We start from the raw sequence: 212654 nt of genomic DNA, 5'->3' as shown, positions 1-212654 counted from the left end.
CGAACAGGACCGTGAAACGACTCCGCGCCGATGATAGTGCGGATTCCCGTGTGAAAGTAGGTCATCGCCAGGCTCTCCCATCTACACCCCAGCTCTGCCTCAGAGCTGGGGTGTTTGCTTTGCGCGAACGCTTCGCGATCGCAACCATCCCTCCAGCCATCCCCCAAACTCCTCACCTCCTGATCTCTCGCCCAAAGCATAAAGTGATTTATGTGGCTTTTTATTGATCTGGCCTCCCCTAATATTTGGGCGATGCCTACTTCAAAGCCCTTCTAATCTGGGCTTTGAGGTTGCTATCGTCGTCTTGCAACGCACATGCAAAACTGGGCTCGTGTTGAAGGAAAGCTGTGATACTGTATATTCATACAGTGTTCATTGGCTTGCTTTGGCGTTTCCATGTTTGCGTTGTCCCCGTCTCTTTTCATCGCCGAAGATGTGGCGGAATGCCCCGTCCCCGCTGGACGCGCGGGGTCTGGATTGCGGTCGTCCGCCCCGAAAGCCCCGACGGTGCCTTTGCCGGAAACGCTGCATCCGGCATTGTGGAGCGCAGGCCGTCTGGCGCGAAGCGACGGGCGCGTTTTGGCCACTGGGTATGACTCGCTGAATGCCGAGTTGCCCGGTGGTGGCTGGCCCCTCGGCGGATTGATCGAGCTGCTGTGCCCACAATCCGGTATTGGGGAATGCAGACTGCTACGCCCGGCGTTGTCTGCGCTATGCACGGGCGCCGGGCGCATTGCGTTGATTGCTCCGCCACATCTGCCGAATGCAGTGAGGCTGGTAGGCTGGGATTTCTCTCCTGAACAAATCGTCTGGGTGCGCGCTGACAAGCCAGCTGAGCTTCTGTGGGCAGCCGAGCAGGTTTTACGCTGCAAGGCTTTCGATGGTGTGCTGATCTGGCTGAACCGGGCACGCCCAGGAGAGTTGCGCAGGCTGCAAGTGTTGGCCCAGGCGGGAGAGAGCGCCATCTGGGTGTTCCGGCCGGCTCAGGCGCAGCGTGAGTCGTCGCCGGCGATGCTGCGGCTTGGGCTGGAGCCAGCTGGCGCCGATGCGCTGTCCATCTTCTTCCACAAGCGGCGTGGGCCGTTGCGTGAATCTCCGTTGCTGCTGCCGTTGGCGGATCCGCTTCGGGCCGGTCGCGCTTCCGTGCGTCCGTTGCCTGTGCCATCGGTCGAGCCGTTCATCATGGATCCGGCCACGGCGAAATTGCTGGCCGCGCTTTCGTCTCCTTCGTCTTCTGTGGCGTTCGACGCTTTGTCGGACTTTTCCGATCAAAACACTTCCGATCATGCCGTTCTGGATCGCGGTGCATCTGCCCCGTCTCCCACTCGACGCGCTTCGACCCCGGTGGTCTGATCCGGCCGCGCTGCCTTTGCCGGTCGTGGTGCTGGAGCAGGAGCGCGTAGTGTCGGGCAACCGGTTGGCGATGCGCGAAGGCGTACATGCAGGCCTGCGCCGAGCGGGCGCGCAGGCGTTGGTACCGCACGCTATACAACTTGACCGTGATGTGGCGGCCGAGGCACGGTTGGTGCAATCGCTGGCGCTCGCATTGCTGGCATTCACGCCGCATGTCACGTTGGACGTAGTCGATGAAGCGACGGTGTTGTTGGAGGTCGAGGCCAGCTTGCGCCTGTTCGGCGGGCATCGCGCGCTGTGTCGGGCAGTGAAGTATTGCGCGGTTCGGTTGGGCGCCATGCCGCAGCTGGGCACCGGACCGACGGCACGCGGTGCGGCATGGCTTGCCAGCGCACAGCCGGCGCCGGTGCGTGGCCGTCGTCGCACGGCAGCGCGTCAAAGGTGCGCGCGAAGGGCGGTTCGGCAGGAGCGGCTGTCGGCGTTGCTTGATCAATTGCCGATCGACGCGGTGGCGCGACTCACGCGGCCCGATTGGCTTGAGGGCCTCGGCTGCCGCACGCTGGCCGATTTGCGGGAGTTACCACGTAGCGGCCTGCGGCGGCGCTGCGGGCCGTTGCTCGTGGATACGCTCGATGCGGCGTATGGCAACGGGCACGAAAGCTTCACCTGGTTTACCGCGCCGTTGCGCTTTGATGTGCCGTTGGAATTGCCCGGCCGCATTGATAACGCGGAAGGGGTGTTGGTTGCCTCGGAGCAATTGTTGTTGCAACTGGTCGGCTGGCTGTCGGCGCTTCAGTTGGGCGCCAAGACGTATCGACTTACGCTGGAGCACGAACGCCGGCGTGGCCGGAGCAGTGAGGATGCCGCTTCGTCCACGCCGGTGGAGATTGCGCTGGCGCAGCCGGTTCGCACGCTGGCGCACTTGTCGCGGGTGCTGCATGAACGCGTGCATCGGCTCACGCTGATCGCCCCGGTGGTCGAACTGCGCCTGACGGTGACCGACGCTACGCCGCTCGCGCCGCCTACGGAATCGTTGTTCCCTGAGCCCGGTGGTCGCGCTGAAGACGCTGCACGCCTGATCGACACGCTGATCGCTCGGCTGGGTGCCGAGAGCGTACTTCACCCCCAGCCGTGTGCCGACCATCGCCCCGAGCGCGCCAACCACTGGGTCGAGGTGAATGCCGCAACCACCGCGCAGAGCCGTGCCGCCGCGCGTCAGGCATTAGCGCAATGGCATGCGCAGCAGCCGGAGCGTCCGCTGTGGCTGCTGGAGAAGCCGATCCCGCTGCTGACACGTCAGAATTATCCGTATTACCGCGGGCTGTTGCGGCTGGTGTCGATGCCCGAACGCATCGAATCTGGCTGGTGGGACGACGACCTCATCAAGCGCGATTACTTCATCGTCGAGGGAGAAAAAGGCGAGCGTTACTGGGTATATCGCGAGCGCGTTTCCGCAGGCAAGGCCAACGCGGCAGAAGAGGAAGCACGCTGGTATCTGCACGGTTTGTTCGGCTAGGCACATCATGACTTCGGCCACGCCACTTCCCACTCTGCCCGACTATGCCGAGCTGCATTGCATCAGCAACTTCACGTTCCTGACCGGCGCGTCGCACCCACATGAACTGGTGGAGCGCGCCAAGCTGTATGGTTATCAAGCGCTGGCGTTGACCGACGAATGCTCTGTAGCGGGCACCGCGCGAGCGCTTGTGGCCTCCAAGGAACACGAACTGAAGCTCATCATCGGCAGCCGCTTTACGGTGCGCAATGCTGATGGCGAACCCTGGCTGCGGCTGGTGCTGCTGGCGCAGAACATCGAGGGTTACGGCAACCTGAGCGAGATCATCACGCACGCGCGGCTGGCAGCACCGAAAGGCGAGTACCGCTTGCTGGCTGACGATTTGGCCGCCCCAGAAGGGGAGCTCGCTCACCTGCGCGGCGTGTCCGATTGCCTGGCGATTCTGCTGCCTGATTACGATCCCGACCCACAGCAATTGCTGGCGCAGGTGTGGTGGTGCCAGCGCGTGTTCGGTGAGCGGTTATCGATTGCGCTGGAGTTGCCGCTACGGCATGCAGATGACCGCCATCGCGGTACGGTCGCGGCGGTATCGGAGCAGATCGATGTGCCCATGGTCGCGACCGGCGGCGTGCAGATGCACACGCGCCAACGCAAGCCGCTGCACGACGTGCTGACCGCCATCCGTTTGTCCAAGCCGCTTGCTGAATGCGGGTTGGAACTTGCCCCCAGCGCTGAACAAGCGATGCGCACGCGCATGCAATTCGCGTTTCTCTATCAAGGTGAGCGCGGTGCCAAGATCCTGCGTCGGACGGTGGAGCTAGCGGCGTTGTGCAATTTCTCCCTCGACGAGATCGAGTACGAATATCCGAGCGAAGTCGTGCCGGAAGGCATGACGCCGGTCGAATACCTGCACGCCGAAACGCTCGCTGGTGCCGCGCGACGCTATCCGAATGGTGTTTCGGAGAAGGTGCACGCGCAGATTCAGGAGGAACTCGGACTCATTGCCGAGCTGGGGTACGAGCCGTTCTTCCTGACCGTCTATGACGTGGTGAAGTTCGCTCGCAGCCAGGAGATTCTCTGCCAGGGGCGTGGCTCGGCGGCCAACTCGGCGGTGTGCTATTGCCTGGGGATTACCGAGGTGAACCCCGACAGCGGCAACACGCTGTTCGCGCGCTTTCTTTCGCGTGCACGCAATGAGCCGCCCGACATCGATGTTGATTTCGAGCATCAGCGCCGCGAAGAGGTCATCCAGTACATCTACAAAAAATACGGTGTGACACGCACCGCGCTGGCAGCTGCGCTCATCACCTACCGCACGCGTAGCGCACTGCGTGACGTAGGCCGCGCGCTGGGCATTGATCTCGGGATCATCGAGCAGGTGGCCAAGGGGCAGGCGTGGTGGGATAGTCGCAAGGAATTTGCGCAGCGCGCAGGCCAGCAGGGTCTGGATCCGGAATCGCCGTTGGTGCTGCGCTGGGCGCAACTGGTGGATCAGTTGCGTGGTTTTCCGCGCCATCTGTCGCAACACGTGGGCGGGTTCGTGATTGCGCAGGGCAAGCTTTCACGCCTGGTGCCAATCGAGAATGCGGCGATGGAAAACCGCCGTGTCATTCAGTGGGATAAAGATGATCTCGAATCGCTACGCCTGCTGAAGGTGGACGTGCTGGCGCTGGGCATGCTGACGGCCATTCGCCGCACGCTCGATATGGTGGACGCGTTGCCCGGACGGCGCGAGCACTACGGCGCAACCGGCAAGCTCGCCATGCAGCACCTGCACGATGATGACGAGAAAACCTACAACATGATCTGCCGCGCCGAGACCATCGGCGTGTTCCAGATCGAATCGCGCGCGCAGCAATCGATGCTGCCGCGTCTGCGTCCGCGCGAGTATTACGACCTTGTGATCCAGGTGGCCATCGTACGGCCCGGGCCGATCCAGGGTGGCATGGTGCACCCGTATCTGCAGCGGCGCGAGGCAAAGCGCAATGGCAACACCGATTGCGTGACCTACCCCGGCCCCGAGGTAAAAGCCGTGCTCGAACGCACGCTGGGTGTGCCGATCTTCCAAGAGCAGGTGATGGAGATCGCCATGAAGGCCGGCGATTTTACAGCGGACGATGCTGACCGCCTGCGCCGCGACATGGCCGCCTGGAAGCGCAAGGGCAATCTCACGCAGCATCAGGAGCGTCTGGTGCATGCGATGGTCGTCAAGCGGCGCTACGACCCCGCTTTTGTTGAAGCGCTGTGCAAGCAGATGGAAGGTTTTGCCGAATACGGCTTCCCAGAAAGCCACGCGGCAGGCTTTGCCAAGCTGGCTTACGTCAGCAGCTTCCTGAAATGCCACGAGCCGGCGGCGTTTTTTGCGGCGTTGCTCAACAGTCAGCCGATGGGGTTTTATTCACCGTCGCAACTGGTGCAGGAGGCGCGGCGCAATCATGTGCGCGTGCTGCCGGCTGACGTGACGGCCAGCGTATGGGATAGCACGCTGCATCCCCGTGCCGATGGCGATGCTGGTGAAGGTGGCCTGGTGCAGCCCGACATCCGCCTTGGGTTGAATCGCATTCGGGGCATGCGCAAGCCGGCCGCTGAGCGCATCGAAGCGGCTCGCGCTCAGGCTCCTTTTACCAGCGTGGAAGATCTCGCCCATCGCGCCGCACTCGATCGCCACGATCTGAACGTGCTGGCCGCTGCCAATGCACTCAAGGCGCTGGCCGGCCACCGTCGCCAGGCGCTATGGCAAACGCTCGCCCTGCAGGAGCCCGGCCAGGATCACGCGCTGCTACGCCAGGCCCGTCCGGTGGAAGCGCCGCTCGTGCTGCCCGCACCGCCCATTGGTGAAGAAGTGATGGCCGATTACGGCAGCCTGGGGTTGTCGCTGCAGAGTCATCCGGTAGGGCTGCTGCGCGCACGGCTCGAACGCATGCGTTTTGCCACCGCCGCCACGCTGGCCGGCTATCGCAACGGGCAACTGGCGCGCGCTTGCGGCATTGTCACGGTGCGGCAGCGACCGGGCACCGCCAACGGCACCATCTTCGTTTCCATTGAAGACGAGACGGGCGCCATCAACGTCATCCTATGGCCGCACTTGATCGAGCGTCAGCGACGCGAAGTGCTGAACGCGCAGTTGCTGGGCGTCTACGGCAAATGGCAATGTGAGCGCGAGACCCGACACCTTGTCGCCCAGCATCTGGTGGATCTGACCCCACTTCTGGGGCGCCTCGCCACTTCCAGCCGCGATTTCCATTAATCCGGGCCGTCCCACAACTGTCCGTCGCATCACCTCCGGCACGGCAATTGCGTGACGAGAGGCACGCGCAGTCGCCCGACGACGACACAGGAGGCTCAGGCGGTTCTCTCCCGCAGAGCACCCTCCGATTGGTGGATAGGGCAAGCGCGGATCGACGAAGTGTGGTGCGGGTGCAAGGATTTGCGCTTGAGGCGTCACAAAAAGAGCCTGACAAGCGAAGTAAACGGCATCTACGAGGGAACCGACCCTCGGGATGCCTTGTCACCATAAACAGGGTTGATGAGATGCGCTTTCATCACGCGTCGATATTGGGTGCAGTCGAAATTACGTCTACTCTGTAGAAAACACATCACGGAGGCCGCCCCAAAAAACGTGTGCAACGGCGTGCATAGATGAACCGCCGCTGTTGCCGTGTTGTGCATGACCGCGGATGAAGGTGCAGCCACCGGACCCGCATATTTTCAGCCCATCGTTCGGGTCCAGACCCGGCGGTGTTTCCCATCTCAGGTGCAGGAGCGAACAGATGGAACAGCCTTTCAAGCAGTTACACAGTCTGCGCAAGTCGCGCAAGCTCAAACAGGAAGATGTCGCCAAGATGGCCGGTATCTCTCGCGAAGCGTATTTGCGCGCGGAATCCGGTCGCGCCGATCCCCGCCTGTCGACGCTGATGGCCGTGGCCGGCGCGCTGGGGCTGGAGGTCGTTCTGGCGCCGCGCGAAGCCGTGGCTGAGATCGAGCGCGTGATCGCCAATCACCCGGCGCAGCCGACGCAAGGCGGCGGAGCGGAAGCCAGCCACGAACGTTCAGAGCACGGCTCGATGGGCGGCACCGGTGGCGGTCATGGCCTGGCAGGCCAGTATCGCGGGCCGGAGCGCCATCCGCAGTCGGCTTACCATCCGGGTGCCTCGCATAGCCAAGCTGGCCAGCAAGGCGCACCGCATGCCGGCGGCGGCACCGAAGACCGCTCTCGCATGACGTCTTCAGACCGCCCAGGTGCTGGAGGTTCGTCGGGCGGCTCAGACCGTCCGGGCGGTTCGGGTTCGCGCGAATCGTAAGCTGGCCCCTCTAGATACAGGCCGGGCACGCAAACGCGCGCCCGGTTTGCGATTGAGCGCAGGAGGCAGCCGCACTACAATCGGCCGGGCAAACCGCGCCCGGCTGGTTTGTGCGCGTTTGCGCTAACGTTTCCTTTCCCTTTTGTATGAACGGCGATCCGCCACGCACGCATATGGCGCAAGCCGTGTCGCAACATCCGCCGTTCTGGCACAGCCTTAAACAAGACGTTTTTTTCTGGTCGCTGTTGGCCATCTGCGGCGCGCTGACGCTCGCGGCACCCCGGCGCATCGTTGAATATCCGGCGCTGATTGACTGGCACACCATTGCCGCGTTGGCCGGTTTGCTCATCTTGACCAAGGCGGTTGAGGCCAGCGGCATGCTGCAGTTGCTCGGCCGGCGCCTCGTCGAAGTAGCCAGCAGTGAGCGTGTGCTGGCGCTCAGCTTGGTAGCGGCTTCGGCGGTGTTGTCGACTGTATTGACCAACGATGTGGCGCTGTTCGTGATCGTGCCACTTACCGTCGGCTTGCGGCAGGTCGCCAGCCTGCCGGTGGCGCGGCTGGTGATATTCGAGGCGCTGGCGGTCAACGCGGGTTCTGCGCTCACACCGATCGGCAATCCACAGAATCTCTTCCTGTGGCATCAATCCGGGCTGTCATTTGGCGCGTTTGTCTGGCAGATGACGCCGATGGTCGTGCTGCTGATGGCCTTGCTGCTGGTGGTAACGTGGCTGGCGTTTGCCTCGCACGAAATCCATCTGCATGCTGAAACCGGCGACGTGGAGTTACACAAGCGCCTGCTTGTGCCGGCGCTCGTGCTGTACGTGCCGTTTCTGGTGCTGACCGATCTGGGCCATCCGCTGGTGGCGGCGGCCGGGTTGATCGTGCTGTACCTGATCAGCGCGCGCTATGTGCTGGCCCGGGTGGACTGGGGCCTCCTGCTCGTGTTCATGCTGATGTTCATTGACCTGCGGCTGGTGGCGCAGCTTGGCATCGTGCGGCTGGCGCTGGATGCGCTGGCGTTGAACAATCCCATGCATCTGTACTGGGCGGGCATTGGCGTGTCGCAAATCATCAGCAACGTGCCGGCGGCGATCCTGCTGGCCGAGTATTCGCATGACTGGCCGATGATCGCCTTTGCGGTCAGCGTGGGCGGATTTGGCACGCTGATTGGGTCATTGGCCAACCTGATTGCGTTACGCATGCTGGGTGACCGTCGTGCCTGGTGGGTGTTTCACGCGTACTCGATGCCGTTTCTCTTGGCTGCGGCGGGCATCGTGTACGCGTGGCTGATGTGGCTGCGTTAGGCTGGCACGGCATCCCAATCGGGCGCGAAGGCTGGCCGTACGTAACGCAGCGTCTTCGGCAAGGCGGCAATGGTGACACGGTCTGCGTCATCCAGGTGCAGACGCAGCGCGTCAAGGTTCGCCTGCTGGCTTTCACGCCGCTGGGCCTTGGGGATGGCGATCACGTCAGGTTGCTCCAGCAACCATGCAATGGCCACCTGTGATGCCGAAGCACCATGCTTGCGGCCAATCGCCTGCAGCGTGGCATCTTCGGCCGCGCGCCCTTGCGCCAGCGGCGCGTAGGCGGTAAGCGGAATGCCCTTGCCGCGCAGGTAGCGCAGCAGCGCCGATTGGTCCAAAAACGGGTGGTATTCCACCTGCACGCACGCGAGGGGTGTGCCGATCGTGTCGATGGCGGTCTTGAGCATCGGCAGGTTGAAATTACACACGCCAATGGCCCGCACTCGGCCGCTTTCACGCAGCGCCATCATCGCTTCCATCGTTGCCGCCATGTCCATGTCGGGCGCGGGCCAGTGGACGAGATACAAGTCGACGTAATCGAGTTTCAGCTTGGCAAGGCTCTGCTCCAACGCCAGAGGAACGGCGCGCGGTGCAAGCTGGTCATGCCAAACCTTGGTGGTGACGAACACCTCTTCGCGCGGCAGGCCCGAGGCGGCGATGGCCGCGCCGACGGCATCTTCGTTGGCATACATCGCCGCGGTGTCGATGTGCCGATAACCCAGCGCCAGCGCGCTCTCGACGACGGGTTGGCATACGTTGTTCGCCACGCGAAATGTGCCGAGGCCCAGCCTAGGAATGGAAACACCCTGCGTCTTCAATGTTTGTTGCATGTGCGGCTCCTTCGGTTGTCATGAACGATGGACGGCCATGGTGCCGATTGCCGATCTTTGAATAAAGTGCGTACCATGCAAATCATTCGTGAAAAAACTCCCGTAATAACAACGGAAGGGAAAGGATTGCATGACGTTCGATGGGCAATTGTTCTCCGGCATTACGCTGCTGGCGGCCGTGGCGGAAAGCGGCAGCTTCGTGCGCGCGGCCGATGCGCTGGGGTTGTCGCCATCCGGAGTAAGCCGCGCGGTCAGCCGGTTGGAAGCGCGCATCGGCGTGCGGCTGATTGAGCGGACCACGCGTTCGCTCACCCTGACCGATGAAGGCCGCCGTCTCTACGAACAGGTCAGCCCACACCTGACGGGCATCGCCGATGCCGCAGCGATGGCCTCGGGTGCAGTTGGCGCGGTGCAAGGGCGTTTGCGGGTGAATGTCGATCCGTTTTTCTCGCGGATGGCACTGGCGACACCGGTGGCGGGTTTTCTCGAGCGCCACCCGGACTTGTCGCTCGAACTGATCATGCGGGACGACGTAGGCGATCTGGTGGCCGACGGGTTTGATCTGGCTATCCGTTTCGGGCCGCCGCCCGTGGGCTCGTTCGTGGCGCGCAAGCTGGTCGAGACGCGCATCGTGACAGTGGCATCGCCGGATTACATCGCACGGCGCGGCAAGCCCGCGCACCCGCGCGATGTGCCCTCACACGAGCGCATCCTGTTCTACAACCCGGTGACGGGGCGCCCGTACGAGTGGGAGTTCTGGCGCCAGAACGAGCGCATTGAGATCCGGCCCGCCGGGCGGTTGATGGTGTCGGACGTGCGCACGATGCACGCGGCCTGCGTGGCCGGCGCGGGCATTGCCCAGGTGATGGCGCTTGGTACAGAAGCGCTGCTGCGCAACGGTCAGCTTGTCGATTTGTTCCCCGATTGGCCGGACGAGCGCTTTGCGCTGTACGCGCTGTATCCGTCGCGCCGCTACCTGCCGGCGAAGGTGCATGCGTTTATCGATTTCTGCGTAGAAAACTTGCCTGCGGGCTAACGCACAAAGCACTGCGGCCGCACTAGGCGGCCGCAGGCAGATGAAGCTGGAAAGCGTCAGACCTTCTTGGCCGCCATCACGGCTTCCGACACGTTGCGCGGTGCCTCAGCGTAGTGCTTGAATTCCATCGTGTACGTCGCGCGGCCCTGGCTGAGCGAACGCAGATTGGTGGAGTAGCCGAACATTTCGGCCAGCGGTACCTCGGCGTGCACGACCTTGCCGCCGCCGCCCGGAATGTCTTCCGTGCCTTGCACCATGCCGCGTCGTGACGACAGATCGCCGATCACGTTGCCCATGTAGTCTTCCGGCGTTTCCACTTCCACGGCCATCATCGGTTCGAGCAGGATGGGGCCGGCCTTGCGCATGGCGTCCTTGAAGGCCATCGAGCCGGCCATGCGAAACGCGTTTTCGTTCGAATCCACGTCGTGGTACGAGCCGAAGGTCAGGCGCACTTTCACGTCCACCACCGGGTAGCCTGCCAGCACGCCCGTGTTGAGCGTGTCGCGGATGCCCTTGTCCACCGCCGGAATGAATTCACGCGGAATCACACCGCCCTTGATCTCGTCGACGAACTCGTAGCCCTTGCCGTCGTTCGGCTCCAGCGTGATGACTGCATGGCCGTATTGGCCCCGTCCGCCCGATTGCTTGACGAACTTGCCTTCGACGTCTTCAGCGGCCTTCTTGATGGTTTCGCGGTAAGCCACCTGCGGCTTGCCGACGGTCGCTTCCACGCCAAACTCGCGCTTCATGCGGTCCACTAGGATTTCCAGGTGCAGCTCGCCCATGCCAGAAATAATGGTCTGGCCGGATTCCTCATCCGTCTTTACGCGGAACGACGGGTCTTCCTGTGCCAGGCGGTTCAGGGCGATGCCCATCTTTTCCTGGTCGGCCTTGGTCTTGGGCTCCACAGCCTGGCTGATGACGGGCTCAGGAAATTCCATGCGCTCCAGCACGATGACGTGTTCCGGATCGCACAGCGTTTCGCCGGTCGTCACATCTTTCAGGCCCACGGCCGCGGCGATGTCGCCGGCCAGCACCTCCTTGATCTCTTCGCGCTGGTTGGCGTGCATCTGCAGGATCCGGCCCAGGCGCTCGCGCTTACCCTTGACCGAGTTGTAGACCGTGTCGCCAGAATTGATCTTGCCCGAATACACGCGGAAGAACGCGAGCTGGCCGACGAACGGGTCGGTCATGATCTTGAAGGCGAGGGCGGCGAAGGGCTCGCTGTCGCTGGCATGGCGCTCAAGCGGTTCGTCTTTCTCGCCGTGGCCCTGGATGGACGGAATGTCCACCGGCGAGGGCAGATAGTCGACCACCGCATCGAGCATTGCCTGCACGCCCTTGTTCTTGAACGCGGAGCCGCACAGCATCGGCACGATCTCACCGGCGATGGTGCGCTGGCGCAGGGCGCGCTTGATCTCGGCTTCGGAGAGCGTCTCGCCGCCAAGGTACTTGTCGAGCAGGGCTTCGTCGGCCTCGGCAGCGGCTTCGACCATCTTGTCGTGCCATTCCTGCGCGGTGGCCTTCAGCTCTTCGGGGATGTCGACGTACTCGAACTTGACGCCCTGGCTGGCGTCATCCCAGACGATGGCCTTCATCTTGACGAGGTCGACCACGCCGCGGAAATGATCTTCCGCGCCGACGGGAATCTGGATCGGCACCGGGTTGCCTTTCAGTCGATCGCGCATCTGGCGCTCGACGCGGAAGAAATCCGCCCCGATGCGGTCCATCTTGTTGACGAACGCAATGCGCGGCACCTTGTACTTGTTGGCCTGGCGCCAGACGGTTTCGGATTGCGGCTGCACGCCGCCCACGGAGTCGTAGACCATGCACGCGCCGTCGAGCACGCGCATGGAGCGCTCCACCTCGATGGTGAAATCGACGTGACCCGGGGTGTCGATGATGTTGATGCGGTATTCCTGGCGATCCCCCGCCATGCCGCGCCACATGCAGTGCGTCGCGGCAGACGTGATGGTGATGCCGCGCTCCTGCTCCTGCTCCATCCAGTCCATCGTGGCCGCGCCGTCATGCACCTCGCCTATCTTGTGATTGACCCCGGTGTAGAACAGGATGCGCTCGGTCGTGGTGGTTTTGCCGGCGTCGATGTGCGCCGAGATGCCGATGTTGCGATAGCGCTCGATGGGGGTCTGGCGGGGCATGATGTTTCTCTTCCGTTGAAGGACACTCGCATCGCCGACTCCGCACCATGCGAAGGGCGAATGTGCGAGTGGGAACACATTATAGGATTGGTCCTATCCCATCGCATGTAGGGGTATTGGATGAATTTTCACCCCCTTGCTCCCTCATATGCGAGTTGCTGGAGGCTCGAAAAGTCCAGCAGTTCGATTTCTCCGTACGCCAGCCTGAGGATGCCGCGCGCCTGGAAATCCTTCAAAACCTGGTTCACGGTTTGGCGAGACAGCGCCAGCAATTGCGCAAGCCGCTCCTGTGGCACGTGCAGCACACGCCGCGTGCCCAGGCGGAGGTCGCCGTAGCCCTCGGCCATCAGTAGCAGGCGCCGCGCAACGCGCACGGGGGCGGGCAGCAGGGCGGTCTCTTCGAGCACGATGAAAGTCAGGCGCAGCTTGTGGGTCAGCAACAAGGCAAACGCATGCAGCAGCGCCGGTGAGCTATCCAGCAATGCAATCAGCGCCGCTTGTGGCATGTGGAGCAACGTCGTATTGCCGTCGGCGCGGGCGTCATGCGTGCGGGGCTGGCGATCGAACACGCCGATCTCGCCAAACCAGTTGACGGGTTCCAGCACGGCCAGCAGCGCTTCGCGGCCGTCCGCACTCGTCGCGCCGATGCGAATCGTGCCTTCCACCACGCAGTACAGGCCGTCGGGCGCGTCGCCACGCTGGAAGAGGATCTCGCCAGCACCCAGGCGGCGGACGGAGGCAATGTCGATCAATGCGTCCTGCAAGGCGGCCTCCAACGTGCCGAACCAGCTGCTGGCGTGCAGGCGTTCGCGGTACGGGGCGGCGTCCAGCGTGCCGGATGTGGCGACGGGGTGGTCCATGAGGGGCAGGCTGAGAGGCGACTGAGGAACGCTTCGGAAACGTGGAATTTGTCGGCTACGCGACAGAGCGACGTGCCATCCACTGACTAGGATGAAACGATCATAACGAGCGTGCGGCTTGAGCGTCCATGCTGCAAACGCACAAAAAATCCGGAGGCCCTCATGCGGACCCTGTCTGACCATCTTTCCAACTACGCCGCCTACCACCAGGACGGCCGCAATATCGCCACGCACTTTGTTGGCATTCCGGCAATTGTGCTGGCGGTCGCAGTGTTGCTGTCGCGGCCCGTGCTGGCAGACCTGTCAGGCGTGGCCGTGACTCCCGCGCTGGTCGTGCTGGTGCTGACGACGCTGTTCTACCTGCGATTGGACGCGATTTTCGGCGTGGTGATGTTTGCGTTGATCGCCGTGTGCGTTTGGGTGGGCAACCATGTCGCCGCGCATTCGACGGCGGCCTGGTTGTCAGTGGGCATCGGCTTGTTCGTGATCGGCTGGATCATCCAGTTTGTTGGTCACTACTACGAAGGACGCAAACCGGCGTTTGTCGATGATCTCGCGGGCTTGGTGATCGGCCCGCTATTCCTCGTGGCCGAGACGGCGTTTGCTCTGGGTTTGCGCGTGAAGCTGCGCGACGAGGTGGTCAGCCGTTCGCACGCCATGCGCGCCTCGATGGGCGGCAAGCACGCCGCCGCCTGAGCCTACCGCGCGGGGTTATTTCTCCGCGAACTTCGCGGCCGGCTGAAAAACCGGCGCGCGATTCTGCATGCCGGCCAGCACCGCCTCGCGCTGATTGGCCGCGCCGATCAGTCGATCTTGCTCGACCGACTCGGCCAGCAAAATGGCCGCGGTGTCGCCGTCTTCCACAACACGCATCAGGCGCTTGCCGGCGCGGATGGCATCGGGGCTCTTCTGCGCAATGTCGCGGGCTGCCGCCAGCGCTGCAGCGCGCGGATCGTCCGCGACGTGCGTCGCCAGGCCCAAGGTGCAGGCTTCTTCGCCATTGACGACGCGGCCGCTGTAGATCAGCTCGCGCAATCGGTCTGGGCGAACCAGACCGCGCGTGAGTGCCATGCCGCCCATGTCGGGCACCAAGCCCCATTTGATTTCCATGACCGACAGGCGCGCGTCGGCCGCCACGTAGCGCACATCCGCGCCCAGCGCAATCTGCAAACCGCCGCCGTACGCGACACCATGCACCGCAGCCAACACCGGCACCGGCAGGTCGCGCCATACCGTGCAAGCGTACTGCGGCAGATTGGCGGCCCCATGTGTGCGCTTGGCAAGACGGCCGGCGCCGATGTCCGAACCCACATCGTTGCTGCCCAGGCTCGCCATGCTCCCCATGTCCAGCCCCGCGCAGAAGGCGCGCCCTTCTCCGGACAGCACCACGGCGCGTAGATCCGCCTCGTTCATCAGGCGTTCACCAACGCTGACAAGCGCTTCGAACATGGCCGGGTCGATGGCATTCATCTTCTCGGGGCGGTTGAGCCGGACTTCGGCTACCCCGGCGTCGATATTGAGCAGGATGCGTTCGGTCATGGAGAGGTCGTGTGCGAGGTAAGCGTCGAATCAGTCCAGTCGGGCGCAATGACCAAAACATCGCGCTTGTCCTTCACTTGCGCCCAGTGCACATGATCAGGCAGTGGCGGCTGCACCTTGGTCAGGCGGGGCCAGTCCGCCCGGCGAGAGAGTTGTGCATTCAAAGCGATGAAGTCCTGCTGATCCGCCGGCACCTCGGCCGCCGGATAGATCGCGCCCACCGGACACTCTGGCACGCAGATCGAGCAATCGATGCATTCATCCGGATCGATCACCAGGAAATTCGGGCCGGCGTGGAAGCAGTCCATGGGGCAGACAGCGACGCAGTCGGTGTATTTGCACTGGATGCAGGACTCGGTAACTACATATGGCATTGTGGTGCGAGGGTTTGGAACCCAATTGAAAATCGTTCGAAATTATGCTGCATCAAGCCGGCGCAAGTGAAGATCCGCCCGGCGCCGGCCTGGGCGATGGAGCCGCCGGCCGACGTGATCTATCTGGAGAGGATGCGGCGCATTTTGTCGATCTCTTCCCCGGGGCGGAGCGGGGTGGGGAGCAATTGAGGTATTTGCAGGGGCGGGAGCGGGCGCTAGAGGGGGCGGGTGTTTGTGTCTTCCCTGACGCGGACCCACAGTCGGATTTCGCTGCTGCGTGCGCTCAAGCCTAGGGCCCAGACTCGTTTATCGACGCTGGTAGACAACGCCCTGAACCAAGACCTGATCTGGCTCCGGTTCCTCGTCAAAACGTTTATGCGCCTCGGCAATGGCGACTTGGTTCTTGTTCGCCCAGTTGACCAACGCCATGACGGGCTCCAACAGCGTTCTTCCCATGTCAGTGAGTTCGTAATCGACGCGCGGCGGAATGGTCGGAAACAGCGTTCGCGTGATCAGTCCATCGCGCTCCAGCCCGCGCAAGGTCAGCGTCAGCATTCGCTGCGAAATGCCCTCGATGCTGCGCTTCAACTCGTTGAAACGTAGTGGGCCATTGGCCAGCATGGCGACGATGTAGAGGCTCCACTTGTCGCCAATGCGATCCAATATTTCGCGGGTTGCCACACAACCGCCGGCATCGGGTGCAGGCATATCGGCAGGTAGCTCGATGTGACTAGGTGACATGCGTGTGCCTTCTTGTGAGGACAGGGTAGGAACCATACCATCCTGCGTATGAATTGGTAAGTCAGGTCAATTAACTGACTTAGTTCTTATTTTATACTTAGGAGCCACCATGAGCCGCACCCTGCTTGTCACGTCCAGCCCGCGCGGGGCTGACAGCCTTTCCACCCGCTTCGCAACCGAAATCGCAGAGGGTATCGAAGCCCGCATGGGCGGCCCGCTGACTGTGCGCGACCTTGCCGCGAATCCTCCGCCCCATATCGCACCGGCCTACATCCAGGGCCGGGTCATGTCGTCCGAAGATCGCACGCCCGAACAGGCCGAGGCGGTGAGGGTCGCGCAAGAGCTGGTCGATGAATTGAAGGCCGCCGATGTGATCGTGCTCGGTTCGGGCATGATCAACTTCGGTCTGCCCTCGCAGCTCAAGGCTTGGTTCGATCACGTCACCTGGCCTGGCGTCACCTTCGGCTACGGCGATACTGGGCCGAAGGGGCTGCTGACCGGCAAGAAGGTCTATCTCGTTACCGCTGCCGGCGGCGTGTTCTCGGAAGGTGCTTGGGCACCGTTCGACTTTCAGACCAACTACTTGCTGCACCTGCTCGGTTTCATCGGCCTGACCGATGTTGAGGTGGTGCGTGTCGAAGGCACGGTTTTCGGACCCGATGCGGTGACGGCAGCACTCGCCAACACCGAAACGGCCATCAAAGCCTTGTTGGCGAAGGCTGCGTGACCTCATGGCCGGGAAAAAAATCGCGCTGTTCGGTGCAACCGGGCCGACCGGTGCGCACGTCATCGAGGAAGCCCTGAAGCAGGGCTACAACCTGTCGGTCTATACGCGCGACGCAAAGAAACTCGCGTTGTTCGCGGGAAGGGTCGAAATTGTCGTCGGCGACCTGCAAAACCAAAGCGCCATTGCGAAGTGCGTTCAAGATGCCGATGCGGTCATCAGCGCCCTTGGCCCCAACAGTCTTAAGGTGCAAGGCGATAAGCCGGTCATGCACGGCTTGACCAACATCATCGCCGCGATGAAGCACGCAGGCGTGCGCCGTCTCATCCAGATTTCTACGGCTGCCTATCGTGATCCCAAGGATGGCTTTGCCTTCAAGACCCATGCGTTCGCGCTGTTGTTCAAGGTGATCGCGCGTAAGGGGTATGAGGACATCAAAGCGACTGGCGAATTGATCGCCAATTCGGACTTGGACTGGACACTGGTACGCATCCCAAACCTCAAGGATGGTCCTGCCGATGGCAGTGTGGATGTGGGTTGGTATGGAAAAACCAAACTCAGCACGAAGCTCTCAAGAGGCAATCTTGCGAAGTTCTTGGTTGATCAAGTGACCGACAAGAAGTTCGTGCGTGCCGCGCCAGGCATCGCCAACCATTGACGCAGGAACGTCTCGACAAGGCTCTGGAGAAACACTCCGATGACAATCACCCACGCTCACCCTGCACAAGATAAGCCGGTTGCCAGCCGCCGAGCCGGCTTGATCGAACGGACGATCACGCGGCTCTGGATGCGGCCGGCGCGCATTGTAGGAATCTCACGTTTGTCGGAGAAGTTTCGCCTATTCGATTTTCAGGGCGATGCTTTAAAGGGAAGTGCCTGGTCGCTCGGCGACAAGCTCCAGATGAAGCTTGACGAAGGGCTTGCTGCGAGAACCTACACGCCGATCGAGTGGAATCAACAAACCGGCGCAACGCGATTCTTGGCGTATTGCCACGGTATAGGTCCCGGCAGTGTGTGGGCCGAGCGTGCTCAGGTCGGTGATGAACGGCAATTTTTCGGGCCACGTGCGTCGCTGGATATGAGCGAACTCAAATCTCCCACGGTCTTGTTTGGAGACGAGACATCGTTTGGCCTTGCCTTGGCCTTGCAGCGGATCGGCAAAGAAGGGCACTTCATTTTTGAAGTCAATGATCGAGACGAATCTGCCTCTGTACTTGAAGAGGTTGGTCTGCGTGCTCTTTTGGTTCCGCGCCATCCTGATGAAGCGCACCTCCGCGAAGTTTCGGAAGCCATTCTTGCATTCGGCCAACCATCCGAAAGCAATTTCGTCGTCACCGGAAAAGCGTCGTCGATTCAGCATGTGAGCCGAGTTTTGAAGACGCACGGAGTCGAAAAGTCACGCCTGCGTGCCAAGGTCTATTGGGCAACCGATAAAACCGGTCTGGACTGATCCGAAGGGCAGGCCAACTCAGGACAGAATCGTCCAGGATCAAATCAATCCGTCTCCATTTTGTCCGCCGCGCATTCCTGCCGCTTGACCTCGCAGACCTGACGAGCGTGCGGAACGCCGAACTGACCTCACATTCATAGCGCGAAGATCAGGTCACGAGGACATGGTTATGCAAATAGACCTCTATACCGAAATCACATGCCCGTGGTGCATCGTCGGGCACCACCGTCTCGACAAAGTGCTGGCGGAGCGTTTCCCCAACCTGGCCGTTGACATTCGGCAGCATCCAGTCCTGCTGTTGCCAGATGCGCCGGCAGGTGGCCTCTATATTCCCGACTTGCTGCGTTCGCGCTACGGCATAACCGATCCGAAGGCCGCCTTTGCTCGCCCCGAAGGAGAAGCTCGCGCTTCGGGTTTCGTCTTGGATCTTAGCCGCCAGCTCTGGACCTATCCGACTCAAGCTGCCCATGCCGTGATTCTGGCAGCCGCTGGGCTTAACACGCAGCACAGGCTCGCAGTTGCTATCACCCATGCCTATTTCATCGCAGCGAAGAACATCGCCGATGCGGACGTGCTGGCCGACATTGCCACCGACTACGGTTTTGACCGCGATCAGGCTCGGGCTATCGCTCTTGATCCTGAACAGCACCATCGCGTCGAAGCGGAAGCGTTCAAGTCGGCCAATGCCGGTGTGCGTTCGGTTCCGCACTTCGTCTTTGGGGGAAGCATTGCCATCAATGGGGGGCGCAGCGAAGACGAGATTGCTGCGGCAATACAAGCGGCTTCTGGTGCAGACTCTCTCTGACGCGGCTTCCTCAAATCCAATGACTCGGGACCCGGTGTATGCAAAGTAGATAAGGTTCTGCGAAGCTGTTGACTGTGTTGGCCGATGCCCGACCAAAAAAACCGGCCGTCGAATGACCTCAGCACTTCAAGAAGCGGCGAAGGGACCGCGATCTTACGACCGACCGCAGTCGGAAGTTGACAGTCGTAGGCAGGCCATCATCGATCGCTATCGGCCAGAACCTGACTTTCGAGTGGCCGGTCTTCTAACCATTTTCAGCAGCATGAAACTTGTCTTTATCCATGGCCCCGTCGCTTCTGGAAAGCTGACCATTGCGAAGGAACTCGGGCGCATGACCGGCTACGCCGTCTTCCACAACCACTTGGTGGTCGATGCCGTCGCAGCGGTGTTCCCTTTCGGAACCGAGCAGTTTGTGAGGCTGCGCGAAAAAATGTGGCTCGACGTGATGCGCGAGGCGGCAATGGCTAAGCGATCTCTCATCTTCACGTTTGCGCCAGAGCCGACGGTCGTCGAAGGCTTCGACAGGCGGGTGGTGGAGAGCGTGAGCGCCGCCGGTGGCAGTACCCATTTTGTCCAACTGACCGTCCCTGCAGTCGTACAAGAGGAACGTCTTACGGCACCGAGCCGGGCTGCTTTTGGAAAGCTTCAGTCGGTGGACGTTCTGCGTGAATTGCGCACGCAGTTTGAAGCGTCCGAGCGGGCGATGCCGAAAGGGGAAATCGTCATTGATACCTCCGCTCTCGGCCCTGCAGAGGCCGCGCGCACGATTGCCGAAACATTGGGTTTGCCACTTTCCTCGTGACAGGTGGCGTTTGAGGCAATCTTGCGCGTTCGCAGGGCTAGGGGAATCGCTGTGGTGTTCCGGCCGCCAACCCCGCTTGCGATGCGAACCCTTCCCGTCTCCCACACCCCCGTCTCAATCAAATCCGAACTCTGCACCACGCCCGCGCGAAGTCAGTCAGCGCGCAGGTGCGCTTGTGCCGATGGTTGCCAGCGGAGATCACGACCGGATCTTTGGCGTCGTCGGCCTGCGGGACGATGAGCTTGCCGGTGTAGCGGTCTGCCTGGCCGTAGCAGAAGCCTCGGGCTCCGTCAGCCGCAAGCCGCTATGATCATTCGCTGTCACGAGAATCGCAGGGCAACTACGCCATTGATGGCAGGGAGAACCGCATGATCAAGGTCACCGTGATGTACCCGTACACCGAAGGCGCGCGCTTCGACCACACCTATTACCGCGACATGCACATGCCGATGGTGAAGGCCAGGCTAGGCAGCGCCTGCGCCTACTACACCATCGACAAAGGCTTGACTGGGAGGGTGCCAGCTGAACCGCCCGCCTTCGTGGCGATGTGTGGGTTTATCTGTGATTCAGTCGAAGGCTACGAGACCGCCATCCAACCGCACCGCGCCGAGATTCTGGGCGACATCGCCAACTACACCGACATCGTGCCAGTGGTCCAGGTCAGCGAGGTCATCGCCGAGCGGTTGGATCTTTGAGCGCGTCGGATCGAGCCTGACGACACGCCCAACGCCTGTGCCCCCGGGGGGGGCTGCCGTTAGCGTCGCAGCTAAGCCACATTCAAGTGCGTAATTCGTTCGTGTGCGTCGGTGAGGTGGAATCCGTACTGCTCGATATCGTCCAGGCACGCGTTCACGTCGACGCCGCGGTGCGGCTCGTCCGGGTGCATGTCGAGCACCTTGAACGGGCTCCACGGGCCGTGCCGCTCGGGCAGGTTCGTGCCGCGCTCATCCAACGTGAACCCAAATACGCGACCTTGGCCTCGAAATATGTGTACTTGCATGGTGTTCTCCAGTTGGGCCATTCTCAAAAGGAGAACGCCGCTTTACACTGTGTAAACTAAGTTGGAGTTTACACAGTGTCAAGTCCAGAGCCAACGACGCGCGCCCGGATTCTGCTAGCCACATTGGCGCTCATCGAGGGCGGCGCTACCGGCATCACGATGAGTCAAATTGCCAAGCAGGCAGACTTGTCCCGCCAAGCGCTGTATCTGATCTTTGAGAACAAGGCGGATCTGTTCGTCGCGCTGCTTCGATATGTGGACGGCAAGCGGGGGATTGTTCAAGAGCAGGCGCGAATCAGGGCGGCTGAGAACGGCCTTGCAGCACTGCTGGCTCTTGTGGACAGACAGGCTCGACTGTGCCCCGCGTACAAGCCGCTTGCAGATGCCTTTGAACTTCTGCGGCGGCAAGATCCCGATGCGGAGCAAGCATGGGAAGACCGGCAAAGCGATCGCCTGGAAGGCTGCCGTGTTGTTGCCGCCCGTATCAAAGCAGACGGCAAACTCCGTGATGGGATTTCGGTCACTGCCGCTGCGGATCTTATTTGGTCACTCACCTCATCTGCGACTTGGGATGATCTGGTGGTCAAGCGCGGCTGGACTGCGGCTGCGTATCGGCGGCACGTTAGCGAAGTTTTGCGGCTGTCGCTTGTGAAATGAAAATGCGGGTCTGCCTTTGGCCATAGGTTCGGATTGGCGGAGCTTGCCAATCACCTCTGCGGCGAGCAGTGCGAAAAAAAAGGGCGACTAACCGGCCGCCCGTCTTACTATGTGCCATGAGCTCCATGGCTGCGCGGGCGCGAAGCCCGCTGCGTGTTTCAGCCGTTTTCCGGCAAGCAAACTTACCTGGCTCGAACTGAGCCCAGCAGCGCCGACTCGGCCGCGTTCGCAATCTGATCTGCAAAGGTCGGGCTTCCAACCGCACGTGCGAGTGTCACCGCGCCTACTAAGGAAGCCAAAGCTGAACACGCTGCTTCAAGGTTCCGTGGGACGCGGGGCGACGCGGGGCCATCTACGACAGTCTGTGCAACTTCGCGCAATGCCACTTCGAAGGCGGCGCGCGACTCCTGATCGGAGCGAGCCACTTCAGTCGGCAACGTCTGCAGCGTGCAGCTTTCCGACAGGTCGCAGGTTCGCTTTGCGTTGAGATAGAACCGCACAAACGCTGGCCACCAGGCCCGCCCATGCTCTGATTGGAAGTGAAGGACACCTCTTCGCAAATCGTCCATTCCTTGTCTCAGCGACTCACGGAAAACGTCGCCTTTGGAGTCGAAGTGGACATAGAAGGCGCCAGACGTGACGCCCGCCTCTTTGGCCAGAGCGTCGACTCCCGTTCCCGCGTATCCACCCTTGCGAAACGCACGTCCTGATCCTTCAAGAATGCGCTGACGCGTGAGCGCCTTTTGTTCGGCTCGTGACATTGAAATCCTCTCTTCAGCAAGATCAGATTGTAGTTGACGGAATAACGTTCGTTATCTACATTGGCATCACGTTCGTTATTCGAAATTCGATTGACGGGCGAAATCGCTTCTGACGCCGCAACCCTCTGACTCGAGAAATCTCATGCCGCTCACCCTCACTCTCACCGCAGGCGTTCTCCCCCAGGGCCAGGAACCGCTAGCTTTTTCCCGGCTTTCCGATGCCATGCTCAAGTGGCACGGACTGGCGGGGAACTCGGCCATTACGCCGAACATCGTCGGATCAATCAACGTCGTGCCAAAGGAGCACACGTTTTCCGGATCGAAGGAAGCCGCCGTTGTATTCATTGAGTGGAAAGTTCCGTCGTTTGCATTCAACACCCGTGAGATTCAATTGGGGTATATCGAAGAGGCCACTGAGATCATCCATTTGATGTCGGGCGAGAAGCAGCCCAAGGACCGCATCTGGGTGAACGTGGTTCACGCGGTGGACGGTGCGTGGGGAATTGGCGGTGTGGCGTTGACCAATGCGCAACTCGCGGGCTGACTCGGCGAGCTTGGCCTTCTACGTGGAGTGCTTGATGCTGCTTTCAAATTACCTATTCTTTACCGATGCCTGCGAGGAGGCTCTGCGCTTCTATGAGGCATGCGGGCTGGGCCGGATTGTAGAGATGGTGCGATACGGCGCAGACTCCATGCCGCCCAAGAGCGAGGCAATGCGGGGCAAGGTCATGCACGCCAAGTTCGAAGGGGATGGCATCGCCTTCTATGCTTCGGACAATGATGACGCAGAGCCGATGCGAGGGTCCGCGCACCATCTGGCGATGGACAGTAGGCAATCGACCGATCAGCTGTTCAGTGCGTTGAGTTCAGGAGGCCTCGTGACGACTGCACTCGGCATGCAGCCGTGGGGGGACTACTACGGAAAACTGACGGATCGCTTCGGTGTGCAATGGATGTTGAACTGCCACGAGCCCGCTCGATCGTGACTGCCGAAGGTGCGTGCTAGGCGTTCTCGTCAAGGAGGGGCAGTGCTTGCTGCAAGGTATCACGTCGGTTCCAGTAACCTGAGTGCCCCTTCAGGATCGGAAACAGCTATTCAGAAGTCGGGCGGTCAACATCCGTTTTCGGCCAATAACTGCCAGCCTCAACGACCCGCATCGCTAGGCCAACCCGGCCAGCGATGCGAGCCCCGGCTCAACCCTATACCGCCGCCTCAATCAAAGCCGAAATCTGCACCGATGTGACGGTCTGTCGGATTTGGCCGAAGGTTCCGACGCCGCTGTCCGACCACACCACGCCGAGACCCTGGGCGACATCGCCAACTACACCGACGTCGTGCCGGTGGTCCAGATCAGCGAGGCCATCGTCGAGCGTTCGGACCGCTGCATGTGTTGAGACTATTTCCCGGCCGAGTAGTTGATGGGAATCCAACGGAAGCCATGCTTATCCGCTTGCAAATGCCCGAGTCCCGGAAAAGGCACGTGAGCGGCAGCGAAAAGTATCTTGTCGTTGGCGATGCGGGTGAATTCCTTGATGCGTTCCTGTTCGGCTAACTGGCTGTCGCTATCGAACGAAACGGTGACCGTCGGATCCTCAAATTGAATGGCCGCGACATGCACGATGTCGCCCACGACCATCAAGCGATTCCCCTGGCTCTCGATCATGTAGCCCACGTGCCCAGGTGTATGTCCAGCGCTCTGGTATGCATGGATGCCGGGGCTCAATTCTTGCGCGCCGTCAAACGGACGCATGCGGCCTGCTCTGATGTAGGGCTCCATGATCGTCATCGCACGGCGATAGCTGCCCTTTTGGTCGCCGCGATTGCCCTCTGGCGCCTTGGCCATGTTCGCCTCGCTCAGCCAGTAATCCAGCTCACGACGATTGACGCGGACGATCGCATTGGGAAAGCGCATATCTCCATCCGACGTCAGCCCACCAATATGGTCTGCGTGCATGTGCGTGATGTCGATTTCATCCACCTGGGACGGCGCGTAACCCGATGCCTTCATGTTGGCTGTCAGCCTCCCCAGGTTCGGGCCGAAGATGTTGCCTGCGCCGGTATCGATCAAAATCAGTTTGGCGCCCGTATTGATCAGGAAGGCGTTGTAGGACGTTTCGAGCGGACTTTGCAGGTAATCCTCTGCCAGCGTTTTGTTGACCTTTTGCGCGGTGGTGTTCGTCAGAAACTGGTCAACCGGCAATTCCAGCGTGCCGTCATTGAGTGCGGTGATCTCATAACCACCCAACATGAAACGGTAAAAGCCTGGCGCTGGGGCACGTGCAAAGGGAGCGGCCGCGTGCGCTGCAGACTGCAGTAGCAGGGACATGGCCAGAAGGCTGCAGAAGACAAACAGCTTGGTCATTGGATGTCGATATTTCATGATTGTCTTTTCTGTATCGGTGTCCGCATTGGCGTCAAAAAGGCGCAGCGGAGTGCGGTTTGGGTTGACAGCAATATGGCCACCTACGTCATTTCCCATCCAAGGTGGCTCTGGCCATCGCCGACCAATCCTGGTCGCCGTAGCCGGCATCCACAGCGTCCTGCATGCGCGCATAAACGATGTCGAGCATAGGTAGCTCGCCGTTGGTGTTCCGTGCGGCTTCTCTCGCCAGCCGCAGATCCTTCAGGCCCAGTGTCGCCTTGAAGCCTGGCGGATATTCGTTCTTGATGATGTTGCCGGAGTAGGTCTGGTAGGGGCGAGAGCCAAACAAGGTGCCGAGAATCAGCTCCAGAAAGCGTTCCCGCGGCACACCATGCGCTTCGGTCAGCACCACCGCTTCGGCCATCGCTTCGATCGCGAAGCTGATCATCATGTTGCACGCCAATTTGGCGGCATACGCCATGCGCGGATCGTCGCCCATCTGCCAGATGCGCTTACCGATCACCTCCAGCGCAGGCATGACCTTATCGATCGCAGCCGGGTCACCCGCGGCAAGAATGTTGAGCTCGGCCCGCGCAGCGACATCGGGCCGTCCGAGTACCGGCGCTGCGACAAGGGCGATGCCGCGGGCGCGATGATGATCCGCCAGCTCTTCTGAAAACGCAGCCGAGATCGTGGACGACACCACATGCACCAAGCCAGGCTTTGCCTGCGCCAGAAGATCGCCTTCCATCAGCACGCTGCGAATGGCAGAGTCGTCGGACAACATGGTCAATGCCATGTCGGCTTGCAATGCCTGCATTGGCGTATCCATCATTCGCACGCCTGCGACGCTGCCGCCCGAGCGATTCCATGCGACAACCTTGTGGCCGGCCGCAGCCAGGTTGCGTGCAAATTCCCGGCCCATCGCACCCAGGCCGATGATTCCGATTTCCATTTGCTTTGCTTTCTCCAGAAAGTCAGGCCCAGCTTGAACGGAGCCCACCAGGCCGTTGACTGCAGCCGATCGTTCGGCGGCGATGGAGCGTAGTCTCGCAACGTTCGATACTGTTCATCAACTGAATATAATGAACACCGTCCGTTCAGTTTTGTAAGGGGTGGCATGGAGTGGAGTGATGTGAGGATCTTTCTTGCGGTCGCCCGCACGGGCACGCTCGGTGCCGCTGCGCGGGCTCTGCGCGTGAGCCACCCAACCGCGGGCCGGCGATTGCGCGCTTTGGAAGAGGCCACAGGGCAGGTGCTGTTTCAGCGGACGGCCGACGGTTTCGTTCTGACTGAAGAAGGGATGGGAGTGCTTCCTCTTGCCGAGCAGATAGAAGAGGGCGCGTTGGCGATGGAGCGCAGGCTCGCCGGGAAGCAACAAGCGCTCGACGGCACGCTACGCGTGACTTCCGCCGACTGGTTCGGCGCCTACGTGTTGCCTCCGGTGCTGGCGGCGTATGCGGCCAAATACCCCCAGGTCCAGATTGAGGTGCTCACTGGAACGCGCCTGTTCAACCTGGCGCAACGGGAGGCTGACGTGGCGTTTCGCATTGTGCCGTTCGAGGAGCAGGACATCGTCCAGCGGCGGTTGCTCCAGATGCGCTATGGCGTCTACGTGTCTGCCACCGGGCCCGCGCCGGTCGCTGGCGACGGCAGCGGATATCGGCTGATCACGCCGGATGTATTAAGCGGGTCGTTTCCGGATACGGCGTGGCTGAGGGAAATGTTTCCGAATGCAGGGGTCGCGCTGCATTCGAACAACCGGAACGTCAAAGCGCAGATGTGCGCGATGGGAATGGGCATCGCAGTGCTGCCGCGCCCGCTGGGAGACCAGACCCACGGTATCCGCCGGCTGGAGCTGGACGCGGAACCGCCGCATCGCGAGATCTGGATGGGCTACCACCGTGACTTGAGGCGGCTTAACCGCTTGTCTGCATTCGTTGACTTGATGGTCAGACATCTTGCCAACTCTGCATTTGATGCTTCTGCCAGCTCGCCGTAAACGCCCAACTTTGCGTGCAAGCGCATCCATGGGCCGAATGGTTTCCTTCGGCCAATAGCGGCCAGCCTCACTGGCCCGCATCGCCGCTGCCCAAATCCGAAACCTGCACCGACGCCTGAACAAAGTTGACCAGCGCGCGGCAGCGCTCGTGCCGATAGCTGCCGGCGAAGATGACGACGGGCTCTTTGGCGTCGTCGGCTGTTTCCTCCCAGCTGCATTGACGACCTGCAAGACTGAGCATGCCGATGTAACGGTCTGTCCGGTCGCACCGAACGGAGGTCTTAAGCCTCGTCGACCGCAAGCCGGTATGATCATTGACACTCACGAGAATCGCTGGGCAACGACGTCAATGATGACAAGGAGAATCGCATGATCAAGGTCACCGTGATGTACCCGTACACCGAAGGCGCGCGCTTCGACCACACCTATTACCGCGACCGGCACATGCCGATGGTGAAGGCCAGGTTGGGCAGCGCCTGCGCTTACTACACCGTCGAAAAGGGCTTGGCCGGTGGAGCGCCCGGTACACCGCCTGCCTTCGTGGCGATGTGCGCGTTGATCTGCGATTCGGCCGAGGGCTTCCAGGCCGCCATGCAGGAGCATGGCGCCGAGATCCTAGGCGACATTGCGAACTACACCGACATCGCACCGGTGCTGCAGGTTAGCGAGGTCGTCGTTGAGCGGTCGGATCGTTGAGCGCGTCCGATCGCGAGAGTCATACACTGCCGTGCGGATCAAACGCGGAAGTCCTGGCGAGCGGACACCGATGTCCGCAGTCCAACTCCCGGTTGCGGCCCACGGCTCTAGCTTCGTGCGGCAAGCACTTGCAAAGCCGCTTCCCCATAACAGTCCATCCCAATCACCAGCGGACAGTCCTGCCGCGGTAGTCGAGATACTCGAGGCCGGGACGCCCCAGTTTGTTCAGAATCACGTTCACGACGCCCGGAATACTCTCTTCGATTGACAATCGTCCCTCAGGTCCGCCGAGGTCGGTGCGCACCCAACCGGGGGCGACCAGCAACATGGCTAAGGGCGTGTGCGCCTGGCGTGCAGCGAAGCTGCGCATGAACTGGTTCAGTGCCGCTTTGCTGCCACGATAGAGTTCGCGCTGGCCGGATTCATTGTCGGCAATGCTGCCTTGCCCTGACGACATGATTCCGATCAGCCCAGCCGGCGGAACAAGATGGGCCAGGCTTTCGACTACGCGCATCGGGCTGAGCGCATTGGTCATCATGAGCGCCACGAAATCCTCGGTGGATACCTCGCCGATGGTCTGCGTTGGATCCGGGTTGGTCGTCCCCGCATTGACGAATAGAACATCGAACGTCCGGCCGGACAGGCGCTCGCCCAGGGCCCGAATCTGCTCGGGCCGCGTGATGTCCAGCGTTTCGATGGTGACCCGGTCTGGATGTGCATTGGCAAGATTGTGCAAGAGTGTCCGGTCGTTGCCGGCGCGGACCGTGCCCACGACATTCCATCCCTTCTTGAGAAACTCGGCCGCCATGGCATGACCAAGGCCCCGTGAGGCGCCGATCAGCAACACGGTGGGTATGTGGTTGGGCGCGTTGGACAAGGCATTCTCCGTTGTGCGCAGGGATGCCGTGTATTGTCGGAAGAGCCCGTGTTTTGCACCAGACGCCTGGTCGACAATCCACGATTGCACCAGACGCCATAGCCGGAAGGGTTTTCGATTATTCTGGCCGCATGTCACGTGTCGATCTCAACCTCCTGACTGCGCTGGATGCATTGCTCAGTGAACGTAGCGTCACTGGTGCGGCCCGGCGCCTGAATCTCAGTGTCTCTGCCATGAGCCGCACGCTTTCGCGCCTGCGCATGGCGACGGGCGATCGTCTGTTGTTGCAGGCTGGCCGCGCGCTGGTGCTGACACCGTATGCCGAGCAGCTAAGCCTGCGTATTCCCGCACTGGCCCGTGAAGCGGAGGCGGCGCTCGGCCGTGCTGATCATCGGTTCGACGTCGCTACCCTCGAGCAATGCTTCACCGTGCGCGCGGGTGAAGGCTTCGTCGATTTACTTGGCGCGGCCTTGATGGACCGCATCCATCGTACGGCGCCGGGCGTGCAAGTTCGCTTCACGCCCAAGCCGGACTGGAACGCCCAGCCCCTGCGGGACGGTGCGATTGATCTGGAGATCGGTATTGTCCGAACGGCCGCCCCCGAGGTCCGTACACGGCCGCTTTTCCGCGATCGCTATGTCGGGGTGTGCCGCGTGGGCCATCCGCTCCTGGGCGATGCCCGCATCCGCCTGGAGCAATGGGCCGCATGTGGCCACGTCATGGTTTCGCGTACGGGGCAAACGGAAAATGCGATCGACGTGGCGCTGGAGCCGCCAAACCTTCGGCGGAAGGTGGCAATCGTGGTGCCGTCCTATATGAGCGCGATGCAACTGGCCCGCCATTCGGACTTATTGGCCGCCGTTCCGTATTCCTGCCTGGGTAACGCTTTTGTAACGGATTACGCGGCTGCCAACGGGCTGCAGTATTTTGAGCTGCCGCTGGCCGTACCCGCTTTCACCATTTCAGAGATCTGGCATCCGCGCCTCGATCACGATCCGGCGCAACAATGGTTTCGTGCTGAAGTGCTAGCGCTGTGCCAAGCGGCATATCCGCAGAATCCCCCGCAAGATGCGCGCTGATGGCAGGTAGGCGGTTATCGCTGAATAGCCGGCGTTGGGTACCCGGTCGCACGCTTGACTCTTATATAAGATATAAGACATTTGACCGTGTGGGGTATTGCGATTAGAATCGCGCCCAAGCGGCGCCCGGACCAGCCTCGGGGTGCCTGAAAAGATCCCCTGTAACGTCATCTCAGCAGGTCTCCCATGCTTGAAAACTTTCGCGCTCACGTGGCCGCCCGCGCCGCGCTCGGTATTCCTCCCCTGCCGCTGACGGCTCAGCAGACCGCCGAACTGGTCGAACTGCTGACGAACCCGCCCGCCGGCGAAGAGCAGACGCTGCTCGACCTGATCACCCATCGTGTGCCCGCTGGCGTGGACGAAGCCGCCCGCGTGAAGGCAGGCTTCCTGGCTGCTGTCGCCAAGGGCGAGACCGCTTGCGCGCTGATTTCGCGTGCCCGCGCCACCGAACTGCTCGGCACGATGCTGGGTGGCTACAACATCCAGCCGCTGATCGAGCTGCTGTCCGACGCTGAAGTCGGTGCCACCGCCGCAGAGGCGCTGAAGAAGACGCTGCTGATGTTCGACCAGTTCCATGACGTCAAGGAACTCGCCGACAAGGGTAACGCCAACGCCCGCGCCGTGCTGCAAAGCTGGGCCGACGCCGAATGGTTCACGAGCCGTCCGGAAGTGCCGCAAAGCCTGACCATCACCGTCTTCAAGGTGACGGGCGAAACCAACACCGACGACCTGTCGCCGGCACCGGACGCCACCACCCGCCCGGATATCCCGATGCACGCGCTCGCGATGCTGAAGAACGCGCGCCCCGGCATCACGCCGGAAGAAGACGGCAAGCGCGGCCCGGTCAAATTCATTGAATCCCTGAAGGAAAAGGGCCACCTGGTCGCCTACGTGGGCGACGTGGTCGGCACCGGCTCTTCGCGCAAGTCGGCCACCAACTCGGTGCTGTGGTTCACGGGCGAAGACATTCCCTACGTTCCGAACAAGCGTTTCGGCGGCGTGTGCCTTGGCGGCAAGATCGCTCCGATCTTCTACAACACGATGGAAGATGCCGGCGCACTGCCGATCGAACTCGACGTGTCGCAGATGGAAATGGGCGACGTGGTTGAACTGCGCCCGTACGAAGGCAAGGCGCTGAAGGACGGCAAGGTCATCGCCGAATTCCAGGTCAAGTCCGACGTGCTGTTCGACGAAGTGCGCGCCGGTGGCCGCATTCCGCTGATCATCGGCCGCGGCCTGACCGCCAAGGCGCGTGAAGCGCTGGGCCTCGCACCGTCGACGCTGTTCCGCCTGCCGCATCAGCCGGCCGACAGCGGCAAGGGCTTCTCGCTGGCGCAAAAGATGGTTGGCCGTGCGTGCGGCCTGCCGGAAGGCCAAGGCATCCGCCCGGGCACGTACTGCGAACCGAAGATGACCTCGGTCGGCTCGCAAGACACCACCGGGCCGATGACCCGCGACGAACTGAAGGACTTGGCGTGCCTCGGCTTCTCGGCCGACCTGGTGATGCAGTCGTTCTGCCACACCGCTGCGTATCCGAAGCCGGTGGACGTGAAGACGCACCAGACGCTGCCAAACTTCATCAGCACGCGCGGCGGTATCGCGCTGCGCCCGGGCGATGGCGTGATCCACTCGTGGCTGAACCGCATGCTGCTGCCCGACACCGTCGGCACCGGCGGCGACTCGCACACGCGCTTCCCGATCGGCATCAGCTTCCCGGCAGGTTCGGGCCTGGTCGCGTTCGCGGCCGCCACCGGCACGATGCCGCTGGACATGCCGGAATCGGTGCTGGTTCGCTTCAAGGGCAAGATGCAGCCGGGCGTTACGCTGCGTGACCTTGTGAACGCGATTCCGCTGTACGCGATCAAGCAGGGCATGCTGACGGTCGCCAAGCAAGGCAAGAAGAACATCTTCTCGGGCCGCATCCTCGAAATCGAAGGCCTGCCTGACCTGAAGGTCGAGCAAGCGTTCGAGCTGTCGGATGCATCTGCCGAGCGTTCGGCCGCCGGTTGCACGGTGCACCTGAACAAGGAGCCGATCATCGAATACCTGAACAGCAACATCACGCTGCTCAAGTGGATGATCGCGCAGGGCTACCAAGACCCGCGCAGCCTGCAGCGCCGCATCAAGGCGATGGAGCAGTGGCTGGCCGATCCGGAACTGCTGCAGCCGGATGCCGACGCCGAGTACGCCGCCGTCATCGAGATCGACCTAGCCGACATCCACGAGCCGATCGTGGCCTGCCCGAACGATCCGGACGACGTGAAGACGCTGTCCGACGTTGCCGGTGCCAAGATCGACGAAGTGTTCATCGGCTCGTGCATGACCAACATTGGTCACTTCCGTGCCGCGTCGAAGCTGCTGGAAGGCAAGCGCGACATTCCGGTCAAGCTGTGGGTTGCGCCGCCGACCAAGATGGACCAGAAGCAGCTGACCGAAGAAGGCCACTACGGCGTGTTCGGCACGGCTGGTGCCCGCACCGAAATGCCGGGCTGCTCGCTGTGCATGGGCAACCAGGCACAGGTGCGCGAAGGCGCGACGGTCATGTCGACGTCCACCCGTAACTTCCCGAACCGCCTGGGCAAGAACACGAACGTGTACCTTGGCTCGGCGGAACTGGCGGCGATCTGCTCCCGTCTGGGCAAGATTCCGACCAAGGAAGAGTACATGGCCGACATGGGCGTGCTCACTGCGAACGGCGACAAGATCTACCAGTACATGAACTTCGACCAGATCGAAGACTTCAAGGAAGTGGCCGACACCGTGCAGATGTAAAGGTGTTTCGCGACTGCGGTGGGTCGTTCCCGCCGTAGTCAAATGAAAAGGCGCCGAGGGTTGAATGCCCTCGGCGCCTTTTCATTTTGGTGCTTCTCGAGATTCCAGCACGGGCTGAAACCCAAAGGGAGTACGCTCCCTCAGCCGCGCGTTGTCAGTGGATGATGATCGACACCGTCGAATATGCCGGCACCGTGATCGTCTCGCTGTACGTGCCGGCCTTCGTGCCGCGCGCGACCGGGAACTGGCCGAAGCCCTGCAGCGTGGCTGGCACGGACGTCGGCATGGTGCGCTGGCTGCTGTAGCTCGGGCCATTCAGCGCGGGGATCGAGAACCCGCTGTCCGTGCGAGCCGGATACGCAAAGCCCGACGGGCTGCCCGGCACCGGAAGCAGCGCGACCGCCGTGCCCCAGCGGCCCGTTGCATCGCCCAGGCCTGCACCACCGCCGGCCTGGATGGCGTTGTTCAATACCGCAGTCGAATCCGTCGACGAGAAGTTCTGCAGCAGGTTGGCGTAATACGCAATGCCGTACTGGCGCAGCAGGAAGCCGCCCAGGCTGCCCGAAATCGGATACCCCGGGCACGAGGAAGACAGCGACGGATCAAATGCCGTCAGCGAGCAGTCGTACGCGCTTTGCAGCCAGGCCGGGAAGCGGCTGTCGCGCACGTTGTTGAAGGTCGGATCGATCTGGCTGGAGAGCACGTCTTCCATCGTCATCGCCGTCATCTCTTCCAGCCACGTGCCGTACATGTACTGCGAGCCGTGCAACACGCCACGCTGGTAGAAGTTGGCCATGTGCGTGAACTCATGGCCGAGCGTCGAGATGACGGTGTTCAGCCCATCAGTGCCGCCCAGGTAGATGGTTTCCGAATCCACATACAGCGACAGCGACTGGTTCGACAGCGGCTGCGAGTTAGTGGTGAAGTTGTTGCGTGCCCAGAAGTAGCCCACGCGACCATAGGCCTGGCCGTCGGGCTGGATGTTCAGCACCACGATGTCGAGCGCCTGGTTCGGGTCGATCAGGCTGGCCGAGCTGGAGTAGCTGCCCCACGGCTGGCCGACCAGCGAAGTGGCCAGCGTGTAGACCGACTGCGTGCCTGAAGCGAACTTGCTGATGAGCGTGCTGATGATGCCGTCGCTGATCTTGCTCGTGCCGTATTCGGTGTTTTCCACCCACAGGTTGACGATGCGGCCGTCGGTGGCCGTGGCTTGCTGGCGCAGCGTGGCCGTGCGCACGGTGGCGGTGCCGTCCGGCTGCTGGTGGTTCCACGTTCGCTGCGTGCCGACGCTGGCGACCGACTGCGGACGCAGCACCGTGTCGTTGGAGGCGCCTTGCGTCTTGAGCGGGCCGCCGCCGGTGGCGTAGCCGTCCAGCGCATGCATGTTGAAATCGGAAAGCTGGCGGTCGAACGCCGCGTTGGCGTCATTGCCGGCCACGTCGGCGGCAGGCTTGGCGACCGGCGTGCCGGTGGCATTCAGCAGCCCCAGGCCCGTCAGCGAGACGGACGGCATCGGCTGTGCCGCCGCACTCTGGTTCGTGTAGACGAGCGTCACGCTCTGGCCCGTGAGCCCCGCGATCGACACCGGCACCGAGCCGGCCGCTGCGCCCGCATTGGTCGCTTGCCACACGCCCACGCCGGAGCCGGCGTAGGTGTTGCCCAGTGCGCCGCAATTCGACCCGCTGCACGCCGCCGCCACAGTGATATTGGCGGATGAGCCTTGCGTAGCTGCCGGGGTGGCCCCCGAGCCGCCGCCACCACCGCCACCGCCACATGCGGCCAGGGTGCCTGCTGCTGCCACCATCATCGCGATGGTCCATTGCTTCGTGCCGCGCACGTTGTTGCTGCTGCGTTCCATCCACTTCTCTCCAAATCCGCACATACCGAATGCGTGCGCAAGGGCGGCTCGTGACTGCCTCAAGCGCAACATGCGGACGGATTCTCAAGGCGAAGTGGCGGATTCGATCCGTGGAAATAACGCCTTCACAGGCGCCAATTCCCCCCGATGTGGGGGTGCGCAAAGTTTGCGTTGTCGAAAAGGTTGAAAAAGTCGTAGCCCCCAGATGTAGATGCAGAAAACGGAGGAGGGCGCCTGGCGCCACTTTGGCGACGGTACCGTCCGCTAGAATGGGCCGCCCGCTCATTCACCGCGCCGCAAACGCGCTCAATACGTCACCCATCGATGCTCGTTGCGCAGCTCAAATCGTTCTTCATGGTTGCCCGCCTGGGCAGCATCACGCTGGCAGCCAAGCAGCTTGGCCTGTCGCAGCCGACCGTGACTTCGCAGATCCGCGCCCTGGAAGAGGCCTACGGCGTAGAGCTGTTCTACCGGGGCGGGCGCCGGCTCTCCTTGTCGGACGCGGGCGTGCGGCTGATGCCCCTGGTGGACCAGCTCGTGCGCCAGGAAACCGAGATCGACTTCTTCCTGCGCAACTCTGGCGACATGGGATCGGGTCACCTGCGCATTGGCGCGACGGCGCCGTATTACGTGCTCGACATCGTGGATCGGTTCTGCAAGAGCCATCCCGGCATTGACGTCAGCATCGAAGCCGGCAATTCGGTGCAGATGCTCGAAGCGCTGCAGGAGTACCGCGTCGACGTGGCGTCGTCGTCGCAGCGCGTGGACGATGCGCGCTTTCTGCGTATTGAACTGGCACGCGATCCGCTCGTGCTCGTCGTGCATCGAAGCCACGCGCTCGCCGGCCAGACGAGCGTGCCGGTAAGCGCGCTGTCACAATGCCGGCTGCTGGTGCGCGAGGTGGGATCGACCACGCGCGCCATGACCGAAACGATGATGGCGCAGGCTGGCGTGACGCCGGCTTCCACGGTGGAGATCGGCAGCCGGGAGTCCATCCGGGAGGCCATCACGCGCAACCTGGGTGTCAGCGTGATCGCCCGGCAGGAAGTGCCAAGCCACGCCGATCTGCGTGTGCTGCCCTTTGAAGGTGGCGCGCCGGAGCTGAGCGAGTACCTGTACTGCCTGCAAGATCGGCGCGATGCGCGGTTGATTGCCGCCTTCCTGAGCGAAGTCCGGCCAGTCTCGTCGTAAGCCGAACCAAAATCCGGAAATGCGCGCATTGGCGTTTTTGGGGTAACTGCCACAAGGGGTACATGTCGGCTGGCTACAGTGGCGACCGTTTTTGCCATTGTCTGCGCCCCCGTGCCCATCTCTCAGCCTGTTATCAACCCGACTCTGGGTTCCGCCGCGCCGTTCCTGTCCGTGCGGCAAGTCTCGCGCCGCTTTGGCGCGTTCACGGCACTCGACGGTGTATCGCTGGATGTGGCGCAGGGCGAATTCGTCTGCCTGCTGGGCCCCTCGGGCTGCGGCAAGACGACCTTGCTGCGCATCATTGCCGGGCTGGAGGCGCACGACGGCGGCCAGATCGTCGCCGGTGGCCGCGATATTTCCAACCTGCCGCCGCGCGAGCGTGACTACGGCATCGTCTTCCAGTCGTACGCGCTGTTTCCCAACCTGACGGTTGCGCAGAACGTTGGCTACGGGCTGGACGCCAGCAACGGCAACCGTGCGCGCATGCAGGCGCGTGTCTCGGAGATGCTCGCGCTGGTTGGCCTGGCCGGTAGCGAGGCCAAATACCCGTCGCAGCTGTCGGGCGGTCAGCAGCAGCGTGTGGCACTGGCCCGCGCGCTGGCACCCGCACCGTCGCTGTTGCTGCTGGATGAGCCGATGTCGGCGCTGGACGCCCAGGTGCGCGAACACCTGCGCGTCGAGCTGCGCCGCCTGCAGCGCAAGCTGAACGTCACCACGCTGATGGTCACGCACGACCAGGACGAGGCCATGGCAATGGCCGATCGCATCGCCGTCATGTCCAACGGCTGCATCGAGCAGACCGGCTCCCCGGCGGAGATCTATTCGCGCCCGGCCACCGGGTTTGTCGCCGGGTTTGTTGGCCAAGCCAACTGGCTGCCGCTGGAACGCGCGGAAGATGGCACGCCCACGCTGGCCGGCCAACCGCTGCTGCTCGATCCGGCTTTCGCCGATGGCGGCTCGATGCAGGGCCGCCTGTTCTGCCGCCCCGAAGCCGTCACGCTGCACCCCGATGACGACGCCCCTAACCGCCATCTCGCCCGCGTGGTCGACCAGATCTACCTGGGGAGCCGCACGCGCGTGACGCTGTCGATCGATGGCCTGGCCGATGCACCGCTGGTGGCCGAAGTGGCATCGAGCGCGCTGCAAGTCGGCCGCAGCGGCTTGGGCGACAGCAAGCTGTGGATCGCGCTGGAGCGCGACGGCCTGCGCGTGTATGCCTGAGGCCACGATGTCGATGCTGCCTCCCGAGACGAACGTGGTTGCGGCCACCCAATCCGAGCCGGTTCGCGCTGCGAGCCGGCCATTCTGGCGTACGGATGCTCCGGTGCTCACCGGCATGAAGCTTGGCTGGCTACTGTTGCTCACCATCGGCTTGCTGCTTCCCACGGCGATGATGCTGTTGCAGGCCACGGGCCTCGTCGCCAGCGTGCGCAGCACAGACGAGCACGGCCTCGCGCTGGTAGCCCACGTGGTCCAGGCGCCGAACTTTCTTGCCATGGTTGGCCGTACGCTGGCCGTATCCAGCGCCGTGGCCGCGATTGTGGTGCCGCTGGCGTTTGCCCTTGCCTATGCGGTGCAACGCACGCGCATGCCATTGCGCAGCACGATGCGCACGCTCGCCATGCTGCCGCTGTTTGCACCGTCGCTGCTGCCGGGCATTGCGCTGGTCTACCTGTTTGGCAACCAGGGCCTGTTCAAGGCATGGATGAACGGCAACAACATCTACGGCTTCTGGGGCATCGTGCTGGGCGAGGTGTTCTACACCTTTCCGTATGCGTTGATGCTCTTGCTGGCGACGCTCACGCTGGCAGACGGCCGCCTGTATGACGCAGCACGTGCCATGGGTGCGAGCCCGTGGCGCACGTTCCGAACGGTCACGCTGCCCGGCGCGCGCTACGGTTTGTTCGGCGCCTTCGCGTTGGTCTTCACGCTGGTCGCGACCGACTTTGGCGTGCCGACCGTGGTGGGCGGCAGCTACCAGGTACTGGCCGTGGAAGCCTACAAGGCGGTGGTGGGCCAGCAGCAGTTTGCACGCGGCGCCGTCATCGGCTTAATGCTGTTGCTGCCTGCGCTGCTGACTTTTGCGGTGGAGCGCCTCGTGCAGCGCCGTCAACACGCTGCGCTGGCCAGCCGCGCACAACCCTATCACCCGCAGCCGGATCGCCTACGCGACGGGCTCTTCTTGTTGCTGAGCACCCTGGTGGTCGGCGGGATTCTGCTGATGCTTGCCACCGCCGTTGGCGCATCGCTGGTGAAGCTCTGGCCGTACAACCTCGAACTGTCGCTGCGCAATTACGACTTCGACAACATGGACGGCGGCGGCTGGCTGGCGTATCGCAACAGCCTGAAGCTGGCTGCGCTCACCACCGTGTTTGGCACCGCACTGATCTTCACCGGCGCATGGCTGGTTGAAAAGACACGCGCTGCCGGATGGTTGCAATCCTGGCTGCACTCGGCCATCCGCTTTGCCGTGCTGCTGCCGATGGCAGTGCCCGGCCTCGTGCTCGGTCTGGGCTACGTGTTCTTCTTCAACCATCCGGCCAATCCGCTCAACGGCCTGTATGGCGGCATGGCGCTGATGGTGCTCTGCACGATCATGCACTGCGCCACGGCGGCGCACCTTACGTCGGTGGCGTCGCTCGGGCAGCTCGATCCGGTGTTCGAGGCGGTATCGGCCTCGCTCAAGGTGTCTGCGCTGCGCACGTACTGGCGCGTGACGCTGCCGATGTGCCTGCCTGCCGTGCTGTCCTGCGCGCGTTATCTGTCCGTGTCGGCCATGACCACCGTGTCGGCAGTGATCTTCCTCTACAGCCCCGACACCGTGCTCGCTTCCGTGGCCGTGTTGAACATGGACGACGCCGGCGACATCGGCCCTGCGGCGGCCATGTCCACGCTCATTCTCGTCACGTCGATCGCCGTATCGCTGCTGCTGGAACTGGCCACGCGCGGCATCGTGCGGCGTACGCAGGCTTGGCGCACGGCGGCGCATTGAATTCGTAGTCCGTAACTGAAACAAAGCAGAAAGGAAGCATGAACATGGGTGACTCCTCCCCAATCTCGGCACGCCAGGCAGGCGCAGACCGCCTCAATCCCGGCAGCACGCCGTTGCGGCTGGAAGCCGCTGTGCTCGACTGGGCCGGCACCGTCGTCGACTTTGGCTCGTTTGCGCCCACGCAGATCTTCGTGGAAGCGTTCGCGGAATTTGGCGTCGCCATCACGCTGGACGAAGCGCGCGGCCCGATGGGCCTGGGCAAGTGGGACCACATCCGCACGCTGTGCAACGACGGCGCAATTGCCGCACGTTTCTCGCTCGCGCATGGCCGCATGCCGACCGATGACGATGTCACCGCCATCTACAACCGCTTCATGCCGCTGCAGATCGAAAAGGTCGGAGCGCATTCCGCAATGATTCCGGGCGCGCTGAACACCATCGCCGCACTGCGCGAAGCGGGTCTGAAGATCGGCACGTGCTCGGGTTACCCGCGCGTGGTGATGGACCGCGTGGTCGACCTGGCTGCCGGTGCCGGCTACACGCCCGACTGCGTGGTCGCTTGCGACGAAGTGCCCCGCGCCCGCCCGTGGCCTGCGCAGGCCCTGCGTTGCGCGGTCGATCTTGCGATTGGCGATGTGGCGGCCTGCGTGAAGGTCGACGACACCGTCCCCGGCATCGAAGAGGGCCGCCGCGCCGGCATGTGGACCGTTGCGCTGCTCATGTCGGGCAACGCGCTGGGCCTGCCGTACGCGGAATACGCCGCGCTGTCTGCGGATGAGCGCGCGCGGCATCGCGTTGCCATCTCGGCCGGCTTTGCCGCCTGCCGACCGCACTACGAGATCGACACGATTGCCGATCTGCCTGAAGTCGTGGCCGATATCAACCGCCGCCTCGCGCGCGGTGAGCGCCCGCAGTGCATCTGAGTTTGTTGTCCTGTTTGTTGTCTTTTCCGCTGCATCACACCATACCGAGGAAACCATGACCGCACGTCTTTCCCTGCTGGCCGCCGCAATCACGTCGGCAACGATGGCGTTTGCCACGTCGGCGTTCGCCAAGACCACGCTGACCGTGTACACGGCGCTGGAAGCTGATCAAGTGAAGGCGTACCAGGAGGCTTTCGAGAAGGCCAATCCGGACATCGAGATCAAGTGGGTGCGCGACTCCACCGGCGTCGTCACCGCCAAGCTGCTGGCCGAGAAGAACAACCCGCGCGCTGACGTGGTGTGGGGCCTGGCCGCATCGAGCCTGGCCATCCTGGACAAGGAAGGCATGCTGACGCCGTACGCACCGGCCGATCTGCCGAAGATCGGTGCGACGTATCGCGACAAGGCGAACCCGCCGGCATGGGTTGGCATGGATGCCTGGGGCGCCGCCATCTGCTTCAACACGGTCGAAGCGCAGAAGCAGAACCTGCCGAAGCCGACGTCGTGGGCCGACCTGACCAAGCCCGTGTACGCGGGCAAGATCGTCATGCCGAACCCGGCTTCGTCGGGCACGGGTTACCTCGACGTCAGCGCCTGGCTGCAGATGCTGGGCGAGCAGAAAGGCTGGGCCTACATGGACGCGCTGCACCAGAACATCGGCCAGTACACGCATTCGGGCTCCAAGCCTTGCAAGATGGCCGCTTCGGGGGAATTCCCGATCGGTATCGCGTTTGAATACCGCGCCGTGAAGTCTAAGAAGGAAGGTGCGCCGATCGACATCGTGCTGCCGTCCGAAGGCCTGGGCTGGGACGTGGAAGCCACCGGCATCATGAAGGGCACGAAAAACCTGGACGCCGCCAAGAAGCTGGCCGACTTCTCCGCAAGCCCGGCTGCAATGGCGCTGTACGAGAAGAACTTTGCCGTGGTCGCCACGCCGGGCTTCTCCAAGCCTGATCCGCTGCTGCCGGCCGACTACGAAAAGCGTCTGATCAAGAACGACTTTACGTGGGCCAGCGCCAATCGCGATCGCATCCTCGCTGAGTGGACGAAGCGCTACGACGGCAAGTCGGAGAAGAAGTAAGCGATGCAAGCTCCCGTAACTCAAGGGGGCCTGGATGCCAGCACCGACGTCGCCATCGTCGGGGCTGGCATTTTGGGCTTGGCGCACGCGGCCGCTGCGGTCAAACGCGGCCTGCGCGTGACGATATTCGAGCGCAGCGATATTGCCGTCGGCGCGTCCATTCGCAATTTCGGTCAGATGCTGGTGACCGGCCAGCCGCCCGGCGTCATGCTGGACCTCGCGCGCGAAAGCCGCGCGCTGTATCTCGACTGGGCCGACAAGGCCGGCATCTTTGCGCGCGCCAACGGTGCGCTGCTATTTGCCCGCAATGCCGCAGAAGAAGCCGTACTGGACGAGTTCATGGCGACGCGCGCACCGGCTTTCGGCTACAACGTAAAGCTGTTGCGCAGCGCAGACCTGGCAAACCTCTACGATGGCCGCTTCATGCGCCACCGCGCAGCGCTCCAGGGCTTTGATGATCTGCAGCTTTATTCGCGCGAAGCCATTCCGGCGCTGGCGTCATGGCTTGCCACGCAAGGCGTGCGCTTCCATTTCGGTACGCTGGTGCGCCATGTGGAAGGCGGCCGGCTGGAAACAACTGCCGGCGTGTGCAACGCCCAACGAGTCGTCGTCTGCAGCGGTCACGATTACCAGACGCTGTGTGCTGACCAGCTTCGCGCGCTGCAACCGCAGGTTTGCCGCCTGCAGATGCTGCGTGTCACACCCGAAGACGGTTTCCGCCTGGAACACGCGGTGCTGACCGGTCTGTCATGCACGCACTACGGCGCATTTGCGGATCTGCCGACCGCCCAGACGCTGGCCATGCAGATCGAGCATCAGCGCCCCGAGCTGGCACGCCACGGCATTCATCTGTTGGTCAGCCCAACGCCCTATGGCGACTGGATCATTGGTGATTCGCACGACTACGGCCAGGACGCACGCCCGTTCAACGCCGAGTCGGTCGACAACATCATGCTCGACCTCGCGCGTGACACCTTCGGCAGCAAGCTGCGCGTGGTGGAGCGCTGGCAGGGCGTATATGGCGCCAAGTGCCATGTACCCGGCAGCGGCGCGTTCTCGATCACCCGCGTCGACGATCGCACCACCGTGGCGCTGATGCACAGCGGCATTGGCATGAGCGTCGGACCGGCGCTGGCGCATCGGCATATGGATGCGCTCGTCGACGGCACCGAGGTGCCGCAATGGACACCACCGGCAAGCATGCCCGCAGCGGTGGCTGCCTGACACAGCTTCGTTTAGTGAAGAGACGCCCGCACGGGTCAGGCCGCGCGGGCGTTTTCGTTTTCAGGCAGCAAAGAGTTCGACGATGGGCCAGCCGCGCGATTCGGCCACGGCCCGCAAGGTGGTGTCGGGGCTCACGGCCACCGGATGCGAAACGGCTTCGAGCAGCGGCAGGTCGTTGCGCGAGTCGCTGTAGAACACGGTGCGCGAGAAGTCCGTCATGCGCTGGCCGCGCTGCGCGAGCCACTCCGTCACGCGCACGATCTTGCCTGCGCCAAACGTGGCGGTGCCGAGCGGGTTGCCGGTGAACGCGCCATCGCTCTGACCGTTGAGGGTCTCGCCTTCGACCGCCAGTAGATGCGGCACGTTGAATGCGGCGGCAATCGGCTCAGTCAGGTAGCGGTGCGTGGCGGTGACGATGCAGCAAAGGTCGCCCGCGCGCAGGTGTGTGTCGACCAGTTGCCGCGCGCGCGGCAGCATGGCGGGTGTGATGATGTCGCGCAAGAATGTGGCACGCCAGGCGTCGAGCCGTGTGCGCGGGTGCTGCGCCAGCAAGCCGAGCGAGAAGCGCGCGTGTCGCGCGAAGTCGAGCGTGCCGTCGAGGTATTCCCGCATCCAGCGTTCATTGGCTTGCTCGAAGACGCTTCGATCCACGGCGCCCTGGGCGACCAGGAAGCGGCCCCATTCGTATTCGCTGTCAATGGGCAGCAGGGTGTGGTCCAGGTCGAACAGGGCAAGCGATTGCATACAGCAGGCGGGCGGGGGCGGTTGAAAAACCGCGAGGTTACGGCCCTAGCGCGTCGCGGCTGTGTCCATCGCCATAACTTTGGCGATGAACGCATTGGCGTTTTTCTTCGGTGCCTGCGCAACCTGCGGGTTCAGGCAGTCGAGGAATGCGCGTACCAGCCGTGCGTCCTTGCGCTCCTTCAGGAAGTACAGGTATTCGTGGATGACCGGCGCGTTGTCTGCAAACGGCAGCACGCGCACGTCCGGCCGGCGCGGTGCTTCACGTGCGGGGACGATGCTGCAGCCAAGCCCTAGGCTGATCGCCTCGTAAATGGCTTCGCGGCTGCCGATGATGCTCGTGCTGGCTGGCTCGATACCGGCTGCGGCGAACGCGTCTTCGGTAACCCGACGGGTGACGGAGCCCGGTTCGCGCATCAGTAACTGGCAGCCGGCAACGTCATCCAACGCGATGCCAGGGCGCCGCGCAAGCGCGTGGTCGAGCGGCACGACCAGCACCATGGTGTCTTCCGCCAGCGTGATGCGATGCAGGCGTTCGTCATCCACCGCGTGCGACGAAACGGCCAGGTCGATGCGCACCTCCGACAGCGCCTCGAGCATCTGCTGCGAATTGCCAAATTCGATGGTGATCTCGATGGTCGGATGCCGCGCGCGAAACGCCGCCACGCTGGGCAGGATGTAGTAAGGGCCCGTGGCGCCCACGCGCAGGTTGCCGGTGCGCAGATCGCCGGCATTGCGCAGGAGAAAATCGACGTCGCCTTCCTGCTGCGCAAGGCGCTCGACGATGGGCATGAGGCTTACGCCCAAGTCGGAGAGATCCAGCCGGCTGCCGCGGCGGTGGAACAGTTCTACGCCGTACATCTCTTCCAATTGGCGGATGCGTCCGGTCACGGTCGGCTGCGACAGACGCAGGTGCTTGGCAGCCGAGGTGACGCTGCCCTGGCGCGCCACTTCGAAGAACGACATCAATAGATCGCCCAGCATGCTTGTGTTTCCCTGATATGTCTTTCTGATCGTCAGCCGCACAGTCTAGGCAGCGTTTGTGACGCTACATACTGTGAAACCTTACGGTCAGCCAAGGCTGCGCGTGTGGGCGGTGGTCAAGTGCCACGAGCTTGTCAACGAAAAGTGCGCTGAATGGGAGCAAGTTGCGAGGAGGGCGCCGGGCGCACATCATGCTACCGTGTGAACCTATGCGCGTAACAGAGGAGACACCATGCCGGTGCTGAAGGTCGATGTCGTCACGGCAGAAGAACGGCTGTACGAAGGCAACGCCAAGTTTGTGGTCATCCCCGGCACCGAGGGTGAACTGGGCATCCTGCCCGGCCATGAACGTCTGCTTACGCGCCTGCGTCCTGGCACCGTCCGTGTCACGCAGGAAAACGACGAAGAGGTGATCCTCTTCGTGGCCGGCGGCTTTGTCGATGTGCAACCCGAGCAGGTCATTGTGCTGGCAGACACCGCTGTGCGCGCCCACGACCTGGATGAGGTCAAAGCCGAGCAAGCCCGCAAGGCGGCAGAAGAGCACATGCAGAACAGCAACAGCAAATTCGATTACGCACGTGCGCAGGCTGAACTGGCTGAAGCCGTTGCCCAACTGGCCGCCATTGAACGTTTGCGCAAGCGCCGCCGCTGAGCCTTGGCCGTCACAAATGGCCTGTACTGCCGCTACACCACAACGGCGCTGACGTGTCGCCCCACCCGGGGTGGGGTAAAGAACCGCGCTGGTTCTCCGTTTTAGAGCAGAACTATCGAACTCCCGCTGAACGTCGTTCCATCGACGTGATCGGTTCTGCCGGTTCTGCTGATGTCGCCCCTTGTTGTGATTGCCGGTGCGCTTGCGCTCGGTTGCCGGAAACACCTGAGTGCCGAGCACTCATTTGCGTTGCCTCTGCGCTTGGCGCGAGCGCCGCTCGCCCGAAAGCGATGTACGCAAATGTTTGCGGTAGTCGGTGCGCTGCTTTCCCAGCCCGGGCTGGCACAAACAGATGTCGCAGATCTGACTGCGCTACCCATCGAGCAACTCATGCAGGTGCAGGTCGTCACCGGGGCGTCCAAGTACGCGCAAGCCGCAAATGAGGCACCCGCCAACGTCTCGGTCATCACCGCGGCAGACATCAAAGCCTACGGCTGGCGCACGCTGGCCGACATCCTGGGCAGTCTGCCGGGGCTCTACACCAATTACGACCGCAACTACACCACGCTGGGCGCCCGCGGCTTCTTGCGCGCGGGCGACTACGACACCCGCTTCCTGTTGCTGATTGACGGTCATCGCACCAACGACCCTATCTTCGACCAAGCGTCCGTCGGCACCGAAGCCATCCTGGACGTCGACCTGATCGAGCGGGTGGAGTACGTGCCCGGAGCGGGCTCGGCGGTGTACGGATCGAACGCGCTATTCGGTGTGATCAACATCATCACCAAGCGCGGCCGTGACATTGACGGCGTGCAGGCCAGCGGATCAACGGGCAGCGCCAATGCGCGCGATGCGCGCGTGACCTGGGGCAAGCGGGCAGAGAACGGCGCCGAATGGCTGCTGTCGGCCAGCGTGAACGATGCCCCCGGGCGCGATCTCTACTTTCCCGAGTTCAACCAGCCCGGCGTGAGCGACGGCGTGGCCCGCGGCATGGATTACGACCGCGCCAAGCGCCTGTTTGCCAAGGGAAGTTTTGGCGAGTTCGGGCTGACCTTCGGCTACGTCGATCGTACGAAGGGCGTGCCGACGGCCCCGTACGACCAGAGCTTCAACGACACGCGCTCGCGCACCGTCGATACGCGGCAGATGTTCAACGGCACGTGGCAGCACGCGCTGGACGACACGACCGACGTGACGGCGCGACTGTTCTGGGGCCGCTATGTCTCGCAGGGAGACTATGCATACAGCCCACCGCCGGTCGGCATCAACCGCGATCTATTCGACACTGCGTGGTACGGCACGGAATTCAAGCTCGTGACGCGCCGCATCGAGCGCCACACGCTGGTCATCGGCACGGAGCTGCAACGCGACTACCGTGATGCAATGCGCAATTTCGATACGGTGCCGTACGCCAGTTACCTCGATGACCATCGGAACAACAACCGCGTGGGCGTGTATGTGCAGGATCAATTCCTGCTCCATCGGGATTGGGTGCTGGATACGGGCCTGCGCTACGACCACACGAGTTTTGCGCCGGGCATCTTCAGCCCGCGCGTGGGCCTGATCTGGCATGCCGCCCCAACGACCACCGTCAAGGCGATCTACGGCATGGCCTATCGCGCGCCCAACGATTACGAGCTGAACTACCAGACCAGCGCGCCCGGCGGCCAGCAGGTCACCAATGGGCTGTCGGCCGAACGCATCCGCACGTATGAAACGGTGGTCGAACAACAAGTTGCCGCGGGCGGCAAGGCGACGTTGTCGGTGTTTCAGAACAACGTTTCCAACCTGATCAGCCAGAGCGAAGACCCGAACACTGGGCTGCTCTTTTTCAGCAACGTAGCGCGCGTGCGCACGCGCGGCGCAGAACTCGGCTACGAGCAGAACTGGGCCGGCGGCACGCGCCTGCGCACGAGCTACAGCTTCCAGCGTTCCGAAAATCTTGATACTGGCCAGGCGCTGAGCAACTCGCCGCGTCACATGCTCAAGCTCAACGCCACCACGCCTGTGTGGCGCAGCGACTGGCGTGCTGGGGTGGAGGCGCAGTACATCAGCAATCGGCTGACGACCGCTGGCCAGGTGGGCGGTTACTGGATCGCCAACCTGACCTTGTTGGCAGCACAGTTGGCGCCCAACCTGGAGATGTCGGCCAGCGTCTACAACCTGTTTGATCGGCGCTATGCGGATCCGGCCGGGCCGGAACAACCACAGTCGTCAATCGAGCAGGATGGCCGTGCCTTTCGCCTGAAATTTACCTACACCTTCCGATGAGCACCCCGCACGGCAGCGTCCGACGCGCCCGAAGACCCGGCCCGCGCAGATTCTGCGCGGTGCTGGGTGCCGTGCTGGCGGGCGTGGCATGCATGGGCGCCACACACGCGCAGATGCAGGCCAGCGAGGTGCAGGTCAAGGCGGCTTTCATCTACAACTTCGCACTGTTCACCAACTGGCCGGCCGACGTCATGCAGGCCGACGCCCCGATGGTGGTGTGCGTAACTGCCCAGCATCCATTGCAGGCGGCCTTGGAAAAATTGACAGGAAAACCCGTGCGCGGACACCGCCTGGAAATCCGGAAGATCAACGACGGCACCGTCGCCGGATGCCATGTCCTCGTGTTTGATGCGCGTACCCCGAACGGTGTGCGCGTCGATCCGGCTGCGCCCGTGCTGACAGTGTCCGACAGCCCAAAGAGCCAGCGCGCAGCCGGCAACCCGGAGCCGATGATCGCCTTGGCCCTGCATGACGATCGCGTGGTCTTCGACATCGATGCCGTGGCTGCGCGGCAAGCCCATCTTCAGCTCAGCTCACAACTGCTGCGGCTAGCGAGGACCGTGCAATGAGCGAGTCCATCATGACTCCACGGCCTCGATTGGGGCACTCCATGGTGCGGGCCAACATGGCAGGCGCTGGCGCAGCGCTGACCATCGCCGGCTTCCTGCTCATCGTGTTCCAGTTCATCGCGCTGCATGCGGCGTTGGTGCGCGACGTGCACGTGCAGGCGCGCATCGTGGGCGCCAACAGCGTGGCCGCGCTGCTCTTCAATGACCGTCGCGCGGCGGAAGAAACCCTGGCGGCGCTGGAGGCATCGCCGCCGCTGCGTGCCGCCGGCATTTTCAGCGCACTGCGCAAGCCGCTGGCGTTGTATCAGCACGGCGATGCCGCACCGGTGCGCGCGCCCGATGCCGCCATGCTGCGGGACTCGGATGTGTCCACGCTCACCACCCTGGAGGTGGTGGAACCCGTGGAATCTGAGCGTCGCGTGATCGGCTATGTGGTGGTGCGCTCCAGCCTGACCGAGCTGTACATGCAACTGCTTGGCTACGCCGTGCTCACGGTGTCGGTGGGTATCGGCGCGATGGGCCTCGCGTATCTCGTGATCGCCCGTATGCGCCGCGCTGTGCTGCAGGCAGAGGCGCATCTGGATTACCTCGCCCACATCGATTCGGTCACTGAACTGCCGAACCGGCACGCCTTCAACGAGCGCCTGCAGGTGTCGCTCAAGCGCGCGGGCCAGGCGGGTGCAGTGGGGCTGCTCCTGCTGGATCTCGACAACTTCAAGGTCGTCAACGACACGCTGGGCCACAACAACGGCGACCGACTGCTGCGCCAGGTTGCACGGCGGCTGAACGACGTGATCGACCAAGCCAACTTGCGTGCCGTGTTGTGCCGCATCGGGGGGGATGAGTTTGCGGTGATCGCTGAGCTGTCCGGCCGGGCGCAGATTGCCGACACGGAAGCGGCAACGCTGGCCGACGGATTGGCCAAACGCATTCTTGCCGCGCTGGCGGCGCCGTTTGCACTCGACCTGCATCAGATCTACGTAACGGCGAGCGTGGGCGTGAGCCTCTATCCGCATGACGCACGCGACGTTCAGGTGCTCACGCGCAACGCCGACACGGCGATGTACCACGCCAAAAACCACGGCAAGAATGCCGCGGCCAGCTTCACTTCGGAGATGGACCAGCAGGCGCGCCGCCGCCTGCGCGTGGAAGCCGATCTGCGCCGCGCGCTCGATCGCGAAGAACTGCTGCTGGCCTACCAGCCGCAGGTGCGCCTGCGCACCGAAGACGCGCACGATGCGGTGCTCTGCAAGGCAAACGTCTATGGCGTGGAAGCATTGGTGCGTTGGCGCCATCCGGAGATCGGCCTGATCGGCCCTGGCGAGTTCATCGCTGTGGCGGAAGAAACCGGCCTGATCGTCCCGCTCGGCCTGTGGGTGTTACGCACCGCGTGCGAACAGGCCGTGCGCTGGATGCGCGAAGACGGCATCACGCTGCGGGTGGCCGTCAACCTGTCGGCGCGGCAGACGCGCGATCCGGCCCTCGTGGAGAACGTCATGGACGTGCTGCGCGAAACTGGCATGCCGCCGCATCAGCTCGAACTCGAAATTACGGAAAGCGTGCTGATGGAAGACATCGAGACAAACATCGCGCTGCTCGAATCCCTGCACGCGGCCGGCATCAGCCTGTCGATCGACGATTTCGGCACCGGGTACTCGTCGCTGGCGTATCTGCAGCGTTTCCCCATCCAGAAGCTCAAGATCGACCGCAGCTTCGTACAACGCATGCCCGGCGACGGCGAGGCCATTGCCGGTGCGGTGATCGCCATGGCGCACAGCCTGCGCATGCAGGTCGTGGCCGAAGGCGTGGAAGACCCCGAGCAGCTCGCGTTGCTGCGTGAGGCTGGATGCGACCTGGGACAAGGCTACTTGTTCTCGCGCCCCCAGCAAGCCGACACGTTGATGGCGTGGCTCAACCGCCTGGACAATGCTGCGGACAGCGGCACCGCGTGTGCCGAAGACGAGGCGGCGCCGAGCGCGTCGTTGCCGTCGTCGTTGGCGGGCTAATGGTCATGCAGACGTTCAAGCCACCGCCCGCCGCGCCGCCCGCGTTGCCCCGGCCGTCAGCACCACCACGGCCGCGAGGATGATGCCCGTTGCGCCCAGCGTCTGCGGTGCGACCAATTCATCGGCCAGCCATGCGCCCATCAGCAGCGCGATGGGCGGATTCACATACACATAGCTTGTCGCCATGACGGTGGACACGCGTTCCACCAGCGCCATGTAGGCCGTGAATGCGATGGCCGAGCCGAACACCACCAGGTAGCCCCACGCAAGCGCGGCATGCATGCCGATGTGGCTGGGCCACGTTTCGCCGGTGATCAGACTGAGCAGCACGAGCGCTACACCGCCAAAGGCCATCTCCAGCACGAACGCCATCATGCCCTTGGGCATGTCGATACGTTTGGAGAGCTGCGAGCCGAATGACCACGAAGCAATGGCGGTGGTCAGCGCCAGCACGCCGACCGTGCTGGCCTGAAACTCTGCCCCGCGAAACAGCACCGCAATCCCGATGCTGCCCAGCGCGATGGCGCCAATCTCATATGCACGCAGGCGGCCGCCGGCCAGCAGCGTCCAGAGCGTGGAGAACAGCGGCATTGACGCGATCATCACCGTGGTCGCACCCGACGAGATGGTCTGCTCGGCCACCGCCGTCATGCCCATGCCGCCCACCAGCATGAACGCACCGATGAGCGCGCAGTTGCGGACCTGGCGCAGGGTTGGCCGCTCTTCGGGCTGCCTGCGCTGTCGCAGCACGACCAGCGGGGCGAGCAGCAACGCCGCCGCCAGAAAGCGCGAGCCCATCATCAGAAAGGGCGGCAGATCGGTCAGCGCAAAACGGATGGCGAGATACGTTGTGCCCCACACCACGTAGGTGATGAGCAGGCACAGGGCGATGAAGGGGGACATGACGGAACCTCTGCGAGGAAGTCCCGATGCTACTCAACGCCGGCTTATGCGCAAAACGAGTTTTGTTATCGCTCGTTGTGAGCGGCGTTAGCAAGCAAGTGAGCGGAGGCGTATGTGGAGTTTGAGACGCCAATCACGGGGTTCCAGACCTCACGTTTGGGGTTACGAACCCGGCGTGCGGGGTTTGGAACCCCATGCATGGGGTTCCGAACCTCAATGCCGGCGTTCGGACTACGAGATATCGAGGTTCTGAACGCCCCCGGTCACGTTCCGAACGCCACCGGTGGGGTTCGGAACCTCAAGCGCGGCGTCCGGAACCTCAAGCGTGGGGTGTTGGAACCCCAAGTGTCGAGTTCAGAACGCCAAGCGTGACGTTCCGAACCTTGGCGGCCCCTCAGATAACCCGGAACCCGTGCGTTCCGTCGCGCCGCAGCTGCTCCACCAGCCCGAACTCCCAGTCGAGATAGGCCTGCATGGCGGTGCGCGGCGCGCTCGTGCCTTCATACGGGCGGCGATAGCGGTCGATGCGGGCTGAGGCCAGGTGGGTCTCGCCGGTTTCAACGGGCAGGCCGGCGGCCACCCATGCTGCGGTGCCTCCGTCGAGCACCCACACTTCGGCTTGCGTCAGATCGGCAAGGTCGGCGGCGGCAAAGCGGGCGAGCTGGCTGGTGCCACAGGTCAGCACATAGCGGCGTGCGGCCGGGATGCGCGCGAGCGCCGCCGGCAGGTCCGAGCGCACGGCAAACCACGCGCCCGGAATATGCCGCGCAACGTAGTTGGCGCTGCGTGTGACGTCAATGACGGCGGTGTCGCCCGCTTCCAGCCAGCCGGCCAGGGCGCGGGCGTCAACCGTGCGCACGGCGGGTGGTTGCGGGGCAGGTGTCTGCCCCGCGCCGGTGACGCTGCGCTCGCTGGCGTCGACCGGATCGACGACATAGACCTCCCAGCCCATTTGTGCGAGCCACGAGGCGGACATGTCGGCGCGCACGCCGTCGTCATCGGCCAGGACGATGCGGGCACCGCGGACGGCGGCCGTGTGATCCGTCTCCTGCACAAGCTGCCCGCCGGGCGCGCTGGCAAAACCGGGTAGGTGGCCGGCGGCGTATTCCTCGGGCGTGCGCACGTCGAGCTTGTAGAGCGTGCGGTCCGGCGCCTCCAGTTTGGCAACGTCAGCCAGCGCAATGCGCGGGACGTTGGCGCGTTCGGCCACGGCGCGCGCATCGGCCTGTGCCTGCGCGCGTGTTTCGGCAGACACGTCCTGCGGGTGACGGCGGCTGGCGCCATGGTCCAGCACCTGATCGGCGAGCAGCCAGCCGATGGTGCCATTGCGCAGTGCCGCCACCGGGTTGGGAATGCCGGCATTCACGAGCGATTGCGTGCCGATGATGCTGCGCGTGCGTCCCGCGCAATTGACGATGACCTGCGTGCTCGGGTCCGGCGCCAGCTCGCGGATGCGCAACACCAACTCGGCGCCCGGCACGCTCGTCGCCGTGGGGATGCTCATGGTCTGAAACTCTTCATAGCGGCGGGCATCGACGACGACCACGTCGCGCTTGGCGTCGAGCAGCGCTTTGACTTCCTGCGCGCTGAACGACGGCGTATGGCGGTGCGCCTCCACGTATTCGCCAAAGGCCTTGCTGGGCACGTTCACGTCTTGGAACACCTCGCCGCCGGCTGCGCGCCAGCCATCTAGGCCGCCTTCGAGCAGGTACACGCGCGTATAGCCGAGTTCAGCCAGCTTGGCCGCCGCGCGCGGGGCGAGGTCCACGCCGTCGTGCTCGCCATACAGCACGATCAACGTATCGCGGCGCGGAATGCGCGACCGCGCTTCCAGCTCCAGCCGGGAGAGCGGCAGGTTGGCTGCCCACAGCGGGTGCGCCTGGGCATACGGGTCTTCCTCGCGGACGTCGACCAGCGCGATCTCCTTGCGGGCCAGCAGAGCGGCGCGCACGTCGGCATACGCCAGCGTCGGGACGTGAGTTTCGGCCAGCGGCGCAGCGACTGGCGATTCGATGGCGTCGATGGTGGTGCTCATGATGCATGCGCGTCCTTGGAGCGATCCCAGAGATTGGGCAGATGGGTATTCGAATAGCCGGAGACGAACGGCTTGCGCTCGCCGTCTTCCGTATAGACGGAGCGGTGGATGCCGCCGATGTTGCCGCCGTACACGTGGATGCTGATCGACGTGCGATCGTCAAAGGCGTTGTGCACGCGGTGGATGTCGCCCACGCGCGGCGAGACGTGCTCCACAGCGCCGGGCTCCAGGCGGATGGCGGGGCCCTCGGGTTGGGGTTTGCCTTGCGCGTCGAGCTTGAACGATTGCGAGTATTCAGCGCCGCGGAGCATGCCGATCAGGCCCCACGTGGTGTGGTCGTGAATGGGTGTGCGCTGGCCAGGGCCCCAGACAAAGCTGACGATGGAAAAGCGCTCGCCCGAATCGGCATGCAGCAGGAACTGCTGGAAGTGCTCGGGGTGCGGCTGGGCGTATTCAGCGGGCAACCAGTCGTCGCGGGCGACGAGCGCGCCGAGCAGGGTACCGGCGCGCGAGAGGATCTCGGCTTCGGTCGGCTGCTGATCCAGCAGGCGAGACAGCGCCGTCACGAAATCACGCAGCGGCGCGATGGACTGGGTTGCGGGTGCCGCAGAGGAAACAGCAGCGGAAACGGCAGCGAGGGCAGGTGTGCTCATCGGCGGGTTCCTGATGTGGGGTTTCGGTGCATCTTGCTGGACTTGATGGGCGGCGTCCAGCTAAACCCCGAGGGCAGTGCGGCCGGCTGCCAGCAGGATGGAATCGTTCTGCGGCGTGTGGATGCGGCTGCACAGCACATCGCGATAGTGGCGCTCCAGCGGGTTGTGGCGCGACAGGCCGTGGTTACCGGACAGCTGCAGCGCCAGCTCCACGGCGCGGATCGCGTTGGTGGTGACCGTGTACTTGAGGAGCCCGCTATCCGTGATGGAAAGCGGGGCGCCCGCATCCGCTGCCTCGGCTGCATGATCGAGCAGCACGCGGTTGGTGCGCAGCGCAGCCGTAATCTCGCCCGCCGACTCCTGCATGCGCGGCAGCGTGGCCAGCGGCCCGCCCAGGTTGGCCGGTGCCCGCGTGTTCAGAAACTGGACAAGCCAGTCGCGCGCGGCCTGCGCCACCGCGTCGTACAGGCTGCCGAGCAGCACGGTCATCCACGCCTGCTGGTCGAGTTGCGCACCGGTGTCGGCTTGTGTGGCACCGTGCGCCGCCCATTCCGCAGCGGGGCGGATGTCGACTGCGTGGTCGAGCGGAATCTCCACATCTTCGAGGATGACGTCGTGGCTGCCCGAGGCACGCAGGCCGAGGTGGTTCCAGGTTTCTTCAATGCGGATGCCCGGTGTTTCCGGCAACGGGCGCGGCACGAGAAAGATCCCCACGCGCGGCTCGGCTCCATCGGTGCGGCCCCACACGGCCAGCCAACGCAGGGCAGGGCTGCCGGTGCTGTAGAGCTTGCGGCCCCGGATGCGCCAGTTGTTTCCGACACGCGTTGCCACGGTGGCGGGCAAGCCACCGCGTGCGGGCGTGCCCAGGTCAGGCTCCACGCGCAGCGCGTTGATGAGCGCGCCCGCGTTCAGGGCGCTGGCAAACACCTGTTGCCTGACATGCGCCGGCCAGCGTGTATCGGCACGCGCGATGGCGCGGTGCTGCAGGTACGTCATGGTCAGCACAAGCGCGGTGGCCGCATCGGCATGTGCGATGGACGCAATGATCTGGCGTGCCGTCTGCAAGCCGGCGCCGCCACCGCCATGCGTTTGCGGAATGACTTGCGCGATCAGGCCCGAGGTGTGCAGCAGCGCAAAGTTGTCGTGTGGGAAGCTGCCTTGCAGATCGTGCTCTGCGGCGGACGCGGCCAGCTGCGGAGCAATGGTGGCCAGCACTTCGGCAAGCCGGTCGGGCGGCGTTGGCAGGCGATGCAAGGGAGCAGGCGACATGGCGATGCGATGTGCGAAGCAGGTGACATTGGCGCACAGCGTATCCGGGTTGCCACGCGACGCGAACGACCTATGCCGTATATGCAGCGTTGAAATTATTCGTTAGTGCAATGCTGGTGATGACGTAACTTCATTCGCATTCACGGCGGGGCGTGACGCCTTGCCCGCCTTCTAACGATATGTAGAACGGAGCCAGCATGAGCGTCGATTTCATCGGCATGATCCAAAGCCAGAAGCAGTCTGAAATTCACCCGCCCGAACCGAACGGGCCGGTGATCGACCGCGATTACGTACGTGCCTTTGCGCAGGCGCACGAGCAGGCCGGCTTTGATCGCATTCTCGTGCCGCACCACTCGACGGGGCCGTCGGCCACGCTCACGATCTCGTACGCAGCGGCGCTGACGGAACGCATTCACTTCATGCTCGCGCACCGGCCGGGGTTTACCAATCCGACGCTGGCCGCGCGCCAGATCGCCACGCTGGATCAGTTCACCGGTGGCCGCCTGGGGGTGCACTTCATCTCGGGCGGGTCCGACAGCGAGCAACGCCGCGATGGCGATTACCTCGACCACGACCAGCGCTATGCCCGCACGGACGAATACCTTGGCATCCTGCGGCGCATCTGGACAGAGTCGAAGCCGTTCGACCACGAGGGCGCGTTCTATCGCTTCGAGCAGGGTTTCTCTGAAGTGAAGCCCACACAGAAGCCCCATGTGCCGATCTACTTCGGTGGTGCTTCGGACGTGGCCGTCGAGGTGGCCGGCAAGCATGCCGACGTGTATGCGCTGTGGGGTGAATCGCTCGACCAGGTGCGCGATCTGACGACGCGCGTGCGGGCCGAAGCCGCCAAGCACGGGCGCAGCATCCGGTTCTCTGTGTCGTTCCGCCCGATCCTGGCGGAAACGGAAGACGCCGCCTGGGCACGGGCAGAGAACATCCTTGAGCGGACCCGCGCGCTGCGTGTGCAGCAGGGCTACAGCCGAGGCGGCCCGCAACAGAGCGAGGGCGCACGCCGCCTGCTCGCGGCAGCCGAACAAGGCGAGCGCGTCGACAAACGTTTGTGGACGGCCATCGCCAAGGAAACCGGCGGACGCTCCAACTCCACTGCGCTGGTCGGCACGCCTGAGCAGGTGGCCGATGCGCTGCTCGACTACTACGACCTGGGCGTCACCACCTTCCTGATCCGCGGTTTTGATCCGCTGGAAGACGTGGTGGATTACGGTCGCACGCTCATCCCGCATGTGCGCGAGCTGGTGGCGCAGCGCGATGCGCAGCGCAAGGCCGCGTGAGGCACGGGCATGAGCGCAGTCCTTTCCATCGAGCGCCCGGCATCGTCCACGCTCAAGCTGAACAGCACGCCGCAGCAGAAATTCTGGTTTGATCCTCCCGCCACGCGGCCCACGCTCGAGGCCGAGCGGCGCCATCGGCAAGAGCGCCTTGCGGGCGCGTTCCGCCTGTTTGCGCGGCACGGCTTCGACCTTGGGCTGGCGGGGCACATCACCGCGCGCGATCCGGAGTTGACGGACCACTTCTGGGTGAACCCGCTGGGGGTGCATTTCTCGCGCATCAAGGTGTCGGACCTGCTGCTCGTGAACGCGCGTGGCGAGACGGTCATCGGCAACCGGCCGCTGAACAAGGCCGCGTTTGCGATTCACGCGGCGATTCACGAAGCGCATCCGCACATCGTGGCTGCAGCGCATACCCATTCGACCTACGGCAAGGCGTGGTCGACGCTGGGTCGGCCGCTGGATCCGCTCACGCAGGATGCATGCTCGTTCTATGAAGACCATGCGCTGTTCGGCGACTTCACCGGCATGGTGGTCGATTCCAGCGAGGGCGAGCGCATTGCGCATGCGCTCACCAAGCCCGACGGCGGCACGCACAAGGGCGTGATCCTGAAGAACCACGGCATTCTCACGGCCGGCCCGACGGTGGAAGCCGCGGCATGGTGGTACATCGCGCTGGACAACGCTGCCCACACGCAACTGCTGGCCGAGGCCGCCGGCACGCCGCAGCCCATCGATGCGGCCACGGCGCGCCACACGCACAGCCAGGTGGGCGGGCAGGAGGGGGCGCTGCACGCATTCGAGAGCCTGTACGCCGGCCTGCTCGCGGCCGAGCCGGACGTGCTCGATTAAGCCGTCGCCTGACAAAACAGATCGAATACATCATCACGGGGAGCATTCAATGAGCGAAGAGACTGCGGGCATCTCGCGCCGCAAGATATTGCACGCAGCAGCCGCCACGGCGCTGGCCGCACCGGCATTGATCCTGGGCCGCAAGGCCTACTCGCAACAGCGCAAGCTGACATTTGCGTGGAACCAGAACTCGTTTTGCCTGACGCCCATCGTGGTGGCGCAGGAGCGCGGCTTCTTCGAAAAGAACGGGCTGCACGTCGACCTGATCAACTACAGCGGCTCGACCGATCAACTGCTCGAATCGATCGCCACCGGCAAGGCCGACGCGGCGGTCGGCATGATCCACCGCTGGCTCAAGCCGCTGGAGGCGGGCTTCGACGTGAAGATCATCGGCAGCTCGCATGGCGGCTGTGTGCGGCTTGTCGGTTCCAAGGCGGCGGGCGTCACGAACCTGGCGGCGCTCAAGGGAAAGACCGTGGGCGTGAGCGATCTTGCCGCGCCGGGCAAGCACTTTTTCACCATCTTGCTGGCCAAGAACGGCATTGACCCGGACAAGGACATCACGTGGCGCCAGTACCCGGCCGACCTGCTGGGCGTGGCGGTGGACAAGGGCGAGATCCAGGCGATTGCCGACGGCGACCCGAACCTCTACCTGCTGGAGAAGCGCACGAACGGCGCCTACGTGGAACTGGCCACGAACCTCTCCGGTGAATACGCGCGCAAGGTCTGCTGCGTGATCGGCGCACGCGGCGAGCTGGTCCGCAATGACCGCCCGACGGCATCTGCACTGGCGCGTTCGATTGTGCAGGCCACGGATTTCGTCAACGAAAACCCGAATGAGGCCGCCAAGGTGTTTGCCAAGTATTCGCCCAAGGTGGCGCTGGACGACTTGCGCAAGCTCTACGCCACGCTCACGTACACGCATCACCCGACCGGCGTCGACCTGCGCGACGAGATCGCCTTCTACGCGGAAGACTTCCGCCGCATCGGCGTCATCAAGAAGACCACCGATCCGCAGCGCCTGGCGCAGCACGTGTACGTGAATGTGCTGGCCTGACGCGCGGCGCGTGAGCACGTGAGCACATGAGGAACACATCGACATGAGCACCATCCCGCAAACACTGGAGGCGCCCGCCGCGCTCTCCAACCCATTTGCCGATGCCGCAGAGCGCGGAGGGGCATGGCGCACCGGCGCTGTGGCCGCATTGGCCTGGGCCGCCTTCGGCCTGCTGACGTGGCGCTGGCCCAACCACGTGGTCGGCTTCAGCGACTGGGCGTTCACGGCGGAGCTGGGCATTGCCGCGTTGATCGTTGGCATTGCGCTGTTCGTGGTGGCGTTGGCGGCGGGCCATGTGGCCCCGTTGCGCCCCGTGCAGGAAGCGCTGCAACCGGCCGGGCCATGGCTGATCGCCGTGCCTGCGGTGCTGGCGTTGTGGGAGGTGCTGACGGCCAAGTCCGGCGCGTTGCCCACACCGTTCTTTGCGCCGCCGCAGGCATTGATCGAGGTCTATTCGGAAGACTGGCCGCGTCTGGGCGACAGTGTGCTCAATACGCTCAAGCTGCTCGGCATCGGCTATCTGCTTGGCGCGTTGACGGGCTTTCTGGTGGGCGTGTCGATCGGCTGGTCGCGGGCGGTGGGCTACTGGGTGCATCCGGTGCTGCGCATTCTCGGGCCGCTGCCGGCGACGGCGCTGTTGCCGATTACGTTCTACTTCTTCCCGTCGAGCTATTCGGCGGCGGCTTTCCTCATCGCCCTGGCTTCCGGCTTTCCGGTGGCGGTGCTCACGTGGTCCGGCGTGGCGGGCGTGAGCAAAAGCTACTACGACGTTGCCCGCACGCTAGGCGCATCCAACGCATTCCTCGTGCTGCGTGTGGCGATTCCGGCTGCTCTGCCGCAGGTGTTTGTGGGGCTGTTCATGGGGCTGGGCGCCTCGTTCACGGTGCTGGTGACGGCGGAGATGATGGGCGTGAAGTCGGGCCTCGGCTGGTACCTGACCTGGGCGCAAGGCTGGGCCTCGTACGTCAACATGTATGCCGCACTGATCGTCATGGCGCTGCTGTTCTCCAGCATCATCACGCTGCTCTTCAAGGTGCGTGACCGCGCGCTGGTCTGGCAGAAGGGGACGCTGAAATGGTAGCCGTGCTGGAACGCGAGGCGCCGCCGCCTGCGGCCAGTGTCGGCGCACGCATCGACGTGCAGGGCGTCAGCCACTGGTTTGGCAGCCGCGCGAATCCGCTGCAGGTGCTCGACGGTGTGAGCCTGACCATACAGCCCGGCGAATTCGTTGCGCTGCTTGGGCCAAGCGGCTGCGGCAAGTCCACGCTGCTGCGCCTGATTGCGGGGCTGGAGCCGCCCACGCGCGGCCGCATCCTGCAGGACGATGCGCCCATCAACGCGCCGGACCCGTCGCGTGTGGTGGTCTTTCAGGACCCAACGCTCTACCCCTGGCGGCGCGTGTGGGACAACGTCGCGCTGGGCCTGCAAGCGCGCGGCGTGCTCAACGCAGAGCGTGACCGCGTGGACGACGCGCTGGAACGCGTGGGCCTGGGCGGCTTTCATCGGGCGTTTCCGCATGAGCTGTCGGGCGGCATGGCGCAACGCGTGGCGCTGGCGCGTGCGCTGGTCAACGATCCGCAGTTGCTGGTGCTGGACGAGCCGCTGGGCAAGCTGGATTCACTCACGCGATTGGCCATGCAGAGCGAGCTGGTGACGCTGTGGCAACGCGCGCGCTTCTCGACCGTGCTGGTGACGCACGATGTGGAGGAGGCGCTGTTCCTGGCGCAGCGGGTGGTCATCTTCAGCCCGCGCCCCGCACGCATTACGGCAGAGCTGACGGTGGATCTGCCTTACCCGCGCCATCGGGGGGATCCGCGCTTGAGCGCGTTGCGGCACGAGGCACTCAGTCATCTCGGCCTCGGCGAGACCTGGTAGATGGCGGCACCATCATGAGCGGACCGGAAGCGACGGTCTGGCTCAACGCGCTGCTTGGCTTTCTGCAATGGGCGCAGCACGGCGTGCTGGTGCTGTTGCACACGTTTGGACTGACCGGCGAGTCTCACGGGCAGCCGGCATGGCCGTGGAACGTGCGCATCGCGGGCGAGACCCTGTTGATCGACCTTGGGCAAGCGCGGCAGCTTGGCCTGACGCTGATTGCCTTGATGCTGGCGTTGCTGGCCGTCGTGATCGCGGTGCTCGTGCGGCGGTGGCGGCCGGTGTTATCCGGCGTCGCGGCGGGCCTGCTTGTGGTGGCGCCCTGGCCGTCGGCGATTGTGGTGGCGCCCGCCGTGCCGACGAGTTTCCATGTGAGTCCAACGGCGTTTTCGGTGGCGTCCATCACGCAGGGCACGCGCATCTACAACGCCGCGTGCGCAAGCTGCCACGGCGCAGACGGCCGGGGCGAAGGCCCCTTGGCCGCCACGCTCACGCGCTGGCCGCCCACGGTGGTCGGCCCATTGCTCGGCCGTCATGCCGATGGCGAGCTGTTCTGGCACATCGCCCACGGCATGCAGGACACGCAAGGTGCGTCGACCATGCCCGCATTTGCCGGTCGACTGAGCGACGCCGATATCTGGGCGGTACTCGACGCCATGAAGGTGCTGGCCGCGCGTGGCGGCGTGCGTGCCGGCGGCTGGCCGCTGCCGGTGGCGCTGCCCGCGTTGTCCGTGCGCTGCGGCGACGCGCTGCCGCAATCCCTGGCGACGTGGCGCAACGGCCAACGCGTGCGGGTGGTGGCGGTAGATGCTGCATCGAGCACCGACATCCCGCTGGAAGATCCGCGTTTCCAGACGTTGCTGATCACGCCGGATGGCACGTTGCCACCGCCAACGCGCGCGTTCCAGGCGCGTTGCGTGGCGACAGGAGCCGACGCCTGGAGCGTCTTCGCCGCCATCGCTGGCGCTGCGCCGCAAGCGTTCTCCAGCACGCAGTTGCTGGCCGATCGCAACGGCTGGTTGCGCGCACGCGGCGCACCTGGCACGTCGTGGTTCGATGCCGACTTCCTCTGCACTTCAGCCGCACGCGGAACCGCCGGCAGCACAAGCGGCCTCGATTTCTTGATCGCCCGCATGGACGCCGAACCCGTGCGCTATGTGAAAGGCGGCTTCATTCACTGACCCTCGACTGCATCGTTCCATCACCATGCCGCAACATCGACGACGTTTTCTGCAATCCACGCTGGCACTTGCTGCCGCGCCTGCCTTGTCCATCGCGCAACCCCGCCTCGTGCTCAAGGCGGGCGACCAGAAGGGTGGCCTGCGCGCGCTGCTGGAAGCTGCCGACGCACTCAAAGGCGTGCCGTACGACATTCAATGGACCGAGTTTCCGGCGGCCGCACCGTTGGCCGAAGCGCTCAACGCGGGCGCGGTCGACCTGGGCCCGATAGGCGATGCACCAGCCATCTTTGCCTTGGCGGCGGGCACGCGCATCAAGTTGATCGGCGCCAGCCGATCGGACCCGTACGGCACGGCGGTGCTGGTGCGGCCCGATTCTCCGTTGAAGACGGCGGCGGATCTGAAGGGCAAATCCATCGGCACCAACCGGGGGTCGATCGGGCATTTCGTGGCGCTCAAGGCGTTGGGGTCTGCGGGGCTGGGTCCGGACGACGCCAACTTCCGCTTCCTGCCGCCGGCGGATGCCAAGCTTGCGCTGGTCAACGGTTCGATCGATGCGTGGTCAACGTGGGAGCCCTACACAGCGATGGCCGAAACGGCCAAACATGCGCGCGTGCTCGTCAACGGACGAGGGTTGTGGTCGGGCCTCAGCTACCTGGCGGCGACCGACGCGGCCCTAGCAGCCAAGCGCGACGCACTGCGCGATTTCCTGCAGCGCGTGGTGCGTGCGCAAGTGTGGTCGTACCAGCATGTCGATAGCTTTTCGGCCACGCTGGCCCGCATCATCGGCATCGCGCCGGAGGCCGCGCGGCTGCAGTTCGCACGTCGACAGACCGTGTGGCGCGCCATTGATCCGCAGCTCATTGCCGAGCAGCAGCGCACGGCCGATTTCTACGTGAAGGTGGGCCTGCTCAAACAGCGGCTGGAGGTCGCCACCACGTTTGACACGGGGTTTCCGCTAATCGCCTAGCGGGCGTTGCCCGAATGGGATTCCGCACTGGGCCGCGAGCCGCCATGCGGGCCGGCAGTACCAGGCGCTTCCGCGACGTTCTTGGGCAGGTTGGTGGCCGGCGTGACGGCGTCTGGCGCGTTATTGCCGCCCTTGCCGAAGCGCGCTGCCAAATGGTCCTGCACTGCGGTCAGTTGGGCCTGCTCCTGCGCCTTCTGAGCGCGCTCCGTCTCGGCCTGCTGGGCAGCGGCGGCTTGCTCAGCCGGCGTGGGCGGCGGCAGTTTGCCGTGGGCGGGATGCGGCAAGGCAACCACCGTCAGGCCGATGGCCGCCGCGGCGAGCCACATGGCGGTGCGTGGAATGTTCTGGGGTGTTTTCGGCATGGCGGTCTCCTGGTCGGGATCGCCATGGCTCAGCAAATGCGGTGCCGCGTGAGTTCAGCGCCCCTCGGCAAGCGCGTTGTGCAGCACCGTCTTGAGCAGGTTGAACACCGGGTTGTCGTTGTCCTTGCGATAGGCCATCCAGAGTTCGACCGGCTTGGCGGGCGTGGTGCGCACGGGGCGATAGACCACGCCCTCGAAGTGCAGCATGGCCGCCGCCGCGGGAATGAGCGCCACGCCAATGCCTGCGCGCACCAGCGCCAGCATCGAGTGGATCTGGCTGACGTATTCGACGATGTCGGGCAGCACCTCTGCGCGTTCCAGCAGGCCGCTCACCATCTGGTGGAAATAGCGCGCCTCATATGGCGAATACATGAGCAGCGGCTGCCCCTCGCAGTCGCGCAGGCTAGGGCGTTGCGGCCAGCTGTCGGCAACCGCCTCGGGCAGCGCGATCACGAGCGCTTCCTGCGAGCACGGCACGGCAATCAGCTCGCCGTGCTCCACCGGCGGGCGCAGCAGGCCGACATCGATTTCGCGCGCGTCCAGCGCCGAGAGCTGCGCGCCGCTCACCATTTCTTTGAGCGTCAATCGCACACCGGGTGAAGCCGCCCGCACGGCGCTCACCAGCGAAGGCAGCTTCCCGTAGCCGACTGATGCGGTAAAGCCGATGGCCAACTGTCCGGCAGCGCCCGTCGCGACACGCCGGGCGGTGGCGGCCGCCTCGTCCGCCAGGCGCAGGATGCGCGATGCGTCGGGCAGAAAACTGCGGCCCGCCGCCGTCAGCTTGACCGAACGGCTGTTGCGCTCCAGCAGCTCTGTCCCGACTTGGTGTTCCAGCAGGCGCACTTGGCGTGACAGCGGCGGCTGCGTCATGTGCAGACGCTCCGCTGCGCGCCCAAAGTGCAGCTCTTCGGCCACGGCAACAAAGCAGCGGAGTTGGCTGAGTTCAAACATCGATTCAAAACCTGTATGGATTGAGTCAGTGCTTATCTTGGATGGGAAAGATCGCCGGTGCAAGAATCGGCTCGCCCCTTCGTCTTGAAGGGCCAATAACAACCATCAGGAGACGAGCATGTCCATGGAAAGCGCGGAAGTCGACCGCCGCAGGTTTCTCAAGAGCGTGGCAGGGGCAGGCCTTGCAGCGGCCAGCGGCTTGGCCGGCGCGCAGAAGATCGAAGGATTCAAGCCGAACGCGCGCTACCCCGACGTTGCGGTGGAAGTGCTCGACCCAAGCTTCCTGAAATACCGGCTCTACAGCAGTTCCGTAGAGCAACTCGCCACCGGCATGCGCTGGGCGGAGGGGCCGGTGTACTTTCCCGCCGGGCGTTACCTGCTGGTGAGCGACATCCCGAACAACCGCATCATGAAGTACGACGAGACGAACGGCGCGTTCAGCGTGTTCCGCGAGCCGTCGAACTACGCCAACGGCAACACGCGCGACCGGCAGGGGCGCCTCGTCACGTGCGAGCACTCCGTGACGCGCCGCATCACGCGCACCGAATTCAACGGCAGCATCACTGTGCTGGCCGATCAATATCAGGGCAAGCGGCTGAATGCGCCCAACGACATCGTGGTCAAGTCCGACGACAGCATCTGGTTCACCGACCCGACGTTCGGCATCAACGGCAACTGGGAGGGCTTCAAGGCGCAGCCGGAGCAGGCCACGACCAACGTCTACCGGATCGACCCGAACGGCAGCGTCCGCGTAATCATCACCGACCTCGTCAACCCGAACGGCCTGGCGTTCTCGCCCGACGAGAAGAAGCTCTACGTGGTCGAGTGGAAGGGCACGCCGTCGCGCAGCATCTGGAGCTACGACATTGCGCCCGACGGCACGGCGTCCAACAAGACCAAGCTGATCGACGCTAACGGCGCGGGCGCGCTGGATGGCTTTCGCGTCGACCGCGATGGCAACCTCTGGTGCGGCTGGGGCTCGGACGGGCGCCTGGGCATCAATTCAGCCGACTACGACGGCGTGAAGATTTTCAACGCGCACGGCAAGCCGATCGGCTTCATCCACCTGCCGGAGCGCTGCCCCAACCTGACCTTCGGCGGGCCGAAGAACAACCGTCTGTACATGGCCAGTTCGCATTCCCTGTACGCCCTTTATGTGGAGGCCGAGGGCGCGGTGTGACGCGCCACTGACCAGACGCGGCCGCGCCGTCACGTGCGGCTGCAGCATCGAGATCGGAGACTTAGGGAAGACCCTGTATCAATACAAGTTTTGTATTAATCGAGACAGCAGTTGGCTTGGACTTGAATCGATGCGGGTGCAAAAATTCGCTCATCAACAACACGCATTCATCGCGAGCGAGACATGTCCCGATACAGCCCCAAAGAATTCGCCCAACAGATCGGCTCTGGTCTGCTGTCCTTCCCGGTCACGCACTTCAAGGCGTCGGACCTGTCGTTCGACGAGGCAGCGTATCGCGCCAACCTGAACTGGCTGTTTAGCCACGATGCCGCTGGCCTGTTTGCCGCTGGCGGCACGGGCGAATTCTTCTCGCTCACCGCGGCAGAAACCGACCGCGTGGTGCGTGCGGCCGTGGCTGAAACCGGCGGCAAGATTCCGGTGATCGCCCCGGCTGGCCGCGGCACGGCCGAATCGATCGAATACTGCAAGGCCGCTGAAGCTGCCGGCGCCGACGGCATCCTGCTGCTGCCGCCGTACCTGACCGAAGCCTCCGCCGACGGCGTGGCCGCGCACGTGGAGCAGGTCTGCAACTCGACCAAGCTGGGCGTGATCGTCTACAACCGCGCCAACCAGATCCTGGACGAAAACCACCTCGAACGCCTGGCAGAGCGCTGCCCGAACCTGGTCGGCTTCAAGGATGGTGTGGGCGACCTGGAACTGATGACGCGCATCTACGCCCGCCTGGGCGACCGCTTTACCTACGTTGGTGGCCTGCCGACCGCCGAGACCTTTGCGCTGCCGTACCTGACGATGGGTGTGTCGACGTATTCGTCGGCCATTTTCAACTTTGTGCCGAAGTTCGCGCTAGAGTTCTACGCCGCCGTGCGAGCGTTCGACAATGCCAAGGTCTACAAGATGCTCAACGAGTTCGTGCTGCCGTACATCCAGCTGCGCAATCGCAAGCGCGGCTATGCGGTGTCGATCGTCAAGGCCGGTATGAAGGTTATCGGCCGTGATGCAGGTCCGGTCCGTGCCCCCTTGACCGACCTGACCGACGCCGAAATGGCAGAACTGTCTGCGTTGGTGTCGCGCATTGCCGAAGTGGAAAAGCTGGCGGCCTGAGCGCAACCAAAAACACAAGGAATCGATATGCAATTGAGCGGCGAACTGTTGTTGGGTGCTGCCCGCGTGGCGGGTGGTGCCGGCAAGGTTCGCGCCATGAACCCCGCCACCGGGGAATGGCTCGAACCCGAATTCACCCTGGCCTCCAAGGCCGATGCCGCACGTGCCGCTGAACTGGCGGCCGCGGCGTTTGACGTTTACCGCGAGACCTCGCCGGAAACCCGTGCTGCCTTCCTGGAAGCCATCGCCAGCCAGATCGAAGCGCTGGGCGATGCGCTGATCGAACGCGCGATGGCCGAATCGGCATTGCCGCGTCCGCGCCTGGAAGGCGAGCGTGGCCGTACGTGCAACCAGCTGCGCCTGTTTGCAAGCGTGGTGCGTGCGGGCGATGCCGTGGGCGCCCGCCTTGATTCGGCCCTGCCGGAGCGCAAGCCGCTGCCGCGCTCGGACCTGCGCATGCGCCGCATTGCGCTGGGCCCGGTGGCTGTGTTCGGCGCGAGCAACTTCCCGCTGGCGTTCTCGGTGGCGGGTGGTGATACCGCATCGGCTCTGGCAGCAGGTTGCCCGGTGGTCGTGAAGGCGCATCCGGCGCACCCGGGTACGTCCGAACTGGTGGGTCGTGCCATTCAAGCTGCGGTTGCCCAGTGTGGGCTGCCGGAGGGCGTGTTCTCGCTCATCCTGGCGGACAACGACGCGGCAGGTGCACTGGTGGCCGATCCGCGTATCCAGGCAGTTGGCTTTACCGGCTCGCGCGCAGGCGGTCAGGCGCTGTTGCGCATCGCTCAGGCCCGTCCGCAGCCGATTCCGGTGTATGGCGAGCTGAGTGCCATCAACCCCGTCTTCCTGCTGCCCGATGCACTGGCCAAGCGCGCTGCTGCGCTGGGCCAGCAGTACGTGGCATCGCTCACGATGGGCGCGGGCCAGTTCTGTACGAACCCCGGCCTGCTGCTCGCCATCGACGGGCCGGAACTGGATGCCTTTGAAGCTGCCGCCGCTGCTGCCATGGGCGACGTGGCTGCGCAGCCGATGCTGACCGCCGGCATCCACACCGCCTACACGCGCGGTGTCGACAAGCTGGCCGCCGAGGCCAACGTGCGCTGCGTCGCACGCGGGCAAGAGAGCGACCAACCCAACCGCGGGCAAGCCGGCCTCTACATCACCGATGCGAAAAGCTTTCAGGCGCAACCGACGCTGCACGACGAGATCTTCGGTGCCACCGGCCTGGTCGTGCGCTGCCGCGATGCAGAAGAGCTGCGCGCGCTGGCTGAATCGCTCGAAGGCCAGTTGACCGCCACGCTGCATCTGGATGCGGGTGATACAGCCATCGCACGCTCGCTGCTGCCGATTCTGGAGCGCAAGGCGGGCCGCATTCTGGCCAACGGCTGGCCGACCGGCGTCGAGGTGTGCCACGCCATGGTGCACGGTGGCCCCTGGCCGGCAACGACGGACGCACGCACGACTTCGGTCGGCACGGCAGCCATCGAGCGCTTCCTGCGCCCGGTGTGCTACCAGGATCTGCCGGCCGAACTGCTGCCTGAGGCGCTGCAGGATGCCAACCCGCTCAAGCTGCGCCGACTGGTAGATGGAAGCTGGGCCTGAAGCCGTAACAGTCAAATAGCAAAAACAACACGCCGGGCCGCACAGGACCCGGCAACCTGAACCGCCGGCACGACGGGTGCCGGCTTAAGGAGGAGACGATGGACATCAAAGCCCCCGCAGTGGGAGCACAGGCCGTGCCGCGCACTGAGCGCATGAGCCGCGTGCGTTTCGTGATCCTCGCGATGCTGTTTATCGTGACGACCATCAACTACGCTGATCGGGCGACCATCTCCATTGCCGGCTCGGCCATGCAGAAGGACCTCGGCATCGATGCCGTGTCGCTTGGCTATATCTTCTCGGCGTTTGGCTGGGCCTATGTGATTGCGCAGATTCCAGGCGGCTGGCTGCTTGACCGCTTTGGCTCCAAGCGCGTGTACACGTTCAGCATTCTGCTGTGGTCGCTGTTCACGTTGGCGCAGGGTGCGATCGGCTTCTTTACCGGCGCCACCGCCATCATGGTGGTGTTCTGCCTGCGCTTCCTGGTAGGGGCGGCAGAGGCGCCGTCCTTCCCGGCGAACAGCCGTATCGTGGCAGCCTGGTTTCCGGCCAACGAGCGCGGCACTGCAGCGGCCATCTTCAACTCTGCCCAATATGCCGCCACGGTGGTGTTTGCCCCGCTGATGGCCTGGCTGGTGCACGCATTCGGCTGGCATCACGTGTTTATCGTGATGGGCGTGATCGGCATCGTCATGGCGGTCGTGTGGAGAGCCTTCGTGCACGAGCCGAAGGACCACCCGGGCGTCAACCGCGCCGAAATCGAGTACATCGAAGCTGGCGGCGGCCTGGTCAACATGGACCGTGCCGGCGTGGCAAAGGCCGAAGGGCCGAAACTCGGCTACGTCAAGCAGCTCCTGCAGAACCGCATGCTGATGGGTGTGTACATCGCGCAGTACTGCATCAATGCGCTAACGTACTTCTTCATCACGTGGTTTCCGGTGTATCTGGTGCAAGCGCGCGGCATGTCGATTCTGAAGGCGGGCTTTGTCGCGTCGATTCCCGCAGTGTGCGGCTTCCTCGGTGGCATTCTGGGCGGGATCATTTCTGACGCGCTGCTTCGCCGTGGTGCTTCACTGTCGGTGGCGCGCAAGGTGCCCATCGTGCTGGGCATGCTCCTCTCCATGACCATGGTGATCTGTAACTACGTCGATGCGCAGGCCATCGTGGTGGCGGTGATGGCGCTGTCGTTCTTCGGCAAGGGCCTTGGTGCGCTGGGCTGGGCGGTGAACTCGGATACGGCGCCCAAGCAGATCGCGGGTTTGTCTGGCGCGCTGATGAACACCTTCGGCAACCTGTCGAGCATCACGACCCCCATCGCCATCGGTTACATCGTCAACACCACGGGTTCGTTCAACGGTGCGCTGGTGTACGTGGGTATCCACGCGGCGGTTGCCATCGTCTGCTACCTGTTCATGGTGGGCGAGATCAAGCGTGTGGAACTCAAGCCGCTGTAAGCCACAGGAGTCTTGGAAGTGACGTTGCAATCGATCGAGTCCGGCGCGCGCACCCACACACCGCGTGTGACGGAGATGCAGGTGATCCCCGTCGCGGGCCGCGACAGCATGCTGCTGAACCTGTGCGGCGCGCATGCTCCGTTCTTTACGCGCAACATCGTCGTCCTGAAGGACAACGCCGGGCGCACCGGCGTGGGCGAGGTGCCGGGCGGGGAGGGCATCCGTCAGGCGCTGGAACGCGTGATTCCGCTGGTGGTTGGTCAATCGATCGGTCGTACCAACGGCGTGTTGAACAGCATCCGGCGAGCGCTGGCCGGTGGCGGCAATGCCGCGCATCAGGCGACGGTGCACCAGGTGACCTCCGCTTCGGAAGCAGCCGTGCTGCGCCAGCCGCACGAGATCAACCTGCGCATGGACAACGTCATCACGGCGGTGGAAGCCGCGTTGCTCGATCTGCTTGGTCAGTTTCTGGAGGTGCCGGTGGCCGAACTTCTCGGTGCCGGCCAGCAGCGCGATAGCGCGCCGATGCTCGCTTATCTGTTCTACGTTGGCGACCGTGGCAAGACCGACCTGCCGTACCTGGATGGCGCAAAGGGCGCCGACGACTGGCTGCGCTTGCGCCACGAAGCCGCGATGACACCCGCCGCCATCGCGCGCTTGGCTGAAGCCGCCACCGCGCGCTACGGCTTTGCCGATTTCAAGCTCAAGGGTGGTGTGATGCCCGGTGCCGATGAGATGGAAGCGATTGCCGCCATCAAGGCGCGCTTCCCGCAGGCCCGTGTGACGCTGGACCCGAATGGCGCATGGTCGCTCAACGAGGCAATTGCCCTGTGCAGGGGGCAGGGACATCTGCTGGCTTATGCCGAAGACCCGTGCGGCCCCGAAGCCGGCTACTCGGGCCGTGAAGTGATGGCCGAGTTCAAGCGCGCCACCGGCATCCCGACGGCTACCAACATGATCGCCACCGATTGGCGTCAGATGGGCCACGCCGTCCAATTGCACGCGGTCGACATTCCGCTGGCCGATCCGCATTTCTGGACCATGCAAGGCTCTGTGCGGGCGGCGCAGTTGTGCGACGAGTGGGGCCTGACGTGGGGCTCGCATTCCAACAACCACTTTGATGTGTCTCTGGCGATGTTCACCCATGTGGCTGCCGCCGCGCCAGGCAACATCACGGCCATCGATACGCACTGGATCTGGCAGGAAGCCGAGGAGCGCCTGACGCGCGAGCCGCTGCGCATCCAGGGCGGCCATGTGGCTGTGCCGGAGCGTCCGGGCCTCGGTATCGAAATCGACATGGAGCGCGTTATGGCGGCCCATGCGCTGTACAAAAACCTGGGCCCCGGCGCGCGTGATGACGCCATGGCCATGCAATACCTCGTGCCGGGCTGGACGTATGACCCGAAACGTCCGAGCCTGGGGCGTTGAAGCCAAACCCGTTTGAATCAATCACGGAGTCTGTGATGTCTGAACCGACGCTGGCCCCTGAAGCCGGCAACGTAACTGAAAAGGCGCTGACGATTCGCGTGCACGACGGTGACAACGTCGCCATCGTCGTCAACGCACGCGGCTTGCCGGCCGGCACGGCATTGGCCGATGGCACCGTGCTCGTGGAGGGCGTGCCGCAAGGCCACAAGGTGGCGCTGGTCGACTTGGCCGAAGGCGACGCCATCGTCCGTTACAACGAGGTGATCGGCTATGCCGTGAAGCCGCTGCCGCGCGGTAGCTGGGTCAACGAGCACGCCGTGAAGCTGCCGTCGGCGCCCGCGCTGGATGAGCTGCCGCTGGCCACGCGCCCGGACCCGAAGCTCGCCAAACTCGAGGGTTACACCTTCGAGGGCTATCGCAACGCAGACGGCACGGTCGGCACGAAGAACGTGCTCGGCATCATGACCAGCGTGCAATGCGTGGCCGGCGTGACGGATTACGTTGTTGGCCGCATCAAGCGCGAGCTGCTGCCGCGCTTCCCGAACGTTGACGATGTGGTGGCGCTCAACCACGTGTACGGCTGCGGCGTCGCCATCAACGCGCCAGCCGCCATCGTGCCGATTCGCACGCTGCAAAACCTGGCGCTCAACCCGAACTTTGGCGGCGAGATCATGGTGATCGGCCTGGGCTGCGAAAAGCTCGTGCCCGAACGCCTCGTGCCGGAAAAGCTTGCGCCGGGTGGCCGCATTCCCATTGAAGTTGCCGGCACGGCGGATTCGCCCGTGCTGCGTCTGCAGGACGAAGCCTTCGACGGCTTCATCGGCATGACCGACGCCATCATGGAGATGGCCGAGCGCCGTCTGGAACATCTGAACAAGCGCCAGCGCGAAACTTGCCCGGCGTCCGACCTCGTGGTCGGGGTGCAGTGCGGCGGCAGCGACGCGTTTTCGGGGGTCACCGCCAACCCGGCGGTAGGCTTTGCGGCGGACCTGATCGTGCGTGCAGGCGGCACCGTGATGTTCTCGGAAGTGACCGAGGTGCGTGATGCCATTCATCTGCTCACGCCGCGCGCCATCGACGAGGACGTCGGTCGTGCGCTGCTGCGCGAGATGGCTTGGTACGACGATTATCTGAGCGGCGGTCAGACTGACCGCAGCGCCAACCCGTCGCCGGGCAACAAGAAAGGTGGCCTGTCCAACGTGGTGGAAAAGGCGCTGGGTTCGATCGTGAAGTCGGGCAGCACGCCCATCGTCGATGTGCTGGGCCCCGGTGAGAAAGTGCGTCGCAAGGGCCTGATCTTTGCCGCGACACCCGCGAGCGATTTCGTCTGCGGCACGTTGCAGCTGGCCTCCGGCATGAACCTGCAGGTCTTCACCACCGGCCGCGGCACGCCGTATGGACTGGCCATGGCGCCCGTCATCAAGGTGTCCACGCGCAAGGCGCTGTCCGAGCGCTGGCATGACCTGATCGACCTCGACGCCGGCCGCATCGCCACGGGCGAAGCGAGCATTGCCGATATCGGCTGGGAGCTGTTCCACCTGATTCTTGACGTGGCGAGCGGCCGCAAGCAAGTTTGCGCCGACAAGCTGGGCCTGCATAATGCGCTGGCTCTGTTCAACCCCGCCCCGGTGACCTGATATGACCACTGAAGTACACGTTCAACCCGACCCGCTCGCGGGTGTGACCACGCGTTGCCACCGCCTGCTGCTGACTGGCGCAGGCGGCAACCTCGGCAAGGTGCTGCGCGAGCGTCTGCCCAAGTACGCCGATTCTTTGCGGTTGGCTGATATATCAAATCTCGGCGAGGCGCGCGCCGGTGAGGAGATCGCCCCGTGTGACCTGGCTGATGCGAAAGCCGTCGATGCGCTGGTCGCCGGCACGGATGCGATCGTGCATCTGGGCGGCGTGTCGGTCGAGCGGCCGTTTGAAGAGATCTTGCCGGCCAATATCGCAGGCACCTACAACCTGTACGAAGCTGCCCGTCGCCACGGCGTGCGGCGCATCGTGTTTGCCAGCTCGAACCACACCATCGGCTTCTACAAGCAGGGCGAGGTGATCGACAGCACCGTGCCCACCAAGCCCGATGGCTACTACGGGCTCAGCAAAGTATTCGGCGAACAGCTCGCCAGCTTCTATTTCGATCGCTATGGCATCGAGACGGTCGCCATCCGCATTGGCTCTTCGTTTGCCGAAGCGAAGGACCGCCGCATGCTCGTCACCTGGCTCGGCTACGACGACTTGGAGCAGCTCATCCGCCGTGCCCTGTTTGTGCCGAGTGTGGGCTTTACCGTGGTCTACGGCATGTCGAACAACCGCGACCGCTGGTGGGACAACCGCCACGCCGCGCACCTCGGCTACACACCTACGGAGACGAGCGAGATCTTCCGCGCGCAGGTCGAAGCACAACCACCGCTGCCCGCAGATGATCCGGCTGCGCAGTATCAGGGCGGGGCGTTTGTCAAAGCCGGCCCGTTCGGAGACTGACGTAATGCAAGTGAACGTAGAGCCGACGGTCGAGCGCATTGGCAGCATGCAATGCGGTGTGGGCGAAAGCCCCATCTGGCACGCCGGTGAGCAAGCGCTGTACTGGACAGACATTCCGGGCCGCAGGCTATGGCGCTGGAACTTCTTCTCCGGCCAGGCCAATAGCTGGGCGTTGCCCGAGATGGCGGGCTGTATTGCCATGACGTCCAACGGCTGGGCGATGGCCATGGAGACGGGCATCTTCCACGCGCCACAGCCCCGCGCCGCCGCCGAGCTTGGCCCGCTGCAGCGTCTCGCCACGGTGGCGCACTCGCGCCCTGACATGCGCTTCAACGACGGCCGCTGCGACCGCCAGGGCCGTTTCTGGGCCGGCACGATGGTGTTCGACACGTCGTTGGGTCTGCCGATCGGCAAGCTGTATCGCTTTGATGCGCAGGCCGCTCACGCCGGGCGTGTAGATGCCGTCATCGACGATCTGATCGTGCCGAACGGCTTGGCTTTCAGCCCCGATGGCAAGACGATGTATCTGTCGGACTCGCATGCAAGCCGCCAGACCATCTGGGCCTTCGACTACGACGTCGACACTGGCACGCCGCACAACCGCCGCGTCTTCATCGACATGAATGCGTACCCGGGCCGCCCCGATGGCGCTGCGGTGGATGCCGACGGCTGCTACTGGATCTGCGGTAACGATGCGGGGTTTGTGCATCGCTTCACGCCGGATGGCCGTCTCGATCGCAGCATTGCCATTCCCACGTCCAAACCTTCCATGTGTGCATTCGGTGGGCCCGGGCTGGACACCCTGTTTGTGACGTCGATCCTGATCGGCGACGACCCGCTCTCGGGCGCCACGTTTGCAGTGCGCCCGGGCGTGACCGGATTGCCGGAACCTGTCTTGCACCTCTGAACCCGCAGCACGCCTCACATACAAGAACACATCGGGGCTTTTAGGAGACAACACATGAAACCCATCAAAGGCTTGCGCTGGTGGATCATCGGCCTCGTACTCAGCGGCCTGATCATGAACTACCTGGCCCGCAATGCGCTGGCGGTGGCGGCGCCTGAAGTCAACAAGGTGCTGAACATCAGCACGCAGCAGTACGGCTACATCGTCGCGGCATTCCAGGCGGCCTACATGGTGATGCAGCCGGTGGCGGGCTACGTGCTTGACGTGCTGGGCACCAAGCTGGGTTTTGCACTGTTTGCGGCGGCTTGGTCGGTGGTCTGCCTGCTGCACAGTACGGCGGGAGGTTGGCTTTCGCTGGCGGCGTTCCGGGCGTTGCTGGGGATGACGGAAGCGGCCGGCTTCCCTTCGGCGCTGCGGGCAACGGCAGAGTGGTTCCCGGCCAAGGAGCGATCGATTGCAACCGGCTGGTTCAACATCGGCTCGTCGGTGGGCGCGGTGGTGGCGCCGCCACTGGTGGTCTGGTGCATCTTGCACGGCAACTGGCGTTTCGCCTTTGCCGTGATCGGCGGGATCGGCCTGGTGTGGAGCGTGCTGTGGTTCCTGCTGTATCGCGTGCCGGCCAAGCACCATCGCCTGTCGGAAGAAGAACGTGACTACATTCGCGCAGGCCAGGAAACCCCGGACGACACCGCGAACATGCCCAAGCCCTCATGGGGCAAGATCGTCAGCGGCCGCCGGTTCTGGGGCATCGCCATCCCGCGCTTTTTGTCTGAGCCGGCGTGGCAGACGTTCAATTATTGGATTCCGCTTTATATGGCCACCGAGCGCCATATGAACCTGAAAGAGATCGCCCTGTTTGCGTGGCTGCCGTTCCTGGCCGCGGACGTGGGCTGCGTGCTGGGCGGCTATTTGGCGCCATGGTTCCAGAAGCGATTCTCGGTATCGCTCGTGACGTCTCGAAAGCTGGTGATGGTGACGGGCTGCCTCTGCATGATCGGCCCGGCTTGCATTGGTCTGGCGACGAGCCCCTACACGGCGATTGCGCTGTTCTGCGTGGGCGGCTTTGCGCACCAGACGCTCTCTGGCGCGCTCTACACGCTCACGTCCGACATGTTCGGCAAGCATGAAGTCGGCACGGCCGTGGGGCTGGCGGGCATGTCGGGCTACATGGGCGGCATGCTCTTCTCGCTGGCGGTCGGCACGCTGGCAACGACCATCGGCTACAACCCGCTGTTCGTGGCGCTGGCCGTGTTCGACATCGTGGCGGCCATCCTCGTGTGGACCATGCTCAACGACAACCAGGCGCGTCCGGTGCCGGTGCAGCCGAGCAGCACGGCAACCAGCACGACTGCCTGAACCGCAACTGCAAAGGCCGTCGGTCAGGCGGCCCGCTGAGCAATCGTCGGGTTGAGCTTGGCCGGGCTGAGTGGGTCGAAGTCGACCCATTCGCCGTTGCGCCAGCGGCCCGCGGCTTCTTCGACATCCATCCCGCCGGTGCTGGACAGAATGCGCGCGGCTTCAGCTTCCCGGTCGGGTGTCACGCGCACTGCAAGCAGCACGCCGGAATGGCGTGTGCGCAATGTGGCGTCGGGTGGCTGCGCGGGATTGGGCTCATCGCGTGTAGCGAGCATCGCACCCGCCAGCGAGCCGATATAGGCGCCCACCCCGGCCGCCACCACCGAGAACAGCACGGCCACGTGCAGCGCAATCAGCACCATCACGCCGGCGACGGCGCCAATTGCGGCGCCAATCGCCATTCCCTTGCCGGCGCCCGCATGCGCGCGAGCAGCACCCGGGTCGGCATTGCGGTCGCCGCCAATCGGAAACGCCGCGTGCTGGCCGGATGGGTTGACGAAGAAGACGTTCACATCGTCCTCGGAAAAGCGCTCGGCAAAAAGCGCGCGTGCGGCGCCTTCGGCGCGTTCAAACGTGTCGAAACGGGCAGCGACGATGAGCGACATGGGGCCTCCTGAGAAACGCATTTCTCATAGCGCAAGCAAGGCGGGGGCCTGCACCCAAAGTGGACCCAAAGTTACCTAGATCAGGTAATTGGCCGGGCAACCACTCGTCTCCATACTTGCCCACCAAGGCCTGATCAGGGCCAGTTTCAGCCACACGATAACGAGAACGTGGCCGCCCAGAAGTCGGGGGCGGCCGGCCGATACCGCCCGGCAATCCGGCGGTCTTTTGGTATTACAACGGGAGGGTGTCTCATGTTCAACGGCTTTTCTGGGGTGCCGGGCGCGATCGTGCCCTATGCATACGACTGGCTGCTGGTGGGGCTGTCGTATCTGATCTCGGTGGCAGGGGCGTACGTGGGCTTGCGATGGTCCAGACGCGTGCGCAACAAGAACGGCACCATCGACATGGACCGGCTGCTCTGCGCCAGCGTGGCGCTCGGCGGCGGAGCCGTCTGGTCGATGCACTTCATCGGCATGGCGGCCTATCGGACACCGGTCCGGATCGAGTTTGATCTCTTCATGACCATGGTGTCGCTGGTGGTGGTGATGGTGTTTGCCGCCGGCGGCCTCGTCATTGCATCGCGCACCACGGGCAACCGCCTGCGCAACATTGCCGAGGGTGGCGTGCTCACCGGCCTGGGCGTGGCGGTGATGCACTACACCGGCATGGCCGCTGTGCACACCAACAGCAACTTCGACTGGGACATCTCCATCATGGGCGTCTCGGCATTGATTGCGGTGGTCGTGTCGATGGTCGCGCTGTGGCTTGCAACAACCGTCAAGACACGCGGCCAGCAGTGGGGCGCGGCGCTCATCATGGGCGTGGCGGTCTGCGGCATGCACTACACGGGCATGACGGCCGGCACGATGATCTGCACGGGACAGAGCTATTCGCCGTCGCTGTTTGCCATTGAAGGCAGCAACATCGGCTATGCGGTCTTTGCGCTGGCGGGCACCATCCTGATGATCATTCTGCTGATCGAGGCCTCGCGCAGCGCAAGCAGCGCACGCGCCACTGCATCGGGCACGCTGCGCTGAAACGTGCCGCCTGAACGCCCGGCCGAGTGCTTTTCGGTCGGGCGATTCTCATGGCGGTGGCGCGCCCCGCTACAATCGCGGCCTGGCATTTGTCGATGGCGTTTGAAATGGTGCTTGGCTGGTTTGGGATTTCCACCGTGTGGCTGCTGCCGCTGGTGTGGCGGTATGTAACGCGCGCGCTGGCGGGGGAGCGGGACTTCCTCAAAGGTCGGGGCACCGTGCGGCTCTGGCTGGTGACGCTCGTCGCGCTGAGCGCTAGCGCCGCGCTTGAAGCGCTGACCTCTGGCGCCGATCCGCAGGATAAGGCGGGAGGTGCTGCCGGGCGCGCAGTGTCGTCGCTGTTCTCGCACATGCTGGGCTGGACAGGGGCGTTCCTCCTGATGCTCGGCGTGCTGCTCTGGGTCGCGCCCATGGTGTTCGGACGATCGTGGGGTCAGGTGTTCAACCGCCGCCGCACGGCTGATGCCGAGACGTCTGCCGAACCAGACACCCGCCACGACGAACCCGTTGACGATGGCTTGAAGCTGACCGCGCTTGGTCTCGGCGGGGCAGGGGAGGCGCGTTGGAGCGGTAATACCGGCCACACGCAGCCGGCCGTGCGCCACCGTGGCATCGAAGCCGTTTCTGCGCGGCGCCAGCCCGCGTGGCAGCCACCCCCGCGAACGCGCCCCTCGCCGCCGCAGCCGGGCGAAATCTGGCCGCTGATCGATGCAAAGAAGGGCGCGCCGGCAGACGCGCCCGCAAGCGCGAAGACGGCGCCGCCTGTCGCAGCGCCCATTCCGCCGCAGGCGCCTCCAGCACGCCCCAAACCGCGCGCCACGATCGTCAGCAGCCCGTTCCATCAACCGCAACTGGGTCTGCAGGTCTCAGCACCTGCGCCAGCGGCATCTGCGGCGCAGGCTATGCCCGCAAGCGAGCCGGTTGTCCTAGCCGAGCCCGCCGTGCCGGAGTTGGTGGAAGCGCAAGCTGCCGTTGCAGAAACTCAGACCGTGGATCTGGACGCGGTACGCCAGGAGGCCGAAGCACTGCTGGCCGAGCTGCGCGGGCTGATGGCGCCCGCCGTAGTGACGATGCCTGAGCCGGAGGTTGCCGAGCCGCTAGTCGAAGCTGACGCTGCTCCGATTGTCGAAGCATTGCCCGAGGCGGCAGCACAGCCCGAGGTGGAAGTGCTGCCCGCCACGCCGTCCATCGAGCCGACCGCGCAGCCGGAAGCCGCGCCTGCATTGCCCACGCCCAAGCCGCGCATCGTCTTGCCTGCCGTGGTGGGGGAGGTGGTGTCACGGGCGGCACCGGCAGTCGCCGCCGTACCTGCGCCGGCACCCGCTCCTACGCCTGTTCCGGCTCCTGTTGCACCGCGCATCGTCGATTACCGCCTACCGGGCGCCGCATTGCTGACCGCCGCATCCACCAGCGCTGAAGCGGTCTCCGCCGAACACCTGGAGGAGACCAGCAACCTGATCGCCCAGCGTTTGGCGGAATTCAAGGTGCCCGTGACGGTCGTTGGCGCCTCAGCCGGCCCGGTCATCACGCGTTTCGAGGTCGACCCGGCGATTGGCGTGCGCGGCGCGCAGGTCGTCGGGCTGATGAAAGACTTGGCGCGCGCGCTCGGCGTGACGTCCATCCGCGTGGTCGAGACGATTCCCGGCAAGACATGCATGGGCCTGGAATTGCCCAACGCCAAGCGCGAAATGATCCGCTTGTCGGAAGTCGTGAACGCGGCGGATTTCCAGTCGCACGCATCGCACCTCGTGCTGGCCATGGGCAAGGACATCACCGGCAACCCCGTGGTGACCGATCTCGCACGCGCACCGCACCTGCTGGTGGCCGGCACGACCGGCTCGGGCAAGTCGGTGGCTGTTAACGCGATGATCCTGTCGATGCTGTACAAGGCCACGCCCGACGACGTGCGCATGATCATGATCGACCCGAAGATGCTGGAACTCTCGGTGTACGAGGGCATTCCGCATCTGCTGGCGCCGGTCGTGACGGACATGAAGCAGGCAGCGCACGCGCTCAATTGGTGCGTGGGCGAAATGGAAAAGCGCTACCGCCTGATGTCGGCGTTGGGCGTGCGCAACCTGGCCGGCTACAACCAGAAGATCCGCGCCGCGGAACAAGCCGGCCGCAAGGTGCCGAATCCGTTCTCGCTCACGCCCGATGCGCCCGAGCCACTCTCAACGCTGCCGCTGATCGTGGTCGTCATCGACGAGCTGGCCGACCTGATGATGGTGGCCGGCAAGAAGATCGAAGAATTGATCGCGCGCCTTGCGCAAAAGGCCCGAGCCGCGGGCATCCACTTGATTCTGGCGACGCAGCGGCCATCGGTGGACGTCATCACCGGCCTGATCAAGGCGAACATTCCGACGCGCGTGGCGTTCCAGGTGTCATCGAAGATCGACTCGCGCACGATTCTCGACCAGATGGGTGCTGAATCGCTGCTTGGCCAGGGCGACATGCTGTTCTTGCCACCGGGCACTGGCTATCCGCAGCGTGTGCACGGTGCGTTCGTCGCCGATGAAGAAGTGCACCGCGTGGTCGAACACTGGAAGCAATTTGGCGAACCCGAATACGACGAAGCCATCCTCGCCGGCGATCCGGCCGAAGCTGCCGCAAGCGGTGATCTGTTCGGTGGCGAAAGCGCAGATGCAGAAGCCGATCCGCTCTACGACGAAGCGGCTGCGTTTGTGCTCAACACGCGCCGCGCGTCGATTTCTTCCGTGCAGCGGCAATTGCGCATCGGCTACAACCGGGCGGCTCGGCTGATTGAACAGATGGAAGCGGCTGGGCTGGTGTCGCCGATGGGCCGCAATGGTCAGCGGGAGGTGCTGGCGCCAGGTGGTGGGGAGTGAGTCGCACTTCAATCCCCCGGGGGAAAGCTCAACTTTCGGCCGTGACCGTCAAGGATTGCATCCACTGCCCAAGCAGCGCCTCGCCCTCCTCCTCCAACTGCCCCGACAGCACGCCATACCACTGAGCGATCTCCTCTGCGGGCAGGTTCGCCTTGAGGATAGGCAGGCTGTTTTCCAGGAAGCTCGGGAAGAACGGGATACCACGCATGTACAGGAAATGCGAATCGGTGATGCGGACGTGGGCATAAACATCGCGCAACCAAACCAGATACGGCAATGCTTCGGCCATGTGTCCGCTCTGCGTGAGCGACGAGATGAACTGCGTGCGGGCCGTGACGCTGGACATTTCGTGCGTCTGCTCATTGATCTCGTCGAATTTCATCAGCCAGGCTTCGCCGCGCTTTAATTCGCCGCACATGACGGACGTCGTCGCCAGCTGCAGCGCGTTGTGCGCGCTGGGTTCCTGTTCGAACAACGCAAGCCAGTAAGGAAACGCCTCGGGATAGCGGCGCATGTCCGAATAGGCGAGCGCGCACAAGCGGTTGGCGTCGGCATGACGAACGGCGTGGGGCGCGGCGGCTGCGATAGCTGCTTCGTGCCGGCCTTGCTGGTAGGCCTCCAGGGCGGGGGCGAGTTCGGGGGCGATGTCGGCGGAAGTGTCGTCGTTTTTCGGCGGTGGAGGCGGGTTGGCGACGCGGTCGTTGGCGTTTCTGCCGAATAGTTTTTTCAGTAGGCCCATGGTGTTTTTCCGTTGTTCGTCGGTTTGACTCCGCACTCTGTAGAGTGAGTAGCCAGCCTAGACATCCGCATACTGCTGGCACACAAACTTGGCGCCGAGCATGTCTGCAATTTCATCGAACGCCGAAGTGAGCGCGTTCACGTGCTGTGCCTCATTGGCGAAGGGCAATTCGTATCGGGCGATGCGTCCCCGAGCATCTGATGAGCGATCGTTACGGGAAGCTCGGAATTCAAATGTGACGTCGTATCCGCCGCCGCCGCGGGCCGGATGAATAATCGTGCATATCACTTTCCCCACAGCGCGATGCCGAAAACGGAAGCTGTCGTTTCCGCATCTGAAGCCGGCCCACGCCTTGTCGTGCGAACGGAATACCACGAGCACATCGTCCGACGGCAACTGTGTCAGGCCGTCCGCCAATTCGCTTGCGGAAACCATTGAGGTGCCGGCATCGCCATGCTCGTGTTCCACGACCTCGTGTTCGGCGACCATCTTTAGCAATAGGTCATAGACGAGCCTCGTTGCGGCTTGGCGGCCCTTCTCTTCGCCGTTCACGATCAGCTGTTGAAAACGTGCTCGCTCGCCTGTCTTCTCGGGCATCGGGACGTTGGCGCTCTCTACAGCGGTCTCAGCCCGTTCATTCTCGGGATTGGCTTTGCTTCGACGATCCAGCACGGCGTTCAACCAGATGAGAAGAGCCGTTTGCGGCACCGGCACGGCGATCATCACGGCGATCAGGGCACCGAGTCCCGCGAGGAGGCCGTGCTTCGGTGCGACGTGCGATGCGGCTTGCACCCCGGCGTAGACGGGCAGGACCAAATAGAGAAGCCAAAACATCGAGCAACGGCTCAGCTTGCTGACGACGAGGTCAATAGCGTGGTTCGCAAGCTATTTGCCATAGGCCATTCGATCGGTTGGATCGGTAGGCTCTTCTTTTCCCGGTCACATAGTCCCAATGAGTCTTGGCCTTACTTCATTGGCTGAATTCAGTCAGTAGATCTCTAATTTCCTGCTTCGAAATGTGGCCGGAGCGCAAAATGGATGCTAGATCTTCTTTCGTGAGTGGGTAATCGCGTAGTAATTTTTGCAGGCTGTCTTTGTCAAAGGGAAATGCCGTTAGAGGGTCAATCCAAAATTTTTCTGTGACTTCCTGCGAGTCTAGTTTTATGCCCTCAATATTTACATAGACTTTGTACCGAACGAAGCCTTCGGGAAACGCTTGGTCATAGTAAAGTGACGTCCCTTTGGGAAGGATTGAAATTGGGCCGCTTTGAGATCCGCCGCTCAATGCCAGAGGAAATTGAAGTTTATGCACGCGAGGCATTTTATTTTCTTCCAGTAGATGTAGGCCAATACCGCCAATCAGGATGCCAAGGAGCAGACAGGCTATTTTCGATGCAATACTCATTTTCCCTGACTTCCGTGATTTATAACATTGGCTGGTTTGACGGCGGGTTTTTGGTCGAGAAATTTCTTGAGGTTTGCGGGTAAGAACACGCGATTTGGCGTGCCTCCGCCAACGGTTTTCATAGCAGCACGCTCTCCCCAGGTCAGAACGTCCTCAGGAGCAATGAACGCACTTGAACCATTCTCGAAACCCGGTAAAGCGGAGCGCATGCCATCTAAGCTCAGTGTTGTGCAATTGTACTTCAGTGCGTGATAGTTTGTGCTGAGCTGGAATACCGTTAGCTCAGGCCGCCCGCGCTGCAAATCCGGACGAGGTTTTCCTTGTTTTTCTACCCCATCAAAAAAAGCCTCAACTGCTTTCGCCTGGGACTCTATAACAGGATATATATACTCAGTTGTTAGGCGACCAAGTGCATTTTCTCCAGAAATGTATTTGGAGAAATTAGACCATACACGAAGAATGCCCTCGCCCTCGGCCCCAAAATCGCCCGTTGTTCGACCGTATCTGCCAAAATCATAGGTGACATCTGAACCTCTTCGGGCAACGCGTATTGCAGTGTGTCCGTATCGATGCTCTTCTCCATCGAGTTTGTAGGGGCCGCCAACCAGAATGTGAACTTCGGCGTCCGCTTTCAGTTTGTCATCAACAACGGATTTTCTGGATTCTACCGTGTTGGTTTGAAGTTGTTTTCCGGCCATTTATGCACTGTAAGGAGGTAGAGCGCCCCAGAACACAGTAATTTTTTCTGGATTTACGGTGGCCAAACGAATTGTTTTACCTTCAATATCCGTCGTTCCATAGTGGATATCTCCGGTCTCAGTGACCAGCTTATAAGGCAGGTGGGCTATAGGATCACCAGTTCGCTCGTCCAAGGCGCGCATTTGCTGATCGAAGAGTTTGATCCGGCTGTCAGGTAGGCCCTCGAGCGGGAAAGCCTGCCCCCCAGGCCCCTCAAACGGATGCCCAGCCCCCTTCACCGACAGCAGCCCCGACGTCTCAAACGTCACCGCGTTCCCTTCCAGCCGGATCAACGAATCCCCACCATGCAGCACGATGTTCTGCTGCGCGAGGATCTCGACCGAATCGGCCGATGAGGTGACGGTAACGGCCTTGTCGGCCAGCACGGCCAGCGCATCGGTATGCGATTGAATAGAGACCGGGCCGCCTTCGGCAATCGCGCGGATGCCATTGCGTTGGGCGAACAGGCTCACGCCCTTTGCAGCCGCCGCGGCGATGACATTGCCTGCGGCGAGGTGCCAGTCGGCCTGTGCGGTGCCGTGCAGATGGCGCCCCGCGTAGACGGTGGTCGTGGCTTGCGAGGTGAGCGCGATGCTCGATGGCGATTCGGTCACCAGCAGCGGCTGCCCGAATTTATCGACGGACTGCTGTGAATCCTGGCCATTGACGTTGCTGGGGTACTTGCCATCCTGCGCAGGGTCGAGCGCCTTGTCGATCGGCTCGAAGGCTTCGTTGGCGGCCAGCGGCAGCGCTTGCTGGCTTGCAGCAGCATCCGACAAGCGCTGTGCGGTCTTCTGCGCGGCGGTGAGCTGCCCGCGCGCTTCATGGGCGTCGAGCAGCGTGCCGACGGCTTGCGCACGCGCGGTGGTCGAGAGCAGCAGGCCTCCGCCGGCGCGGACCACGGCCCAGGCATCAGTGCGCAGTTCGGCGCCGGTGCCGCGCCACGTGCCGCGGTCTCCGCCTGTGGCGCCGTGCGAGGTGACATAGCCGAGATTGAGCTGGCTGTTGGCCGTTGAGCTGGCCAGTCGCGTGCGCAACTGGCCGGGGTGATCGTCAACGACCCACTGGTTGTAGCCGTCGCCGCCAAGACCCTGCGAGTGCCAGCCGGACAGGGCTTGGCCAAGCGGCGCATCGGCAGGCGCCCAGGGCAGGGCGTCCTGCGTGTTGTGCAGCTGCATGGCGATCATCGGACGGTCGATGTCGCCGTCGATGAAGGTCAGCAACACTTGCGTGCCGGCGCGCGGCAGGTGATTGCCGCCCCAGTTCGGGCCTGCACTGGCGCTGGCCACGCGCACCCAGGCGGTGACCTGCGTGCGATCGCTGCTGGACGGGTCGGAAAACGCATTGACTTCCGGCGCGCGCAGCCATGGGAAACGCACGCGCACACGATGGTCGCGGTCGGTTGTGAGCGGCGCACCGTCGTCGGCAATGACCACGGCAGCCTGACCCTCCGGCGCGGTCGGGCGGCGTCGATAGGGCGGCACGATGGGCGCCTCGGCCGGCACGGCGACGAACCGATTGCGGTAGCCGCCCGATTCGATCTCGGTGGTGGAGAGCAATCTTGCGATGTCGGCGCCGAGGTTGTTGGCGGCTTCGTGTTCCACCTGCAGCGTGACGAACTCGCTGTGCTTGCTGTCGAAATGCTGCGTGAGCGTGAAGCGCTGGCCGGCGCCCAACTGGCGCACGCTGCCTTGGCCCTCGTAGCGCAGGTACGCGCCTTCGTGTGCCTGCATGCGCAACTGCGCAGCGCGGCTGGCCTCTTGCGTATTCGAATATTGATACGAGCCCGAAGCTTCAAAGCGTTCCAGCGTGGGCAGCTCGCCGCCAGGGTCGCTGGCGCTGGCTTGGGCGCTGGTGGCGGCCAAGGCCTTGTAGTCCCACGAGGCGAGCGTCACTGCGTTGGTGCCCACGCTGTGCGCGTGCGAAAAACGCTCGATGGCGTCGTCGCTTTCGGTGGCGTCTACGCGGTGGAAGCGGATCTCCGGCTGCGGGCAGGCAGGCCGTTGCGCATCGTTGTCGAAGATGACGACAGTGTGGCGCGACTGGGCGCTGCCTTGCTGCTGATTGTCGTCGCTTTGCTCGTGTTCAATGCGAAACGACAGGCCTTCCTCGGCCAGCAGGCGCATGACGAAGGCGTAGTCGGTTTCGCGGTATTGGCAGCAGATCGAGCGCTTGGCGCACGGCTGCGTGGCCGCAATCTTGTAATGCGCGGTGGGGTATTCGCTGAAGACCTCTTCGATGATCTCCAGCGCGGTCTTGTCCTGGTAGACGAAGCAATCGCTGCGCGTGCGCAGCCGATCGAGCCATGGCACCACCCGCAGGCGGTAGCGCGCGAGGCCGCCATCGCCACCAAGCGATGCGCAATCGGCAACGTAACCGTGCCAGGCGCGCCGCTTGCCGTCGGCTTGCACCAGGCGCAGCGTGATTTCCTGGGATGCCAGCTTGGCCGTATCCAGATGTGCCGACGGGCTGAGGCAATCGATATGCAGGACGAATGAGGCCGACACCGCTTCGGTGGCGGTAAAGCGCTCCACGACGAGGTTGTCGGAAGCAAGCGCCGTCTCAAGCGTGATCTGGCGGGTCTGCTGTCCGAGCAGCGCGCCCAGGACGGTTTGTGGCACGGCGGCCGGCAGGTTGGACAAAGGCTTCATCGGAACAGCGTCGCGCTGGGGTTCGTGTTGCGTTTCAGCAGGAGCATGGGCCCGGGGCCCATCGTGGCCATCACGGCAGCGAAATCGTCAGGTGCGAGAAGCGCGGCCCGAGCTTGATGACCTGCGAATAGCCTTCCAGCGTTTCGTTGGTCTTGGCGCTCAGCGTGTGCGACAGGCCGAGGAAGCCCAGCAGCCCGATCAGCGCAAACACGGCGCCAAAAATCCACAGCGGCGTTTCACGCTTGAGCATGTGCGCGACCTTGTCGGGCAGCAGCCAGTGCGGAGCAAACGCGGCACGCTTGCCCTTGATGGCGGAAATCTCGTCGCCCAGGCGAGCGGTCAGATAAGCCAGCTTCTCGGGCCCTTCGAGGATGTACTTGCCGCGGAAGCCCAGCAGCAGGCACATGTGGAAGACCTCCAGCGCCTGCAGGCGGGGCGCACCGTGAGCACGCAGCTCTTCGAGCTTGACGAAGAAGGTCTCGCCGGCGAGCTGCTCGCCAAACAGCACGAGCTGCAGCGGGCGGCGCTCCCAGGCCGGGCGGATCGCAAAGTTGGACGACAAAATGGTTTCGTCCACCGCCGCGCAAAACGCGTACTTGGCGTCGAACACGTCTTCTGCCGACACGTTGAGGCGCTTGGCACCACGGTCGAAATCATCGAGGAAGGCGCGTACGCGATTCAGAAAATCTTCGGCGCTGGTCGGCTGCTGGGCGTTGCGCAACTGGAACAGCATGAAGAAGCCGTCGTACAGCAAATCAAGCAGCGTGCGAGCGTGCGTGTTGGATTCACGCGCATCCGCTGCAGCAGATGCCGGTGCCGAACCACCAAACAGTGAAGGGGTGGAGGTAGCGCTCATGAAGTCACCGCGATCAGTTCAAGTTTGAGTTCCCGGATACCGGCCGGGGCATAGATGGTGAGGGTCTGGGCCTGAAGCATGCGTTCGTACAGCATGCCCCGCGCTTCAACGGCGAAGTAGCACGCGCCCGGGCGCACCGGAATGGCGGGTGGCACCTGCGGCGTGTAGGTGAGCGGCACGCCGGGCATGGACGACAACACGAGCTTTTCCACATCGTCGGGTGCGCCAACCTTGAAGCGCGCCGGAATGGCTTCCACCAGCTCGGCTGCGGGCATGTCTGCCGACACCGACAGATAGAAGCTGGTCTGGTCGTCGATCTTGCCGGAGTCGATGCGGCCGAGGTGGAACGACGGGCGCGTCTCTTCCAGCGCGATCGCAAAGTAGCGTGTGGAGATGACGGTATCGAGCAACTCGCGCACGATCGTGTCGAGCTTGGCAAACACCGGGCCCGGATTGTCGTGGTCGTAGGCGGGCAGGTCGGCCAGCGTGTAGCTCTTGGTGAACGTCATGAGCGCGCCGGCCAGGCGCAGCATTTCCTGGAACAGGCGCTCAGGGTGCAGGTCCGGGTGGTGATACAGGTGCGACAGCGCTGCAAACGCAGCATTGGCCGTATGCAGCAGCCAGAACGACGCAATGTCGCCGGAGCGGAATTCGATGATGTTCTTGGTCGGCTCGCGGTGGAAACCGTACAGCGCATTGACCTTGGCCTGCAGCGCGTCGAGCAGCCGGCGCAGGCGCTGATACAGCACGGCCGAGGCGTTGATCGCCATGCTGGGCGCGACAAAGCTCTCGTCGAGCTCAAAGCCACCGGTGCCGGTGCGCCGCACGCGCACCACGGGCAGCGAGATGAACTGCTCGCGCGGCTCCGTTTCGGCAATCAGCTTGACCGACTTCTTCAGATACGTGATGGCAGCGGGCTCGGCCTCTGTATACAAGTCGGCCGTTTCCTCTTCCGTGCCGACAAAGCGCGATACCGATGCACCTTCGATCTGCTCGCGGTAGTTGCCGCCATTGTCTTGCAGCGGATACAGCGCGATATGGAAGGTCAGCTCCGACACGCCAGCGGGAATGGCGTCGAGCACCAACGGCGGCGGAAGCGCGTCGGCCTGTGGAGCGAAGTACAACTCGCCATCGGGAAAGAACAGCGACAGCTCAATCACGCGCAACACGCCGCTGGCCAGCGCATCGGTATCGAAGCGCGCATGGCGGATACCCCATCCGTACGGCTGGATGACTTGCGCGGTCGCGTGCAGGCGCGATTCGTGATACGCGTCCTGACGCTGGAAGTGCTGCGGACGCAGGAACAGCCCTTCGCCCCAGAGAATCTTTGCGGAGTAACTCACGTTGGCCCTTGTTGTTCAGCTACCGCACACCGCGGGGGAGAGCAGGTTCAGATCAGTCAGCGGCGTGGTGCCGGCGGGGGTGGTCAGCGTGCCGGACGTGATCGTCATGGCACAGGCGTGCAGCCCGATCACGATGCCCGACTTCTCGTTCTTCTCGGTGTTGAAAGCAAACTTCCAGCGCTGTGACGCGGGGCTGCGGAATAGCGCCACGACGCCCAGCGTGGTTGCTTCGCGCGACACCTTCTCGGTGAAGTCGTAGCGCTGGCCCGGGATCAGCGTCATCTCGCGCACGTTGACCAGATCGGCGCCCAGCGTTTGCTTCTCGCGCGCCGGGTCGATGAAGGTGTCATACGGCGCCTGCAGGAAGCTGGTCGGGTCTTTCAATGAATACAGGCGCACCACTACCGCTACCGGACGGCGGTCGTTGGCGGCGTTCAGGTTATTGCCCGCCGTCATCTTGAGCGGCACTTCGCGCGGCGGCTTCTGTGCATCGGGCAGGTTCGACGATTTGAGCCCCATCGCTTCCAACGCACCGTTGGCGGCGCCGGCCAGCACGCTCGCACCGGTGGAACAGGCGCCCAACGCCACCACGGTGGCGCTTACCAGCATCAGCTTGAGCGCCCCTGCGAGACGGTGCTTCAGAGAGTGCTTCAGAAGGCGGCCGCAGCCCGGCTGCCTTGCCGCTTGCCCCCAAGCAGCATCGAATTTCATCATCTTCATGCCTGATTTCTGAATTACTTAATTCTCTTTGTTTGACTGCTGCTGCGCCCGTTCCACTAATGGGGGCGGCGAATTGTTTCGGTTTCTTAATAAAGTAAATCGAAAGAATGTTTCGGTTTCTTAATAATCGAAGATCGTTGCCGGATGCGGATCTAAGGTACTGAATACAAAGGATGTTTCGGTTCCTTAATAATCCGTTTTTGGTTGTCAACGGCAACGAGCGGAGTGTACTATTTCGCGCCAGTCGAGACCAACATTTAACTCGTCAATTCCGGCGAATTTGATTGGGTATCGACACACCGCTTTGAAACTTTGAAGAGTCTCGCCGTGGCCAAATCCTCGTCTACTTCCGTTCTCCGTTCCTTCATCGTGCTGGCTGCTGCCACCGCGCTCTTTGCGGGTTGTGCGACCAACAACCCCGGACCCCAAACCGACGAGGCCTTCGGCAAGAGCATGTCGGAGGCGGAAGCTGCGGCCAAGGGCGGCCAGCAGGACAAGGCCATTGATCTGTACCAGCAGATCGCCAAGCAGAACCCGACCCGTGACGAGCCGTGGGTGCGCATCGCGCAGATCCAGTTCGGCGCAGAGAAATACCCCCAGGCCATCCTGGCTGCAGAAGAAGCCCTGCAGCGTGATAACGCTGATCGTCAGGCCAAGAGCATCCTGGCGGTGAGCGGCCTGCGCGTGGCGCGCCGTTCGCTGCAGGAGCTGCGAGCCGACAGCGCGCTGGCCGGCGACGTGAAGACCGATGCGCAGGTGCTTGCCAAGATGCTGCGCGACACGCTGGGCGAACAAGTCCTGTTCCCGGGTGAACAGCCGGTCGCCAAGCAGCCGGTGCGCCGCCCCGCGCGTGTTGTCCGCCGCGCAGCGCCGGCCGCCGAGCATGGCACCACTGCTGCGCCTGCAGCAGCCACCGGTGCTGCCAGCGGCAGCGCAGACCCGTTCGGCGCACTGCGTTAAGCACAGCGCTGGTTCGCATTCCTGGAGGAACGTGATGGCCAAGAAAGAAAGCGTACAGAAGCGTCTGCAGAAGGTGCGTCCGCCGCGTGTGCAATTGACGTATGACGTCGAAATCGGCGACGCAATCGAGACGAAAGAGCTGCCGTTCGTGGTGGGCGTGGTAGCTGACCTGTCGGGCCAGTCCGAAGTGCAGCAACCCAAGCTGCGCGATCGCAAGTTCGTCAACATCGACCGCGACAACTTCGACGAAGTGATGAAGGGCGTGGAGCCGCGCGCGGCGTTCCAGGTGCCGAACACGCTGACGGAAGACGGCGGCCGTTTTGGCGTCGACCTGAAGTTCCGCTCGCTCGAAGACTTCAGCCCCGAAGCCGTGGTCGAGCAGGTTGAGCCGCTGCGCAAGCTGCTCGAAGCCCGCTCCAAGCTGGCTGACCTGCGCAACAAGATGGCCGGTAACGACAAGCTGGAAGACCTGCTGTCGGAAGTGTTGAAGAACACCGAAAACGCGAAGAAGCTGGGCGCCAAGCAAAACGGGGGCGAGGATGCTTGAGAACCAATCCGCTGCGCAGGGCGCCTCGGTTGCGGAAGAGGTGAGCCTGCTGGACAGCATCGTCGAGCAAAGCCGCGTCGCCAAGTCCGACTCCGAGCGCGAGCGCGCGAAAGACATCATCGGCGAGCTGGCCAGCCAGGTGCTGAGCGGCACCGTGGTGGTGTCCGACAATCTGTCGGCCACGCTCGATGCACGCGTGGCCGAACTGGATCGCCTGATCTCGCAGCAACTGAGCGCGATCATGCACGCGCCGGAATTCCAGAAGCTGGAATCCACCTGGCGCGGGCTGAACTATCTGGTCAAGGAAACGAGTACCGGCCAGACGATCAAGATCAAGGCGCTCAACGCGACCAAGCGCGATTTGACGAAGGACTTCAAGACCGCCATCGAGTTTGATCAGAGCGCGCTGTTCAAGAAGGTCTACGAAGAAGAATTCGGCACCTTTGGCGGTGCCCCGTTTGGCGCTCTGATTGGTGACTATGAAGTCACGCGTCAGCCCGAAGACATGTACTTCATCGAGCAGATGGCGCACGTGGCAGCGGCTTCGCATGCGCCGTTCATTGCGTCGTCATCGCCTGAGTTGCTGGGCCTGGAATCGTTTGCCGACCTGGGCAAGCCGCGCGACCTGGCCAAGGTGTTCGACACGGTCGAATACGCCAAGTGGAAGTCGTTCCGTGATTCGGAAGATTCCCGCTACGTCGGTCTGACGCTGCCGCGCTTCCTGGGCCGTCTGCCGTACAACCCGAAGGACGGCACCGTGGTCGAGAGCTTCAACTTTGTTGAAGACGTCGACGGCACCGATCACAGCAAGTACCTGTGGTGCAACGCCGCCTGGGCGTTCGGCGCGCGCTTGACCGCGGCGTTTGACGACTTCGGCTGGTGCGCTGCCATCCGCGGTGTGGAAGGCGGTGGCCTGGTCGAAGACCTGCCGACGCACACCTTCAAGACCGACGACGGCGAAATCGCACTGAAGTGCCCGACCGAAATCGCCATCACCGACCGCCGGGAGAAGGAACTGAGCGACCTCGGTTTCATCCCGCTCGTGCATTGCAAGAACACGGATTACGCCGCGTTCTTTGCCGCACAGTCGGCGCAGAAGGCGAAGAAGTACGACTCCGACAGCGCAAACGCCAATGCGGTGCTGTCTGCGCAGCTGCAGTACATCTTCTCGGTATCGCGCGTGGCGCATTACCTGAAGGCGATGATGCGCGACAAGATCGGCAGCTTTGCCTCGGCCAAGAACGTTGAGACGTTCCTGAACCGCTGGATTTCGCAGTACGTGCTGCTGGACGACAACGCCACGCAAGAACAGAAGGCGCAATTCCCGCTGCGCGAGGCGTCGATCCAGGTGGCGGAAGTGCCGGGCAAGCCGGGCACGTACCGCTCGGTGGCGTTCCTGCGGCCGCATTTCCAGCTCGATGAACTGTCGATCTCGCTGCGTTTGGTGGCGGATCTGCCCAAGTCGGCCAACTCGTAATTCCTGACCGGACTCTCCCCGGGGGGGAATGTTCGGGCATAACCACCCGTTACGCTCGTTACCCGTTGCAGTACCAACAACCAATCTATTGAAGAGGGTCTCTGTATGAAGGATATCTACGTCAAGTTCGACAGCCCGGCAATCAAGGGGGAGTCGCAAGACAAGGATCACAAGGACTGGATCGAAATCAACAGCTGGTCGCAGGCAATCAGCCAACCGCGTTCGGCCACGGCTTCGACCGCCGGCGGCCACACGGCTGAGCGTTGCGAGCACCGCGACATGGTTTTCACGAAGGATCTGGACGTCGTCAGCCCGCTGCTGTACCAGCACGCTTCGGGCGGCACGACCTTCGGTGAAGTGACCATCGAGTTCTTCCGCGCAGACGGCGAAGGCAACCGCGTGAAGTACCTCGAAGTCAAGCTGAAGAACGCCATCCTGAGCGAAGTCGATTCGCAAGTGGTCGCCCAGGGCATTCCGACCGACACCTTCAGCCTGCGTTACGCCGCTGTGCAGTGGAAGTACACGCAGCAGAAGAGCGCCGGCGGCCAAGGCGGCAATTCGCAAGGCGCCTGGAGCCTCACCAAGAACGACAAGACCTACTCGGTTTAACGTTTGGTGTTCTCCTGATGACAAGAGCCGCAGCCGCCGTGCTGCGGCATCTTGTTTTCTAGCAGCATATGAAAGGCTTCGAACCCAGCCTGCTCGACAAGCTCTTCGACGACGAGCCGCACGCGCCCATGCCGACGGCATTGCGCCAGCTCTCGCTTGAAGAACTCAAGAGCACCGTGGCACGCGATATTGAATCCTTGCTCAACACGCGCATCGTGTTGGAAGAGGACGATTTGCACGGCTTGCCGGAATGCAAGCGGTCGTTGCTCACGTATGGCCTGAACGATTTTTCCGGCCTGAGCCTGGCCAGTTTCTACGACCGCAACTACATCTGCCAGTCGCTTACCAAGGCGATCGAGCGGCATGAGCCGCGTTTGCAGCATGTGAATGTGTCGCTGGAGATCAACGAGCGCGCGACCAACGCCTTGTGCTTTGGGATCAGCGCGGTGCTGCTGGTGGGGCCCGCTCGCGAGCCCGTGAATTTTGACGCCATGCTGCAACCATCGACGCTGCGGTATTCCGTTTCGCGCGGACGCGGCTGAGATTGCACGGACCTGCACAACGCACCACCCGCAATACGCTGAAGCACCCGCAGGACCGCCACCGGACCGCCACGAAGAATGGAAGAGCTGCTGCCTTATTACGAACGAGAACTGGCCTTCCTGCGCCGGTACTCGCGCGACTTCGCCGAGCGGTATCCGAAGATCGCCGGCCGCCTCGCCATGTCGGGCGACGGCTGCGACGATCCGCATGTCGAGCGGATGATCGAATCGTTCGCCTTCCTGACCGCACGCGTCAGCAAGAAGCTCGATGACGACTACCCAGAATTTACCGAGGCGCTGCTGGAGGTGCTGTATCCGCACTACCTGCGGCCCTTTCCATCGTGCTCGGTGGCGCATTTCGATGTGCGCGGCGTGGCTGCGCAACTGAGCGCGCCGGTCACGATCGCTCGCGGCACGTTCCTCGCCACACGCGTGGTGCGCAAGGTTGAATGCCGTTTCCGCACTGCATACGACGTCACGTTCGCGCCGGTGCGTGTTGCTGCGGCGACGTTCGAGCGCGCGGTGTCTGCGCCGGCTGCTGTGCAACTGCCCAAGGGTGCAACCGGCTCGATTGCCATCACGCTGGAATACTTGGGCGAACGCGGCGGTTTTGAATCGCTGTCGATGGACAAGCTGCGCGTCTACATGGACGGCGAGCCGTCTTTCGTGGCCGCGCTCGGTGACGCGCTGTTCCTGCATACCGCGGCCGGCTATGTTGAAGCTGAACGCGCAGGCGTCTGGAAGCGCCTGATTTCCGTGCCTTTGCACGAAGTCGGGTTTACCGAAGACGAATCCCTGATCGATTGCCCGGCACGCTCGCACCCGGCATATCGGCTGTTGACCGAGCACTTCAGCTTTGCCGAGAAATTCAACTTCTTCGACATCGACCTGGCTGCATTGCGACGCGGCATGACGCCGGGCGTGCCGGTGCGCCGTCTGACGCTGCATCTGGTGCTGAAAGACGTGCGCAGCGATTCGCACGCCGCTCGCCTGCTCGAGAACTTGCAGCCGGAGCACCTGCGCCTGCATTGCACGCCCGTGGTCAATCTGTTCCAGCAGAAGGCTGACCCGATCCGCATCGAACATACGGCTAGCGCCTACCCAGTGGTGGCCGACAGCCGTCGCGCGCACGGCTTTGACATTTATTCCATCGACAACGTGCAACTGGTGCGCGAGACCGCGGCACACGAAAAGGTCACGGAGTTCCGGCCGTTCTACTCCCTCCATCACGGCGAGGAGCCCGGCCGCGCGGGCCATTACTGGCTGGCACGCCGCAACGAGCTGATCGCGCAGCGCAGCCCGGGTTTCGAAACGGAAATCTCCATCGTCGATACACAGTTCGACCCGGCCAGCCCGCAGACCGACACGCTGAGCCTGACCGTCACCTGCACGAATCGCGACTTGCCTTCGACGCTGGCGTTTGGTCAGCCTGATGGCGATCTGTCGATGGAAGGCAGCTCTATTGCCCGCAACATCACCTTCCTGCGCAAGCCGACGCCTTCCATGCGGTTTGGCGGCGGACGCGCGGCGCAGTGGCGTTTGATCTCGCTGCTGGCGCTCAATCATCTGTCGCTCGTGCAGAACGGTTTGCCGACGTTGAAAGAGATGCTGCGTCTGCACGATCTGCCGCGCAACGCGATCTCGGCGCGGCAAATCGAAGGCATCGTCGCCTTGGACTACCAACCGGCGACGCAGTGGCTGGCGGGCAAGCCATTCGCTACCTTCGTGCGCGGCCTGGAAGTGCGCCTCACGCTGGATGAAGACGCCTTTGTGGGCACCGGCATGCACCGGTTCATCCGTGTGCTGGACCACTTTTTCGGCCTGTACGTCCACATGAACAGCTTTGTGCAGTTGATTGCGGTCTCGCGCCGCAGCGGCAAGGAATTGGTCAAATGCGCACCCCGCAGCGGCGAATCGATCCTGGTGTGATCCGGCGGCTGCTCCAGCAGCCGCACCGGTACCAGTTTTTCCAGGCGGTGCGCCTGCTGGAGCAGCTGTTTGCGCGCGAAGGCGGCATGGCGCCCGAGCAGGCATTGGCCACGCGTCTGAGCTTTCGCAACACGCTCTCGCTGTCGTTTCCGCCCAGCGAACTGCAGCACATCGAGGCCGAGGGCATTACCGCCGAGATGCTCGAAACCGATGCCGCGTTCATCGCTGCACTGGAAGAGGGCGCACTCGATTCGCTGGCGATCACGCCAACGTTCTTCGGCATGCTGGGCGGCCAAGGTGCCTTGCCGCTGCGCTACACCGAAATCGTGGCGGAGCGCGAAAGCCTGTGGCGCGACCGCGCAGCCCGTGCGTTCTTCGACATCTTCTCGAACCGGGCCACGGCGCTGTTCTATCTGGCGTGGAAGAAATACCGCCTGCCGTTCCAATACGAAGTCGACAGCAACAAGCATTACTTGCCGCTGCTGTTGTCGCTGGCGGGGGCGGCTGACAAGACGCTGCGCCGCGATCTTTCGACTACGCCGGGGCCGATTCTCGACGAGGCGCTGGCCGGTTATGCCACGGCGATCCGGCATCGGCCGGTGTCTGCGGCGTATCTGCAGCGCGTGCTGTCGGATTACTTCCAGGCGCCGATACGGGTGGAGCAGTTCGTCGGCGGGTGGTATCGCGTGCCGGCATCGCAGTACACGCGGCTGGGCAGCACTAACAACCTGCTGGGCGCCACGGCGTTGGCCGGCGCGCGGGTGTGGCAGCGCGACTTGCGGGTGCGCCTGTGGGTCGGGCCGCTCAAGCGCGCGCAGTACCGCAATTTCCTGCCCGGTGCGTCTGGCGCGCTGGCACTGCGCAAGATGCTGACCATCCTGTGCGGCACCACGCTGGAGTTTGAGGTCAAGCTGATCCTGCGCCACCAAGACGTGATCGGCAGCTCGCTGGACAACAGCAACGACGGCAGCCTGGGCTGGGACACCTTCCTGTGTTCCCGCCCCGCGCAGCAGGACCGCAGCGATGCGCAGTACACGCTCGCGCCGCTGCATTGATACCGACACATTCATCGATTCTTCCGGAGCGCTGCCGCCATGGCCATCCCACTCAAAACCCTGATCGCCAAGCTGAACGCGACGAGCCGGCAAGCCGCCGAGCGCGCGGCGTCGCTGTGCATGGCGCGCGGCAACTACGAGGTCGATCTCGAACACCTGTTCCTGGCGCTGCTGGAAAACCGCCGCAGCGACTTTGCCGTGGCCGCCCGCGCCAGCGGCATCGACCTGGCCGCGCTGCAACGTGACCTGGAAGCCGAGATCGGCCGCTTCCAGACCGGCAACACGCGCACGCCGGCGTTCTCGCCGTACCTGCCGAAGCTGTTCGAGCACGGCTGGCTGATCGCCTCGCTCGATTCGCAAATCACGCGCATCCGCTCTGGCCATCTGTTGCTCGCACTGCTGACCGAGCCGAGCCTGTCTGCGCTCGCTCAACGCGGTTCGCGCCTGTTCGGCCAGATTGAAGCCGACCGCCTCAAGCACGACTTCGATCGGCTGACCACCGGTTCGGACGAACAAGAGCAGGCCGTGGACATTGCCGACGACAGCGGGGACGCTGCGCAAGGCGGCAAGCCCGCGGCTGCCCTGACGGCCACACCGGCGCTGGATCAGTTCACGGTGGACCTGACCCAATCCGCGCGCGATGGCCGCATCGACCCCGTGATCGGCCGCGATGCGGAGATCCGCCAGGTGATCGACATCCTGATGCGTCGTCGGCAGAACAACCCGATCCTTACCGGCGAAGCCGGCGTAGGCAAGACCGCTGTGGTGGAAGGTCTGGCCTTGCGCGTCGCCGCCAACGATGTGCCGCCGCCGCTGCAGGGCGTGACGCTGCGCACGCTCGACATGGGGCTCTTGCAGGCGGGCGCCAGCGTCAAGGGCGAATTCGAGAACCGCCTGAAGAACGTGATCGACGAGGTGAAGAAGAGCCCGAAGCCGATCATCCTGTTCATCGACGAGGCGCACACCATCATTGGGGCAGGCGGTCAGGCTGGGCAGAACGATGCTGCGAACCTGCTCAAGCCTGCGCTCGCACGCGGCGAGCTGCGCACGATTGCGGCCACCACGTGGAGCGAATACAAGAAGTACTTCGAAAAAGATGCCGCGTTGGCGCGCCGCTTTCAGGTCGTGAAGGTGGAAGAGCCCAGCGAGCCGCTGGCGGCCGCCATGCTGCGTGGCATGGCCGGGCTGATGGAGCGCCACTTTGGTGTGCGGGTGCTGGATGAGGCGATTACGGAAGCTGTGCGGCTGTCGCATCGCTATATCAGCGGCCGCCAACTGCCGGACAAGGCTGTCAGCGTGCTCGATACGGCCTGCGCCAAGGTGGCGTTGGGCCAGAGCGCCACGCCCGGCGCCATTGAAGACGACCAGAAGACGCTGGAACGCCTGCAGGGCGAGATCAACGCGCTGGAGCGCGAGCAAAGCGCCGGTGCGGAGCACGACGCGCGCCTGAAAGCGCTGAACGAGCAGCGCACGGAACTGGAACAACGCGTCGCGCAGAACACCGAACGTCTGGCACAAGAGCGCGCGCTGGTCGCACGCATTCAGGCGCTGCGCGAGGCGCGCGAAAGCGGCGCCGCACAAGTCGGCGAGGAAGACGCACTGCCCGTGGCCGCCAACAGCGACGTGGTGTCGATGCCCAAGCGCAAGCGTGCCGCCGACAAGGCGGACGATCAGGACGAACTGGCCAAACTGCTTGCCGAACTGCGTGCGTTGCAAGGCGAATCGCCCATGGTGCCGCTGCAGGTGGATGGCCATGTTGTGTCGGAAATCGTCTCGGCCTGGACGGGCATTCCGCTGGGCCGCATGGTCAAGAACGAACTGCGCACGGTGCTGAACCTCAAGCCGCTGCTGGCTGCCCGCGTGATCGGGCAGGACCACGCGCTGGATGCAATCGCGCAGCGCGTGCGTACCGCCACCGCCAACCTGGAAGACCCGAACAAGCCACGCGGCGTGTTCCTGTTTGCCGGCCCGTCGGGCGTCGGTAAAACGGAAACCGCGCTGGCACTGGCCGACATTCTCTACGGCGGCGAGCGCAAGCTCATCACCATCAACATGAGCGAGTACCAGGAGGCGCACAGCGTGTCGGGCCTCAAGGGCTCGCCACCGGGCTACGTTGGTTACGGCGAAGGCGGCGTGCTGACCGAAGCCGTGCGTCGCAACCCGTACAGCGTCGTGCTGCTCGATGAAGTGGAGAAGGCTCACCCTGACGTGCTGGAGATGTTCTTCCAGGTATTCGACAAGGGCGAGATGGACGACGCCGAAGGCCGCCCGATCGACTTCCGAAACACCATCATCATCCTCACGTCGAACGTCGGGTCGCAGGCCATCATGCAGGCGTGCCTGAACAAGTCTGCCGAGGAACTGCCCGACACCGATGCGCTGGCCGAGCAGCTGCGCCCGACGCTCTACAAGGCGTTCAAGCCCGCATTCCTGGGGCGCATGAAGGTCGTGCCGTATTACCCGATTTCCGACGACGTGCTGGCCGAGATCATCACGCTCAAGCTGGGCCGCATTCGCGATCGCGTGGCCATCAATCACAAGGCCACGTTCCAGTGGGACAACGCGTTGGTTGAATCCGTGCTCGCACGCTGCACTGAAGTGGATGCCGGCGCCCGCGCGGTTGATCACATCCTCAACGGCACGCTGCTGCCGCAGATTGCCGAGTCGGTGCTGACGCGCATGGCCGAGGGCGGCAGCGTCGAGAAGATCAAAGTCGGCGTCGGCAAGAACGGCGAGTTCAAGTACCGCATCAACTAAGTCGCTTCGCTGGAGCACATCATGGTCTCTCCGACCGAGTTGGCAAACCTGCTACGTGCGTCGTTCTCCCAGGCTGATCGGCTGCTGCGCCTGGAAACGCCGCTGGGGCCGAACGCGCTGCTGCCTGAACAGGTGGACGTTGCCGAGCACATCGACGCAGGCGGCTTCCGACTGGAACTGACGGCGCTGTCCGACAACGCTGACATCGATTCAACCAAGCTGCTCGGCCAGCCCGTGCGGCTGGATTTGCTGACGCAGCAGAGCCGGAGCGCGCTGCGGCCCTTCCATGGCCACGTCACGCGCTTCGAGCAGGTGGGGGCCAACGGTGGCCTGGTGCGCTATCGGCTGGTGATCGAGCCGTGGCTGGCATTCCTGCGCCACCGGCAAGACAGCTTCCTGTTCCAGGACATGTCGGTCATCGAGGTGATCGACAGCCTGTTTGGCGACTACCAGGGCCAAGGCCGCCTGGTGCCCGCCTGGCGCTGGGCGTTGCGTGACAGCTCGGTCTATACGCGCCGCAGCGTCATCACGCAATACGACGAAAGCGACTTCGATTTCGTCACGCGCCTGCTTGCCGAAGAAGGGCTGTTCTATTTCTTCGAGCACGAAGCCAAGGATGGTGACGCGCTAGGCGTACATCGTATGGTCATTGCCGATGCCAACGACGTGTTTGTCGACAAGGCACAGGCGAGCATCCGTTTTGGCCGCGCAGATGCCACCGCCGCCGAAGACGTGATCGACCGCTGGCAAGGCGCGCGCCGCTGGCAAACGAACGCCGTGTCGATTGCAAGCTGGGACTACCGTACCAACGCCAAGCGCACCGCCCAACTCGGCGCGCAGCAGCAAAGCAACGACGGCCCGCAGCTGACGCTGCAAGACACCGATTACCCCGGTCAGTACTGGTTTGAAGACAACAACCAGGCACAGCGCGTCGCACGGCTGATGATGGAAGCGCTAGAGCTGCGGGACAAGCAGTTCGACGGCGAAGGCACCGCGCGCACGTTGGCGACCGGCACGCGCTTCCAGTTGCTCGATCATTTCGATCACGATGATGGCGAGCAGCGCTTTGCCGTGTTGGCTGTGACGCACCAGGCGCGCAACAACTTCAATGACCGCTTCGGCCAGCTGCTGACCGAAACGCTGGGCGCACTGCTTGGCGGCGATGTGCTGGCCGCCGGCAGCAACCACGGCACGGGCGACGAAGCGCCGTTCTATCGCAACCACTTCACCGTCGTGCGCGACAACGTGCCCGTGCGCCCCCAGCAGAGCGACGAGCAAGGCCGTGCGTTGCACCCACGTCCGACCGTCAACGGCAGCCAGACCGCGTTGGTGGTGGGCTCGGAAGGGCCTGTGCATACCGATCGGGACCATCGGATCAAGGTGCAATTCCACTGGCAGCGCGGCGCGCGGTCAGCCAGCCGCCAATCGCATCCGGCTGGCGACGATAACGCGCGTGCCAGCGCAGGTCTTGGCGCATGGGTGCGCGTGACGGCGCCTGTGGCCGGACCGAACTGGGGCGGTGTGGCGCTACCGCGCGTCGGCCAGGAGGTGCTGGTCGAATTCCTGCAAGGCGACATCGATCGGCCCGTCGTGGTGGGTGCGGCCTACAACGGCAGCGGCCAGACCGACGCGCAGTACAACCAGAACCAGGCAGGCGCTGCAGGTGCCACCGGCAATGCCCCAGCGTGGTTTGCCGGTGGCAACAAGAGCCAGGGTGCCTACGCCCACAATGCCGTGCTGTCCGGCATCAAGACACAGGCGCTGGCCGGCAGCCAATCGGGCTCATCGGGTTACAACCAGTTGGTCTTTGATGACTCCGAAGGGCAAGGCCGCACGCAGCTCAGCACCACGCAGGCGGCGACTGGCCTCGTGCTCGGTCATCACAAGGAACAGATCGACAGCGCCCGCCAAACAGACCTCGGCCACGGGGCCGCGCTGGCCACCGACGACAGCGGCAGCGTGCGCGCTGGCGCCGGCCTGCTGCTCACCGCGCACAGTGCCGACGCCGGCGCAGCGCTGCAAGACAGCGAAGCCGCCGCTAGCCAGATCGAAGCTGTGAGCTACCTCGCCGAATCGCTTGCCGACGCAGCGCAGAAGCAGAAGGCAGGTCTGGCCGATGAGCCTGCCGCCAAGGAACTACCCGCGCTCAAGCAGCTGCGCCACACCACCGAAGTGCTGCGTCATGCAGAGAGCGCCGGCGAAGGCGCCGAAGCGGTTGCCTACAGCGAGCCGCATCTGCAAGTCTCAGCGCCCAAGGGCATCGTCAGCACGACACCGGCGGATGCGGTGCTGGTTGCCGGCACGCAGGCCACGCTGATCGCCAAGCAGGACACCAACGTCGCGGCGGGCGGCAATCTCTCAGTCGCAGTCGCCGACGGGCTGAGCCTGTACGCGCACGGTAAATCGCTTGGGAAGGCGGGGGATGCGACACCGGGTATCGCCATGCATGCCGCCAGCGGTAAGGTCGAGCTTTCCAGCCTCAAGGGCGAGAGCCACTTGGTAGCCGAGAAAGCCGTGACGGTAGCGTCCACACAAGCCAGCGTGACGGCGGAGGCGAAGCAGCATGTGCTCGTCAATGCAGCCGGTGCGCAGATCAAGGTGACGAACGGCACGATTGAGCTGCATGCGCCTGGGATGGTGACGTTTAAGGGGGCGGGGCATCGGTTTGTGGGGCCGGGTGGGGCGGGAGCCAGTAATTCGACGAAGCCGGGCCAGCTTGCCGAATGCGAATGGAAATCGTGATGCACGCAGATCAAGCTTTTACGCCTGGAAAGACTGGTGTACTGCAGCGGCTGTACGCCGACTGGTTCGAGGTTCGGGAGGCGCATCCGGCGCACCACATCCACGTCATCCTGGATCCAAACCATCCCGTTGCGCCGTTTGACCTCCTGCATCCGGACCATTTGCTGGAGCGCAAGCCCAAGGCCCGCTGGGCGCGCGTTGACCGCCCGGATTTCCAGCATGACGCCGACATTTGCCCACTGCTTGTCACGGTGTTCAGTCCAGGGGATCACGGTTATCCGGATGAGGCATTGCTCAGCGAGACAATTGATCGTGCAATCGAGCGTAGCGCGAGCGTGAATGGTGCCTACGTATGCGGATGGGTGGCGTGCGCGGCTAGCGCAGATGAACTGGCATCCCAGATCGCGGCGAGGTGCGTTGTTGCCAATCCCCTGACGGGCCGGAGAGTCTTACCGTGGTTCGAGCCGCACCGGTTAGCACTCCTTGCCGACGATGATGCGGACGTCCTGCCGTCGTTGCTTCCCCCGGGGACGCACTGGTGGTTCATCGATGCCGCTGCGACGGTACGTTCGCTCTCGGTGCCGGAGACTGACATCGCAAAACCTGCGTCTGTTCAGCAATTGCATGCCATGTGGGCGCAGCATGACCGTATTTCCGACGCCCGCAGGGTGTTGATGGCGCTCAAGAAGTCTGACCAGAGCATTCCCGAGCGTCCAGAGAAGACGCTTGACGGATTTGTTCGACTCGCAAACGAGCAAGGGCTACGCGGCCAACAGGATGTGATTTTCTTCGTGCTCAATTGCCTCACGCTGAGTCCCTTCTGGTACGAGCACCCTAACGTTCAGACTATCTTGCACGACATGCGAACGGGCAGTGAGGACTCTCTCGCCGAGACTATCGCGGCCCAGCCCGACGTGGTTCTCGACGAAATCGCTTCATACGGCATCGACCCCGTGTCACTTCAGCAATAAGAGTTTGATATGGCGACTACACCAGCAACTGCTGCGAAGACGACCGCTCCCGCTCCCGGCAATGGCGCGCAGGCGATCAAGAAGAACGCTCAGACTGCGCAGAAGTGCGCGCCTAACAACAAGACTGGTAAATGCGGCTTTTGCGAACGTGATGGGTATCCCATTCTGCCGGTTCGCTATGCGGTGTTACCGAATTATGTAGCTGCATCCGGGGTCAAGCCGCTTAGTGCAGTGTCGATGCTTGAGGCGTTCGTCAGTCAGAAACTCAAAGCGAACAAATATGCGCTTCGGATCCTGCGAAAGGGCTTCGTGCACGTCTATCTCGGTAAGGCCGGGATGTGGCAAAGCTACGTTGTGACCGAAGACGGTTATCTGCGTGTTCTGGCGGATCCGGATGATCCGGACTGGAAGACCGAGCGGCCGTTGACGGAAGCGTGTAAGCGTGCCGGCGACAATATCCCGGCGAGTTTCATTACGATTCCGCACGGTTATGAGAAGGTCTGGATCGCCTTTTCAGAGAACGTTTGGAATAGCACAGTGCGTGGGAAATATGAGGGCGACCCTGCCAAGCGCATGCAACTGTGTGAAATCAAAAAAGTGGCGTCGAATCCTGACGCCACCAAGCACTGTTTTGAGATCGGCCCCGATAACACGCGTCTGCACGAGATGGTGTTCGAGTATGTCGCGCAGGACCAAGAGTATCTGGCGCGCCGTGGGTATAGCGGGGGGCTTTGGGATCAGCGGGGCAATCAGGCAACGAAGAAGAACAATGCCTGGCAAAGTCTTCATGGCAACTTCGCTCGGTCAGGGCAGTCGGCTGCCCTGACCAGCTATGCCAAGAACGTTGCCGACAAGCGCAAAGCGATTGGGAAGCCTGGCAAGATTGCAGCCTTTGCCGTCCACGATCCCGTGGGCATCGTAAAAGAGCTGAATGGTCATATTCACGACCGGGTCGAATGGCGGCAGGCGTACAACACTGCCGTGGCTCGGCCGCTGTTTGTATCGCAGGCGATCGTCGGGCTGAAAAAGCAGATCGAGACGGCGACAAAGTCGGCAATTGAGGAAGACGAAGCAAAGCGCAAAGTCCCGGACACGGTCAGCGAGACCTATATCTTTCCCGACGATCTTCCGAGCCAAACTCAAAGGACGACGGTAACGACGACGCGCGCCGAGCGTGTCTCCACCCAGCAGAAGAAGACGTGGAACAAGCTGAAGGATTCGTATAACGAGGGCGAACGCGAGAAGTTCGAACAACGCTATACCAATCAGATGTCCGAGTTCGCCAACCAGATATCGGATTGCGATCAGGATTGGGCCACCTGGGCGCGCACAGCGGAATGGAAAACGTGGCTCGGCGACTACGACACTGAGAAGCTCCGCGAGAACACTAGGCTCATGGCCATGTGTGCTCCGGCATTGGCGGGCGGGCCGCAGGGCGAAGCCGGGATCAAGTTATGGGACGAGTGGCTAAGCAATCATAAGGATGCCGCTAATCCCACGGGTTTCACGATTCCGTATGCTGCTATCGCCGGTGGGCGTAAGGATTTGCTGAATGCCATGCTGCCGTCCGGCTCGGACTTGAACAAGGGCGATAAGCTGCACGATACCTTGAAAGCCATCCTCGCCTCCAAGGAGGTCGACGGCCCGGAGCGCTTCAAGCGCCTGATGGATACGAAAGTGCAGGTGGCAGCCTCACATCTTGTCGCGGCGGTAAATGGGGCAGTCTCACAGCTGGCAGACAAGGCGGCCGATGCAGTCGAAACCAAAGTAAAGATGGCCGTGCAGGCTGCGCTCAGGCTCTATGCCAACGTGAGCCCGGTATTCATCCAGGTGAAAATGACGATCGGCCAGTATGTCGATCTGTTGAACGAATTTTCCCGAAAGGGGGCCGCCGCCGGTAAGAAGTTCGCCGACGTTTCCGGGCGGAAGGTTCGCAGTGTGCTCATCGGTGGCATGCTTTCCATTCCGAATGCCAAGGTCCGGGACACGATCATCGAAGTCACCATATGGACACTGGAGAAGGCGGACGAGCTGAAGAAGGACATTGAGGCCGTTATCGCCAAGGCAAAGCGTGAAGCGGTCGATCTGACTGGGCACGCCGCTAGCGCACTCAAGATTGCGGCAGTCACGTTGAGTCGAGATGCGGTTCAGATACTGCGACCACTAGAGCGGAGTGTGGCTCTGCTGCCAGGTGCGGCAAAGAATCTGGGAAGGTCGCTGCTCACGAAAAGCCTTCGAGGGATTGGCGCAAGCGGTGAACCGCTTCTGGCTCTGAGTTCCCTTGTCCTTCAGGGATGGGCATTTCGCGACGCGCGCAAGCAGATGGACGCGACGCTTGGTGAGCAAGGCGGGTGGGAGGCGAAGCTGCCGGTTGTGTCCGCCACGCTCGGGTTCATTGGTGCTTCCTTCGAACTGACCGGGGCAGCGCTGAAGGCATTTGGTGCAGCTGTAGGCGAGAAACTCATCAAGGCCGGTGCAGCATTGGGGGCGTTATCTCTGCTTGTGGACGGCATACAGGCCGCGTTTTCTGCTGTCAGAGCATTCCGGCAAGGTGAGTCGAAGGCAGGATGGGCGTATGCCGGGGCTGCTGCCACGTTCGTTGCCGGTGCGGCCATCGGTTTCCTGACGGGATTCTCTTCCGCGCTAACTGGGGCGTTCATACTCGGTCCCCTTGGCTGGATTCTCTTGCTGACTGCAATCGGGATCGGGCTGATATGGTATGCAGTCAACGCAGAGCGTACGCCGGTAGAAATCTGGTTGGACCGGTGCTACTGGGGCAAGGGGCAGCGCAAAGAGGGTAAGTGGACCGATGCTCAGGTGAATGATGAGATCGCTGACCTGAACGCCTTGGTATTGGGCCTCGGCGTGGAACTGGGTTTCAATGACGATTGGACAGAAGTGGGAACTGGGTTCGACACGCTGAAAGTGAAGTTGACTTTCCCAACTTACGACTCCAAGCGGTCTGTGTATGAGTGGAAGGTGAAGGCGATCGACGGACGAGGGGCAGCGGAGCTCATCATGGCGGGCGGAGAGGACCCGGATGTGCTGCCCGAATTCAAGGCGATGCCCAGCAAAATCATCGATACGTCGTCGCGCTATCGGAACCGCCAAGGTACGGCGCAACGAGGCGCTGGGTCTTACACCATCGAGGAGAGCATTGAAGTCAACACCAGGATCTTCAAGAAGGCGCAGATCGAGGTGAAGTACTGGCCGGACAAGACCGACCCCGACGGGTGGGCAGAAAAGCTGATGACAGTGAGTGATTGAAATGCAAGAAACTGGGTCGAAGCTGCAGCCGCAGAGCCCCTACTGGTATGAGGACTTGCCCGGCCCCACCGTGCCGCTCAAGTCCAGCGACAAGAATGACCAACCAAACCTCGCACTCGACCTCAATTACGTGAATGAAGACGTGTTTGAGTTGTCCCGAGCCTCGTCCATCCAGCGTGGTTTCGGTCTGATGTTTGGGGTGGGCGTTTCCATCGCGTTTGTGGCCATGCTGCCGTTCATCGGTCAGATGTATCAGGAGGGCCACCCTGAAGAGTCTCCGATCATCGCGTCGGTGCTGGCCTTGATGCTGCTGGGGCTTGCGGTTCTTTTGCTTCACCTCATCAAGAGAGGGGTAAGAACGCCACGAGACCTTCCGGTTCTATTTGATCGAAAAAATCGGAAGGTCTTTGCGTTCGAGTATGTGCCCAAGGCGAACCCATTCGCCAAATGGAAGACCGTGATCAAGGAGTTGGATTGGTCGCGTGTCGAAGCGGAAATTGGAAAGATCGCGGGATACAACGGGAAAACGTACTCGGTGCGCTATGGGCTGATTTTGGCCCAGTGCGAAGCGAATACGACCAGGGTCCGGGATCGGATAATTGTGAAGTCGCAGGTGGCGACTCCACTCGTGCTGCATCAGATGTGGGCGTATATCCGCTGCTTCATGAGTGAAGGGCCAAAGAATCTGCGAGACATCAGACCGTTCCCGCGCGATATCAGTTTCCGGCGGTGCTTGCTGGAGTTTTACCCCCTGTTTGACCGGACACAGGAGGGCGCACGGCTTCGCGCCAATATGCACGTGGTCGAGCTGGTGCTGCTGACGGCGATTGGGATCCCGCTGTTTTGGCTGTTTCTTCCTGCGGGCGTTTTTGAGTACGTCGGGCAACGTCTTGCGCCAGAGCCAAGGTGGCCGGCAGAGATCGTTTCGCAAACCGGGCGACCCTCGCGCGATTGAGTTTCCGTGTGCCGGGATGCACCACCAGTGAAGCTCAGTCGTGCAGATGTGAGTGATGGGCCCGCCCGCACATGAAGATTTAGAAACAATCCCCCCAATCGCCCCAAGCCTGCGTAGCATCTCCACCGTCCGCCCTTGCGCGTGCGGACGTCACATTTCACGCATGCTGATATGAACGCTCTGTCCCGCTTCGCCGCCGCTTCTGCTGTGGCTGCGCTGCTCGTCACGCCCGCATTCGCTCAGGACGACACTCCGCTGCAGGTTTCGTACCGCCAGGTGCTGACCGAGTATTTCAAGGACGCGCCGACGGCGTCGAAGAAGTACGACGGTCGCCGCCTGGTCTTCAAGGGCCAGGTCTATCCGTTGTCCGACGACAGCCTGAACACGCTGGCCCTGACCGAAGAGCTGAAAGTGGGCGCGCCGTTCCAGGACGATCAGCGTGACGCGCTCAAGGCGCTGTTTCCCGATCACAAGCTTGCGGCGTACAAGCCCAGCAAGGACATCACGCTGGATTGCCTGAACCGGCAGTTCGTTGGCCTGACGCTGGCGCTGGCGGATTGCCGCGTCGGCAAGCCCTGATTTTCGTATTGCATTCCGGTTTCGTTTCCGATCATGGCCTCTCTTCCGTTTGACCAATTGCTCGCTCCGCTGCCCGGCGCCCAGCCGTGCGGTGAAGACATGCTTTTCTCCGCAGAATTCGACAGCATCCAGGATGCGCGCCGGTTTGATGACCCGTCACTCGATCAAGGTGAGTGGGTCACGGAGATCAAGGAGGCCGACTGGCGTGCCGTCATCGCCGAGAGCACGTCGCTGCTGCAGAACCGTACGAAGGATCTGCGCCTGGCCGCATGGTTGGCCGAGGCGCTGTCCAAGGAGCGTGGCTTTGCCGGCCTGCGCGAGGGCTACGAATTGATCGCCGGCTTGTGCGAACAGTTCTGGGAGCACCTCTATCCGCTGCCGGAAGCCGACGATCCTGAGGCCCGCATGGGCAGCATGGCGTGGCTTGCGACGCGTTCGAGCCAGCTCATTCGCGAGGTACCGCTGGTGGAAGCGGGCAAGGGCGGCTACAGCCTGATCGATTGGGAAGTCGCGACCAGCCTGGTCGAAGCCATCCGCCGCGATCCGGAACAGGCAGACGAGCTGTCGCGCGGAAAAATCACGCAGGAGCAGTTTGAATCCGCACGGCGCGCCACGCCGCCTGCGTTCTACAAGACGCTGCACGACGATGTGGTCGGCTGTGGCGCCGCGCTGCTGCGGTTGGAATCCGTTCTGGATGCACGAGCGGGGGATCACGCGCCGAGTTTCCGCCCGGCGCGGGAAGCCCTGCAGGCGGTGCGCGCATTGGTGGAGCGCTTTGGTGGCAAGCCAGAACCCAAGCCCACCGCGGTGGAAGCGAAGGGCGCTCAACAACAGGCTGCTCAGTCAGGCGCAGGCGCGGTTGTTGAAACGGTTGCCGTCGGCCCGATCCGCACGCGTGCGCAGGCACTGAACCAATTGCGCGACGTGGCCGAGTTCTTCCGCCAGACCGAGCCGCACAGCCCCGTTGCTTACCTCGCCGCGCGTGCCGCGAAGTGGGGCGACATGCCGCTGCATGCATGGCTGCGTACGGTGGTCAAGGATGATGCGACGCTGTCGCAGATTGAGGAGCTGCTGGGCCTGGGCGATCCGGCGTCGGAAAGCGCCAGCTGAACCGGCTAGCTGCTCGAACAACCGCCGCAGCCGCTGGATCCGCAGCTACTCGAGCTGCAACTGCTAGAGCTACTGCTTGAACTGCAGTTGCTCGACGTGTCGCCTCCGGAGCCGCCGGAACTGGCGCCGGCGGGTGGTCCCATCATCGATCGGTATCCGGCCCATGCTGTGTTGGCCAGCACGCTGGTGCCGCCAAACGCCGCCAGCCACAGTAGATCGTGCGTCGACAAACCGGCACGTGGCGCCTGCTGGCTGCTCTGACGATAAGCATCAAGCGTGGCGTGGGCGCCGGCGGTCGGGCCGGCACGACCTACGCCGATCAGCCGCGCGGTCACGCCCCAGTACACGATCGCGAACAACGCCATCTCGACTAGCAGCCCCATCACCGGGCGCTCTCGGGACAGGCCCACAAAGACCTTTATTACGCCGAGCCAGAGCGTCGCCAGCACAACGGTCCACGCAGCGAGCGTCGTTCCCCGCATCGCGCCGCGGGTCCACAGCCATCCTTCGCTGCGCAGCCGATTTGTCATATCGGATGCTTCGTCGATGAGCCGGTTGCGAAAGTTCGGCCATGGCGAGCGCTGCTGCGTTTGCCGGGCGAGCCATGTCCATGCGTTGACGTGGCGCTCCGGCGTTCGGTCCTGGTTCGCGACCACGTAGGTGTTGCGGTCGCGTTTCCTTTTAGCCGGAGGGACCATGCGGATCGCACCCGCATCAAGCAGCGTCAACGCCGCAACCTGTGCCATTCGTGCGGCGTCGCCGTTGATCAGCGCGGCCTCGGCAGGCGTCAGCTGACGCGGCACGTTGCCCCCGGTGGTTCCCCATGGGTTGCGGCTGTACGAGACTCGATGCAGGCCCCGGATCAGCAGACATGCCATCAGGCACATGCCCAGATAGAACGCGAGAAACCGCGGCCCTGCATAGTTCAGCACATCGAAATCTGACGCGACATTCGTGGTGATCGCGATGAGGCAGCCTCCGATCACGAGCCACACGGATGACATGACCGAGCGCGCGGTGGATGCACGTGGCGGCGTGACAGGGTTGGGCGGATGCCGTGCGGGGCTGGCAGCCTCTGGCGCACTGTCTGGCTGGACAGGTTCCGGCACCGGCCAGACATCGGGAGGTGGCTCCATACCAAACGTGCGCTGGTAGCTTTCGATCGTTTGCTGGTAGTGCTGCGCGTAGGTGTCGTCTTCGTCCGGGGCACCAATACCTGGCGCATGGTGGAGCGGCGCGCCCAGTACCTCCCCGCAGAACACCGTCCAATACTCTTTCGAATATTGCAGATGGAGATGCCATGCAGCATCAATGGCCTCGGAAGGCGTGACGGGGTGCCCCGCAAACACCGCCAGATACGCGAAGCGCTTGTACTCCTCGATGACGGTCAGCGTATATAAGCGCGACCACCCCTCGGTTTCGGCCAAGCGGTGGCTGAACGGCACTGGCGCATCAGGCGCATCGGGCGAATACTGGCTCAGCCGAAGCAGGCAGGCCTGGCGATCTGCTTCGGTCGGCGCTGCCTGATCTTCGTGCGTCACTTACTCGCCCGAAACTCAATCCGCCGATTGCGTGAGCGGCCTTCATCGGTGTTGTTGGCCGCCACCGGCTGATCCGGCCCCACGCCCATCGCGGTGAGCGTGCCTTGCTCGGCGCCCTTGGCGATCAGGTAGTTTTTGACCGTTTCTGCGCGCGCCTGGCTCAGGTTGAGATTCAGCGCGCGGCTGCCGGAGTTGTCGGTGTGGCCGACGATTTCGATCTTGCGGCCGTTCAGGCGTGGCAGCACGGCGGCCATTTCATCCAGAATCGCGCGGCCTTTGGGCGTGAGCGTGGCGCTGCCGGTTTCAAACTCGATGATGCGGTTGGCCAGCGTCTGGTCCAGCAGCCCTTGCTCTGACACCGCCGCCACGCGCAGCCCGTTCTTGATCGTGTAGCTCTGGCCGAGCGCCGTCGCCATGTCGCTTGTGAGCTGCTGGCGCTGTGCCTCGTTACCAACGTCGCCGTGCAGGGAAACCTGCGTACCGTCGATGTTGAGCTGCCCGCGGTTGACCTGTTTGATGGCCGGCGACAGGATCTTCTGCACGTTGGCAGACCAGTTGGGCGGCGACACCACATTGCCCACTTCGATTTGGTCGACCACGTTGGCGCTGCCGTAAAGGTCGCGCAGCTTGGCTAGCACGGTCGCTTTGGTGGCTTCGTCCGGAACCATGCCGCCGGCCACGACCTGACCCGGCACGGGGGCATCGCCAGCGGCGGCATGGGCGGCCAGGGCACTCCCCAGGCACACCAGCATCGCGGCGTTCGCCAGAAGTGTTGCAGGCCGGAAGCCACGCTTGATTGCATCCAGACCCATGTTCATTCTCCGATGAAGACTTCGCGGAAGGTATCGACTGCCACGCGCAGCGAGAGCTGCGGTTGATCCAGGTAACTCACGAACTTGGCCAAGCCGTAATCTCCGCTGACATGCTGGTCGACCCATTCCGGATCGTCGATGTTGATGTTCTGTTCGGCATACGCCAGCGGCGACATGACGCTGTGCAACGTGCGTGACGAGGCGCCGTTGAAGCCGATGACCAGCCGCTCGGCGCCGTTGATGTCGCCCAGGAACAGCGACAGCTCGAAGTCCGCCCGCTGCAGGAAGCGCGACACCAGCTCCAGCCAGAAGCTCGCCACCAGGCTGCGATAGAGCGGGTCTGCCGGCAGCGGCAGCGTGAGGCCTTTCTCAAGCCGTGACGAACCGTTCGCCATCACGGGTTGGAGCAGCGTGCCGAGCGCCAGCAGCGTGCGGCGCAGGCGGATGTTGTGGCCTTCCGAGCGCAGCATCTGCTCAAGGCCGGCTACGGTCTGGAAATCGATGAAATCCGAGAAGCTTGCGTCGTGCGACTGCGTGCTCGTGCCGCCCGTGCCGGTCTCTACGCCGTGCTGACCTTCGGCGAGCAGGCGCAGGCCTTCAGTGGCGTCGGTAGCCGTGCCGAGCGAGATCATCTGCTGGCCGGCGCGTGTCCAAAGGCGCGCCAGTGCAATCGGGCTGCGCGCGATGAAGTTGATCGGGCGATCCACCTCCATGGCTGCCGCCGTCAGGAACGGAAAGCGGCGCGATGACAGATCACTGCTGGCCATGAGCGTGCCCGCGATCGCGAGCTTGCTCTGCGAGCCGAGAAACGCAAACTGCACTGGCTTCCAACTGTCGTAGGTCGTCTTCCAGTCCGGGGCTTCGGCCAGCAATTCCATACCTTGTGCCAGCCAGCGGTCCAGCGTGTCGAGCAACTGGACGTTGTTGGCGCTTTTGACGAAATCGCCGCGCGAAGGAAGCTTGCCGAAGTACGAAAGCTGCAATTGGGTCTGGCTCATTGCGCCGTCCCTCCTTGCTCTTCCGTGATGCTGTGCCGAGCGGCCTGCGTTGACACGGCCGCTTGCGCCGCAGGCGGCGTGCCTGCGGGTGCTGCCGGGGCGGGCGGCGTCAGGGTGTTCTGCGGTGCCGATGCATCGGCAATCGACGTCGGCAGGCGCAGGCCTCGCAGACCCTGGCCTTGCGGCGAATCCGATGCCGTCGTGCCGGCGGTCTGCGGGCTGCTGATGATGCGCAGGCTGATCGATACCGTCAGGTTGTCCTTCGTCCAGGACAGATCGAACGCGCCATCCGGACGACGCTTGCGTTGCGCCGTGGCAATCAGGCGCTCCAGGCCGAAGCGGCCGGGTTCGTTGAGCAGCTCCACCGTGCGGCCGTCAAACGTGGTGGCCGTCACGCGTGCACCCGGGGTGCCTTGCGGATTCGGCCAGACAAAATTAGCCCACTGCGGTGGCGTGTTGCGATAGCGCAGTTGCTGCCCATCGATCTCGATCGTGTACTCGGTCGCGCCTTGCGACGGCACCGGCAGGATCTGGAACACCGTCTGCGGTGCCGCGGCTGCTGCACCGCCTGCGCCGCCGGCCGCACCGCCCGTGAGCGGTGCGATCCAACGCGTGAAGCCCGTGGTGAACTCGGGCACAAATGCGATGCCCAGATCGCCCCACGTGCGGGAGGCGATCATGTCGCCGCGGCGCACCGACAGCGGACCGATCGTCGTGCTGGCGAACTTGGCAATCGCGCCATCCGGGCCGAACACCTGGCCGATCTCAGCCGCACTGGCCTCGATCTTGGCGTTGGGCGCAAACGGATACTTGTCTGCCAGCGTGGTGGCGAACGGCTGATACACCTGCGCGTTCCACACCTTGTTGACTTCGGTCGTGGCCGGGCGAATCGCCACCGCATACGACTGCAGCAGCGGGCGCACCAGCAGCGGACGCAGTGTTGCGCGCTCGCTGTCGGTCATGCCGGTCAGCATCTGTTCATCCACGTACTTGAGCGTGTCGGCCAGTTCCGAGCCGTTGCCGTCCAGTGTTTGCTGCATGAGCTGGCGTGCACCCGGTCCCGGGTCGCCCTGGTTCTTGATCTGGTTGAAGCGCGTGCGCACCTTGGAGAGCGAATCCATGTAGCCGCGCAGCAGCGACTTGTCGTCGCGCATGACAACCACGCGGGCGAGCCCCGAGAACTCCTTGCCCACCGGCCCCATCGGAATGGCACCGGCCTCAGCATTGCCACTCACGTCCAGGTTGACGTTCACCTGCGACGGCGTCTGGCGTGCGAACAGCTGCTTGAACCAGCCCAGCACGCCGGTCTTGGCCTGCTTCAGGCCGGCGTTGAACATCGACGGGTTGTCCCACGACGTCTGCTCATACGCGGTGTCGAGCACCTTGCGGATCGGCGAGTTGGTCGGATCGCCCAGCAGGTTCATCCCGGTGACGGCCTGATCGAAGCTGGAGAAATCCTGGATCGCAACGCCTTGCATGAAGCGTTGCCATTCACGCGCGTATTCGGTCTTGTACATCGTGACCAGCGCCTTCTGGATCTGCTCGGGGCTGCCTTCCAGCGTGAGGTCGTCGCGCGCGGCAACGTTCAGCACCCAGTCTTTGGTCTGCAGTTCCTTGTTGGCGGCGTCCTTGATGGCGGGCTGCACGTAGCCGAGCCACGCTTCCTTGGTGAACGTGCCGGGCACGGCGTAGCTGCCTGCAACCAGCCCGGCACCGGTATCGCCGACGATGCGTGCGACGGTCATCGGGGCGTAGCGCGTGGAGGCGCGGGCCTTGATCTCGGCATAGGCGCGTTCGCGTGCCGGCATGCCGCGCACCACGCGGCGCAGGTTCTCACGCGTCTGGTCGACCAGCGAGAGGTTGCCTTCCAGCAGCGGCCAGTTGTCGTCGTTCACCCGGGCCAGGAAGAACGACAGGTTGCGCTCCGCCGAGCGGATCATCTGCTCGCGCGGCATGTTGCCCCGGTTGTCTTCCAGCCAGCCGCGCCAGAAGCGCGTGATCTGATCGGTCAGGTGCGCGACTTCCACGTGGCGCTTGTCCGACAGCATCAAGTAGGTCTTGAGCGCGTTGTAGCCGTCTTCCACGTTGGTGGGAGAGGCATCGGTGTACCGCTTGGCACCGGTTGACGCCGTGGCCTGGTTTGGCGCGGCAGGTGCATTGGCGGCGGCACCCGAGGCACCCGACGCACCGCCCACGGTGGCGGTGGCTGTCGTCACGGACGTGGTCATCACAGCACCGGTTTCCGGCGGGCGCACCATCGGGGCCAACTGATCCGGATGCGCGTTGACTTCTGCCAGGAAGGTTTCGATTGCGCCGCCCACCGGCTTGAGCATGACTTGGCGCAGGCCGTTGTAGTACTCGTCGAGCAGCTTGTGCTGCAGCGTGTCACCCTGGTACAGGCCCAGCGACAGCGCCAGCGGGTGGTCGTTGCGATACCGGTCGAGCTGCTCGATCCGGTCTTGCAGGATGTCGAGTGCCTCCAGGCGAGCCTGCAGGTCCACCCGGTTCTGCTGCATCTTCACGATCTTGTCGAGGTCGGCCTGCACGTTGGCGGTCAGCGTGCGGTTGCCCATGTACGACCACGTCCAGCCGCCCAGCATCACGCCCAGCGCCAGCACGAGCGCAAAGAACGTAGCGATGCGCAGGCGCGTCTTGGCGGGGCTGGCGAATTGCCGCACGGTTTGCTTGTCGGCAAAGATCACCTTAGAGAACAGGTCGCGCAGGAAGAAGCCGTTCTTGGAGAACACTTCGCGCGTGCGTGCGGCACCGTCGGTCGACAGCCCGAAGCGGCGCGCAATGCGCTCCGCCGACACGCTGTTGGTGGCGCCTTCCTGCAGCGCGCTGGTGAAGTAGAAGCCGCGGAACACCGGCTTGTACTGGAACGGGTTCTCATCGAACAACGTCATCAGGAACGCGCGCAGCGTCGGCTTGATCGATGCAAACTCCAGCGGGAAGCTCAGCAGCCCCGGCGAGAGCTTGTTGTTCCGGTGCAGCGCGATCTGCGCCACGCTGATCTCCTTCAGTCCGTCGCACAGCTCGTCAAAGCGCTGGTCGAACACGGCCGCCACGTCGGGCTTCGAGTCCGGCTCGAAGGGCAGGGTGGCGCCCCAGACGCGGTCGCGCTCCTGCTTCTCGCTGTCGCCAAAGAACTCGGTGAAGCCGGTGATCAGGTCGGCCTTCGTGAACATCACGTACACCGGGGCAAACACTTCCAGGCGTTCGGTCAGTTCCTGCACACGCTGGCGCAGGTTCTTGGCCAGGTTGATGGCGAATTCGGGGCGGTTTTGCGTGAGTTCCGACACGCTCACCGTCACGACGATGCCGTTGATGGGCGCCTTGGGGCGATAGCGTTTGAGCAGGTCGAGGAAGCCGAGCCATTCGCGGCGGTCTTCTTCGTGCACCGAGTAGCGGCCGGCCGTGTCGAGCAGGATGCCTTCGGTGGTGAAGAACCAGTCGCAGTTACGCGTGCCGCCGATGCCCTGGATGACCGCGCCGCCCTTGTCAGCAAACGGAAACTGCAGGCCGGAATTGAGCACGGCCGTGCTTTTGCCTGCCGCCGGGTTGCCGATCACGATGTACCAGGGCAGCTCGTACAGCGCTGCGCTGCCCGACATCTGTCCGAGCTTGGAGCGCTTGATGGTCTTGACGGCTTCTGCCAGGCGCACGCGCAGGGCTTCCACTTCTTCGCGCTTGTCAGGCGTGGCGGCCTTGTCGGCGGCGGCTTGTTCCAGCACGCCCTCCAGCTTGTTGCTGGCCTGACGGGCGCGCCAACGCTTCCAGAGATACGTCAGCAGCCACAGCGCGAGCAGCACGCCTAGCGCGACGCCGACCCACACCAGGCCAACCTCGAAGGTCTGCGCCATCAGCAGCAGGAAGATGGTCAGCACGATCACGCCAAGAATCGATAGCGTGCGCGAGTTGGTCAGGAAGTTCAGGAAGCGTTGCATGTTGCCTTCGGCTCGGGAACAGACAGAATCGGAATCGAAATCAGGAACAAGGTCACGTCAGACTCGGCACCACCGCGATGGCGCCGCGCTGCTGGATGTCGTTGGCGGTAATGGCCAGCACCGGCTTACCGGTCTGCTGGCTCAACTGGTGCGCCACCACGACCGAGAGCAGCGGGCCTGCAGCGCCCACGTAGCCGCAGGGCGTGCCAATCGGCAGCAGATCTGCAGCCAGGTCCAGCGCGGGAAAACGTTCGGAAAACACGCGTGCCACCTCGACGGTGCGCACGGGGTGCATGCCGGTGTCTGAGACGACGCCGGCAACGGTGATGGGGTCGGCAGCCGAATCGCCTTCTGCGCTGCCTGCCTTCTCGGCGGCCGCTGCGTCCTGTTTGGCCTTGACTGGCGCAGCGGCCAAGGTATCGAGGACGTGGCCCACGGCGTCGCCGAGCGCCTGCAGTTGCGGCTGGCCGCGATCAGGCGTCGGCGATTCAAGCCGTGCCACGCCGGCGCGCGTGATCGTGAACGAATCCGTTGCAGCAGCATCGCCCTCCAGTGCTGGCGGCTGCAGGCCCTGCGCCATGGCCGGCGCGCACAGCAGCACGCCCGCAGCGGCTTCGCCCGGCACGCGGCCGTGTTGGCGATTGGCTTCGAACAATTGCTCGTGCTGCATCAGTTGTTCGACAGCGCTGGGGCCGACCAGCGAATCCGCCACCACCACCATGCGCAGCACGCGCTCGTCGCTGGCACGGTTCACGCCTTGCGTGGCGCGATCGAGCAGCAGCAGGGCATCGGCATCGCCCTTGGCGGTGATGGGCTCGAGCGTCAGTCGGTCGGCGGACCAGATCAACGCGATGCGTTGGCGCAGCCAGCCATCGGCGGCGGCTTGATGCTGCGGTGTCCAGTCGCGCGGGAGCAGGGCGGTGATGATCAGGCGCGTGGTTTCCGGCGCGGTCGTTTCCGGAACCGTGGCAACGGCGTGTGCGGCCAGCTCTTCGGCCACCTGGCCGGCAAGTGAGAGGGCGCGCAGGCGTTCGTCCAGCCAGTCGATGTCAGGATGATGCTCGGCGAGTTCGGCGCGCAGGTCTTCAATGTCGACGCCTTCCACTTGCGCGGCAAAGATCGGCTGGCCGAAGCCTTGCACGTCGGTCAGGCCAGGTTGCGTATTGGCTTGCACTGCGTCCACGACCGATGCCGCGTCATTGCCCGCGGGCGCGCGCAGGGCGCTGGCCAGCAGCACGGCGCGCCATTGGCGCGTGGCGTCTTGTGGGTCGGCGGTTTTGGCGTCGGCGCCCCCAGCGGCCGGTGCGGTCGCGGCCAGTTCCCGCCCTGCAGCCACATTGGAGCGGATGCCATCGAGCGCGCGCTTGATGACCCAATAGCCGACGATCATGCCCACCGGCAGCAACAGCAGGTAGGTGAGGATGTCGGCGGTGGTGGGCATGCGGTTGGCGGACTGCCACCACACGATGACGGCAATCCACACCACCACGAAGACAGCGAGCAGCGTCAGCCCGGACCGAAAGAGTCTTGCAACCATGTCGTGCGCGTTCAGATGCTGCCGGTGTTGCCCTGGCTGGACAGGAGCGTGGCGCCGCAAGCGGTCTTGTCGCCGTGGCGCGCCGCCTGCTTGCCGTCGATGATGACGTTGGGGTCGCCCGTCACGATGACGGTTGTGCCGCCGTGGCCGTTCTTCGGGCACGTCACCTTGTCGCCCACGCAGGCGATGCCCTTGCCGCCGGTGCTTGTGTTGCCCGATGCGGTGATCACCACGCCGCCGTGGTCCGTCTTGTCACCCAGCAGGATGAAGGGCCGTGTCATTGCATGCTCCCCATGTGTCCTATCGTCATTGCCTTGGTGCGGGCTGCTTGCCGAGCACGCCTTTGCGGCGCAGCTCGACGTGGCCCAAGTCCATCATCTTCCAGCGGCCGCCCCACACGAGGCCGACCGATTCCGCCGTCTGGCCGTACAGCTCGTAGCCGCGCATCGCCCACGGGTCTTTCTCGCTGATGACCAGCTTGCCGTCGCGGAAGAACGCGTTGTCCGCCGCCAGGCCGTACTGGTGATAGCTCTGGAACGCCGTGGCCTGCGTGACATTGCTGCCCATTGCCGCCAGCTTCACTTGCCGCTCGGGGCTTCGGTAGCCTTCGAGCAGCGCCATTTCGTACCCGTGTTCGTCGCGCATGATCTTGTAGACGAGCAGCAAACGCTGGCGGAAATCCGCATCGAGCAGGTTCCAGTCGCGGCTCGCATCGCGAATGGCCGGGCGGATCTGCTCGACTTCACGCGTGGTGAACACCTCCGGCGGCAAAGGCGGCGGCGGGATCAGCCGTTCGCCATTGAGCAGCGCCGAGATGTGCGGATCCGGTTCGCGCACCTGGTCGTCATCGAACTCGAACGACTGCTGCTCGCGCAGCGCCAGCGCCAGCATGGGTGGCACCGAAAGTACGCCAAGCGCACCGAGCAGCAACATTCGCCGCCGTACCACGAACTGCTTGAACGCCGATACGCCCGACGTCGCGTTGTCCACCGACTCGCGCAACGACCCTGCTGAGCGCGCGCCCACCACCGCAGCCCCCGTGCTCACGCGCCGCCATTGCGCACGCAGCAACGCCGCGCAGCGCTGCCGTACCGACGGCAGCAGCAGCACGGCAGCCACCACCACCATGGCGACGAAGTAGAGAACCAGAGCGAAGAAAACCATACCGACCTGCGGAGCGTGAGCGCCTACGTCAATTCATCCAGATTTATATCTGTATTTAGAACTCTAAATTATTAATAAACGGTAATAATCAAGCGCTCGCCACGTAGAAATATTAAGAAACGATAAAGAAAATACTGCAACGTGCGTCAATAATTTGTCTTTCAGCAAGGCCAGACTTAGAATCAGCAGCCACCACCGGAATCGGCGCTTGTTTGTAATCCATACGTTCGCCGCGCATTCTATTTCAATTCTGGACCCGTGATGAGTAATAACGGCGATTTGAAACAAGAAGGGCCCCCAACGCTCTTCAATTCTGAATCCGAGACCGATGAGGCCGGGCATACGCGCATTCTGGCGAGCCTGGAAGGCCGCGTCGCGGCCAGCGGCAAGGCACCGAAGAAGTCGGGACAGCGCTATGGCGTTGCCGCGGCGGTCGTTGTGCTCGCCGCCGGTATCGGCGCATGGATCATGCTGAACCCAAGCGGCGAACCTGCGCCCGCACAGGTGGCTGAGCAAGCCGCGCCAGCGGCCGCTCAACCGGCCGCAGCCACGCAAGCAGCGGCTGCGGAAGCTAGTCACACGGCCGCTGCGGCGCCTGTTGCTTCCGCGAGCGAACCTGTGGCGGAAGTGCAGGCTGCCACCATCGTCAATGTTCCGGTGGGCGAAGACCACGCTACCGAGAAGAGCGACAAGGCGCCGGTTGCCAGCGTGCCCGCCAAGGAAGCGCATGACGAGGCGACGGCCACGCACACCCTGGCGGCAAAGTCTTCAGGCACCCCGGCCAATACCGACGAAGGCAAGACGGCAACCGCCAAGCTGGTCGCCAAATCGACGAATACACCATTTAAGGCGTTGCAGCAGCCAACAAAGCCCAAGGCGCAATCCACTGCCAAAACCGCCAAGAACCGAAAAGGCACATTGGCGCCCGATGATCCTGACGCCGATCTGCTGGCCGCATTGCTTGCGCCGCAGAATGCGGCCAATAAGGCCGCCAATTCACCCACTTACAAAGGGCAATAGCCGCCCGGCTACCCGGTTGGTTGTTTTTACAATCGGGTAATTGAGCGGGGGCGGGTGCGATGCTCGACATTGCGCTGCCTCGTAAATGCCCGCGCTGGTTTCACGAAATCCCTCCGTGATACGCCACGCGTTGCAGCATCGGACAGCGAATGGACGCCACGACCTTTCTTCAGAACCTCTTCGCACCAACACGCCGCTTGTATTCGCTGGAAGGCGATGGGCCGCTTGCGGACCTTGCGGTGGAAGCCTGGCTCGGTCGGGAGGCGCTGTCCGAGCTGTTCGAATGGCGTGTGGTGGCCGTGAGCGCCAATGCGCGCATTGCACTCAAATCGTTGCTGGGCCAGCGCGTCACGCTGGTCACAACGCTGGCCGATGGCACGCAGACCAAGCGCACAGGCCTGATCCGTTTGGCTGAGAAGCTTGGCGCGGATGGCAGCCTCACGCGCTATCGGCTGACCGTGGTGCCCTGGTTCTGGCTGACCACGCAGCAGCGCCATAGCCAGGTGTTCCAGAACCGGCCCCTGCCCGACATCATTGAACAGATGCTGTCGCCGTACGAGCCATATGCCTCGTGGCGCTACGCGGCCGGTGCTGAAGCACGCATGGCCGACTTCGGTACACGCACGCACATCGCCCAGTTTCGCGAGACCGACTACCACTTCATTACGCGCCTGCTGGCCGAAGCGGGGCTCGGTTTCACCACGGTGGAAGACGACCAGGCGCATGGCGGCCACACGCTGGTGATCTTTGCCGATAGCACGCAACTACAGGAAGACGCGGAATCAGCTGCGGCGGGCGGTATTCGCTTCCACCGCGCGCACAGCCTGGAAGAGCGCGACGCGATTCAGCAACTCGCTTGCCATAGCCGCACAACGGTGAGCGGCGTGGCGGTGGCCGCGTGGGACCCGGAAGGCAAGCAGAACGCCCGCGCCCATGCACCCGCACGCTTCGCCACCAGCGCGGGCAGTCCGGATGCGTATCTGTCGATCAGTCCTTCGCTCGCGCCCGATTCCGCCAATGCCCAGCGCATTGCCGAGCAGGTCATGGAAAGCCTGGAGGCGCGCGCGCTGTTGTTTTCAGGGCGCGGCACGGTGCGCACGCTGCGCAGCGGCACGCGCCTGCAGGTGGTGGATTGTCCGCACCTGCCGCAAGACGTGGAAGGCGCCTATCCGCTGTTGATGGATCTGGTCGAGCACTGCGGCATCAACAACTTGACCGTCGATACGCACAACGCGCTCAGCCAGCGTTTGGGCGGGCTCGACGCCGCGCTGGAATTCGATACGCCGCCCAGCGCACCGGAATCCGGCCCGGGCGTTTTTGGTTTCCAGGAAGCAGAAGGCTCCATTGAGCGCAGCACGCCGACGGACGATCTGCTCAAGGCTGCACGTACGCACGGCTACGCCGGCCTGTTCCGCGCCAGCGACGCACGCCGGCCCTGGCGCCCGGCCGTGACTGAACCCGATTGCGGTCGTCTCTACGCGGCGCCCACCGCGCAAGGCGTACACAGCGCCATCGTGGTCGGCCCCGACGGCCAGACGCAGGCAGGCGGAGACGGCGAGCATCATGCCAGCCCCGCAGGTGAAATCCGCGTGCGCTTTCCCTGGCAACAAGGCGAGCGCGCGGATGACCGCAGCAGCCGCTGGGTACGCGTCGCGCAGCGGCAGGCCGGTTCCGGCATGGGCTGGCAATGGCTGCCGCGCATCGGGCAGGAAGTGCTCGTCAAGTTCAGCGAAGACGACATCGACCAGCCCGTCGTGATCGGTTCGCTGTACAACGGCCAGGGCGAGGCGGGCATCGCGCCCACGCCGGGCGGGCAGGGGGCATCCGACCAAAGCGACGGCACCGCCCTCTACAAGCAAGGCAGCGACAGCGCCGCAAGCGCGCAAGGCAACGTGGCCGGCGGCCACAGCCCCGCCTGGCACGGCATGGGCGCGGAAGCCGAAGGCCACCGCAACGCCGCCGCCCACACCGGCTTCAAGAGCGCGGAACACGGCGGCAGTGGTTACAACCACCTCGTCTTTGACGACAGCGACGGCCAGTTGCGCACGCAGCTCGCCACCACGCAGCAATTCACCCAGCTCAACCTCGGCCATCTCGTCCATCAACAAGACAACCGGCGCGGCAGCTTCCGCGGCCAGGGCTTCGAGCTGCGCACCGATGGCCACGCCGCCGTGCGCGGCCAGGCAGGCCTGCTGCTGACCACCTACCGCGACGCCAGCAACGGCAAAGCCGTGCCCACCGGCGACAACGCGGCAGGCATTGCGCTGATCAAGCAAGCCAAGGAATTGACGTCATCGCTGGGCCAAGGCGCGGTTACGCACCAGACCGCTGCGCTCGACACCGCCAAGAACGACGATGCCCCGCTGGCCAAGCAAGCCAAGGCGGTGGCCGGCATGGTCGACGGCAAGGCGCTCGACGCCGCCAAGCAAGACGCCAGCTCCGGCAACACCGCCACGCAAGGCAAGGTGCCGCATCAGGGCGAAGCCATCGCGCACCTGGCGGGTCGCGCGGGCCTCGTCATGGTGGCGGGGCAAGACTTGCAGCTCGCCAACGGTGAAAGCATCGCGCTGGGCAGCGGCCAGGACACCAACCTCGCCATCGGCAAGCAGGCACGCATGCACGCTGGTCAGGCGATCGGCGTAGCGGCAGGTCTGTCGAAAGCTGGTGACAACAACATTGGTCTGCAACTGACGGCCGGGCAAGACAACATCGACGTGCAAGCCCAGCACGACGTGCTCAAGCTGATGGCCAAGCAGGACCTGAAGCTGGTGTCGGCCAATATGAATGTGGATTTTGCGGCGGCCAAGCGCATTCGCATCGCCACGGCCGGCGGAGCGTCGATCACTCTCGAAGGTGGGAATATCACCGTGGAGTGTGCGGGGCCGATTACGTATAAGGCGGCGCAGCGGGTGTTTCAGGGGCCTGTCAGTGCCGACTATCCGCTGCCTGTATTCCCCGTGTCCGCGATCCCTTACAAGCCCATGGAATTCAGCATGAAGCTTGCAAATACTCCTGGCCTTGGGGGGCACGCCATTGCTCATGCGCCATGGAAGATCGCAACTGGGGATGCGCCTGAAGGGCTCGGGTTGATTGCCGACGAGCATCTCGTTGCACAAGGCGTGACTGATGAGGATGGTCATCTGAATCTGACGAGCGAACAGCACGAGGCCTTGGCACGAGCCTACAGCAGCAACCCCGGCAGCACGTGGCTGGTATATCCGGGGCAAACCGTTCGAATCAACGTGGCGGAGCAGCAGGACGATTGGACAGAGCAAGACGCAGCGCGGCACGCACTGAATGCCGGTGACTTCAGCGCTGAGTTGCCCGCCACGATGACGAGTGATCAGACCCAGCATCACCTGAGCTATGCGCGGCAAGCGTTCGACGCCGATTCTGCCAAGCAGATCTACGAAAAACTCACCAAGTAAGCCAGATGGGCGCACCTGAAAAGCAGATCCACCAGATTGTCGGGAAAGATGGAAAGCCAGCAAAGACGGCTGCCTCGGCTCCCGGTTGCTTCCTTCAAGGGGACGAGTTTTTCTCGAAAGCGAGGAAAGGCAACGCGGTTCACTACTACGCGACAGGCGCAGAGTATTTCGAGCAGGTTGCCAGCGCGATCGAGGGCGCCAAAACCTGCGTTTTCATTGCGGGTTGGCAGGTGAACTTCGACGTGGTGCTCACCGGAAAGAAAACGCTGTGGACGTGCTTACGTGCCGCTGTGCAGGGCGGAGCCAGCGTCTACGTGATGCCGTGGATGTCTCCAAAAGCGGGCGTCGATACCGGCGACTTTGAAACGGCACTGGCCATTCTCCAGCTGAATGCCGGTCTTTCTGCGCCTCGTGCATTTGTGTTGCCTGCGGTTTCGCAGTGCGATCAGGCCGGTGGTCTGGGTATTGCGTTCTCGCATCACCAGAAACAGGTCGTGATCGACAACAAAGTCGCTTTTGTGGGCGGGATTGACCTTGCGTATGGCCGGCGAGACGACGGTCGCTTTCTGCTGAAGTCGGAGGGCCGAAAAGGAAGCGAACTCTATAACAGCTGTGTACCTGCAATCCACTCGCTTTCCAAAGTCGAGCAGGTCGACTATCTGACGCGCGCTGAGCTGGTGGCTGCTTGCTTTGACAACAAGCTTGGGAGTGTTGCTCAGTTCATTCTTTCGGCGCCCATGAAGCAACTGGCGGTACCCATGGATATGTGGAACACCGCGAGTGATCGGGTTAAGGACACGCAGAAAGAAGTCTCTGACTGGTGGGATACCGTCGATCTCGTCCCGGACTTCGTTCATAAAGCCCGGGAGGCTGTTGTCGATGCTGGCCAGAATGCAGTTACCGGAGCCGCTAAATGGGCGTATCACCAACTCGATGCAGGCACACAAGCGAAGATCAGGAAACTGCGCGAGTTCGGTAGTGCCCAAGTACAAGACAAGGCAACAGCGTTGCTGGCTTGGCTGAACGGCGCCAGTCTGGCGAATCTGCCACCGCATCTGTTGGAGGAAACTGCCAACGCGATTCAGGCGTTTGCTATTCGCGTTGTGCTGGCCTTGCAGGCACAGGGCGCTACACGCAAAGCCCCTTACGAAAACTTGGTCAAGCTAGGCAAGCTGTTGCCAGCGGGCGCGAAGAGTGTCGACCCCGAAAAGCAGCCGCGCATGCCGTGGCATGACGTCCATAGCCGCATTGAAGGGCCATCTGTGTACGACCTGAGCCGCAACTTCGTGCGTCGATGGAATGGTGTGGCCAAGCAGTATGAGATGAGCGATCGCGCTACGGTCGAAGTTCTTCTGAAAAAGATGGGCATTAATAAGCCCCTGAAAGCCCCCCGCATTGCAGCTGAGCACCGACCGAAAGCGCCCGTCGAGACTCAGGGGGAATCCTCTGACATGCCGGGAAAGTGCTGGATCCAGCTATTGCGCAGCGCTCCGCTGAAAATGCGAAAGGCGGAAGCTCTGGGTGAAGGTGAGCAAGCGGTACCCACTACGCGCGAAAGCGGATGCCTTAGCGCGATGCTAAAAGCGATTCATGGTGCGGTTCACTTCGTATATATCGAGGGCCAGTTCTTTCAGTCCGAACATGGCGACGAGATCATTGGCGACGATGAGGCGGGGGGGAATGCACAAGGCGGCCGATCGGGCCCAATGCGGGCATTGCTTGATCTACGCGGATCCCCGGGTTATGCGAAGTATGCCAAGCAACTTGGTATTGATGGCGTACCGGCCGCGAAGATATTAGGCCGCTTGCGCTGGAGCCAAATAGACTCGGTGCGCAGCGATCTGAAGGGCGGCGGTGCTGACTTTGTCAACGATCTGATGAAGGTTGCGGGCAACCAAGCCACAATCGCGGGCTTTGCAGCATTGGGGCCGGCACAACAGACGCTGCTGAATCCGATCGGTAAGGCTTTGGGAGATCGTATTGCGCGCGCTATCCGCGACGACCTGCCATTTCACGCGTATCTCTTATTGCCTGTGCACCCAGAGGGAACCCTCGACACGTTGAACATCATGACGCAACTGCATTTGACGATGCAGTCGCTGGTGTTTGGTTCTGACAGTTTGGTCAACCGGGTTCGACGCGCCCTGCTTGCGAAGCAGTATGTGAAGGAGCGGAAGATTTCTTGGAAAGAAGCGGTGGCGGCAGCACAAGATGTCGATCCGTTGGAGCTCGGTCGCCGCATTTCGAACGACAAATGGGCGCGATATCTGACGCTACTGAACCTGCGCAATTGGGACACGATCGGTGGTAGGCCGGTAACAGAGCAGATCTATATCCATAGCAAGTTACTGATCGCTGATGACCGCACCGTGGTACTTGGCAGTGCCAACATCAACGATCGGAGTCAGATGGGCGACCGGGATTCGGAACTGGCCGTCATCATGCACGACGACTTACCCACATCGGTGCCGTTGGACGGCAAGCACAGTCAGAAGGTAGGCGTATCGGCGCACAATTTGCGTAAGGCGCTGTGGCGCAAGCACTTTGGGCTGATGAGCGGCTCGACGGCAGCCACCGAACTCGGGGCGGCCCTGGACAAGCCGGCTGATCCTGAAACGTGGAGAGCGATACAGAAAGTTGCTGCGAGTAATGCTGTAGCTTATAGAAAAGCATTCCCATTTTTACCCGCGCTCGACAAGGCAACGTCCATTTGGACAACGTGGAATAAAGACGAGTCCAAACTGGAAGGCTACATGCCTTTCAATGAGCGTTTTTGGCGCGACCCCGGGCCAAGGGCCGAGTCATTTACGTGGGATGCAAAAAAATTGCTGCCAGAACATGCTCCTGTAGGTGTGCGAGGATTCATTGTGGCTCTACCTATTAAGTGGACGCAGGGCGAAGACAACAATTCCGGAATGAATCTGACGACACTCGCAGACGTCGGTCCTGAGGGCGGCTTGGATATGTCCCAACAGACAGCCGCGCTATCTCCCGAGCAATCCGATCGGATGAGCAGCTAGAAGACTAGGCGAATAGGAAACATATTGATGCAGTATCGAATCTCTCTAGATGGCGTACGACGACTAACACTCTGTGCTGTGACCGTTCTTCTAGCTGCGTGCGGCCGAGGTGGCCATGCGGAGGAGCCGCCCCCCAAAGAGGTGGAGGTCACAAGCCGTTCGGGGGAGCGAGTACGGATACCGAACCCAAGCAACGCAGACCGGCTTGAGGCCACGGCTCCGGGCTATGTCACGCCAGCAGAAAGCCGCTCCGAATGCCTTGGCCGGTTGATGTTTGATGTCCCGCGCAGTTTAGAGTTTGAATGGGCGATCGCGTCCAAATCCACGAAGCAGGGGCCTTACGAGCAACTGTTTCAGTATTTCGACAACGGCACCGGACGAGGTCGGATGGAAATCGAAACGCCCGAGTTGCGAACGACATTTGCTGTGTACGGCCCAGATACGCCAAAGCTTCGCGAGGAATTTCTGGGCTACCGGGCACGCATGAATGCCGCAACATTGCACGGAAAACTGGAGTCGCTACAAAGCCAGAAAGAAGACGAGGACCTATACAAAAGAAGGCCCGAGCTTTTGGGCCCGAACACCAAAGAGAGTTTGGTCGAAAGCCGACAAAAAATCGAAAAAGACATCGCGGATCTCAAGGCAGATCGTTACCAGAAGGCTATTGATCTCGGACGCCCCAATAGTGCCGCTTTTCGCTCTGATGAGCGCATACAGAGTGCATCGTATCTGCGGGGTGCGATCGTGCTGGGTAACCACCTCGTTGCGTTCGAGTCGATGCTTCGTGGCCTCAAGAATGATGACGATCCAACTGAAGCGCAATGGACCGCCGCCGAAAACGCTCTCCGTAAGCTAATCGGCCAGCTTCAAGCACGTGACCTCTACGAAATTCCCAAGGAACGCGGCTTCTGTTTGCCATATGCGTTCCTACGTGACGACGGTACCTATGGGAACGAGATTTCCTCGTCGTTCCGATTTGCTGACAGCCCGGCCGTGACCTACCAGCTTAACTTCGCGGCAATTCCTGCAGGAACGCCATCCCCTACATCGCTGATCAACGGAGCGGGCCGCTCTATGGATGCCTTGGGCGACCGGTCGCCCGCCGGAATGAAAGTGACCCAGCGGCTTGGCCCCCGTCCGGTGAAGATCGGTGCGCTGACTTCGGTGCAAGGCGGGATCGTCGTCGAAGCTCAACGACCCGGGCAAACCGCCCGCGAGGGGTATCACGCCTATGCAGGCAATGCCGGGTGGTCGGGCTCGCAGATTTTGCCAACGATCGAGGTCGTGATGGAGTCTGCCAGCCGCAATGCCCATCCCAGGCTGAATGCCGATGCGCCTCCCTACGCCGAAGCGCGCCCGAGGTTCGACGCGCTACTCAAGAGCATTCGTTTGCGCCCAACGTCCCCGCCGATGCCTGAGTTGGAGCAGGTGGTAAAGCAGTAATCCAGCTGTGGATGTGCAGCGACCCAAAATCAAACTCTCTCTCGGATCAACGATGTACAGGAAATTGGTAGTAGCCCTCCTCACCACCGCCTGGATGAGCGCAGGCATCTGCGCCCAGCACACCTCCACCGTGCCGGCGTCAGGCAATGCCTCGCAAAGCGGAATCAAGAAAGCCGTGCACGCCAAGAAGCACGGTAAGAGAGCCAAGGTCGCCCGTGCGCGCAAGAACACGCCAGTCGCCCGTGATGGCGACGCAGAAGTGCTCGCCCAGGTGCTGGGGTCGGATGGCAAGAATCCGTTGTGGGGAAAGCCGCAGCAGTAATAGCGGTTTGTATTCGGATGAGCGACGCGGTGCCGCCTGAGCCAGAACCTTGACCCCACCGGTCCGCAAAGAAACGCGATGAAAACCTGGAGATGCCTCGGCGCAGCGGCCATTGCCTCAACGGCGTTTTGCGTATTGACTGCCTGCACCACGAAGGCTGCACCAACGGATGACGAGGTAGCGGCTAGCATCACTTCGTACAACCACACTCCCGACTATATCCATCAGTTCTACGTGGATGGAACTTGGGCGGGCAACTCGTTCGCGTACGGCGGTGGAGGCAAAGTTGTCTGTTGCATTGCATACCCAAGAGCCTGGCACCCTGGCCTAACTGCAACGGTGAAGTGGACAACGTCCAGTTCTGACCCAAACGCGACCGGCGATGCAGTGAAGCCGCATTGGCACGAGGCTGTCGTTCCCATTGAGAAATATGTGGAGGCAGGCAAGTTAAACGTGCATTTCCTGCCAGGAGGAAAGGTTCGCCTCATCATTTCAAGCAAGGTGGCTGGCCACCCGGAATATCCTGGGCCAGCCTATCCTGTTAAGCCGGCAGATTTCCATTTTGAGCCAAGCCGACGTGCGGCGCGTGAGGCTGAACAGCGCGCCCGAGCGCAGGCGGCGGGAAGGGCCCGACTTCAAGAGGAGATGCGTGCGTTGAAGGATGCACCGCCACCTCCTCAAGTGCCGGCAGAGCCGATACCACTTTTGCCCGACGAGGTTGCGCCCGGTGTGACGCGAGACGCGACGACACCGCCTGGCTACCACCATATCCAAGGGTGATTCATATACCTCAGTGCACTCGGCCGCAGTCGGAATCGGTCAACCAACATCTCTTGCTGAACGGCCTTCTTTGCGTCTCAACACGACAGGTTGCGTGCGCTGCATAGCGGCAGCGTTAGCGTTTTTCGTTGCGGCCCAGCACCTCGCATCGGCAGCCGACGCCATTGCGATTTCGCTCGATCAAGACATCAAAGCCACGGTTGAAGTCAGAGGCAGCGACGTTCACTACGAGTTGCGAACCGCGAGCGGCGTTCGCAGTGCAACAATCCCCACCGAAACTGAAAAGGCAATCCACCTAGAAACTGCCGACTACGATTTCAGTGGGCGACAGGGCTTCGCGTTCTGGTCGATTGACGAGGGGCTGGGCGTTTACAAAATCTATCGTGTTTTCACCTTCTCACGAAAGCGGAACGATTTCGTTGAGCACCATCCTCATTGTGGCGACGCGTTCCTCAACTTTCGCGTAGACGTGCAACGCAAACAACTGATCAGTACATTCTTCGAGAACACCGTTCCCAAGTCATGCGTAACACGGCTGCATCCGGATTGAAGATGCTTCGGCATGCTTTGTCGCCCTACGTATTTCCCACGTTGTTTCCGGCCTTTGCAGGTGGGCCGTTGGGATCCCCGCAGCGAACAAACCACCGACGGCTATCTGAGTAAGGCATTGTTGCTGTGGCCCGCTCCACCATCGCCACAATCTGCTTCTCGCGGATCCAATCAAAAAGCCCCTGCACGATGATGTTTCAAGTACGCCGCACGGTTTCGTGTCTTCTCGCAACGCTGGCCGCGCTCCTGGTCATGGGGTGCCAGCCTTCCTCCACCAGCAAGTCATCCAGCAAAATAGTGATGCCGCAAAGTATTGAGATTGAGATAGGCGAGTCGCCGCAGGCGCTCATTGGGCGCTATGGCAAGGCCGTGGATGTTGACAACAAGAATGAGCAGGCCTACGGCGTGACCTTCTATGCGGTGGATTGGCCCGACAGCTCGCAAGGTACGGTCGTCATCAAGAACCAAAAGAGCGAGGTGCGTCTGGACACAGCCCTGGGTGTTTCGGGTTCGTTCGACAAGGCCCACGCTGAAGAAGGTATCTATGACTACAGCATCAGCCTCGGCATCCCCCCGCGAAACAACGTTACGCACGATCAGGCACGCCTGCAGTTCTACGAAATGCTCAAGCGTATCCAGCGGGCTGGCTGGAAGCGGTGGATATATCCGGAAAATCCGCGGTTGGCAGGTGCCGAGGCCTTTCGCTATCGGCTCGTAAAAGACCAAGGGGTGGATTCACTGGACCCGGAGTATGTGCCGGGCCTGGAAGACTGGATGAAACTCCCCGACATGACCTCGTGGCGCTTTTATCTCAACGGGGTCTACATGGACGTTCAGATGTCCAGAGACTCGACGCGCATGAAGGTGGATGAGCCGGGCGCGTACTTCGTCAAGATCAAGCTGGAGGGTTACGCCAACTTCTGGCGCAATGCGCTCAATGAGCAGGACCGCCCACACTGGCGTGACCTCTTTCCCGGCCTGCAACGCCAGATGCATGCCGAGCGTGCCAACGCCGAGCAAAAGCTGAAGGCTCAGGGCTACACCATTGACACCAGCTACCGCAACCCGGACGAGACATCCGGTGATCAGCCCATCTCGCCGCCCGGCAAGACCGGCGCGAAATGATGGTCGGGCGCGGATGCTTGCAGGTCGCCCGCGCGAGGTGACACGGTATGCCTCATGCGCTCGCGTTTCCACTTTCTAAGTCAGCCAGCTCTCTCACATGAATCTGCAATACAAACTAGCCGTAGCCCTCCTAACCACCGCCTGGATGAGCGCAGGCATCTGCGCCCAGCATACCTCCACCGTGCCGGCCTCAGGCAATGCCTCGCAAAGCGGAATCAAGAAAGCCGTGCACGCAAAGAAGCACGGTAAGCGAGCCAAGGTCGCCCGTGCGCGCAAGAACACGCCAGTCGCCCGTGATGGCGATGCAGAAGTGCTCGCCCAGGTGCTGGGTTCGGATGGCAAGAATCCGTTGTGGGGAAAGCCGCAGCAGTAACCAGGCAAATGGCCGCCGCGGTTGCGCACTCAAGGTGCAGTCAGCGCGGTCAGCCCCCCGTCCGCTGCTTCTGCAATAGCGCCAACTGCGTCGTCAGGTAGTTGCTGGTGTTCGTCATGCTGGCTACCACCTTCGACAGCGCATTGAACTGCGCGTAATACAGCGCCTGCTTGGCATCGAGCTGCTTCTGCATCCGGTCGATCTGGGTGCCGAGCGAAGTGATCGAATTATTGATGGCGTCGGTGGCGTTCTGCACCATGCCGTTGCTGGACAACAAGTTGCCCGATACGGTGTGCAGTTGCGCCGCGTAGCCGCGCTGCACGGTGACGGTGCCGCGGTCGCCCAACGCACCGCCGGTGACTTGCACCGTCAGGCCGTCCACAGCCGAGCCGCTGGCGCCGTACAGGTTCTGGCCCGAACCCGTGGCGGCAGCGCCGTTGATGGTGCCTTGCACATCGCGCCCGGCCGTGGCCGTCGGGCTGCCGCCGAGCAGCGATGCTGCGCCGTTGCCTGACACAGACACCGTCGATACCGATCCGTATTGCTTGTCGGTCAACGTCAGCACGCCGTTGGCATCGGCGCCGATGGCCACTTCCACCTTCGCCCTCTGCAGGTCAGGCGATGCGTTGATCTGACTCTGGATCTGCGCGGCCAGGCTCGACGGGGTGTAGCTGCCCGCCGGCACCTTGATATTGGTCGTGATGCCGCTGAGCGTGACCGACAGGCTGTCGTTCACGCCGCTCTGGATCGTCGTGTTGGCGGCCGTCGAGCCCTTGAGCGAGCCCTGCGTGGCCAGTTGCGTGACGTTGATGCCATAGCTGCCGGCCTGTGTGGTCGTCGAAAACGCCGAAACCTTCAGCAGTGAATCCGTCGCCGTGCCTGTGCCGGCAAACACGGCCGCCACCTGGCTGGGCGATTTCTTCAGAGCGGCGGTCAGCTTGGGGTCGTCAATCGACAGCGTCCCTTCCTTATCCATCGTCACGCCGATGCTGCCCAGCGACTGGAACGCACCGTTGCCGATGCCCTGGCCCAGCACGTCGGTCAACTGGTTGATCATCATCTTGGTGCTGACGTCGCCGGCCAGCGCGCCGTTGTTGGCGGCGTTGGCGGTGTCGAACTTGGTCAGCGCATTGAGCTGGATGCGCAGCGCGTTGTAGGCCTTCACAAAATTGAGCACCGACTGGCTGGCCTGGCCGGCGTCGCTGCCGACCGTGACGGTCGTGCTACCCGTCTTCGCCAGCGTGAACGAGGTGCCATCCACCACGTCCGTCAGCGTGTTGGTGGCGCTTTGCACGCTGATGCCGTTGACGGTGGCCATGGCGTTGCGGCCCGTGGCGACCTCGGTCATGCTCTGCGTACCGGCCGGGTCGTGGCTCAGCAGGGATTGCAGTGCCGAGTCGCCCGACACGGAAATCTTCATCTCCGAGTTGGCACCGCCTGCGGTGGATGTCAGCACCAGCCGATAGGGCGAATTGCTGCCGTCGTTGACGATGCTCGCCGAGACGCCCACGTTGGCGCTGTTGATGGCGTCGCGGATGCCGGCGAGCGTGTTGTTCGACGGGTCGATGGTGATCGAGCCGCCGGCCTGGTTGCCGTTTTGCGTGAAAGTGGCGCCGGTGTATTTGCCGTCGGCAAAGCTGCCGCCCGAGACGCTACCGAATGAAAAGGTGAGGGTGGTGGGCGTGCCGCCGCCAATGGGCGTCTTGCTGGATGCCTGCCCGTTGGCAGAGAGCACCTGCGCCTGCGCAAGCTGCGTCACGTTGACCTGATACGTGCCGGCGGGTGCCGTGTTGGACAGCGAGGCCGTGAGGATCGACGTGTCGTGCCCGCTGGCCTTGTTGCCGGTAAACGTGTCCGGATTGTTCAGGGCCGCCATCGCGGTCTGGAAGGTCGACAGCGCGCTTTTGAGGGAGCCGACCGCCGACAACTGCGTCTGAAACGCCTTCTGCTGCGTCTGCCGCAGCGTCATGCCCTTGCTCTCCGCCTGCATCAGCTTCGTAACAAGGGTGTTGACGTCGATGTTCGTGCCGATGCCCGGAATGGAAATCGGCGGAATGTAGGTGTTGCTCGTGGATGAAGTGGCCATGGTCGGACGCGCGCAAACGCTTTCTTCACAATCTCCACAATGTGACGGCAGCGCAGCCCGGTTCTTTAGAGCGAACCCTGCCCGGGCAGACGTTCTGCTCAGGTTTGCTCAGGAAAGCGAAAGAATTGCCAGCGCCACACCAAGCGATGCTCCGCGCTGACGGTCTCCACCTGGGCGGAGACCGTCGTCGCGCGGCACGCTAGACCGTTTCGCCTTCCATGCTTGGATCGACCTGCTTGCCGCGCGCCAGCACCGGCACCAAAGCCGCGCCGGTATGGCTGGCCGCTACGCGCGTCAACGCCTCCGGCCCGCAAGCTGCCACGATCATGCCGCCCTCATCGCCGCCTTCGGGGCCGAGATCGAGGATCCAGTCCGCCTCGGCAATCACGTCGAGGTCGTGCTCGATCACGATCACGCTGTGCCCGCCGTCTGCCAGGCGATGCAGCACCCGGATCAGCTTGGCCACGTCAGCCATGTGCAGGCCGACCGTCGGCTCGTCCAGCACGTACAGCGTGTGGGGCGCCTTCTGGCCGCGTCGGGTCAGGTCATCGCGCACCTTGGACAACTCGGTGACGAGCTTGATGCGCTGCGCCTCGCCGCCGGACAGCGTGGGCGAGGGCTGGCCGAGCGTCAGGTAGCCAAGGCCCACGTCCTTCATCAACTGCAGCGGATGGGCGATGCTGTTCATCGCGCCGAAAAACTCGACCGCTTCGTCGATCTCCATGGTCAGCACATCGCCGATGTTCTTGCCGCGCCAGGTGACGGCAAGCGTCTCGGCATTGAAGCGCTGCCCGTGGCAGACGTCGCAGCCGACCTTCACATCAGGCAGGAAGCTCATGGCGATGGTGCGTACGCCCTGGCCTTCGCAGGCGGGGCAGCGGCCGTCGCCGGTGTTGAAGGAGAAGCGCGAGGCGGTATAGCCGCGTGCGCGCGCCTCCAGCGTGTCGGCAAAGAGCTTGCGGATGGTGTCCCACACGCCGATGTACGTCGCCGGGCACGAACGGGGCGTCTTGCCGATCGGCGTCTGGTCGACCTCGAGCACGCGGTCGATGGGTTCCCAGCCGGTGACGCTGTCGCAGCCGTGCCAGTCGTGTTTGACGTCGAGCTTGCGCGGCATCTTGGCGTCAGGCACTTCAGCCTGCGCAGCCTTGCGTGCGCGCCGCGTGGCCGGCGAAGACAGCACCGAACGGCCAACCGCATCGAGCAGGTTTGTCATCAACACATCGCGGGCCAGCGTCGATTTGCCTGAGCCCGATACGCCCGTAATGGCCACCAGGCGCGACAGTGGCATCGTTGCCGTCACGTTGCGCAGGTTGTGCAGCTTGGCGCCGTGCACCGTCAGCCATTGCTCGGGCACCGCCTGAGCGCCGGCGCGCGGTGCGACCACCTGACGGCGCGGCTGCAGCGGATGCTCGATCGGCTGCGACAGGAACCGGCCAGTGAGCGAATCCGGCTGGGCCGCCAGGTCCGCCACGCCGCCTTGTGCCACCAACGTGCCGCCGCGCTTGCCGGCGCCCGGGCCGATATCGATGATGTGGTCGGCGCGACGGATCGTGTCTTCATCGTGCTCAACCACCACCAGCGTGTTGCCCTTGTCGCCCAGCTTGCGCAGCGCGTCGAGCAGGATCCGGTTGTCGCGCGGATGCAGGCCGATGGTCGGCTCATCCAGCACGTAGCAGACGCCTTGCAGGTTGCTGCCGAGTTGCGCAGCCAGCCGAATACGCTGTGCTTCACCGCCCGACAGGCTCGGCGCGGCGCGATCCAGGCTCAGGTAGCCCAGGCCGACTTCCTCCAGGAACGACAGGCGGCTGTGAATCTCGGCCACCACGTCGCGGGCGATGTCGGCATCGCGGCCGGTCAGGTCCAGGCCCTCGACCCAGCGGCGGGTCTGGCTGACCGTCCACTGCGCAATGTCGACGATGGGTTTGGCGGCAAAGGTGACGGCGCGCGCCGTCGGGTTCAGGCGCGTGCCGTGGCAATCCGGGCAGGGCAGATCGGTCATGCCGTCCGGATCAACTTCCTCCGACGGCAGCGTCTGTTCGCGGCCGCGGTCGTCACCACCGAGCACGGTGTCGTCAAACGCGGCACGCTGTTCGCGCGTGAGCGCCAATCCGGTACCGACGCAGCTCGCGCACCAGCCGTGCTTGCTGTTGTACGAGAACATGCGCGGATCCAGCTCGGGGTAGCTGGTGCCGCAGGTGGCGCACGCGCGCTTGGTCGAAAACACCTTCACGTTGCCGACGTGCGCCGTGCCGCCGTTGTGCATGGCGTGTTGCAGGCCATCCAGCGGCGCGAGCACGTGCATGATGCCCTTGCCGTATTCCAGCGCCTGCTCCAGCAGCGCACGCAGCGCGGCTTCGTTTTCCGGCGAGACAACGATGTCGCCCACGGGCAGTTCCAGCGTGTGCTCGCGGAAGCGATCCAGGCGCGGCCATGGGTCGACGCTCAGGAATTCGCCATCCACGCGCAGATGCGTATAGCCGCGCGCCTTGGCCCATTTGGCAAGGTCGGTATAGACGCCCTTGCGGTTCACGACCAGCGGCGCAAGCAGGCCGATGTGCTGGCCGCGATGGTCGCGCATGAGCTGCGCAAAGATCGCCTCAGGGCTTTGCGCGGACACCGGCGTGCCGTCGTGGATGCAATGCTGCACGCCCAGCTTCACATACAGCAGCCGCAGGAAGTGCCAGACCTCGGACGTTGTCGCCACCGTGCTCTTGCGGCCGCCGCGCGACAGGCGCTGCTCAATGGCCACCGTGGGCGGAATGCCATACACGGCATCGACTTCCGGCCGCCCCGCCGGTTGCACGATGGAGCGTGCATAGGCATTGAGCGATTCAAGATAGCGGCGTTGCCCCTCGTGGAACAGGATGTCGAACGCCAGCGTCGACTTGCCCGAGCCCGACACGCCCGTCACCACGTTGAACTTGCCGTGCGGAATGTCGACGTTCAGGCCTTTGAGGTTGTGCTCGTGGGCGTGGACGATACGCACGACGTTTTCGCCCTGGACTTCCGCAAGCGCAGCACGCTTGGCGCGGCGCTCGGCCAGTGCCGTCTGCAGCGGCACGCCTTCGATGGCTTCCGGCTGACCAACGCTGGCTTCGTATTGCTTGAGTGCGGCGCCCGTGTGCGATGCGGCGCAGTCTTTGACCTGTGCAGGCGTGCCGGCGCAGACCAGCAGGCCGCCGGCGTCGCCGCCTTCGGGGCCGAGATCGATGATCCAATCTGCCGCACGCACCACGTCCAGGTTGTGTTCGATCACGATCAGCGAATGCCCGGCGTCGAGCAGCTTGCCGAACGCCCGCATCAGCTTGGCGATGTCGTCAAAGTGCAGGCCCGTGGTCGGCTCGTCGAACATGAATAGCCGGCCGGCGTTGGCGGGCACGTCCTGCTTGACGCGCTTGCGCGCCGCGGCCTGGGCGGCCTGTGCGGCTTCGGCCAGGAAACCGGCCAGCTTCAGGCGTTGCGCCTCGCCGCCGGAGAGCGTCGGCACCGGCTGGCCAAGCTTCACGTACTCCAGGCCCACGTCGACGATCGGTTGCAGCACGCGCAGCACGTCGGCGTCATCGGCGAACACGCTGGCGGCTTCGCTCACGGTCAGTTCCAGCACATCGGCCACCGACAATGCGCGACCGGCGCGCGGCAGCTTCACCTCCAGGATTTCGGCGCGATAACGGGTGCCGTCGCAATCCGGGCAGCGCAGGTAGATGTCGGAGAGGAACTGCATCTCGACGTGCTCGAAGCCCGAGCCGCCGCAGGTGGGGCAACGGCCGTCGCCCGAGTTGAAGCTGAACGTGCCGGCCGTGTAGCCGCGCTGCAGTGCCATCGGCGCCTTGGCGAACAGCTTGCGGATTTCATCGAACGCGCCAACGTAGCTGGCCGGGTTCGAACGCGCGGTCTTGCCGATCGGGGACTGGTCCACAAACACCACGTCGCTGATCTGGTCGGCGCCGCGCAACGCACGGAATGCGCCGGGCGATTCCGTTGCCTTGCCAAAGTGCCGCGCCAGCGCGGGGTGCAGCACGTCCTGGATCAACGTCGATTTGCCCGAGCCGGACACGCCGGTCACGCACACCAGGCGCTGCAGCGGAATCTCGACCGTGACATCGCGCAGGTTGTGTTCCGACGCGCCTTCGAGCACCAGGCGCGGCGTGGCATCGTTGACGGGACGCGCTTGCCAGTCCGTCGCATCGGCCACGCGGCGCTGGCCCGACAGATACGCGCCCGTGAGTGTGTCCGCCTGACGGATCGACGCCGGCGTGCCGTCGAAGACGATGTTGCCGCCGCGCTCGCCGGGGCCGGGGCCCATGTCGATCAGGCGGTCGGCTGCCAGCATCACCGAAGGGTCGTGCTCGACCACCACCAGCGTGTTGCCGGCGTCGCGCAGGCGTTGCATGGCTTGGACAATCCGATCCAGATCGCGCGGGTGCAGGCCGATGCTGGGTTCGTCCAGCACGAACAGCGTGTTGACGAGCGATGTGCCCAGCGCCGTCGTCAGGTTGATCCGTTGCACTTCGCCGCCCGACAGCGTGCGGCTCTGGCGGTCGAGCGTCAGATAGCCAATGCCGACGTCGCACAGATACGCCAGGCGCGTGCGCACTTCGTCCAGCAGCAGCTTGAGCGCGTCGTCGAGCAGGGTGGAGGGCAGCGTCAGTTCGTCAAAGAAGCGGCGGATGCGCTCGATGGGCAGCAGCATCAGGTCGTGCACGGTCAGCCCGGGCAAGGCTTCGAGCTGGGCGCGGCTCCAGGCCACGCCGCGCGGCATGAAGCGATGTTCGGGCGCGAGCACGGCGTCGGCGTTTTCCTTGGTGCCGAGGCGCCATTGCATCGACTCGGTTTTCAGTCGTGCACCGCCGCAGGTCTCACACGTCGTGTAGCTGCGGTACTTGGAGAGCAGCACGCGAATGTGCATCTTGTACGCCTTCGACTCCAGGTAATCGAAGAAGCGGCGCACGCCGTACCACTGCTTGTTCCAGCCACCGCGTTTGAAAGCCGGGTCGCCATTGATGACCCAGTTGCGCTGGGCTTCGGTCATCTCGGCCCACGGCGTGCCGCGCGGGATGTCGGCTGCGGCGGCGTAGCGCATCAGGTCGTCCTGGCATTCCTTCCAGGCTGGCGTCTGCATCGGCTTGATGGCGCCGTCGCGCAGCGTCTTGCGCTCGTCCGGAATCACCAGCCCAAGATCGACGCCGATGACGCGGCCGAAACCGCGGCAGGCATCGCACGCGCCGTAAGCGGAATTGAACGAGAAGAGCGCGGGTTGCGGGTCTGCGTAACGCAGGTCGCTTTCGGGGCAGTGCAGGCCGGTGGAAAAGCGCCAGATCGTGGGCTCCGCACCTTCCTCTGCAGGCAAAACGTAGACGCTGACACGTCCGCCACCGCGCTTGAGCGACGACTCGATGGCCTCCAGCGCGCGGGCACGCTCGGTGCCCTGCAGGCGGAAGCGGTCGGCCACCACGTCCAGCAGCTTGCGCTTGCCCGTGGACGATTCGACCGCACGCTCGGCCTGCACGCGCGTATAGCCGCTGACCGACAGCCACTGCGTGACTTCTTCGGGGCTCGTATTGGCGGGCAGCTCGACGGGAAAGGTCACCACCAGGCGCGGATCGCCCTCGCGCGTGCGCGAAAGCAGCTCGTCGTAGATGGTTTCCGGCGTGTCGTGCCGCACCGGCAGGGCGGTTTCGCGGTCGAACAGCTGGGCGGCGCGCGCAAACAGCAGCTTCAGGTGATCGTTCAGTTCCGTCATCGTGCCGACCGTCGAGCGCGAGCTGCGCACGGGGTTGGTCTGGTCGATGGCGATGGCGGGCGGCACGCCTTCAACGTGCTCGACCTGCGGCCGGTCCATGCGGTCGAGGAACTGGCGCGCGTAGGCGCTGAAGGTCTCGACGTAGCGGCGCTGGCCTTCGGCGTAGAGCGTGTCGAAAACGAGGCTGGACTTACCGGACCCCGACGGGCCGGTCACGACGGTCATTTCGCCCGTGCGCAGGTCCAGATCGAGGTTTTTGAGATTGTGCTGACGGGCTCCGCGCAGGCGAATGACACCGGAGGACATGGAGGGCGTTCCTTGGAGCTTGGAGGTAAGGGGGAATGCCGGCGCGGGTGAACCTATGGCAGCTGCGTCGGCAATCAGAATTCGAGCCGTAAACTGTAGCGGATTATGAAGATCCGGTTCGTCTACGAAACGGGTCGCGGGCGGGAGCGTAACGCACGGCTCCTGACAGCGTTTTGTCAGGAGGCTTCAGCGGAGGGGCAAAAAGGAGCGGGGTGATGCCTATGTCACCCCAGCGGGAGCGCGATCAGCTTGCTTCGCGTCCGTAAGTGGCTTGGTTGGCGGGCAGGTCAAAACCGGTGGGGCCGGGCGTTCGTGGCACAAAACGGTGGTGCTCGACCATACCGCCCTTGACGATGACGACGGTCTCTTCAGGGATCTCCGCCCAGGCGCCGGGCAGGTCGACAAGCGGCTCTGACAGCACAAGAAACGCCCCGTCCCCTGCGTCTTCAATTGCGGCGCTGTCAGGATAGAGCTGGTGCAGGTGCTTGAAAGATGTGCTGTGGAAGAGCGAGCGCGATTCGCCCTCGCTGGAATAGCGCGCTGCCACGATCTGGACGCCGTCCGTTGCACAGACCGTCATGTTCAGCGGGTATTCGACGCCGTGGCGGCGGCCGATGTCTTCGATCAGCCCGACCATCTGTTCGAGCGCGCCGCGCGGGTCGCGGTCAAGCCCGAACGAGAGCGCCAGGAAAAACATGATCTCGGAATCGGTCGAGCCCTCGATCCAGCGAAACAGCTCGGGCGCCACTTCCATCATCAGCGCGCGGCGGAGCAACGGATATTCGCGGATCAGCCCGTTGTGCGCAAAAAGCCACCGGCCGTAGCGGAACGGGTGGCAGTTCGTTTCCTGCGCGGGGGTATCCGTTGCCGCGCGCACGTGGGCGATGAACATGGACGAGCGGATGGCGCGGGCGGCTTCGCGCAGGTTGGTGTCGTTCCACGCGGGGTGCAGGCAACGGTATCGGAAGGGCACTTCAGAGTAGCGGCCGTACCACCCGATGCCGAAACCGTCGCCGTTGGTGGTTGTCTCGCCGCCGAGGCGGGAGCGCAGGCTCTGGTCAATCAACGAGTGCCTCGGCCGGAACAGCACTGTCTCCATCTGAATGGGATTGCCTGAATACGCCAGCCAGCGACACATGATGCGTTTGCCTGTAAGGGATGCCTTGAAAGGTGAGTCTATGCAATGCGTTTGCGAATGCACAAGAAAATCCCGACCCTCATCCAGCCAGGGTCTGGGCAGTTTTGCGGCCTTGGCGGGCAGGCTCGCCCTCTGTTTTTGGAGCGGCGTCTTGCACGATATGGAGCTCGCGAATCCGCATGGGCACGGCGCAGCGGGCCTCTGCGAGGGTGGCGCGGACTTGCTGGGCGAGCGTCCAGCGCATGTCCCAGAAGTGCTCAGTCCTGGCCCAGACGCGCAGATTCAGCACCGCAACACTGTCGTCAAAACGCATCACCATGGCCAACGGTGGCGGGTCGGCCAGCACCATCGGTTCGTTGGCGGCCAGCGTTTTGAGCGCCTCAAGGGCTCGCGGAATATCGTCTTGCAGCGAGACCTCTGTCTCCAGATCCAGCCGGCGGGTCGGGTTGCGCGTGTAGTTGCGCACGGAATGGCTCCACAGCGCGCTGTTCGGTACGTATTCGCAAATGCCGTCAGGCTTGGTCAGGCGCGTCATGAACAGGCTGACTTCTTCCACCGTGCCGGCAACTTCACCGCCGCCCCCATCGATGTAGTCGCCCACCCGGAACGGCCGCAGCGCGAGCAGCATGATGCCCGCCGCAATGTTCTGCAGCGTGCCCTGCAGCGCCAGCCCGATGGCCAGGCCGGCTGCGCCCAGTACGGCAATGATGCTGGCCGTTTCAATGCCCACCCGGGACAGCGCCCCAACGATGGCAAGAATGCGGATGCCCCAGACGGCGATGTCGCACAGGATGGGCGTGAGCGTGGCGTCGACGCGGGTCTGGCCGCCCATCAGCCGGTTGAGCCAATGGCCGATGCGTTTGGAGATCCACCAGCCGAGACACAGGATGAGCAGCGCCGCACACAGGCTGATGGCTAGGCGGCTGGAGGCGTCCCAGAGGAAGTTCAGGCGTTCGGGATGAAGGTGCGAGAGAAAGTTTTCCATGGTCGAGCAGTATGGGTAGGCAGGCTCGGGGCAATTGCCCCCAAGCCGATGCATCGACCATTGGGATGGAGAATTGGCTTCGGTTTGAAACCGAAAGTGACAGTCGCGCCTTGGTCAAATTGACGCAGGGCCTGTCTGGGCAGGGTGGAATGCGGAAAGAGACGAGTGCACTCGAGCGCACAATACGCGCGGTGGCAGGCTCACACGCATGGCGCGGTGGCACCGGAAATTTGGTCGCTCGGCAACGCCATCTGGCGTTCAGACAGACTTCGCCGCCCGTCCGAGGTCCGGGCGGGCGGCGCCGTAGGCCGTGCCTTCCCCTTACTTCTTATTCCTCGACCTCGCTACGCACCATCAACACAGGCTTGTTGGTCTTGCGCACCACGCCCTCGGCCACGCTGCCGAGCACCAGATGCTTGAGCCCACGCCGGCCATGCGTGCCGAGCACGATCAGGTCGGTTGCCGTTTCGTTGGCTTCCGCGACAATCGTGGCGGAGATCTGCCCAGGCGCAATGGACTTTTCAAGCAGTTTGGTCGAATGTTTGACACCCGCCGCGTCCAGCTTTTTCGATACCTCGGCGAGCGTGTCCCGGCCGTAGCTGACCACCTGGTTTGCGTAGGCAATCGAGTCAGCGCCAACCATGTCGAAGGTGATGTCGCTGCTATCGGCTACAAACAGGGCCTCGACTTCAGCGCCCGTCGCCTTGCTGACCACAATGGCCTGGTGCAGCGCGAGATAGGAGGCGTGGCTGCCGTCGACGGCGAGCAGGATTCGCTGATACATGATGGTCTCCAAGGCGTTGCTCAGTAGGGCACCGCGTGTAATCAGCGTAGACAGCGTGGCGCCGAGGCTGTTGATGCGTGTCAAAGGTCTTCCGAAGACACCTGCAGGACGGCAGCGCCCGCCACCCGCCCGGCCCGGAGGTCTTCCAGGGCGGTGTTCGCGTCTTGCAACCGATAGGGCGTGACATGAACTTGCAAGGGGACTTCCGCTGCGATGTGCATGAGCGCGAGCCCATCCGCCCGCGTCAGGTTCGCCACTGAGACCAACCTGCGTTCTTCCCATAGCAATCGGTATGGAAACGCGGGGATGTCGCTCATGTGAATGCCGCCGCAGACGACGGAGCCGCCCTTGACCACCGCCTGCAGCGCCTGCGGCACGAGCGCACCGATGGGCGCGAAGATCAACGCGGCGTCGAGCGGCTCCGGTGCGGGGCCGTCGCTGGCGCCGGCCCACTTGGCGCCGGTGGCCAGCGCAAGTTGTTGCGCCGGGGTGTCGCCGGCCCGGGTGAAGGCAAAGACTTCGCGCTGCTCTGCCACGGCAATCTGCGTGATGAGGTGGGCCGCAGCGCCAAAGCCGTAGATGCCGATGCGGCGTGCATCGCTGGCCATGCGCAGCGTGCGGTAGCCAATCAGGCCGGCGCAGAGCAGGGGGGCCGCGTGGGCATCGTCGTACCGCACCGGAATCGGCAGGCAGTATCGCGCGTCGCAGACGACGTATTGCGCATACCCGCCATCGCGCGTGTATCCGGTGAAGGCCGGGTGGTCGCACAGGTTTTCGCGCCCGTGTACGCAGTACGGGCAGACGCCGCATGTCCACCCGAGCCACGGCACGCCAACGCGCTCGCCTCGCGCAGGCGTCGTCACGCCTTCGCCGCATGACTCGACGATGCCGACGATTTCGTGCCCAGGAATGAGGGAAGGTTTTGGGGCGGTCAGTTCGCCGTCCACGATATGGAGGTCGGTACGGCAGACGCCACACACGGACACCGCGATCCGGACCTCGCCCGGCCCCGGCGTGGGCATGGGCACTTCACGCCAGATCAATGGCTTTCCGGCGCCTTCCATCACCATGGCCTGCATCGATTCAGACATTGCTGTCTCCGTATGGCGTGTCTGGTCAGTATGGATCAGCCCTGCGGAACTACGTCCGGGCAGTCGACATCGACTGCGCCAGATCAATCGGAAAGCGTTGCCGCGCGCAATACTGGATGGGTGCAATGCAACGGCCATCCGGGTCCACTGAATGACTTCACTGCTGTCCTTCTCGGTTGCCCTGGGCGTGGGCCTGGCGATCGGCCTTGAGCGTGAGCGTAGTCACACCGGCAGCGCAGAGCTGCCCGCGGGCATGCGAACGTTTGCGATCGGGGCGCTGGCGGGTGCCATTGCGGCAAGCCTGCCGATACCGTTTGCCGTGCCCGCCGTGTTGTTGACGGTCGCAGTGTTGGCCGCGGTGGCTTATCACCATTCGGCCAATGTGGATCCTGGCGTGACGACGGAGCTCGCCCTGGTGGCGACCACGCTGTTAGGTGCGTATGCCGTGAGCGAGCCGGAAATGACGGCTGGCCTTGGCACGGTGCTTCTTGTTCTGCTCTATGCCAAAGCGGGTTTGCACCGGTTTGCCCGCACGGTCATCACCCAGCGTGAACTCGCCGATTTGCTGATCCTCGCCGTCGCGGCATTGCTGATCTGGCCCGCGGTTCCCGACCGGAACATGGGGCCACTGAACGCATGGAACCCGCATACGCTGTGGCTGGTTGTGCTGCTTGTCATGCTGACCGGCAACACGGGCCACTTTGTGGCGCGATGGTTTGGGGAGCGCATCGGTTTGCCGCTGGCTGGTTTGTTCAGCGGGTTTGCATCGAGTGTGGCAACGATCACAGCGATGGCGTCGCGCGTCCGGAAGGACCATCGGCCCGTTGACGGTGCGGTTGCCGCTGCGCTGCTGTCCAATGTCGCCACGCTGGTGCAGATGCTGCTGCTGATTGCCGCCATCAACATCGACCTGCTGCGCGTGCTGGCGGCGCCGCTGGCGGTGGGCATGACAGCAACCGTGGCATGGTCCGCTCTTTGGATATGGCGCGGTAGCGAGCCGCGTCAGGGGGCGCCGGAGAGTTCAGCGTCATCCATCAACTGGCGCGTCGCAATCGGTTTTGCGCTGTGGACTGCAGCCTTGCTGCTTGCTGCTGCCGCAGCGCGTACATGGTTCGGGACAGCAGCGGTGGTGGGTGTCACCGTGTTTGGCGCGTTTGCCGATGTGCATGCCGCAACCGCATCCATTGCAACGCAGGCGGCTGGCCACATGCTGCAGACCTCGACGGCAGGCGCGCTGGTGATGCTTGCGTTGACAGCCAACACCTTCTCGAAGATTGTCGTGACCCTCAGCGGAGGCCGCGCCTTTGCCGGCAAGGTCACCGCCGGTCTGCTGACCATGCTTCTGTCCAGCTGGGCGGTGTTCTGGTTTGTCGCCTAGTCAATCCCGCCCGATGCCCAGCACCCAATAGAGCGGGCACATGCGGACCAAGCCCGTCACCAGAGGTATCAGCCCCACCCAGCCCACCCATGCGGGCACCTTGCCAAAGAACGCGAGCAAGATCATGGCGATGCCGATCAAGATGCGGACGGCGCGGTCTGCGGTTCCAACATTGGTAAACATGGCTGTGCTCCTGAAGAACGGTGGGTAAAGACTTAGAGAATCAAATCGCACGGCACATGCTGGCGAGACCCGGTAGCTTTGTCGCGGCCGAGAATGCCGGCCAGCAAGGTCCATTCACCGCCCATCGCACGGATGGTGTCGTCCAGGCTGAGCATGCCAACCAGCCGTTGCTGACGATCAACCACGGCCAGACGGTGCAGGCCGTGGCTCAGCATCGAGCGCAGGGCTTCACTGATCACGGCGTCATCGTGGATGGTCAGAAGGCCCCGCGTCATGACCTCCGATACGGCGATCTGGGTGCAATCACTGTGGCTGGCAATGCCGTGCACCACCATGTCCCGGTCTGTCACGATGCCCACCACGCGCGAACCTCCGCCGGTGTGTTCCGTGACGAGCAACGCGCGGGCGCTTTCGTCCCGCATCAACCGGGCAGCTTGCTGCAGCGTCGCCGTTGCCTGAACGTGGACGATGCGGTGGGAGCAAATCTCATCAACCCTCATGCTGAACTCCGATGCGCGTACGTTTTCACTATAAGAACGGGCCGGTGTCAGAGGTTGATCCCGCACAAGGTGCCGTGAGCTTTTCATGACCGCACCGAAGGGGTGCGGATAGCGGAGGAGTCTATCGAGCGTGGGGCCCAAGCTATTGAGGTAGATCAAGTGACATGGCCTGCGCATCGGGTGAGCCAAACGCTGATGTAAATCAATGGGTGATCCGCTTGGTGGTCCAACATGGAATCCAGCAACCCCGTTCGGGGCGGACGACGGATTCGATGGAGGCACATCATGTACGACAGGATTCTGGTAGCGGTGGACGGCAGTCCGACGGCAGATCGCGCGCTGGACGAGGCGATCCAGCTGGCACAAAAGCTCGGCTCTGAGCTGGTCATCGCCCACGTGATCGACAACTCGTATCTGATGTACGACGTTGGCTATATCGATGTCGGCGCCTTTACCGAGGCATTGGTCAAACAAGGCAATCAAATCGTTGCCGACGCGCGTGCCAAGGCCGAAAAGGCCGGCGTGCACGTTCACAGCGTGGTGGTTGACGACCCCATCGGAACCTTCGATATCGGTACTGCCATCGAGCAGGCGGCGAAAAACGTCGGCGCCCAAGCCCTGGTGCTGGGCACGCATGGGCGACGCGGTTTCCGGCGTTTGTTCCTCGGCAGTGTGGCCGAGAGCGTTGTCCGGCTGAGCACACTGCCGGTGCTGCTGGTCCGGGCATTGCCGACCGAGACGCCGCACACGGCCACGGAACCGCTGAGCAATGCCGTCATTGCCTGACCGGGTAGTTCATCCTCTGACACGACATCAGGATCTGACCATGAGCTACGCCAGTGTGATGGTGCATCTGGACCGCAGCGAACGCGCCATGCATCGCCTCAACCTCGCGGCGCAGTACGCACAGGCGCACGGCGCCAAACTCGTCGGTATCTATGCGAGCTTTGCGCCGAGCCTCAGCTGGTTCTACATGATGGAGAACGCTGCGCGCTATCTGGAGGAAGACCGCATCCGCCGCGACGGCATCCGCGATGCCGTACACGCGCGCTTTCGCCAGGCGACGGAAAGCCTTGGGGTAGAAACGGAGTGGCGTGCCGTGGAAGGCGACCCCGTGGCACTCGTGCTGCGTGAAGCGCGGGAGACCGATCTTCTCGTCATTGGGCAACGGAACCACGATGACCCGGATGAATTTATCGCGGGCGACTTTGTGGAAACCCTGATCCTGGAGTCGGGCCGTCCGGTGCTGGTGGTGCCATACGCGGGCAACTTCACGGCGCTGCCCAAGCGTGTGCTCGTCGCCTGGAGCGGCGGTCGCGAATCGGCCCGTGCGCTGCACGACGCCATGCCAATGATGACGGGTGCAACAGTGCACGTGCTGCAGATCACCAGCAAGCAGCCCAAGCACTGGGCCGAAGAAACCACAGTAGGCCAGGTTGCGCGCGCCCTGAACGCGCGCGGCATTCATACAACGGTGGAAGAGGCGGACTGTGCAGATTCCGACACCGCCGTGGGCGAGCTGCTGCTCTCGCGCGCGGCCGACTTCAATGCTGATCTGATCGTGATGGGCGCCTACGGGCACAGCCGCCTGCGCGAACTCGTGCTGGGCGGGGTGACACGCACCCTGCTGAAGACGATGACCGTGCCGGCGCTGATGTCGCACTGAGCTTCGACCTCAATTGAACCTGAGGAATATCACCATGAAGAACGATATCCAGCTCAAGCACGATGTCGAAGAGGAACTGCAATGGGACCCCGCGGTGGATGCCAGCCGCTTTGCGGTGCAGGCCAAGGACGGTGTCGTCACGCTCTCTGGCGGTGTCGACACGTTCGCCGACAAGCACGCCGCGGAAGAAGCGATCCGGCGTGTTGCGGGCGTCACCGCGCTTGTTATCCATGTAGATGTGCGGATGCCGCCAGACATGGAGCGCCCGGATGACGAGATTGCTCAGGCAATCAGCAGTGCGTTGCATTGGAATGCATCGCTGCCGCCGAATGTTATCCAGATCACTGTCGAAGGCGGAGCTGTGACGCTGCGCGGTGAAGTCGACCAGGACTTTCAGCGCCGCGCGGCGCTGGACACGGTGCGCAGAGTGCACGGCGTGAAGTCCGTGGCCAATGCGCTGACATTGCGCGCCGCTGCCGGCCCGGCGGATCTGAGCGATCGCATTGCAAAGGCACTGCAACGCCTGGCTGTGGTCGATGCCTCGCGCCTCAGTGTCTCCGTGGCAGACGGGACGGTGACTTTGTACGGGCCGCTGCGCAACCTCAACGAGTGCCGTGCGGCCCGCGAGGCCGCATGGGATGCGCCAGGCGTGCGCGCCGTTGTCGATCAGACGTGGGTTGGCTCCTAAAAGCAATTTCCCCGTTCCACTGTTTTCGAAATCCCTGGAGTACGAGATGGAAAAGAAGCTGATCGTGTACTACTCGCGCACTGGCACGGCACGTCAGGTGGCCGAGCAGATGGCCGCGCAGAGCGGATGGCAGCTTGCCGAGGTGACGGACGAGCATCCGCGCGCCGGCTTCCTGGGAGATGCGCGCTGTGTCATCGAAACGGTATTCCATGCGCGCGCCAAGTATCGCTATGAAGGTCCGCCCCTTGATGAAATCGAACACGTCATCGTGATCGCACCCATCTGGATGGGCCACCTGGCTTCGCCCATGCGGGACTTCCTGGCTGACCAATTGCTGGGGTCCACGCACCTTTCGGTCATTTGCGTCATGGCGGCGCGCGGGGCATTCCGTGCGGTGGAAGAAATCATGCGCATCACCGCGACCATTCCTGCACCGGTGCTGGCGTTGTTCCAGCGCGATGTGCTCAGCGGGTTATCGCAGGAAGAGATGGCGGGCTTTATCGATCAGGTGAAGACCGCCGGCCGGTGGGAGCAATCGCGGCAGCGCCCGGCTTGGCTCTCGCCCACGGAAGCCTGAAGTCGACACGCCGCGCGACGCTGATTCAACTGAAGGAGACTGGGCATGACCCGCTTTACCGAGGCGCAATGGAAACGGCTGAGGAGCTTGCTCGACGAGCAGGAAGCACGCGTGCAGCGCCAGTTGTCGGCGCTGGGCGCATCGGCTGAGCCGGTGCCGCGTGAAGCGCCGTTCGAAAACGCAGATCTTGCCGATGAAGAGGCTGGCGACCAAACGAACGACGTCATGCTCGCCCGTTACCGAGGCGAGCTTGAGCAATTGAACGCTGCACGCGAGCGTATGCAGCAGCACAGCTACGGCATCTGCGTCGATTGTGGTGAAGCGATTCCGTTTTTACGCCTGCAAGCCCAGCCGACAGCCATGCGCTGTCTGTCTTGCCAAACGGCGCGTGAACGCCACTGGGCATAGCCAGGCGACTCTATCTAGCAGGAGCGAGGTATGAAAAGCGATCTGGGCATCAAGCAGGACGTCAACGACGAACTGCTTTGGGAGCCTGCGGTGGATGCCGCAGGGATTGGTGTGGAAGTGGAGAACGGCGTGGTGACACTGACCGGCCACGTGCGCAGCTACATGGAGAAGCTTGCAGCCGAGCATGCAGCCGAGCGCGTGGGTGGTGTGCGTGGTGTCGTGCAGAAAATCGAAGTTCGCCTGCCGGGTGCACACACCGATGCGGACGTTGCTCAAGCGGCCCGTGACGCGCTTGAATGGCAGGTCAGCCTGCCGTCCAATCGCATCGAGGTGCTGGTCGAAAACGGCTGGGTAACGCTCTCGGGCGAGGTCGACTGGCCATACCAGAGCGAACAGGCGGCGCATGCGGTGGGATCGTTGCGCGGTGTAGCAGGTCTGATCAATCGGTTGCGGATCAAAGCGCGCGTGGTGCCGGCCAATGTTGCCGAGCAGATCGGTGCGGCGCTCAAGCGGCATGCCGCACGCGAGGCCGATCACATTCGCGTCTCCGTTCAGGGCGGGACGGTGACCCTCAGCGGCCACGTCGGTTCCGCATCGGAGCGGCGCGCGGCCAAGGGCGCGGCATGGTCCGCACCTGGCGTAACGGAAGTCATCGATCATCTCCAGATCGCGACGTAAGGCTGGTGATAGAGCAAGCGCAGGAAAGCAAACACGCCGCCCCGCTGGAAAAAGAGCGGGGCGGCGTGTTTCTGCTTTTTGGGGCAGGCCGATCGATTAAGAGTCGCTAACAAAACCTAGCGCAGCGATCCTGGCTAGGCGCGACGACGCAGACAGTACAAAGGTACGGCAAGGAGGAGCAACGACGCCAGGAAGGTTTTGTTAGCGACTCTAAAGCTCCGTCAGCGCCGCCTTGTCAGTGAGCTCGATGTTCTTGCCGCTCACGACGATCCAGCCTTCGCGCTGGAACCTCGACAGCGCGCGGCTGACCGTCTCAAGCTGCATGCCAAGGTAGCTGCCGATTTCTTCGCGGGTCATGCGCAGCGTGAAGCTCAAAGCGGAGTACCCGCGGTCCTGCATGCGCGTGGAGAGATTGAGCAGGAAGGTGGCAACACGCGCTTCCGCGCTCAGCCCGGCGAGCAGAAGCATGAGGCCCGACTCGCGCACGATCTCTTCCGCCATCAATTGGTGAAGGCGACGTTGCAGCGGGCGGATGTCCTGGCACAGGTCTTCAATGCAATGGAAGGGCATGGAGCAGACCGTGCTGTCTTCCAGGGCAATCGCATCGCAGGTGTGGCGATCGGCGGCAATGCCATCGAGCCCAAGCGTTTCGCCCGACAGTTGGAATCCGGTCACGTGATTTGTGCCGTTGGGGTGCGATACCACGGTTTTGAACGATCCGGACCGGATGGCATACAGGGCGTGGAAGTTGTCACCCGCACGGAAGAGTGCTTCGCCCTTGGCGATCTTGCGCCACGTGTGCACCATCTGGTCCAGTTGTTCGCGTTGCGCGGAAGGTACAGCGCTTGCGATGCAAGCCCAGTGCATCATGCAATTTGCGCACTGGCTGCTGGGAATCAGTGGCGTAGTCTGCCGGGCCTGTGTTGCATCGCGCACGAGCCTGAGTTGGGGAAGCGCAGCAGGATGGCGGGTTTCAACGTGGGCGGGGGACTCTATGGTGCGCGGAATCATGGGGCGGCTCCGGAAGGCGTCTGTGGTCTTTGAGCCACACATCCTCGGTGAGGCGGTGGGTATCCGGTCACTGCCCTCCATCAAGGCTCGGTGTCCGTAGGCTGAAGTATCGGAGGCGCGGCGTTTGCGCGAAATCAGGCGGCGCTGAGATGTGCGTCGGGATGCGCCATGCCCCTGTCAGGGTTTCCTGACAGCCACAGCAGGGTTTTCCGGAGGGCTTCTCCGTCACATGGGGAGTATCAGCCGCCCCCGGAATGCGATATGTTGTTTGCTTCTAAGCCCTTTTCCGGTGTCCGGTGGCGGAGCAAGACACTCAATCCTCGAAGGCAACGCACAGGCGCCTGCTGCAACTGCAATCCACCTCAGCCGAATTGGTATTGGGGGTGCTGGCCGTTTTGCTGCTGGCTGCAACGGTGGCTCGGCTGGCTTTCGCCCTGCGGGCCGGGGAGGCTCCGTTCATTCTGTTAGCGTCGGCAAGTATCGCTGCCGTTGTCGCACTGGTGTTCTATTGGCTGCGGCTCCGGAAGTTGCGAGCCGCCGTCGCCCGGGATCTGACATACCTTGAAAAGAGCGAAGCCCGGCTGGCCGGCATCATCCGCTCGTCCATGGAAGCCATCATTTCCGTGGACGACTCCCAGCGCATCGTGCTGTTCAATCCCATGGCGGAAACACTGTTCGGATGCCCGGCGCGCCATGCCATCGGCCGCCCGCTGTCGGACTTTATTCCTGAACGGTTTCGCGGCGCGCACGAGGCACATGTACGGCGTTTCGGGGTGACGGGCGTATCGGAGCGTCAGATGGGGAAGCAGCGCCCGCTATTTGCCCTGCATACCGACGGGCGGGAATTCCCGATCGAAGCGTCGATTTCACAGATCGAAGTGAACGGCGGCAAGCTTTTCACGGTGATGCTGCGCGACACCACGGAGCGTGTCCGTGCGGAAGCGGCGCTGCGGCGCTCCCAGGAAGAATTGCAGCACTTGTCGGACAGCATTCTGGCCACGCGGGAGGAAGAGCGGCACCGCATTGCCCGTGAGCTGCACGACGATCTGGGGCAACGGCTGAGCGCGCTCAAGATGGACATTTCGCTGCTGGCGGCCGATCTGCAGGCCGCACGGAGCGACCAAGTGCTGATCGACCAGACCCAGGCGATGCAACACGTGATCGACGAGACGATTGTTGCCGTGCGGCAGATCTCTGCTGACCTTCGGCCGCCGTTGCTGGATGAGCTAGGGCTTGTGCCGTCCATCGAATGGATGGCCAAGAATTTTCGCCAGCGCTTTGGCCTGATCGTGACTGTGCGCGCTCAAGAGCTGGCAATGAACGAGCGCGCTGCCATCTCGGTCTTTCGGATCGTGCAGGAGGCGCTCAACAATGTCGTGCGCCACGCCGATGCCACACGCGTTGAGATCGAGTTTTCCAAGCAGGACGACCTGTTGGAGTTGTCCATTCAAGACAATGGTCATGGCTGGAGTGGGGCGCCTCCGGGCGCAGGTGAACGCAAGCCGCTGGGGTTGCTTGGCATTCGTGAGCGGGCCCGGTTACTGGGCGGGCAGGCAACGATCACCCACGCGCCCGGCGGCGGCTTTCGCCTGAGCGTGAGCTTTCCCGCCGTTCATGAAGCCACTGAGGAGGCACGGACATGATTCGCGTGATGATCGCCGACGATCATGCCGTGATGCGCGATGGCGTGCGCCATATCCTGGAGCGCGCGGGCGATTTTGAAGTCGCATGCGAAGCGTCCGACGGTACGCAGGTCTTGCAACTGGTGCGCGAGCATCAACCGCAGGTGATCGTGCTGGATCTTTCGATGCCGGGGCGCAGCGGCCTGGAGCTGCTCCGCCAGTTGCACGACGATCACCCCAGGGTGCGCGTGCTGGTGCTGACCATGCACGCTGAAGAACAGTACGTGGCCCGCGCCTTTCGTGCGGGGGCGGCCGGCTACCTGACAAAAGAGAGCGCCGCAACCGAACTGGTCAGCGCGCTGCAGAAGGTGGCGAACGGCGGCACGTATGTCAGTCCGCCCATGGCGGAGAAGCTTGCGCACAGCCTGGGCGAGCCCAGTGAGGAAGCGGCCCACACGCGCCTGTCCGATCGTGAGATGGAAGTCTATCGGCGGCTGGTGCGAGGCGAGCCCTTGACCGAGATCGCCACCAGTCTGTGTGTGAGCGCGAAGACCATCAGCACTTACAAGATGCGATTGATGGACAAGCTGCAGCTCTCCAGCGAGGCCGCCCTCGTGCGTTACGCGATACGTCATCGCTTGTTTTCCGACGACGATACGCTGTAGCGCGTTCTCTGCAGGACTGAGCCCGGCCTTGCGACACATCAAAGGCCGCCGCCCCGGAATCGCTATCGTTGATGCACATGCATCGGCCGGTCGGTATCACCCCGGGGCGCACCCCTGTCTGCCGTGCATGGCCAAGGGGGCCATGTGCAAGCCATTCTCAAACTCGCTTACAAGCTGCTGGTCAATGACAAGGCCAAGTTGAGCGGCTTGCTGGTCGGCATTACGTTTGCGGTGTTTCTGATGATTGAGATGACGTCGCTGTTTGCAGGCGTGCTCAATCGGTCTTCGTCTGCCGTGTACAACATCGGCGCACGCATGTGGGTCATGGACCCGGCTGTCAACACCGTGGCCAACACGATCGGCATGCCGGAGTATGTTCTTGATGCGGCACGCAGCATTCACGGTGTGAAGTTTGCCGTGCCGCTGTATTCAGGTGGTGCGCTTGTGCGCCTGAAGAGCGGGACATATCAGCCGGTGACCGTTGTCGGCATCGACGACACCAGCCTGTTCGGCCGCCCGCGCATGCTCAGCGGCCGTATCCAGGATCTGTACGGCGAGAACGCTTTCGTCGTCATCCAGGACGCCGAGTTCGGAAAGCTGGAAAACCCGCATATCGGCACCGAGTTCGAAGTCAATGACCACCGGGGAGTGATCGTCGGCATTGGCGAGGTGGCGACCAGCGGATTGTTTGGCGTGCCCACCCTGTACACAACGTATCGCCGCGCTGTGCAGTATCTGCCTGGTACACGCTACACGATGTCGTACATCCTGATCGAGCCCAAGACCGAGGCCGACATTGCAGCGATCGAACGCGCGGTAGACCGGCTCGGTTATCGCGCCCTGACCAAGGAAGAGTTCATCAGCCGCATCTCGCACTTCTATACCTTCCAGACCGGGCTTGGCACCAACATCCTGCTGATGACGGTGATCAGCTTCGTGGTTGGGCTGTCCATATCGGGGCAGACGTTCTACACCTTCATCCTCGAAAACCTGGAGCGCTTCGGCGCACTCAAGGCCATCGGAGCCAAGGGGCGCGAGCTGGTCACGATGATCGTCTTTCAGGCCACGTTCGTGGCACTGGTCGGCTACGGGCTGGGCATCGGCCTATGCGCCGCATCGATTGCACTGGTGCGACTTCGCATTCCGGACTATGCGGCCATGATCACGTTCACCAACCTGATGCTGGCGCTGGCCATGGTGATCGTGATTGCCGGTATATCGGGCTACATCGGGGTGCGTAAGGTCCTGCGCATCGAGCCCTTTGACATCTTCCGGGGTTGATCGTGGCCAACGTTGCCATTGCCGCGCAGGCCCTCGATAAATGGTTTGGCGAAGGCGAGGCGCGTACCTGCGCGCTCAAGCAGGTCAGTTTCGAGGCCGAATTCAACGAGATGCTGTTCATCGTCGGGCCCTCGGGCAGCGGCAAGACCACGCTGCTGAGCGTGATCTCCGGCATTCTGCGCCCGGACGGCGGCCGCGCGGTCGTGGACGGGGTCGATATCTGGAGCCTGGGCGCCGACGCACTGGCCGATTTCCGCCTGAGCAAAATCGGCTTCGTGTTTCAGGACTACCACCTGTTCCCCCGCCTCACCACGGTCGAGAACGTCGCCATCCCGCTGATCCTGCGACATGTGCCGTGGGACACAGCGCTCGACCAAGCCATGCATTACCTCGATGTGGTTGGGCTAAAGAACCGCGCGCAGTTGCCGCCGGTCAAGCTCAGTGGTGGAGAGCAGCAGCGCGTGGCGATTGCACGCGCCATCGTCTCGCAGCCCGACATCCTCATCCTGGATGAGCCCACTGCATCGCTGGATGGTGACACCGGCCGCTCCATCATGCAGTTCGTAAAGACGGAAATCCTGAACGCGCACCGCTGCATCGTGATCGTGACGCACGACGCGCGCATCCTCGACATGGCCAGCCGCATCCTCGATATGGAGGATGGGAAGCTGAGCCGCATCGAACACGGAGAGATGCGATGAAGATCCGATGGTTGTTTGTGCTCTCTGTGATCGGCGCGCTGGCTGGGGTGGGGGCGGCCATCTACTACGCACGGCAGAGGCCACCGCTGCCGCCGGTCTTCCAACCGGCAGCCAATCCGTACGCGACGGGAATCTACGCCAACGGCATTGTCGAAAGCGATCAGCCCAGCGGTGCCAACCTGAACCTGTATGCCGAGGTGTCGGGCACTGTTGCACGCATCGCCGTGCAGGAAGGGCAGGTGGTCAAACGCGGCGATGTCCTGATCCAGATCGAGGATTCCGTGCAGCGCGCGTTGACGGCGCAACAGCAATCGCAAGCGGATGCCGTCGACGCTCAGTTGAACGCGCTGCTGGCCCAACCGCGCAAGGAAGCGCTGGAGGTCACCCGTGCACAGGTGAGCGCCGCAGATGCCGGTTTGCGCACCGTGCAGGATCAGTTGGACAAGCTTGAGGCGGCTGCCCGGCTCAACCCCAAGGCAGTCAGTCGTGATGCAATGGACAACGCGGCCAACGCGGTACGGGTGGCGCACGGCAATCTTGCTGTTGCGCAACGTCAGTACGACCTGACGCGCGCCGGTGCCTGGAGCTACGACATCCGTACGCTGCAGAAACAGCGTGATGCCTTGCAGAAGGGTGCGGCAGCGGCAGCGGCGCTGCTGGAGAAATATGCCGTGCGGGCGCCGATGGATGGTGTTGTCATGTCCGTCAACACGGCGATGGGTGGCTACGTATCGCCGCAGGGTACCTATGACGCCTACACGCGCGCCAACGTGCCCCTGGTCACGATGAGCACCGGTCAGAACAAGCTGGCCGTGCGTGTGTATGTGGACGAGATTCTGGTGCACCGCCTTCCGCCGGGCTCGGTACAGGCACGCATGTTCGTGCGCGGCACCGATGTCAGCGTGCCGCTGGAGTTTGTGCGCGTGCAGCCCTACGTGTCGCCCAAGGTCGAGTTATCCGATCAGCGCTCGGAACGCGTGGATGTGCGCGTGCTTCCGCTGCTTTTTCGCTTCAAGCAGCCTGACAAGCTCGCCGTCTATCCCGGCCAGCTGGTCGACGTCTATCTGCAGGGGGCATCGTGAAAGCGGTGGCGTGTGCGATGGCCGTCGCGCTCGTGGTTTCGGGCTGCGCCGTCGGACCGGATTTTCACGCGCCGCCTGCGCCCGGCGTCGATGGCTATCTTCGTGATGGAAATCCTGCACAGCCTGCCTCCGTAGATGGCATTGCGCAGCGCTTCACGGCTGCCACAGTGTCGGCAGACTGGTGGCACGCCCTCGGCAGTCCTGCGCTTGATCAGGCCATGGAGGCCGCCATTACGGCCAACCCGAGCCTGCAGCAGGCAGAAGCAAACCTGCGCGCCGCGCAAGACCTGTTGCGCGCTGGGGCGGGCGTGTTCTACCCGCAGGTGGCTGGATCCGCCGATGTGTCACGTCAGGCAGCGGTGCCCGCCAGGCTCGGGCAGACCGGGGCCCCGAGTCTTTTTACGCTGTGGACACTGGGCGCATCCATCAGCTACGCGGTGGATTTCTTTGGCGGCAACCGGCGTGCGGTGGAAGCTCTGGCGGCGCAGGCGGAAGGGCAAAGGTATGCGGTGGCCGCCGCATACCTCACCCTGACCGGCAATCTGGTGAACGCCGTGATTGCCCATGCCGCCTATCAGGCGCAGATCGACACCACGCGCAGCCTGATTGCCGTGGTGCGCGAGCAGGTGGAGATTGCGCATGCGCAGGTCGAAGCCGGCGTCATGGCACATGCCAGTGAGTTGAGTCTTGCTGCGCAATTGGCGTCACTGGAGGCATCGCTGCCGCCGCTGGAGCAGAAGCGTGACCAGGCTGCGCATCTGCAGGCGGTGTTGGCCGGCCGATTTCCTTCCGAGGCAGACGCCGTAGACGTTGCGCTCAGCGGGCTGCAGCTGCCGGCGGACCTGCCCAGGCTGGTGCCCTCTGAACTGGTGCGCCAGCGGCCCGACGTTCTGGCCGCACAGGCGCGCCTGCACCAAGCCAGCGCCGAGGTGGGTGTTGCAACGGCGGCGATGCTGCCCAGTTTGACCCTGAGCGCAGACTACGCCCGGATGAGCGGTCGCAGCGCCGATCTGTTCGGCGCAAAAGCCGGCGCATGGAGCGTGGGGGCAAGCCTTGTCGCCCCGCTGTTTGAGGGCGGCACGCTGTATTTCCGCCGTTCCGCATCCCGGCAGGCTTTGCAGGCCGCCGATGCCGGCTATCGGCAGGTGGTGCTCTCTTCGTTCGAACAAGTGGCCGATGTGCTGCGAGCCCTGGAACACGATGCAGCGCAGCTTGACGCACAGTTGCGCGCGCAGGCGGCGGCAAGTGCCGCGCTGGAAGAGATCAACGCCGACTACCGTGCCGGTGTTGCCGGCTATCTGCAGGTGCTGAGTGCCGACCTGCAGTATCAGCAAGCCGTGCTCGGCACGCTGCAGGTGCGTGCACAGCGGCTGCAAGACACCGTGGCGCTGTTCCTTGCGCTGGGCGGCGGCTGGCGTGGCGCCGGCATTGATGCGCCGGTGGCGGGCACGCACGACAGCCGCCCAGGCAACGACGGCCGTTGAGTTGCGTCAAGGCCGGACGCGCGCCCTGCGCTCTAATGGTTTGCACATCCATGCGGTTTGCTCGCAATTTCCCATGCACATCACGTCCGTGCCGTTTCCACACTCGCCCGCCGACGATCTCTCCATGTGGTCGGCGCTTCCGCCGCAGGACGTGCTGGACCGGCTTCAGAGCCAGACGCACGGCCTGACGCAGGACGCCGCTGCACAGCGCCTGCGTGAACACGGGCTGAACCGCGTGGCCAACGGCCACCACGAGGCTGTGCTGATTGAGTTGGCGCGCCGCTCGGTCAATCCGCTGAATCTGCTGCTCATCTCGCTGGCGGGCGTCTCGGCGGTGTTGGGCGATGTGCGGGCGGCCGTGCTGATTGCCGTCATGGTGGTGCTGAGCGTTGTGCTGGGCTTTCTGCAGGAGCATCGCTCGAACCGCGCGGCGGAGGCACTGCGTCGCATGGTGCATACAACGGCAACGGTAAGGCGCATCGGTTCCGACGGCGCCGAAGCAAGCCAGGAAATCCCGATCGAACAACTGGTGCCGGGCGATATCGTCCAGCTTTCCGCCGGCGACATGGTGCCGGCAGACTTGCGGTTGCTCAGCGCGAAGGATGTGTTCGTCAACCAGTCGGCCCTGACTGGCGAAGCCATGCCACAAGAAAAGCATGCGGAGCCCTCCGACGGCCACCTCGCGGCAGATTTCGACCGGCCCAATCTGTGCTTCATGGGCAGCGCCGTGGTGAGCGGCTACGCGACGGGCGTTGTCCTGACCACCGGCCACCGGACCGCCTTTGGTCATGTGGCCAACCTGATTGCCGGGCAGCGCGTGCAGACCAGCTTTGATCGCGGCATTACCCGGTTCACTTGGCTGATGCTGACGCTGATCCTGGTGATGGCGCCCACGGTCTTTCTCATCAATGGATTGACCAAGGGCAACTGGTTTGAAGCGCTGTTGTTTGCGGTGGCCGTAGCCGTTGGCCTGACGCCCGAGATGCTGCCGATGATCGTCACGGTCAATCTGGCCAAGGGCGCCATCGCCATGTCGCGCAAAAAGGTCATCGTCAAGCGGCTCAACGCCATCCAGAACTTTGGTGCCATGGATGTCCTGTGCACCGACAAGACCGGCACGCTCACGCAAGACCGCATCATCCTCAAGCATCACCTGGATTTGCGCGGCGAAGAATCCGACCAGGTGTTGGAGTACGCGTTTTTGAACAGCTTCTACCAGTCGGGCCTGAAGAATCTGCTGGACGTGGCTGTACTCAAGCACGTGGAGCTGGAGCAGCGCCTGGATGTACATGCGCGTTTCCAGAAAATCGATGAGCTGCCGTTTGACTTCGAGCGCCGGCGCATGTCGGTGGTGCTGGCGCAAGACGACGGCACGCACGTGCTGATCTGCAAGGGTGCAGTGGAAGAAGTGCTGGCCGTCAGTGCGCGTTACGTGAGCGGCGACGAGGCTGGCCCGCTGGAGGCAAGCCACCTCCAAGATACGCGGCAACTGGCGGAAAACCTGAGCGCCGACGGCTTCCGTGTCGTGGCGGTTGCGTACAAGGAGATGCCACCTGAGCAAAGCCAGTACGTCGTGGCAGACGAGTCGGGATTGACGTTGCTCGGGTACATCGCCTTTCTCGACCCGCCGCGTGATACGGCCGCCCCCGCCATTGCCGCATTGAAGGACCGCGGCGTGGCGGTCAAGATCCTGACCGGGGACAACGGCATTGTTGCGCGCAAGATCTGTCGCGAGGTCGGGCTGGCCGTGGAACCGGTGGTACTTGGCGCCGAGCTGGCCGCCATGTCACCTGACCAGATGGCTGAGGTAGCCGAGCGCGCGTCGGTGTTCGCCAAGGTGTCGCCGGCGCAAAAGGCGGCCATTGTCGAGGCACTGCATCGCCGGGGCCATGTGGTGGGCTTCATGGGTGACGGCATTAACGATGGGCCGGCGCTCAAGGCTGCGGATGTCGGCATCTCCGTGGATAGCGCGGTCGATATTGCCAAGGAGTCCGCTGACATCATCCTGCTGGAGAAAAGTCTGGCCGTGCTGGGGGAGGGCGTGACAGAAGGGCGCAAGGTGTTCGGCAACATCGTCAAGTACATCAAGATGGGCGCCAGCTCGAACTTCGGAAACATGTTCAGCGTGCTGGGCGCCAGCCTGTTTTTGCCCTTCCTGCCAATGGCGCCTGTGCAGGTGCTGCTCAACAACCTGCTCTACGATTTTTCGCAAACCGCCATCCCGACCGACAACGTAGACGAGGACTACCTCGTCAAACCACGGCGGTGGGAGATCGGCAGCATCTTGAAGTTCATGCTGTACATGGGGCCCGTCAGCTCGCTGTTTGATTTCGCGACCTATGTGCTGCTGCTGGGCGTCTTTCAGGCGTGGGCTGATCCGGCGCTGTTCCAGTCCGGGTGGTTTGTTGAATCGCTCCTCACGCAGACGCTCATCATCCACATCATCCGCACGGCCAAGGTGCCGTTCGTGCAAAGCCGGGCAAGTACCGCTCTGGTGTTGACCAGCATCGCCATTGCTTGCGTGGGCGTCGCCATGCCGTTGACATCGGTCGGGGCGCTGTTTGGATTTGTACCGCTGCCGGCAGCCTTCTGGCCCTGCCTGGCAGCGATCGTAGTGGCCTACGGGTTGTGCGCCTACGTGATGAAAGCCTGGTACGTGCGCAGATACGGTCTGGATTGATCGGGCGTGTCAGCCAGCCTGGCGCTCGGTCTGCGGGGCCGCGTCCAACGCAGCACGCACTTCGGCGTCTTCCACCTGAGGAAAGTCGGCGTAATACAAGCCGACCGCGCGGAAGCCCTGCGGCGCGTAGAGGCAGACGACCTCATCGGCAAGCGGTCGGATTTCGTCCAGGCTGTCCGGTGCCGCCACGGGAACCGCGCAGATGAGGCGTTGCGGATGCCGCTGTCGTATGGCGTGGAGTGCCGCCTTCATGGAGGCCCCGGTTGCCAGCCCATCGTCGACCACGATCACGACGCGTCCTTCTACGTCATACGGACCGCGATTTGGGGTATAGAGCGCACGGCGCCGACGGATGACTTCCACCTGTTCGGCGCTTTCCTGTTCGAGGTATGTCGTGTCCGCACCAATGCGGCTCGCATAGGGTGCGAAGTAGGTCCAGCCGCCTTCTTCGACAGAGCCGACAGCCAGCTCAGGGTTGAACGGCGCGCCGAGTTTGCGAACCAGCACCACATCAAGCTGACCGCCGAGTGCGTGTGCGATGAGTGCGCCCATTGGAACCGCACCCCTTGGGATGGCCAACACCAGCGGGTGCATGTCCCGATACTTTTCCAGCGCCTGCGCCAGCATGCGCGCTGCATCCAATCGATCTTTGAATCGCACGGGGCTACCTCGCGTGTCGTTTGGGTTGGGTGGCTGCGCTCAAATAGCGGACGAACCATGCCCGCGCCAGCTCGGCCACCTGTTCGAGCGCACCCTCTTCTTGAAAAAGGTGTGTTGCGCGCGGCACCGTCTCAAGGGCTTTCTCACAATGCATCTGGCTCAGCGCTTGCCGGTTGAGATCGAGAACGTCCAAATCGGCTGCGCCAACGATCAGCAGGGTCGGGCAGGCGAGTTTGTCCAGTGCGCGTGGGCCCGCAAGATCCGGCCGACCGCCGCGGCTGACGACCACTTCGATCGGGCAGGCGTCGTCCGACTCGGTCGCTGCCAGGATCGCGGCCGCGGCTCCGGTGCTGGCGCCAAAATACCCGAGGCGTAACCCGCGTTCGCGGGCGATGCTGCCGACCGCGCGTGTGGCTGTCTGCAGGCGCCGTGCAAGAAGTTCGATATCGAACCGGCACGACGCATGTGACGCCTCTTCGGCACTCAACAGATCGAACAGCAGCGTGCCCAAACCGGCGGCGTGGAGCTGATCCGCAACGTACCGGTTGCGCGGGCTGAGCCGTGAGCTGCCGCTGCCATGCGCAAAAATCACCAGGCCGGTTGCATTGCCGGGGCAGTCCAACGTACCTTCCAGCACCGCGTTGTCAGCCACGATGTCCATGCTGAGAGAAAGCGGCTCGGGATTCATGGGAAGGTTTTCCTGAAGTGGGGTGGCAGCCGGCTTACACGCTCAGCGGCGGCTGGACGCTGCCGGTTGTTTCGCGCTCGCGCTCGTTATGGACGAGGCGGGCGATCAGGCTCCATTCGGTGGCCAATGCGCCCAGCACATCGTCCAGAGACAGCACGCCGACCAGCGCGCCGTCGGACGTCACACCAACACGCCGCACGCCGTTTGAGAGCATTTCCTGCAACGCGTCGCTCAGGCTTGCATCGAGCGATACATTGAAGATGCCTCGGCTCATCACATCGGCCACACAGGTCTGGGAAGGGCTAACGCCAACCGCAACCGCATCAAGCACGATGTCGCGATCCGTGACGACGCCGATTGCACGGGGTCCGGACGGGGTGTTCTCCGTCACGACCAGCGCACCGACATGCTTCTGGCGCATCTGCTGTGCCGCCTCCTGAAGCGTGCACGAGAGCGGAATATGGACTGCATTGTGTGAATAGACGTCCTGAACTCGCATGATGGACTCCTTGGCGTGTTGATCAGGCGGCCTTTCCGGCTCGTGCCGTTGTGGAACGTGCCAGTCCGTTCTTCTTTGCCTCGGAGTCTGGTGGAGCCATGAGGTTGAAACTGTCAAAGAAGGCCTTCAGCGAATCGGAGGATGCCGCAAACAACTGGGAGGAAGAGGCCTGCCCTTCGGGTTGCTGCATCTGCTGGGTCCACTCGGTCAATCGACGCAAATAGGCCGCTTGCAGCTTGTTCGTGAACTCGGTCCACGTCTTCAGAGCGTTAGCACCGTGGCTTGATTGCATCTTCATGAAGATGCTTTGCGCTGCGGCCAGCGAGGTCCAGTCATGCGTACCGCTCAGTTCATGTTCCAACTCACGCACATCTTCCAGCGCAGCCTCGGCCAGCTTGAGGCGGAAATGGGCGAAGTCGATTTGCGCTTCGAGCATGAAGCTGGCGGTGCGGCTCATATCGCGCATGGCGGCGCATGCCAGGTTGCATGCCATATCAGCGGGTTGTTGCATTGTGATCTCCGGTGGGGTTTTGGCGGACGGGGGAGGAGGGCCGCCGAACGAGGTATCCATATGCAGCGTAGGCACTCTGCAGTTGTGTGCGTTGATATGGCGCAAATGGGCGGCCGTGCGTGAAACACCATCGCTCCGGTGTTTCCTTTCAAGGTACTTGATTGTCCGAGCCAGCGCGCGCGAAATCGTCGCCCCCTTCGCCTCTCATGTAAGGCACAACCGGCGATGTCTCACCTGGGATCACATGTGCCCGCTCTTCCACGTTGAGCGGCTGTTGTGTGGCGATCTGGGCCTCCAATACGTGCAGGTCTGCCTCGGATGCGTCGAGCCCGCCCCGCATGCGATTGCGGATACGCATACGCAGCGTGTCGACATCCGCAACGCAGTCCGCGATGGCTACGGCCACCCCCAGCCGCCGGCCCAGCGAGAAGAACCGTTGGCGATGGTGCTCGGACAGGAACGTGGCATCTGCAATCATCGGGAAACCGGTGCCAGCACCGAGCTTGCAGATCGCGGCCAGACGTCGATAGGTACGTTCGACCGCACGCGGCAGGTAGCGATCGGCTGCTCGGACATGCCATCCACGCTGCCGTTCGACATCGGAGCGCACGCGAATCATTCCTTCTGCTTCGGCAAGCTGTGCAGCGCGGGTGGATTTTCCACTGCCCGAAAGGCCATGCATGAGAAGAATGCAGGCGTCGTTTCGGCACAGCAGCTCCCGAGACAAGTCGAGCATGCGGCGTGCCTCGCCGCTCGGCTTGGCAGCCAGATCGGGGGTTCCGTCCAACTGATGGGCGCGCTCCAGAAGCACACGAGCACGCACGAGCGCGCGCATCGATGCGTAGAAAGGCAGGACCGCCAACCCGCCATAGTCGCCACATCGTTCGAGATAACGGTTGATCATGCGATACGCCATCCCATGCAGACCCGCTGCGAGCAAGTCCATGAACAGAAAGGCGGTGTCGTACATGGTGTCGATCCATCGGAGCGACGGAGAAAATTCCAGGCAGTCGAACGGTGTCGGCTGGCCATCGATCAACACGATGTTGCCCAGGTGAAGGTCGCCATGGCATTCGCGAATGTGACGGCTGCGCCGGCGTGACTCGAATGTCTCTTCGAGGCGGTTTGCGTGCTGACGAAGCAGCGATACCGTGGCCGCCGCACTCAGCGGTTCGGTGCTCAAGGCGATGACCCCGGCTGCGCAGTCCTCGAACGTACGCAGAATGCTCGAGGGTGTTCCTGCGTCGGAACCGGGGCTGGCGACGGGCGCGGTTGCGTGGAAGTCTGCGATCAGGTCGGCCAGCGCGTCGATTTCTGCGGGGCACAGTCGTCCGTCATGAGCCAACGCCGCCAGTACGTCCTGTTGGGCAAACCGGCGCATGCAGACCGCGTACTCACAAGGCGTGCCTTGCCCATTGACGCAGATGGCACCCGTGACCGGATCGTACGAAATGGGCACCACGCCAAGGTATAGCGAGGGGGCTAGGCGGCGGTTGAGGCGGCATTCCTCCTCGCAATCGATTTGCCGCGCACGGAGCGTCGAAAAGTCGACGAAGTCCAGCTTGATCGGCTTGCGGACCTTGTAAGCAAAATCTCCGGCCAGGAAGACCCACGACAGATGGGTTTCGATCATCTGGAGGTCCGCAGCGGGGTGTGGATACGCTGCCGCCTCGAACATGCGAGTCACCAACGCTTCTGGTGGCTGCGAACATGGAACGGTGGTGGCTTGTTCGGCCATATGCGGGCTTCGCTTCCGGATACAGAAGGCCAATATCGCGCGGTTGCCGCCATGCGCCCTGACGTAGATCAACGTCCGCGCAAGGGGGGTGCCTAGCATGGAGTCATCGTCCTCTTTGGTGGCTCCCATGAAAGCGCTCGTCTACGAAGGGCCCGGTAAGATCACCTTGGCCGACAAGCCGAAACCGGAATTGCAGGCGCCTGGGGACGCGGTGGTGCGCGTCACGTTGACGACCATCTGCGGCACCGATCTGCACATCATCAAGGGCGACGTGCCGACCTGCGAGCCGGGGCGCACGCTGGGCCACGAAGGCGTGGGGGTGGTGGAGTCCGTCGGCGCGGCCGTGACATCGCTCAAGCCGGGTGACCACGTGCTGATTTCGTGCATTTCGTCTTGCGGAAAATGCGCGAACTGCCGCCGCGGCATGTACTCGCATTGCGAGACGGGCGGCTGGATCCTGGGCCATCGCATCGACGGTGTGCAGGCCGAATACGTCAGGATTCCGCACGCCGAGACCAGCCTTTACAAACTGCCGCCCGGCGTCGACGAAGAGGCGCTGGTCATGCTGTCGGACATCTTCCCGACTGGATTCGAATGCGGCGTGCTCAATGGCCGCGTCCAGCCGGGCAACAGCGTGGCGATTGTCGGCGCGGGCCCCATCGGGTTGGCCTCGTTGCTGACGGCGCAGTTCTACTCGCCCGCACAGATCATCATGATCGACACGAACGCGGCACGGCTGGAAGTGGCCGGCCGGCTGGGCGCAACGGCTTGCATCGACGTCTCCAGTGAAGACGCAGTTGCCGCCGTGAAGCGGTTGACGGAGGGCGTGGGGGTCGATTGTGCGATCGAGGCGGTGGGTGTGCCTGCGACGTTCGAACTCTGCCAGCAACTGGTTGCGCCGGGCGGGGTGATTGCGAACATTGGCGTGCATGGCGTCAAGGCAGACCTGCATCTGGAAACCTTGTGGAGCCAGAACATCGCCATCACCACGAGGCTGGTGGATACCGTCAGCACACCGATGCTTCTCAAAACTGTGCGCGCTGGGAAGCTGCAGCCGGGGCAGCTGATTACGCACCGGTTCAAGCTCGACGACATCCTTACTGCCTACGACACCTTCCGCAACGCCGCAAAGACCCAGGCGCTCAAGGTGATCATCTCCGCCTAGGTGGCGAGACATATCCGATGGATTCCTAGTTTTGTGAGGTGGATGCCATGAGCGAGGCAATGCTCCTGTCTTATGACCCTGTGCAACATCTACTGCCGCAGCCAAGCTCCCACGCGGCGCCACCAGCAACGATTGCGCTGGTGCCGCCGCTATTGGAAGGTGGCAACACGTTGACTGCAGCGCTTGCCAAGCGGAGGAGCGTGAGGGAATTTGGGCCCACACCGCTGTCGCCGCAGCAACTGAGCGAATTGCTGTGGGCGGCAAACGGCGTCAACCGGCCGGAGATCGGCGGGCGAACGGCACCTTCAGCGCATGGCCTGAACGAGATCGACATCTACGTCGCCTTGCCAGAGGGCGTCTACGAATACGAACCTGTGGCGCACCGCCTGCGCCTCAAGCATGCGGTGGACGCGCGCAACCTGACCGGGTACCAGGACTTTGTCGGCAAGGCGCCGCTGGATCTGGTGTACGTGGTCAACCATGCTCGTGCAGACCAGATGCCAGAAGTCGTGCGCGAAATATTTTCCGGTGTAGCGGCGGGAGCGATCTCACAGAACGTGTCACTTTACTGTGCCTCGGCCGGGCTCGGCTGTGTGGTGCGTGGCTGGCTCAATCAGCGTCTTCTGGCAGAAGCCTTGTCACTCAATGAAGACGAAGTTCCGGTGTTGGCACAGACGGTCGGCCATCCGGCCGCTGAGCGGTGAGGTATGAGATGAATCAGACATGTCGTCTATTGCCACGCTGCCTTCTAGTCGCGTGGGCGTTGGCCGCCAGCGTGCACGCCGGTGCTGCCGGGGCTGATGCGGCGGCGGCTCCTGAAGTCCGCGTTCAGAACGAGATCGCCTATGTGTCGGGTGGCGTTGGCAGCGACGCGCGCGACACCATGCACGCAATGGCAAGCCGTTTCAACGTGCGGCTGAACGTGGTGTCGGCCAGAACCGGCGAGGCGTTGTCGGATGTGGATGTCTCGGTGGCGGACGATCGCGGAACGCTTCGATTGCGCGTGCGCACGGAGGGGCCGCTGCTGTATATGCGCTTGCCCCGCGGGCACTATCAGATAACCGCTGCGTACCGGGGCGTAATGCAGACCCTGAGCGTTCGGGCCGGTACAAAGCCGGTCGATGCCGTTGTGCGCTTGCGTATCGAACCGGAAACAGACCGGTGGCTGCTGTGCAAGCGCGATTGCCCCCGCGCTGGCGTACGTCCGACGACGCGATGAGGCCGTCATGACAATACAGCGCATTGCGCTCATCACCGGTGGGATGGGCGGGTTGGGCGAAGCCATTGCCGTTCGTTTGCACGCGCAAGGGCATCGCGTGGTGGTTACCCATTCGCTGGGCAACGCGCATGTGACCTCATGGGTGGCAGAACAGCATGCCTACGGGCGCCTGTTCCAGACGTTCCCGGTGGATGTGGCCGACTACAACGCTTGCCAACGATGCGCATCTGAGGTGCTTTCGATCGTGGGCCCGGTCGACATTCTGGTGAACAACGCCGGTATTACACAGGACATGACCTTCAAGCGCATGACGCTCGACGCCTGGCGGAACGTGCTGGCTACCGACCTCGACTCCGTCTTCAACATGACCAAGCCGCTGTATGAAGGCATGATCGACCGCGGTTGGGGCCGCATCATCAACATCTCGTCGGTCAACGGATCGCGGGGTGCGTTCGGGCAGACGAACTATGCGGCGGCCAAGGCCGGCATACATGGGTTCACCAAAGCGCTGGCCCTCGAGTGCGCCGCAAAGGGCGTGACCGTTAACACGATCTCGCCCGGCTACCTCGCCACGCGAATGACCCGCGATATTCCCGGCGAGATCATGCAAGAACGGATTCTTCCGCAGATCCCGCTGGGCCGTCTTGGTCGACCAGAAGAGGTGGCGGCACTGGTGGCTTTTCTCTGCGGCGAGGACGCTGCCTACATTACCGGTGCCAACCTGGCCGTGAATGGTGGCCTGCACATGCAGTAGCGCGCATGCACAAGCACGATGCCTCAAGAGTGTGATTCTCGTTTGCCATTGGCTTCCACGAGCATGCGTTCCACGTGCGTGAAGGCCTCGCGGAGCGCGACGTAGGGATCCTCATTGGACGTATTGCTCGAAACATGCGTCTGATGCGGTGTGAACACGTGGACGTGGACGTCGAACGGCTTGCCCTGGTGCTGATGCTTGGCTCCCACGGCCAGGCTGACGCGGCAGCGCATCAGATCGGCACGAATGCGCTTCAAGCGGTCTGCATGGTTGATAACCGCTTCTTCGACGGCCTTCGAATGCGGAATACCCTGGAACGAAATATCGACTGGGACGCTCATGGTTTGGCTCCGGTTGGTCTGCATACTGATGTGGAAATTCATGTGTTCATTCTTGATCGCACGATTTCCGGCACCTTGACTCGGATCAACCCGATGGGCACGGCGTACGACATGTTGCGGTGCAGATACAGAATGCCCGAGGTGGTGTGCGCATGCGCGCGTCACATGGTCCGCTTCAACAACGGCAGCAGCGTGTCGAGCGAGTGCGCATTGAGCACGTCTGCCTGCCCTAGCCATGCGCGGCGGGCTTGCGTGACACCCAGGGGCAGGTTCGTCAGATCAGCCGGGCTGTGCGCGTCGGACGCAATGCTCACGAGGACACCTTCCGCCTTTGCCAGACGACATCCAACGTCGGACAGGTCCAGGCGGGAGGGCTGGGCATTGGCCTCAACGTAGCAGCCGCGCTGTGCAATGGCGGTCAGGACCCGCTTGAGGTCAACGTTGCAGGCGTTGCGCTCGCCGATCAGCCGGCCTAGCGGGTGGGCGAGGATGGTGAAGTGCGGATGATCGAGCGCACGAAGAATGCGTGACGTCTGTTGGTCGGCAGGCAGGCTGAAGTGGCTATGAATTGCGCCAACGACAAGATCCAGGCGCCCCAGCACCGAATCTGGCAGGTCCAGTGATCCGTTCTCCAGAATGTCGACTTCAACCCCCTTGAGCAGCACGGGCCAACCCTCGTGTTCGGCGTTGAAGCGGTCGATGGCATCGGCTTGTGCGGCCAGGCGCTCCGCCGTGAGGCCATGGGTTATGCCAATGCGTGGCGAATGATCGGTCACTGCCAGGTATTGATAGCCCAGCAGGCGCGCCTGCTCCGCCATGGCTTCGAGGCTGGCGGTGCCATCGCTGGCCGATGTGTGGGTATGGAGATCCCCCTTGACGTCGCTCTGTTCAACGAGGGATGGTAGTGCGCCGGACTGCGCGGCCGCGATCTCGCCTTGGTCTTCGCGCAGCTCGGGGCAGATCCAAGGCAAGCCCACTGCACGGTAGACCGACGCCTCCGTCTGGCCGGCGATGCGCGCCTTTCCTCGGAAGACACCGTATTCGTTGATCTTCAGACCCTGGGCCTGTGCAAGCTTGCGCAGTGCGATGTTATGCGGCTTCGAGCCAGTGAAATACACCAGCGCCGCGCCGAAAGCGTCGGAGCGCACCACGCGCAAGTCCACCTGCATGCCGTTTTTCAGGACGACGCTTGCGCGGGTGGGCCCCGCTGAGATTCGGGTAGCGACCTCGTTGTAGTGCACGAAATGCTCAACGATCTGGGCGCGTTTTCTTCCCGTGATGAGCAGATCCAGATCCCCCACGGTGTCTCGGCCCCGCCGGTAGCTGCCGGCAACGACGAGTTGGTCGACCAGGCCGCTCGCCAGCAGGTAATGCGTCAGTGCGTCGGCGCATGGCTTGGCGATTTCCAAACCATAACGGCGATCGCGCGCCAGGCGTGCGTTGAGGGCTTCGAGCAATCGCTCTTCGCTTCGGGGGCCAAAGCCATGCAGCTCGCGAATGCGGTGCGCCGTTGCTGCCCGAGCCAGCTCGTCCAACGAGGTGATGCCCAGCTCGTGCTGCAAAGCACGGGCCCGCTTTGGGCCCAGCCCAGGCAATTGAAGCAGTTGAAGCACGTACGATGGAACCTCCGTACGCACACGTGTGAGCATGGCGCAGGTTCCCGTTTCGACGATCTCGCGCATCTTTGCCGCGAGGTCGACTCCAACACCTGGCAAGGCGGTCAAGTCGGCGCCGCGTGCCAGCATGGCGTCAACGCCTTCCGTCATGCCTTCGACCATGCGGGCAGCATTGCGGTAAGCGCGTACCCGAAACGGGTTGGCCTCCTCAACCTCCAATAAATCAGCGATTTCGTTGAAGATCGCAGCGATGGCCTGGTTCGCGGGGTGCTGATAAGAAGCGGCCAATGGCATGGGTCATCCTCTTGCATGCAAGTCCCTCTATCGTTTCATCTGGCGATGCGGGGGCCTTGCGGCACATCAAACGGAATGCGTGGCTTTGCAGGATCACGACATACTGTCGAACCGTCTTGCGCGAGATCAACCCGGCCAACGCGCGCGGCCGTATCGTGGGCAGAGATCAGGAGTGCCTTCATGATCAAGCTGCTCATCCTCACCAACGTGGCGGTGTTCTGTGCAGAGCTCTTTGCAGGAGACGAACTGCTGCGTACCTTTGCTCTCTGGCCGCTCGGCATATCAGGGGCCGGCCTGCGGAGCGGATTCATGCCGTGGCAACCGCTGACATACGCCTTCCTGCACGCAAACGGCGCGCATCTGGTGCTCAACATGTTCGGGCTCTATATGTTCGGCCGCGACGTGGAGCGCACCGTGGGTACACCGCGGGCCTGGCTGATCTACGTATCCAGCATCCTGAGCGCGGCCTTCGCGCAAATCGCCTTTACGGTCTTGAGCGTTCTGCCGGCGGGGCCGGTCATCGGCGCTTCCGGGGGCGTATTCGGATTGCTTCTCGCGTATGCCGTCCTGTTTCCCAATCGCATGATCGTTCCGTTGATCCCCCCCATCCCGATGCCTGCGTGGGTGTTTGCAACGCTCTATGCGATCGTGGAGCTGACGCTTGGCGTGAGCGGAACCGAAGTCGATGTCGCGCACTTTGCCCACCTGGGCGGCATGGCGGGCAGCGGGGTGCTGCTTTGGCATTGGCTGCACGGCACACCAAGAGAGTCATAAGCGGGGCGGGCCGGGCGATGCGCACCATCTACCTTTCTTCGCAGGCACGGCTGATGAACAGCTGGATCTTCTCGTTGTGTTGTGCACTTCTGATGCTTGCGTATCCGGCTGCCCACGCAGAGATGCCGGCCATGGGGCCACATGTGGTGGTGCTCGTCTATCACCGCTTTGCATCGACGGTGGATAGCACCATGACGGTCCGGATGCAGACGTTCGAAGCACATCTGCAGGCGATCGAGGCGGCTGGTTATCGCATCGTGCCGCTCGCGGACATCCTGCGCTGGCACCAAGGCGAGCAAGATGCACTGCCGGGGAGGGCGGTGGCCATTACGGTGGATGACGGCCACCGGTCTGTGTACGAGACATTGTGGCCTGCGCTACGCGGCCGGCACGTTCCCGTAACGCTGTTTGTGTATCCGTCTGCCATCTCAAATGCCGCCTACGCAATGACCTGGCCCCAGTTGCGAGCGCTGGCCCGCACCGGACAGTTTGACGTGCAGTCCCATACCTACTGGCATCCGAACTTCCGCGTGGAACGGATGCACCGAAGCACCGATGATTTCGTCAAGTTCGCCCGCGATCAGTTGCGCCGCGCAAAGGTGCGCATCGAGACGGAAATCGGCGTCCGCGTGCATTTGCTGGCGTGGCCTTTCGGCATCCACGATCCTGAGCTGGAGCGCATTGCACGAGAGGAAGGCTATACCGCCGCCTTCACGCTGGACGCGCAACCGCTGCGGGCGAGCCAACCCGCTATGGCACTGCCCCGATACCTGATCACCGATGGCTGTGGCGCACGATGCATGACGAACATTCTCAATGCAGCCGAGGGCAATCATGAGTAGGCCTCTGTACTTCTGGCTTGCAGCTGCGTGGCTTTCCTGCGCGCAGTTTGCCGGCGCGGCCGAGATCAGGGTGGTAGACGCACAGACCCACCTTCCTGTGGGAGGCGCAATCACATTTGTTCAGGGCAAGAGCGGAAATACGGATGCGGCTGGCCTGGTCGATATTCCAGCCGCGGCAGTGGATGCACGCGCGGTGGTCAGCGTCCGTGCCCCCGGCTATGCACGCGCCGAGCTGGTGCTTGGCGGCCCGCAGCCTGCAGTCGAGATCGTGCTCAAGCAGATCAAGCCCCGAGCGGTCTATCTGTCGGTACAGGGCGTATCCAACAAATCCTTGCGCGATGCCGCCGTCGCACTCCAGCGCGAGACAGCGATCAATGCGCTGGTGATCGATATCAAGGGCGACCGGGGCGATACACCGTACCCGAGCGCGGCCCGTGTGGCAGTCGGCGCGGCCCGCGAACAGGGGAACGGTGCGGCCCGCATCAACCAGTTCGCCGCAGTGATTCGGCAACTTCGTCTACGTGCCCTCTACCTGATTGCGCGCATCGTCGTCTTCAAGGACGACCCCTTGGCCCGGGCACACCCCGAATGGGCCGTGCGGGACCGCGATGGAGCGGTCTGGCATGATCGTGAAGATCAACAATGGATCGACCCTGGTGTCGAAGCCGCCTGGGCCAGCTCGCTTGACGTGGCGGAAGAGGCTGCAAGACTCGGGTTCGACGAAATCCAGTTCGACTACCTGCGTTTTCCGGACGCCAATGGCTTGCAGTTCCATCAGGCCAACACGCAAGCACACCGGGTTGCCGCCGTGACTGGGTTTCTTGCGCTGGCGAGAGAGCGGCTGCGGCCGTACAACATTTACCTGGCGGCGGATATTTTCGGCTACGTCTGCTGGAACACCGACGACACCGCGATCGGCCAGCAGATCAATACGCTGGGCGCCGTGGTGGACTACATCTCGCCCATGCTCTATCCGTCCGGTTTCACATGGGGCTTGCCGGGTGTCAGGAAACCCACCGAGAAGCCCGGCGAGATCGTCTCGCACTCCCTGGCTGAAGCGAAGCGGCGCACAGGTTTGCCGGGGGTGAGATTCCGGCCATGGCTCCAGGCATTCCGGGACTATGCTTTTGATCGTCGTGAGTTCAATGCCGAGATGATTCGCGCCCAAGTCGACGCTGCTGACGCGGAAGGTACCAACGGGTGGATGCTATGGAACGCGCGCAATCGTTACGATCCCGCCAACTTGCCGCGATAGCCGCGGTGCTGGCTGCGGTGTTGTTGGCGTGCATGCAGAGCGGGCGCGCCGAGCCAACCATCAACACGCCAGGGCCGCTGGGCAAGCCTGTGTCCATGCACGAGCTGGAAGCCGTGGTAGCCGCGCAGATTGTCGATGCCAATGTGGCGGGGGCGGTGGTTGCCATCGGTGATGCCAGCGGGGTGCGTGAACGTGTCGCGCTGGGTCAGCGCACCGTCGGACGCGACGCAGAGCCGATGACTGAAGACACCATCTTCGATCTGGCATCCCTTACCAAGGCAGTGGCCACGTCCACGGCGGTGTTGCAGTTGGCAGAGCGTGGACGTTTGGACCTGGATGCGCCGGCCGGGCGGTACTGGCCAGCCTTCGCGGACGGAGGGAAGTCGCGCATCACGATACGGCAGTTGCTCACGCACACGTCCGGCCTGCCTCCTGGCCTGGCAGCTCGTTCGGAACTGCGGGGCCCCGCCTCGGTGCTTCACGCGGTCGGGATCATGCCGCCGATTTCTGAGCCGGGTCACCGTGTCATTTACAGCGATCTCAACTATGTCGCCTTGGGCGAGATCGTCCAGCGTGTCAGTGGGGTCGGACTTGATGCATGGTGTGCGCAGCATATCTTTCGGCCGCTTGGCATGCGCGACACCGCGTTTCGTCCGAGCCGCAAGGCGATCACGCGCATCGCTCCGACCATCATTCGCAACGGACGATGGCTTCGCGGCAAAGTCCATGATCCGACCGCCGCCGCACTGGGGGGCGTCTCCGGCAACGCGGGCCTGTTCTCCACGGCGGATGACATCGCGCTGTTCGCCAGGATGCTGCTCAACGGGGGCCGCGTTGGCGATCGCCGTATCTTGCAACCGGACAGCGTTGCCCTGCTGTTGACGCCGGACGGTTCGGCTGCGGTGGAGGCGACCCGCACGCTGGGATGGGAAGTCCAGGCGCCGTTGATCCCCAATCGCTATCGCGCGCCGCGCGCCGGACTCCTCCAGCACCTGGGCTATACCGGAACCGGCTTATGGATCGACCTGGTCACGCGCCGATTCGTGATTGTGCTCACGAGCCGGCTGTATCCCGGCGAGCAGGGTAACGCCATGCCCTTGCGTGAAGCCGTGCTGAATCTGGTATCGAACTCTGCGCCGCTGCTCTCGGGCGAACAGATCGCGCTGCGCGCCCCGACCATGGCCGATGCCGTGCTCAGTGCCGGCCGCCGCTTGCCCATGGCGGTCGGGCCCGTGCGATCAGGTATCGATGTACTGGAGGCCAACGGCTTCGCACCGCTCGTCGGGAAGCGGGTCGGCTTGGTCACCAACCACAGTGGCTTTGACGCGCAGGGGCGCCGGACCATTGATGTACTGAATGAGGCACCCGGCGTGCGGTTGAGCGCTATCTTTGCGCCAGAGCATGGCATCGGCACCGATCTCGATGCGCGCTTCGGTGACACGATCGACGCACGCTCCAACGTGGTTGTTCATAGCCTCTATGGCAGCAGCAAGGACATACCACGCAGTGCGCTGGCCGATATCGACGTCGTGGTGTTCGACCTGCAGGACGCCGGCGTACGCTTCTTTACCTACCTTGCGACCCTGGGGGCGACGCTGGAAGCCGCAGCGAAGGCCCGCATTCCAGTGCTGGTTCTGGACCGCCCCAATCCCATAGGAGGCGATCTGGTTGGTGGGCCGGTATCCGATACGGCGGACCGGTCATTGACGAACTACGTGCCTCTGCCGCTTGTGCACGGCATGACGATCGGCGAGCTTGCCCGGCTGCTGAACGACCAGCTGCACATTGGCGCAGCGTTGCATGTGGTGGCCATGGAACAGTACGACCGCGCCATGCGCTTTGCCAACACGGGGCTGGGTTGGGTTCCGCCATCGCCAAACCTGCGGGATTTCGCCGCCTTGGAGCGATATCCGGATGTGGGGCTGATCGAGGGCGCGAGTGTCAGCGTGGGCAGAGGTACGTCGACGCCGTTCGGCATGGTCGGAGCACCGTGGATGGACGGCGCTGCGGTAGCGCGCGAACTCAATGCGCTGAATACGGGCGCTACCTATACGCCCGTCCATTTTGTGCCGTCAGAGGGGCCATACCATGGCCGCTCGTGCTCGGGTGTGGCGATCCACCAGACGTCTGCGCTCACGCACCCCGGTCGCATCGGTTTAGCGCTGGCCCGAGTGCTGTCGCAGCGCTATCCGGAGCATTTCAAGCTGGAGACGATCCGCGTGTCCGTGGGGTCCGAGACGGTCTGGGCAATGCTGCGTGATGGCGTTTCACTGGACGCGATCGAGCACGCCTACATCGCCCAGACCGATGCCTTCCTTTCCCAGCGTGCGACGTATCTGCTGTACTGAAGGTGGCAGCTACGCCGACAGATGGAATACGACAAGGCAATCCCAGATGCCTCTACTTCGTCTGATTGCCGCCATCCGTATGTGGGTCACGTTTGGCTTTTGCGCCTTCCGTGTACGGGTCGAACTTGCCGCTCCTCGATCCTTCCGTGTAGGGGTCACGTTTGCCCTTTGCGCCCTCAGTGTACGGGTCAAACTTGCCGCGTCTTGATCCTTCCGTGTACGGGTCGCGCTTGGCTTGTTTGGCGCCTTCCGTATATGCGTCGCGTTTGCCCTTTGCGCCTTCCGTGTACGGGTCAAACTTGCCGCTCCTCGATCCTTCTGTGTACGGGTCGGGCTTGGCCTGTTTGGCGCCATCCGTATAGGGATCCACCTTGCCGGCCCGTTGTCCGTCGCTGTTCGGTGCTGTGTCGGGCTTGCCTTGTGCGTACGCCGACGTCGAGGCTGCTGCAACGACGAGCAGAGCCATCATGAGTTTTCCGCGCATTTTTTGCTCCTGCAAACAAATCAAGTTCAACCGCTGAATCAACAATCGTTTCCATCCACTGTGTGTTTGCCCGATGGCTACTTCAAGAATAGGTAGCCGCCAAACACCCTCGTTGACAGGAATCAAGCTCTTCTCTTTCGTCGAGGCCGTGCATTGCACATTCCAATCGGCAGTCGCCAGCCATTCGGCCTGAGCGCCGTCACGCGCCTTGCGCGCTCTTGGGCCTCGTGCGCGGTTACGACGGCGTCCGGCCTTGCGTAGCCGATGCGGCTATCGCGTTGAAGGTGTTGACCAATGTTTGCCAAGAGTCCAAGGACGCGATGAACAGTTGTGCAGGAGATGCAGCCGTGCCCGGCCGATGTTGGAACTGGTCGTTCCACTCCGTTGCTTGGCGCAGATAAGAGCGCTGTGCGTCATTGAGGAGGTCGGCCCACTGGCGAGCCGCGTTTGCGCCTTGGTTGGCTTGCAGCTTCATATAGGCGCTCTGTGCCGAGGCCAGGCCACTCCAGTCTTTGATTGCGTCCAACTGGCCCTCCAGCTGGGACAGATTCTGCAGCGCCGTTTCCGCCATCTTGACGCGAAGGCGCGCGAGCTGAAGCTGGCTATCGACGAAGAACTCGGTTGCGCGGCTGGCATCGCGCAGGGTGGCGCAGGCAAGGTTGCAGACTGCATCAGTAGGTTGTGGCATCACGATCTCCGGTTGATATGACTGCAGGGTAGGCACTTCGTCATTGCCAGAGTTGACCTGACGCAAGCCGCCAGATCGGCTTGCCGTACGCCCCTGATTGGGCGGTCATCGTGAAGCTGTTAGCTGCCTGGGCCAAAAGACCTGCGTCGGAGCGCGATGCGTCCCTCATTGCACTTGGTGAGAAGGCGGGCCGGTGCTTAGTCCAAATCCAATTCTGGATGGTCCGACAGGACATCTGCCCGGGAGCGGCACCCGCGCAAAGGGTCGTCCGGTCCAATCCAGGCCGCGCGCACGTTCGCGCAGACATCACGAAAGCGCGCGGTGGTGATGCCCATACGATTGGCCGCCGTGGCCCAGTGTGTGAAGACTTTCGAATGCACTGCCAGATACTTCTGGCGAACATCTGGCTCCCGCGGAAACATGCCATCCGCGGTGGAGAAGTCGGGGCACCTAAGGTAGAGGTTGAACCAGAAGAGCGCAGCATACGCGCGGAGAATATCCTCCACTGACTGCGGACATTTCGGATCGAAGGTGGCGTGGGGGCACGGACAACTGGTCGCGCAGAAGTAAGTCGTATGCATGCTTGCGCGCCCCCGGTTAGCCGACGTGGTGACGTTGCAAGGCCACGTTTTCCGCTCGCAGCGGATCGGTGGTGGCTTCCACCGTAACCGTCATGTCCAGCCCGACGACGCCGGGCAAGCGCAGCAGCGCGATCTTCAGATAGGCTAGCGGGCGGGCATTGCAGACGTGGCCGGCAACGCGAATACGCCCATGCTCCGCGCTGAGATGGATTGCGGTGGCCAACGTTGGGGCAAACCAGGAAGCGGCCGTTCTTGCCAGAACGGCAAGCGCCGGATCAGGGAGCTGACACGCACTGGCATCCGGAAGAAAGGCCGTGGCCAATGCGTCTTCGTTGATGTGCCGGGCGGGCGTCGCTCTGGAGCGCTGATGGTGGACGAAGGCGTGAGCGATCATGGCAAGTCCGGCGTGTCGAAGTGTCTTGTCATCACTGTAGAGGACGGTTTGGAAGCTCCCTTGATCGTGAGCAAAGCTTGATCCGTCGCCAGTGGTCTCAGGAATGCTCGGGATGGCCGGGGCTTTGCTACGCGTATCCGGCGTTGAACATGGCCGGGCTTGAAGCTTCATCCGGCCGGTCAACATAGCCTTCCCGCGCGTCGGCGATCATGCAATCCGTGGTCAACAACAGGGCGGCAATGGAGACGGCGTTCTGCAATGCCGTGCGTACCACTTTGACGGGGTCGACCACACCCAGCTCCAGCATGTCGCCATAGCGATCGGACGCCGCATCGTAGCCGTGCGATCCCTCCCCGGAGAGGACCTGGTGGACGACTGCCTGCGCGTCTGCGCCTGCGTTGGCTGCGATCTGCTGCATCGGCGCGGCCAGGGCGGTATGCACGATACGGGCACCGGCATGCTGCTCGGTGTTGGGTGCGCTCCATGCGTCGATTGCGGAGCGCGCACGGAGCAATGCAACGCCACCGCCGGGAACGATGCCTTCCTCAACGGCTGCACGGGTGGCGTGAAGGGCATCCTGAAAGCGGTTCTTGCGTTCGTGCAACGCGACTTCGGTTGCCGCGCCTACCTTGATGACAGCCACACCACCGCTCAGGCGCGCGATCCGGTGCTGAAGTTGCTCGCGGTCGTAGTCTGTCTTTGCGTCATTGAGTTGAGCCCGCACCTGGCCCACGCGGCGTTCCACCTCAGCCTTTGCCGTATCGCCGGCGATGAGTGTGGTCGAATCCTTGGTGGTTTCCGTTCGGTGTACGCGGCCGAGCTGGTCAAGCGTCGCGTGCTCGAGCGAAACGCCGGTCTGCGATGAGATGACGCTCGCACCAGTCAGCGCAGCAAGATCGGCCAGTTGTTCCGTGCGGGACTCGCCAAAGCCGGGCGAGCGAATCGCGCAACTCTTGAGCGTGCCGCGCAGGTTGTTGACCACGAGCGTGGCCAACGCTTCGCCTTCCACTTCGTTGGCAATGACCAGCAGTGGCTTACCGGTGCCGGACACGGCTTCGAGAACCGGCAGCAATTGGGCAATCGAACTGATCGTGGCATCGCACAATAAGACCCATGGTTCTTCCAGCACGACGGCCCGGCTCTCGGTGGTGGCAAAGAATGGCGATAGAAAGCCCCGGTCAACACGCGCGCCTTTTGCGATCTCCAACTGGTCTTCAAGCTTCGAGCCATCTTCCACACTGATGGCGCCGTCCTTGCCGACCTGCTCAACCGCGCGCGCCACCAGCGTGCCCACGGTTTGGTCTCCGCTGGCGGAAATCGTGGCGATCTGCCGCATTTCGTCAACGGTGGTGCAGAGCCGAGCCATGGCGTGGAGCTGCTGCGCAACCACGGCGCCGGCGGCCTCGATACCGCGCCTGAGCTGCATCGGGTCGTGTCCGGCTTCTACGTACTTCACGCCTTCTGCCACGATGGCGTGCGCCAAGGTGGTGGCCGTGGTGGTGCCGTCACCCGCGACCTCGCTGGTGCGCGCCGCTGCCTCGCACAGCAATCGGGCACCCATATCGGCAAAGGGCTCGCGCAATGAAATGGAACGTGCAACAACCACGCCGGAGTTGGCGACCATAGGCGTCATGCCCGGCCGCTCGATGATCACGTTGCGGCCGCCAGGCCCGAGCGTCACCTTGACAGCTCGGGCCAACAGGTCGATTCCGTTGAGCATCATCCTGCGCGCGGTTTGATGGAAGACGAGGGTGCGTGCTGTCATGGTCAACTCACGTTGGATGGAATGTGCCGCGGCGTGCGGTTTCGCTCACAGCAGCAGCGGGTGCCGCCGCCACGAGTGGTATGCGATGCACGGGCTGCTGCTTTTCAGGTTAGCCATGACGTCATACGCCAGTTTGGGCTGGATCAAAGGTTGCGCCATATCAACGCGCTTCGGCGCGCATGAACCATTGTGGCTCTAGGGAAGCGAATGAACTCTCAAGGAGTCGGTCATGGTTCGGGTACACAGCCTCTTGTGCGCTGCGCTGGCTGCAGCGTCTCTCTTGTCGACAAACGCGGCATTGGCGCAGGCGCCCGCCCCCGAGCAAGTACGCCAGCCGAGCGCCGATTTTTGCGCGCAACTGCGCAATGCTCGGACACCGGCAGAGCGCCGCGCGTTGATGCAGCGCATGCGGGATATTCAAGGCGTGAATGAGCCTGATCGGCTGACGGGCCGGGCACGAGGTGGCAGGCATAGCGCAATGACGAACAGGCGCTCGTGGCGTGCCATGTACGAGATGGGCTGCCTGAATGAAGGTGCTTACGCCGCCCGTCCTATTCAACGTGTGCAAGGGGGCGTGGCGTATGTGTCAGGTGGGGTGGGACAAGACGAGGTGGACGCAATGCGTAGCGTTGCGGCGGACTACAACCTGCGCTTGACGTTCGTTGAGCAAGGGGGCGCGTACGTTTCAGATGTCGACACGCGTATTCGTTCTGCCAGCGGCGCGGTGTCCCTGGCTGTCGTATCGGAAGGCCCACTGCTCTATGTCCGTCTGCCGAGCGGTAAGTATCAAGTCAGCGCGTCTTATAACGGCGTGGTGCGGCAGGGCACGCTTGTCGTGCCGGCGCATGGTGCCGCCATGCGCACCATGACCTGGCCCCGCTGAATCACGTGCCGGCGACACGCGGCAGTTGGAGCAACCTTGAGTGGGCGAGGCACGCCGGCCGTCGACGGACCTTGCCCGGCCGCTTCATTGATACATGTGAGGCGGAGCCGATTCCACACGCGCCGTAAAGCGCGCGGCAAGTTCGCGGCCGAGCAGAATGCCGGCACTGAATGCGAGATCCCGGGACACATAGCCTTCAACGTTGGCCGCTGAAACCCAGGACGAGCATTTTCCATTGGGTGAAACGAACCTGCATTCGCAATCCCAGCGCTTGTCGCTTCGCCGTTTTGTACGAACGTCCACCCAACCCCGCCCGGCATGAACGGTCAAGCTCATATGCCCCCCTTTGCTTCAATGATTGCACTCGATTGCTCGCGGACCATCTCGCTTCGCAATACGAACTCGACGTCTTTGAACGCATCGTGAAGTGCGACAAGAGCGTCGTCGCCGGAGGCATGGCCCGAGAGGTGGCGATGGTGGCGCGTCATCACGTCAATGTGAACCCTGACGGATGGGATAGGTAGCTGCTGGCGCGGCAGTTGAATCAACTTGACGCGGCAACGGGCGATCTCCACCTGAACGCTGCCAAGGCTGTTCGCCTGTTTGATGACAGCATCCTCAATCGCTTTGGAGTACGGAAAGTCCCGAAATGAAATGTCCAATGCCAAAGTCACGCTCGAACTCCTTGACCCAAAAATGGGTGCCGCCACGTCATCATGGGCAGCCGAGAATTTGAAGGTCAGTTCCTGTCAACCGGGCGACGCGGCCGCAGCGAAGCGGCTCGGGCCGCGATTAGAACCAAGGTGGGCGGAGGTACGAGTCGTGCAACGAGTCGCTATTCGTCCTCCGCTGTTCTTGCGGTGCGCCGTCCGCTACATCAGCCCCCGTTTACGGGGATCGTCTTGGGCGTGGCTTGCGCCGCGTCTGTCTTGGGGAGCGTCACCGTCAATACGCCATTCTTGAAGCTGGCCTGGATCTTCTCTGTGTCGACGCCCTCCGGCATACGGAATGACCGCTCGAATGCACCGAAGTGGCGTTCATGCAGGTAGTAGTCCTTTTGCTTCTCTTCCTTCTCTTCCTGCTTCTCGCCTTTGATCGTCAGGCCGCCGTTGGCCAGCTTGACTTCGACGTCCTTTTCTTCCATGCCGGGCAGATCGGCCTTGATCTCATAAGCCGTATCGGTTTCGACAACGTCCACGGCAGGTGCGGACGTCAAAGCCCATTCACGCCGCCAGAACGGCTCGATATCGAGCGCCGCGCGATGAAATGGAAAGAGATGAAATCCACGATCGAAATCATCGAACACACGCGCAACCTCTTGCCGAAGGTTGTCAAAAGCGCGCCAGGGTTGCATGGCGCCAGGCTGCTTGTTCGAAGCTTCCGCGCCGGTCTTCACGGCAAGTTTGGTATCGGATTCAGCCATGATGCTTTCTCCTGTGGGGGGTCTGGGAGAAACCATTCTGGACGCCGATGCGGACAGCATCTTGATGGGCGTCAACCGATCGATGCTGGCGATCCGTCGCCACATGGTCTTTGGTCACATCGTGTTCGGCTGGAGGTCACGCAAACGGTCCAGTCGTTGCCCGAGCAGGGTTGGCGAGCGTTTTGGTTCTCGCCGCGCTCGTCACAAACAGCGCCGTCACGTTCCTGACCTTGATCAGGGAAGCCGGGTGCCAAGCGTTGTAAGGGAATCCCTCCGCCACCTACCATGAAATAGTGGGAGCGCAGCTCTAAGGGATACGCGATGATCAAGGTGCTGATAGCGGACGACCATGCCGTTTTTCGTGAGGGATTGGGCCGGATCCTGAGCGATGCTAGCGATATCGAGGTTGTTGGTGAAGCAGTCGATGGTGCATCCACCATCGATCTGGTGCGCCGTACACCGGCCGACGTCATCGTGCTGGACTTGTCGATGCCCGGACGCAGCGGCATTGACCTGATCGCCCAAGTTCATCGGGACGTTCCGCAGCTCAAGATCTTGGTCCTGACCATGCATGCCGAGGACCAGTACGCGCTACGCGCATTCCGAGCCGGGGCCGTCGGCTATCTGACGAAAGAGGGTGCCGTCAAGGAGCTCGAGAAGGCCATCCGCAAGGCCGCATCGGGCGCTACGTACATGACGCAGGCCGTGGCAGAGCTGCTGATACACAATCTGGGCGACCCTGCAGACAGGCTGCTTCATCAGCGGCTCAGTGACCGCGAGTTCGATATTTTTGTGCGTCTGTCGAGAGGCGATTCACTGGCGACGATTGCGCACGATCTGTGCATCAGCAAGAAAACGGTCAGCACGTATAAGGCGCGCATTCTTGAACGAATGAACTTGCCGAATGATGTCGCGTTGGTGCGATACGCGCTCGCCCACGGGTTGGTATGAGACGGGCCGCAGCGATGCCGAACTAGATTGCCCGTGGTTGGGCGTCGGGCGCTGGAAGCGGTGCTTCCATAGCTGTCGTCATCGTTTGTGGAATGGTCAGTTCGATCAACGTTCCGGCCTCTGGCGACGATTCGATGCTTAAGCTCCCACGCACGAGGTAGGCACGCTCACGCAAGCCAACAAGCCCGAAAGACAAATCTTTTCTCGGATGCGCAGGGTCGAAGCCGATGCCATCGTCCTGCACCGAGAGCTGAACGGTAGGCACGTCATAGACCAGCCTCACCTGTACGGTTGAGGCACCAGCATGGCGCGCCACATTGGCCAGACATTCCTGCAGCACGCGATATACGGTGGACGCAAAAGGCTCGGGAAGCTCAAAGTGCTCGGGCATCATCGTTAGCTCGCACCGAATGCGATGGCGCCGCTGAAACGACTCAACAAGCCATCTGCACGCAGGTACAAGGCCGAGATCGTCGAGCATCGAGGGGCGCAAATCGGAGGCGAGCCTCCGTGTCGCACCGATCATGTCATCCACGGCTTGTTCCATTGAACTCAGGCGGTCGGCAACCGGCTTGTTCGTGGCGTCAAGCTTCTGATCCAGCATCTGCATGTCGACCTTAAGCGCCGCCAGCGATTGGGCGAGTTCATCGTGAAGCTCGCGCGAAAGGCGCCGTCGCTCTTCTTCGCGCGCCCGTGAGCTGATCGTTGCCAATTCACGCAACTCCTCTCTCGAGCGTTCCAGCGCCTGTTCGGCGCGCTTTCGTTCGGCAATTTCCTGTCGAAGTTCGACGTTCGTGACGCTGAGTTGGGCGGTGCGGTCCTTGACACGCTGCTCGAGGTGCTCGTTCGCCTCGTTCAGTTGCTGCGTTTTGTCCAAGGCGCGTGCGCGCGCTGCGCTTTCGTTATCCAGGGCTTTCACCAGCATGGCGTAAAGCCTGGTATGTTCAATGATCAGCGCGACAAGAACAAAGCCGGAAGCGACGAGGCCGTAGGCTCGGCCTGCGTAAAAGCCGAGATCGAACCGCCCATGATTGAACATGGCAGACAGTGCGACCTCAAATACCGAGGTGACGGCGACAACCGCACACCATAGATTCAGCAAGGAGTGGCCACGGTGCCGCCATAGGATTGCTGCGGCCAGCACGTTCAGCATCCACACAATGCCCACTGTCGTTGACATTGCACCGGTATATCCATGCCCGCGCATGATGGCCGGCAAGAGGGACGGGTGGGTGGCCAGCGCAGTCAGTCCGTAAGTCAGAAGCAGTACAACGCAGGCAGCCCATAGAACGGGATAGACGGCACGCCGCAACCTGATATGCCGTGTCCGCGCGTTCTCCTGCAAAAGGGCATAGGCGATCAGAGAGATGGGAAATCCTCCGTGCCAGAACATGTAGAGCCACGCTGTCGTTTGCGGGCCCGCACTCAGAAGCCCCGATGCTGAGAACAGCGCCGGAAAGCTGAGCATGTGCACCGCCGCCACCGTGGCGGTAAAGAAGTAGCCGGATGACAGGGCCAGCAATCCTGGAGAGCGGAGCAAGGTGAACTGCCCGACCAGCATCGCGGCGGTGACCAAGTCGTTGATGACGACCGCGGATTCATAGACAGGAATGAACCCCCAGACCTGCGCCAGTTGCCACTGAGCGAACGGCAATACGGCCACAAAGACGACGACGGATGCCAGCATCACTGCCATGACCAGCCGCTGCTGATTCGGCCGAGGCTGGACGGTCGACAGGAAGATGCGGGGATTGCCCCCTTGGTCGCTCAAGATCACTCTCCAATCTGGAACCTGTGCGGGCAGTACGTGGCCGCTGCAATGTGGGGCTGGACGTCATCTCCGACATGGCACCGAACCTTGTCAGGTTTTCCTGACAAGCGGAGCGCTATCGGGCTGATGCGCATTTCATCCCAGGCCGCTTACTCACGTTGACTCGCCTCTGTAGTGTTCAACCTTAGCTTGCAAGTGAGCGTATCAATCTGAGGCAGCGCAGATATTCGGTTGGTGAGCCCCATGCAAGCAGTGAAATCCAGTTCGCGATCATTGCCTGATCAATCGGCAGATCCACCAGAGCCCCCCCGGCTATGAGCGCGTTTCGGCTGCATGCACAGGAGTCCATTCTTATGTCGAGCGAGATCAAACCAATGCACCAGGCACCCTTCTTACGGCGGTCTGCCCGGTATATCGACGGTGCGCGGAAAGACGAAAACTGCGGCGACGAAACGGCGCATGAGCTGGCAGTACCGCGAAATCGTGCGCGAACTGCGGCGAGGACGTCAGGCCTCGGGGTGCGGGTGATGCGGGCGCTCCTGTGCACGCGCCCGCTTGCATATCCCGGCAGCCTATGCAAACACGTCGATATGTACAGCCACTGGGCGTGATTGGCGTAAACCGGTATTGCGTTGTTGAGGTAGGTCAAAGCGCGCTACGTAGCGCCCAATAGGCTAATAGATCAGTTCGCTTTGGTGCTGCTTCGCTATTGAACTTGGTTTTCATTCCGTTTAGATCATGGACACTCGGCGAGTCGAGATTCAATTCCGTCATCTGCCTCCCTCGGATGCCATCAAGGAAGCCGTGAGGCGATTCTGCACCAGACTCAGTGGCCTTCCATGCAGGGTCGAAAGCTGCAGCGTGAGGTTGGCTTCCGAGAGAGCCGAGCCGCTTTGTGGCGGACCCTATTTCGTCCACGTCGAAGTGCAGATGCAGGGGCGGGAGCTTGCAATAGACCAGGCATCGGATGTGGACGTACATGTCGCGCTTCTCAATGCCCTTCGAGATATGCTTGAAATGATCAGGGCGGCAGGATCGAAACGCGGATGTGCAGCATGACTACCGGCTGCCCGCCATAGCCCCTTGAGGTGTGCAATGCCGGAAATCGTCACGCTCACGGTCAATCCCGCCATCGATATCGCCACGTCGGTCGAGTGCTTGACGGATACACACAAGATGCGCTGCACCTCGGCACGCTTTGACCCTGGAGGCGGCGGAGTCAACGTCGCCCGTGTTGTCCACCGCCTGGGCGGGGATTGCGTGGCCATCTACCTTGCCGGCGGCCCGGTGGCTGAGCGATTGGGCCGTCTTTTGTCGGCAGAGGGCTTACCGTTCGTCGCACTCGGGATCGAAGGAGAGACGCGTGAGAACTTTTCCGTGACGGAACTCCGCAGCCACCGGGAATTCCGGTTCGTGATGCCGGGGCCGACCGTTTCGGAACCGGAGTCGCAGCACTGCCTGGATTACCTCGATGCGCTGCAACCTGCGCCGCGCTACCTCGTCCTAAGCGGAAGCCTGCCGCTCGGGGTGGCAGACGACTTCTACGCGCGGGTCATTGATCAGGCCAAGGTTCATGGCAGCCGTGTCGTGCTGGATGCCTCGGGGCCGGCATTGCGCGCGGCGTTGCCGCATGGGCCATACCTGATCAAGCCAAGCCTGAACGAGCTTCGACAGCTGACCGGGCGCGCGTTGGAAACAGAAGCGGATTGCATGGAGACTGCGCAAGAGATTGTCCGCAATGGGCACGCGCATGCGGTCGCGCTCACACTGGGCGCTGGCGGGGCCATGCTTGTCACGCAGGAAGAAATCGTCCGGGCAGGTGCCGTCGCAACGTCATTCCTCAGCACCATTGGAGCCGGCGACAGCTTCGTGGGGGGGATGGTGTGGGCGCTTAACCGGAATGCAGGCATGCGAGAGGCATTTCGATACGGCATGGCAGCGGCCGCAGCAGCGTTGAGCCATGCCGGTACCGAACTTGGCAGCGCCGCCGAGATCGAGCAGCGCTACGCAGAGGTGTCATTGTCTTGAAGCGTACCTGCTCCGACTAGCTCGACCGCGGTTGACGCGCCGGCCGGCGTGCAACGGCGGCTCAATGATCTGTTGTTTGGACAACCAACCTGTCGGACAGGCGTCTGGGGGGCGTTACGGAACGCCCCGGGGTACTACCGGCTCCATTTCACGTGCAGTTCGGTCTCTGCGTTGCCATAGTCAAACGTCAGGTGTCCGTGGAATGCATGGTGAATTGCATGGCCGATGTCGCGCGCCAGATGAAACCCGGTCGTCAGGATGTCAGTGCCGCTGCCCGTGCTTTCGACAGCCATGATGCGCTCCATTGGATGATCGGCGCGCAGATCAGCTTCGCGGTGGCGGGCGAGTGTCAGGATCTCTTCCCGATGGGCCGCCTCAAAGTCTCCAGACAGGTGGATTCGTGCTGCGGGCATCTGGTCGGCGGCACGCTGGCATGCCGAGCAGACCAGGGAAGTGGCCCCAGGTGGCGGGCTGCGCCACAACCAGCGGCCCTTGAGATAGACAGCACCGCAAACTGGGCAGCAGCTTGCAGCCGGTGCCTTGTCGGGTTCCCGATATCGGTTGTGGATCGGCTCGACGGCAAATGGGCTCCAGCGTGCCGGCCGCACTCGTTCGGATTGAGAGCGTTGTTTCATGTTGACTCCTATGAGGGCGAGTTCCTCCGGCCTGTTGCAGACCAGAACCTGCAACGCAGTCGCGGTGGACACTTCTCAGAGTACCTTCCGCAGCGCGGCGCAATTTGGGCTGAATCAAGTCTGCGTGCAGCGGTACTCATCAAATCAGACTTGAGTGGAGATGCGCTCCGATGGCGCGCATGACGGCCAACATGGCAGGCAGCGTTTCCGGCTGCTTCAGAGTCGGGCGCGCGTTCCATGATGTCGCCATCTTCAGAATTGCCGGCGGTTAGACCACGGCATCACGGCAATGCGGGGCTCCAGCGCTCGTCGGGGTCATACCCGCGCATGTGCCGCGTGATCTGGGCGGTATTCGGGCCGAGGTTCCTTTGGTACACGACGCCATCCTGGTTGACGATAAACGTCATGACACCCGATGCCCCGAAGGTTGCGGGAAATGCGACAAGTGCGAATCCGACTGTCATCTGCCCGTCGTCGACATAGCTCCGCGCGCCGCCCGGCGCGTGCTCTCCCTGCCGAGTCAGGATCCGGAAGACGTAGCCATGAAAGGGGATGACCTTGCCCGCGCCTGACGTGTCCTGGCGTTGGGCATCGGCGAGCGCGATGAGCGGCCCCAGTGGGCTCTCTTCATCTCCGGCGGAAGGCACCCAGAACAGGCCATCATGCTTGCCTGGTGAACTGCCAAGGCGCTGTGCAAACACGGCGCGCCCATCTGCGGTGCGGTGCGAAGTGCCATAAGCCAGTTGCGCTTCGACATACGCCCGGCAGACGCGGATTGCGTGTGCCTCGTGGTGGCCAACGCGTCGATCGATGATCTGCTGTGCGCCGGCTTTCGTGTCAAAGCGCCAGCGCGTGCCCCGCCTTGCCAGCGGGATCGGATAGGGCCATTCGTCTTTGCCCAGGAGGATGACTGCATGGCCATCGGCGTCTCGTTCGATTCGATGCCCTTCGTCGTATGCGGAGGCCAGCTTGCTTCGGGCGATCTGTTCGCCGATGGGGTCACCCGATTTCACCAGCGTTGCCCCTGCGGGCCCGAACAGGGCGAGCAGGGCATCCATGTTTCCCGCGCGCCATGCGGACGCCAGTGCCTCGGCGGCGTTCTCGGGTGAAGAGAACGCCTGCTGTGTAGGCTTGTCGGCCCAAGATGGAAGCGCGCTCGCACATGCAGCTAGCATCACCAGTCGCCCGGCTAGGTGGCGCAGGCGCAGCGTTCTACAGAAAGTGCGCATCATCGTCTCCCGTGCCCACCGCCCGCTGCGCCGTGGGGTGCAAAGCCACCGGAGCGTGGTCCAGTAGGCTGGGGCGCGGCGGGCGACATGCGGCTGGCTTGCCCGCGTTGGGCTTGTCCGCGCACATCGGATCCGCGCCCGAACGACTCGAACGTGGGCGGGTAACCAGGTGACTGGCGCCGGGAGGAGCGTGCACCAGGAGCGGGCGCCGGCCTGGCCGGCGGCGGCCGGATTGTCGGATGCACAGGCGAAACCGGGGAGGGGCGTATTACGGAGCCCGCTGGCGGGGTCGGGGGCGTTGGGTAGCCACGAAACCCGCGCCGTGCGTCCGGCGAGATAGCAGAGCCCGGGCCGAACCGCCCCCGCGATGCTCCCGGATATGGCACGCCATGGCGATGCCCCGGGTCATGGGCCCAGATGCCGCTGGGTGGCGGACGACGGCGGTCGATGTTGCCGAAGCGGCCTCGGTCAATATCGATGTGATGGCCGTGCCAGTTCCAATGGCTCCAGCCCCATAACGGAACGACGACCGAAAAACCCACCCACCCGAACCCGAGCCCGCCGATGATCACTCCGCCCCAGATGTCGGGAAAGATGTATGGCGGGTAAGCGGGATAGGGCCACGGTGCATAGACGAGGTAAGGGTCATAGACCGGAACGTAGACCACGTTCGGGTTGGTGGGCTCGATGATGATGGCGCCATCCTGCGTTGACACAACGGCTTGCGTTGTCGACCCGAGGGTGCCGTTGGCCTGAGCCCGGCTGCGCAAGCGCTGGATCGAGTCCATGACCGCGCCCTCGTCGGCCAGAAAGGCATTGCCTACGCGTTCCGTCCAATCCAGGTTGCTGTTCATCATGCGCAAGAGCCCGGGAAACGGCACCAGAGATTTCACGCTCGGATCCCACGGCTGCGGTGCGAGGGCTTCGGCCAGTTGGTCGCCCCCAAGGGCGGCGTGGGCGGGGTCCCGCACCCAGCGATCAGCCTGCACCACTTCAAGCGGATACGTGGCTGCCATGAGGATCTGCGCGATCAATGCATCCGGATACAGGGCAATGGGTGCCAGCATTTGATCGAGCTGCACCGCAGTGGCGGGTTGTGGATCGTTTTCCGGTGCGTCTTGCTGCGACATTGCCGGGCTGCCAAACAAGAGCAGGAGTGCCAGGGCAATGGCCAACTGTCTTACCCATTGCGCTTTCATTGGCTGCCTCCGCAAGAATGGCGGCCGCACGCGCGAACCGGGCGGGGCCCCGATTCATATTGGACGATTGGTTTGGATGGCGATTGATGAGCGTCAACGCACGGGCAACATCCGCGCCGGAATGCGCGAACGGCGGTACGCCCACCGAGGGCCCGTCGTTTGCGATAGCGCAATCAGCGTGCAGCCGCGCTGTCTAGACTGCAAATACCGTTGCGACATCCGTGGAGTCGATCGCCCATGTCCACACCGCTCACACCTTTCCTTGGTGTACGTGAAGTGGCCAGCCGCCTCACCGGCAGCGCTGGCGATTACGACCGCCTTCTGGAGATGGCCCGCGCAAAGCGCTACGTTCTTCTTGGCGAAGCGACGCACGGAACACGCGAGTTCTATCAGACACGTGCAGACATTACGCGGCAGCTGATCATGCTGGGCGGCTTTGATGCCGTCGCCATCGAGGGAGATTGGCCGGATGTGTGGCGCATCAATCGTTATGTTCAGGGCGAGGGCACAGACACCGCCGCCGAGGCACTGGGCGATTTCCAGCGGTTTCCCGAGTGGATGTGGCGCAATCCGGAGATGCTCGACTTCATCACCTGGCTGCATCAGCACAACACGGCCCTGGTGGCCTCAAAGCGTGTTGGCGTCTATGGGTTGGATCTGTACAGCCTGTACAGGTCAGCCGAGGCTGTCATCGAATACCTGCAGAAGACCGACCCGGAACAGGCGGCGGTGGCGCGGATGCACTACGCGGCGCTGGACCACGTGCGTGAACCCATGACTTACGGCTACGAAGCGGCCGCAGGTTTGAGGTTGCCTGCGCAACGTGAGGTGATCGAGCAACTGCGCCGGCTTCGGGCGAGCGAGGCCAGTTTGATCGAGCAGGACGGCATTGCTGCCATCGACTCGCATTTCTTTGCCGAGCAAAACGCCATCGTCGTCGTCAACGCAGAGGCGTACTACCGTGAATCATTCGGGCACCGCGTCAACACGTGGAACCTGCGCGACGCCCACATGGCACAGACGCTGTTTGGTTTGGCTGCGTATCGGCAGCGCCGTGGCGGTGACGGTCGGATCGTGGTGTGGGCGCACAACTCGCATGTGGGCGACGCACGGGCAACGGAATCCGTCAGCCGGCATGAGTGGAACCTTGGGCAGCTCGTGCGCGAGCAGGTTGGCGGTGCCGCTTTGCTCGTCGGCTTTACGACCTATACCGGCCACGTGTGCGCGGCATCCGAGTGGGGTGGCGAGGCCGAGCGAAAATGGGTGCGGCCAGCGCGGCCAGACAGTTGGGAACACCTGTTCCATAGCGCTGGGCTCGATCGCTTCTTCCTCCCGCTTGGCGATACGGTGGCAGATGTGTTCCGTGAGCCACTGCTGGAACGGGCAATCGGCGTGCTGTACCTCCCCAAGACCGAGTACGCGTCGCACTACTTCGATGCCGCCATTGGCGCCCAATTTGACGCGCTGATCCATCTGGACGAAACCTCCGCCATCGAACCATTGAGCACAGCGCTGCTACCGTGAGAAAACGTGTGCGCCGGATTGCATTGCATGTGTCGTTTGGCTAATGCGGTTTTTGCGCGGGCAGCGTCGCCGGAGCGCTGGCGGCAGAACCCGCCTCGGACTTCGGCGGCGGCATTGGGGTCACGTTGCCAGACAGGATCATGTCCAGGTCGTGGCGGTCAACCACCTCCTTGTCCAGCAACATGCGCGACAGTGCTTCCAGTTTGGCGCGCTGGCCTTCCAACGTGGCGCTTACGCGCGCGCTGGCATCGGACAGCACCTTGCGCACTTCCGCATCGATCAACTGAGCGGTGTCTTCGCTATATTCCTTGCGCTCGCGCTGCATCAGGCCTGTACCGGCAAGGAGCGGGTTGGGCGTTTGCTCGTAGGTGGCCAGACCAAGCTGCTCGCTCATGCCGAACTGGGTGATCATCTGGCGCGCCATGTCGGTTGCGCGTTGCAAGTCGTTCTGCGCACCAGTCGATACGTCGTGGTACACGATCTGCTCGGCAACGTAACCGCCCAGCAGCACGTCGAGCCGGTCCAGCAGTTCGCTGTGCTTGAGCAGATAGCGGTCTTCCGTCGGGGTCTGTTGCGTGTAGCCCAGGGCAGCGATACCTCTAGGAATGATGGAAACCTTCGAAACGCGATCGGCCAGCGGCCGGTGCTCGGCCACGATGGCATGGCCTGCTTCGTGGTAGGCGATCGTCTCCTTTTCTTTGGCGTTCATCACGCGGTTCTTCTTCTCAAGGCCACCTACGATGCGATCAAGTGCTTCGTCGAAGTCGACGGTCTGAACGGCGGATTTACCTTCGCGCGCCGCAAGAAGCGCCGCCTCATTGACCAGGTTGGCCAGGTCGGCACCGGCAAAACCCGGCGTTCGCGCGGCGATCTTTCCCAAGTCAACATCGGCCCCCAGCGTGACGTTCCTGGCGTGGACCTTGAGTATCTGCTCTCGACCCTTGAGGTCAGGCCGGTCCAGGGCAACGTGGCGGTCAAACCGTCCGGGACGTAGCAGGGCAGGGTCGAGTATCTCGGGCCGGTTGGTCGCGGCCATGATGATGACGCCCTTGTTGCTGTCAAAGCCGTCCATCTCGACCAGAAGCTGGTTCAGCGTCTGCTCGCGCTCTTCATTGCCGCCGACGAGGTTGAACGCACGCGTCTTGCCCAAGGCATCGAGTTCATCAATGAAGATGATGCACGGCGCCATGGATTCGGCCTGACTGAACAGATCCCGCACGCGCGCCGCACCGACGCCGACGAACATCTCGACAAACTCCGACCCGCTCATGCTGAAAAATGGCACGGCTGCCTCACCGGCAACTGCCTTGGCAAGCAGCGTCTTGCCCGTGCCGGGCGCACCCACAAGCAACACGCCCTTGGGAATCCTGCCGCCCAGGAGCTGATATCGCAGCGGCTCTTTCAGAAAGCTGACGATTTCCGACAGTTCCTCCTTGGCTTCGTCAATGCCGGCAACGTCGGCAAAGGTCACGCCGGTTTCCTTTTGCATGTAAACCTTTGCCTTGCTCTTGCCGATCTCCATCAACCCACCGGCCGCAGCGCCGCCCATGCGCCGGATCAGGAAGTTCCAGACAGCGAAGAACAGGAGCGCCGGCACGACCCACGACAGGAGCGTGCTCAACCATTTGTTGTCCGGCCGACCGACAAAGCGCACCTTGGCGGCCTCCAGCTCCTGAACCAGGGCCGGGTCATTCACGCGAAGGGTCTGGAAAGGATGGTCGCCCTTGCCCGTGCGGTGAATGGCATCGATCTGCTGCTGCGGCAGCAGCCCCTCGATGCCTTCGGTCGAGAAAGTACCTGTGATGTCCTGGTCACCAATGGCGACTTCCCTGATCTTGCCCGCATGCAGGAGGACCTTGAAGTCGCTATAGGGAAGGGTGTCGACCTGCTCGGACATGAATAGCGTTTGGAGCGCCAGCACGGTCAACGCGACGATGACGGCGTACCAGAGCGAGAACCTTTGCTGCCGTGGCTGCATACTCTCTTTCACTTCGTCACCCTCGCATGGTCGTGCGCCAACCAACGTCCGATCGAACCTTGATGTTCGTGCTTGAGCCGGTTGGGCGGTTGATGCGGATCAACCACCGGCCACGTCCCACCGTCTTGCAGCGGGAAGATTTGCGTTGCGGCTATTGGCGGCGTACGCGCGATGGCGGAAACAGCCTCCAGCAACCGGCCTGGTGACGGAAGAAGACGATGGCAAGTGGGCGGGCGGATGTCGTCAATTCCGCTCGCACGCAGCCACAATCAACGCCCGGGCAATGCAGGCGCGTGATTCGCAGATGCGGTGTGTCACTCAGGCCAAACCATTTGGCGACCAGCTCGCGCAACGAGGTGTCGTATTGGGGCATGGTGTTCTCCGGCGTCACGCGGCCCGAGCCTGTGGCTGTGCAGTCCGCCATTCGGAGGAAAGTGCCACCAGCACCAGCTTGAATAGCGTGCGCGCAGCGCGTATTGGGCTTTTCAGGCACGCCTCCACCTGTGCGCTGCGGCATTCTCCAAACAGACACCACGAACAGAAATGCTCGCAGTTGTTGGTCAACAGCCGATAGTTGCGCTCGCCCAGGCGTGAACCGGCACGGCGGGCGACTTCTTCGCCGTCGTAGCAGGGGCTGGCATCGCGCTGGATTGTCACCGCAAAACCACATGCAAAGCAGCCAATGGAGATGCGCTCGACCGGCCCGCAGCGCTGGCGGCGGGAGAAGCCGGCGTAGTGAATCACCTGCCCGTTGCCGACATAGATGCCGTGGTGTTCGTATCCATCGCGTTCTGCCACGAGGTGCGCGCCAACAGGAAGCACAAGGTCAAAAGCGGCGACGTCGTGCCGGTCGTTCCACTTGGCGATGCGTTCGATGTTCTGGCTCATGGCGCGCTCCGTTTTACTGGCTGGGCGTTGTCGTGTTCCGAGGGCGATTCGACAAGACGCTGCTGCTTGCTGGCGTGTCACCAGTATTGGCAGTGCACGCGCTCGCGTCATGCAGGCTGCGCTGAGAATGCTGTCGGAGCTGCGGATTTCCATGTCAGGAAAGCCTGACACGGTGGCCGGCGGCTCAGAAGCGATGTGCTGGGTACGAATCCCGTGACACCTGTGCGGCGGCCGCTCTGCGCGGCCGTTGATCTGCCGCAAGGCGCTCCGGCGCCGCCGTGCCACGATGAATCTGCTGGCCCGGAGACCCCGGGAGCCGATCATCAGGAGGCAGTCATGAGTCAACTCAAGCGTTATGACCCGTTCGCCATCGAGCCGGTGGGCGATATCTTCCAGGGGCTTTTGCGCTCATTTCGCGGCAGCATGGATGGCGCGCTGCCGTTCAAGGTAGACGTAACCGAGTCGGATAAGGCATACAGCGTTGTTGCTGAAATTCCGGGTGCGAAGAAGGAAGACATCGACGTGACGGTCGATCGCGGCACAGTCATGATCTCGGCCAAGGTGGAACGCAATTCCGAGGAAAAGGAAGGTGAACGCATCATCCGCAGCGAGCGCTACAGCGGATCCATGCAGCGCATGTTCACGCTCGATGCGGCAGTCGATGAAAGCAAGGTCGACGCCACGTACGAGAACGGACTGCTGCGCGTGACGCTGCCCAAGAAGGAAGCGTCACCGCAGCAGCGCGTCACGATTCGCTGAGCAGTAGGGGCGATGGCATGCGGCTGCAATTTCTCGGCGCCACCGACACGGTGACCGGATCGAAGTACGTGCTTGAGACCGGCGGGCGCCGTGTCATGGTCGACTGCGGGCTGTTTCAGGGCTACAAGTCATTGCGACTGCGCAACTGGGACAAGCTCGCCGTCAACCCACACCACATCGATGCAGTGGTGCTCACGCATGCGCATATCGATCACAGCGGCTACCTGCCGCTGCTCGTGCGCAATGGGTTCCACGGCCCTGTCTATTGCACGAAAGGCACCGCAGAACTGTGCAACATCCTGCTGCCTGACAGCGCCCGGCTTGCACAGGAGGATGCCCAGTACGCGAATGCCGAGGGGTTCTCGCGCCATCATCCCGCGTTGCCGCTCTACGATGAAAAGGACGCCGCCAGGGCATTGCGCCGTCTGCATCCCGTTGGTTATGGCGAGCGCTTTCCCGTTGCTGAGGGTGTGGAAGCGGAGTTTCACCGTGCAGGACACATCATTGGTGCGGCCACGGCGACATTGCTGGCCGAGGGCCGTCGCATCGTCTTTTCTGGCGATCTGGGGCGGCAGGTCGATCCTGTCATGCGGCCACCCGAGCCCATTGCGGAGGCCGATACCTTGCTGGTGGAATCCACTTATGGCGATCGCGTGCATCCGGCGGGTGACCCGCTCGATGCGCTCCAGCAGGTTGTGCAGCGGACAATCGGTCAGGGCGGCACGCTGCTGATTCCCGCCTTTGCGGTGGGGCGTACGCAAGAGCTGTTGTATTGCCTCTATACGCTGATCCGCGAACATCGGATCCCGCATGTGCCGATCTACCTTGACAGCCCGATGGCCGAACTGGCGACCGGGGTGTTTGCACATCATGTTGACGATCTGCATATCGGGGCTGCCGATTGCCAGGCCGCCTGTGCGTTGGCCATTCCGGTGCAGAGCCCTGAACAGTCGAGGCATTTGGGAAGCGATCGCGCACCTAAGATCATCCTTGCGGCAAGCGGCATGGCAACGGGCGGCCGTGTGCTGCATCACCTCAAGAGCTTTGGCGGCGGCAAGCGCAACGCCATCCTGATGTCAGGGTTCCAGGCGGCCGGCACACGTGGCGCGGCGCTGCTGGCCGGTCAACGGGCATTGCGGGTGCACGGACGTGAGGTCGCCATCCGGGCCTCGGTTGAACAGATTCAGAATCTGTCCGCCCACGCGGATGTCAATGAACTGATGACTTGGCTAAGGGGCTTCACGCGGGCGCCGCGGCAGACCTTCATCGTGCATGGAGAGCCCGCAGCCAGCGACGCCTTGCGCCAGCGCATCGAGCATGAGCTGCAGTGGTCAGTCCGCATGCCGGAGTATCGCCAGTCCTACGATCTGGAGGGGTCATGACCGAGCCGGTCGTTGGTCTGGATCCGCAGCGTGTGCTGATTGCCATGCCGGGCTGCGAAGCTGCCACCATGCGCCTTGCCACGCCGCTGAGCGCCGAGTTGGGCCATGCGGCCGTGAGCCACTTTCCGGACGGCGAGTCCTACGTTCGGCTTTACACACCCGTGCACGGCGCAGAGGTGGCCATCGTCTGCACGCTCGATCATCCCGACGAGAAGCTGTTGCCACTGCTGTGGCTGGCGATTGCCGCACGCCAGGGCGGGGCGCGCCGTGTTGGATTGATCGCGCCGTACTTGGCGTACATGCGGCAGGACGTCATCTTCAAAGCGGGCGAGATTCGCGCAGCAGAGCACTTTGCCGCCTTGCTGAATCCGGTATTTGACTGGCTTGTCACGGTGGATCCGCATTTGCACCGCATTTCACATTTATCGAATGTCTATCGCATGCCGACCGTGGCCGTGGAAGCCGCGCCTGCCATCGCCGCATGGATCCAGACTCACGTAAAGGCACCGTTCCTGATCGGGCCCGACGACGAAAGCAGGCAGTGGGTCGAGCATGTGGCTGGCCTTTGCCAGGCTCCATGGGCGGCATTGACCAAAACGCGACACAGCGCATGGCACGTGGAAATTGCGGATTTGCCAAACATTCCACCGGGGTGTGCGCCCGTGCTGGTCGACGACATCATCTCAACGGGGCGCACGATGCTCGCCGCAGCAAGCTTGCTGCAGCGAGCGGGGAAACCGCAGCCGGTTTGCGTTGGCGTGCACGCTGTGTTTGCCGCCGACGCGTATAGCCAGCTCTGCGCGGTGAGCGCAGAGATCGTGACGTGCGACACCATCCCGCATCCCTCGAACGAGATTGCACTCACAGAACCGTTGGTTGACGCCGTTTCAAGCATGTTCGATTTACCCCTGCCTTCTGGCAGGCAGGTGCTTGTTTGACCAGGGCACTTTCGTATCTGGAGGCCATCATGAAAGAGATCAGGTTCCTGCCTGACGAGCCGACATACTGCGCCGCAGGGCCGCGTCTGCAATGCCGCGCGTCGGTCGATGGCAGCTCCGCAAGCTATGCAATCACGGCCGAGGCACTCGAAGACCACTTTGGCGCGCGCTCCTGCCGGTCGGACGATCTGCTCAGCGCGTTCAAAGGGCATCGGGGCGACATCGAAAACGTCGCACGCATGCTGTTCGAGCAAACCGGCTCCAAGGAGATCACGCTGCACAGCGGGCACTTCCGTTTCGCCGGCTGACGTGGCTGTCATGAGCACCCTCTCCATGCCTCCGGCTGACGCACCCGTCGTGCCGCAGGGATGCCTCAGCTTCAAGGCGCTTGGCATTGACACGTGGCAGGAGCACGTCATCTACATGCACCCGGATAGCGCGATCTGCCGGTCGGAAGGCTTTACAGCGCAGGCTCGTGTGGAAGTCCAGATCGGGCAGCGATCGACGATCGCCACGCTGAACCTGGTCGGGTCGGAGCTGCTAGAGAAGCATGAGGTGAGCCTCTCAGCCGCCGCGGTCGATGCGTTGATGGCGCGTCCAGGGGACGAGGTTTGCGTCAGGCATGCGCCGTCGCTCGAGTCGCTGCGCGCACTGCGCGCCAAGATCTACGGTGGGCATCTGGATGCAAAACAACTGCAGGAGATCATCTCTGACATCTCGCACGAGCGCTATGCCGATGTCCATATCGCCGCTTTCCTGAGCGCTTGTGCAGCCGGCCGCATGACCATCAAGGAGACCATCGACCTCACGCAAGCCATGGTCGACTCGGGCGAGCGCCTGCAGTGGGACCGCGCGGTCGTGGCAGACAAGCACTGCGTGGGCGGTCTTCCGGGCAATCGCACCAGCCCCATCGTCGTTGCCATCTGTGCGGCGGCGGGGCTGCTGCTGCCCAAGACTTCATCGCGTGCGATCACCTCGCCAGCGGGTACCGCCGACATGATGGAAACACTCACCCGCGTCAACTTGACCGCTGCTGAGCTGCGATGCGTAGTGGGGCAGGTTGGGGCATCGCTCGCGTGGGGTGGGGCGTTGAGCCTCAGCCCGGCGGACGACGTCTTGATTCGCGTGGAAAGGGCCCTTGATGTCGACAGCGATGCCCAGCTCGTGGCGTCCATTCTTTCTAAGAAGATCGCGGCCGGGTCCACCCATGTGCTGATCGATGTGCCCGTAGGCCCGACGGCCAAAGTCCGTAGCGTCGAAGATCTCGAACGCCTTGAAATGCTGCTCAAGCGCGTGGCCCAGGCGTTCGGGGTACAGGTGCTGATGGTGCGCACGGATGGCGCGCAACCCGTTGGCCGCGGGATCGGCCCTGCGCTGGAGGCAAGAGACGTTCTGGGCGTACTTGAGCGCTCCCCCACGGCGCCATTCGACTTGCGGGAACGGTCGTTATTGCTTGCCGGCGCATTGCTGGAGTTTTGCGGCGCAGCTGTTGCCGGAGCGGGGCTCGACATGGCAACCGGCTTGTTGGATAGCGGTGCCGCATGGCGGAAGTTCGAAGCGATTTGCGAGGCGCAGGGCGGCTTGCGCATCCCCGGAGAAGCCGTTTTCCGCCGCGACGTCGTCGCCGAGCAAAACGGCATCGTCACCAACATCGACAACCGCCACCTTGCCCGCATCGCAAAACTTGCGGGCGCACCGATGCGTCAAGTCGCGGGGGTGGAAATGCATGTGCGACTGCGCGATCAGGTGAGCGTCGGACAACCGCTGTTCACGATTCACGCGCAAGCCTCGGGCGAGCTGGAGTATTCGTCGGCATATGCGTTGACGCATGCCGTGGTGGGGCTGTCTCCGATGGGTGGTTGACATCAAGCACCAAACGAAAGACACATTGCTTTACAATCCACGCATGCCACGTGCGACCGCAAGCATCTCGCTTCGGGCAATGCTGTTGTTGACCATCGTGTTGATGCAGCTGCTAAGCCCGCTTCTGCACGGCCATCTCGGAACACCGAAACAATTTGGCCTGCACGTGCACACCGCGCTTCCTGCTGCGGTTGATTCTCATTTTCACTTCACATCGTTTGCCCACCGTCCTCCCATTGAGGAGACGGTCGCCATTGACCTTCATGACTGGGCATTGACGAGCCAGGAACCCTTCGAGGTGGATGTCGAGCCTGCCATTGGCCCTGCGGATCTGGGTGCATTTCTTTGGGCAGCGGCGGCGCCAGGGGTATCCGCGCTGACGTTCCTACTGCTCGCGGCGCTTGCTGGCGCCGCGGTATTTCGTCCCGCCTATCGGCCGGCGCCTGTTCGAGCGCGCTGGCGCGATCGCATCAATCGGCCACCTCCGGCCCAAGCGCCTCCGCCGCAGTCCTGATCCGTACCCGGTTGACGGCCGGCGTGCGCGTTGCTCTGCAACTTGTTGACTTGCAACAAGCCTCTCGTGTCTGCATTGGCGATGATGAATGTGCCAGAAGCGTGGTCTTTTGGTGCATTTCGCACGCCTAACGCTACGCGGCGGTAGCAACTCCACGTTCCATTGGCCTCCACCGTAAGAGCTTGTCGTTCGCAATGCATGGAAATGCTGGGCGACGGTTGGTCATTAGGTCGCCCGCGTATGCGCGGCAATCAGAGGCAGCGTCCGTGGCGTTGCCTCCGAGGATTGGAGTCAGGCATGTCTTTCAAACGAATCGTCGCGGCCAGTGCGTGTATTGCGCTGATCGCGTTTCCCCTTGAGCAGGCCGCTGCCCAAGCAGGCGCCCAGATGGTGCCGCTATCGGCTGAGCAGGCGCGCTCCCTCGGCGTGCGCTTCAGCCCGGTCGCCGCGTCTTCAGGGCTGGAGGTCGGCACGCATGCGCGTGTCGTCTTCAAGCCGGATGCGCAATATGTGGTGGCTGCCCCATACGCGGGCATGGTGCCCCGGGTGTTGGTGTCGGTGGGGCAAACCGTCCGGGCGGGCCAGCCGCTGGCCGGTTTTTTGAGCCCGCAGCTCTTCGAAACCAGCCGCGCACTGACGGAAGCCAACTCGCAGGCGCGGCTCGCGCAGCAGTCGCTCGCGCGCGACAAGGCGCTGTACGACGACGGCATCATCGCTGCAAGCCGCTGGCAGGCGACACAGGCGCGGGCCGCTGAGGCCGGTGCCATGCTCAAGGCGCGCAAGGCAGAGCTGGCCTCCGCAGGCATTGCATTCAGTGGCGCGGGTGGAGAGGCGCAATTGGTTGCCAGCCGTGGCGGTGTGGTGTCCGAAGTCAACGCCGTTCCGGGGGCGCGAGTCGACGCGGCGGCACCGCTTTTCAGGATTGTTGATCCGGCGGCGCTGGAGCTGGACCTGCTCGTTGGCCGCGACATACCGGTGCCTGCCACAGGCGACCGCGTCGAGATCGCACAACGCGGCGCGAGCGGCACCGTCATTGGTGTTGCGCCTTCCGGCGATGGCACAGCGGGTGTGCGTGTGCGCGCGTCGCTGGAGCGACGTGGGGACCTGCGTGCCGGAGAGAGCGTCAACGTCACGCTCAAGCTGCGCAGTGCGGCCAATGCAAACGCTCCGGGCTTGCTGCGGGTGCCTGTGGCCGCATTGGTCTACGTGCGAGGCGTGCCCGGCGTATTCGTCGCGACCGATAAGGGCTTCCGCTTCCAGGATGTGGCCGTCGCCAGTACAGACGACGCCATCGCCGTCGTCCGTGCCAACCTGCCAGCGGGTACACGCGTGGCAGTGACAGGTGTCGGCGCGCTCAAGGGCTTGCTGGCGGGAGAACAGTAATGTTGCCCCGCCTCATTGAGTTCTCGTTGCGCCAGCGCGTGCTGGTTCTGATCGCGGCTGGCGTGCTCGCTGTGGCCGGCGTGTGGGCGTATCTGAACCTGCCGATCGACGCGTTTCCCGATATCTCGCCGACGCAGGTCAAGGTCGTGTTGAAGGTGCCGGGCATGACCCCCGAGGAGGTCGAGCAACGGGTCTCCACGCCCATCGAGCAGGAGCTGCTCGGCCTGCCGCACAAGACGATCGTGCGCTCGGTGTCCAAATATGGCATCAGCGACGTGACCGTCGATTTTGAAGAGGGCGTAGACGTCTACTGGGCGCGCCAGCAAGTCTCGGAGCGTCTGGCCGGCTTGGCGCGCGATCTGCCATCGACCGCCGTGGGCGGTCTGGCGCCCATCACCACGCCGTTGGGCGAGATGTTCATGTTCACGGTGGAGGGCGATGGCTATTCCCTGGCCGAGCGGCGCCGCGTGCTGGACTGGGTGATCCGGCCAGCGCTGCGCACCGTGGCAGGCGTGGCCGACGTCAACGCCCTCGGCGGCGAGGTGCGCAGCTACGAGGTGACGCCTGACCCCGCCCGGTTGCGCGCCCGCGCCGTCACCCTGGAGCAACTGCGTCAGGCGCTGGACGCCAACAATCGCAACGACGGGGCAGGGCGGCTGGACCGCGGAGACGAGCACTGGGTCGTGCGCGTGGAAGGTGGGATACGCGGACTGGACGATTTGCGAGCGATTGTCGTCGTGCCGGCGCAGGGCCTGACTTCCGCCCCTGCGGTCACGGTTGGCGATGTTGCGACCGTGCGGCTGGGCGAGGCCACCCGCAACGGCGCTGTCAGCAAAGACGGCAACGGTGAAGCGGTTGAAGGGCTGGTGCTGGGCCTGCGCGGCAGCGATGCCCGCAAGCTGGTCGAGGCGGTGCAGGAGCGGCTGGACGCGCTAGCGCCCCAGTTGCCGAAGGGCATGTCGACTCACGTCTTCTACAACCGTGGCGAGCTGGTAACCCGTGCGGCCAATACCGTGGTTCGCGCCTTGATCGAGGCCAGCGTGCTGGTCGTCATCACCTTGTATCTGTTCCTGGGTGGGGTGCGGTCGGCCCTGGTCGTGGCGGCCACACTGCCGCTGTCGATGCTGGCGACCTTCCTTCTGATGCGCTATGTGGGTCTGACGGCCAACCTGATGAGTCTGGGCGGGCTTGCTATTGCACTGGGCATGCTCGTGGACGCAGCCGTCGTCGTGGTCGAGAACATCGAGACGGCCATGGCGCGCGCGCAAGACCACAAGACAGACCCTGCGCTGCGCGGTGCGGTCATCCGCCATGCAGTGGCAACGGTAGCGGTACCGATGCTGTCGGGCGTTTCGATTATTGCCATCGTGTTTCTGCCGCTGCTGTCACTGCAAGGTCTGGAGGGCAAGCTCTTCGGGCCGGTGGCGCTGACCATCGTGCTGGCGCTGGCCTCGTCCGTGGTGATTGCCTTTACGGTGGTCCCGGCGCTCGCTTCGTTGCTCTTGCTTGCGCATGCAGATGAGCCGCCCTGGCTGATGCGAAAGGTCGCGAGCGGTTTTGCGCGCATTCAAACATGGACGACAACGCATCGCCGCATGGTGTTCGGCCTGGCCGGGGCGGCGTTGGCGCTGGCCGTGGTGTTGTACATGTCGGTCGGCAAGACGTTCATGCCGACGATGGACGAGGGCGATCTGATCGTGCAGTTGCAGAAAGCACCGTCCGTTTCGCTCGCGGCGTCGCTGGACATGGACCAACGTGTCCAGCAAGCGCTGCTCAAGGAGGTGCCGGAAATACGCTCGATCGTTGCGCGCTCAGGCTCCGATGATCTCGGCCTGGACCCGATGGGGCTGAACGAAACCGACACCTTCCTGGTGCTCAAACCCAAGGAACAATGGCGCGGCAGCAAGGAAGACATCGCGATTGCGATCCGGCGTGTGATGGAGCGCTTCCCGGGCGTGATCTACGGCTTCACGCAGCCCATTGAGATGCGTGTCTCGGAGATGCTGACCGGCACACGTGGCGACGTTGCCATCAAGCTGTTTGGCAGCGACCTTGCCGCCATCGACGCAGCCGCGCAGGCCATTGCTGCCAAGGTCCGCACCATCCCGGGCGCGGCAGAGGTGATTGCGCCCAGCAACAGCGGGGTGCAGTACCTGAAAGTGTCGCTGGACCGCGCAGCGGTCGGTCAGGCCGGCTTCTCCGGCGACGCCCTGCAGGCGCAACTGCGCGCCCTGATCGAGGGCGACCGGATTGGCGTGGTGCCTGAGGGCATCGTTCGCACGCCGTTGATCTTGCGTGGCGGAGCAGGCTTGCGGCAGGCACCCGAAAACCTGACCAGCCTTCTCGTAACGGCGCCCGACGGCAAAGCATGGCCGCTCACCTCTCTGGCGCGCATCGAACGTGTGGATGGGCCCGTGCGCATCAACCACGAAGACGGTGCCCGGTTTGCCGTGATCCAGGCCAATGTTGATGGTCGGGACCTGGCGGGTTTCGTGCAGGAAGCCCAGGCGGCAGTCAGCGGTATTGGCACGTTGCCAAAAGGATTGCGGGTGGTGTGGGGCGGCCAGTTCGAGAACCAGCAACGCGCTGCAGCGCGTCTTGCGTTGGTTGTCCCGCTGGCCCTGTGCGCAATCTTTCTCTTGCTGATGTTGACGTTCCGCTCGGTGCGGCAGGCGGTGCTGGTGGTTGCCAACATTCCGTTCGCGCTCGTCGGTGGCATTGCGGCGCTGCGGATATCGGGCGAGTACCTCTCGGTGCCGGCCTCCGTTGGCTTTATCGCGCTGCTCGGTATCGCTGTGCTCAACGGCGTGGTGCTGGTTTCGCACTTCAACACGCTGCTGGAGTCCGGCTTGAGCATGGCGCAAGCCGTGCGCGATGGCGTGCGAGACCGCCTGCGACCCGTCCTGATGACGGCCTGCATTACCGCACTGGGGATGATTCCGCTGCTGCTGGCCAGCGGGCCAGGGTCAGAGATTCAACGGCCGCTGGCGATCGTGGTATCGGGCGGGCTGATTTCTTCGACCGCGCTGACGCTGCTGCTTCTGCCCCTGCTGTTCGAACGTTTTGGGTTGCCTCGGCCGCGTGCGGCCGCTGCGCAGGGAGATTCGCAATGAGGTTGGATCTGTTTCGCATCGTATTGGCGGGAGCGAGCACGATGCTGCTTTGCAGCGCCGCCGCGCAAGCGCAAATCTCGCCGGCCTATCTGCCGGCGGAGAACGCAGTGCGCGAGGCCGTTGCGCAATCGCCCGACGTGCTTGCGGCAGAGGCCCGCCGCGATGCCGTACTGGCTCGGGCTGAAGGCATTCGCGCCGGCACAGCGGAAACCGTGGTGCGCGCAATTGGCCAAGGGCGCCAGGTGCGCGACCCCTCCGAGCGCCATGCCGAAGGGCAGATCGCTGTGGAGCGGCCATTGCGGCTTTGGGGCAAAGCGCAGGCCGATGGGCAGCTTGCAGATGCCGCCGCCGAGGCGGGTCAGCTTGCCGTCAAGGATGCACGCCACGAAGCATCGCGCCAGATTCTGGCCCTCTGGTTTGGTGCCGTGCGCGCAGGACAGGCACGCTACGCAGCGCAGGAGAACGCCAAAGCGGCGGCTGACCTGGCGGCGCTGACTGCCCGGAGGGTGCAACTGGGCGATGCCTCGCGCCTGGAGGCCGAACTGGCCGCGGCCGATCGGGCGCGCACCCAAGCCGCGCTGGCGACAGCCGCTGCAGCGGAACAGACCGCGCAGGCGGAGCTGCAAGCCCGCTTTCCAGGGCTTGGCCATCCCGCGTTTGGCCCCGATCCCGCGCTGCCCGCATTGCCGCAAGATCCGCCAGATCGATTACGCACCCAGTACATCCAGGACAGCCACGAATATCGCCTTGCCATGGCTGAAGAGGCTCAAGCGCAGCATATGGCCAAGCGCGCCGATCTTGATCGCCGGCCTGACCCGACCGTCGGCATGTTTGTTACGGTGGAGCGCGGCGGTGCGGAACGCATCATGGGTGTGAGCGTTGCCATCCCGATCGGCTCGGCGCATCGTCGCTCAGCGGCTGCGGCGGCCGCTGCCGATGCGGAAACGGCCGCACGGCGCAGACTGGGTGCCGAGCGTCGGCTGGGTGCCGAATTCGATGTCCTCTACGGCAACTTGCAAGGAAAACGGACGAGCGCGCAGGCGCAGATGGAAGCGGCTACGCTGCAAAGGAGCGCATCCGACCGGGCAACGCGCGCATATCGTGCAGGTGAGTCGGGCTTGACTGAGCTGCTGGCGGCACGCCGTAGTCTGGCCGAGGCCCAGCTGGCCGAGCGCCTCGCACGCGTCGACCTGCTGGAGGCAGACAGCCGCCTGCAGCTCGATCTGCATCGCATGTGGGACTTTGACGATTGATCTGCCGCGGCTTCAACTTTCACTCAACACACTTTGGATAACGCTATGCAATCCGAACTGAAATACTCCCTCACCATGCGCTCGCTCCATTGGCTCGTGGTTCTGGCGGTGCTGATCGCCGTCGTGGCTATCGAGATCATGGATTTCTTCCCGAAAGGCAGCGCTGAGCGTGCCGCTTTATTCATCATTCACCAGACAGCGGGGCTCTCCGTGTTCGCCCTGATGGTGTTGCGTCTGCTGGCCCGGGTGGGCACGCAGGCACCACCTCCCGTGCCGGGCACACCGCTGGTGCAGCTTGTCGCGCGACTCACGCACGGCGTGCTCTATGTCCTGATGGTCGGCATGCCCGTTTTGGGCTTGCTGGCACTGGCCTTGGCAGGCAAGCCGATTCAACCATTCGGGCTGAATCTGACGCTGGCGTTAGCGCAGGACAAGTCGTTGGCCCACTTGGCCAAGGAAATTCATGAGTCGGGCGCCACGGTCGTCTATATCGTGGTCGGGCTGCATGCTGCCGCGGCGCTCTGGCACGAGTTCATCCTGAAGGATCGGCTGCTGCGCCGCATGATCTAGCCCACATGGAAACCGCGCCGACAAGAGCCTCAGCGATGCACGCCACGCGCTTGCTTGCCAACGTTGCATTGCTTGCCTTGTCGGTGCTGACCTTGGCGGCGGGGCTATGGGCGCGGTATCTCGGTGCCGATGTGCTCGCGCAGCAACTCTGGCTGATTGGCGTCGCTCCGAACTGGCTGGTCTTGGCCGTCTCGATTGTTCGGTCACTGATGCGGCGGCAGGCCGGGGTGGATGTTCTGGCGGTGATGTCGATCACCTTTGCGCTCTTGTCGGGCGAGGTGCTGGTCGCCTCGGTCATTGCGTTGATGCTCGCGACCGGGCGCGCGTTGGAAGACTTTGCCCAGGCGCGTGCGCAGCGCGAGATGACTGCGTTGCTCGGTCATGCGCCCAAGCGAGCCAATCGCTTTGACGGGGGGCAGTGGCGCCAAGTCGGTCTGGAACAGGTTCAAGCGGGTGACCGCCTGCTGGTGCGGCACGGCGAAGTCGTACCTGTGGATGGCACTTTGTCCGAGCCTGCCGATCTCGATGAGTCTACGTTGACAGGGGAATCGCTCACCCGCCATCGGCAGGCAGCCGATGCAATTTGCAGCGGCGTGCTGAATGTCGGCGCCGCTTTCGAAATGATCGCGAGTGCGTCGGCCGAGAAGAGCACGTTTGCGGGCGTTGTCCGGCTGGTCAGTGCGGCGCAGGCGGAGCGCAGTCCTTCCGTCAGGCTGGCTGACCGGTATGCACTTAGCTTTGGGGGCATTGCCGTTCTCCTGGCGGGGGCAAGCTGGATCGTCACGGGTGACCCGGCGCGTTGTCTTGCCGTGCTTGTTGTGGCTACGCCGTGTCCGTTGATCCTGGCCGTGCCAGTCGCCATCGTTTCAGGGCTGTCCCGTTGCGCCAAGCGAGGCGTACTGGTCAAGGGCGGCGGCGCACTGGAGCGGCTAGCGCTGGCCGACACGCTGTTCTTCGACAAAACGGGCACGCTGACCAGCGGATATGCACGACTGGTCGACGTTGAATGTGCACCGCAGTACACGTCCGATGTTGTGCTGGGCTTGGCCGGTTCACTCGCGCAGGCGTCGAATCACGTTACGGCAGAAGCCGTCGCCAAGGCCGCGCGCGAACAGGGCGCGACGCTGCAGTTGCCGAGTGCGGTGGTTGAGAGTCCAGGGGCCGGCGTTTGTGGCCGCGTTGAAGGGCATGTCGTTTCCATCGGCTCGTTGCCCTATGTTTTGGGTTCGTCCAATGTGCCGCGCTGGGTAGAAGCGTTCGTCAAGCGGGTGAGCTATGCCGGCGCGTCGGCTGTCTTTATCGGCGTGGACGGCGAACTGGCGGGCGCATTGCAGTTGATTGATCGCCTTCGTCTGGAGGCGCCCCGCGCCCTGCGACTCTTGCGTCAAGAGGGCATGAAGCGCCAAGCGATGTTGACCGGGGATCGGGAAGATGTTGCCGAATCCGTTGCATCCATGTTGGGGGTGACGGAGGTCTATGCGGCCCTGTCGCCGGCGGCCAAGCTCGCGGCGATTCGGAATGCACGCACCGCGGGTAGGGTGGTCATGGTTGGCGATGGCGTCAACGATGCACCAGCGCTTGCTGCTGCGGACATTGGCGTGGCAATGGGCGCGCGCGGCGCAGCTGCGTCTTCGGAAGCTGCAGACATTGTCTTGTTGGTGGACCGCCTGGATCGGCTCGTTGATGCGGTCCGGATAGCGCACCGCACACGCCGCGTCGCGCTGCAGAGCGTGATGATCGGCATGTCGTTATCGCTGGCCGCAATGGTTGGCGCTGCGCTCGGTTATCTGCCGCCGTTGGCAGGCGCAATGCTGCAGGAAGTCATTGATGTGTTGGCGATCGCCAGCGCGTTGCGAGCGCTACGGCCAACAGAAAACCAGGCAACCGGTTCACTCGTCTCTGCAGACGTCGAGCGCCTCAAGGCCGAACACGCGGAGCTGGAACCCATTCTGAGCCGGATCCGCGTGGTCGCTGACTCGCTTCCCCATATGGAAGGCGGCGCGGCAAAAACCGCGTTGCTATCGCTCAATCAGTCCTTGGCCGAGGTGCTGGTGCCGCATGAGCGCCGAGACGATACCCAGCTCTATCCGGACGTCGCCCGCCTGCTCGGTGGAGATGACCCGATGGCGGCAATGAGCGCGATGCACCGCGAGATATTCCGCATCACGAACCTGCTCGGCCGGATCGTGGCAGATGTTTCCTCCGACGGACCCGATGCCGCAGTGACGCAAGAGCTGCAACGCTTGCTCTACGGGCTGGATGCCGTCGTGCGGCTGCATTGCGCACAAGAAGACGAACTGTTCCATGTGCTCGGTGGAGAGGCTTGAGCGCCATGGCAAACCTGCTCGTATTGTTCGCGACCGTCCTGCTGCTGAATGTGATGCCGGCCTTTGCTCCGCCGACGTGGATGGTGATGTCATGGATCGGTTTCTCACGGCCTGATGCCAACCCGGTGCTCCTTGCGGGCGTTGCCGCTTGCGCAGCAACCCTCGGCCGCCTGATTTTGGCGCGGCTATCCTGCACGCTTGTCCGTAACCGCTGGATGCGCGAGGCGGATCGTCAGAACATCGATGTGGTGCGCGCCTGGCTCGAAGACCGCAAAGGCATGACGGTCGGGCTGATGCTCGCGTACGCCTTCAGCCCGTTCCCGTCCAACTACATCTTCATCGCCTACGGCTTGACTGGGATGCGGCTGTGGTTGATCGGGCTCCCGTTCTTTGTTGGCCGCTGGCTAAGCTACCTGACCTGGACGCACATTGCCCAGTTGGGTGCACGCTATCTGGATGAGGAGACGGAGATCGACGGCGCGTATATGGGGGTGTACTTCATCGTGTCGCAGGTCGTGTTTCTCGCCCTCGTTTATGGGTTCGCCAAACTGGATTGGCGCTACTTTCTGCAGACGAAGCGTCTGCGCTGGCGGCGGCCGGAGTCAATTGCATCGGCCGCCAAAGACACATAGGCAAGCACATAGACAAGGGCAGGGGTGGGTGAGCAGGTCAAACTGTTTTGAGTGACCCTTCCGCACTGGCATCCATACTGATTGAGGTAGGTCAACGTCTGGCGGGCAAATGCAAGTAGCCTGAAAGAACCAGTGCGCCGGCCCTCTCTTCTTCGCCAGGAAAATCCTTCTCAGACATGCGGAGCCAGAGCTTGAAGCGGCTGGCATGCATGACAGCGCCGTGTGCTTTGCAGGAGATCGATATGTCGGCCTGGGCAATTGAACAGTACCGGGGCTGCTCCATTCATATCTTGGCGGTCGTTGGGCGGCGCGATGGATTCAAGTACGCCTACACCGGCTTTATCTGTTCGCCCACGTCAGCCGCACTGGAATATCCGAAACTCGAGCGCTTCCACCTCGTCTCTGCAGACTTTGACTCTGTGGATGGCGCAATTGAAGCCGGCATGCAGGTGGGCCGAGCAATTGCTGAACGCTGGATGTCGCCGTCAGGGCGGGGCCGAACATCTGAGCGGCTCGCTCGCCCGCCTCCCTAGCCAGCCGGTGTGTTGTGGAAACGGTGTTCAACATTCAGGCCGTCAGCAAGGTCTATCCAATGGGAAGCGTGAGCGTGCGCGCCCTGGAACACGTCGACCTGCAACTCGGGTCGGGTGAGATCGTTGTGCTGCTCGGGGCGTCGGGCAGCGGCAAATCCACGTTACTCAACCTAATGGGCGGGCTGGATAGACCAACGACCGGTTCCATCGTGTATCGGGACCACGATCTTTCCCACGCGGGAGACAGAGGGCTTACGCGATTCCGACGGGAGCATGTCGGATTCGTTTTTCAGTTCTACAACCTGATTCCAAGTCTCACCGCTCGCGAGAACGTCGCCCTGGTGACGGACATCGCGGAGCACCCGCTGGACCCCACCGAGGCGCTGAACCGGGTGGGGATCGGTGCGTTGGCGGACAACTTTCCCTCGCAAATGTCGGGGGGTGAGCAGCAACGTGTTGCCATCGCCCGCGCGGTCGCAAAGCGGCCGGATGTCCTCCTATGCGATGAGCCGACAGGTGCATTGGATTTTCGGACGGGGCAGTTGGTGCTAGAGGTGCTCGAGCAGGTGAACCGCGAGTTCGGCACTCTGATTGTCATCGTCACGCACAACGTCGTCATCGCAGACATGGCGGATCGTGTCGTTCGTATGAGCAGCGGCACCATTGTCGAGCAACACCACAACGCACAGCGTGCCCGAGTGGGGGATTTGGCATGGTGACCATGCTTGTCCGGCTACTCTGGCGAGACCTCTGGCAAATGCGGGCGCAGGTGGTGGCGGCCGTCTTGGTTGTCGGATGCGGCGTTGCCACGTTTGTTGCGATGCGCAGCACCTATCTGGCTTTGTTGAACGCCCAGCAGGACTATTACGCGTCATACCGTTTTGCCGATCTTTTCGTGCATCTGAAGCGCGCACCACTGGAGACGGCTTCGCGCATTGCTGCATTACCGGGTGTGTCACATGTGGACGCGCGAGTGGTGTCAGATGTCACGGTCGACATTCCCGGCCTTTCCGAGCCGGCCACAGCGCGCCTTGTTTCGATCCCCGAACTCGGCTGGCCCGCGCTGAACCTGCTGCATCTTCAAAGCGGCCGATACATTTCGCCGGGCCGAGAGGACGAAGTACTGGTCAGCGCGGCCTTCGCAGATGCCAACAGCCTGCGCCCCGGCCAATACTTCAGCGCCATCTTGAACGGCCGCTGGAAGCGCTTGCACATTGTTGGTCTTGCAATCTCGCCGGAGTATGTCTACGAGGCAGGCGCAGGCTCCATCTTCCCCGACAACCGTCACTACGGCGTGGTGTGGATGGGAACGAATGCGGTTTCGGCCGCGTTCCGCATGGATGGCGCCTTCAATGATCTTGTGTTGTCTCTCGATGGCAGCGTGCCGGCGCCGCATGTCATCGCGCAGATCGACCGAATGTTGCTACCGTATGGCGGACTTGGAACCATCGGCCGGGAGAATCAGATATCGAATCGGTTCATTACCGACGAGATCGCACAGAACCGCGTGACTGCCACCTATGTTCCGGCCATCTTTTTCCTCGTCGCGATGTTTCTGCTGCAGAACGTCCTGACCCGCCTGATAGATACTCAACGCTCTCAGATCGGCTTGATGAAGGCGTTTGGATACGGCGACATTTCAGTAGGTGTGCATTACCTTCAACTCGGGTGCGTCGTTGCTGCAGCAGGCACCGTTGTCGGCATTGGGGGCGGATTGGCGTTAGGGACCTATTTGACAGACCTCTACGCCCGGTACTACCGGCTGGCCCACCTCGAGTTTCACGCCGATCTTTCGACGATGACTTTGGCGTTCTTCATTAGCTTCGGAACGGCACTAGGCGGTGCCATCGCGAGCACTGCGAAAGCCATGAGATTGATGCCGGTCGAGGCGCTTCGCGCAGTCGTTCCACCGGCGTTTTCAGTGGGTTGGGTGGAGCGGGCAGGCGTCTATCGGCAACTGAGCGTAGTGTGGCGAATGATCGCGCGCAACATCGCGCGCCAGCCCATCAAGTCGCTCCTTGGCGCTTTGGCCATTGCATGCGCGAGCGCGATTCTCGTCGTCGGCGGGTTCTTCTTCGATTCAATCGATTTCCTTTTCGATACCCAGTTTCAGCAAATCGAGCGCCAGGATGTGACGGTGGCCTTTTCTCAGCCGTTATCCCACCGCGCCGTCTACGCGATCGAGCGTCTGCCCGGCGTGCAGAAGGTCGAGGGGTTTCGTGATGTACCGGTCAAGCTGTCCGCGGGGTATCGGTCTCGGCGCGTCTCGCTGAGCGGAATCGCTCAGAAGGCAGATCTGCACAGGCTGATTGATGATGAGGGCAGACCGCTGCATATGCCGCCGGATGGCTTGGTGGTTTCGGCAAGACTTGCCGCCATGCTCGGCATCAAACCCGGTGATCCGGTCACGATCGAAGTGCTTGAAGGAAAGCGTCAAACCAAACAAGTCACGTTGATGCAGCTGTCCGGAGACCTGGTGGGCATCGCGGCCTACATGGACCAGAATGCGCTGGCGAAGCTGCTGGGGGAGGGCGGAAACTGGTCAGGGGCGAGGCTATCCGTCGATCAGCATGCGGCAGCGCATCTGTATGCGACGCTCAAGCGTCTGCCGGCGGTGAATGCAGTGGCGGTTCGCCAGTCTGTCATCGCCAGCTTCCGTAAGATCATGGACGAAAGCGTTCGTCTGTCCACATCCATCAACTTCGCCTTTGCCTGTGTGATCGCGTTTGGTGTGGCGTTCAACGGCATGCGCATCGCATACTCGGAACGTGTTCAGCAGTTGGCTTCCCTGCGCGTGCTTGGGTTCACCCAGGCCGAAGTCGCGTGGATTCTGTTGGGGGAGCAGTTTGTGCTCACAGCCATTGCGTTGCCAGCCGGACTCCTGCTCGGCTATGCCGTGTGCGGGCTCCTCTCTACCCGGCTGGCGACCGACTTGTACCGCCTTCCGCTCGTAGTCCACGCCGCGACCTTCGCTTACGCACTCCTTGTAGCCGGTGGCGCGGTCGTGTGTTCGGGCCTGCTGGTTGCGGCCAAGATCAGACGATTGGATATCGTCGCCGTGCTTAAGACAAGAGAATCATGAAGCGCGGTGCTCTGCGAAAGTCCCTAACTCTGGCTGGTGCCGCGCTTGCGTTGGCAGTGGCGCTCACGTACGCGCTCTGGCCGGTGCCCGCGGCAGTGGACACAGGGCGCGTCACACGTGGGCCGCTTCAAATCACGATCGACGAAGATGGCGAGATTCGTGCGCATGATCGTTACGTCATCACGGCGCCGATCACAGGTCGACTGCTTCGCGTTGAACTGCATGAAGGCGATCAGATCAAAGGCGGACAGGTGATCGCCGTTCTGGTGCCGGTGCCGATGACGCCGGGGGAGCGAGCTTCGCAACGGGCGCGTGTTGATGCGGCAGAGGCAATTTTCAGAGAAGCCCAGGCGCGAGCCGCTCACGCCCGGGCGGACTACGAACAGGCTCGCAGAAACCTGGATCGTGGCGAAACGCTTCTGAGCAGCGGTGCCATGTCAAGGCAGGAAGTGGAGCAGATGCGGACCATGTCTGCCTCCAGTGCCAGCGATCTGACGGCCGCGCGCGCAAGAGAGACGTCGGCCGCGGCCGACGTTCGCGTCGCGATGGCAAATCTGAAGGCGTTGGAAGCGGGGCAACCTGTTGAAGTGCGTGCGCCCGTCAACTCAGTGTTGTTGCGCATCGAACAACAAAGTGAGCGCGTCGTGCTTGCAGGCGCAGCGCTTATGGTCTTGGCCGACCCCTCACGCTATGAACTTGTCGTTGACGTGTTGTCGACCGATGCGGTCAAGATCAGCCCCGGCATGCGCGTATCGGTAGTGGAGTGGGGTGGTCCACTGGCGGTCAACGCCACAGTACGGACAGTCGGTCCGGGCGCGTTTACCAAGGTGTCAGCGCTCGGGGTCGAAGAACAGCGCGTCCATATTGTCTCGGACCTTGTGAACCCACCGGGAAGATTGAGTGATGGCTTCCGCGTACAAGGCCGCGTCATCATCTGGGACCAGCCTGACGTCCTCAAGCTACCGATCGGCGCGCTGTTCCGCTGCAGCGACCACTGGTGCGCGTTTATCGTCAGAAATGGAAAAGCCGTCCAGCGAATCATTCAGATCGGACAGCGCAACGCGGAAGAAGCCCAGATACTCGACGGGCTTGAGGACCACGACACTGTGGTCACCTATCCTCCAACCACGCTCAGTGACGGCATGAGTGTGCGCCCCCTGAAATAAGCCTTCTGAACGCTCACTGCTTACGAGGGGGGAGGCGTTAGATGCTTACACGGCGCAGGCGCAGCGCATTGGAGACGACAGAAACCGAGCTCAGGCTCATCGCGAGCGCCGCAATCATCGGAGAGAGCAGCAAGCCGGTCGTGCTGTATAGGACGCCGGCCGCAAGCGGCACCCCCAAGGCGTTGTAGACGAACGCAAAGCCGAGGTTCTGCTTCATGTTGCCGATCGTTGCCTCAGACAGCGTGCGTGCGCGTGCGATGCCGCGCAAATCTCCCTTGAGGAGCGTCACTTGCGCGCTGTTCATCGCGACATCCGTGCCCGTGCCCATGGCGATGCCGACATCGGCCTTCGCCAGTGCTGGCGCATCGTTGATCCCGTCGCCGGCCATGGCAACGGTTCTGCCTTCGCTTTGCAGCCTCGTCACGAGGGCCAACTTATCGGCGGGCCGGACTTCGCCATGAAAATCGGTGATGCCGAGCGATTGGGCGACGGCCTTTGCCGTTACCGTGCCGTCGCCGGTGGCCATGACCACGCGGATGCCCTTGTCCTTGAGCTGCGCCAACGCTTCGGCCGTCGTCGGTTTGATTGGATCGGACACGGCAAGCAAACCGGCGAGCGCCCCATCTGCGGCAAGGTACATGACGCTGGCGCCCCGGGCTCTTAGTTCGTCCGCGGCCTGGGCCAGCGGGGCGGCGTCAATGTGCTCTTGCTCCATCAACACGGTGTTGCCAAGTGCCAGCTTTTTGCCGGCGACAGATCCACGCACGCCGATGCCACTGCTGGATTCGAAATTCTGGGCGGCCTGCAATAACGATCCGCGCGCTCTGGCGGCCTCTACAATGGCCGCCGCCAAAGGGTGCTCGCTGCCCTGGTCCAGACTGGCCGCTAAGCGAAGCACTTCCAACTCATCGAAGCCGTTGGCGCCCAAGCAGCGGTCAAACGCGGGCTTGCCTTGCGTGAGTGTTCCCGTCTTGTCGACCACCAGCGTGTCGACCTTGCGCAGATTCTCGATGGCGGCTGCGTCGCGAAACAAGATGCCGTTCGTGGCGCCCTTGCCGCTGGCCACCATGATCGACATTGGCGTTGCGAGGCCCAACGCGCATGGGCACGCGATGATCAGCACAGCAACCGCGTTGATGAGCCCATACACCCAGCTAGGCTGCGGTCCAAAGACCCCCCACGCGAAGAGGGTGAGCAGGGCAATCGCCACCACAGCAACAACGAAAAATCCCGCAACCTGATCCGCCATGCGCTGCATGGGCGCCTTGGAGCGCTGAGCCTGGGCGACCAACTGAACGATCTGCGAGAGGACGGTCTGAGAACCCACTTTCTCCGACTCGATGATCAAGCTTCCTGCGGTGTTCATCGTGGCGCCGATCACATGGTCACCCACTCGCTTGGTCACAGGAATGGGCTCGCCAGTAATCATCGATTCATCGAGGGAGCTTGAGCCTTCGATCACGATACCGTCGGTGGGAACCTTCTCGCCAGGACGCACGCGCAGACGGTCGCCGACGTGTACGTGGTCCAGGGGTACGTCCATTTCGCTGCCGTCCGGGTTGAGGCGTCGTGCGGTTTTGGGGGCAAGGCCGAGCAGCGATTTGATTGCGGCTGATGTCTGGGAGCGCGCCTTCAACTCCAGCAGTTGACCAACCAGCGTCAGCGAAACGATGACCGCCGCCGCTTCAAAGTAGACGCCGATGCGACCATGCTCTGCGAACGTCTGAGGAAACGCGTTCGGAGCGATGGTTGCGATCACGCTGTACAGATACGCGGCGCCCGCACCCAGTCCAATGAGCGTCCACATGTTTGGACTGCGGTGCATGAAGGATTGAACGCATCGCTTGAAGAATGGATAGCCCGCCCACAGCACGACGGGCGTCGAGAGGGCCAGCTCGACCCAGCCTTGCTGCGGGGCGTTCATCCAGCCATATTGGTGTCCGAACATCGCCAGGACGAACGTGGCAACGGTGAGCGGCAGCGTCCACCAGAAGCGCTGCTGGAAGTCTTTAAGTTCGGGGTTCTCTTCGTCATCCAAGTCCGGAACGATCGGTTCCAGAGTCATACCGCAGATCGGACAATTGCCTGGACGGTCTTGCCGGATTTCCGGATGCATGGGGCATGTGTAGACGGTCCCTGCTTGGGACTCGGCGGGAGCGGCCGCAGCCCGGTCTTTGTCAGCATGCCCGGCAGCTGCCGTTACGGCCCGGCCGTGCTGCTCGTGCATTGCACCGTGTCCGTCATGGTGATGGCCGGTGTGGCCACCATGCGAGTGCGTGTGATCGTGCTCAGCAGCGTGGACGTGGCGGTGTTCTTCCATTGACATCGGCTCCTATCAGTTGGACTGCTGCCAGATGCACTTGCTTGAACGGCAACATGCGTTTCTTACGCTCAGGAAACGATAAACCCTCCCATGCAGGGAGGGTCAACGGGAATTGTTGTGCGAAAGAAGCGTTGAACGCACTCCGCCCGAATCTACTTCTGCATCATGCCGCCCACACCAGGACCCATTCCGGGCCCCATTCCGCGGCCCATGCCCATTCCCATGCCCTGGCCATCCTTCATCATTTGCATCATCTCCTGCATCAGGGCCGTGTTCCTTTCCATCATGCTCCGACACGTGGCCATCTGAGTGGCCTGGCCCCTTCTTGCTGCCGGTTGCATGGCGCCCGTCTGTCGCATGCTGGCCATCATGTCTTGCATGACCCTCATGCGCTCGTTCATGAGCGCTTGTCGTTCTTCTGGGGTATTTGCACGTGCCATGCGTTCCCTGATGGCACGCAGATGGGCGATCTGCGCGTCAAAGTCTGCATTGCTTTGCTGCACGGCCGTCGCGGCGGGCGGCGATGTCTTTTTTTCGTTGGATGGATCGGCGGCGAGGGCAACAAAACTCCACGCGAACAGTAACGTGGTCGATGCTGTTGCGATGAGGGTGCGTCGATTGTTTGCCATGATGAGCGGCCTAGAGTGTGATGTGCGGCGGATGCCCGCACTGTCAATGTAGAGGCCAGGCACGATCGGCCATTGATGCATGTCAAGCGCTGCGGCTTGGTCTATGGAGGAGGGGATTGGGGCCAGCGTGAGCGGCGATTGTCGCGCCACACGCGCGCCCGTCGTGATCCCTTTGCGGAAACTAGTGCATCGGCCAACCATCGATCCGTTAGAAGCTGCAGGTCCGAGCAAACATGACTTGTGAACGTCATTGGTTCCGGTCGAGCACTTGCTGGCCCACAGTATTTTGTCCAGCCGGTTTTTAGTTGTCGTGCTCGCAACCAAATTCAAATGTCGGCACGGGCGTGCACTTTGTGCTCGGTTCGATTCTTCCTGGGGGCGGCTCGTAGGGCGGTGGTGCGGGTGGCTGGC

185 protein-coding genes are annotated in these 212654 nt (G+C 63.0%); 117 read left to right on the top strand and 68 right to left on the bottom strand.

Annotation, left to right across the window (positions count from 1 at the left end; translation table 11 throughout):
* Positions 1-396 precede the first annotated feature (396 nt).
* The 5 genes from imuA to NG898_RS24845 all read left to right on the top strand — a co-directional run bounded on the left by imuA (position 397) and on the right by NG898_RS24845 (position 8474).
* On the top strand, positions 397-1353 hold the full coding sequence (gene imuA, locus NG898_RS24865) for a translesion DNA synthesis-associated protein ImuA (RefSeq protein ID WP_252694939.1): 957 nt from the start codon (positions 397-399) through the stop codon (positions 1351-1353).
* The gene (locus NG898_RS24860; RefSeq protein ID WP_252694938.1) at positions 1286-2869 is read left to right on the top strand and encodes a Y-family DNA polymerase; all 1584 of its coding nucleotides are present in this window, start codon (positions 1286-1288) and stop codon (positions 2867-2869) included. The genes imuA and NG898_RS24860 overlap by 68 nt, the downstream gene beginning before the upstream one ends.
* Before the next feature lie 7 nt (positions 2870-2876).
* Positions 2877-6116, top strand: a complete 3240-nt coding sequence (locus tag NG898_RS24855) for an error-prone DNA polymerase (RefSeq protein WP_252694937.1) — start codon at positions 2877-2879, stop codon at positions 6114-6116.
* A 523-nt stretch (positions 6117-6639) separates the two neighbouring features.
* Positions 6640-7170 (top strand): helix-turn-helix domain-containing protein, encoded by a 531-nt coding sequence (locus NG898_RS24850; RefSeq protein ID WP_252694936.1) that lies wholly within the window; start codon positions 6640-6642, stop codon positions 7168-7170.
* Positions 7171-7316: 146 nt separating this feature from the next.
* A complete protein-coding gene (locus tag NG898_RS24845; RefSeq protein WP_252694935.1) occupies positions 7317-8474 on the top strand; it encodes an anion transporter in 1158 nt (385 codons plus the stop codon).
* Here the strand turns inward: NG898_RS24845 and NG898_RS24840 are convergent.
* Entirely contained in the window at positions 8471-9304 is an 834-nt protein-coding gene (locus NG898_RS24840; protein WP_252694934.1) for an aldo/keto reductase, read from the bottom strand. The two genes, NG898_RS24845 and NG898_RS24840, sit on opposite strands and share 4 nt — an antisense overlap.
* A gap of 130 nt (positions 9305-9434) precedes the next feature.
* On the opposite strand from NG898_RS24840, the gene NG898_RS24835 reads away from it, so the two are divergent.
* The gene (locus tag NG898_RS24835; protein ID WP_252694933.1) at positions 9435-10340 is read left to right on the top strand and encodes a LysR family transcriptional regulator; all 906 of its coding nucleotides are present in this window, start codon (positions 9435-9437) and stop codon (positions 10338-10340) included.
* Between the two features lie 56 nt (positions 10341-10396).
* On the opposite strand, the gene fusA is transcribed toward NG898_RS24835, so the two are convergent.
* Positions 10397-12499, bottom strand: coding sequence for an elongation factor G (fusA, locus tag NG898_RS24830; protein ID WP_252694932.1), 2103 nt, complete (start codon positions 12497-12499; stop codon positions 10397-10399).
* Positions 12500-12627: 128 nt separating this feature from the next.
* Positions 12628-13359: a Crp/Fnr family transcriptional regulator gene (locus tag NG898_RS24825; RefSeq protein ID WP_252694931.1), complete on the bottom strand. Its 732-nt coding sequence runs from the start codon at positions 13357-13359 to the stop codon at positions 12628-12630.
* Positions 13360-13521: 162 nt separating this feature from the next.
* Here NG898_RS24825 and NG898_RS24820 point away from each other — a divergent pair, with 162 nt between their 5' ends.
* Positions 13522-14055: an Mpo1 family 2-hydroxy fatty acid dioxygenase gene (locus tag NG898_RS24820; RefSeq protein ID WP_252694930.1), complete on the top strand. Its 534-nt coding sequence runs from the start codon at positions 13522-13524 to the stop codon at positions 14053-14055.
* Positions 14056-14070: 15 nt separating this feature from the next.
* Here NG898_RS24820 and NG898_RS24815 read toward each other — a convergent pair whose 3' ends face one another.
* The 3 genes from NG898_RS24815 to NG898_RS24805 all read right to left on the bottom strand — a co-directional run bounded on the left by NG898_RS24815 (position 14071) and on the right by NG898_RS24805 (position 16013).
* Entirely contained in the window at positions 14071-14898 is an 828-nt protein-coding gene (locus tag NG898_RS24815) for a crotonase/enoyl-CoA hydratase family protein (RefSeq protein ID WP_252694929.1), read from the bottom strand.
* Positions 14895-15272: a ferredoxin FdxA gene (fdxA, locus tag NG898_RS24810; RefSeq protein WP_252694928.1), complete on the bottom strand. Its 378-nt coding sequence runs from the start codon at positions 15270-15272 to the stop codon at positions 14895-14897. Before fdxA ends, NG898_RS24815 begins: the two co-directional genes overlap by 4 nt.
* Positions 15273-15578: 306 nt before the next feature.
* On the bottom strand, positions 15579-16013 hold the full coding sequence (locus tag NG898_RS24805) for a winged helix-turn-helix transcriptional regulator (protein WP_252694949.1): 435 nt from the start codon (positions 16011-16013) through the stop codon (positions 15579-15581).
* Between the two features lie 109 nt (positions 16014-16122).
* On the opposite strand from NG898_RS24805, the gene NG898_RS24800 reads away from it, so the two are divergent.
* The 7 genes from NG898_RS24800 to NG898_RS24775 all read left to right on the top strand — a co-directional run bounded on the left by NG898_RS24800 (position 16123) and on the right by NG898_RS24775 (position 20489).
* Complete coding sequence (locus tag NG898_RS24800; protein ID WP_252694927.1) at positions 16123-16740, top strand: FMN-dependent NADH-azoreductase; 618 nt, start codon at positions 16123-16125, stop codon at positions 16738-16740.
* A gap of 4 nt (positions 16741-16744) precedes the next feature.
* Positions 16745-17395, top strand: coding sequence for an NAD(P)-dependent oxidoreductase (locus tag NG898_RS24795; protein ID WP_252694926.1), 651 nt, complete (start codon positions 16745-16747; stop codon positions 17393-17395).
* A 39-nt stretch (positions 17396-17434) separates the two neighbouring features.
* On the top strand, positions 17435-18187 hold the full coding sequence (locus NG898_RS24790; RefSeq protein WP_252694925.1) for a siderophore-interacting protein: 753 nt from the start codon (positions 17435-17437) through the stop codon (positions 18185-18187).
* Between the two features lie 169 nt (positions 18188-18356).
* Complete coding sequence (locus NG898_RS24785; RefSeq protein WP_252694924.1) at positions 18357-18992, top strand: DsbA family oxidoreductase; 636 nt, start codon at positions 18357-18359, stop codon at positions 18990-18992.
* Positions 18993-19104: 112 nt separating this feature from the next.
* Entirely contained in the window at positions 19105-19794 is a 690-nt protein-coding gene (locus NG898_RS24780) for a P-loop nucleotide/nucleoside kinase family protein (protein WP_252694923.1), read from the top strand.
* Between the two features lie 181 nt (positions 19795-19975).
* Positions 19976-20104 carry a hypothetical protein gene (locus NG898_RS26155; RefSeq protein ID WP_260774457.1) on the top strand — a complete coding sequence of 43 codons (129 nt, stop codon included), beginning with the start codon at positions 19976-19978 and terminating at the stop codon, positions 20102-20104.
* A 58-nt stretch (positions 20105-20162) separates the two neighbouring features.
* Positions 20163-20489 carry an EthD family reductase gene (locus NG898_RS24775; protein WP_252694922.1) on the top strand — a complete coding sequence of 109 codons (327 nt, stop codon included), beginning with the start codon at positions 20163-20165 and terminating at the stop codon, positions 20487-20489.
* Between the two features lie 71 nt (positions 20490-20560).
* Here NG898_RS24775 and NG898_RS24770 read toward each other — a convergent pair whose 3' ends face one another.
* Entirely contained in the window at positions 20561-20794 is a 234-nt protein-coding gene (locus NG898_RS24770) for a hypothetical protein (RefSeq protein ID WP_252694921.1), read from the bottom strand.
* A gap of 75 nt (positions 20795-20869) precedes the next feature.
* On the opposite strand from NG898_RS24770, the gene NG898_RS24765 reads away from it, so the two are divergent.
* Positions 20870-21451: a TetR/AcrR family transcriptional regulator gene (locus NG898_RS24765; RefSeq protein ID WP_260782291.1), complete on the top strand. Its 582-nt coding sequence runs from the start codon at positions 20870-20872 to the stop codon at positions 21449-21451.
* Positions 21452-21633: 182 nt separating this feature from the next.
* On the opposite strand, the gene NG898_RS24760 is transcribed toward NG898_RS24765, so the two are convergent.
* Positions 21634-22212, bottom strand: coding sequence for a TetR/AcrR family transcriptional regulator (locus tag NG898_RS24760; protein WP_252694919.1), 579 nt, complete (start codon positions 22210-22212; stop codon positions 21634-21636).
* A gap of 142 nt (positions 22213-22354) precedes the next feature.
* Here NG898_RS24760 and NG898_RS24755 point away from each other — a divergent pair, with 142 nt between their 5' ends.
* The 3 genes from NG898_RS24755 (at position 22355) to NG898_RS24745 (ending at position 23607) form a co-directional block, all read left to right on the top strand.
* Positions 22355-22756 (top strand): 4-oxalocrotonate tautomerase, encoded by a 402-nt coding sequence (locus tag NG898_RS24755; protein WP_252694918.1) that lies wholly within the window; start codon positions 22355-22357, stop codon positions 22754-22756.
* Between the two features lie 34 nt (positions 22757-22790).
* The gene (locus tag NG898_RS24750) at positions 22791-23198 is read left to right on the top strand and encodes a VOC family protein (protein ID WP_252694917.1); all 408 of its coding nucleotides are present in this window, start codon (positions 22791-22793) and stop codon (positions 23196-23198) included.
* A gap of 271 nt (positions 23199-23469) precedes the next feature.
* On the top strand, positions 23470-23607 hold the full coding sequence (locus tag NG898_RS24745) for a hypothetical protein (RefSeq protein ID WP_420803720.1): 138 nt from the start codon (positions 23470-23472) through the stop codon (positions 23605-23607).
* 2 nt (positions 23608-23609) lie between these two features.
* Here the strand turns inward: NG898_RS24745 and NG898_RS24740 are convergent, their stop codons facing one another.
* A complete protein-coding gene (locus NG898_RS24740) occupies positions 23610-24692 on the bottom strand; it encodes an MBL fold metallo-hydrolase (RefSeq protein ID WP_315862507.1) in 1083 nt (360 codons plus the stop codon).
* Entirely contained in the window at positions 24682-25578 is an 897-nt protein-coding gene (locus NG898_RS24735) for an NAD(P)-dependent oxidoreductase (protein WP_315862506.1), read from the bottom strand. The genes NG898_RS24740 and NG898_RS24735 overlap by 11 nt, the downstream gene beginning before the upstream one ends.
* Positions 25579-25695: 117 nt before the next feature.
* Between NG898_RS24735 and NG898_RS24730 the strand changes: the two genes are divergently transcribed.
* Complete coding sequence (locus NG898_RS24730; protein ID WP_252694916.1) at positions 25696-26577, top strand: LysR family transcriptional regulator; 882 nt, start codon at positions 25696-25698, stop codon at positions 26575-26577.
* 67 nt (positions 26578-26644) lie between these two features.
* Here the strand turns inward: NG898_RS24730 and NG898_RS24725 are convergent, their stop codons facing one another.
* Positions 26645-26818 carry a hypothetical protein gene (locus tag NG898_RS24725; RefSeq protein WP_252694915.1) on the bottom strand — a complete coding sequence of 58 codons (174 nt, stop codon included), beginning with the start codon at positions 26816-26818 and terminating at the stop codon, positions 26645-26647.
* Between the two features lie 128 nt (positions 26819-26946).
* On the opposite strand from NG898_RS24725, the gene NG898_RS24720 reads away from it, so the two are divergent.
* Complete coding sequence (locus tag NG898_RS24720) at positions 26947-27273, top strand: EthD family reductase (RefSeq protein ID WP_252694914.1); 327 nt, start codon at positions 26947-26949, stop codon at positions 27271-27273.
* Between the two features lie 163 nt (positions 27274-27436).
* Here the strand turns inward: NG898_RS24720 and NG898_RS24715 are convergent, their stop codons facing one another.
* Positions 27437-28171 (bottom strand): SDR family NAD(P)-dependent oxidoreductase, encoded by a 735-nt coding sequence (locus NG898_RS24715; protein ID WP_252694946.1) that lies wholly within the window; start codon positions 28169-28171, stop codon positions 27437-27439.
* Between the two features lie 110 nt (positions 28172-28281).
* Between NG898_RS24715 and NG898_RS24710 the strand changes: the two genes are divergently transcribed.
* Both NG898_RS24710 and acnB read left to right on the top strand, forming a co-directional pair.
* The gene (locus tag NG898_RS24710) at positions 28282-29229 is read left to right on the top strand and encodes a LysR family transcriptional regulator (protein ID WP_252694913.1); all 948 of its coding nucleotides are present in this window, start codon (positions 28282-28284) and stop codon (positions 29227-29229) included.
* Positions 29230-29415: 186 nt separating this feature from the next.
* On the top strand, positions 29416-32001 hold the full coding sequence (gene acnB / locus NG898_RS24705; RefSeq protein ID WP_252694912.1) for a bifunctional aconitate hydratase 2/2-methylisocitrate dehydratase: 2586 nt from the start codon (positions 29416-29418) through the stop codon (positions 31999-32001).
* 154 nt (positions 32002-32155) lie between these two features.
* On the opposite strand, the gene NG898_RS24700 is transcribed toward acnB, so the two are convergent.
* Positions 32156-33859: a M30 family zinc metallopeptidase gene (locus NG898_RS24700; RefSeq protein ID WP_252694911.1), complete on the bottom strand. Its 1704-nt coding sequence runs from the start codon at positions 33857-33859 to the stop codon at positions 32156-32158.
* Positions 33860-34183: 324 nt separating this feature from the next.
* Between NG898_RS24700 and NG898_RS24695 the strand changes: the two genes are divergently transcribed.
* The 6 genes from NG898_RS24695 to NG898_RS24670 all read left to right on the top strand — a co-directional run bounded on the left by NG898_RS24695 (position 34184) and on the right by NG898_RS24670 (position 41270).
* Positions 34184-35050, top strand: a complete 867-nt coding sequence (locus NG898_RS24695; RefSeq protein ID WP_252694910.1) for a LysR family transcriptional regulator — start codon at positions 34184-34186, stop codon at positions 35048-35050.
* A gap of 78 nt (positions 35051-35128) precedes the next feature.
* The gene (locus NG898_RS24690) at positions 35129-36271 is read left to right on the top strand and encodes a putative 2-aminoethylphosphonate ABC transporter ATP-binding protein (RefSeq protein ID WP_252694909.1); all 1143 of its coding nucleotides are present in this window, start codon (positions 35129-35131) and stop codon (positions 36269-36271) included.
* A 7-nt stretch (positions 36272-36278) separates the two neighbouring features.
* Positions 36279-38042 (top strand): putative 2-aminoethylphosphonate ABC transporter permease subunit, encoded by a 1764-nt coding sequence (locus NG898_RS24685; RefSeq protein WP_252694908.1) that lies wholly within the window; start codon positions 36279-36281, stop codon positions 38040-38042.
* Between the two features lie 44 nt (positions 38043-38086).
* Positions 38087-38965, top strand: coding sequence for a phosphonoacetaldehyde hydrolase (gene phnX / locus NG898_RS24680; RefSeq protein ID WP_252694907.1), 879 nt, complete (start codon positions 38087-38089; stop codon positions 38963-38965).
* A gap of 55 nt (positions 38966-39020) precedes the next feature.
* Positions 39021-40046: a putative 2-aminoethylphosphonate ABC transporter substrate-binding protein gene (locus NG898_RS24675; RefSeq protein ID WP_252694906.1), complete on the top strand. Its 1026-nt coding sequence runs from the start codon at positions 39021-39023 to the stop codon at positions 40044-40046.
* 3 nt (positions 40047-40049) lie between these two features.
* Complete coding sequence (locus tag NG898_RS24670; RefSeq protein ID WP_252694905.1) at positions 40050-41270, top strand: TIGR03364 family FAD-dependent oxidoreductase; 1221 nt, start codon at positions 40050-40052, stop codon at positions 41268-41270.
* A gap of 60 nt (positions 41271-41330) precedes the next feature.
* Here the strand turns inward: NG898_RS24670 and NG898_RS24665 are convergent, their stop codons facing one another.
* Together NG898_RS24665 and NG898_RS24660 are read right to left on the bottom strand one after the other, a co-directional pair.
* Positions 41331-42014 (bottom strand): HAD family hydrolase, encoded by a 684-nt coding sequence (locus NG898_RS24665; protein ID WP_252694904.1) that lies wholly within the window; start codon positions 42012-42014, stop codon positions 41331-41333.
* 45 nt (positions 42015-42059) lie between these two features.
* Positions 42060-42995: a LysR substrate-binding domain-containing protein gene (locus NG898_RS24660; protein ID WP_252694903.1), complete on the bottom strand. Its 936-nt coding sequence runs from the start codon at positions 42993-42995 to the stop codon at positions 42060-42062.
* Positions 42996-43227: 232 nt separating this feature from the next.
* Here NG898_RS24660 and NG898_RS24655 point away from each other — a divergent pair, with 232 nt between their 5' ends.
* From NG898_RS24655 to NG898_RS24640, 4 genes are all read left to right on the top strand, one after another.
* On the top strand, positions 43228-43647 hold the full coding sequence (locus tag NG898_RS24655) for a F0F1 ATP synthase subunit epsilon (protein ID WP_252694902.1): 420 nt from the start codon (positions 43228-43230) through the stop codon (positions 43645-43647).
* A 300-nt stretch (positions 43648-43947) separates the two neighbouring features.
* Positions 43948-45918 (top strand): TonB-dependent receptor plug domain-containing protein, encoded by a 1971-nt coding sequence (locus tag NG898_RS24650; RefSeq protein WP_252694901.1) that lies wholly within the window; start codon positions 43948-43950, stop codon positions 45916-45918.
* Positions 45915-46487, top strand: coding sequence for a YfiR family protein (locus NG898_RS24645; protein ID WP_252694900.1), 573 nt, complete (start codon positions 45915-45917; stop codon positions 46485-46487). The genes NG898_RS24650 and NG898_RS24645 overlap by 4 nt, the downstream gene beginning before the upstream one ends.
* A complete protein-coding gene (locus tag NG898_RS24640; RefSeq protein WP_252694899.1) occupies positions 46484-48493 on the top strand; it encodes a putative bifunctional diguanylate cyclase/phosphodiesterase in 2010 nt (669 codons plus the stop codon). Before NG898_RS24645 ends, NG898_RS24640 begins: the two co-directional genes overlap by 4 nt.
* A gap of 15 nt (positions 48494-48508) precedes the next feature.
* Here the strand turns inward: NG898_RS24640 and NG898_RS24635 are convergent, their stop codons facing one another.
* The 4 genes from NG898_RS24635 to NG898_RS24620 form a co-directional block, all read right to left on the bottom strand.
* Entirely contained in the window at positions 48509-49396 is an 888-nt protein-coding gene (locus tag NG898_RS24635; RefSeq protein ID WP_252694898.1) for an EamA family transporter, read from the bottom strand.
* Between the two features lie 394 nt (positions 49397-49790).
* A complete protein-coding gene (locus NG898_RS24630; RefSeq protein WP_252694897.1) occupies positions 49791-51431 on the bottom strand; it encodes a rhodanese-related sulfurtransferase in 1641 nt (546 codons plus the stop codon).
* Positions 51428-52084: a cysteine dioxygenase family protein gene (locus NG898_RS24625; protein WP_252694896.1), complete on the bottom strand. Its 657-nt coding sequence runs from the start codon at positions 52082-52084 to the stop codon at positions 51428-51430. The genes NG898_RS24630 and NG898_RS24625 overlap by 4 nt, the downstream gene beginning before the upstream one ends.
* 60 nt (positions 52085-52144) lie before the next feature.
* Positions 52145-53353 carry an acyl-CoA dehydrogenase family protein gene (locus NG898_RS24620; protein ID WP_252694895.1) on the bottom strand — a complete coding sequence of 403 codons (1209 nt, stop codon included), beginning with the start codon at positions 53351-53353 and terminating at the stop codon, positions 52145-52147.
* 197 nt (positions 53354-53550) lie between these two features.
* Here NG898_RS24620 and NG898_RS24615 point away from each other — a divergent pair, with 197 nt between their 5' ends.
* Genes NG898_RS24615 through NG898_RS24585 form a run of 7 tightly spaced genes read left to right on the top strand, consistent with a single transcriptional unit; the run spans position 53551 to position 60571 of the window.
* On the top strand, positions 53551-54642 hold the full coding sequence (locus NG898_RS24615; protein ID WP_252694894.1) for an LLM class flavin-dependent oxidoreductase: 1092 nt from the start codon (positions 53551-53553) through the stop codon (positions 54640-54642).
* Positions 54643-54651: 9 nt separating this feature from the next.
* Complete coding sequence (locus tag NG898_RS24610) at positions 54652-55491, top strand: class II aldolase/adducin family protein (protein ID WP_252694893.1); 840 nt, start codon at positions 54652-54654, stop codon at positions 55489-55491.
* Between the two features lie 49 nt (positions 55492-55540).
* Positions 55541-56548: an ABC transporter substrate-binding protein gene (locus tag NG898_RS24605; protein ID WP_027678901.1), complete on the top strand. Its 1008-nt coding sequence runs from the start codon at positions 55541-55543 to the stop codon at positions 56546-56548.
* Between the two features lie 43 nt (positions 56549-56591).
* Complete coding sequence (locus NG898_RS24600) at positions 56592-57629, top strand: ABC transporter permease (protein ID WP_252694892.1); 1038 nt, start codon at positions 56592-56594, stop codon at positions 57627-57629.
* A complete protein-coding gene (locus tag NG898_RS24595; protein ID WP_252694891.1) occupies positions 57623-58423 on the top strand; it encodes an ABC transporter ATP-binding protein in 801 nt (266 codons plus the stop codon). The genes NG898_RS24600 and NG898_RS24595 overlap by 7 nt, the downstream gene beginning before the upstream one ends.
* Positions 58424-58437: 14 nt before the next feature.
* Positions 58438-59604 carry a c-type cytochrome gene (locus NG898_RS24590; protein WP_252694890.1) on the top strand — a complete coding sequence of 389 codons (1167 nt, stop codon included), beginning with the start codon at positions 58438-58440 and terminating at the stop codon, positions 59602-59604.
* Positions 59605-59629: 25 nt separating this feature from the next.
* Entirely contained in the window at positions 59630-60571 is a 942-nt protein-coding gene (locus NG898_RS24585; protein WP_252694889.1) for an ABC transporter substrate-binding protein, read from the top strand.
* On the opposite strand, the gene NG898_RS24580 is transcribed toward NG898_RS24585, so the two are convergent.
* Together NG898_RS24580 and NG898_RS24575 are read right to left on the bottom strand one after the other, a co-directional pair.
* The gene (locus NG898_RS24580) at positions 60568-60933 is read right to left on the bottom strand and encodes a hypothetical protein (protein WP_252694888.1); all 366 of its coding nucleotides are present in this window, start codon (positions 60931-60933) and stop codon (positions 60568-60570) included. The genes NG898_RS24585 and NG898_RS24580 overlap by 4 nt on opposite strands.
* Positions 60934-60987: 54 nt before the next feature.
* A complete protein-coding gene (locus NG898_RS24575) occupies positions 60988-61884 on the bottom strand; it encodes a LysR family transcriptional regulator (protein ID WP_103519030.1) in 897 nt (298 codons plus the stop codon).
* Positions 61885-62002: 118 nt separating this feature from the next.
* Between NG898_RS24575 and NG898_RS24570 the strand changes: the two genes are divergently transcribed.
* The 9 genes from NG898_RS24570 to NG898_RS24530 all read left to right on the top strand — a co-directional run bounded on the left by NG898_RS24570 (position 62003) and on the right by NG898_RS24530 (position 73411).
* Positions 62003-63064, top strand: coding sequence for an SMP-30/gluconolactonase/LRE family protein (locus NG898_RS24570; RefSeq protein ID WP_252694887.1), 1062 nt, complete (start codon positions 62003-62005; stop codon positions 63062-63064).
* A 183-nt stretch (positions 63065-63247) separates the two neighbouring features.
* Positions 63248-64186, top strand: a complete 939-nt coding sequence (kdgD, locus tag NG898_RS24565; RefSeq protein WP_252694886.1) for a 5-dehydro-4-deoxyglucarate dehydratase — start codon at positions 63248-63250, stop codon at positions 64184-64186.
* A gap of 27 nt (positions 64187-64213) precedes the next feature.
* Positions 64214-65785, top strand: coding sequence for an aldehyde dehydrogenase (NADP(+)) (locus NG898_RS24560; protein ID WP_252694885.1), 1572 nt, complete (start codon positions 64214-64216; stop codon positions 65783-65785).
* Positions 65786-65883: 98 nt separating this feature from the next.
* Positions 65884-67236, top strand: a complete 1353-nt coding sequence (locus tag NG898_RS24555) for an MFS transporter (protein WP_252694884.1) — start codon at positions 65884-65886, stop codon at positions 67234-67236.
* An 18-nt stretch (positions 67237-67254) separates the two neighbouring features.
* Positions 67255-68664 carry an enolase C-terminal domain-like protein gene (locus NG898_RS24550; protein ID WP_252694883.1) on the top strand — a complete coding sequence of 470 codons (1410 nt, stop codon included), beginning with the start codon at positions 67255-67257 and terminating at the stop codon, positions 68662-68664.
* Positions 68665-68699: 35 nt separating this feature from the next.
* Positions 68700-70301 (top strand): galactarate dehydratase, encoded by a 1602-nt coding sequence (gene garD, locus NG898_RS24545; RefSeq protein ID WP_252694882.1) that lies wholly within the window; start codon positions 68700-68702, stop codon positions 70299-70301.
* Between the two features lies 1 nt (position 70302).
* Positions 70303-71148 carry an NAD-dependent epimerase/dehydratase family protein gene (locus NG898_RS24540; RefSeq protein WP_252694881.1) on the top strand — a complete coding sequence of 282 codons (846 nt, stop codon included), beginning with the start codon at positions 70303-70305 and terminating at the stop codon, positions 71146-71148.
* 4 nt (positions 71149-71152) lie between these two features.
* Entirely contained in the window at positions 71153-72055 is a 903-nt protein-coding gene (locus NG898_RS24535) for an SMP-30/gluconolactonase/LRE family protein (RefSeq protein WP_252694880.1), read from the top strand.
* A gap of 54 nt (positions 72056-72109) precedes the next feature.
* Positions 72110-73411 carry an MFS transporter gene (locus tag NG898_RS24530; protein WP_252694879.1) on the top strand — a complete coding sequence of 434 codons (1302 nt, stop codon included), beginning with the start codon at positions 72110-72112 and terminating at the stop codon, positions 73409-73411.
* Positions 73412-73434: 23 nt separating this feature from the next.
* Here NG898_RS24530 and NG898_RS24525 read toward each other — a convergent pair whose 3' ends face one another.
* Positions 73435-74016 (bottom strand): hypothetical protein, encoded by a 582-nt coding sequence (locus tag NG898_RS24525; RefSeq protein ID WP_252694878.1) that lies wholly within the window; start codon positions 74014-74016, stop codon positions 73435-73437.
* 252 nt (positions 74017-74268) lie between these two features.
* Between NG898_RS24525 and NG898_RS24520 the strand changes: the two genes are divergently transcribed.
* Positions 74269-75054 (top strand): MHYT domain-containing protein, encoded by a 786-nt coding sequence (locus NG898_RS24520; RefSeq protein WP_252694877.1) that lies wholly within the window; start codon positions 74269-74271, stop codon positions 75052-75054.
* Between the two features lie 95 nt (positions 75055-75149).
* Positions 75150-77903 (top strand): FtsK/SpoIIIE family DNA translocase, encoded by a 2754-nt coding sequence (locus NG898_RS24515; protein ID WP_252694876.1) that lies wholly within the window; start codon positions 75150-75152, stop codon positions 77901-77903.
* A 28-nt stretch (positions 77904-77931) separates the two neighbouring features.
* On the opposite strand, the gene NG898_RS24510 is transcribed toward NG898_RS24515, so the two are convergent.
* The 8 genes from NG898_RS24510 to tssJ form a co-directional block, all read right to left on the bottom strand.
* On the bottom strand, positions 77932-78642 hold the full coding sequence (locus NG898_RS24510) for a hypothetical protein (protein WP_252694875.1): 711 nt from the start codon (positions 78640-78642) through the stop codon (positions 77932-77934).
* A gap of 57 nt (positions 78643-78699) precedes the next feature.
* Entirely contained in the window at positions 78700-79476 is a 777-nt protein-coding gene (locus NG898_RS24505) for a hypothetical protein (RefSeq protein WP_252694874.1), read from the bottom strand.
* A gap of 136 nt (positions 79477-79612) precedes the next feature.
* Entirely contained in the window at positions 79613-80047 is a 435-nt protein-coding gene (locus NG898_RS24500; protein WP_252694873.1) for a hypothetical protein, read from the bottom strand.
* Positions 80044-80745, bottom strand: a complete 702-nt coding sequence (locus NG898_RS24495) for a hypothetical protein (RefSeq protein ID WP_252694872.1) — start codon at positions 80743-80745, stop codon at positions 80044-80046. The genes NG898_RS24500 and NG898_RS24495 overlap by 4 nt, the downstream gene beginning before the upstream one ends.
* The gene (locus NG898_RS24490; protein ID WP_252694871.1) at positions 80746-83436 is read right to left on the bottom strand and encodes a type VI secretion system Vgr family protein; all 2691 of its coding nucleotides are present in this window, start codon (positions 83434-83436) and stop codon (positions 80746-80748) included.
* Between the two features lie 70 nt (positions 83437-83506).
* Positions 83507-84292, bottom strand: a complete 786-nt coding sequence (icmH, locus tag NG898_RS24485) for a type IVB secretion system protein IcmH/DotU (RefSeq protein ID WP_252694870.1) — start codon at positions 84290-84292, stop codon at positions 83507-83509.
* Complete coding sequence (gene tssK, locus NG898_RS24480) at positions 84289-85635, bottom strand: type VI secretion system baseplate subunit TssK (RefSeq protein WP_024978983.1); 1347 nt, start codon at positions 85633-85635, stop codon at positions 84289-84291. The genes icmH and tssK overlap by 4 nt, the downstream gene beginning before the upstream one ends.
* Positions 85636-85650: 15 nt before the next feature.
* Positions 85651-86244 (bottom strand): type VI secretion system lipoprotein TssJ, encoded by a 594-nt coding sequence (tssJ, locus tag NG898_RS24475; protein ID WP_252694945.1) that lies wholly within the window; start codon positions 86242-86244, stop codon positions 85651-85653.
* A 438-nt stretch (positions 86245-86682) separates the two neighbouring features.
* On the opposite strand from tssJ, the gene NG898_RS24470 reads away from it, so the two are divergent.
* The 14 genes from NG898_RS24470 (at position 86683) to tssA (ending at position 105855) form a co-directional block, all read left to right on the top strand.
* Positions 86683-87315, top strand: coding sequence for an outer membrane protein assembly factor BamD (locus NG898_RS24470; RefSeq protein ID WP_092975583.1), 633 nt, complete (start codon positions 86683-86685; stop codon positions 87313-87315).
* A 34-nt stretch (positions 87316-87349) separates the two neighbouring features.
* The gene (gene tssB, locus NG898_RS24465; protein ID WP_009241817.1) at positions 87350-87862 is read left to right on the top strand and encodes a type VI secretion system contractile sheath small subunit; all 513 of its coding nucleotides are present in this window, start codon (positions 87350-87352) and stop codon (positions 87860-87862) included.
* Positions 87855-89339, top strand: coding sequence for a type VI secretion system contractile sheath large subunit (gene tssC / locus NG898_RS24460; protein WP_024978980.1), 1485 nt, complete (start codon positions 87855-87857; stop codon positions 89337-89339). The genes tssB and tssC overlap by 8 nt, the downstream gene beginning before the upstream one ends.
* Before the next feature lie 105 nt (positions 89340-89444).
* A complete protein-coding gene (locus NG898_RS24455) occupies positions 89445-89948 on the top strand; it encodes an Hcp family type VI secretion system effector (protein WP_009241815.1) in 504 nt (167 codons plus the stop codon).
* 68 nt (positions 89949-90016) lie between these two features.
* Positions 90017-90490: a type VI secretion system baseplate subunit TssE gene (gene tssE / locus NG898_RS24450; RefSeq protein ID WP_252694869.1), complete on the top strand. Its 474-nt coding sequence runs from the start codon at positions 90017-90019 to the stop codon at positions 90488-90490.
* A 78-nt stretch (positions 90491-90568) separates the two neighbouring features.
* Positions 90569-92419 carry a type VI secretion system baseplate subunit TssF gene (gene tssF / locus NG898_RS24445; protein ID WP_252694868.1) on the top strand — a complete coding sequence of 617 codons (1851 nt, stop codon included), beginning with the start codon at positions 90569-90571 and terminating at the stop codon, positions 92417-92419.
* Positions 92383-93474, top strand: coding sequence for a type VI secretion system baseplate subunit TssG (tssG, locus tag NG898_RS24440; RefSeq protein ID WP_252694867.1), 1092 nt, complete (start codon positions 92383-92385; stop codon positions 93472-93474). The genes tssF and tssG overlap by 37 nt, the downstream gene beginning before the upstream one ends.
* 39 nt (positions 93475-93513) lie before the next feature.
* Complete coding sequence (gene tssH / locus NG898_RS24435; protein ID WP_252694866.1) at positions 93514-96231, top strand: type VI secretion system ATPase TssH; 2718 nt, start codon at positions 93514-93516, stop codon at positions 96229-96231.
* Between the two features lie 21 nt (positions 96232-96252).
* Positions 96253-98973 (top strand): type VI secretion system Vgr family protein, encoded by a 2721-nt coding sequence (locus NG898_RS24430; protein WP_252694865.1) that lies wholly within the window; start codon positions 96253-96255, stop codon positions 98971-98973.
* Positions 98961-99944 (top strand): hypothetical protein, encoded by a 984-nt coding sequence (locus tag NG898_RS24425; protein WP_252694864.1) that lies wholly within the window; start codon positions 98961-98963, stop codon positions 99942-99944. The genes NG898_RS24430 and NG898_RS24425 overlap by 13 nt, the downstream gene beginning before the upstream one ends.
* Before the next feature lie 9 nt (positions 99945-99953).
* Positions 99954-103211, top strand: coding sequence for a T6SS effector BTH_I2691 family protein (locus tag NG898_RS24420; RefSeq protein WP_252694863.1), 3258 nt, complete (start codon positions 99954-99956; stop codon positions 103209-103211).
* Position 103212: 1 nt separating this feature from the next.
* The gene (locus NG898_RS24415) at positions 103213-104166 is read left to right on the top strand and encodes a DUF6708 domain-containing protein (RefSeq protein WP_315862508.1); all 954 of its coding nucleotides are present in this window, start codon (positions 103213-103215) and stop codon (positions 104164-104166) included.
* 171 nt (positions 104167-104337) lie between these two features.
* A complete protein-coding gene (locus NG898_RS24410) occupies positions 104338-104745 on the top strand; it encodes a hypothetical protein (RefSeq protein ID WP_252694861.1) in 408 nt (135 codons plus the stop codon).
* Between the two features lie 33 nt (positions 104746-104778).
* Positions 104779-105855: a type VI secretion system protein TssA gene (gene tssA / locus NG898_RS24405; protein ID WP_252694860.1), complete on the top strand. Its 1077-nt coding sequence runs from the start codon at positions 104779-104781 to the stop codon at positions 105853-105855.
* Between the two features lie 5 nt (positions 105856-105860).
* Here tssA and NG898_RS24400 read toward each other — a convergent pair whose 3' ends face one another.
* From NG898_RS24400 to NG898_RS24370, 7 genes are read right to left on the bottom strand one after another with little or no spacing between them, the layout of a single operon-like run.
* Positions 105861-107396, bottom strand: a complete 1536-nt coding sequence (locus tag NG898_RS24400) for a TIGR04222 domain-containing membrane protein (RefSeq protein ID WP_252694859.1) — start codon at positions 107394-107396, stop codon at positions 105861-105863.
* Positions 107393-108208 (bottom strand): OmpA family protein, encoded by an 816-nt coding sequence (locus NG898_RS24395; RefSeq protein ID WP_252694858.1) that lies wholly within the window; start codon positions 108206-108208, stop codon positions 107393-107395. The genes NG898_RS24400 and NG898_RS24395 overlap by 4 nt, the downstream gene beginning before the upstream one ends.
* Positions 108209-108210: 2 nt before the next feature.
* Positions 108211-109206 carry a type VI secretion system-associated protein TagF gene (gene tagF, locus NG898_RS24390; RefSeq protein WP_092975296.1) on the bottom strand — a complete coding sequence of 332 codons (996 nt, stop codon included), beginning with the start codon at positions 109204-109206 and terminating at the stop codon, positions 108211-108213.
* On the bottom strand, positions 109203-113153 hold the full coding sequence (gene tssM, locus NG898_RS24385) for a type VI secretion system membrane subunit TssM (RefSeq protein ID WP_252694857.1): 3951 nt from the start codon (positions 113151-113153) through the stop codon (positions 109203-109205). Before tssM ends, tagF begins: the two co-directional genes overlap by 4 nt.
* 52 nt (positions 113154-113205) lie before the next feature.
* Positions 113206-114690 carry a hypothetical protein gene (locus NG898_RS24380; RefSeq protein ID WP_252694856.1) on the bottom strand — a complete coding sequence of 495 codons (1485 nt, stop codon included), beginning with the start codon at positions 114688-114690 and terminating at the stop codon, positions 113206-113208.
* An 11-nt stretch (positions 114691-114701) separates the two neighbouring features.
* The gene (locus tag NG898_RS24375; RefSeq protein ID WP_092975286.1) at positions 114702-114971 is read right to left on the bottom strand and encodes a PAAR domain-containing protein; all 270 of its coding nucleotides are present in this window, start codon (positions 114969-114971) and stop codon (positions 114702-114704) included.
* 25 nt (positions 114972-114996) lie between these two features.
* Positions 114997-115854 carry a M15 family metallopeptidase gene (locus NG898_RS24370; protein ID WP_252694855.1) on the bottom strand — a complete coding sequence of 286 codons (858 nt, stop codon included), beginning with the start codon at positions 115852-115854 and terminating at the stop codon, positions 114997-114999.
* A gap of 261 nt (positions 115855-116115) precedes the next feature.
* Between NG898_RS24370 and NG898_RS24365 the strand changes: the two genes are divergently transcribed.
* The 9 genes from NG898_RS24365 to NG898_RS24325 all read left to right on the top strand — a co-directional run bounded on the left by NG898_RS24365 (position 116116) and on the right by NG898_RS24325 (position 127914).
* Positions 116116-116874: a hypothetical protein gene (locus NG898_RS24365; RefSeq protein ID WP_252694854.1), complete on the top strand. Its 759-nt coding sequence runs from the start codon at positions 116116-116118 to the stop codon at positions 116872-116874.
* 149 nt (positions 116875-117023) lie between these two features.
* Complete coding sequence (locus NG898_RS24360; RefSeq protein WP_252694853.1) at positions 117024-120302, top strand: type VI secretion system Vgr family protein; 3279 nt, start codon at positions 117024-117026, stop codon at positions 120300-120302.
* A 5-nt stretch (positions 120303-120307) separates the two neighbouring features.
* Positions 120308-123322 carry a phospholipase gene (locus NG898_RS24355; RefSeq protein ID WP_252694852.1) on the top strand — a complete coding sequence of 1005 codons (3015 nt, stop codon included), beginning with the start codon at positions 120308-120310 and terminating at the stop codon, positions 123320-123322.
* Between the two features lie 270 nt (positions 123323-123592).
* Positions 123593-124765 carry a T6SS immunity protein Tli4 family protein gene (locus NG898_RS24350; protein ID WP_252694851.1) on the top strand — a complete coding sequence of 391 codons (1173 nt, stop codon included), beginning with the start codon at positions 123593-123595 and terminating at the stop codon, positions 124763-124765.
* 52 nt (positions 124766-124817) lie between these two features.
* Entirely contained in the window at positions 124818-125087 is a 270-nt protein-coding gene (locus tag NG898_RS24345) for a hypothetical protein (protein WP_252694850.1), read from the top strand.
* Between the two features lie 78 nt (positions 125088-125165).
* Positions 125166-125867 carry a DUF3304 domain-containing protein gene (locus NG898_RS24340; RefSeq protein WP_252694849.1) on the top strand — a complete coding sequence of 234 codons (702 nt, stop codon included), beginning with the start codon at positions 125166-125168 and terminating at the stop codon, positions 125865-125867.
* Positions 125868-125937: 70 nt separating this feature from the next.
* The gene (locus NG898_RS24335; RefSeq protein WP_252694848.1) at positions 125938-126417 is read left to right on the top strand and encodes a hypothetical protein; all 480 of its coding nucleotides are present in this window, start codon (positions 125938-125940) and stop codon (positions 126415-126417) included.
* A gap of 125 nt (positions 126418-126542) precedes the next feature.
* Positions 126543-127541 carry a hypothetical protein gene (locus NG898_RS24330; RefSeq protein WP_252694847.1) on the top strand — a complete coding sequence of 333 codons (999 nt, stop codon included), beginning with the start codon at positions 126543-126545 and terminating at the stop codon, positions 127539-127541.
* A gap of 97 nt (positions 127542-127638) precedes the next feature.
* Positions 127639-127914 (top strand): hypothetical protein, encoded by a 276-nt coding sequence (locus NG898_RS24325; protein WP_252694846.1) that lies wholly within the window; start codon positions 127639-127641, stop codon positions 127912-127914.
* Positions 127915-127963: 49 nt separating this feature from the next.
* Here the strand turns inward: NG898_RS24325 and fliD are convergent, their stop codons facing one another.
* The 6 genes from fliD to NG898_RS24295 all read right to left on the bottom strand — a co-directional run bounded on the left by fliD (position 127964) and on the right by NG898_RS24295 (position 140047).
* Positions 127964-130000, bottom strand: coding sequence for a flagellar filament capping protein FliD (gene fliD, locus NG898_RS24320; protein WP_252694845.1), 2037 nt, complete (start codon positions 129998-130000; stop codon positions 127964-127966).
* A gap of 199 nt (positions 130001-130199) precedes the next feature.
* Complete coding sequence (uvrA, locus tag NG898_RS24315; RefSeq protein ID WP_252694844.1) at positions 130200-136049, bottom strand: excinuclease ABC subunit UvrA; 5850 nt, start codon at positions 136047-136049, stop codon at positions 130200-130202.
* A 244-nt stretch (positions 136050-136293) separates the two neighbouring features.
* On the bottom strand, positions 136294-137187 hold the full coding sequence (locus NG898_RS24310) for a class II glutamine amidotransferase (protein WP_092975262.1): 894 nt from the start codon (positions 137185-137187) through the stop codon (positions 136294-136296).
* Between the two features lie 79 nt (positions 137188-137266).
* Positions 137267-138172, bottom strand: a complete 906-nt coding sequence (locus NG898_RS24305) for a mechanosensitive ion channel family protein (protein ID WP_252694843.1) — start codon at positions 138170-138172, stop codon at positions 137267-137269.
* Between the two features lie 328 nt (positions 138173-138500).
* On the bottom strand, positions 138501-138956 hold the full coding sequence (locus tag NG898_RS24300) for a universal stress protein (protein WP_252694944.1): 456 nt from the start codon (positions 138954-138956) through the stop codon (positions 138501-138503).
* An 80-nt stretch (positions 138957-139036) separates the two neighbouring features.
* A complete protein-coding gene (locus tag NG898_RS24295) occupies positions 139037-140047 on the bottom strand; it encodes a zinc-dependent alcohol dehydrogenase family protein (RefSeq protein ID WP_252694842.1) in 1011 nt (336 codons plus the stop codon).
* A 151-nt stretch (positions 140048-140198) separates the two neighbouring features.
* Between NG898_RS24295 and NG898_RS24290 the strand changes: the two genes are divergently transcribed.
* Entirely contained in the window at positions 140199-141425 is a 1227-nt protein-coding gene (locus NG898_RS24290) for an MgtC/SapB family protein (protein ID WP_252694841.1), read from the top strand.
* Here the strand turns inward: NG898_RS24290 and NG898_RS24285 are convergent, their stop codons facing one another.
* Positions 141426-141608 carry a YgaP family membrane protein gene (locus tag NG898_RS24285; protein WP_252694840.1) on the bottom strand — a complete coding sequence of 61 codons (183 nt, stop codon included), beginning with the start codon at positions 141606-141608 and terminating at the stop codon, positions 141426-141428.
* Between the two features lie 32 nt (positions 141609-141640).
* Entirely contained in the window at positions 141641-142108 is a 468-nt protein-coding gene (locus tag NG898_RS24280; protein WP_260774236.1) for a CBS domain-containing protein, read from the bottom strand.
* A 285-nt stretch (positions 142109-142393) separates the two neighbouring features.
* On the opposite strand from NG898_RS24280, the gene NG898_RS24275 reads away from it, so the two are divergent.
* From NG898_RS24275 to NG898_RS24250, 6 genes are read left to right on the top strand one after another with little or no spacing between them, the layout of a single operon-like run.
* Entirely contained in the window at positions 142394-142894 is a 501-nt protein-coding gene (locus NG898_RS24275) for a universal stress protein (RefSeq protein ID WP_252694943.1), read from the top strand.
* Between the two features lie 40 nt (positions 142895-142934).
* Positions 142935-143774 (top strand): universal stress protein, encoded by an 840-nt coding sequence (locus NG898_RS24270; protein WP_252694838.1) that lies wholly within the window; start codon positions 142935-142937, stop codon positions 143772-143774.
* 34 nt (positions 143775-143808) lie between these two features.
* A complete protein-coding gene (locus tag NG898_RS24265) occupies positions 143809-144462 on the top strand; it encodes a BON domain-containing protein (protein ID WP_252694837.1) in 654 nt (217 codons plus the stop codon).
* Between the two features lie 46 nt (positions 144463-144508).
* Positions 144509-145039 carry a flavodoxin family protein gene (locus tag NG898_RS24260; RefSeq protein WP_252694836.1) on the top strand — a complete coding sequence of 177 codons (531 nt, stop codon included), beginning with the start codon at positions 144509-144511 and terminating at the stop codon, positions 145037-145039.
* A gap of 45 nt (positions 145040-145084) precedes the next feature.
* Positions 145085-145447: a TraR/DksA family transcriptional regulator gene (locus NG898_RS24255; RefSeq protein WP_252694835.1), complete on the top strand. Its 363-nt coding sequence runs from the start codon at positions 145085-145087 to the stop codon at positions 145445-145447.
* A gap of 30 nt (positions 145448-145477) precedes the next feature.
* Positions 145478-146125 (top strand): BON domain-containing protein, encoded by a 648-nt coding sequence (locus NG898_RS24250; protein WP_252694834.1) that lies wholly within the window; start codon positions 145478-145480, stop codon positions 146123-146125.
* A 210-nt stretch (positions 146126-146335) separates the two neighbouring features.
* Here NG898_RS24250 and NG898_RS24245 read toward each other — a convergent pair whose 3' ends face one another.
* Positions 146336-147136, bottom strand: coding sequence for a helix-turn-helix domain-containing protein (locus tag NG898_RS24245; RefSeq protein ID WP_252694833.1), 801 nt, complete (start codon positions 147134-147136; stop codon positions 146336-146338).
* 296 nt (positions 147137-147432) lie between these two features.
* Here NG898_RS24245 and NG898_RS24240 point away from each other — a divergent pair, with 296 nt between their 5' ends.
* From NG898_RS24240 to mgtA, 7 genes are all read left to right on the top strand, one after another.
* Entirely contained in the window at positions 147433-148779 is a 1347-nt protein-coding gene (locus tag NG898_RS24240) for a PAS domain-containing sensor histidine kinase (protein WP_252694832.1), read from the top strand.
* Positions 148776-149423 carry a response regulator gene (locus NG898_RS24235; RefSeq protein ID WP_252694831.1) on the top strand — a complete coding sequence of 216 codons (648 nt, stop codon included), beginning with the start codon at positions 148776-148778 and terminating at the stop codon, positions 149421-149423. The genes NG898_RS24240 and NG898_RS24235 overlap by 4 nt, the downstream gene beginning before the upstream one ends.
* Before the next feature lie 144 nt (positions 149424-149567).
* Positions 149568-150704, top strand: a complete 1137-nt coding sequence (locus NG898_RS24230) for an ABC transporter permease (protein WP_252694830.1) — start codon at positions 149568-149570, stop codon at positions 150702-150704.
* A gap of 2 nt (positions 150705-150706) precedes the next feature.
* A complete protein-coding gene (locus tag NG898_RS24225; RefSeq protein ID WP_392397980.1) occupies positions 150707-151405 on the top strand; it encodes an ABC transporter ATP-binding protein in 699 nt (232 codons plus the stop codon).
* On the top strand, positions 151402-152487 hold the full coding sequence (locus tag NG898_RS24220) for an HlyD family secretion protein (RefSeq protein WP_252694828.1): 1086 nt from the start codon (positions 151402-151404) through the stop codon (positions 152485-152487). The genes NG898_RS24225 and NG898_RS24220 overlap by 4 nt, the downstream gene beginning before the upstream one ends.
* Positions 152484-153971 carry an efflux transporter outer membrane subunit gene (locus NG898_RS24215; RefSeq protein ID WP_252694827.1) on the top strand — a complete coding sequence of 496 codons (1488 nt, stop codon included), beginning with the start codon at positions 152484-152486 and terminating at the stop codon, positions 153969-153971. The genes NG898_RS24220 and NG898_RS24215 overlap by 4 nt, the downstream gene beginning before the upstream one ends.
* A 73-nt stretch (positions 153972-154044) precedes the next feature.
* Positions 154045-156651, top strand: a complete 2607-nt coding sequence (gene mgtA / locus NG898_RS24210) for a magnesium-translocating P-type ATPase (protein WP_252694826.1) — start codon at positions 154045-154047, stop codon at positions 156649-156651.
* 9 nt (positions 156652-156660) lie between these two features.
* Here mgtA and NG898_RS24205 read toward each other — a convergent pair whose 3' ends face one another.
* The 5 genes from NG898_RS24205 to NG898_RS24185 all read right to left on the bottom strand — a co-directional run bounded on the left by NG898_RS24205 (position 156661) and on the right by NG898_RS24185 (position 160747).
* Positions 156661-157311, bottom strand: a complete 651-nt coding sequence (locus NG898_RS24205) for a phosphoribosyltransferase (RefSeq protein WP_252694825.1) — start codon at positions 157309-157311, stop codon at positions 156661-156663.
* A 4-nt stretch (positions 157312-157315) separates the two neighbouring features.
* Entirely contained in the window at positions 157316-157999 is a 684-nt protein-coding gene (locus NG898_RS24200; protein WP_252694824.1) for a dienelactone hydrolase family protein, read from the bottom strand.
* A gap of 34 nt (positions 158000-158033) precedes the next feature.
* Positions 158034-158498 (bottom strand): CBS domain-containing protein, encoded by a 465-nt coding sequence (locus NG898_RS24195; protein WP_252694823.1) that lies wholly within the window; start codon positions 158496-158498, stop codon positions 158034-158036.
* Positions 158499-158520: 22 nt separating this feature from the next.
* Positions 158521-159009 carry a hypothetical protein gene (locus NG898_RS24190; protein WP_252694822.1) on the bottom strand — a complete coding sequence of 163 codons (489 nt, stop codon included), beginning with the start codon at positions 159007-159009 and terminating at the stop codon, positions 158521-158523.
* A gap of 148 nt (positions 159010-159157) precedes the next feature.
* On the bottom strand, positions 159158-160747 hold the full coding sequence (locus NG898_RS24185; protein ID WP_252694942.1) for a bifunctional aminoglycoside phosphotransferase/ATP-binding protein: 1590 nt from the start codon (positions 160745-160747) through the stop codon (positions 159158-159160).
* Positions 160748-160874: 127 nt separating this feature from the next.
* Between NG898_RS24185 and NG898_RS24180 the strand changes: the two genes are divergently transcribed.
* Genes NG898_RS24180 through phbB form a run of 4 tightly spaced genes read left to right on the top strand, consistent with a single transcriptional unit; the run spans position 160875 to position 163885 of the window.
* The gene (locus NG898_RS24180; protein ID WP_252694821.1) at positions 160875-161912 is read left to right on the top strand and encodes a zinc-dependent alcohol dehydrogenase family protein; all 1038 of its coding nucleotides are present in this window, start codon (positions 160875-160877) and stop codon (positions 161910-161912) included.
* 47 nt (positions 161913-161959) lie between these two features.
* On the top strand, positions 161960-162616 hold the full coding sequence (locus NG898_RS24175; protein WP_252694820.1) for a nitroreductase family protein: 657 nt from the start codon (positions 161960-161962) through the stop codon (positions 162614-162616).
* An 8-nt stretch (positions 162617-162624) separates the two neighbouring features.
* Positions 162625-163131, top strand: a complete 507-nt coding sequence (locus NG898_RS24170; protein ID WP_252694819.1) for a hypothetical protein — start codon at positions 162625-162627, stop codon at positions 163129-163131.
* Positions 163132-163138: 7 nt separating this feature from the next.
* Positions 163139-163885 carry an acetoacetyl-CoA reductase gene (gene phbB, locus NG898_RS24165; protein ID WP_252694818.1) on the top strand — a complete coding sequence of 249 codons (747 nt, stop codon included), beginning with the start codon at positions 163139-163141 and terminating at the stop codon, positions 163883-163885.
* A 23-nt stretch (positions 163886-163908) separates the two neighbouring features.
* Here phbB and NG898_RS24160 read toward each other — a convergent pair whose 3' ends face one another.
* Complete coding sequence (locus NG898_RS24160) at positions 163909-164226, bottom strand: HPF/RaiA family ribosome-associated protein (RefSeq protein ID WP_232040258.1); 318 nt, start codon at positions 164224-164226, stop codon at positions 163909-163911.
* A 161-nt stretch (positions 164227-164387) separates the two neighbouring features.
* Complete coding sequence (gene polX, locus NG898_RS24155; RefSeq protein ID WP_252694817.1) at positions 164388-166136, bottom strand: DNA polymerase/3'-5' exonuclease PolX; 1749 nt, start codon at positions 166134-166136, stop codon at positions 164388-164390.
* Between the two features lie 180 nt (positions 166137-166316).
* Between polX and NG898_RS24150 the strand changes: the two genes are divergently transcribed.
* From NG898_RS24150 to NG898_RS24135, 4 genes are read left to right on the top strand one after another with little or no spacing between them, the layout of a single operon-like run.
* Positions 166317-166910: a rhomboid family intramembrane serine protease gene (locus tag NG898_RS24150; protein ID WP_252694816.1), complete on the top strand. Its 594-nt coding sequence runs from the start codon at positions 166317-166319 to the stop codon at positions 166908-166910.
* 53 nt (positions 166911-166963) lie between these two features.
* Positions 166964-167752 carry a polysaccharide deacetylase family protein gene (locus NG898_RS24145; protein ID WP_313904460.1) on the top strand — a complete coding sequence of 263 codons (789 nt, stop codon included), beginning with the start codon at positions 166964-166966 and terminating at the stop codon, positions 167750-167752.
* Positions 167727-169007: a putative glycoside hydrolase gene (locus NG898_RS24140; RefSeq protein WP_252694814.1), complete on the top strand. Its 1281-nt coding sequence runs from the start codon at positions 167727-167729 to the stop codon at positions 169005-169007. The genes NG898_RS24145 and NG898_RS24140 overlap by 26 nt, the downstream gene beginning before the upstream one ends.
* Positions 168962-171355 (top strand): exo-beta-N-acetylmuramidase NamZ domain-containing protein, encoded by a 2394-nt coding sequence (locus NG898_RS24135; RefSeq protein ID WP_252694813.1) that lies wholly within the window; start codon positions 168962-168964, stop codon positions 171353-171355. Before NG898_RS24140 ends, NG898_RS24135 begins: the two co-directional genes overlap by 46 nt.
* Positions 171356-171407: 52 nt before the next feature.
* Here the strand turns inward: NG898_RS24135 and NG898_RS24130 are convergent, their stop codons facing one another.
* From NG898_RS24130 to groL, 5 genes are all read right to left on the bottom strand, one after another.
* Positions 171408-171965, bottom strand: a complete 558-nt coding sequence (locus tag NG898_RS24130; protein WP_252694812.1) for a hypothetical protein — start codon at positions 171963-171965, stop codon at positions 171408-171410.
* 109 nt (positions 171966-172074) lie between these two features.
* The gene (locus tag NG898_RS24125) at positions 172075-172593 is read right to left on the bottom strand and encodes a hypothetical protein (protein ID WP_252694811.1); all 519 of its coding nucleotides are present in this window, start codon (positions 172591-172593) and stop codon (positions 172075-172077) included.
* Positions 172594-172724: 131 nt separating this feature from the next.
* Positions 172725-173108, bottom strand: coding sequence for a hypothetical protein (locus NG898_RS24120; protein ID WP_252694810.1), 384 nt, complete (start codon positions 173106-173108; stop codon positions 172725-172727).
* Between the two features lie 16 nt (positions 173109-173124).
* Positions 173125-173502, bottom strand: a complete 378-nt coding sequence (locus NG898_RS24115; RefSeq protein WP_252694809.1) for a hypothetical protein — start codon at positions 173500-173502, stop codon at positions 173125-173127.
* Between the two features lie 127 nt (positions 173503-173629).
* Positions 173630-175267: a chaperonin GroEL gene (gene groL / locus NG898_RS24110; RefSeq protein WP_252694808.1), complete on the bottom strand. Its 1638-nt coding sequence runs from the start codon at positions 175265-175267 to the stop codon at positions 173630-173632.
* A gap of 229 nt (positions 175268-175496) precedes the next feature.
* Here groL and NG898_RS24105 point away from each other — a divergent pair, with 229 nt between their 5' ends.
* Entirely contained in the window at positions 175497-176150 is a 654-nt protein-coding gene (locus NG898_RS24105) for a hypothetical protein (RefSeq protein ID WP_252694807.1), read from the top strand.
* Between the two features lie 332 nt (positions 176151-176482).
* Here the strand turns inward: NG898_RS24105 and NG898_RS24100 are convergent, their stop codons facing one another.
* Entirely contained in the window at positions 176483-176824 is a 342-nt protein-coding gene (locus NG898_RS24100; protein WP_252694806.1) for a hypothetical protein, read from the bottom strand.
* 203 nt (positions 176825-177027) lie between these two features.
* Entirely contained in the window at positions 177028-177573 is a 546-nt protein-coding gene (locus NG898_RS24095; protein ID WP_313904459.1) for an Hsp20/alpha crystallin family protein, read from the bottom strand.
* Between the two features lie 321 nt (positions 177574-177894).
* Here NG898_RS24095 and NG898_RS24090 point away from each other — a divergent pair, with 321 nt between their 5' ends.
* Positions 177895-178524, top strand: coding sequence for a response regulator (locus NG898_RS24090; RefSeq protein WP_252694804.1), 630 nt, complete (start codon positions 177895-177897; stop codon positions 178522-178524).
* Between the two features lie 22 nt (positions 178525-178546).
* Here the strand turns inward: NG898_RS24090 and NG898_RS24085 are convergent, their stop codons facing one another.
* Positions 178547-180295: a sensor histidine kinase gene (locus NG898_RS24085; RefSeq protein WP_260785182.1), complete on the bottom strand. Its 1749-nt coding sequence runs from the start codon at positions 180293-180295 to the stop codon at positions 178547-178549.
* 738 nt (positions 180296-181033) lie between these two features.
* Here NG898_RS24085 and NG898_RS26275 point away from each other — a divergent pair.
* Together NG898_RS26275 and NG898_RS24080 are read left to right on the top strand one after the other, a co-directional pair.
* On the top strand, positions 181034-181354 hold the full coding sequence (locus NG898_RS26275) for an HPF/RaiA family ribosome-associated protein (RefSeq protein WP_392398047.1): 321 nt from the start codon (positions 181034-181036) through the stop codon (positions 181352-181354).
* Between the two features lie 36 nt (positions 181355-181390).
* Positions 181391-182323 carry a 1-phosphofructokinase family hexose kinase gene (locus tag NG898_RS24080; RefSeq protein ID WP_252694802.1) on the top strand — a complete coding sequence of 311 codons (933 nt, stop codon included), beginning with the start codon at positions 181391-181393 and terminating at the stop codon, positions 182321-182323.
* 134 nt (positions 182324-182457) lie between these two features.
* Here the strand turns inward: NG898_RS24080 and NG898_RS24075 are convergent, their stop codons facing one another.
* The 3 genes from NG898_RS24075 to NG898_RS24065 form a co-directional block, all read right to left on the bottom strand.
* Positions 182458-182958, bottom strand: a complete 501-nt coding sequence (locus tag NG898_RS24075; RefSeq protein ID WP_252694801.1) for a BCAM0308 family protein — start codon at positions 182956-182958, stop codon at positions 182458-182460.
* A 281-nt stretch (positions 182959-183239) separates the two neighbouring features.
* Positions 183240-184133 carry a DUF2950 domain-containing protein gene (locus tag NG898_RS24070; protein WP_252694941.1) on the bottom strand — a complete coding sequence of 298 codons (894 nt, stop codon included), beginning with the start codon at positions 184131-184133 and terminating at the stop codon, positions 183240-183242.
* Positions 184134-184186: 53 nt separating this feature from the next.
* Entirely contained in the window at positions 184187-185317 is a 1131-nt protein-coding gene (locus NG898_RS24065; protein WP_252694800.1) for a DUF3300 domain-containing protein, read from the bottom strand.
* A gap of 306 nt (positions 185318-185623) precedes the next feature.
* Between NG898_RS24065 and NG898_RS24060 the strand changes: the two genes are divergently transcribed.
* Positions 185624-186910 (top strand): erythromycin esterase family protein, encoded by a 1287-nt coding sequence (locus NG898_RS24060; RefSeq protein WP_252694799.1) that lies wholly within the window; start codon positions 185624-185626, stop codon positions 186908-186910.
* Positions 186911-186950: 40 nt separating this feature from the next.
* On the opposite strand, the gene ftsH is transcribed toward NG898_RS24060, so the two are convergent.
* Together ftsH and NG898_RS24050 are read right to left on the bottom strand one after the other, a co-directional pair.
* Complete coding sequence (gene ftsH, locus NG898_RS24055) at positions 186951-188888, bottom strand: ATP-dependent zinc metalloprotease FtsH (RefSeq protein ID WP_252694798.1); 1938 nt, start codon at positions 188886-188888, stop codon at positions 186951-186953.
* A 387-nt stretch (positions 188889-189275) separates the two neighbouring features.
* Positions 189276-189776, bottom strand: coding sequence for a lecithin retinol acyltransferase family protein (locus NG898_RS24050; RefSeq protein ID WP_252694797.1), 501 nt, complete (start codon positions 189774-189776; stop codon positions 189276-189278).
* A gap of 336 nt (positions 189777-190112) precedes the next feature.
* Between NG898_RS24050 and NG898_RS24045 the strand changes: the two genes are divergently transcribed.
* From NG898_RS24045 to NG898_RS23970, 16 genes are all read left to right on the top strand, one after another.
* Complete coding sequence (locus NG898_RS24045; protein ID WP_252694796.1) at positions 190113-190535, top strand: Hsp20/alpha crystallin family protein; 423 nt, start codon at positions 190113-190115, stop codon at positions 190533-190535.
* A gap of 17 nt (positions 190536-190552) precedes the next feature.
* Positions 190553-191917 carry an MBL fold metallo-hydrolase RNA specificity domain-containing protein gene (locus NG898_RS24040; protein ID WP_252694795.1) on the top strand — a complete coding sequence of 455 codons (1365 nt, stop codon included), beginning with the start codon at positions 190553-190555 and terminating at the stop codon, positions 191915-191917.
* Entirely contained in the window at positions 191914-192855 is a 942-nt protein-coding gene (locus NG898_RS24035) for a ribose-phosphate pyrophosphokinase (protein WP_252694794.1), read from the top strand. Before NG898_RS24040 ends, NG898_RS24035 begins: the two co-directional genes overlap by 4 nt.
* 29 nt (positions 192856-192884) lie before the next feature.
* On the top strand, positions 192885-193163 hold the full coding sequence (locus tag NG898_RS24030; protein ID WP_252694793.1) for a DUF1488 family protein: 279 nt from the start codon (positions 192885-192887) through the stop codon (positions 193161-193163).
* A gap of 10 nt (positions 193164-193173) precedes the next feature.
* Positions 193174-194718 (top strand): thymidine phosphorylase family protein, encoded by a 1545-nt coding sequence (locus NG898_RS24025; RefSeq protein WP_252694792.1) that lies wholly within the window; start codon positions 193174-193176, stop codon positions 194716-194718.
* A gap of 79 nt (positions 194719-194797) precedes the next feature.
* Positions 194798-195232: a hypothetical protein gene (locus tag NG898_RS24020; protein ID WP_252694791.1), complete on the top strand. Its 435-nt coding sequence runs from the start codon at positions 194798-194800 to the stop codon at positions 195230-195232.
* Between the two features lie 297 nt (positions 195233-195529).
* A complete protein-coding gene (locus NG898_RS24015; protein WP_252694790.1) occupies positions 195530-196615 on the top strand; it encodes an efflux RND transporter periplasmic adaptor subunit in 1086 nt (361 codons plus the stop codon).
* Positions 196615-199728, top strand: coding sequence for an efflux RND transporter permease subunit (locus NG898_RS24010; RefSeq protein WP_252694789.1), 3114 nt, complete (start codon positions 196615-196617; stop codon positions 199726-199728). Before NG898_RS24015 ends, NG898_RS24010 begins: the two co-directional genes overlap by 1 nt.
* Positions 199725-200981, top strand: a complete 1257-nt coding sequence (locus tag NG898_RS24005) for a TolC family protein (RefSeq protein WP_252694788.1) — start codon at positions 199725-199727, stop codon at positions 200979-200981. The genes NG898_RS24010 and NG898_RS24005 overlap by 4 nt, the downstream gene beginning before the upstream one ends.
* 45 nt (positions 200982-201026) lie before the next feature.
* On the top strand, positions 201027-201551 hold the full coding sequence (locus tag NG898_RS24000; RefSeq protein WP_252694787.1) for a cytochrome b: 525 nt from the start codon (positions 201027-201029) through the stop codon (positions 201549-201551).
* Positions 201552-201586: 35 nt separating this feature from the next.
* Positions 201587-203878, top strand: a complete 2292-nt coding sequence (locus NG898_RS23995; RefSeq protein WP_252694786.1) for a heavy metal translocating P-type ATPase — start codon at positions 201587-201589, stop codon at positions 203876-203878.
* A gap of 5 nt (positions 203879-203883) precedes the next feature.
* Positions 203884-204510, top strand: a complete 627-nt coding sequence (locus NG898_RS23990) for a hypothetical protein (protein WP_252694785.1) — start codon at positions 203884-203886, stop codon at positions 204508-204510.
* 242 nt (positions 204511-204752) lie between these two features.
* Positions 204753-205043: a hypothetical protein gene (locus tag NG898_RS23985; RefSeq protein ID WP_252694784.1), complete on the top strand. Its 291-nt coding sequence runs from the start codon at positions 204753-204755 to the stop codon at positions 205041-205043.
* A gap of 14 nt (positions 205044-205057) precedes the next feature.
* Positions 205058-205762 carry an ABC transporter ATP-binding protein gene (locus NG898_RS23980; RefSeq protein WP_252694783.1) on the top strand — a complete coding sequence of 235 codons (705 nt, stop codon included), beginning with the start codon at positions 205058-205060 and terminating at the stop codon, positions 205760-205762.
* Positions 205756-208125 (top strand): ABC transporter permease, encoded by a 2370-nt coding sequence (locus tag NG898_RS23975; RefSeq protein WP_252694782.1) that lies wholly within the window; start codon positions 205756-205758, stop codon positions 208123-208125. The genes NG898_RS23980 and NG898_RS23975 overlap by 7 nt, the downstream gene beginning before the upstream one ends.
* Complete coding sequence (locus tag NG898_RS23970) at positions 208122-209291, top strand: efflux RND transporter periplasmic adaptor subunit (RefSeq protein ID WP_252694781.1); 1170 nt, start codon at positions 208122-208124, stop codon at positions 209289-209291. The genes NG898_RS23975 and NG898_RS23970 overlap by 4 nt, the downstream gene beginning before the upstream one ends.
* 37 nt (positions 209292-209328) lie before the next feature.
* On the opposite strand, the gene NG898_RS23965 is transcribed toward NG898_RS23970, so the two are convergent.
* A complete protein-coding gene (locus tag NG898_RS23965; RefSeq protein ID WP_252694940.1) occupies positions 209329-211518 on the bottom strand; it encodes a copper-transporting P-type ATPase in 2190 nt (729 codons plus the stop codon).
* Here NG898_RS23965 and NG898_RS23960 point away from each other — a divergent pair.
* A complete protein-coding gene (locus NG898_RS23960) occupies positions 211474-211614 on the top strand; it encodes a hypothetical protein (RefSeq protein WP_252694950.1) in 141 nt (46 codons plus the stop codon). The genes NG898_RS23965 and NG898_RS23960 overlap by 45 nt on opposite strands.
* A gap of 152 nt (positions 211615-211766) precedes the next feature.
* On the opposite strand, the gene NG898_RS23955 is transcribed toward NG898_RS23960, so the two are convergent.
* Positions 211767-212243, bottom strand: a complete 477-nt coding sequence (locus NG898_RS23955) for a hypothetical protein (protein ID WP_252694780.1) — start codon at positions 212241-212243, stop codon at positions 211767-211769.
* Between the last annotated feature and the right edge of the window lie 411 nt (positions 212244-212654).

Source organism: Ralstonia mojiangensis (assembly GCF_023955645.1).
GTDB classification, from domain to species: domain Bacteria; phylum Pseudomonadota; class Gammaproteobacteria; order Burkholderiales; family Burkholderiaceae; genus Ralstonia; species Ralstonia mojiangensis.
This window is presented reverse-complemented; position numbering and strand designations above follow the sequence as displayed.

Bases quoted from the DNA above. Each gene is read 5' to 3' on its own strand.
- NG898_RS24490 (WP_252694871.1), bottom strand. From the start codon at position 83,436: ATGAAGCCTTTGTCCAACCTGCCGGCCGCCGTGCCACAAACCGTCCTG.
- NG898_RS24675 (WP_252694906.1), top strand. From the start codon at position 39,021: ATGACCGCACGTCTTTCCCTGCTGGCCGCCGCAATCACGTCGGCAACG.
- NG898_RS24090 (WP_252694804.1), top strand. From the start codon at position 177,895: ATGATCAAGGTGCTGATAGCGGACGACCATGCCGTTTTTCGTGAGGGA.
- NG898_RS24670 (WP_252694905.1), top strand. From the start codon at position 40,050: ATGCAAGCTCCCGTAACTCAAGGGGGCCTGGATGCCAGCACCGACGTC.
- NG898_RS23960 (WP_252694950.1), top strand. From the start codon at position 211,474: ATGCCCGGCAGCTGCCGTTACGGCCCGGCCGTGCTGCTCGTGCATTGC.
- NG898_RS24820 (WP_252694930.1), top strand. From the start codon at position 13,522: ATGCGGACCCTGTCTGACCATCTTTCCAACTACGCCGCCTACCACCAG.
- NG898_RS26275 (WP_392398047.1), top strand. From the start codon at position 181,034: ATGGACACTCGGCGAGTCGAGATTCAATTCCGTCATCTGCCTCCCTCG.
- NG898_RS24840 (WP_252694934.1), bottom strand. From the start codon at position 9,304: ATGCAACAAACATTGAAGACGCAGGGTGTTTCCATTCCTAGGCTGGGC.
- NG898_RS24575 (WP_103519030.1), bottom strand. From the start codon at position 61,884: ATGTTTGAACTCAGCCAACTCCGCTGCTTTGTTGCCGTGGCCGAAGAG.
- fusA (WP_252694932.1), bottom strand. From the start codon at position 12,499: ATGCCCCGCCAGACCCCCATCGAGCGCTATCGCAACATCGGCATCTCG.
- NG898_RS24355 (WP_252694852.1), top strand. From the start codon at position 120,308: ATGGGCGCACCTGAAAAGCAGATCCACCAGATTGTCGGGAAAGATGGA.
- NG898_RS24075 (WP_252694801.1), bottom strand. From the start codon at position 182,958: ATGAAACAACGCTCTCAATCCGAACGAGTGCGGCCGGCACGCTGGAGC.
- NG898_RS24785 (WP_252694924.1), top strand. From the start codon at position 18,357: ATGCAAATAGACCTCTATACCGAAATCACATGCCCGTGGTGCATCGTC.
- uvrA (WP_252694844.1), bottom strand. From the start codon at position 136,049: ATGTCCTCCGGTGTCATTCGCCTGCGCGGAGCCCGTCAGCACAATCTC.
- NG898_RS24175 (WP_252694820.1), top strand. From the start codon at position 161,960: ATGAGCGAGGCAATGCTCCTGTCTTATGACCCTGTGCAACATCTACTG.
- NG898_RS24570 (WP_252694887.1), top strand. From the start codon at position 62,003: ATGTCCATGGAAAGCGCGGAAGTCGACCGCCGCAGGTTTCTCAAGAGC.
- NG898_RS24095 (WP_313904459.1), bottom strand. From the start codon at position 177,573: ATGGCTGAATCCGATACCAAACTTGCCGTGAAGACCGGCGCGGAAGCT.
- NG898_RS24005 (WP_252694788.1), top strand. From the start codon at position 199,725: ATGAGGTTGGATCTGTTTCGCATCGTATTGGCGGGAGCGAGCACGATG.
- NG898_RS24300 (WP_252694944.1), bottom strand. From the start codon at position 138,956: ATGTATCAGCGAATCCTGCTCGCCGTCGACGGCAGCCACGCCTCCTAT.
- NG898_RS24850 (WP_252694936.1), top strand. From the start codon at position 6,640: ATGGAACAGCCTTTCAAGCAGTTACACAGTCTGCGCAAGTCGCGCAAG.
- phbB (WP_252694818.1), top strand. From the start codon at position 163,139: ATGACAATACAGCGCATTGCGCTCATCACCGGTGGGATGGGCGGGTTG.
- NG898_RS23965 (WP_252694940.1), bottom strand. From the start codon at position 211,518: ATGCACGAGCAGCACGGCCGGGCCGTAACGGCAGCTGCCGGGCATGCT.
- NG898_RS24725 (WP_252694915.1), bottom strand. From the start codon at position 26,818: ATGCTCAGTCTTGCAGGTCGTCAATGCAGCTGGGAGGAAACAGCCGAC.
- NG898_RS24770 (WP_252694921.1), bottom strand. From the start codon at position 20,794: ATGCAAGTACACATATTTCGAGGCCAAGGTCGCGTATTTGGGTTCACG.
- NG898_RS24120 (WP_252694810.1), bottom strand. From the start codon at position 173,108: ATGCATACGACTTACTTCTGCGCGACCAGTTGTCCGTGCCCCCACGCC.
- NG898_RS23985 (WP_252694784.1), top strand. From the start codon at position 204,753: ATGTCGGCCTGGGCAATTGAACAGTACCGGGGCTGCTCCATTCATATC.
- NG898_RS24455 (WP_009241815.1), top strand. From the start codon at position 89,445: ATGAAGGATATCTACGTCAAGTTCGACAGCCCGGCAATCAAGGGGGAG.
- NG898_RS24070 (WP_252694941.1), bottom strand. From the start codon at position 184,133: ATGCTAGCTGCATGTGCGAGCGCGCTTCCATCTTGGGCCGACAAGCCT.
- NG898_RS24410 (WP_252694861.1), top strand. From the start codon at position 104,338: ATGAACGCTCTGTCCCGCTTCGCCGCCGCTTCTGCTGTGGCTGCGCTG.
- NG898_RS24140 (WP_252694814.1), top strand. From the start codon at position 167,727: ATGCAGCCGAGGGCAATCATGAGTAGGCCTCTGTACTTCTGGCTTGCA.
- mgtA (WP_252694826.1), top strand. From the start codon at position 154,045: ATGCACATCACGTCCGTGCCGTTTCCACACTCGCCCGCCGACGATCTC.
- NG898_RS24275 (WP_252694943.1), top strand. From the start codon at position 142,394: ATGTACGACAGGATTCTGGTAGCGGTGGACGGCAGTCCGACGGCAGAT.
- NG898_RS24835 (WP_252694933.1), top strand. From the start codon at position 9,435: ATGACGTTCGATGGGCAATTGTTCTCCGGCATTACGCTGCTGGCGGCC.
- NG898_RS24010 (WP_252694789.1), top strand. From the start codon at position 196,615: ATGTTGCCCCGCCTCATTGAGTTCTCGTTGCGCCAGCGCGTGCTGGTT.
- ftsH (WP_252694798.1), bottom strand. From the start codon at position 188,888: ATGCAGCCACGGCAGCAAAGGTTCTCGCTCTGGTACGCCGTCATCGTC.
- NG898_RS24580 (WP_252694888.1), bottom strand. From the start codon at position 60,933: ATGCCGAAAACACCCCAGAACATTCCACGCACCGCCATGTGGCTCGCC.
- NG898_RS24350 (WP_252694851.1), top strand. From the start codon at position 123,593: ATGTTTGATGTCCCGCGCAGTTTAGAGTTTGAATGGGCGATCGCGTCC.
- NG898_RS24660 (WP_252694903.1), bottom strand. From the start codon at position 42,995: ATGCTGGGCGATCTATTGATGTCGTTCTTCGAAGTGGCGCGCCAGGGC.
- NG898_RS24495 (WP_252694872.1), bottom strand. From the start codon at position 80,745: ATGGCCGGAAAACAACTTCAAACCAACACGGTAGAATCCAGAAAATCC.
- NG898_RS24505 (WP_252694874.1), bottom strand. From the start codon at position 79,476: ATGTTTTGGCTTCTCTATTTGGTCCTGCCCGTCTACGCCGGGGTGCAA.
- NG898_RS24235 (WP_252694831.1), top strand. From the start codon at position 148,776: ATGATTCGCGTGATGATCGCCGACGATCATGCCGTGATGCGCGATGGC.
- NG898_RS24200 (WP_252694824.1), bottom strand. From the start codon at position 157,999: ATGAATCCCGAGCCGCTTTCTCTCAGCATGGACATCGTGGCTGACAAC.
- NG898_RS24265 (WP_252694837.1), top strand. From the start codon at position 143,809: ATGAAGAACGATATCCAGCTCAAGCACGATGTCGAAGAGGAACTGCAA.
- NG898_RS24750 (WP_252694917.1), top strand. From the start codon at position 22,791: ATGCTGCTTTCAAATTACCTATTCTTTACCGATGCCTGCGAGGAGGCT.
- fdxA (WP_252694928.1), bottom strand. From the start codon at position 15,272: ATGCCATATGTAGTTACCGAGTCCTGCATCCAGTGCAAATACACCGAC.
- NG898_RS24310 (WP_092975262.1), bottom strand. From the start codon at position 137,187: ATGTGTCGCTGGCTGGCGTATTCAGGCAATCCCATTCAGATGGAGACA.
- NG898_RS24305 (WP_252694843.1), bottom strand. From the start codon at position 138,172: ATGGAAAACTTTCTCTCGCACCTTCATCCCGAACGCCTGAACTTCCTC.
- NG898_RS24640 (WP_252694899.1), top strand. From the start codon at position 46,484: ATGAGCGAGTCCATCATGACTCCACGGCCTCGATTGGGGCACTCCATG.
- NG898_RS23955 (WP_252694780.1), bottom strand. From the start codon at position 212,243: ATGGCAAACAATCGACGCACCCTCATCGCAACAGCATCGACCACGTTA.
- tssA (WP_252694860.1), top strand. From the start codon at position 104,779: ATGGCCTCTCTTCCGTTTGACCAATTGCTCGCTCCGCTGCCCGGCGCC.
- NG898_RS24510 (WP_252694875.1), bottom strand. From the start codon at position 78,642: ATGGGCCTACTGAAAAAACTATTCGGCAGAAACGCCAACGACCGCGTC.
- NG898_RS24045 (WP_252694796.1), top strand. From the start codon at position 190,113: ATGAGTCAACTCAAGCGTTATGACCCGTTCGCCATCGAGCCGGTGGGC.
- NG898_RS24025 (WP_252694792.1), top strand. From the start codon at position 193,174: ATGAGCACCCTCTCCATGCCTCCGGCTGACGCACCCGTCGTGCCGCAG.
- NG898_RS24150 (WP_252694816.1), top strand. From the start codon at position 166,317: ATGATCAAGCTGCTCATCCTCACCAACGTGGCGGTGTTCTGTGCAGAG.
- NG898_RS24845 (WP_252694935.1), top strand. From the start codon at position 7,317: ATGAACGGCGATCCGCCACGCACGCATATGGCGCAAGCCGTGTCGCAA.
- NG898_RS24620 (WP_252694895.1), bottom strand. From the start codon at position 53,353: ATGTCGCCTGCTCCCTTGCATCGCCTGCCAACGCCGCCCGACCGGCTT.
- NG898_RS24375 (WP_092975286.1), bottom strand. From the start codon at position 114,971: ATGACACGGCCCTTCATCCTGCTGGGTGACAAGACGGACCACGGCGGC.
- fliD (WP_252694845.1), bottom strand. From the start codon at position 130,000: ATGGCCACTTCATCCACGAGCAACACCTACATTCCGCCGATTTCCATT.
- NG898_RS24790 (WP_252694925.1), top strand. From the start codon at position 17,435: ATGACAATCACCCACGCTCACCCTGCACAAGATAAGCCGGTTGCCAGC.
- NG898_RS24115 (WP_252694809.1), bottom strand. From the start codon at position 173,502: ATGATCGCTCACGCCTTCGTCCACCATCAGCGCTCCAGAGCGACGCCC.
- icmH (WP_252694870.1), bottom strand. From the start codon at position 84,292: ATGAGCGCTACCTCCACCCCTTCACTGTTTGGTGGTTCGGCACCGGCA.
- NG898_RS24780 (WP_252694923.1), top strand. From the start codon at position 19,105: ATGACCTCAGCACTTCAAGAAGCGGCGAAGGGACCGCGATCTTACGAC.
- NG898_RS24060 (WP_252694799.1), top strand. From the start codon at position 185,624: ATGTCCACACCGCTCACACCTTTCCTTGGTGTACGTGAAGTGGCCAGC.
- NG898_RS24180 (WP_252694821.1), top strand. From the start codon at position 160,875: ATGAAAGCGCTCGTCTACGAAGGGCCCGGTAAGATCACCTTGGCCGAC.
- NG898_RS24380 (WP_252694856.1), bottom strand. From the start codon at position 114,690: ATGGTTGCAAGACTCTTTCGGTCCGGGCTGACGCTGCTCGCTGTCTTC.
- NG898_RS24630 (WP_252694897.1), bottom strand. From the start codon at position 51,431: ATGAGCACCACCATCGACGCCATCGAATCGCCAGTCGCTGCGCCGCTG.
- NG898_RS23970 (WP_252694781.1), top strand. From the start codon at position 208,122: ATGAAGCGCGGTGCTCTGCGAAAGTCCCTAACTCTGGCTGGTGCCGCG.
- NG898_RS24560 (WP_252694885.1), top strand. From the start codon at position 64,214: ATGCAATTGAGCGGCGAACTGTTGTTGGGTGCTGCCCGCGTGGCGGGT.
- NG898_RS24425 (WP_252694864.1), top strand. From the start codon at position 98,961: ATGGAAATCGTGATGCACGCAGATCAAGCTTTTACGCCTGGAAAGACT.
- NG898_RS24285 (WP_252694840.1), bottom strand. From the start codon at position 141,608: ATGTTTACCAATGTTGGAACCGCAGACCGCGCCGTCCGCATCTTGATC.
- NG898_RS24610 (WP_252694893.1), top strand. From the start codon at position 54,652: ATGAGCGCAGTCCTTTCCATCGAGCGCCCGGCATCGTCCACGCTCAAG.
- NG898_RS24595 (WP_252694891.1), top strand. From the start codon at position 57,623: ATGGTAGCCGTGCTGGAACGCGAGGCGCCGCCGCCTGCGGCCAGTGTC.
- NG898_RS24040 (WP_252694795.1), top strand. From the start codon at position 190,553: ATGCGGCTGCAATTTCTCGGCGCCACCGACACGGTGACCGGATCGAAG.
- NG898_RS24720 (WP_252694914.1), top strand. From the start codon at position 26,947: ATGATCAAGGTCACCGTGATGTACCCGTACACCGAAGGCGCGCGCTTC.
- NG898_RS24065 (WP_252694800.1), bottom strand. From the start codon at position 185,317: ATGTCGCAGCAAGACGCACCGGAAAACGATCCACAACCCGCCACTGCG.
- NG898_RS24650 (WP_252694901.1), top strand. From the start codon at position 43,948: ATGTTTGCGGTAGTCGGTGCGCTGCTTTCCCAGCCCGGGCTGGCACAA.
- NG898_RS24760 (WP_252694919.1), bottom strand. From the start codon at position 22,212: ATGTCACGAGCCGAACAAAAGGCGCTCACGCGTCAGCGCATTCTTGAA.
- NG898_RS24695 (WP_252694910.1), top strand. From the start codon at position 34,184: ATGCTCGTTGCGCAGCTCAAATCGTTCTTCATGGTTGCCCGCCTGGGC.
- tssJ (WP_252694945.1), bottom strand. From the start codon at position 86,244: ATGCTGGTAAGCGCCACCGTGGTGGCGTTGGGCGCCTGTTCCACCGGT.
- NG898_RS24710 (WP_252694913.1), top strand. From the start codon at position 28,282: ATGTCACGTGTCGATCTCAACCTCCTGACTGCGCTGGATGCATTGCTC.
- NG898_RS24740 (WP_315862507.1), bottom strand. From the start codon at position 24,692: ATGGGAAATGACGTAGGTGGCCATATTGCTGTCAACCCAAACCGCACT.
- tssF (WP_252694868.1), top strand. From the start codon at position 90,569: ATGGAAGAGCTGCTGCCTTATTACGAACGAGAACTGGCCTTCCTGCGC.
- NG898_RS24515 (WP_252694876.1), top strand. From the start codon at position 75,150: ATGGCGTTTGAAATGGTGCTTGGCTGGTTTGGGATTTCCACCGTGTGG.
- NG898_RS24800 (WP_252694927.1), top strand. From the start codon at position 16,123: ATGAGCCGCACCCTGCTTGTCACGTCCAGCCCGCGCGGGGCTGACAGC.
- NG898_RS23995 (WP_252694786.1), top strand. From the start codon at position 201,587: ATGCACGCCACGCGCTTGCTTGCCAACGTTGCATTGCTTGCCTTGTCG.
- tssB (WP_009241817.1), top strand. From the start codon at position 87,350: ATGGCCAAGAAAGAAAGCGTACAGAAGCGTCTGCAGAAGGTGCGTCCG.
- NG898_RS24135 (WP_252694813.1), top strand. From the start codon at position 168,962: ATGGAACGCGCGCAATCGTTACGATCCCGCCAACTTGCCGCGATAGCC.
- NG898_RS24195 (WP_252694823.1), bottom strand. From the start codon at position 158,498: ATGCGAGTTCAGGACGTCTATTCACACAATGCAGTCCATATTCCGCTC.
- NG898_RS24665 (WP_252694904.1), bottom strand. From the start codon at position 42,014: ATGCAATCGCTTGCCCTGTTCGACCTGGACCACACCCTGCTGCCCATT.
- NG898_RS24255 (WP_252694835.1), top strand. From the start codon at position 145,085: ATGACCCGCTTTACCGAGGCGCAATGGAAACGGCTGAGGAGCTTGCTC.
- acnB (WP_252694912.1), top strand. From the start codon at position 29,416: ATGCTTGAAAACTTTCGCGCTCACGTGGCCGCCCGCGCCGCGCTCGGT.
- NG898_RS24860 (WP_252694938.1), top strand. From the start codon at position 1,286: ATGCCGTTCTGGATCGCGGTGCATCTGCCCCGTCTCCCACTCGACGCG.
- NG898_RS24050 (WP_252694797.1), bottom strand. From the start codon at position 189,776: ATGAGCCAGAACATCGAACGCATCGCCAAGTGGAACGACCGGCACGAC.
- NG898_RS24700 (WP_252694911.1), bottom strand. From the start codon at position 33,859: ATGGAACGCAGCAGCAACAACGTGCGCGGCACGAAGCAATGGACCATC.
- NG898_RS24245 (WP_252694833.1), bottom strand. From the start codon at position 147,136: ATGATTCCGCGCACCATAGAGTCCCCCGCCCACGTTGAAACCCGCCAT.
- NG898_RS24190 (WP_252694822.1), bottom strand. From the start codon at position 159,009: ATGCAACAACCCGCTGATATGGCATGCAACCTGGCATGCGCCGCCATG.
- NG898_RS24600 (WP_252694892.1), top strand. From the start codon at position 56,592: ATGAGCACCATCCCGCAAACACTGGAGGCGCCCGCCGCGCTCTCCAAC.
- NG898_RS24755 (WP_252694918.1), top strand. From the start codon at position 22,355: ATGCCGCTCACCCTCACTCTCACCGCAGGCGTTCTCCCCCAGGGCCAG.
- NG898_RS24270 (WP_252694838.1), top strand. From the start codon at position 142,935: ATGAGCTACGCCAGTGTGATGGTGCATCTGGACCGCAGCGAACGCGCC.
- NG898_RS24555 (WP_252694884.1), top strand. From the start codon at position 65,884: ATGGACATCAAAGCCCCCGCAGTGGGAGCACAGGCCGTGCCGCGCACT.
- NG898_RS24250 (WP_252694834.1), top strand. From the start codon at position 145,478: ATGAAAAGCGATCTGGGCATCAAGCAGGACGTCAACGACGAACTGCTT.
- tagF (WP_092975296.1), bottom strand. From the start codon at position 109,206: ATGAGCCAGACCCAATTGCAGCTTTCGTACTTCGGCAAGCTTCCTTCG.
- polX (WP_252694817.1), bottom strand. From the start codon at position 166,136: ATGCCATTGGCCGCTTCTTATCAGCACCCCGCGAACCAGGCCATCGCT.
- tssE (WP_252694869.1), top strand. From the start codon at position 90,017: ATGAAAGGCTTCGAACCCAGCCTGCTCGACAAGCTCTTCGACGACGAG.
- NG898_RS24185 (WP_252694942.1), bottom strand. From the start codon at position 160,747: ATGGCCGAACAAGCCACCACCGTTCCATGTTCGCAGCCACCAGAAGCG.
- NG898_RS24525 (WP_252694878.1), bottom strand. From the start codon at position 74,016: ATGTCGCTCATCGTCGCTGCCCGTTTCGACACGTTTGAACGCGCCGAA.
- NG898_RS26155 (WP_260774457.1), top strand. From the start codon at position 19,976: ATGGTTGCCAGCGGAGATCACGACCGGATCTTTGGCGTCGTCGGCCTG.
- NG898_RS24290 (WP_252694841.1), top strand. From the start codon at position 140,199: ATGACTTCACTGCTGTCCTTCTCGGTTGCCCTGGGCGTGGGCCTGGCG.
- NG898_RS24520 (WP_252694877.1), top strand. From the start codon at position 74,269: ATGTTCAACGGCTTTTCTGGGGTGCCGGGCGCGATCGTGCCCTATGCA.
- NG898_RS23990 (WP_252694785.1), top strand. From the start codon at position 203,884: ATGGCAAACCTGCTCGTATTGTTCGCGACCGTCCTGCTGCTGAATGTG.
- NG898_RS24395 (WP_252694858.1), bottom strand. From the start codon at position 108,208: ATGGGTCTGGATGCAATCAAGCGTGGCTTCCGGCCTGCAACACTTCTG.
- NG898_RS24035 (WP_252694794.1), top strand. From the start codon at position 191,914: ATGACCGAGCCGGTCGTTGGTCTGGATCCGCAGCGTGTGCTGATTGCC.
- NG898_RS24795 (WP_252694926.1), top strand. From the start codon at position 16,745: ATGGCCGGGAAAAAAATCGCGCTGTTCGGTGCAACCGGGCCGACCGGT.
- NG898_RS24540 (WP_252694881.1), top strand. From the start codon at position 70,303: ATGACCACTGAAGTACACGTTCAACCCGACCCGCTCGCGGGTGTGACC.
- tssG (WP_252694867.1), top strand. From the start codon at position 92,383: ATGCGCACCCCGCAGCGGCGAATCGATCCTGGTGTGATCCGGCGGCTG.
- NG898_RS24360 (WP_252694853.1), top strand. From the start codon at position 117,024: ATGGACGCCACGACCTTTCTTCAGAACCTCTTCGCACCAACACGCCGC.
- NG898_RS24685 (WP_252694908.1), top strand. From the start codon at position 36,279: ATGTCGATGCTGCCTCCCGAGACGAACGTGGTTGCGGCCACCCAATCC.
- NG898_RS24815 (WP_252694929.1), bottom strand. From the start codon at position 14,898: ATGACCGAACGCATCCTGCTCAATATCGACGCCGGGGTAGCCGAAGTC.
- NG898_RS24825 (WP_252694931.1), bottom strand. From the start codon at position 13,359: ATGGACCACCCCGTCGCCACATCCGGCACGCTGGACGCCGCCCCGTAC.
- NG898_RS24415 (WP_315862508.1), top strand. From the start codon at position 103,213: ATGCAAGAAACTGGGTCGAAGCTGCAGCCGCAGAGCCCCTACTGGTAT.
- NG898_RS24855 (WP_252694937.1), top strand. From the start codon at position 2,877: ATGACTTCGGCCACGCCACTTCCCACTCTGCCCGACTATGCCGAGCTG.
- NG898_RS24500 (WP_252694873.1), bottom strand. From the start codon at position 80,047: ATGAGTATTGCATCGAAAATAGCCTGTCTGCTCCTTGGCATCCTGATT.
- NG898_RS24615 (WP_252694894.1), top strand. From the start codon at position 53,551: ATGAGCGTCGATTTCATCGGCATGATCCAAAGCCAGAAGCAGTCTGAA.
- NG898_RS24420 (WP_252694863.1), top strand. From the start codon at position 99,954: ATGGCGACTACACCAGCAACTGCTGCGAAGACGACCGCTCCCGCTCCC.
- NG898_RS24105 (WP_252694807.1), top strand. From the start codon at position 175,497: ATGGTTCGGGTACACAGCCTCTTGTGCGCTGCGCTGGCTGCAGCGTCT.
- NG898_RS24805 (WP_252694949.1), bottom strand. From the start codon at position 16,013: ATGTCACCTAGTCACATCGAGCTACCTGCCGATATGCCTGCACCCGAT.
- NG898_RS24730 (WP_252694916.1), top strand. From the start codon at position 25,696: ATGGAGTGGAGTGATGTGAGGATCTTTCTTGCGGTCGCCCGCACGGGC.
- NG898_RS24365 (WP_252694854.1), top strand. From the start codon at position 116,116: ATGAGTAATAACGGCGATTTGAAACAAGAAGGGCCCCCAACGCTCTTC.
- NG898_RS24015 (WP_252694790.1), top strand. From the start codon at position 195,530: ATGTCTTTCAAACGAATCGTCGCGGCCAGTGCGTGTATTGCGCTGATC.
- NG898_RS24160 (WP_232040258.1), bottom strand. From the start codon at position 164,226: ATGAGCGTCCCAGTCGATATTTCGTTCCAGGGTATTCCGCATTCGAAG.
- imuA (WP_252694939.1), top strand. From the start codon at position 397: ATGTTTGCGTTGTCCCCGTCTCTTTTCATCGCCGAAGATGTGGCGGAA.
- NG898_RS24280 (WP_260774236.1), bottom strand. From the start codon at position 142,108: ATGAGGGTTGATGAGATTTGCTCCCACCGCATCGTCCACGTTCAGGCA.
- NG898_RS24080 (WP_252694802.1), top strand. From the start codon at position 181,391: ATGCCGGAAATCGTCACGCTCACGGTCAATCCCGCCATCGATATCGCC.
- NG898_RS24145 (WP_313904460.1), top strand. From the start codon at position 166,964: ATGAACAGCTGGATCTTCTCGTTGTGTTGTGCACTTCTGATGCTTGCG.
- NG898_RS24260 (WP_252694836.1), top strand. From the start codon at position 144,509: ATGGAAAAGAAGCTGATCGTGTACTACTCGCGCACTGGCACGGCACGT.
- NG898_RS24590 (WP_252694890.1), top strand. From the start codon at position 58,438: ATGAGCGGACCGGAAGCGACGGTCTGGCTCAACGCGCTGCTTGGCTTT.
- kdgD (WP_252694886.1), top strand. From the start codon at position 63,248: ATGTCCCGATACAGCCCCAAAGAATTCGCCCAACAGATCGGCTCTGGT.
- NG898_RS24635 (WP_252694898.1), bottom strand. From the start codon at position 49,396: ATGTCCCCCTTCATCGCCCTGTGCCTGCTCATCACCTACGTGGTGTGG.
- tssC (WP_024978980.1), top strand. From the start codon at position 87,855: ATGCTTGAGAACCAATCCGCTGCGCAGGGCGCCTCGGTTGCGGAAGAG.
- NG898_RS24340 (WP_252694849.1), top strand. From the start codon at position 125,166: ATGAAAACCTGGAGATGCCTCGGCGCAGCGGCCATTGCCTCAACGGCG.
- NG898_RS23975 (WP_252694782.1), top strand. From the start codon at position 205,756: ATGGTGACCATGCTTGTCCGGCTACTCTGGCGAGACCTCTGGCAAATG.
- tssH (WP_252694866.1), top strand. From the start codon at position 93,514: ATGGCCATCCCACTCAAAACCCTGATCGCCAAGCTGAACGCGACGAGC.
- NG898_RS24645 (WP_252694900.1), top strand. From the start codon at position 45,915: ATGAGCACCCCGCACGGCAGCGTCCGACGCGCCCGAAGACCCGGCCCG.
- tssM (WP_252694857.1), bottom strand. From the start codon at position 113,153: ATGCAACGCTTCCTGAACTTCCTGACCAACTCGCGCACGCTATCGATT.
- NG898_RS24220 (WP_252694828.1), top strand. From the start codon at position 151,402: ATGAAGATCCGATGGTTGTTTGTGCTCTCTGTGATCGGCGCGCTGGCT.
- NG898_RS24585 (WP_252694889.1), top strand. From the start codon at position 59,630: ATGCCGCAACATCGACGACGTTTTCTGCAATCCACGCTGGCACTTGCT.
- NG898_RS24345 (WP_252694850.1), top strand. From the start codon at position 124,818: ATGTACAGGAAATTGGTAGTAGCCCTCCTCACCACCGCCTGGATGAGC.
- NG898_RS24430 (WP_252694865.1), top strand. From the start codon at position 96,253: ATGGTCTCTCCGACCGAGTTGGCAAACCTGCTACGTGCGTCGTTCTCC.
- phnX (WP_252694907.1), top strand. From the start codon at position 38,087: ATGGGTGACTCCTCCCCAATCTCGGCACGCCAGGCAGGCGCAGACCGC.
- NG898_RS24295 (WP_252694842.1), bottom strand. From the start codon at position 140,047: ATGTCTGAATCGATGCAGGCCATGGTGATGGAAGGCGCCGGAAAGCCA.
- NG898_RS24775 (WP_252694922.1), top strand. From the start codon at position 20,163: ATGATCAAGGTCACCGTGATGTACCCGTACACCGAAGGCGCGCGCTTC.
- NG898_RS24655 (WP_252694902.1), top strand. From the start codon at position 43,228: ATGCCGGTGCTGAAGGTCGATGTCGTCACGGCAGAAGAACGGCTGTAC.
- NG898_RS24020 (WP_252694791.1), top strand. From the start codon at position 194,798: ATGCTGTTGTTGACCATCGTGTTGATGCAGCTGCTAAGCCCGCTTCTG.
- NG898_RS24325 (WP_252694846.1), top strand. From the start codon at position 127,639: ATGAATCTGCAATACAAACTAGCCGTAGCCCTCCTAACCACCGCCTGG.
- NG898_RS24535 (WP_252694880.1), top strand. From the start codon at position 71,153: ATGCAAGTGAACGTAGAGCCGACGGTCGAGCGCATTGGCAGCATGCAA.
- NG898_RS24625 (WP_252694896.1), bottom strand. From the start codon at position 52,084: ATGAGCACACCTGCCCTCGCTGCCGTTTCCGCTGCTGTTTCCTCTGCG.
- NG898_RS24030 (WP_252694793.1), top strand. From the start codon at position 192,885: ATGAAAGAGATCAGGTTCCTGCCTGACGAGCCGACATACTGCGCCGCA.
- NG898_RS24530 (WP_252694879.1), top strand. From the start codon at position 72,110: ATGAAACCCATCAAAGGCTTGCGCTGGTGGATCATCGGCCTCGTACTC.
- NG898_RS24370 (WP_252694855.1), bottom strand. From the start codon at position 115,854: ATGGTTTTCTTCGCTCTGGTTCTCTACTTCGTCGCCATGGTGGTGGTG.
- garD (WP_252694882.1), top strand. From the start codon at position 68,700: ATGTCTGAACCGACGCTGGCCCCTGAAGCCGGCAACGTAACTGAAAAG.
- groL (WP_252694808.1), bottom strand. From the start codon at position 175,267: ATGACAGCACGCACCCTCGTCTTCCATCAAACCGCGCGCAGGATGATG.
- NG898_RS24170 (WP_252694819.1), top strand. From the start codon at position 162,625: ATGAATCAGACATGTCGTCTATTGCCACGCTGCCTTCTAGTCGCGTGG.
- NG898_RS24605 (WP_027678901.1), top strand. From the start codon at position 55,541: ATGAGCGAAGAGACTGCGGGCATCTCGCGCCGCAAGATATTGCACGCA.
- NG898_RS24000 (WP_252694787.1), top strand. From the start codon at position 201,027: ATGCAATCCGAACTGAAATACTCCCTCACCATGCGCTCGCTCCATTGG.